This window comes from Micromonospora sp. LA-10 (genome assembly GCF_051853095.1).
GTDB lineage: Bacteria > Actinomycetota > Actinomycetes > Mycobacteriales > Micromonosporaceae > Micromonospora > Micromonospora echinospora_A.
This window is the reverse complement of sequence record NZ_CP195710.1, coordinates 5,064,089-5,289,813: the sequence shown is the minus strand read 5'-3', so window position 1 is coordinate 5,289,813 and position 225,725 is coordinate 5,064,089. Positions and strand designations below refer to the sequence as shown.

The 225,725-nt window shown below is 72.7% G+C and carries 210 protein-coding genes, 2 tRNA genes, 3 rRNA genes, 1 pseudogene and 2 riboswitches (2 of these 218 running past the window's edge); of the genes and pseudogenes, 85 read left to right on the top strand and 131 right to left on the bottom strand.

Going from position 1 to position 225,725, the window contains the following annotated elements; all coding sequences use genetic code 11:
- The 3 genes from ACSDG8_RS25000 to fabF form a co-directional block, all read left to right on the top strand.
- Positions 1-566: the 3' portion of a beta-ketoacyl-ACP synthase III gene (locus tag ACSDG8_RS25000; RefSeq protein WP_210893594.1), read on the top strand. It extends 379 nt beyond the left edge of the window; 566 of the gene's 945 nt are visible here — the last part of the coding sequence; its start codon lies off the left edge, out of view; the stop codon is at positions 564-566.
- Positions 567-649: 83 nt separating this feature from the next.
- Positions 650-889 carry an acyl carrier protein gene (locus ACSDG8_RS24995; RefSeq protein WP_007072348.1) on the top strand — a complete coding sequence of 80 codons (240 nt, stop codon included), beginning with the start codon at positions 650-652 and terminating at the stop codon, positions 887-889.
- Between the two features lie 2 nt (positions 890-891).
- Positions 892-2,118, top strand: coding sequence for a beta-ketoacyl-ACP synthase II (gene fabF / locus ACSDG8_RS24990; protein ID WP_210893591.1), 1,227 nt, complete (start codon positions 892-894; stop codon positions 2,116-2,118).
- 125 nt (positions 2,119-2,243) lie between these two features.
- On the opposite strand, the gene ACSDG8_RS24985 is transcribed toward fabF, so the two are convergent.
- From ACSDG8_RS24985 to ACSDG8_RS24975, 3 genes are read right to left on the bottom strand one after another with little or no spacing between them, the layout of a single operon-like run.
- On the bottom strand, positions 2,244-2,465 hold the full coding sequence (locus ACSDG8_RS24985) for a hypothetical protein (RefSeq protein WP_210893589.1): 222 nt from the start codon (positions 2,463-2,465) through the stop codon (positions 2,244-2,246).
- 54 nt (positions 2,466-2,519) lie between these two features.
- Positions 2,520-4,244, bottom strand: a complete 1,725-nt coding sequence (locus ACSDG8_RS24980; RefSeq protein WP_439427278.1) for a glycoside hydrolase family 3 protein — start codon at positions 4,242-4,244, stop codon at positions 2,520-2,522.
- A 33-nt stretch (positions 4,245-4,277) separates the two neighbouring features.
- Positions 4,278-4,769 (bottom strand): DUF3145 domain-containing protein, encoded by a 492-nt coding sequence (locus ACSDG8_RS24975; RefSeq protein WP_030503630.1) that lies wholly within the window; start codon positions 4,767-4,769, stop codon positions 4,278-4,280.
- A gap of 330 nt (positions 4,770-5,099) precedes the next feature.
- Between ACSDG8_RS24975 and ACSDG8_RS24970 the strand changes: the two genes are divergently transcribed.
- On the top strand, positions 5,100-5,429 hold the full coding sequence (locus ACSDG8_RS24970; RefSeq protein WP_026268296.1) for a hypothetical protein: 330 nt from the start codon (positions 5,100-5,102) through the stop codon (positions 5,427-5,429).
- A gap of 37 nt (positions 5,430-5,466) precedes the next feature.
- On the opposite strand, the gene ACSDG8_RS24965 is transcribed toward ACSDG8_RS24970, so the two are convergent.
- Positions 5,467-6,096, bottom strand: coding sequence for a carbonic anhydrase (locus ACSDG8_RS24965; RefSeq protein ID WP_210893585.1), 630 nt, complete (start codon positions 6,094-6,096; stop codon positions 5,467-5,469).
- Between the two features lie 149 nt (positions 6,097-6,245).
- Here ACSDG8_RS24965 and ACSDG8_RS24960 point away from each other — a divergent pair, with 149 nt between their 5' ends.
- The 4 genes from ACSDG8_RS24960 (at position 6,246) to ACSDG8_RS24945 (ending at position 11,761) form a co-directional block, all read left to right on the top strand.
- Positions 6,246-7,151, top strand: coding sequence for an alpha/beta fold hydrolase (locus ACSDG8_RS24960; RefSeq protein ID WP_210893944.1), 906 nt, complete (start codon positions 6,246-6,248; stop codon positions 7,149-7,151).
- A gap of 124 nt (positions 7,152-7,275) precedes the next feature.
- Complete coding sequence (locus ACSDG8_RS24955; protein WP_210893583.1) at positions 7,276-9,393, top strand: HelD family protein; 2,118 nt, start codon at positions 7,276-7,278, stop codon at positions 9,391-9,393.
- 94 nt (positions 9,394-9,487) lie between these two features.
- Positions 9,488-10,402 (top strand): cation diffusion facilitator family transporter, encoded by a 915-nt coding sequence (locus ACSDG8_RS24950; RefSeq protein ID WP_073831277.1) that lies wholly within the window; start codon positions 9,488-9,490, stop codon positions 10,400-10,402.
- 143 nt (positions 10,403-10,545) lie between these two features.
- A riboswitch (cyclic di-AMP (ydaO/yuaA leader) is annotated at positions 10,546-10,677 on the top strand.
- Between the two features lie 4 nt (positions 10,678-10,681).
- A complete protein-coding gene (locus ACSDG8_RS24945; RefSeq protein WP_210893574.1) occupies positions 10,682-11,761 on the top strand; it encodes a coiled-coil domain-containing protein in 1,080 nt (359 codons plus the stop codon).
- Here ACSDG8_RS24945 and ACSDG8_RS24940 read toward each other — a convergent pair.
- A complete protein-coding gene (locus ACSDG8_RS24940; protein ID WP_210893572.1) occupies positions 11,758-12,234 on the bottom strand; it encodes an SRPBCC family protein in 477 nt (158 codons plus the stop codon). The two genes, ACSDG8_RS24945 and ACSDG8_RS24940, sit on opposite strands and share 4 nt — an antisense overlap.
- A gap of 101 nt (positions 12,235-12,335) precedes the next feature.
- A complete protein-coding gene (locus tag ACSDG8_RS24935) occupies positions 12,336-12,695 on the bottom strand; it encodes an STAS domain-containing protein (protein ID WP_013287849.1) in 360 nt (119 codons plus the stop codon).
- A 433-nt stretch (positions 12,696-13,128) separates the two neighbouring features.
- On the opposite strand from ACSDG8_RS24935, the gene ACSDG8_RS24930 reads away from it, so the two are divergent.
- The 4 genes from ACSDG8_RS24930 (at position 13,129) to ACSDG8_RS24915 (ending at position 15,491) form a co-directional block, all read left to right on the top strand.
- Positions 13,129-13,533, top strand: a complete 405-nt coding sequence (locus ACSDG8_RS24930; RefSeq protein WP_210893570.1) for a hypothetical protein — start codon at positions 13,129-13,131, stop codon at positions 13,531-13,533.
- Positions 13,534-13,711: 178 nt separating this feature from the next.
- Positions 13,712-14,386 (top strand): BON domain-containing protein, encoded by a 675-nt coding sequence (locus ACSDG8_RS24925; RefSeq protein ID WP_210893568.1) that lies wholly within the window; start codon positions 13,712-13,714, stop codon positions 14,384-14,386.
- 59 nt (positions 14,387-14,445) lie between these two features.
- The gene (locus tag ACSDG8_RS24920; protein ID WP_210893566.1) at positions 14,446-14,940 is read left to right on the top strand and encodes a redoxin domain-containing protein; all 495 of its coding nucleotides are present in this window, start codon (positions 14,446-14,448) and stop codon (positions 14,938-14,940) included.
- Complete coding sequence (locus ACSDG8_RS24915; protein ID WP_210893564.1) at positions 14,940-15,491, top strand: DsbA family protein; 552 nt, start codon at positions 14,940-14,942, stop codon at positions 15,489-15,491. The genes ACSDG8_RS24920 and ACSDG8_RS24915 overlap by 1 nt, the downstream gene beginning before the upstream one ends.
- A gap of 1 nt (position 15,492) precedes the next feature.
- On the opposite strand, the gene ACSDG8_RS24910 is transcribed toward ACSDG8_RS24915, so the two are convergent.
- Positions 15,493-18,261: a LuxR C-terminal-related transcriptional regulator gene (locus tag ACSDG8_RS24910; RefSeq protein WP_439427277.1), complete on the bottom strand. Its 2,769-nt coding sequence runs from the start codon at positions 18,259-18,261 to the stop codon at positions 15,493-15,495.
- 158 nt (positions 18,262-18,419) lie between these two features.
- Between ACSDG8_RS24910 and ACSDG8_RS24905 the strand changes: the two genes are divergently transcribed.
- From ACSDG8_RS24905 to serS, 5 genes are all read left to right on the top strand, one after another.
- Positions 18,420-18,845 (top strand): hypothetical protein, encoded by a 426-nt coding sequence (locus tag ACSDG8_RS24905; RefSeq protein WP_210893560.1) that lies wholly within the window; start codon positions 18,420-18,422, stop codon positions 18,843-18,845.
- The gene (locus ACSDG8_RS24900) at positions 18,842-19,978 is read left to right on the top strand and encodes an alcohol dehydrogenase catalytic domain-containing protein (RefSeq protein ID WP_210942793.1); all 1,137 of its coding nucleotides are present in this window, start codon (positions 18,842-18,844) and stop codon (positions 19,976-19,978) included. Before ACSDG8_RS24905 ends, ACSDG8_RS24900 begins: the two co-directional genes overlap by 4 nt.
- Before the next feature lie 31 nt (positions 19,979-20,009).
- On the top strand, positions 20,010-21,185 hold the full coding sequence (locus ACSDG8_RS24895; protein WP_210942792.1) for a saccharopine dehydrogenase family protein: 1,176 nt from the start codon (positions 20,010-20,012) through the stop codon (positions 21,183-21,185).
- 31 nt (positions 21,186-21,216) lie between these two features.
- The gene (locus ACSDG8_RS24890) at positions 21,217-22,368 is read left to right on the top strand and encodes a MerR family transcriptional regulator (protein WP_210893554.1); all 1,152 of its coding nucleotides are present in this window, start codon (positions 21,217-21,219) and stop codon (positions 22,366-22,368) included.
- Between the two features lie 432 nt (positions 22,369-22,800).
- A complete protein-coding gene (gene serS, locus ACSDG8_RS24885; RefSeq protein WP_073831267.1) occupies positions 22,801-24,084 on the top strand; it encodes a serine--tRNA ligase in 1,284 nt (427 codons plus the stop codon).
- On the opposite strand, the gene ACSDG8_RS24880 is transcribed toward serS, so the two are convergent.
- The 4 genes from ACSDG8_RS24880 to ACSDG8_RS24865 are packed head-to-tail and all read right to left on the bottom strand — an operon-like array spanning position 24,071 to position 28,817.
- On the bottom strand, positions 24,071-25,054 hold the full coding sequence (locus ACSDG8_RS24880; RefSeq protein ID WP_210893553.1) for a cytochrome c biogenesis CcdA family protein: 984 nt from the start codon (positions 25,052-25,054) through the stop codon (positions 24,071-24,073). The two genes, serS and ACSDG8_RS24880, sit on opposite strands and share 14 nt — an antisense overlap.
- Positions 25,051-25,641: a TlpA family protein disulfide reductase gene (locus ACSDG8_RS24875; protein ID WP_210893551.1), complete on the bottom strand. Its 591-nt coding sequence runs from the start codon at positions 25,639-25,641 to the stop codon at positions 25,051-25,053. The genes ACSDG8_RS24880 and ACSDG8_RS24875 overlap by 4 nt, the downstream gene beginning before the upstream one ends.
- Positions 25,642-25,656: 15 nt before the next feature.
- Positions 25,657-27,120, bottom strand: coding sequence for an NADH-quinone oxidoreductase subunit NuoF family protein (locus tag ACSDG8_RS24870; RefSeq protein ID WP_210893549.1), 1,464 nt, complete (start codon positions 27,118-27,120; stop codon positions 25,657-25,659).
- A complete protein-coding gene (locus ACSDG8_RS24865; protein ID WP_210893547.1) occupies positions 27,117-28,817 on the bottom strand; it encodes a hypothetical protein in 1,701 nt (566 codons plus the stop codon). The genes ACSDG8_RS24870 and ACSDG8_RS24865 overlap by 4 nt, the downstream gene beginning before the upstream one ends.
- 290 nt (positions 28,818-29,107) lie before the next feature.
- On the opposite strand from ACSDG8_RS24865, the gene ACSDG8_RS24860 reads away from it, so the two are divergent.
- Together ACSDG8_RS24860 and ACSDG8_RS24855 are read left to right on the top strand one after the other, a co-directional pair.
- A complete protein-coding gene (locus tag ACSDG8_RS24860; RefSeq protein WP_210893545.1) occupies positions 29,108-30,553 on the top strand; it encodes an alpha-amylase in 1,446 nt (481 codons plus the stop codon).
- Positions 30,554-30,626: 73 nt separating this feature from the next.
- Positions 30,627-31,517, top strand: a complete 891-nt coding sequence (locus tag ACSDG8_RS24855) for a L,D-transpeptidase (RefSeq protein WP_210893543.1) — start codon at positions 30,627-30,629, stop codon at positions 31,515-31,517.
- Positions 31,518-31,523: 6 nt separating this feature from the next.
- Here the strand turns inward: ACSDG8_RS24855 and ACSDG8_RS24850 are convergent, their stop codons facing one another.
- The 4 genes from ACSDG8_RS24850 to ACSDG8_RS24835 are packed head-to-tail and all read right to left on the bottom strand — an operon-like array spanning position 31,524 to position 35,018.
- A complete protein-coding gene (locus ACSDG8_RS24850; protein ID WP_210893541.1) occupies positions 31,524-32,144 on the bottom strand; it encodes a response regulator transcription factor in 621 nt (206 codons plus the stop codon).
- Entirely contained in the window at positions 32,141-33,295 is a 1,155-nt protein-coding gene (locus ACSDG8_RS24845) for a histidine kinase (RefSeq protein ID WP_439427276.1), read from the bottom strand. Before ACSDG8_RS24845 ends, ACSDG8_RS24850 begins: the two co-directional genes overlap by 4 nt.
- A gap of 21 nt (positions 33,296-33,316) precedes the next feature.
- Positions 33,317-34,117: an ABC transporter permease gene (locus ACSDG8_RS24840; RefSeq protein WP_210893537.1), complete on the bottom strand. Its 801-nt coding sequence runs from the start codon at positions 34,115-34,117 to the stop codon at positions 33,317-33,319.
- Between the two features lie 16 nt (positions 34,118-34,133).
- A complete protein-coding gene (locus tag ACSDG8_RS24835) occupies positions 34,134-35,018 on the bottom strand; it encodes an ABC transporter ATP-binding protein (protein ID WP_210942790.1) in 885 nt (294 codons plus the stop codon).
- A 111-nt stretch (positions 35,019-35,129) separates the two neighbouring features.
- Between ACSDG8_RS24835 and ACSDG8_RS24830 the strand changes: the two genes are divergently transcribed.
- Positions 35,130-35,981, top strand: a complete 852-nt coding sequence (locus ACSDG8_RS24830) for an alpha/beta hydrolase (RefSeq protein WP_439427275.1) — start codon at positions 35,130-35,132, stop codon at positions 35,979-35,981.
- A gap of 13 nt (positions 35,982-35,994) precedes the next feature.
- On the opposite strand, the gene ACSDG8_RS24825 is transcribed toward ACSDG8_RS24830, so the two are convergent.
- Positions 35,995-36,249 (bottom strand): hypothetical protein, encoded by a 255-nt coding sequence (locus tag ACSDG8_RS24825; RefSeq protein WP_013287870.1) that lies wholly within the window; start codon positions 36,247-36,249, stop codon positions 35,995-35,997.
- A complete protein-coding gene (locus ACSDG8_RS24820; RefSeq protein WP_439427274.1) occupies positions 36,246-36,560 on the bottom strand; it encodes a DivIVA domain-containing protein in 315 nt (104 codons plus the stop codon). The genes ACSDG8_RS24825 and ACSDG8_RS24820 overlap by 4 nt, the downstream gene beginning before the upstream one ends.
- 366 nt (positions 36,561-36,926) lie before the next feature.
- On the opposite strand from ACSDG8_RS24820, the gene ACSDG8_RS24815 reads away from it, so the two are divergent.
- From ACSDG8_RS24815 to ACSDG8_RS24795, 5 genes are all read left to right on the top strand, one after another.
- Positions 36,927-37,805, top strand: a complete 879-nt coding sequence (locus tag ACSDG8_RS24815) for a helix-turn-helix domain-containing protein (RefSeq protein WP_439427273.1) — start codon at positions 36,927-36,929, stop codon at positions 37,803-37,805.
- On the top strand, positions 37,798-37,998 hold the full coding sequence (locus ACSDG8_RS24810) for a DUF397 domain-containing protein (RefSeq protein ID WP_439427272.1): 201 nt from the start codon (positions 37,798-37,800) through the stop codon (positions 37,996-37,998). Before ACSDG8_RS24815 ends, ACSDG8_RS24810 begins: the two co-directional genes overlap by 8 nt.
- A 93-nt stretch (positions 37,999-38,091) precedes the next feature.
- Positions 38,092-38,514: a hypothetical protein gene (locus ACSDG8_RS24805; protein WP_439427271.1), complete on the top strand. Its 423-nt coding sequence runs from the start codon at positions 38,092-38,094 to the stop codon at positions 38,512-38,514.
- A gap of 91 nt (positions 38,515-38,605) precedes the next feature.
- On the top strand, positions 38,606-39,547 hold the full coding sequence (locus ACSDG8_RS24800; RefSeq protein WP_439427270.1) for a phospholipase D family protein: 942 nt from the start codon (positions 38,606-38,608) through the stop codon (positions 39,545-39,547).
- Positions 39,548-39,577: 30 nt separating this feature from the next.
- Positions 39,578-39,994 carry a hypothetical protein gene (locus tag ACSDG8_RS24795; protein ID WP_439427269.1) on the top strand — a complete coding sequence of 139 codons (417 nt, stop codon included), beginning with the start codon at positions 39,578-39,580 and terminating at the stop codon, positions 39,992-39,994.
- A 139-nt stretch (positions 39,995-40,133) separates the two neighbouring features.
- On the opposite strand, the gene ACSDG8_RS24790 is transcribed toward ACSDG8_RS24795, so the two are convergent.
- Entirely contained in the window at positions 40,134-40,334 is a 201-nt protein-coding gene (locus tag ACSDG8_RS24790; RefSeq protein ID WP_439428073.1) for a type II toxin-antitoxin system RelE family toxin, read from the bottom strand.
- 77 nt (positions 40,335-40,411) lie between these two features.
- A complete protein-coding gene (locus ACSDG8_RS24785) occupies positions 40,412-40,681 on the bottom strand; it encodes a type II toxin-antitoxin system prevent-host-death family antitoxin (protein ID WP_439427268.1) in 270 nt (89 codons plus the stop codon).
- Positions 40,682-40,796: 115 nt separating this feature from the next.
- On the opposite strand from ACSDG8_RS24785, the gene ACSDG8_RS24780 reads away from it, so the two are divergent.
- Positions 40,797-41,936, top strand: a complete 1,140-nt coding sequence (locus ACSDG8_RS24780) for a site-2 protease family protein (protein ID WP_439427267.1) — start codon at positions 40,797-40,799, stop codon at positions 41,934-41,936.
- A gap of 2 nt (positions 41,937-41,938) precedes the next feature.
- Here ACSDG8_RS24780 and ACSDG8_RS24775 read toward each other — a convergent pair whose 3' ends face one another.
- A complete protein-coding gene (locus tag ACSDG8_RS24775) occupies positions 41,939-43,165 on the bottom strand; it encodes an FAD-binding protein (protein WP_282100737.1) in 1,227 nt (408 codons plus the stop codon).
- A gap of 67 nt (positions 43,166-43,232) precedes the next feature.
- Between ACSDG8_RS24775 and ACSDG8_RS24770 the strand changes: the two genes are divergently transcribed.
- The gene (locus tag ACSDG8_RS24770) at positions 43,233-43,604 is read left to right on the top strand and encodes a hypothetical protein (RefSeq protein ID WP_210942782.1); all 372 of its coding nucleotides are present in this window, start codon (positions 43,233-43,235) and stop codon (positions 43,602-43,604) included.
- 156 nt (positions 43,605-43,760) lie between these two features.
- Here the strand turns inward: ACSDG8_RS24770 and ACSDG8_RS24765 are convergent, their stop codons facing one another.
- Positions 43,761-44,690, bottom strand: coding sequence for an LLM class F420-dependent oxidoreductase (locus ACSDG8_RS24765; protein WP_210942781.1), 930 nt, complete (start codon positions 44,688-44,690; stop codon positions 43,761-43,763).
- Positions 44,691-44,777: 87 nt separating this feature from the next.
- On the opposite strand from ACSDG8_RS24765, the gene ACSDG8_RS24760 reads away from it, so the two are divergent.
- On the top strand, positions 44,778-45,086 hold the full coding sequence (locus ACSDG8_RS24760) for an ArsR/SmtB family transcription factor (protein WP_307856183.1): 309 nt from the start codon (positions 44,778-44,780) through the stop codon (positions 45,084-45,086).
- A 3-nt stretch (positions 45,087-45,089) separates the two neighbouring features.
- Complete coding sequence (locus tag ACSDG8_RS24755; protein ID WP_210942779.1) at positions 45,090-45,620, top strand: SRPBCC family protein; 531 nt, start codon at positions 45,090-45,092, stop codon at positions 45,618-45,620.
- Positions 45,621-45,629: 9 nt separating this feature from the next.
- Here ACSDG8_RS24755 and ACSDG8_RS24750 read toward each other — a convergent pair whose 3' ends face one another.
- On the bottom strand, positions 45,630-46,013 hold the full coding sequence (locus ACSDG8_RS24750) for a hypothetical protein (protein ID WP_043329122.1): 384 nt from the start codon (positions 46,011-46,013) through the stop codon (positions 45,630-45,632).
- 125 nt (positions 46,014-46,138) lie between these two features.
- On the opposite strand from ACSDG8_RS24750, the gene ACSDG8_RS24745 reads away from it, so the two are divergent.
- Together ACSDG8_RS24745 and ACSDG8_RS24740 are read left to right on the top strand one after the other, a co-directional pair.
- Positions 46,139-47,095 carry an ATP-binding cassette domain-containing protein gene (locus ACSDG8_RS24745; protein WP_210942778.1) on the top strand — a complete coding sequence of 319 codons (957 nt, stop codon included), beginning with the start codon at positions 46,139-46,141 and terminating at the stop codon, positions 47,093-47,095.
- The gene (locus ACSDG8_RS24740; protein ID WP_184687335.1) at positions 47,092-47,916 is read left to right on the top strand and encodes an ABC transporter permease; all 825 of its coding nucleotides are present in this window, start codon (positions 47,092-47,094) and stop codon (positions 47,914-47,916) included. The genes ACSDG8_RS24745 and ACSDG8_RS24740 overlap by 4 nt, the downstream gene beginning before the upstream one ends.
- A 16-nt stretch (positions 47,917-47,932) precedes the next feature.
- Here the strand turns inward: ACSDG8_RS24740 and ACSDG8_RS24735 are convergent, their stop codons facing one another.
- Positions 47,933-51,082: a BTAD domain-containing putative transcriptional regulator gene (locus tag ACSDG8_RS24735; protein ID WP_439427266.1), complete on the bottom strand. Its 3,150-nt coding sequence runs from the start codon at positions 51,080-51,082 to the stop codon at positions 47,933-47,935.
- A gap of 47 nt (positions 51,083-51,129) precedes the next feature.
- Here ACSDG8_RS24735 and ACSDG8_RS24730 point away from each other — a divergent pair, with 47 nt between their 5' ends.
- A complete protein-coding gene (locus ACSDG8_RS24730) occupies positions 51,130-51,822 on the top strand; it encodes a hypothetical protein (RefSeq protein ID WP_370013352.1) in 693 nt (230 codons plus the stop codon).
- A 23-nt stretch (positions 51,823-51,845) separates the two neighbouring features.
- Here ACSDG8_RS24730 and ACSDG8_RS24725 read toward each other — a convergent pair whose 3' ends face one another.
- The gene (locus ACSDG8_RS24725; RefSeq protein ID WP_184687341.1) at positions 51,846-52,616 is read right to left on the bottom strand and encodes a GNAT family N-acetyltransferase; all 771 of its coding nucleotides are present in this window, start codon (positions 52,614-52,616) and stop codon (positions 51,846-51,848) included.
- A gap of 157 nt (positions 52,617-52,773) precedes the next feature.
- Here ACSDG8_RS24725 and ACSDG8_RS24720 point away from each other — a divergent pair, with 157 nt between their 5' ends.
- A complete protein-coding gene (locus ACSDG8_RS24720) occupies positions 52,774-53,241 on the top strand; it encodes an SRPBCC family protein (RefSeq protein WP_116507828.1) in 468 nt (155 codons plus the stop codon).
- 124 nt (positions 53,242-53,365) lie between these two features.
- Here the strand turns inward: ACSDG8_RS24720 and ACSDG8_RS24715 are convergent, their stop codons facing one another.
- Entirely contained in the window at positions 53,366-53,950 is a 585-nt protein-coding gene (locus tag ACSDG8_RS24715; protein ID WP_116507830.1) for a GNAT family N-acetyltransferase, read from the bottom strand.
- Between the two features lie 108 nt (positions 53,951-54,058).
- Here ACSDG8_RS24715 and ACSDG8_RS24710 point away from each other — a divergent pair, with 108 nt between their 5' ends.
- Positions 54,059-54,493: a hypothetical protein gene (locus ACSDG8_RS24710; RefSeq protein ID WP_116507832.1), complete on the top strand. Its 435-nt coding sequence runs from the start codon at positions 54,059-54,061 to the stop codon at positions 54,491-54,493.
- Positions 54,494-54,636: 143 nt separating this feature from the next.
- Here ACSDG8_RS24710 and ACSDG8_RS24705 read toward each other — a convergent pair whose 3' ends face one another.
- Together ACSDG8_RS24705 and ACSDG8_RS24700 are read right to left on the bottom strand one after the other, a co-directional pair.
- Complete coding sequence (locus tag ACSDG8_RS24705; protein WP_116507834.1) at positions 54,637-55,131, bottom strand: hypothetical protein; 495 nt, start codon at positions 55,129-55,131, stop codon at positions 54,637-54,639.
- Positions 55,128-55,634, bottom strand: a complete 507-nt coding sequence (locus ACSDG8_RS24700) for a SigE family RNA polymerase sigma factor (RefSeq protein WP_116507836.1) — start codon at positions 55,632-55,634, stop codon at positions 55,128-55,130. Before ACSDG8_RS24700 ends, ACSDG8_RS24705 begins: the two co-directional genes overlap by 4 nt.
- Positions 55,635-55,742: 108 nt before the next feature.
- On the opposite strand from ACSDG8_RS24700, the gene ACSDG8_RS24695 reads away from it, so the two are divergent.
- Positions 55,743-56,534: an aminoglycoside N(3)-acetyltransferase gene (locus tag ACSDG8_RS24695; protein ID WP_116507838.1), complete on the top strand. Its 792-nt coding sequence runs from the start codon at positions 55,743-55,745 to the stop codon at positions 56,532-56,534.
- 51 nt (positions 56,535-56,585) lie between these two features.
- Here ACSDG8_RS24695 and ACSDG8_RS24690 read toward each other — a convergent pair whose 3' ends face one another.
- Genes ACSDG8_RS24690 through ACSDG8_RS24680 form a run of 3 tightly spaced genes read right to left on the bottom strand, consistent with a single transcriptional unit; the run spans position 56,586 to position 59,022 of the window.
- Entirely contained in the window at positions 56,586-57,653 is a 1,068-nt protein-coding gene (locus ACSDG8_RS24690; RefSeq protein ID WP_210893511.1) for a hypothetical protein, read from the bottom strand.
- Entirely contained in the window at positions 57,620-58,684 is a 1,065-nt protein-coding gene (locus tag ACSDG8_RS24685; protein ID WP_116507842.1) for a S1 family peptidase, read from the bottom strand. Before ACSDG8_RS24685 ends, ACSDG8_RS24690 begins: the two co-directional genes overlap by 34 nt.
- Positions 58,681-59,022 (bottom strand): CU044_2847 family protein, encoded by a 342-nt coding sequence (locus tag ACSDG8_RS24680; protein ID WP_152037854.1) that lies wholly within the window; start codon positions 59,020-59,022, stop codon positions 58,681-58,683. Before ACSDG8_RS24680 ends, ACSDG8_RS24685 begins: the two co-directional genes overlap by 4 nt.
- Before the next feature lie 1,369 nt (positions 59,023-60,391).
- Here ACSDG8_RS24680 and ACSDG8_RS24675 point away from each other — a divergent pair.
- The 3 genes from ACSDG8_RS24675 to ACSDG8_RS24665 all read left to right on the top strand — a co-directional run bounded on the left by ACSDG8_RS24675 (position 60,392) and on the right by ACSDG8_RS24665 (position 62,685).
- Positions 60,392-60,670, top strand: coding sequence for a hypothetical protein (locus tag ACSDG8_RS24675; protein WP_116507848.1), 279 nt, complete (start codon positions 60,392-60,394; stop codon positions 60,668-60,670).
- 288 nt (positions 60,671-60,958) lie between these two features.
- On the top strand, positions 60,959-61,852 hold the full coding sequence (locus tag ACSDG8_RS24670; RefSeq protein WP_116507850.1) for an NAD(P)H-binding protein: 894 nt from the start codon (positions 60,959-60,961) through the stop codon (positions 61,850-61,852).
- Positions 61,849-62,685 (top strand): NAD(P)H-binding protein, encoded by an 837-nt coding sequence (locus ACSDG8_RS24665; protein WP_116507852.1) that lies wholly within the window; start codon positions 61,849-61,851, stop codon positions 62,683-62,685. Before ACSDG8_RS24670 ends, ACSDG8_RS24665 begins: the two co-directional genes overlap by 4 nt.
- A 49-nt stretch (positions 62,686-62,734) precedes the next feature.
- Here ACSDG8_RS24665 and ACSDG8_RS24660 read toward each other — a convergent pair.
- From ACSDG8_RS24660 to ACSDG8_RS24645, 4 genes are all read right to left on the bottom strand, one after another.
- Positions 62,735-62,811: transfer RNA gene (locus ACSDG8_RS24660), tRNA-Ile, on the bottom strand.
- A 124-nt stretch (positions 62,812-62,935) separates the two neighbouring features.
- Positions 62,936-64,171, bottom strand: a complete 1,236-nt coding sequence (locus ACSDG8_RS24655) for an FAD-dependent oxidoreductase (RefSeq protein WP_116507854.1) — start codon at positions 64,169-64,171, stop codon at positions 62,936-62,938.
- Positions 64,164-66,299, bottom strand: coding sequence for an MMPL family transporter (locus ACSDG8_RS24650; RefSeq protein ID WP_439427265.1), 2,136 nt, complete (start codon positions 66,297-66,299; stop codon positions 64,164-64,166). The genes ACSDG8_RS24655 and ACSDG8_RS24650 overlap by 8 nt, the downstream gene beginning before the upstream one ends.
- A gap of 174 nt (positions 66,300-66,473) precedes the next feature.
- A tRNA-Asn gene (locus ACSDG8_RS24645) sits at positions 66,474-66,546 on the bottom strand.
- Between the two features lie 268 nt (positions 66,547-66,814).
- Here ACSDG8_RS24645 and ACSDG8_RS24640 point away from each other — a divergent pair.
- On the top strand, positions 66,815-67,210 hold the full coding sequence (locus ACSDG8_RS24640) for a hypothetical protein (RefSeq protein WP_210893504.1): 396 nt from the start codon (positions 66,815-66,817) through the stop codon (positions 67,208-67,210).
- Between the two features lie 96 nt (positions 67,211-67,306).
- On the top strand, positions 67,307-68,491 hold the full coding sequence (locus ACSDG8_RS24635) for an ROK family transcriptional regulator (RefSeq protein WP_210893502.1): 1,185 nt from the start codon (positions 67,307-67,309) through the stop codon (positions 68,489-68,491).
- A gap of 165 nt (positions 68,492-68,656) precedes the next feature.
- Here ACSDG8_RS24635 and ACSDG8_RS24630 read toward each other — a convergent pair whose 3' ends face one another.
- The 17 genes from ACSDG8_RS24630 to ACSDG8_RS24550 form a co-directional block, all read right to left on the bottom strand.
- Positions 68,657-69,664: a sugar phosphate isomerase/epimerase family protein gene (locus tag ACSDG8_RS24630; protein WP_210898200.1), complete on the bottom strand. Its 1,008-nt coding sequence runs from the start codon at positions 69,662-69,664 to the stop codon at positions 68,657-68,659.
- Positions 69,665-69,838: 174 nt separating this feature from the next.
- The gene (locus ACSDG8_RS24625) at positions 69,839-71,947 is read right to left on the bottom strand and encodes a ThuA domain-containing protein (protein WP_439427264.1); all 2,109 of its coding nucleotides are present in this window, start codon (positions 71,945-71,947) and stop codon (positions 69,839-69,841) included.
- A 17-nt stretch (positions 71,948-71,964) separates the two neighbouring features.
- Positions 71,965-74,799, bottom strand: a complete 2,835-nt coding sequence (locus ACSDG8_RS24620; RefSeq protein WP_439427263.1) for a PQQ-dependent sugar dehydrogenase — start codon at positions 74,797-74,799, stop codon at positions 71,965-71,967.
- Positions 74,800-75,019: 220 nt separating this feature from the next.
- Positions 75,020-76,087, bottom strand: a complete 1,068-nt coding sequence (locus ACSDG8_RS24615; RefSeq protein WP_210898195.1) for a polyprenyl synthetase family protein — start codon at positions 76,085-76,087, stop codon at positions 75,020-75,022.
- On the bottom strand, positions 76,084-77,478 hold the full coding sequence (locus tag ACSDG8_RS24610) for an alkaline phosphatase family protein (RefSeq protein WP_210898193.1): 1,395 nt from the start codon (positions 77,476-77,478) through the stop codon (positions 76,084-76,086). Before ACSDG8_RS24610 ends, ACSDG8_RS24615 begins: the two co-directional genes overlap by 4 nt.
- Positions 77,475-78,662 carry a metabolite traffic protein EboE gene (eboE, locus tag ACSDG8_RS24605; protein ID WP_210898192.1) on the bottom strand — a complete coding sequence of 396 codons (1,188 nt, stop codon included), beginning with the start codon at positions 78,660-78,662 and terminating at the stop codon, positions 77,475-77,477. Before eboE ends, ACSDG8_RS24610 begins: the two co-directional genes overlap by 4 nt.
- Positions 78,662-79,513: a TatD family hydrolase gene (locus ACSDG8_RS24600; protein WP_210898190.1), complete on the bottom strand. Its 852-nt coding sequence runs from the start codon at positions 79,511-79,513 to the stop codon at positions 78,662-78,664. Before ACSDG8_RS24600 ends, eboE begins: the two co-directional genes overlap by 1 nt.
- A 1-nt stretch (position 79,514) precedes the next feature.
- A complete protein-coding gene (locus tag ACSDG8_RS24595) occupies positions 79,515-80,120 on the bottom strand; it encodes an EboA domain-containing protein (protein WP_210898188.1) in 606 nt (201 codons plus the stop codon).
- Between the two features lie 34 nt (positions 80,121-80,154).
- Positions 80,155-81,027: a sugar phosphate isomerase/epimerase family protein gene (locus tag ACSDG8_RS24590; protein ID WP_439427262.1), complete on the bottom strand. Its 873-nt coding sequence runs from the start codon at positions 81,025-81,027 to the stop codon at positions 80,155-80,157.
- The gene (locus ACSDG8_RS24585; protein ID WP_439427261.1) at positions 81,024-81,932 is read right to left on the bottom strand and encodes an SCO3242 family prenyltransferase; all 909 of its coding nucleotides are present in this window, start codon (positions 81,930-81,932) and stop codon (positions 81,024-81,026) included. The genes ACSDG8_RS24590 and ACSDG8_RS24585 overlap by 4 nt, the downstream gene beginning before the upstream one ends.
- Complete coding sequence (locus ACSDG8_RS24580; protein ID WP_439427260.1) at positions 81,929-83,077, bottom strand: inositol-3-phosphate synthase; 1,149 nt, start codon at positions 83,075-83,077, stop codon at positions 81,929-81,931. The genes ACSDG8_RS24585 and ACSDG8_RS24580 overlap by 4 nt, the downstream gene beginning before the upstream one ends.
- Before the next feature lie 208 nt (positions 83,078-83,285).
- Positions 83,286-84,458 carry a Gfo/Idh/MocA family protein gene (locus tag ACSDG8_RS24575; RefSeq protein WP_439428072.1) on the bottom strand — a complete coding sequence of 391 codons (1,173 nt, stop codon included), beginning with the start codon at positions 84,456-84,458 and terminating at the stop codon, positions 83,286-83,288.
- A gap of 53 nt (positions 84,459-84,511) precedes the next feature.
- The gene (locus ACSDG8_RS24570) at positions 84,512-85,564 is read right to left on the bottom strand and encodes a substrate-binding domain-containing protein (RefSeq protein ID WP_043329088.1); all 1,053 of its coding nucleotides are present in this window, start codon (positions 85,562-85,564) and stop codon (positions 84,512-84,514) included.
- A 93-nt stretch (positions 85,565-85,657) separates the two neighbouring features.
- Positions 85,658-86,746: an ABC transporter permease gene (locus tag ACSDG8_RS24565; protein ID WP_210898182.1), complete on the bottom strand. Its 1,089-nt coding sequence runs from the start codon at positions 86,744-86,746 to the stop codon at positions 85,658-85,660.
- Positions 86,743-88,311: a sugar ABC transporter ATP-binding protein gene (locus ACSDG8_RS24560; protein ID WP_439427259.1), complete on the bottom strand. Its 1,569-nt coding sequence runs from the start codon at positions 88,309-88,311 to the stop codon at positions 86,743-86,745. The genes ACSDG8_RS24565 and ACSDG8_RS24560 overlap by 4 nt, the downstream gene beginning before the upstream one ends.
- Entirely contained in the window at positions 88,308-89,486 is a 1,179-nt protein-coding gene (locus ACSDG8_RS24555; RefSeq protein WP_073831216.1) for an ROK family protein, read from the bottom strand. The genes ACSDG8_RS24560 and ACSDG8_RS24555 overlap by 4 nt, the downstream gene beginning before the upstream one ends.
- Before the next feature lie 213 nt (positions 89,487-89,699).
- Positions 89,700-90,716, bottom strand: coding sequence for a YihY/virulence factor BrkB family protein (locus tag ACSDG8_RS24550; protein WP_210898177.1), 1,017 nt, complete (start codon positions 90,714-90,716; stop codon positions 89,700-89,702).
- 896 nt (positions 90,717-91,612) lie between these two features.
- On the opposite strand from ACSDG8_RS24550, the gene ACSDG8_RS24545 reads away from it, so the two are divergent.
- The 5 genes from ACSDG8_RS24545 (at position 91,613) to ACSDG8_RS24525 (ending at position 98,703) form a co-directional block, all read left to right on the top strand.
- Positions 91,613-93,922, top strand: a complete 2,310-nt coding sequence (locus ACSDG8_RS24545; RefSeq protein WP_439427258.1) for a TRAP transporter permease — start codon at positions 91,613-91,615, stop codon at positions 93,920-93,922.
- Positions 93,898-94,917: a TAXI family TRAP transporter solute-binding subunit gene (locus ACSDG8_RS24540; RefSeq protein ID WP_210898173.1), complete on the top strand. Its 1,020-nt coding sequence runs from the start codon at positions 93,898-93,900 to the stop codon at positions 94,915-94,917. Before ACSDG8_RS24545 ends, ACSDG8_RS24540 begins: the two co-directional genes overlap by 25 nt.
- Positions 94,918-94,982: 65 nt before the next feature.
- Positions 94,983-97,346: a sensor histidine kinase gene (locus ACSDG8_RS24535; protein WP_210898171.1), complete on the top strand. Its 2,364-nt coding sequence runs from the start codon at positions 94,983-94,985 to the stop codon at positions 97,344-97,346.
- Positions 97,343-97,735: a roadblock/LC7 domain-containing protein gene (locus ACSDG8_RS24530; protein WP_073831211.1), complete on the top strand. Its 393-nt coding sequence runs from the start codon at positions 97,343-97,345 to the stop codon at positions 97,733-97,735. The genes ACSDG8_RS24535 and ACSDG8_RS24530 overlap by 4 nt, the downstream gene beginning before the upstream one ends.
- Positions 97,732-98,703 (top strand): TAXI family TRAP transporter solute-binding subunit, encoded by a 972-nt coding sequence (locus ACSDG8_RS24525; protein WP_210898169.1) that lies wholly within the window; start codon positions 97,732-97,734, stop codon positions 98,701-98,703. The genes ACSDG8_RS24530 and ACSDG8_RS24525 overlap by 4 nt, the downstream gene beginning before the upstream one ends.
- A gap of 13 nt (positions 98,704-98,716) precedes the next feature.
- Here the strand turns inward: ACSDG8_RS24525 and ACSDG8_RS24520 are convergent, their stop codons facing one another.
- Positions 98,717-99,256 (bottom strand): GNAT family N-acetyltransferase, encoded by a 540-nt coding sequence (locus tag ACSDG8_RS24520; RefSeq protein WP_210898167.1) that lies wholly within the window; start codon positions 99,254-99,256, stop codon positions 98,717-98,719.
- Between the two features lie 78 nt (positions 99,257-99,334).
- Between ACSDG8_RS24520 and ACSDG8_RS24515 the strand changes: the two genes are divergently transcribed.
- From ACSDG8_RS24515 to ACSDG8_RS24505, 3 genes are read left to right on the top strand one after another with little or no spacing between them, the layout of a single operon-like run.
- On the top strand, positions 99,335-100,258 hold the full coding sequence (locus ACSDG8_RS24515) for an ABC transporter ATP-binding protein (RefSeq protein WP_210898165.1): 924 nt from the start codon (positions 99,335-99,337) through the stop codon (positions 100,256-100,258).
- Between the two features lie 35 nt (positions 100,259-100,293).
- Entirely contained in the window at positions 100,294-101,085 is a 792-nt protein-coding gene (locus ACSDG8_RS24510) for an ABC transporter permease (RefSeq protein ID WP_210898163.1), read from the top strand.
- The gene (locus ACSDG8_RS24505) at positions 101,082-101,645 is read left to right on the top strand and encodes a TetR/AcrR family transcriptional regulator (RefSeq protein WP_210898161.1); all 564 of its coding nucleotides are present in this window, start codon (positions 101,082-101,084) and stop codon (positions 101,643-101,645) included. The genes ACSDG8_RS24510 and ACSDG8_RS24505 overlap by 4 nt, the downstream gene beginning before the upstream one ends.
- A 19-nt stretch (positions 101,646-101,664) precedes the next feature.
- Here the strand turns inward: ACSDG8_RS24505 and ACSDG8_RS24500 are convergent, their stop codons facing one another.
- The 10 genes from ACSDG8_RS24500 to ppdK form a co-directional block, all read right to left on the bottom strand.
- Positions 101,665-102,207 (bottom strand): hypothetical protein, encoded by a 543-nt coding sequence (locus tag ACSDG8_RS24500; RefSeq protein ID WP_210898159.1) that lies wholly within the window; start codon positions 102,205-102,207, stop codon positions 101,665-101,667.
- Entirely contained in the window at positions 102,207-104,102 is a 1,896-nt protein-coding gene (gene dnaG, locus ACSDG8_RS24495) for a DNA primase (RefSeq protein ID WP_210898157.1), read from the bottom strand. The genes ACSDG8_RS24500 and dnaG overlap by 1 nt, the downstream gene beginning before the upstream one ends.
- 73 nt (positions 104,103-104,175) lie before the next feature.
- Positions 104,176-104,421, bottom strand: a complete 246-nt coding sequence (locus ACSDG8_RS24490) for a helix-turn-helix transcriptional regulator (RefSeq protein ID WP_013287928.1) — start codon at positions 104,419-104,421, stop codon at positions 104,176-104,178.
- Between the two features lie 10 nt (positions 104,422-104,431).
- On the bottom strand, positions 104,432-105,283 hold the full coding sequence (locus tag ACSDG8_RS24485) for an ABC transporter permease (RefSeq protein ID WP_073831205.1): 852 nt from the start codon (positions 105,281-105,283) through the stop codon (positions 104,432-104,434).
- Complete coding sequence (locus tag ACSDG8_RS24480) at positions 105,280-106,254, bottom strand: ABC transporter ATP-binding protein (protein WP_210898155.1); 975 nt, start codon at positions 106,252-106,254, stop codon at positions 105,280-105,282. Before ACSDG8_RS24480 ends, ACSDG8_RS24485 begins: the two co-directional genes overlap by 4 nt.
- Before the next feature lie 43 nt (positions 106,255-106,297).
- Positions 106,298-107,932: a BCCT family transporter gene (locus tag ACSDG8_RS24475; RefSeq protein ID WP_210898153.1), complete on the bottom strand. Its 1,635-nt coding sequence runs from the start codon at positions 107,930-107,932 to the stop codon at positions 106,298-106,300.
- A 117-nt stretch (positions 107,933-108,049) separates the two neighbouring features.
- Positions 108,050-108,886: a siderophore-interacting protein gene (locus ACSDG8_RS24470; RefSeq protein ID WP_210898151.1), complete on the bottom strand. Its 837-nt coding sequence runs from the start codon at positions 108,884-108,886 to the stop codon at positions 108,050-108,052.
- Positions 108,887-108,935: 49 nt separating this feature from the next.
- Entirely contained in the window at positions 108,936-110,168 is a 1,233-nt protein-coding gene (locus ACSDG8_RS24465; protein WP_210898149.1) for a deoxyguanosinetriphosphate triphosphohydrolase, read from the bottom strand.
- Complete coding sequence (locus ACSDG8_RS24460) at positions 110,155-110,520, bottom strand: VOC family protein (RefSeq protein ID WP_116507911.1); 366 nt, start codon at positions 110,518-110,520, stop codon at positions 110,155-110,157. Before ACSDG8_RS24460 ends, ACSDG8_RS24465 begins: the two co-directional genes overlap by 14 nt.
- 117 nt (positions 110,521-110,637) lie before the next feature.
- A complete protein-coding gene (ppdK, locus tag ACSDG8_RS24455) occupies positions 110,638-113,373 on the bottom strand; it encodes a pyruvate, phosphate dikinase (RefSeq protein WP_210898147.1) in 2,736 nt (911 codons plus the stop codon).
- Between the two features lie 456 nt (positions 113,374-113,829).
- Between ppdK and ACSDG8_RS24450 the strand changes: the two genes are divergently transcribed.
- Positions 113,830-115,581, top strand: a complete 1,752-nt coding sequence (locus ACSDG8_RS24450; protein WP_374225820.1) for a beta-N-acetylhexosaminidase — start codon at positions 113,830-113,832, stop codon at positions 115,579-115,581.
- 950 nt (positions 115,582-116,531) lie between these two features.
- Entirely contained in the window at positions 116,532-117,188 is a 657-nt protein-coding gene (locus ACSDG8_RS24445) for a C39 family peptidase (protein WP_439427257.1), read from the top strand.
- A 65-nt stretch (positions 117,189-117,253) separates the two neighbouring features.
- Here ACSDG8_RS24445 and dusB read toward each other — a convergent pair whose 3' ends face one another.
- Positions 117,254-118,417: a tRNA dihydrouridine synthase DusB gene (gene dusB, locus ACSDG8_RS24440; protein WP_210898143.1), complete on the bottom strand. Its 1,164-nt coding sequence runs from the start codon at positions 118,415-118,417 to the stop codon at positions 117,254-117,256.
- Between the two features lie 179 nt (positions 118,418-118,596).
- On the opposite strand from dusB, the gene ACSDG8_RS24435 reads away from it, so the two are divergent.
- Positions 118,597-118,962 carry a type IV toxin-antitoxin system AbiEi family antitoxin domain-containing protein gene (locus ACSDG8_RS24435; protein WP_247679341.1) on the top strand — a complete coding sequence of 122 codons (366 nt, stop codon included), beginning with the start codon at positions 118,597-118,599 and terminating at the stop codon, positions 118,960-118,962.
- Positions 118,937-119,560, top strand: a complete 624-nt coding sequence (locus ACSDG8_RS24430) for a hypothetical protein (protein WP_247679340.1) — start codon at positions 118,937-118,939, stop codon at positions 119,558-119,560. The genes ACSDG8_RS24435 and ACSDG8_RS24430 overlap by 26 nt, the downstream gene beginning before the upstream one ends.
- Positions 119,561-119,626: 66 nt before the next feature.
- Here ACSDG8_RS24430 and ACSDG8_RS24425 read toward each other — a convergent pair whose 3' ends face one another.
- The 3 genes from ACSDG8_RS24425 to ACSDG8_RS24415 form a co-directional block, all read right to left on the bottom strand.
- On the bottom strand, positions 119,627-121,006 hold the full coding sequence (locus ACSDG8_RS24425) for a glycine--tRNA ligase (RefSeq protein ID WP_013475540.1): 1,380 nt from the start codon (positions 121,004-121,006) through the stop codon (positions 119,627-119,629).
- A 113-nt stretch (positions 121,007-121,119) separates the two neighbouring features.
- Positions 121,120-121,662 (bottom strand): hypothetical protein, encoded by a 543-nt coding sequence (locus tag ACSDG8_RS24420; RefSeq protein ID WP_221453303.1) that lies wholly within the window; start codon positions 121,660-121,662, stop codon positions 121,120-121,122.
- Positions 121,663-121,687: 25 nt separating this feature from the next.
- Positions 121,688-122,029, bottom strand: a complete 342-nt coding sequence (locus ACSDG8_RS24415; RefSeq protein WP_030503150.1) for an antibiotic biosynthesis monooxygenase family protein — start codon at positions 122,027-122,029, stop codon at positions 121,688-121,690.
- 27 nt (positions 122,030-122,056) lie between these two features.
- Between ACSDG8_RS24415 and ACSDG8_RS24410 the strand changes: the two genes are divergently transcribed.
- The 6 genes from ACSDG8_RS24410 to ACSDG8_RS24385 all read left to right on the top strand — a co-directional run bounded on the left by ACSDG8_RS24410 (position 122,057) and on the right by ACSDG8_RS24385 (position 125,998).
- A complete protein-coding gene (locus ACSDG8_RS24410; RefSeq protein WP_210898141.1) occupies positions 122,057-122,320 on the top strand; it encodes a DUF6703 family protein in 264 nt (87 codons plus the stop codon).
- 88 nt (positions 122,321-122,408) lie between these two features.
- Positions 122,409-123,356: a metal ABC transporter substrate-binding protein gene (locus ACSDG8_RS24405; protein WP_210898139.1), complete on the top strand. Its 948-nt coding sequence runs from the start codon at positions 122,409-122,411 to the stop codon at positions 123,354-123,356.
- Entirely contained in the window at positions 123,353-124,117 is a 765-nt protein-coding gene (locus ACSDG8_RS24400) for a metal ABC transporter ATP-binding protein (RefSeq protein WP_210898137.1), read from the top strand. The genes ACSDG8_RS24405 and ACSDG8_RS24400 overlap by 4 nt, the downstream gene beginning before the upstream one ends.
- Before the next feature lies 1 nt (position 124,118).
- Positions 124,119-124,994 carry a metal ABC transporter permease gene (locus ACSDG8_RS24395; RefSeq protein ID WP_210898135.1) on the top strand — a complete coding sequence of 292 codons (876 nt, stop codon included), beginning with the start codon at positions 124,119-124,121 and terminating at the stop codon, positions 124,992-124,994.
- 43 nt (positions 124,995-125,037) lie between these two features.
- Positions 125,038-125,340 (top strand): ArsR/SmtB family transcription factor, encoded by a 303-nt coding sequence (locus ACSDG8_RS24390; protein ID WP_030503145.1) that lies wholly within the window; start codon positions 125,038-125,040, stop codon positions 125,338-125,340.
- Between the two features lie 52 nt (positions 125,341-125,392).
- The gene (locus ACSDG8_RS24385) at positions 125,393-125,998 is read left to right on the top strand and encodes a hypothetical protein (RefSeq protein ID WP_210898133.1); all 606 of its coding nucleotides are present in this window, start codon (positions 125,393-125,395) and stop codon (positions 125,996-125,998) included.
- A 500-nt stretch (positions 125,999-126,498) separates the two neighbouring features.
- On the opposite strand, the gene ACSDG8_RS24380 is transcribed toward ACSDG8_RS24385, so the two are convergent.
- The 4 genes from ACSDG8_RS24380 to ACSDG8_RS24365 all read right to left on the bottom strand — a co-directional run bounded on the left by ACSDG8_RS24380 (position 126,499) and on the right by ACSDG8_RS24365 (position 130,753).
- Positions 126,499-128,472 carry an acyl-CoA dehydrogenase family protein gene (locus tag ACSDG8_RS24380; protein ID WP_210898131.1) on the bottom strand — a complete coding sequence of 658 codons (1,974 nt, stop codon included), beginning with the start codon at positions 128,470-128,472 and terminating at the stop codon, positions 126,499-126,501.
- Positions 128,473-128,579: 107 nt separating this feature from the next.
- Positions 128,580-129,080 (bottom strand): DUF6328 family protein, encoded by a 501-nt coding sequence (locus tag ACSDG8_RS24375; RefSeq protein WP_210898129.1) that lies wholly within the window; start codon positions 129,078-129,080, stop codon positions 128,580-128,582.
- Positions 129,081-129,170: 90 nt separating this feature from the next.
- Complete coding sequence (locus ACSDG8_RS24370; protein WP_210898127.1) at positions 129,171-129,920, bottom strand: sugar isomerase domain-containing protein; 750 nt, start codon at positions 129,918-129,920, stop codon at positions 129,171-129,173.
- A complete protein-coding gene (locus ACSDG8_RS24365; RefSeq protein WP_210898125.1) occupies positions 129,917-130,753 on the bottom strand; it encodes an alpha/beta fold hydrolase in 837 nt (278 codons plus the stop codon). Before ACSDG8_RS24365 ends, ACSDG8_RS24370 begins: the two co-directional genes overlap by 4 nt.
- 76 nt (positions 130,754-130,829) lie before the next feature.
- Positions 130,830-130,936, top strand: a riboswitch (TPP riboswitch).
- Between the two features lie 75 nt (positions 130,937-131,011).
- Here ACSDG8_RS24365 and ACSDG8_RS24360 point away from each other — a divergent pair.
- From ACSDG8_RS24360 to gndA, 9 genes are all read left to right on the top strand, one after another.
- On the top strand, positions 131,012-131,602 hold the full coding sequence (locus tag ACSDG8_RS24360) for an ECF transporter S component (protein ID WP_439427256.1): 591 nt from the start codon (positions 131,012-131,014) through the stop codon (positions 131,600-131,602).
- A gap of 97 nt (positions 131,603-131,699) precedes the next feature.
- Complete coding sequence (locus ACSDG8_RS24355) at positions 131,700-133,133, top strand: ABC transporter ATP-binding protein (protein WP_210898121.1); 1,434 nt, start codon at positions 131,700-131,702, stop codon at positions 133,131-133,133.
- Positions 133,130-133,930: an energy-coupling factor transporter transmembrane component T family protein gene (locus ACSDG8_RS24350; protein ID WP_210898119.1), complete on the top strand. Its 801-nt coding sequence runs from the start codon at positions 133,130-133,132 to the stop codon at positions 133,928-133,930. The genes ACSDG8_RS24355 and ACSDG8_RS24350 overlap by 4 nt, the downstream gene beginning before the upstream one ends.
- Before the next feature lie 67 nt (positions 133,931-133,997).
- Entirely contained in the window at positions 133,998-134,588 is a 591-nt protein-coding gene (locus ACSDG8_RS24345) for a MauE/DoxX family redox-associated membrane protein (protein WP_210898117.1), read from the top strand.
- Between the two features lie 34 nt (positions 134,589-134,622).
- Complete coding sequence (locus ACSDG8_RS24340) at positions 134,623-135,171, top strand: TlpA disulfide reductase family protein (protein ID WP_210898115.1); 549 nt, start codon at positions 134,623-134,625, stop codon at positions 135,169-135,171.
- A complete protein-coding gene (locus ACSDG8_RS24335; RefSeq protein WP_210943235.1) occupies positions 135,168-137,033 on the top strand; it encodes an ABC transporter ATP-binding protein in 1,866 nt (621 codons plus the stop codon). The genes ACSDG8_RS24340 and ACSDG8_RS24335 overlap by 4 nt, the downstream gene beginning before the upstream one ends.
- The gene (locus tag ACSDG8_RS24330; RefSeq protein WP_210898111.1) at positions 137,030-137,527 is read left to right on the top strand and encodes a S26 family signal peptidase; all 498 of its coding nucleotides are present in this window, start codon (positions 137,030-137,032) and stop codon (positions 137,525-137,527) included. Before ACSDG8_RS24335 ends, ACSDG8_RS24330 begins: the two co-directional genes overlap by 4 nt.
- 59 nt (positions 137,528-137,586) lie before the next feature.
- A complete protein-coding gene (locus ACSDG8_RS24325; protein ID WP_120568514.1) occupies positions 137,587-137,796 on the top strand; it encodes a hypothetical protein in 210 nt (69 codons plus the stop codon).
- A 751-nt stretch (positions 137,797-138,547) separates the two neighbouring features.
- Entirely contained in the window at positions 138,548-139,990 is a 1,443-nt protein-coding gene (gene gndA / locus ACSDG8_RS24320) for an NADP-dependent phosphogluconate dehydrogenase (RefSeq protein ID WP_210898107.1), read from the top strand.
- A gap of 9 nt (positions 139,991-139,999) precedes the next feature.
- Here gndA and ACSDG8_RS24315 read toward each other — a convergent pair whose 3' ends face one another.
- The 4 genes from ACSDG8_RS24315 to recO form a co-directional block, all read right to left on the bottom strand.
- A complete protein-coding gene (locus ACSDG8_RS24315; protein WP_210898105.1) occupies positions 140,000-140,224 on the bottom strand; it encodes a thioredoxin reductase in 225 nt (74 codons plus the stop codon).
- A 122-nt stretch (positions 140,225-140,346) separates the two neighbouring features.
- Complete coding sequence (locus ACSDG8_RS24310) at positions 140,347-140,532, bottom strand: hypothetical protein (RefSeq protein WP_073831832.1); 186 nt, start codon at positions 140,530-140,532, stop codon at positions 140,347-140,349.
- Positions 140,533-140,600: 68 nt separating this feature from the next.
- Positions 140,601-141,377, bottom strand: a complete 777-nt coding sequence (locus ACSDG8_RS24305; protein WP_210898212.1) for an isoprenyl transferase — start codon at positions 141,375-141,377, stop codon at positions 140,601-140,603.
- A 32-nt stretch (positions 141,378-141,409) separates the two neighbouring features.
- Positions 141,410-142,282, bottom strand: coding sequence for a DNA repair protein RecO (gene recO / locus ACSDG8_RS24300; protein ID WP_210898103.1), 873 nt, complete (start codon positions 142,280-142,282; stop codon positions 141,410-141,412).
- Positions 142,283-142,384: 102 nt separating this feature from the next.
- Between recO and ACSDG8_RS24295 the strand changes: the two genes are divergently transcribed.
- Positions 142,385-143,164: a DUF4097 family beta strand repeat-containing protein gene (locus ACSDG8_RS24295; RefSeq protein WP_210898101.1), complete on the top strand. Its 780-nt coding sequence runs from the start codon at positions 142,385-142,387 to the stop codon at positions 143,162-143,164.
- Here ACSDG8_RS24295 and ACSDG8_RS24290 read toward each other — a convergent pair.
- From ACSDG8_RS24290 to ACSDG8_RS24255, 8 genes and pseudogenes are all read right to left on the bottom strand, one after another.
- A pseudogene (locus ACSDG8_RS24290) lies at positions 143,132-144,362 on the bottom strand (acyltransferase family protein); the annotation flags it as partial. The gene ACSDG8_RS24295 and the pseudogene ACSDG8_RS24290 sit on opposite strands and share 33 nt — an antisense overlap.
- A gap of 149 nt (positions 144,363-144,511) precedes the next feature.
- Positions 144,512-145,408, bottom strand: coding sequence for a GTPase Era (gene era / locus ACSDG8_RS24285; protein ID WP_043329016.1), 897 nt, complete (start codon positions 145,406-145,408; stop codon positions 144,512-144,514).
- On the bottom strand, positions 145,405-145,791 hold the full coding sequence (locus tag ACSDG8_RS24280) for a cytidine deaminase (RefSeq protein ID WP_210898097.1): 387 nt from the start codon (positions 145,789-145,791) through the stop codon (positions 145,405-145,407). The genes era and ACSDG8_RS24280 overlap by 4 nt, the downstream gene beginning before the upstream one ends.
- Complete coding sequence (locus ACSDG8_RS24275; protein WP_210898210.1) at positions 145,784-147,193, bottom strand: hemolysin family protein; 1,410 nt, start codon at positions 147,191-147,193, stop codon at positions 145,784-145,786. Before ACSDG8_RS24275 ends, ACSDG8_RS24280 begins: the two co-directional genes overlap by 8 nt.
- Positions 147,169-147,642, bottom strand: coding sequence for an rRNA maturation RNase YbeY (gene ybeY / locus ACSDG8_RS24270; protein ID WP_030503126.1), 474 nt, complete (start codon positions 147,640-147,642; stop codon positions 147,169-147,171). Before ybeY ends, ACSDG8_RS24275 begins: the two co-directional genes overlap by 25 nt.
- A gap of 38 nt (positions 147,643-147,680) precedes the next feature.
- Entirely contained in the window at positions 147,681-148,739 is a 1,059-nt protein-coding gene (locus ACSDG8_RS24265) for a PhoH family protein (protein WP_210898095.1), read from the bottom strand.
- A gap of 135 nt (positions 148,740-148,874) precedes the next feature.
- Positions 148,875-150,251, bottom strand: a complete 1,377-nt coding sequence (locus tag ACSDG8_RS24260; RefSeq protein WP_210898093.1) for a serine hydrolase domain-containing protein — start codon at positions 150,249-150,251, stop codon at positions 148,875-148,877.
- Positions 150,248-150,592: a histidine triad nucleotide-binding protein gene (locus ACSDG8_RS24255; RefSeq protein WP_073831842.1), complete on the bottom strand. Its 345-nt coding sequence runs from the start codon at positions 150,590-150,592 to the stop codon at positions 150,248-150,250. The genes ACSDG8_RS24260 and ACSDG8_RS24255 overlap by 4 nt, the downstream gene beginning before the upstream one ends.
- 93 nt (positions 150,593-150,685) lie before the next feature.
- Between ACSDG8_RS24255 and ACSDG8_RS24250 the strand changes: the two genes are divergently transcribed.
- Complete coding sequence (locus tag ACSDG8_RS24250) at positions 150,686-151,447, top strand: SDR family NAD(P)-dependent oxidoreductase (protein ID WP_210898091.1); 762 nt, start codon at positions 150,686-150,688, stop codon at positions 151,445-151,447.
- A gap of 120 nt (positions 151,448-151,567) precedes the next feature.
- On the opposite strand, the gene ACSDG8_RS24245 is transcribed toward ACSDG8_RS24250, so the two are convergent.
- From ACSDG8_RS24245 to hrcA, 3 genes are all read right to left on the bottom strand, one after another.
- Positions 151,568-152,302: a 16S rRNA (uracil(1498)-N(3))-methyltransferase gene (locus ACSDG8_RS24245; protein ID WP_210898089.1), complete on the bottom strand. Its 735-nt coding sequence runs from the start codon at positions 152,300-152,302 to the stop codon at positions 151,568-151,570.
- 1 nt (position 152,303) lies between these two features.
- Positions 152,304-153,449 (bottom strand): molecular chaperone DnaJ, encoded by a 1,146-nt coding sequence (dnaJ, locus tag ACSDG8_RS24240; RefSeq protein ID WP_192900100.1) that lies wholly within the window; start codon positions 153,447-153,449, stop codon positions 152,304-152,306.
- A 73-nt stretch (positions 153,450-153,522) separates the two neighbouring features.
- Entirely contained in the window at positions 153,523-154,545 is a 1,023-nt protein-coding gene (gene hrcA, locus ACSDG8_RS24235; protein WP_210898087.1) for a heat-inducible transcriptional repressor HrcA, read from the bottom strand.
- A 233-nt stretch (positions 154,546-154,778) separates the two neighbouring features.
- On the opposite strand from hrcA, the gene ACSDG8_RS24230 reads away from it, so the two are divergent.
- The gene (locus tag ACSDG8_RS24230; protein WP_210898085.1) at positions 154,779-155,435 is read left to right on the top strand and encodes a DUF4870 domain-containing protein; all 657 of its coding nucleotides are present in this window, start codon (positions 154,779-154,781) and stop codon (positions 155,433-155,435) included.
- Positions 155,436-155,474: 39 nt separating this feature from the next.
- Here the strand turns inward: ACSDG8_RS24230 and hemW are convergent, their stop codons facing one another.
- The gene (gene hemW / locus ACSDG8_RS24225) at positions 155,475-156,698 is read right to left on the bottom strand and encodes a radical SAM family heme chaperone HemW (RefSeq protein WP_210898083.1); all 1,224 of its coding nucleotides are present in this window, start codon (positions 156,696-156,698) and stop codon (positions 155,475-155,477) included.
- Positions 156,699-156,717: 19 nt separating this feature from the next.
- Between hemW and ACSDG8_RS24220 the strand changes: the two genes are divergently transcribed.
- On the top strand, positions 156,718-157,503 hold the full coding sequence (locus ACSDG8_RS24220) for an enoyl-CoA hydratase-related protein (protein WP_210898081.1): 786 nt from the start codon (positions 156,718-156,720) through the stop codon (positions 157,501-157,503).
- A gap of 151 nt (positions 157,504-157,654) precedes the next feature.
- Positions 157,655-158,515 carry a hypothetical protein gene (locus tag ACSDG8_RS24215; RefSeq protein ID WP_210898079.1) on the top strand — a complete coding sequence of 287 codons (861 nt, stop codon included), beginning with the start codon at positions 157,655-157,657 and terminating at the stop codon, positions 158,513-158,515.
- Positions 158,516-158,528: 13 nt separating this feature from the next.
- Here ACSDG8_RS24215 and ACSDG8_RS24210 read toward each other — a convergent pair whose 3' ends face one another.
- The 7 genes from ACSDG8_RS24210 to ACSDG8_RS24180 form a co-directional block, all read right to left on the bottom strand.
- Positions 158,529-159,362, bottom strand: a complete 834-nt coding sequence (locus ACSDG8_RS24210) for a carbohydrate ABC transporter permease (RefSeq protein WP_030503115.1) — start codon at positions 159,360-159,362, stop codon at positions 158,529-158,531.
- Positions 159,359-160,345 carry a carbohydrate ABC transporter permease gene (locus ACSDG8_RS24205; protein WP_210898077.1) on the bottom strand — a complete coding sequence of 329 codons (987 nt, stop codon included), beginning with the start codon at positions 160,343-160,345 and terminating at the stop codon, positions 159,359-159,361. The genes ACSDG8_RS24210 and ACSDG8_RS24205 overlap by 4 nt, the downstream gene beginning before the upstream one ends.
- Complete coding sequence (locus tag ACSDG8_RS24200) at positions 160,342-161,634, bottom strand: sugar ABC transporter substrate-binding protein (RefSeq protein ID WP_210898075.1); 1,293 nt, start codon at positions 161,632-161,634, stop codon at positions 160,342-160,344. The genes ACSDG8_RS24205 and ACSDG8_RS24200 overlap by 4 nt, the downstream gene beginning before the upstream one ends.
- A gap of 223 nt (positions 161,635-161,857) precedes the next feature.
- Positions 161,858-162,142: a GlsB/YeaQ/YmgE family stress response membrane protein gene (locus tag ACSDG8_RS24195; protein ID WP_210898073.1), complete on the bottom strand. Its 285-nt coding sequence runs from the start codon at positions 162,140-162,142 to the stop codon at positions 161,858-161,860.
- Between the two features lie 252 nt (positions 162,143-162,394).
- Positions 162,395-162,682, bottom strand: a complete 288-nt coding sequence (locus tag ACSDG8_RS24190) for a GlsB/YeaQ/YmgE family stress response membrane protein (protein ID WP_013287984.1) — start codon at positions 162,680-162,682, stop codon at positions 162,395-162,397.
- Positions 162,683-162,902: 220 nt separating this feature from the next.
- Positions 162,903-164,780, bottom strand: coding sequence for a translation elongation factor 4 (gene lepA, locus ACSDG8_RS24185; RefSeq protein ID WP_210898071.1), 1,878 nt, complete (start codon positions 164,778-164,780; stop codon positions 162,903-162,905).
- A gap of 106 nt (positions 164,781-164,886) precedes the next feature.
- Positions 164,887-165,423 (bottom strand): DUF4240 domain-containing protein, encoded by a 537-nt coding sequence (locus ACSDG8_RS24180; RefSeq protein WP_210898069.1) that lies wholly within the window; start codon positions 165,421-165,423, stop codon positions 164,887-164,889.
- A gap of 90 nt (positions 165,424-165,513) precedes the next feature.
- Between ACSDG8_RS24180 and ACSDG8_RS24175 the strand changes: the two genes are divergently transcribed.
- A complete protein-coding gene (locus ACSDG8_RS24175) occupies positions 165,514-166,518 on the top strand; it encodes a phosphotransferase family protein (RefSeq protein ID WP_210898067.1) in 1,005 nt (334 codons plus the stop codon).
- Between the two features lie 676 nt (positions 166,519-167,194).
- Positions 167,195-167,461 (top strand): 30S ribosomal protein S20, encoded by a 267-nt coding sequence (rpsT, locus tag ACSDG8_RS24170; RefSeq protein ID WP_030503107.1) that lies wholly within the window; start codon positions 167,195-167,197, stop codon positions 167,459-167,461.
- Between the two features lie 174 nt (positions 167,462-167,635).
- Here rpsT and ACSDG8_RS24165 read toward each other — a convergent pair whose 3' ends face one another.
- From ACSDG8_RS24165 to pepN, 10 genes are all read right to left on the bottom strand, one after another.
- Positions 167,636-168,067, bottom strand: a complete 432-nt coding sequence (locus tag ACSDG8_RS24165) for a hypothetical protein (RefSeq protein ID WP_210898065.1) — start codon at positions 168,065-168,067, stop codon at positions 167,636-167,638.
- Complete coding sequence (gene holA, locus ACSDG8_RS24160; protein ID WP_210898063.1) at positions 168,064-169,044, bottom strand: DNA polymerase III subunit delta; 981 nt, start codon at positions 169,042-169,044, stop codon at positions 168,064-168,066. Before holA ends, ACSDG8_RS24165 begins: the two co-directional genes overlap by 4 nt.
- Before the next feature lie 122 nt (positions 169,045-169,166).
- Entirely contained in the window at positions 169,167-171,581 is a 2,415-nt protein-coding gene (locus tag ACSDG8_RS24155; protein WP_374223576.1) for a ComEC/Rec2 family competence protein, read from the bottom strand.
- Positions 171,578-172,432 carry a ComEA family DNA-binding protein gene (locus tag ACSDG8_RS24150; protein WP_247679339.1) on the bottom strand — a complete coding sequence of 285 codons (855 nt, stop codon included), beginning with the start codon at positions 172,430-172,432 and terminating at the stop codon, positions 171,578-171,580. The genes ACSDG8_RS24155 and ACSDG8_RS24150 overlap by 4 nt, the downstream gene beginning before the upstream one ends.
- A 487-nt stretch (positions 172,433-172,919) precedes the next feature.
- Positions 172,920-173,696 carry an SDR family NAD(P)-dependent oxidoreductase gene (locus ACSDG8_RS24145; RefSeq protein WP_210898059.1) on the bottom strand — a complete coding sequence of 259 codons (777 nt, stop codon included), beginning with the start codon at positions 173,694-173,696 and terminating at the stop codon, positions 172,920-172,922.
- Positions 173,697-173,760: 64 nt separating this feature from the next.
- The gene (locus tag ACSDG8_RS24140) at positions 173,761-174,612 is read right to left on the bottom strand and encodes a DegV family protein (protein ID WP_210898057.1); all 852 of its coding nucleotides are present in this window, start codon (positions 174,610-174,612) and stop codon (positions 173,761-173,763) included.
- A 48-nt stretch (positions 174,613-174,660) separates the two neighbouring features.
- Positions 174,661-175,290, bottom strand: a complete 630-nt coding sequence (locus tag ACSDG8_RS24135; RefSeq protein ID WP_210898055.1) for a histidine phosphatase family protein — start codon at positions 175,288-175,290, stop codon at positions 174,661-174,663.
- Positions 175,287-175,691, bottom strand: coding sequence for a ribosome silencing factor (gene rsfS, locus ACSDG8_RS24130; RefSeq protein WP_210898053.1), 405 nt, complete (start codon positions 175,689-175,691; stop codon positions 175,287-175,289). The genes ACSDG8_RS24135 and rsfS overlap by 4 nt, the downstream gene beginning before the upstream one ends.
- 110 nt (positions 175,692-175,801) lie before the next feature.
- Positions 175,802-176,398: a nicotinate-nucleotide adenylyltransferase gene (gene nadD / locus ACSDG8_RS24125; RefSeq protein WP_030503098.1), complete on the bottom strand. Its 597-nt coding sequence runs from the start codon at positions 176,396-176,398 to the stop codon at positions 175,802-175,804.
- A gap of 89 nt (positions 176,399-176,487) precedes the next feature.
- Positions 176,488-179,004 (bottom strand): aminopeptidase N, encoded by a 2,517-nt coding sequence (pepN, locus tag ACSDG8_RS24120; protein ID WP_210898051.1) that lies wholly within the window; start codon positions 179,002-179,004, stop codon positions 176,488-176,490.
- 67 nt (positions 179,005-179,071) lie between these two features.
- Between pepN and ACSDG8_RS24115 the strand changes: the two genes are divergently transcribed.
- Positions 179,072-179,290: a DUF397 domain-containing protein gene (locus ACSDG8_RS24115; RefSeq protein ID WP_030503096.1), complete on the top strand. Its 219-nt coding sequence runs from the start codon at positions 179,072-179,074 to the stop codon at positions 179,288-179,290.
- Positions 179,291-179,297: 7 nt separating this feature from the next.
- On the opposite strand, the gene ACSDG8_RS24110 is transcribed toward ACSDG8_RS24115, so the two are convergent.
- Positions 179,298-179,684: a hypothetical protein gene (locus tag ACSDG8_RS24110; protein WP_210898049.1), complete on the bottom strand. Its 387-nt coding sequence runs from the start codon at positions 179,682-179,684 to the stop codon at positions 179,298-179,300.
- Between the two features lie 239 nt (positions 179,685-179,923).
- Here ACSDG8_RS24110 and ACSDG8_RS24105 point away from each other — a divergent pair, with 239 nt between their 5' ends.
- Entirely contained in the window at positions 179,924-181,207 is a 1,284-nt protein-coding gene (locus tag ACSDG8_RS24105) for a cytochrome P450 (RefSeq protein ID WP_210898047.1), read from the top strand.
- Positions 181,208-181,229: 22 nt separating this feature from the next.
- Here the strand turns inward: ACSDG8_RS24105 and ACSDG8_RS24100 are convergent, their stop codons facing one another.
- Positions 181,230-182,408, bottom strand: a complete 1,179-nt coding sequence (locus ACSDG8_RS24100) for a zinc-dependent alcohol dehydrogenase (RefSeq protein ID WP_210898045.1) — start codon at positions 182,406-182,408, stop codon at positions 181,230-181,232.
- Entirely contained in the window at positions 182,405-183,043 is a 639-nt protein-coding gene (locus ACSDG8_RS24095) for an SRPBCC family protein (protein ID WP_210898043.1), read from the bottom strand. The genes ACSDG8_RS24100 and ACSDG8_RS24095 overlap by 4 nt, the downstream gene beginning before the upstream one ends.
- Before the next feature lie 129 nt (positions 183,044-183,172).
- On the opposite strand from ACSDG8_RS24095, the gene ACSDG8_RS24090 reads away from it, so the two are divergent.
- A complete protein-coding gene (locus ACSDG8_RS24090) occupies positions 183,173-184,294 on the top strand; it encodes a glycosyltransferase (protein WP_247679337.1) in 1,122 nt (373 codons plus the stop codon).
- 16 nt (positions 184,295-184,310) lie between these two features.
- On the opposite strand, the gene ACSDG8_RS24085 is transcribed toward ACSDG8_RS24090, so the two are convergent.
- Genes ACSDG8_RS24085 through ACSDG8_RS24075 form a run of 3 tightly spaced genes read right to left on the bottom strand, consistent with a single transcriptional unit; the run spans position 184,311 to position 186,212 of the window.
- Positions 184,311-184,949, bottom strand: coding sequence for a DUF3618 domain-containing protein (locus ACSDG8_RS24085; protein ID WP_073831866.1), 639 nt, complete (start codon positions 184,947-184,949; stop codon positions 184,311-184,313).
- A complete protein-coding gene (locus ACSDG8_RS24080; protein ID WP_210898041.1) occupies positions 184,946-185,398 on the bottom strand; it encodes a phage holin family protein in 453 nt (150 codons plus the stop codon). The genes ACSDG8_RS24085 and ACSDG8_RS24080 overlap by 4 nt, the downstream gene beginning before the upstream one ends.
- A gap of 31 nt (positions 185,399-185,429) precedes the next feature.
- Positions 185,430-186,212, bottom strand: a complete 783-nt coding sequence (locus tag ACSDG8_RS24075) for a hypothetical protein (RefSeq protein ID WP_210898039.1) — start codon at positions 186,210-186,212, stop codon at positions 185,430-185,432.
- Positions 186,213-186,421: 209 nt separating this feature from the next.
- Here ACSDG8_RS24075 and ACSDG8_RS24070 point away from each other — a divergent pair, with 209 nt between their 5' ends.
- Together ACSDG8_RS24070 and ACSDG8_RS24065 are read left to right on the top strand one after the other, a co-directional pair.
- Positions 186,422-186,886, top strand: coding sequence for a DUF4383 domain-containing protein (locus tag ACSDG8_RS24070; RefSeq protein WP_210898206.1), 465 nt, complete (start codon positions 186,422-186,424; stop codon positions 186,884-186,886).
- Positions 186,887-186,971: 85 nt separating this feature from the next.
- On the top strand, positions 186,972-187,631 hold the full coding sequence (locus ACSDG8_RS24065; protein ID WP_210898037.1) for a DUF6766 family protein: 660 nt from the start codon (positions 186,972-186,974) through the stop codon (positions 187,629-187,631).
- A gap of 3 nt (positions 187,632-187,634) precedes the next feature.
- On the opposite strand, the gene ACSDG8_RS24060 is transcribed toward ACSDG8_RS24065, so the two are convergent.
- From ACSDG8_RS24060 to ACSDG8_RS24015, 10 genes are all read right to left on the bottom strand, one after another.
- On the bottom strand, positions 187,635-188,084 hold the full coding sequence (locus ACSDG8_RS24060; RefSeq protein ID WP_064448720.1) for a GNAT family N-acetyltransferase: 450 nt from the start codon (positions 188,082-188,084) through the stop codon (positions 187,635-187,637).
- 59 nt (positions 188,085-188,143) lie between these two features.
- Positions 188,144-189,595, bottom strand: coding sequence for a GTPase ObgE (gene obgE, locus ACSDG8_RS24055; RefSeq protein WP_210898035.1), 1,452 nt, complete (start codon positions 189,593-189,595; stop codon positions 188,144-188,146).
- An 89-nt stretch (positions 189,596-189,684) separates the two neighbouring features.
- Entirely contained in the window at positions 189,685-189,939 is a 255-nt protein-coding gene (rpmA, locus tag ACSDG8_RS24050; protein ID WP_013288010.1) for a 50S ribosomal protein L27, read from the bottom strand.
- An 11-nt stretch (positions 189,940-189,950) separates the two neighbouring features.
- Positions 189,951-190,265: a 50S ribosomal protein L21 gene (gene rplU, locus ACSDG8_RS24045; protein WP_018787289.1), complete on the bottom strand. Its 315-nt coding sequence runs from the start codon at positions 190,263-190,265 to the stop codon at positions 189,951-189,953.
- Positions 190,266-190,548: 283 nt separating this feature from the next.
- Positions 190,549-193,920 (bottom strand): Rne/Rng family ribonuclease, encoded by a 3,372-nt coding sequence (locus ACSDG8_RS24040; protein ID WP_210943230.1) that lies wholly within the window; start codon positions 193,918-193,920, stop codon positions 190,549-190,551.
- A 130-nt stretch (positions 193,921-194,050) separates the two neighbouring features.
- Positions 194,051-194,746 carry a TIGR03936 family radical SAM-associated protein gene (locus ACSDG8_RS24035; protein WP_247679346.1) on the bottom strand — a complete coding sequence of 232 codons (696 nt, stop codon included), beginning with the start codon at positions 194,744-194,746 and terminating at the stop codon, positions 194,051-194,053.
- A 316-nt stretch (positions 194,747-195,062) separates the two neighbouring features.
- Positions 195,063-196,496: a type VII secretion-associated serine protease mycosin gene (mycP, locus tag ACSDG8_RS24030; RefSeq protein ID WP_210898031.1), complete on the bottom strand. Its 1,434-nt coding sequence runs from the start codon at positions 196,494-196,496 to the stop codon at positions 195,063-195,065.
- A gap of 10 nt (positions 196,497-196,506) precedes the next feature.
- Positions 196,507-198,003 (bottom strand): hypothetical protein, encoded by a 1,497-nt coding sequence (locus tag ACSDG8_RS24025; protein ID WP_210898029.1) that lies wholly within the window; start codon positions 198,001-198,003, stop codon positions 196,507-196,509.
- A 13-nt stretch (positions 198,004-198,016) separates the two neighbouring features.
- Positions 198,017-198,454, bottom strand: a complete 438-nt coding sequence (locus tag ACSDG8_RS24020; RefSeq protein WP_030503083.1) for a hypothetical protein — start codon at positions 198,452-198,454, stop codon at positions 198,017-198,019.
- A 168-nt stretch (positions 198,455-198,622) separates the two neighbouring features.
- Positions 198,623-200,608: a TIGR03960 family B12-binding radical SAM protein gene (locus ACSDG8_RS24015; RefSeq protein ID WP_210898027.1), complete on the bottom strand. Its 1,986-nt coding sequence runs from the start codon at positions 200,606-200,608 to the stop codon at positions 198,623-198,625.
- 207 nt (positions 200,609-200,815) lie between these two features.
- On the opposite strand from ACSDG8_RS24015, the gene ACSDG8_RS24010 reads away from it, so the two are divergent.
- Entirely contained in the window at positions 200,816-202,897 is a 2,082-nt protein-coding gene (locus tag ACSDG8_RS24010; protein ID WP_247679374.1) for a hypothetical protein, read from the top strand.
- Between the two features lie 4 nt (positions 202,898-202,901).
- On the opposite strand, the gene ACSDG8_RS24005 is transcribed toward ACSDG8_RS24010, so the two are convergent.
- From ACSDG8_RS24005 to ACSDG8_RS23995, 3 genes are all read right to left on the bottom strand, one after another.
- Entirely contained in the window at positions 202,902-203,594 is a 693-nt protein-coding gene (locus ACSDG8_RS24005) for a lysophospholipid acyltransferase family protein (RefSeq protein WP_073831944.1), read from the bottom strand.
- A 158-nt stretch (positions 203,595-203,752) separates the two neighbouring features.
- Entirely contained in the window at positions 203,753-206,899 is a 3,147-nt protein-coding gene (gene ileS / locus ACSDG8_RS24000; RefSeq protein ID WP_210898025.1) for an isoleucine--tRNA ligase, read from the bottom strand.
- Between the two features lie 385 nt (positions 206,900-207,284).
- Positions 207,285-208,844 carry an alkaline phosphatase D family protein gene (locus ACSDG8_RS23995; protein WP_210898023.1) on the bottom strand — a complete coding sequence of 520 codons (1,560 nt, stop codon included), beginning with the start codon at positions 208,842-208,844 and terminating at the stop codon, positions 207,285-207,287.
- Positions 208,845-209,037: 193 nt separating this feature from the next.
- Between ACSDG8_RS23995 and ACSDG8_RS23990 the strand changes: the two genes are divergently transcribed.
- Together ACSDG8_RS23990 and ACSDG8_RS23985 are read left to right on the top strand one after the other, a co-directional pair.
- Entirely contained in the window at positions 209,038-209,475 is a 438-nt protein-coding gene (locus ACSDG8_RS23990; RefSeq protein ID WP_210898021.1) for a carboxymuconolactone decarboxylase family protein, read from the top strand.
- A 67-nt stretch (positions 209,476-209,542) separates the two neighbouring features.
- Entirely contained in the window at positions 209,543-210,340 is a 798-nt protein-coding gene (locus ACSDG8_RS23985) for a hypothetical protein (protein ID WP_210898019.1), read from the top strand.
- 38 nt (positions 210,341-210,378) lie between these two features.
- Here ACSDG8_RS23985 and ndk read toward each other — a convergent pair whose 3' ends face one another.
- Positions 210,379-210,804: a nucleoside-diphosphate kinase gene (gene ndk / locus ACSDG8_RS23980; protein WP_073831941.1), complete on the bottom strand. Its 426-nt coding sequence runs from the start codon at positions 210,802-210,804 to the stop codon at positions 210,379-210,381.
- A gap of 144 nt (positions 210,805-210,948) precedes the next feature.
- Here ndk and ACSDG8_RS23975 point away from each other — a divergent pair, with 144 nt between their 5' ends.
- Entirely contained in the window at positions 210,949-212,274 is a 1,326-nt protein-coding gene (locus tag ACSDG8_RS23975) for a VOC family protein (RefSeq protein ID WP_210898017.1), read from the top strand.
- An 89-nt stretch (positions 212,275-212,363) separates the two neighbouring features.
- Here the strand turns inward: ACSDG8_RS23975 and ACSDG8_RS23970 are convergent, their stop codons facing one another.
- The 3 genes from ACSDG8_RS23970 to ACSDG8_RS23960 form a co-directional block, all read right to left on the bottom strand.
- A complete protein-coding gene (locus ACSDG8_RS23970) occupies positions 212,364-212,849 on the bottom strand; it encodes a DUF4233 domain-containing protein (RefSeq protein ID WP_210898016.1) in 486 nt (161 codons plus the stop codon).
- Positions 212,846-214,117: a bifunctional folylpolyglutamate synthase/dihydrofolate synthase gene (locus ACSDG8_RS23965; protein ID WP_247679343.1), complete on the bottom strand. Its 1,272-nt coding sequence runs from the start codon at positions 214,115-214,117 to the stop codon at positions 212,846-212,848. The genes ACSDG8_RS23970 and ACSDG8_RS23965 overlap by 4 nt, the downstream gene beginning before the upstream one ends.
- Before the next feature lie 77 nt (positions 214,118-214,194).
- Complete coding sequence (locus ACSDG8_RS23960) at positions 214,195-216,813, bottom strand: valine--tRNA ligase (protein ID WP_210898013.1); 2,619 nt, start codon at positions 216,811-216,813, stop codon at positions 214,195-214,197.
- 69 nt (positions 216,814-216,882) lie between these two features.
- Between ACSDG8_RS23960 and ACSDG8_RS23955 the strand changes: the two genes are divergently transcribed.
- A complete protein-coding gene (locus tag ACSDG8_RS23955) occupies positions 216,883-217,560 on the top strand; it encodes a hypothetical protein (protein WP_210898012.1) in 678 nt (225 codons plus the stop codon).
- Positions 217,561-218,594: 1,034 nt separating this feature from the next.
- Here ACSDG8_RS23955 and rrf read toward each other — a convergent pair.
- From rrf to ACSDG8_RS23940, 3 genes are all read right to left on the bottom strand, one after another.
- Positions 218,595-218,711 (bottom strand): 5S ribosomal RNA (gene rrf, locus ACSDG8_RS23950).
- Positions 218,712-218,788: 77 nt separating this feature from the next.
- Positions 218,789-221,898, bottom strand: a 23S ribosomal RNA gene (locus tag ACSDG8_RS23945).
- A gap of 387 nt (positions 221,899-222,285) precedes the next feature.
- Positions 222,286-223,800 (bottom strand): 16S ribosomal RNA (locus tag ACSDG8_RS23940).
- The 16S, 23S and 5S rRNA genes sit together here, the layout of an rRNA operon.
- Before the next feature lie 656 nt (positions 223,801-224,456).
- Here ACSDG8_RS23940 and ACSDG8_RS23935 point away from each other — a divergent pair.
- Positions 224,457-224,678 carry a hypothetical protein gene (locus tag ACSDG8_RS23935; protein ID WP_174537309.1) on the top strand — a complete coding sequence of 74 codons (222 nt, stop codon included), beginning with the start codon at positions 224,457-224,459 and terminating at the stop codon, positions 224,676-224,678.
- Between the two features lie 6 nt (positions 224,679-224,684).
- Here ACSDG8_RS23935 and ACSDG8_RS23930 read toward each other — a convergent pair whose 3' ends face one another.
- Positions 224,685-225,482 carry a carbon-nitrogen hydrolase family protein gene (locus ACSDG8_RS23930; RefSeq protein ID WP_210900623.1) on the bottom strand — a complete coding sequence of 266 codons (798 nt, stop codon included), beginning with the start codon at positions 225,480-225,482 and terminating at the stop codon, positions 224,685-224,687.
- A gap of 40 nt (positions 225,483-225,522) precedes the next feature.
- A protein-coding gene (locus ACSDG8_RS23925; protein ID WP_210900620.1) for an EamA family transporter crosses the window boundary here: on the bottom strand, positions 225,523-225,725 show its 3' end. 631 nt of this gene lie beyond the right edge of the window; the window shows 203 of its 834 coding nt (coding positions 632-834); its start codon lies off the right edge, out of view; its stop codon occupies positions 225,523-225,525.

The window sequence follows — 225,725 nt, the reverse complement described above, 5'->3', positions numbered from 1 at the left end:
GGGCCGGCGCGTCACGCAACGCGATCGTGGTCGGCGCGGAGAAGCTCTCCGACTTCACCGACTGGACCGACCGCTCGACCTGCATCATCTTCGCCGACGGCGCGGGCGCCGCGGTGGTCACCGCGACCGCCGACGACGAGCCGGCCGGGATCGGGCCGGTGGTCTGGGGTTCCGCCCCGGAGAAGAGCGACGCGGTACGCATCGAGGGCTGGCAGCCGTACATCGCGCAGGAGGGGCAGTCGGTGTTCCGCTGGGCCACCACGGCGATCGCCCCGCTCGCGCTGCAGGCCTGCGAGCGGGCCGGGGTGGACCCGTCGGAGCTGGCCGCGTTCGTGCCGCACCAGGCCAACGTCCGGATCATCGACGGCATCGCCAAGCGGCTGAACATCCCGGACGCGATCATCGCCAAGGACATCGTCGAGTCCGGCAACACGTCGGCGGCGAGCATCCCGCTGGCCCTGTCGAAGCTGGTCGAGCGGCGCGAGGTGCCCTCGGGCGCCCCGGTGCTGCTGTTCGGCTTCGGCGGCGGCCTGACCTACGCCGGTCAGGTCGTGCGCTGCCCCTGAGACCCCCTCGGGCGCGAACGCGCCGAGGCGCGTGGCCGGCGACGCCGGTCACCGGTAACCCCCGATGAGAGGAACCAACCGCAATGACCCGTGACGAGATCACCGCCGGCCTCGCCGAGATCCTCGAAGAGGTTGCCGGGGTGAACCCGGACGACGTGGCCGAGGGGAAGTCCTTCACCGACGACCTCGACGTCGACTCGCTCTCCATGGTGGAGGTCGTGGTGGCGGCCGAGGAGAAGTTCGGCGTCAAGATCCCGGACAACGAGGTGCAGAACCTCAAGACGGTCGGTGACGCGGTCAGCTACATCGAGGCGCAGTCCTGATCATGAGTCGTCCCGACGTCGTCGTCACCGGGCTCGGCGCGACGACCCCGCTCGGCGGGGACGTCGCGTCGACCTGGGACGCCATGCTCGCCGGCCGCTCCGGGGTGAGTGCGCTCACCCAGGAGTGGGCGGCGGACCTGCCCGTCCGGATCGCCGCCCAGCTGGCGGTCGACCCGTCCGAGGTGCTGGACCGGGTGAAGCTGCGCCGGCTGGACCGCTCCGAGGCGATCGCCATCATCGCCGCCCGGCAGGCGTGGGCCGACGCCGGGCTGGCCGAGGCCGGGCCGGACCCGGAGCGCCTGGCGGTCAGCGTCGGCTCGGGCATCGGCGGCGCCACCACGCTTCTCGCCCAGGACGACATCCTGGAGAAGTCGGGACCGCGGCGGGTCTCCCCGCACACCATCCCGATGCTGATGCCGAACGGTCCGGCCGCCTGGGTCGGACTGGAGCTGGGCGCCAAGGCCGGCGTACACACTGTGGCCAGCGCCTGCGCGACCGGCGCGGAGGCGATCGCGCTGGGACTGGACATCATCCGCGCCGGCCGGGCCGACGTGGTGGTGGCCGGCGGCACCGAGGCGGTCATCCACCCGCTGCCGATCGCGGGCTTCAGCTCGATGCGGGCCATGTCGACCCGCAACGACGAGCCGGAGCGGGCCTCCCGGCCGTGGGACTCGGGCCGCGACGGCTTCGTGCTCGGTGAGGGCGCGGGCGTGGTGATCCTGGAACGGGCCGAGCACGCCGCCGCCCGGGGCGCCCGGGTGTACGCGCGCCTGGCCGGCGCGGGGATCACCTCGGACGCGTACGACATCGTGCAGCCGCACGCGGAGGGCGAGGGCGCGATCCGGGCCATCGCCCGGGCGGTCGCCGACGCGGACGTGGCCCGTACCGACATCGTGCACGTCAACGCGCACGCCACCTCGACCCCGGTCGGGGACATGCTGGAGATCGGCGCGCTGCGCAAGGCGGTCGGCGACCACCCGGTGCTCACCGCCACCAAGTCGATGACCGGGCACCTGCTCGGCGCGGCCGGGGCGCTGGAGTCGATCGCCACGATCCTGGCCATCCGGGACGGCGTGATCCCGCCGACGATCAACCTGGACGATCCGGACGAGGGCCTCACCCTGGACGTCGCCGCGCACAAGGCGCGGCACATGGAGATCCCGGCGGCGCTGAACAACGCGTTCGGCTTCGGCGGGCACAACGTGGCGCTGGTCTTCACCCGCCCCTGATGCATGTAAGGAAGGGCCCCTTCTTAACAGGCGACTTGTTAAGAAGGGGCCCTTCCTCTACCGCAGGCGTTAAGAAGGGGCCCTTCCTCTACCGCAGGCGTTAAGAAGGGGCCCTTCCTTACACCTCAGGCGCGGTTGCGGGGGTGCTGCCGCGCGGTGCGCTCGTTGCCGCGCCGGTAGTTGCCGGTCCACCGGGCCATGGTCAGCTGCGGATCGTCGTCGACCTCGGCCAGGAACTGCGCGGCCCGGCCGCCGCGTAGCGTGCTCGCGACCCGGCCGTGATGCGTGATGACCACTGTCCCGTCGGCGCGCTCGACGTAGCGGAATCCCTGTGCTGCCTCTCCCATGGGCGCCACCCTGCCAGCCGGCCGCCCCGGGCCGCACCCGAGTTACGCGGGCGGTCAGGTGCGGCAGGTGGTGGCGGGCAGGCCGGCGACCGGCACCGGGGAGCGGCCGCCCGGGCGGGCCTTGCCGGCGAGCACCGCTGCCAGGCCGTTCATCGAGGCCCGGGTGGACGAGTAGGTCGCCATCAGCGTCGGGGACTTCGCCCCGGACAGCACGTACGGCGTGTCCATCGCCACGGTCACGGCGGCGTCGGCGCGCAGGTCCTTCGCCCCGTCGCCGTACCCGACCAGGTGCACGACGGTGCCGCCGGAGGGCACCACCTTGACGCCGGCCTCGGTGAGCGCCTCGGTGAGCAGCTTGCGGGTGCGTTCCCGGCCGCCGGAGGAGGTCACGCTGACCGGTCCGCTCACCGCGCTGCCGCACTTGCCGCGCAGCACCGTCACCGCGGCGGTGGCGAGGTCGTCGGCGGCCTTGCGGTGCGCGGCGCCGTCGAGCGTGGACAGCGCGGGCGCGTCCCGCCCGGCCAGCCGGAACTTCATGGTGAGCACCCGGGTGACCGCCTCGACCAGGCGGGCGCGGGGCAGCGAGCCGTCCTTGAGCGCGGCGCTCAGCCCGTCGTACGCCTGGCTGACGTTCGGCGTCATCAGGATGAGGTCGTTGCCGGCGTTGAGCGCGCGCACCGCGGCCTCGCCCGGCGACCACTTCTTCGCCGGGGCCATGTTCATCCCGTCGGTGATCACCACGCCCTGGAAGCCGAGCTGGCCGCGGAGCACGTCGGTGAGCAGCTTGCGGGAGAACGTCGCCGGGGTGCCCGGGTCGACCGCCTTGACGTCCAGGTGGGCCGACATCACCGCCATGGCTCCGGCACCGATCCCGGCCCGGAACGGCGGGAACGCGAGGCGGTCCAGGTCGGCGCGGGACTGCTTGATCACGGGCAGCTCGGTGTGCGAGTCCTCGGCGCTCAGGCCGTGGCCGGGGAAATGCTTGACCGCCGCGCCGACGCCTTCGGCCTGCAGTCCGCGTACCGCGCCGGCCACCTGCGGGGACGCGGTCGCCGGGTCGGCGCCGAAGGACCGGGAGCCGATCACCGTGCTGCGGGTGACGAGCACGTCGGCGACCGGGGCGAAGTCGAGGTTGATGCCCATGGCGGCCAGTTCGGCCCCGGCGGCCCGCCAGGCGGCCTCGGTCAGCGCCGGGTTCCCGGCGGCGCCGGCCGCGAGCGGGCTCGGCAGCAGGGTCACCCCGTCGGTGATGCGGGTGACCACGCCGTACTCCTGGTCGGTGCCGATCAGGAACGGCGCGGCGCCGGCGGGCAGCTTGCCGGCGGCGGCGCGCAGCCCGTCGGTCAGCGCCCGGACCTGCTTGGGGTTGTCGACGTTAGTGGTGGCCTGGTTGCCGGAGGTCGGGTCGTCGGCGCTGAAGCCGACCAGGATCACGCCGCCGAGCCGGTACTTGGCCACCATCTCGGCGGGGGTGTCGACGCCGGCGAGCGACCGGTTGCCGGCCGCCGAGCCGGCCGAGACCTTGGTGGCCGAGCTGCCGTACGCGTACGGCATCAGCACCTGCCCGACCAGGTCCTCGTCGGAGAGCGTGCCGACCAGCGCGGCGGCGCGGGCGGCCGGGTCAGCGGCCGGGGGGTCGCTCGGCGCCGGCGCGGCCGACGACGGCGCCGGACTCGACGGGGTGGGACGGGGCCGGTCCGGCCCGTCGGAGCACCCGGAGACGAGCAGCGCGGTCAGTGCGGCGAGCGCGACGGCGGAGCGCCGCGGGGAAATCGACACGCGGCCCACCGTATCGGGGCAACTCGGCCGCCGTCACCCGACCCGGGTGAGCAGCGTCACCGGGGCGCCGTCGCCGGCGTACCGGTAGGGCTCCAGCTCGGCGTCCCAGGCGGTGCCCAGCGCCTTGTCCAGCGCGTGGGCGAGCGCCTCCGGGCCGCGCGCGGCGGCCATCAGGCTGCGCAGCCGGTCCTCGCCGAGCTGGATGTCACCGGCCGCGCCGACGGCGGCCCGGAACAGGCCGCGGCCCGGTACGTACATGAAGCGCTCGCCGTCGACGCCGGGACTGGGTTCCTCGGTGACCTCGAAACGGATCATGGGCCACTGCCGGAGGGCAGCGGCCAGCTCCGCGCCGGTCCCCGGGCTGCCGGTCCAGCCGCACTCGGCGCGACGAGCGCCCGGATCGGCGGGCTGCGCCGTCCAGTGCAGGTTGACCGGCGCGGCGAGGACGCGCGCGATCGCCCACTCGACGTGCGAGCACACGGCGAGCGGGGTCGAGTGGACGTATACGACGCCACGCGTTGGCACGGTGACCTCCCGGTGAGCCGAGGTGCGTCTTCCCCTACGACCTCGTCCTACCGAGTGGTACCTGAACACACATGATTACCTGTGTGACTGGTGGTGCGCCAGCGAATCGGAAAATTCGCCGGTCCCAGCCGGCGGGAAATACCCGGGAGGTGGAGCCGGTTGTGCACTCTGACGCCGCGACGACCAGCCAGGTGTCGCGGTCGTGTACAGTTCTCTGGGCGGTTCTGTGTGCCGCCGTACATCTTCGCGGGCAGGCGCTCAACCGGGCGTCGCCCGCACAGCCCCCGGACGGCCTTCCGTCCCCACCGTACGTCTGCAAGGAGTACCTCCGTGGCGAGCAACACCTCTAAGACCGCGCGCGCGTCAGTCCGGGCCGGCCAGGCTGGCCAGGGTGGCGCCCTCAGCGTGCTGGGCGAGTTCAAGTACCTGATCCCGCTCAACGGCGGCAAGCACGCCTACGTGCGCAACCTGACCAACGGCAAGACCGCGCACCTGCGCACCGACTCCGAGGCCTTCGTCGAGGAGATCCGCGTGCTGGCCGCCGCCGGCCACGCCGCCAAGATCCGCGCCGAGATCAACGGCCTGGCCGCGTCCTACCCGGACCACGGCTGGGACGCCACCGAGAAGCGCCTCGTCGAGGCCGGCGTCTTCGAGGGCTGAGCGCCCTCACCCGCACCACCGAAACCGCCCGCCGGGATCATCCCGGCGGGCGGTTTCGCGTCTGCTCCTGCGGCAGCAGCGTCACCTCGCCGGTGGCCAGGTCGTAGAGCGCGCCCTCCACTGCCAGCTCACCGGCGTCCACCGGCCCGGCCAGCCGGTCGTCGCACCGCAGCGCGGCGACGGTGCGCCGGACGTGGCGGCGGATCGCCAGCGGATGCGCGTCCGGGTCGTCCACGCCGACGTCGGTGACCGCCGGGGCGATCCGGTCCACCACGTACGCGAGGTCCCCGCCGGGGCACCGCCCGGTGCGCAGCGCGTCCACCGTCGAGCCGACCGCGCCGCAGCGCTCGTGGCCCAGCACCATCACCAGGCGTACGCCGAGCTGCTCCACCACGTACTCGATCGAGCCGCGGACGGCCCGGTCCAGCACGTGCCCGCCGGTACGGATCACGCAGATCGAACCGAACGTCTGGTCGAAGATCGCCTCCAACGGCACCCGGGAGTCGATACAGCCCAGCACCACCGCGTACGGCTGCTGGTCGCCGGAGGCCACGGCGGCGGCAGCGGTGACGTCGTGCCCGTGCACCGGCTGCCCGCTGACGAAGCGGCGGTTGCCGGCGAGCAGCTCGGCCAGCGCGGCGCGTGGACTGCGGGCGGCGGACGGCATGCCCCCAGCCTGGTCATCGATCCGGTCCTCGTGGGGCGGGACGCGAATCTTCTCCCCGCCCCGGTTGCCGTGGTGTCATGACGGGTAACGCCGGTGTCACCGCCGGGACACCCGGTGGACGCAAACCGGACGGCTCGGGGGTGGACGACATGGAACTGCGGCTTCCGGACGGCGTAAGGCTGCACGTGACGGTCACCGGGCCGGTCGACGCCGAGGTCACCGTGGTGATGCTGCACGGCTGGACGCTCGACGGGCGCAGCTGGCACCGCCAGGTCGCCGACATGCGGGAGCGGTTCGGCGACCGGGTCCGCCTGGTCACCTACGACGCGCGCGGCCACGGCCGGTCGAGCTGCCTGGCGCTGCGCGACGCCACGCTGGCCCAGCTCGGCGACGACCTCGCCACGGTGATCGACGAGATCGTCCCGTCCGGGCCGGTCGTGCTGGTCGGGCACTCGATGGGCGGTATGACGGTGATGGAGTACGCCCACCGCCACCCCGACCGGTTCGCCGCGCGTACCGCCGGGCTGGTCTTCGTCTCGACCACCGCCGAGGGTCACACGCACACCGTCTACGGCCTCTCCCCCCGCATCACCCGGCTGATCCGGCTCGCCGAGACCACCGGCGCCGGGGTGCTGGCCCGGTGCGGCGGCTGGCGGCCACCGCACGCGCTGCTGCGCGCGCTGCGCCCCAGCATCCGCTGGATGCTGTTCGGCGACCGCTGCGACCCGGCGGACATCCGCCTGGTCACCTCGGCGGTGGCCCGCGCCACGCTGCGCTCGATCGGCGGGTTCCGCGCCTCGATCGGGGCGCAGCACCGGCTGGAGACGCTCGCCGCGCTCGGCGGGCTGCCGGCCGCCGCGCTGGTCGGCGACCGGGACCGGCTCACCCCGCCGCCGTGCGCCGAGTCGATCGCGGCGACGCTGCCCACCACGGAGCTGACCGTGTGCCCGGGCGCCGGCCACATGCTGATGATGGAGCGCCCGGACCAGGTGAACTCCGCCGTGGCCGGGGTGGTGGACCGGGTGCTGGCCGGCCGCCCGGCGACCCGCCTCTGAGCGTCCCCCGCTCCCGGACGGCACTGACGTACGCCACGCGGACGGCATGCCCCGGCGCCGCGGTTGCCGAGGGCCCGTACCCTCATTCAGCCCGTCGTGTCGTCCGACCACAGGAGCATCCGCGTTGACCGACCAGACCACGCTGGACCGGGAGATCGCCGCCGAGCAGCGCCACCTCGACCGGGTGTACGCCCGGCTGGCCGAACTGCGCCGGTCGGCGGCCGACGCCGAGCGGGAGGGCTATCAGCTGGCCCGGGTCGGCAACTTCGGCGCGCTGGTCGAGCGGGACGCGATGGTCTTCCACGCCGCCCAGCGCCGGCACGTGCTCGACGCCGAGCACGAGGGGCTGGTGTTCGGGCGGCTGGATCTGCGTACCGGGCAGGTGCTGCACGTCGGCCGCCTGGGTGTGCGGGGCGTGGACGCGGAGACGCTGGTGGTGGACTGGCGGGCCCCGGCTGCCGCCGCGTTCTACCAGGCCACGCCCGCCGAGCCTCGGGGCGTGGTGCGCCGGCGCACGATCCAGTCGGCCTCGGAGAAGGTCACCCGGATCGAGGACGACCTGCTGGACCCGGAGGCCGCGCCGCCGGACATGGCGGTGGTCGGCGACGGGGCGCTGCTGGCCACGCTGTCCCGGGCCACCGGCCGGGGCATGCGGGACATCATCGCCACCATCCAGCGCGAGCAGGACGAGGCGATCCGCTCCCCCGGCAACGGCGTCACGATCGTCTCCGGCGGTCCGGGGACCGGCAAGACTGCTGTGGCGTTGCACCGGGCCGCGTACCTGCTCTACTCCGACCGGGCCCGGTACGCCGGCGGCGGCATCCTGGTGGTCGGCCCGTCCGGCGTGTTCGTCGAGTACATCGCCTCGGTGCTGCCGTCGCTGGGCGAGGAGACCGCCACGCTGCACTCGCTCGGCTCGCTGTTCCCGGGCCTGTCGGCGTCCCGGACCGACCCGCCGGACGTGGCGGCGGTGAAGGGCTCGCTGCGGATGCGCCGGGTGCTGGAGCGCGCGGTACGCGACGCGGTGCCGGACTCCCCCGCCGAGCTGCGCCTGCTGTACCGGGGTGAGCTGCTGCGCCTTGAGCGTCCCGCGCTGGACGCGATCCGGGACCGGACGCTGGCCCGGGGCGCGCGCCGCAACGAGGTGCGCCGGTCGGCGTTCGACGCGGTGCTCGCCGCGCTCTACGCGCAGGCCCGCACGCTGCGGGTGGGCCGGCTGCCGGAGCAGCCCGCGTTCGAGGACGAGATCATCGAGCGGCCGGAGTTCCGCGAGTTCCTCAAGGCGTGGTGGCCCCGGCTGCACCCGCGGCACGTGCTGGACTGGCTGGCCCGCCCGGACCGGCTGCGCCGCTACGCCGGGGGGATCCTCTCCTCGGCCGAGATCCGGCTGCTCGGGCAGGCGTACCGCACGCTCGCCACCGACGGGCTGACGGTGGCGGACATCGCGTTGCTGGACGAGCTGGACGCGCTGCTGGGCAAGCCGGTGCAGCGGGCCCGACCCAAGCGCGACCCGTACCAGCTCGCCGGTGGTGTGCGCGAGCTGAGCACGTACGCCGATCGGCAGCGCGCCGCCCGGGCGGCGGCCCGGGAGCGTCCGGCCGACTACCGCGACTACGCGCACGTGGTGGTGGACGAGTCGCAGGACGTGTCGCCGATGCAGTGGCGGATGGTGGGCCGGCGCGGGCGGCTGGCGTCCTGGACGGTGGTCGGCGACCCGGCGCAGACGGCCTGGACCGGCGACCCGCAGGAGCTGGACCGGGCCCGGGACCAGGCGCTGGGCCGGCGCAAGCGGCACCGCTACGAGCTGACCACCAACTACCGCAACTCGGCGGAGATCTTCGCGGTGGCGGCGGCGGAGATCCGCCGGCTGTACCCGGATCTGCCGCTGCCCGACGCGGTCCGGTCCACCGGCGTGCCGCCGGTGGAGCGCACGGTGCCCGCCGCCGAGCTGCCGGCGGCCACCGTCGAGGCGGTCGAGGCGCTGCTCAGGCAGGTGGAGGGCACTGTCGGCGTGATCACGCCGGTGCCGCGCCGGGACGAGGTGGCCGGCTGGCTGGGCACGCGCGGCGCGGGCCGGCTGCAGGTGGTGACCAGCCTGCAGGCCAAGGGCATGGAGTACGACGGCGTGGTGCTGGTGGCGCCGAGCGAGATCCGGGCCGATCCCGGGTCGGGCGTGCGCACGCTCTACGTGGCGCTGTCCCGGGCGACGCAGCGTCTCACCACGCTCGACCCGGTGGGGTGAGTGGTCGCGTCGGCGCCGCCCACAGTTCACTTGCATACATAGCGATGTGAGCATACATTGGGCCCGGCCGGTACGCGGCAGGGAGGGTGTTGGCGTGGGCGCAGGTCATGACCACAGCGGCGCGGTGGCCAACGCGGCACACCGCCACCGGGGCCGCCTCTGGGCCGCGTTCGCGCTGCTCGCCGTCCTCATGGTGGTCGAGGCGGTGGCCGCCTTCACCACCGGCTCGCTCGCCCTGCTCTCCGACGCCGGGCACATGTTCACCGACGTGCTCGGCATCGGCATGGCCCTCGCGGCGATCACCGCCACTCGCCGCGCCGGCACCGACCCGCAGCGCACGTTCGGGCTCTACCGGCTGGAGGTGCTCGCCGCCCTCGCCAACGCAGTGCTGCTCGGCGCCGTCGCGGTCTACGTCCTGGTCGAGGCGGTACGCCGCTTCGGCGAGCCGCCGGAGGTGCTCGCCGGCCCGATGCTCGTGGTGGCGGTGCTCGGCCTGCTCGCCAACATCGTCGCCTTCGCGCTGCTGCGGGCCGGATCGAAGGAGAGCATCAACCTGCGCGGGGCGTACCTGGAGGTGCTCGGCGACCTGCTCGGCTCGCTCGGCGTGATCGCCGCGGCGCTGGTCATCGCGGTCACCGACTGGTGGTGGGCGGACCCCCTGGTCGCCGTCGGGATCGGCCTGTTCATCCTGCCGCGCACCTGGCGGCTCGGCCGGGCCGCGGTGCGCATCCTGGTGCAGGCGGCGCCGGAGCACCTGCAGGTGACCGCCGTGCACGACCGGCTGGCCGCGGTCCCCGGCGTGGCCGAGGTGCACGACCTGCACGTCTGGACGCTCACCTCCGGGATGGAGGTGGCCTCGGCGCACCTGACCACCGATCCGGGCGTCGACCCCGGCGGGGTGCTGGCCGCCGCCCGGGCCGCGCTGCACGAGGACTTCTCCATCGATCACGCCACGTTGCAGGTCGAACCCGGAGCGTCCGCGGGCGTGTGCGGCAAGACCGAGTGGTGATTAGGACAGACTTAAATCACTGTGGCTGTTGTACAGTAATGTCGGTTTTGCCCCACCATGCGGCACCACGCATCGGAGCCGCGTCCGGGCAGCGCCGGTAGGCTCGGTCGCGGCCGCAGCCACCGGCGTCACCGGCGCAGGTGGGGTGGCCGTCGCCTAATCGCCCGAAGGGGCGAGCCGGGGAACCACGCACGTGGGGTGCATCCGCGTCAGCGGTAGGGATCTTCCGTCCCGAACCCGTCAGCTAACCCGGTCGGCGGTTGACGGAAGGACATGTGAATGCCCCCAGTGGCACCTGCACGACGGACGGCCGCCCGGTTGGCGGCCCTGCTCGTCGCGACCCTGACTCTCGGCGTCGCGACCGTTCCGGCCTCCCCCGCCTCGGCGGCGCCCCGGACCGCCCTGCTCGCCGCCGCACCCGGCGACGACGAGGGCGGCACGCCGGAGCTGCGCGCCCAACTCGACGCGGCCAGCAAGGGCTGGCTGGAGGCGAAGGCCGCGCTGAACCAGTCGGTGAACCGCCAGAAGCAGCTGAACGACCAGCTCAAGACGGTCGGCGCCGAACTCGCCGCACGCGACGCCAAGGTCGGCGAGATCGCCGGAGTGGCGTACCGTGCCGGCCGCCTCGGCACCGCAGCGGCGCTGCTCGACAGCAGCAGCCCGGCGGGCTTCATGGATCGGGCCGCCACCCTGGGACAGGTCGCCGCGCACGAGGACCGCACGGTGCGCGAACTGATCGCCACCCGCGACGAGGCCACCCGCACCCGGGCCGCGCTCGACACCGAGATCCGCGAGCAACGCAAGCAGGTCACGGTGATGGGCAAGCGCAAGGAGCAGGCCGAGCGCGCGCTCGAAGTGGCGAACCAGCGCTCCGCACGCAGCAACAGCAGCAGCGGAGGCGGCAGCGTCCAGGGCACCTCCAACAAGAACGCGAAGCCGGCGCCGCGCAACTCGGACGGCTCGTGGCCGTCGGAGTCGTGCAGCGTCAACGACCCGACCCCGGCCAACGGCTGCATCACCCCGCGGACGCTGCACGCGCTGCAGCAGGCCAAGGCGGCCGGCTTCACCCGGTACGTCTCGTGCCACCGGCCCAGCGGCTCGGGCGAGCACCCGAAGGGGCGGGCCTGCGACTTCGCCGCCCAGAAGAACGGCTTCGGCGGCGTGGCCACCGGCGGCGACCGGACGTACGGCAACAACCTGGCCGCCTACTTCGTGCGCAACGCCGACCCGCTCGCCGTGCTCTACGTGATCTGGTTCAAGCAGATCTGGCTGCCCAGCAGCGGGTGGAAGTCGTACAGCGGCGGCAACGGCGACCCGTCCAGCGACCACACCAACCACGTGCACCTGTCGGTGTACTAGCGCGCACCAGGGGGGCCGGCCGGATCGGGCCGGCCCTCCAGCGTCGCGCCGAGACGCGCCGCCAGGCTCAGGTGAGCCGCCCGGGCCTGACGGAACGCGTACCCGAACAGCGGCGCCGGCGCGGTCAGCGTGATCTCCACGTCGATGCGTACGGTGCCGTCCGGCTCGTCGCGCAGCCGGGTGTGGTTGCGCACCGTGGTCGCCGGCTGCTGCCGGGCCACCGTGACCACCTCGTCCTCGTTCGCGACCAGCACGTCCGCCTGGTACGTGACCGGAAAGTGCAGCGGGCCCAGTTGCAGCCGGTCGGTGATCGCGTAGCTGGCCAGCGCGCCCGGCCGGGCCGGCAGTTGCCGGACCCGGACGATCAGCGGATGCAGCTCACCCTGGCGACTCAGGTCACCCAGCAGGGCCACCGCGTCGGCCCGGCTGCACCGGGTCTGCACGGTGTAGCTGAAGCTGTCGCTGCTCTGCAAGCGGGCCCCCTCGCCGTCGTGCGTCGCGACGATCGTCCCGTACGGACGCCGGACTGGCAACGGGTAGAAGGTCCCCTGGCCGGAGGGGGTGTGAGCGGCGCTCAGGCGCCGGGCAGCACCTCGGGGGTGTCGTCGGCGAACCACGGCTCGGGAGCGCCGAAGAGGCCGAGCAGGCCGGTCACCCAGAGCTGCCGGTGCACGAACCGGCTCGGCTCGGTGACCACCAGCTTGACGCCGCTGACCTCGCAGGTCTGGAAGCCGGCGACCATGGCGCTGATGCCGACCGAGTCGATGAACGTGACGAGCCGCATGTTCAGCTCGATGCGCGAGGGACGGCCCTTCGCGAGCACCTCGGCGATCGCTTCCCGCACCTCGTACGCGGTGTCGACGTCGATCTCCCCACGGGGCGCGATCTGGACGACACCACCCGGCCGCACCGACTTCACGATCGACAGGCTCACGCGAGCACCTCCACTCGCCCTTGACGGGCGCCTCATCAGTACGCGGGCCGCGACCGAGAGTATTCCTCCAACGCCTCGGTCGCCACCCCCCGGGATGAGCAATTCGCGAACTGGGCACACCTGGGCGTACCCAATCCGGACCTCCGGGTTCCAGTTTCCCCTTCGCCGCGGGCCACGGCCAGCCTTACGGCCGGTCGGACCCGTCGATCCGCCGACCAGGGTAGCGGGCGCGCGCACTTAGCGCCGACACCCCACTCTCGGCGCGTTCGGGTGGTTCGTCCCGTTTCCGGAGACGGGTGGGCGACCGCGACCCACTGTGGGTTTGCCGCCGCCGCGCGCGGGGCACTGCCCGGGGGAGTCAACCCGTGACGCGCCGGATGGACACCGGAGTCCGAAGTGGCCGCCGGCCTTCGGCACCCGAGGAGGTAGAACTATGTTCGGATCCAACCTGCTGGACCGCCGGGGCAAGGCCGAGCGGGTCGCCGACCAGGCGTGGTCGCACCTGCTCTCCGCGGCCGGCTCCGCCGGTGACAGCGTGCGCGACGCCACCCGCACCGCCCGCCGCAACTCCTCCGGCCTCGCCGACGACGCCACCGACCTGGTCGGCTCCGCCGCCGAGGAGGCGCGCCGGCGTGCCACGCTCGCCTTCGACGCGCTGGCCGGGCGCCGGCCCGCCCTGCCCTGGACGCTGCTGATCGCGGCGGCGCTCGCGGGCGCGGCGATCGGCTGGGCCGCCGGCACCGCCGCCCGCGCCGCGGGCAGCCGCGACCGCGCCGCGGACGAGATCGAGTTCGTGGACGTGGACCGCCCGAACTCCCCGGCCGGCCTGGACGGCTGACCCGCACGCACCGCACGGTGGCCGCCCCGGGACTCCCGGGGCGGCCACCGTCGTGTGATGCCGCCGAATGTCGCCGTCGCCTCACCCGGACCGGGTGAGGGCCGGTCACCCGGGACACGCGCAGGATCGCGGGTGCGGGACCGCGTGCCCGCGCCGCCATCGACGGAGGGAGAGCCGGATGGCCACCGACACGATCACGCGCACCGACCGGGACATCCAGTCCGCGGTGCTCGACGAACTGACCTGGGAACCCCGGGTCGGCCCGGAAGAGATCGGGGTGACTGTCACCGAGGGCGTGGTGACGCTGACCGGCCGGGTGGACAGCTACGCCAAGAAGTGGGCCGCCGAACGCGCCGCGCACCGGGCCGCCCGGGTCCGCGCGGTCGCCAACGACCTTTTCGTCCAGATCGCCACCGCGGCCGGGCGGAAGGACCCGGAGATCGCCGTCGCGGCCGTACGGGCGCTGGAATGGGACGCCTTCGTGCCGGTCGAGGCGCTGCAGGTGACCGTCTCCGACGGCTGGGTCACGCTGCACGGCGACGTCGAGTGGGAGTACCAGCGGCGGGCCGCCGAACGGTCGGTCGCCCGGCTCACCGGCGTACGCGGGGTGAGCAACGGAATCGCCGTGCGCCCGGCGGTACGCGCCGACGGGCACGACCTGGCCGAGCGGATCGTGGACGCGCTCGCGCGCAACGCCGCCACCGAGGCCGAGAGCGTCGACGTCCGGGTGCACGGCGACACCGTGCTGCTGGGCGGGCAGGTCCACTCCGCCGGCGAACGCGCGGAGATCGAGCGGGTGGTGTGGAACGCCCCCGGCATCCGGGAGGTGCACAACCACCTCGTCGTGCGCTGAGCCGAACCACCCCGCCCGGGTGAGCCCGCCTCACCCGGGCGCCGGCCATGGTGGGAGGCATGAGTGATCCGAACGGGCTGATCACACCCGGGCGGGCCGTCCCCGGGTTCACGCTGCCGGCGGCGCCGGACGGGCGACAGGTGGGTCCCGGCCAGTTCCGGGGCCGTCCGGTGGTGCTGGCCTTCTATCCCGCCGACTGGTCACCGGTCTGCGGCGAGCAGATGGCCCTCTACCAGGCGGCCCTGCCCGAGCTGGAGCGGCACGACGCGGTGCTGCTGGGCATCTCGGTGGACAGCGTCGACTCGCACCGGGCGTTCGCCGAGAGCCAGGGCATCCAGTTCCCGCTGCTCGCCGACTTCGAGCCCAAGGGCGAGGTGTCGCGCCGCTACGGCGCGTACGCGCCGCGCGGGCAGTCCGACCGGGCGCTCGTAGTAGTCGACCCGGACGGCCGGGTCGCCTGGAGCCACCTGTCGCCGCCCGAGGTGAACCCGGGCGTGGACGGCATCCTCGACGCACTGGTTCGGCTCGATTCGGATCGGCGGGTGAACGCCTGATGACCACGCCACTTCAGGTCACCACCGCACGGCTGCGGACCCCGGTGACCGACCGCGACCACGTACGCGGGCCGGTGGACGCGCCGGTCACGATCGTCGAGTACGGCGACTTCCAGTGCCGGTTCTGCGGCGCCGCGTACCCGAACCTCACCGAGGTGCTGCGCCAGCGCGCCGACGTGGTGCGCCTGGCGTACCGGCACTTCCCGATCGCCAACATCCACCCGTACGCGGAGAGCGCGGCGGAGACCGCCGAGGCGGCCGCCGCCCGGGGCCGGTTCTGGGAGATGTACGACTGGCTCTTCCAGCACCAGGACCAGCTCGACCCGGTGCACCTGTCGCTCGGCGTCGAGCAGATCGGCCTGTCGCCGGACGAGATCGCCGCGGAGGTCGGCCGGCAGGAGTACGCCGACCGGGTCCGGCAGGACTTCGTCGGCGGCATCCGCAGCGGCGTCAACGGCACGCCGACGCTGTTCGTCAACGACGTCCGCCACGACGGCGGCTACGACGTCGCCGAACTGCTCACAGTGGTGGACGCCGCCGCCGACGCCTGAGTCAGATCAACCGCAGGTCGCGCGCCCGCCGGACGGCGTCCCGCCGGCGGGTCGCGTCGAGCTTGCGGTAGATGTTGCGCACGTGCGTCTTGACGGTGTTCACCGACAGCGACAGCTCGGCGGCGATCTCCACGTTGGACAGGATGCTCTGCAGGTACCGCAGGATGGTCAGCTCCCGCTCGGTGAGCGGCTCGTCCAGCCCGCGCGCCGGACCGTCCGCCGTCCCGGTGACCGGCTGCGCTTCAGCGCCCCGGACCAGCTCGCTCACCGTCGCCCAGTACGCGGTGCCCGAGTCCAGGTGCGCGGCCAGCAGGTCCCGTACCCCCGGGTCGGCCCGGGTGAAGACGCGCCGCAAGCCGTCCGGCTCGGCGAGCGCCAGCACCTCCTCCAGCACCCGCCCGGCCCGCCGGGCGTCCCCGGCCCCGCCGGCCAGCGCCGCGTCGAGCAGCCCCGCGCCGAGCCGCACCGGTAGCGGCCAGTCCGCCGCGCCGGGCCCGGCCCAGTCGGGCAGCGCCCGCTCCGCGGCGCGGGCGTCACCGGCGCGCAGCAGCAACCGGGCGGCCGCCAGCTCCGGCGCCGGCCCGTCGCCCGTGGCGTCGAGCAGCGCCCGGGCGCCGTCGGCGTCACCGGCGGCCGCGCGTACCTGGGCCTCCTCCGCGGCCAGCCACCCGCCCAGCTCCGGGCCGGGCGCGACCGCCCGCGCCCCGGCGAGCGTGCGCAGCGCGCCGCCCGGGTCGTCGCCGTCGGCCAGCAGCCCGGCCCGGCAGAGCGCCGCCAGCGCCGCGCCGCCCGGCTCCGCGGTGGCCGGACCGGCCAGCGCCAGGTGGGCCACGGCCTCCGCCGGCCGGTCCCGGTGCCAGGCCACGAGCGCCAGCGCCAGGTACGCGTAGCCGCAGTCCGACCGGGCCGACCAGCCCTGACAGGCCGGCATCGCCAGCGCCTCCCCGGCGAGTTCCTCGGCCGCCCGCAACGCGCCCCGGGCCGCCTCCAGCGCCGCCGAGCGGCTGACGCAGAGCAGCTCGGTCCGCGGCCGACCGGCCCGGCGCGCCGCCTCCCGCGCCTCGGCGAACCGGGTACGCGCCACCGGCAGCTCCCCCTCGGCCAGCGCGACCAGCCCGTGCGCGGCGCCCGCCACCGCGCGTACGTCGTCGCGCTCGGCCGACCCGGCACGCGGATCGGCGGCGGCGTCGGCGGCCGGGCCGCAAGCGGTGGCGAGCAGGCGGCCGGCTGCTTCGCGTACCCCCTCGTGGTTCCCGCCGAGCCGCGCCAGGCTCAGCTCCACGGCGGCGGCCAGCCGGCGGAACCGGTCGCGGCGCGGCGCGGGCAGGTCGTCGGCCTGGGCCAGCGCCCGCCGCAGCTGCCCGTCGGCTGCGGCCGGATCACCGGCGTACGCCCGCTCGGCGGCGGCGGCCAGCGCCAGCTCGGGGTCGCGGCGGACCGCGTCCGCCGGCGGCTCGGGCGGCGCCGCCGTAGCCCTCGGCTCGTCCGGCGCCAGCTCCGGCCAGCGGCTGATCAGCAGCTCGGTCGCGGCGGTCCACTCGCCGGCGGTCAGCGCGTGCCGCACCGCCTCGGCCGGCCGGTCGTGGGCGGCGTACCAGTCCGCCGCCCGCCGGTGCAGCTCGCGCACCTCGTCGGCGGGCAGCCGGCCCAGTTCGTCCCGGAGCACGTCGGCCAGGAGCGGATGCGGACGGTACCAGGGCGGGTTGCCGCCGTCCTGATGGAGGAAGCCGCCGTCCCGGGCCGCCTCGGCGAGCACCTGCCCGGCGTCGGCCCGCCCGGTCAGCACGGCGGCGAGGTCGGCGCGGACCGCGACGGCCACCGCCACGCGGCGCAGGACGTCGCGGGTCGCCGGGCCCAGCGGCGCGAGCACCTCGTCCCGCAGGTACGCGGCGACGTCCGGCTGGTCACCGGCGAACCGGTCCACCGCGCGGGCCGGGTCGGTCCCGGCGGCCAGCGCGAGCGCGGCGAAGCGCAGCCCGGCGGGCCAGCCTGCGGTGCGTTCGGCCAGCCGGGGCACCGCCGGGGCGGGTACCGGCACGCCGTTCGCGACCAGCAGGTCGGCGACCTCGTCGGTGGTGAACGCCAGCTCGTCCGCGCCGATCAGCGTCAGCTCGCCGGCCAGCCGCCAGCGGTGCAGCGCCAGCGGCGGCTCGCGCCGCGCGCCGGCCACCAGCCGCAGCCGCCCGTCGGCGTGCTGGAGCAGGAACTCCAGCCCGGACAGGGCCGCCGGGTCGGTGACCCGGTGCAGGTCGTCGAGGACCAGCAGCACCGGCCGTTCCCGCGCGGCCAGCGCGGCGGCGAGCGACTCCAGCTGTTCCGGTCGTGGCGGGCCGTCCGGCAGGGGCGGAGGCGCGTCGTCCGGGTCCTCGGCCGCGGCCGTACGCAGGGCCGCCGCCAGATAGCCCCAGAGCCGCCGCGTGGTGTCGCCCTCACCCACCGTCACCCATGCCGGCGCCGGACCGTCCCGCTCCGCCCGCGCCCAGGTGGACAACACTGTCGTCTTGCCCCAGCCGGCGGGCGCGAGCACGAGCGTCACCGGCCCGCTCGCGCCCTGTTCCACCCGCTCCACCAGCCGGGGCCGCAGCAGACCCGGCTCGGGTGATGCCGGTGGCGTCAACCGGGACGCCAGCAGCGGCGGGCCGCCCGGCAGCGCACCACCGGCCAGGTCGGGTGAATCGATGCCGGCGGTACGCAGATCGGACGTACCGGTGATCTCCCTGGTGTCGTGCGGCGCGGCCACGAATCGGACCTGGTCGGCCTCTTCCGGCATGCATCCCTCCCCCGTCGGTGCGGGCAGCGGTTACCCGGACCGCGCCGGTTCACCCCTTCCGGGCGAACCCGGCTCACCCGCCCCTGGCCCACCCTGGAGCACACGGGCGGCCGGCCGGGCAGCGCCGGCCGCCCGAGGCCGGGACCTCGGGAGGTCAGGTGGCGCGGATCAGACGGCTGACGGCCGGCGCGCTGGCGCTGGCGGCCGGCGGGGCGCGGAGGCTGGCCGACCGCCTGCCGCAGCGGGTCGCAACCGATCCACGGCCGGGACGGTGGCAGGTGGTGACAGTGGCCACCGCGCCCGAGCGGGTGCTGCCGGCCGGACGGTGGCCCGAGCCGCTGCGTCGTCTCGACGGGGCGGTGGAGGTGTGGGCCCGCCCGGCGCCCGGCGGTCGCGGCACCGAACTGGCGATCCGTCCGCTGGGCGGGGAGTGCACGCTGCCGGGGTTCGCCGCGCACCTGGTCGGCGACGACCCGGGCCGCTACCTGCGCCACGTGCTGCGGCAGACCAAGCAGCTTCTGGAGACCGGCGAGGTGCTGCGCGCGGACCGCTCGCCGCTGGACCGGCCGGGGCCGGCGCGATGAGGGCGCTGTGCTGGGCCGGGGCCGACGCGGTGGAGGTGCGCCGCGTCCCGGACCCGGAGCTGCGCAACGCCCAGGACATGATCGTGCGGGTGCGGCGGAGCACGACCTGCGGCGCGGACCTGCCGCTCCTGGGCGGCCGGGTGCCCGAGGCGTCCGCCGGGGAGGTGCTCGGACGCGAGTTCCTCGGCGAGGTGGTCGAGGTCGGCCCGGAGGTACGCCGGCACCGGATCGCCGACCGGGTGGTGGTGGGCGCCGCGGTGGCCTGCGGGGAGTGCTGGTTCTGTCGGCAAGGGCTGCTCGCCTGCTGCGACAACGGCACGAGCGGCGTGACCGCCGAGCCGGAGTGGGGCCAGCCGTCCGCCGGCGGCTTCGGCCGGCCGGCCCGGCTGGGCGGGTTCGCCGGTGGCCACGCCGAGTTCGTCCGGGTGCCGTACGCGGACGTGGGCGCGTTCGCCGTACCGGAGTCGGTGAGCGACGACCGGGCGGTGTTCGCCGCCGACGCCGCGCCGGCCGGCTGGTACGGCGCCGAGCTGGGCGAGGTCGCCCCGGGCGACGTGGTGGCGGTGTGGGGCGCGGGCGCGGTCGGCCAGCTCACCGCCGGGGCGGCGGTGGCCCGGGGCGCGGATCGGGTGATCGTGGTCGACGACCGGGACGACCGGCTGCGCATGGTCGCCCGGCACGCCGGGGTGGAGGCGCTCAACCACAGGTACGTGGACGTGCTCGCCGAGCTGCGGGAACGTAGCGGCGGCCGGGGCCCGGACGTGTGCGTGGACGCCTCCGGGATGCCGGCCGAGCCGAGCCGGTGGCCGCTGACCGAGGCGGACGGCGGTGCGGCGCTGCGCGAGGCGGTGCACGCCTGCCGCAAGGGCGGCGTCGTGGTGGTGCTCGACGCCCGGCCCGGTGTGGTGGACCGGTTCCCGCTCGGCGCGCTCGCGGACAAGGGCCTCGCCGTCCGTGCCGCCCGGCGGCGGAGCGCGACAGCCATCCCGGAGCTGCTGGCGCGGATGGCCCGCGACGAGCTGGTCACCGAGCATCTGGCCACGCACCGGATGCCGCTGGAGCGCGGCGCCGACGGGTACGCGTTGTTCCGCGACCGGGCCGACGGCTGCGTGCGGGTGGTCTTCACGCCGTGAAGCTCAGCGCCGTGGATGGCACACTCGGCGGATGCGCGCAGACCGTCAGTACGACCTCGTCCTGTTCGGCGCCACCGGCTTCACCGGCGGGCTGACCGCCGAGTACCTGGCCCGGCACGCGCCGGAGCGGCTGCGCTGGGCGCTGGCCGGGCGTAACCCGGACAAGCTGGCCGCCGTCCGGGACCGGCTGGCCGCGATCGACCCGGCCCTGGCCGAGCTGCCCCTGCTCACCGCCGACGTGACCGACCCGGCGTCGCTGCGGGCGGTGGCCGAGTCCGCCCGGGTCGTGGCCACCACCGTCGGCCCGTACGTGCACCACGGCGAGCCGCTGGTGGCCGCCTGCGCCGCGGCCGGCACCGACTACCTCGACATCACCGGCGAGCCGGAGTTCGTCGACCGGATGTACGTGCGGCACCACGCCGAGGCGGTCCGCACCGGGGCCCGCCTGGTGCACGCCTGCGGCTTCGACTCGATCCCGCACGACCTGGGCGTCTGGTACACGGTCAAGCAACTGCCGGCCGACGGGCCGATCGCCGTGGACGGCTACGTGCGCGCCGGTGGCCGGTTCTCCGCCGGGACGTACCACTCGGCGCTCACCGCGTTCTCCCGTACCGGTGAGATGAGCCGCGCGGCCCGGGCCCGCCGGGCCATGGAGCCGCAGCCGGACGGACGCCGGGTCCGCGCGGTGCCGGGCAAGGTCGGCCGGGTACGCGAGTTCGGCCAGTGGGCGGTGCCGCTGCCCACCATCGACCCGCAGGTGGTCCGCCGGTCCGCGGCGGCCCGCCCGGAGTACGGCCCCGACTTCCGCTACCGGCACTTCGCGGCCATGAAGCGGCTGCCCACGGTCCTTGTCGCCGGGGCCGGGCTGGCCGGGGTGGTGGGGCTGGTGAAGGTGGCGCCGACGCGGCGCTGGCTGCTCGGGCGGCTCGCCTCCGGGCAGGGGCCGACCGCCGAGCAGCGGGCCAAGTCGTGGTTCCGGGTGCGGTTCGTGGGCTCCGGCGGCGGCCGTCGGGTGGTGACCGAGGTGGCCGGCGGCGACCCGGGCTACGACGAGACAGCCAAGATGCTCGCCGAGTCGGCGCTCTGCCTGGCCTTCGACGATCTGCCGGAGACCGCCGGGCAGGTCACACCGGTCGCGGCGATGGGTGACGCGCTGCTGGACCGGCTGGTACGCGCCGGCATCACGTTCCGCACGCTGCCCACGTGAGGTTGACCCTCGACCCGGTCGAGGTCACAGGATGACGGCCGTGGAGAGCGAGCTTCGCAGCATCGGCGAACTGGCCCGGGCCAGCGGCCTGACGGTCAGCGCCCTGCGGTTCTACGACCGTTCCGGCGTGCTGCCCCCGGCCCGGGTGGATCCGGTGACCGGCTACCGCTGGTACACCGAGGAGCAGGTGGCCCCGGCCCGGCTGGTGGCCGGGCTGCGCCGGGTGGGGATGCCGCTGACCGGCATCGCCGAGGCGCTGCGGCACCAGCACCGGCCGGCCGAGGTGCACCGACTGCTGGACGCGCATCAGCGCCGCCTGGAGGACGGCCTGGCTGACGCGCGTCGTGAGCTCTCCCGCATCCGCAGCCTGATCGACCCGGAGGAGACCACAGTGACCACCCGCCTCGCGCTGTCCCGCACCGACCTGGCCGCCGCCGTGGACGCCGTACGCTTCGCCGTCGGCGCCGACCCCGAGCTGCCGGTCCTGTCCGGCGTGCTGCTGGAGGTCGCCCCCGACGGGGTGCACCTGTTCGCCACCGACCGGTTCCGGCTGGCCGTGGCCCGGGTCGGCGCCACCGTCGACGGCCCGCCGGTGAGCGTGCTGCTGCCGGTGGCCGCCGTCGACGAGCTGCGGGCGCTGCTGGACGCTGCCGGCTCGCTCTCGGGGCGCGACGGCTCCCTGCCGGGCGACGGCTCGCTGCCGGGCGGCGACGGCTCGGACGTCGCCGAGGTCGTCGTCGCTTCCGACCGGGTGACTGTCACGGTGGCGGGCCGGGCGCTGACCGCCGTACCGCTGCCGTACGACTTCCCCGACTACCGGCGGCTGCTGCGGGCGCAGCTCGGCGACGCGCCCGCGTACCGGATCCCGTTCGACGGCGCGGCGCTGCGCACGGCGCTCACCGCCGACGGCGTCCCCGTCTGCCGCCGGGCGCACGAGGGCGTCGAGCACGAGGTGGTGGCGCTCGGCCTGGGCGGCCGCGGCGAGCTGCGCCTGGTCGACCCGAACGGCGCGGCCGACGCGGATGCGCTTCGGGTGGCGGTCAACCGGGAGTACCTGCTGGACGCGCTGGGGTCTCGCGACGGCCAGCTCGTGCTGGAACTCGACGGCCCGATCACGCCGCTGGCCGTGCGGCGGGCCGACGACGCCGACGCCTTCTCGGTGCTGATGCCGGTACGCCTCTGACGCTCAGCGCTCCCCGGCCTCCCTCCCCCACCCTCCAGCGGCAGTCATTCGTGACAGTGCGTGACATCACCGCTGTCCCCGATGCTTCACCCCGTGCGGACTTTGCTCTGCAGCCATCGGCGCGACGCTGACGCTCCGTCGAACGCCGCGTCGGTGGCTGCAGAGCAAAGTCGCCCGAGGGGCAATCCGGCCCGGGAGCGGATCCGTGAAATTGACCAGTTCAGCGCACCTACGAGCGGACGCGGTGCAACGGGCGCGCCAAAGCGCCATTACGCACTGTGAGCACCCCGGACCGCCAGCATCACCACCACGCACCGTCACCGGAACGGGCCTCGCGGCGGCGGGCTGCGCGGGCCGGGCCGGGGCGGCGAGGGCGCGACGGTAGCATCTGGAGGTCCCACCTGACTGCCTGGACGGAGGCGTACGAGCAGCATGCTCGACATGGAGTTGATCCGGAAGGATCGCGAGGCGGTGGCGACCGCGCTGGCGAAGCGTCTGGATCCCGCCGAGGTCACCCGGGCGCTGGACGACATCCAGCGGCTCGACCAGGAACGACGCGCCCTGATCACGGAGATCGACGCCGAGCGGCAGCGCCGCAAGGCCGAGGCGCGTGCGTACGCGGAGGCGAAACGGTCCGGCGGCACGCCGCAGCCGGTCGCCCCGGAGGCCGAGCGCAAGCAGCTCGCGGAGCTGGAGTCCCAGCTCGACGAGGTGCAGTCCCGGCTCCGCTCGGCGATGAGCGAGCTGCCGAACCTGCCCGCCGACGACGTGGTCGCCGGGGGCAAGGAGGCCAACCGGGTGGTGCGGACGTTCGGTGAGGCGCCGGCCATCGAGAAGGTACGCGACCACGTGGAGCTGAGCCGCGCGCTCGGCCTGGTCGACCACGAGCGGGGCGTGAAACTCGGCGGCTCGGGCTTCTGGATGTACACCGGTATGGGCGCCCGGCTGGAGTGGGCGCTGGTGAACTGGCTGATCGAGCAGAACATCCAGGCCGGCTACGAGTTCCTGCTCCCGCCGCACCTGCTGCTGGAGAGCGCCGGTTTCGCGGCCGGGCAGTTCCCGAAGTTCCACGACGACGTCTACCACATCGACAAGCAGTCGTCCTCGCGTGGCCAGTTCCTGCTGCCCACGGCGGAGACGGCGATCCTCGGCGCGTACCAGGACGAAATTCTGGAGACGCCGAAGCTGCCGTTGAAGGCGTTCGCGTACACGCCGTGCTACCGGCGTGAGGCGGCCGGTTCGCACTCCGACGAGCGCGGCACCGTGCGCGGCCACCAGTTCAACAAGGTGGAGATCTTCCAGTTCACGCTGCCGGAGCAGGCGGGCGAGGCGCTGGAGGCGATGGTCGGGCACGTCGAGGGCCTGGTCGGCAAGCTCGGTCTGCACTTCCAGACCAGCCTGCTCGCCGCCAGCGACGCCAGCGCCTCGATGAAGAAGACGCTCGACGTCGAGGTCTGGATGCCGAGCACCGGCAAGTACAAGGAGGTGTCGTCGGTCTCCTGGGCCGGTGACTACCAGGCCCGCCGGGCGGCGATCCGCTACCGCGAGCCGGGCGCGAAGCAGACCCGTTTCGTGCACACGCTCAACGGCTCGGCGCTCGCCACCAGCCGCCTGTTCCCGGCCATCCTGGAGCAGCACCAGCAGCCCGACGGCTCGGTGGTGGTCCCGGAGGTCCTGCGCGACAAGCTCGGCACCGACCGCCTCACCCCGCGCTGACCCGCTCCCCCGCCGCCGTCCCCGCCCCGCCCGCCGCGCCCGCCTCTCCCCCGCGATCTTGCACTTGCGGCCCGCGAGAAGTCCGCTTCACCCCTTCCGCCCGGGCACCAAGCGCAAGATCGCGGGAGCGAGGGTGCGGGCGGGCGGGGCGGGGGCGGCGGCGGGTGAGGGGTAGGGCGGCTAGGAGCAGGGCCGCCAGGACCGCGGCGAGCACGGTGGGGCCTGCGGTGTCGAGGGTCCGTACCAGGGTCTGCTGGAGCTGGGCGGCGGCGCGGATCACCGGGTCGGTGAAGGCGTCGTACCGGCCCTCGGCGAGGCGCACCTCGTACCAGCCGTACCAGGCGACGTAGCCGCCCGCGACCACGAGCACCAGGCCGCTCAGGCGCGGCGCCCACGCGCCGGCGCCGCGCAGTCGCGCCACGACCCGGCCGCGCAGCAGCGCCACGGCGAGCGCGGCCACGCCGACCACGAGCGCCATGCCCAGCGCGTACGCCCCGAACAGCGCCAGCCCGCGCAGCGGCGACCCGGCCCGCAGGCTGGTCACCACGATCGCCAGGAACGGCGCGATCGCGCAGCTCAGCGACGTGAGCGCGTACGCCGCGCCGAACAGCACCATGGACGGCCAGGTGCGGGTGAGCCGGGGCGCGGCGCGCAGCGGGCGCGGCGCGGGCAGTCGCCGCCCGGCGAGCAGCCAGCACCCGGCGAGCGTCAGCAGCACGCCGAGCGTGACGGTCAGCCACGGCAGCCGAGGGCGCAGCCAGTCCGCGGCCGGCGCCACGGCCAGCCCGAACGCGCCGAACACCAGCACGTACCCGAGGGTGAGCGCGGCTGTCGCGGTGAGCGCGCGGCCGACGGCGCCGCGCCCGTCGGCCACCAGCAAGGACAGGTACGCGGGCAGCATCGCGAAGCCGCACGGGTTGACCGCGCCGAGCATGCCCGCGGTCAGGGCGAGCAGCAGCGCGCCGGTCATCCCCGGGCCAGCGTCTCGACCTGCCGGGTGAGCGCCTCACCGTCCAGGAACCCCTGGTGGACGACCCGGCCGGTCCGGTCCAGGACGACGAACGTGCTCTGCTCGGTCACCTTGAACCGGCGCCACAGCGCACCCTTCCGGTCGTCGATCTGGATCGTGCCGTCCAGGTCGAACTCGGTGACGAAGTCCTTCATCGCCTTCTGCTCGCCGAGCCCGGCGACGCCGACGATCGGGACCGTGTCCCGGTAGGCGGGGGCGATCTCGGCCACTGTCCACGCCTGGCTGGCGCAGGTGGCGCACCAGGGCGCCCAGAACCAGAGCAGCACCGGCCGCCCGGCCAGGTCGGCGGCGGAGAACGCCGTACCGTCGAGGGTTTTGCCGGTGAACGACAGCGTGGCCGGCACCGGACCCGGTGGCGCGGACGTCGGCCCGCCCGGCGTCGCGGCCGGGGACGCGACGTCCGAGGGCACTGCGGCCGGGGCCGCGGGTGGCACCGCGCCGGCCTCGGGTCCGGCCGCGCAGCCAGTGGCGGCGGCGAGCGTGGCGGCCAGTACGACGGCGGCGGTCACACGAGCGGCGGTACGCATCGGCGGCTCCTGGTTCTATTCGGCCCGGACCAGGCGAAGCGCGAGTTCGGGACAGACCTTTACCGCCTTGAGCGCGCCCTCGCGCAGCCACGTCGGCACCGGGGTGGGCGGGAACGCCGGGTATCCGTTGCCGTCGAGCCGGATGAAGTCCGGCACCACGTGCGCGCAGAGCCCGTGCCCGTCGCAGCGGGACCAGTCGAGCGTGAGCTTCTGCGGGTTGCCGTCGGGCGCTCCGGGCAGGCCCATCATGCCCTTGACCCGCTTGCCGCAGCCCTCGCCGGTGGCGTGCAGCCGCAGGTCGTCGGCGAACACCTCCATGGCGGACAGTGCGAACCGGGCGGTGCCGTCCGGGTGGCTGCACGCGCCGCGTCCCTTGACGTCGCCAGCTGCGGCCCGGACCAGTTCGACCGGCGCGCTGCCGGAGACCGCGAGGTCGACCGAGCGGGCCAGGTCGGGCAGGCCCATCTTGCACGGGCCGCACTGCCCGGCGGACTCGCCGGCCAGGTAGCGCACGACCTGGGCGGCCTCGCCGAGCGGGCAGGTGTCGGCGCCGAGCGGCACGATGATGCCGGCGCCGAGCGTGCCGCCGACGGCGGTGAGCCCCTTGCGGGACACCTCGGCCCGCTCCGCCGCCGCCGCGGTGATCCACTTTCCGTGGTAGCCGCCCATCAGGATGCCGGGGCCGGGCGGCACCTCGCAGAGTTCGAGGATCTCGCGCAGCGGGGTGCCGGCGGCGCACTCCACCACGGCGGGCCGCTTGGCCGATCCGGTGACGGTGAGCAGCACGGTGCCGGGCTCGTCGTCGGTGCCGAGCGCGGCGTACTCGTACGGGCCGATGCGGGCGGCGACGGCGAGCTGGGAGTACGTCTCGGCGTTCGACAGCAGGGTGGGCAGCCCGCCGACGCCGGAGTCGCTGGAGCGCTTCTTGGTGCCGGGCGGGATGTGCGGCAGGCCGTTGATGCCGTTGACGAGCGCGCCGCCCTCGCCGGAGATGAACCGGTGCGGCACCGTGACGATGGTGGTCGGCACCGGCATCCGCCGTTCCTGCAACGCCTCGGCCAGTGAGGGCCGGCCCACGTCGTCGTCGGCGACGCCGATGACGATCTCCTCCGCGTCCAGCGCGAACGCGGCCAGCGCGGCGCCGTCCAGGATGAGGTGCGGGGCGCGGGTGAGCAGCACCTTGTCCTTCCAGCTGGCCGGTTCCCCCTCGGTGGCGTTGACGACCACCACGGCGGAGAGGTCCTGCCGTTCGCAGGACTCCAGCACCGCGCGCAGCTTGCGGGCGAACGGGAAGCCCGCGCCGCCCTTGCCCTTGAGGTCGATCGCCTCGGCGAGCCGCAGCAGCGCCGCCGGTTCCATCGGGCCGATCGGGCCGTGCACCTCTTCGTGGGCGAGCAGGTCGAGCCGGCCGAACTCGGCGAAGCCGGCGGTCAGGCGGGGCTCGCCGACGCAGGCGACCGGCGGGACGGTCCGCGTCACCGGGCCTCACCCCGCAGCCCGGCCCAGTACGCCCCGTCGACCGCGTCCGCGTCGGCCCGCTTGCGACGGGACCGGCTGTCCTTGCCGGCCCGCATGGCGCGGCGGGAGGCGAGGTCGACGAGCGTCGGGGTGTCGTCCACGAACGCCTCGTCGGCGTCGTAGCGGGCCGGCGGGCGCCAGTAGTCCGGCTCCTCCGGCACGTCCTCCTCGTCCCGGTAGCGCCGGCCGGACCCGCTGAGCGGCTCCGCCGACATCGGGCTGACGGAGATCGGCCCGGCCGAGATCGGCTCACCGGAGACCGGGCGGGTCTCCCAGCGGCGCGGGCTGTCCCACGGCTCCTCCGGCTCGTTGCCGGGTCGCGGCGGCGCGGAGTAGCGGGCCACCTCGGCCGGGGTGGCGTACCGGCTGCTGTCCGGCGGGGCGGAGTGGCGGCCCCCGGTGTCCGGGGGCGCGGAGTGGCGGCCCCCGCTCTCCGGCGGCGCCGAGTACTGGGCGGCGAGTTCCTCGTCGGCCCGGGATCGGCGAGCGACCCGTTCCTCGTCCCGCCGGGACCGGCGGCGCACCCGCTCCTCGTCGGTCCGGGACCGGCGGCCCGCCGGCTCCTCGTCGGAGCGGCGACGACGGCGGGACCGTTCGGCGTCGGACCGGCGTGCCGGCACCAGTTCCTCGTCGCGGTCGAGGAGGACCGGCTCGCGCTCCTCCTCGCGTACCCGGACGGCGACCCGCTCCTCGTCGCGGCGGCGGGCGGCGGCCGCGCGGACCGGTTCGCGCAGCGACCCGGGTTCCGGCACCACGGGTACGGCGAACCGCTCGGGGTCGCGGCGCCGGGCGGTGCCGGCCGGCGCGGTCCAGGTGGCGGTCGCCTCGGCCCAGCGGCCCTTGCCGGCGCCGCTGTCCTCCTTGGCGGTGGCCTTCTTGCGGGTGATCGCGGCGAACACGCCGGTCCGCTCCTCGCCCTTGCCGGCCATGGCCTTGTTGAGCGCGGCGGCCTGGTGCTGTTCCCGGCTGCGCTTGCCCAGGTGGACGGAGAGCCGCACCATCAGCGCCAGCACCACTGCCAGTATGCAGGCGAGGTAGCTGAGCAGCACCCAGGTCGCCGCGGGCCGGCCGGCGTTGAGGCCGTGCACCAGCGCGAACGGCCAGGACACGTACGCCATCGAGTGCAGCGCCCGCCAGAACCACTTGGGACCGACTCCGGCGAACCGGACCCGGACGATTCCGGTCCAGAGCACGCCCACCATCAGCAGCGCGGCGACGGTGCCCAGTCCGACGTAGAGGCCGGTGCCGCCGATGAACGGCACCACCGCGTCGGTGGGTCCGGCCCGGCCGATCGCCACCTTGGTGATGACGTGGAAGACCAGTCCGGCGACACCGAGCACGCCGGTGGCGCGGTGCGCCGACTGGAGCAGCACGCGGTGCCGGATGAGCAGCACGAGGCGGTCGGTGGCCAGCAGGCCCAGCATCACTGTGATGCTGAGCGCGACCAGGGCGACCACCCCGGCGAAGAACTCGGTGAAGAAGAATCCGTACGAGTACATGAGCCCGCCGGCGCCGGCCAGCTCCACTCCGGCCCACGCGAGGCCGAGGGCGGAAGCGGTCAGCGCCGCGATCGCGGACTTCGACATGGTCCGGGCACCACGGCTGCTGGTGGTGGTCCGGACGGTCGTCGTCTTCTCGTTCTGCTGTGCCCGGGCCATCTGCTCCTCGATCGTCTCACGGCGGCGCCCCCACCGACCGACCCTGCTCCCACCTCAGGTACGGAGGGAGCGCGCGCACGGATCACGTCCGGTGGCGAATTTCTCGGCCGGTTTTTCGAACCGTCCGCACCGGACGCGCGTGTCGCGCGTGACGCAACGACGGATGCCCATACGTTGACAGACTTTGCAACAAGCTCGTAACCTTGCCGCAAAATTTCAGTCTGGTTGCAAGACGCCAGCACTGATACAGGCTCCACTCCCCCGCATCCCCGCACCCCGCAGGAGTCCTGATGCATCGACGCCGATGCCGCGCCGCCGCGCTCGCCCTGGGTCTGGCCGCCAGCCTGCTGGTCCCCGTCGCCGCCGCGGCACCCCCGGCCGCCGCCGCCACCCCGGGCGCCAAGAAGGTCATCGTCCAGCTCTTCGAGTGGAACTGGGCCTCGGTGGCCGCCGAGTGCACCAGCACGCTGGGCCCGAAGGGCTACGGCTACGTGCAGGTGTCACCACCGCAGGAGCACGTCAACAGCAGCCAGTGGTGGGTGTCCTACCAGCCGGTCAGCTACCGGATCGAGTCCCGCAAGGGCACCCGCGCGCAGTTCCAGTCCATGGTGAACACGTGCCACGCGGCGGGCGTGAAGGTGATCGTCGACGCCGTGGTCAACCACATGTCCGGCCAGGAGAACGGCGGCACCGGCTGGGCCGGCTCGTCGTACGGCCACTACAACTACCCGGGCGTCTACTCGGCGCAGGACTTCCACTACTGCGGGCGCAACGGCAACAACGACATCGCCAACTACAACGACCGGTACGAGGTGCAGAACTGCGAGCTGGTCAACCTGGCCGACCTCAAGACCGAGTCGGAGTACGTGCGCGGCCGGCTCGCCGCGTACCTCAACGACCTGCTCTCCCTCGGCGTCGACGGCTTCCGCCTCGACGGCAGCAAGCACATGCCGGCCGCCGACATCGCCGCGATCAAGGCCAAGCTGAACCGCAGCGCGTACCTGGTGCAGGAGGTCATCTACGGCGCGGGCGAGCCGATCCAGCCGACCGAGTACACCGGCAACGGTGACGTGCACGAGTTCCGGTACGGCAAGGACCTGGCCCGGATGTTCAACAACGAGCGGCTCGCGTACCTGAAGAACTTCGGCGAGTCCTGGGGCTACCTGTCGAGCGCGAAGGCGGTGGTCTTCACCGACAACCACGACACCCAGCGCGAGGGTGGCGTGCTCACCTACCGCGACCGCGGCGCGTACGCCCTCGCCAACGCGTTCATGCTGGCCTGGCCGTACGGCACGCCGGCGGTGATGTCGAGCTTCACCTACAGCGGCCGGGACCAGGGCCCGCCCGCCGACGGCAGCAACCGGATCACCAACGTCACCTGCTACTCGGGCTGGGAGTGCGAGCACCGCTGGCCGGTCATCGCCAACATGGTCGGCTTCCGCAACGCCACCGAGGGCGCCGGGGTCTCCAACTGGTACGACAACGGCTACCAGCACATCGCGTTCAGCCGTACCGGCAAGGGCTACCTGACGATCAACGACGAGGGCGCAGCCGTGAACGGGCGCTCGTACTACACCGGCCTGCCGGCCGGCCGCTACTGCGACGTCGTCCACGGCACGTTCAGCAACGGCTCGTGCAGCGGGCCGGTGATCACGGTGGACTCGTCCGGCTGGTTCGCCGCGAACATCGCCGCGCACGACGCGATCGCCATCCACATCGGCGCGAAGCTCAGCTGAGCCACCCGGGCCGCGAAGCCCTCGTACCCGTAGTACCGGGTACGAGGGCTTCCGGTCAGTTACAGTCAGTTTCGTGCTGTTCGACCGGTTTGCCACACGCCGGCCTCCCGGCTGGCTGATCGCCGCGCTCGCCGTACCGCTGCTGCTCGTCACCGCGCTGCTGGTCGGCCGCGCGCTCACCGCCACGCCCGCGCGCCCGTCCGCGCCGGCCGCCGCCGCGCCCTCGGCCACGACTGCCGCGCCGAGCCCGTCGCCGTATGAGTCGGTGCCGCCCGCCGCGCCCCCGCCGGACGACCTGCCGGTGGTCACCTACGACCCGGCGCCGCGCGGCTTCCCGCCCGACCCGGACCCGGCCGACACTCGCCCGCTCAGCGAAGGGCTGCGCCCGAACCGGAACGTGGCCGCGTACGACGCGCCCGGCGGCCGTCCGCTGGCCTTCCTCGCGCCGACCATCAGCGGCGTACGGCTCACCGTGCCGATCGTCGAACGCCGCTCCGGCTGGACCGCGGTGCTGCTCCCGTCGGCCAACCGCACCATCGCCTGGCTGCCGTCGGGCGGCTGGACCACAGTGGCGCTGCGCGACCAGATCGTGGTGGAACGGCGCACCCACCGGCTCACCTGGCAGCGCGACGGGCGCGCGATGCGCACCTGGCCGGTCAGTCTCGGCATGTCCGGCCAGCTCACGCCGCTGGGCCGCACGTTCGTGCTGGGCCGCACCCCGCCTCCGGAGGCCGTCTACGGCGGCGTCGACATCTTCGCGCTCGGCGCGATCCCCGACGACCCGGACGCGGTGCCGACCGGCCTGCGCGGCGCCCACATCGGACTGCACAGCTGGTACAACGACGACACGCTCGGCAAGAACGTCACGAACGGCTGCATCCGGCTGACCCGCAGCGCTCAGCGTCTGCTGCTGACCGAGGTCGAGCCGGGCACCGCCTTCGTGGTGGTCGACCGCCTGCCCTGAGCCGGCTCAGCCCAGCAGCCAGCCGTTCGCCTCGGCCACCCGCACCGCGTCGGCCCGGTTGCGGGCGCCGGTCTTGCCGATCGCGGCGGAGAGATGATTGCGAACAGTCCCCTCGGACAGGTGCAACGTCGCCGCCAGCTCGGCAACCGTGCCGCCGCCGCGCGCCGTACGCAGCACCTCGGTCTCCCGCTCGGTGAGCGGGCTCGGCCCGGTGGCCAGCGTCTCGGCGGCGAGCGCCGGGTCGACCACCCGCAGCCCGGCGTGTACCCGGCGGACCGCGTCGGCGAGCTGCCGGGCCGGGGTGTCCTTGACGACGAACCCGTTCGCGCCCGCCTCCATTGCCCGGCGCAGGTAGCCGGGACGCCCGAACGTGGTCACCACGAGCACCCGGCAGGACGGCAGGGCGGCCCGCAGCGCGGCGGTGGCGGCCACCCCGTCCAGGCCCGGCATCTCCACGTCGAGCAGCGCCACGTCCGGGCCGGAGCGCAGCGCCTCGGGCACCACCTCGTCGCCGCGGCTCACCTCGGCCACCACCGTCAGGTCCGGCTCCAGCGACAGCAGCGCCGCCAGCGCGCCACGCACCAGCGCCTGGTCGTCGGCGAGCAGCAGCCTGATCGGCTCGGTCACCGGTGGGTCCCTCCGTCCGGATCCGCCGCGGGCACCGTCACCCGCAGCAGGAGGCCACGCCCGTCGTCCGGCCGCGCCACGGTCACAGTGGCGTCCAGCCGCCGGGCGCGTTCGCGCAGCCCGGCCAGGCCGTGCCCGGCCGTCGTGCCCCGCTGGTCCGCCGGGCCCCGGCCGTCGTCGCGTACCTCCACCGCCGACGGCTCCACCCGGATGACGCAGCGCCGGGCGCCGCTGTGCCGCACCACGTTCGTCACCCCCTCGCGGACCGCCCAGCCGAACAGCTCGTCGCGGTCCGCCGGCAGCGACGGCACCGACTCCGGCAGCTCCGCGACGACGCCCGCGGCGGCGAGCGCCGACCGCGCGCCGGCCAGTTCGGAGGCCAGATCCACCCCGCGGTACGCCCCGACGGTGCCCCGCACGTCGGCCAGCGCCTCCCGGGCCAGCCGCTCCACGTCGGCGATCTCGGCGGCGGCGCGGGCCGGGTCCAGCTCCATCAGCCGGCCGGCCAGTTCCGCCTTGACCGCCACCACTGTGAGCGAGTGCCCGAGGATGTCGTGCAGGTCCCGGGCGGCGCGGGCGCGTTCCTCGGCCACCGCCAGCCGGCGGATCTCCTGCTGCGCGGCGCGGAGTTCGCCGTTGCGCTGGGCCAGCCGGCTCACCCCGAACATCGCGAACGAGGCGAGCAGCACCGCGAACACGACTGTGCTCTCCGACTCCCAGCCGGGCACCAGACGGGCGGTGACCGGCCCGGCCGCCGCGGCCAGCAGCACCACGACCAGCGCCTCCACCGAGGGCAGCAGGAACACCGCCGCGGCGCCCACGAACACGAGCGTGGTCAGCCAGTCGCCGCCGGTGCCGGGGATGCTCGCCAGCCCGATCGCGAGCAGCACGGCGACGAGCAGCCGGGCCCGGGCGGGCGGGACCGACAGGTTGCGCTGCCTGCGGGCCCGGGCCCACTCGAAGATCAGCACGTACGCCACGCCGAACGCGACGAGCGCGCCGATCCCGACCAGCCGCCGCCACGGTTGCGGCTGCTGCAGTGCGGTGCGGAGCGGAATGTTGAGGAAGAACAGCCAGACCGCCGCCAGCAGCCAGCCGGTGAACCGCCAGTGGCGGCTCACCGGCCGGGCCGGACCGGGCTGCGGCGTCACGCCGACCACGCTAGACCCCGCTCAGACCCGGGTGGTGTCCCGGCGGAACAGCCGGGCCGCGCCGAGGCCGAAGAACGCGGTCCAGGCGGTCACGTTGGCGACCGCCGCCCAGTCCACCCCGGTGCCGGTCAGCGGCGCGCGGGCGAGCTGACCGACCCCGTACACCGGGGTGAACTTGGCGATCTGCTGCATGACGTCGGGCAGCAGATCCAGCGGGACGAACAGGCCACCGAGCATGGCCAGGATGGCCAGCGCCGGGCCCATGAACTGCATGACGTTCTCGGCCGGGGCGAGGTAGCCGACGAACAGCCCGAACGCGGCGAAGACCAGCGAGCCGATCCAGGCGGTCAGGCCGGACTCCACCCAGACGTGGGCCGGAAGCCGGACCCCGGAGGCGGCGCCGACGGCGAACTCCACGAGTACGCCGAGCAGGCCGAGCACCATCGCGGTGGCCACCTTCGTCGCCACGTACGCGGCGGGCCGCAGCGGGGTCAGCCGCAGTTGCCGGCTCCAGCCCAGCGCGCGTTCGGTGGCGACAGCCGCCCCGGCGCTCGTGGTGGCCACCATGGCCGCGTACACGGCCAGACTGATCATGATCCAGCCGGTGACCGGCAGCCCATTGTCGAGCTTCTCGCCGCGCGTGGGCAGCCCGAACAGCAGGAAGAACACGGCCGGCATGACCAGGATGAACAGCAGCGTGCGCCGGTTGCGCAGCACCCGGCGGATCTCGATGGCGAGCACCGGCGCGCAGAAGCCGCCGAGCGCCGGTGGCCGGCGGTCGGCCCGGCGGGTGTCGGTGGTGGACGAGGTCGTGGCGGTCATGGCAAGGCTCCCCGGTTCAGGCGGTCAGGGTGAGGAACGCGTCCTCGAGGTTGCGTGAAGTGATCTCCAGGTCCCGGGCGCCGGTGCGGGTCAGCAGGTGCCGGGCCACCACGTCGGAGTCCTCGCTGTGCACGAGGACCACGTCACCGCGTACCTCGACCGAGCGCACGCCCGGCAGCGCGGCGAGCGCGGCCTGGTCGGCGCCCGGCAGCGTGGCCCGCACGACCCGGCCGGCGGCCAGGTTCTTGATCTCGGCGGTGGTGCCGTCGGCGACCACACGGCCCTGGCGGATCAGCACGATCCGGTCCGCGTACGCGTCGGCCTCGTCGAGGTAGTGGGTGGCGAACAGGACGGTCCGGCCGGAGCGGGCATCGGCCCGGATCGCCTGCCAGAAGTCGCGGCGGCCCTCGACGTCCATGCCGGTGGTCGGCTCGTCCAGCACCATCAGGTCCGGGTCGGGCAGCAACGCGAGCGCGAACCGCAGACGCTGCTGCTGCCCGCCCGAGCACTTGCCCACCGCCCGGCCGCCGATCCCGGCGATGCCGGCGCGCTCCAGCACCTCCGCCACCGGCCGGGTGTGGCCGTAGAAGTGCGCGGTCATGCGTACCGTCTCGGCGACGGTGAGGTCCTTGAGCAGGCCGCCGGTCTGCATCACCGCGGCGACCCGGCCGAGCCGGACGGCGTCGGCCGGGTCGCCGCCGAAGAGGCGGACGGTGCCGGCGTCCGGGCGGGCCAGGCCGAGCAGCATGTCGACTGTGGTGGTCTTGCCGGCGCCGTTGGGGCCGAGGAACGCCACCACCTCACCGGGGGCGATCCGCAGGTCGAGCCCGTCGACGGCAGTCACCGGGCCGAAGGTCTTGGTGAGTCCGGCCAGGTCCACGGCCGGTGCGGGTTCGGTCATGTCCCGATGCTCCGGCGTGCGGTGTCCGGTTCCCCGGAGCGCCAGTCACCTTCCGGCCGTGACATTTGTCAGGGCGGAGTGAGGACCGCGCCGGGCGGGGTATGCCGCGGCATGAGCGCACCGACGGGACGGGTCGACACGATCGTGCTCATCCACGGCCTCTGGATGACCTCGCGGAGCTGGGAGCACTGGGCGCAGCGGTACGCCGAGCGCGGCTTCCAGGTGCTCACGCCCGCCTGGCCCGGCATGGACCGCGAGGTGGAGGAGCTGCGGGCCGACCCGGCGCCGATCGCCGCGCAGCGGATCGCCGACATCGCCGAGCACTACGCGGCGATCGTCCGGGACCTGCCGCGCCCGCCGATCATCATGGGCCACTCGTTCGGCGGCCTGATCGCCCAGTTGCTGGCGGACCGGCACCTCGGCGCCGCGGTGGTCGCCGTGCACCCCGCGCCGGTACGGGGCGTGCTCAAGCTGCCGCCCAGCACGCTGCGATCCGGGTACTCCATCCTGCACAACCCGGCGAACCGGCACCGCGCCGTGCCGTTCACGCCGGAGGACTTCCGGTACGCCTTCGGCAACACCATCAGCCAGGAGCAGTCCGACGCAGCCTGGGAGCGGTACGCCGTACCGGGCGCCGGCCACGTGCTGTTCGAGGCGGCGTTCGCCAACCTGGACCCGAAGTCGGCCACCGAGATCGACAAGAAGCGCAGCGACCGCGCCCCGCTGCTGATCACCGCGGGCGGTGAGGACCACGTGGTGCCGGCGACCCTGGCCAGCTCGATCGCCAACCTCTACCGGAGTTCGACGGCGCTCACCGGCTACCGGGAGTTCCCCGGCCGGTCGCACTTCGTCGGCGGCGAGCCGGGCTGGGAGGAAGAGGCGGACTACGCGCTGGAGTGGGCGGTCGAGGCGGCGAACGAGTTCTCCCCGACAGTGGTCGCCGAGGCCCCTCGACGCCGCTGACCCCGGCGGGTGCTCATCGCGGCCGGAACCGCCGGGAGCACTCACCGTCGTGTCCGGGCCGAAGCAGGCACCGCTGCCCCCCGGGCAGCAACCGGTCGCAGAACACCCAGTGGCGCACGTTCTGGTCGTCCTCCGCCGAGACAGTGGTGCCGCCGGGCTCGGTCTGTGGCAGGACGTGCGTCCAGTGCGCCACCACCCGGGCCAGCCGCTGAGCGGAGAGCAGGTCGTTGACCACGACCGGCAGGTGGATCACCCAGCGCTCGGTCACCTGTCGCACCCCCGCTCGTTGCGTGCCCGGGCCTGCTCCGACTGCCAGCGGCGCAGCGCGTTCTTGACCCGGTCCGTCTCGCGGCGGCTCTGCGCCAGCGCGTCGTAGACGGCGGCCAGGTCACCGGCGACGCGGTCGAGGAACTCCCGCACCTCCTGCGGGTCGAGCCCGCGCCGGCCCAGCGGGGTCGTCCGGAAGCTCCGCTCACGCACCTGCCACGGGCGCAGGGGCTGGTAGGCGGACGAGCGGTAGCAGGTCGATCCGAGGACCGTCCGCCGGCGACCTCGGACCCGCCGCAGGAAGACACGCATGACAAGACCTGCCTCTCACCGTCGAGATCGAACCGTGGAAGAGGTGGGCCCACCGACCCGCCCCGCACCGGCGGACCCACCCCGGCACCTGCCACCGCAGCTTCGACCAGCAGTACGTCAGCAGGGCACACATGGCCACTGAGCAGCGAGAACTCCACAGTGGCTGCAGGGGAAGTGAAGCACTGGACTTCCGTAATTGCAACATCGCAATAGCGCTGTCTAGATAGCAATCTAGCCAAAGAGAAGTACTCCCTGTGACATGTCTATTGATTGTGAGACACTACGGCGCTTCAATTGGACGTCCGCTTGTTGAGGAACAACCACAGTCGGAGGCAGCGCGTGTCACAAGGAGTCACCGGCTCGACGATGTTGCGACGGCAGATCGGCCGTAAGTTCGAGTCACTGCGCAAAGCCGCAGGACTGACGATGGAGCAGGCTGCGGAACGCCTGGACCGAGCACGGGCGACGTTGCATCGGATCGAGAACGGCGCCGAGCACGTCCGCTTCCGACAGGCAGACGTACAACAGATGCTCGACCTCTACGGCGCGTCCGCCGACGACCGCGAGCTACTGCTCGCCCTGACGGCAGCCACCAGAGAGAACAAGAACTGGTGGCACGACTATGTCGGCTCGGGCCTACCGCGTTGGTTCCAGCTCTACATCGGACTCGAAGCTGCCGCATCCACCATCCGGCAATACGAGGCCGAACTGGTTCCCGGCCTGCTCCAAACGCGCGCCTACGCCGAGGAGGTCTTCCGAACACCTGGCGGTTCGATCGATGCCAAGGACAGCGGCGAGCGGCAGCGGGCGGTCCAACTGCGCGTCGAGCGGCAGGCACTCCTCACCCGATTCTCCGCGCCGCAACTCAGCGTGATAATCAACGAGGCCGTCTTGCGCCGGCCCGTCGGCAGCGCCAGGATCATGGCCGAACAACTCCACCAGATCCTGAAGGCCGCAGAGCTACCCAACGTGACCATCCGGGTGCTGGAATTTTCTGCCGGGCTGCATGCCGGGGCCATGGCGGGAGCGTTCTCGATCTTGGGCTTCCCCAAGGACAGCAACGGCAGGGAGGTGGAACCACCGGTGGCCTACCTGGAGGCAGCGACCGGAGCGATCTACCTCGACAAGCCGCACGAGACGTCCGCCTACGACACCATCTGGGCCGACATGGCGAGCCGCGCCCTCACTGAGTCCCGAACGAAGACCCTGATCGAACAAGTCGCAGAGGAGTACTCCCGTGCCTGACCTGACCGGTGCCGTCTGGCGCAAGTCAAGCCGCAGCAACAACGGCGGCAACTGCGTCGAGGTCGCCGACAACCTGAGTGGCGTGGTCGGGCTTCGCGACAGCAAGGACCCCACCGGCCGGGCCCTCGCTTTCCCGCCGAGCAGTTGGGCCGCCTTCATCCGAGCCGTCAAGAGCGAGACCCTGAGCCGCTGAAGGGTCGCCACTCCGGCATTGGAGTGGCGGTGTCGGCGTACTGACAGTGTGCTGCGCGGCTTCCGGTGAACAACCCCAGCTACCGTGCCTTCCATGAGCCCCTCCCACGAATTCAGCGTCGATGACGTCGACGCGGCGATCGACTTCGTGATCAGGAACGGCGCGGAGGATCGCGGGCAGACCGTCTCGTATTCTCGGGTGTTCGATGCGGCAGGGCTGCCCGCGCCTCAATACCTCCACATGGACGGCGACCCTCAGCGGGTCACCGAGTTCATGGAGGCGTTTCACAACCGCTGCAAGGAACGGCAGCTCCCTCCGCTGGATGCGCTCGTCGTGCACGTCGCCGCCCGCCGAGCGGGATTCCCGGGAGCGGGCTACTTCCGGATCAACGGCCTGGCCGACCCGCTCGCGGAGCGCGCCAAGCTGGAGGCCGTGACGGCGAGCGTCCGGTTCTGGGAGGAGCAGCGGGAGACCTGCAAGGGATGGGGGGTCAAGAGCCGACGCGGTCATCTGTGATGCCGTGCAGGTGGTTCCGGCACTCGGGCGACGACCGTCGCTGCCCGCCACGGCATCGACCACAATGGTCGGTAGGTGCAACGATGCGACAATGATTCGGCTGATCGCGGACGATACCTGGGACGGCCTCGACAGCTACCTGCGTCAGGCCACCCGGAAACGGGCCGCCATCGCCTACATCGGGTCGGCCGCCGCTGAACTGCTCAAGCTCGTCCATGGTGATCTGATCATCGTTAACGGGTCCGACGCGGCGCTCCGCGGCGGTCTCGTCCATCCGACCGTTATCGACGCCTGGCTCGCCGCAGGTGTCGAGGTGCGCTCGCTCTGTGATCTACACGCCAAGGTGATGCTTCTGGAGGGCAGGCGAACCCGGGCGGTGGTCGGCTCGGCCAACGCCTCGGCCAACTCCCGGGATCAGCTACGGGAGGCCGCAGTCGTCACCGACGACAGCGGGATGTGCGCCCAGGTAGCCGATCAGTTGGATGTGTGGCAGGCCGAAAGCGACGAGATCGACGCGAATTGGCTTGTGCACGCAAGGACTGTCTACCGTCCGCCGGCTGTCGCTCCGCGGCCCCGCACCCACCGTCGACTGCCCCGCCTCTGGGTGGGCATGGCGGTCAACGAAACGACTGCGCTCCCAGGTAAAGCGGCGGTGGTTGCGGAGAGGCTGGAACAGCGACACGGACGTGGGACTGTCTTCCCTTGGTGCATGTACCGGGGCGATGAGCTGACCGTTCGCCAGGGAGACGACGTCATCATTGTCGACGTCGGTGCCGTCGAGCAGAAGCCCCGCCGCAACTCACGGACCTGGCCACCGGCCAGGGTGGCGCGAGTCGTGACCGAACCTCGACGCCGCCCGGTAGCCCTTCTGGTCTGGTCGCAGAGCGAGCCCGAGTCACGAACCTTCACGGAGGTGGAGAAGGCGGTCCAGGCAGCCGGCGGCAGGATCGATTGGGACAAGCCGTTCCAAGCCCATTCCCCCGCGGCGAAGGCCCTCCGCAAACTCTGGCCGGTCTCAGACGAGCGGCCGTAGCCCCAAGGACAAGGCTTCAGGGAGGATCCGGTGCCCACCCACCAGCAAACCCACCAAGCGGGTCGTCATCTTGCCGTCGGTCACGCCCTTCTGCGCGGCTATCGAGCGGAACTCGTCGGCGCGCAGACATTCATCAATGTCAACGGTCGCCGCGCCGCAGTGATGGTGGCGGGCAAGGGCGCCTGGATGATCGCGGACATCGGCAAGTTCACCAGCAGCACCATCGGAACGTACGTGCTGGTGGACGTCTCCAGGATTCATCCTCGATTCTTCGTCGCGCCCGGCGACGACCTCCGACGTGATGTGCGACTACGACACCAGCAGTTCATGGACCGGGTAGGCGTCAGGCCGCGCAACAGCGAGAGCCAGCACACCAAGATCGAGCCGCAGGACGTCGCCCGATGGGAGGACGACTGGGCGGCCTTCGAGCGTGCAGACGGCACGTAGACCCTGGATCCGACAAGCCTTGTATCGGCCCCACTAGGTCTCTGATCGACCGCTGGACCCGACAGGGCTCCACACGATCCTGCGCTGGCCCAACTACCTGCACGCCCTCCTCATCAGCCCTCGAATCCCCGCCGGGAGATTAGAGCGTGTCGTAGACATCGCCGCGGTGGCCGAGGTGGACCACGAGGACAATCAGTTCACGATCGCGGACGGTATAGATGATGCGGTAGTCGCCGACCCTGATGCGCAGTAGACCGGGATGTCCAGCGAGCGCCTTGACCCCGGCCGGACGGGGCTCGGTGGCCAGCGAGGCGAGGGCGGCGACAAGGCGGGCCTGCACGGGTCGATCGAGCTTGCGCAGCAATTTGGCAGCGACTCGATCGATCTGGACGGCGAAGACCGGTTCCAGTTGCGGGGTCACAGGCCGAGTTCGTCGCGCAGGTCGGCCAGCGGGACGGGGGTGTCGCCGGCTTCGATGCGGGCCAGGGCATCGCGGGCCGCCGAGACGTCCACGGCGTCCTCGCCTCGCTCGATCGCTTCGGCAAGCTCGGCCGGGACGATGGCCGCCAGGCGCTGCCCCCGGCGGGTCACGTAGGTGATCCGCCCGGCGTAGTGGGCACGCGATACGACATCCGCGAGGCTGTCTCGGGCATCGGAAATCGGGAGCTCGGCGGCGGGTTCACTCATACCCCGATCGTACAACTCGTACGACTCGTACGACTCGTACAAGTGCAGCAGTGATGTCAACTGCCCGCCCTTCCGGCCCTGGTGTGCGGGTGGGTGCGCCGGGTATGACGGAAACATGAGGGCGAGTTTCCGTCTGGGTCGGATCGCTGGCGTACCGGTCGGCGTCAACTGGAGTGTCCTGGTCATCTTCGTGCTGATCGCGTGGGCGCTGTCGGCGAGCCTGTTCCCCGCCTCGTACCCCGGTCACTCCCCCGTCGCCTACTTCGCGGCCGGCCTGGCCGCCGCCGTGGTCTTCTTCGTTGGCCTGCTCGCCCACGAGGTGGCGCACGCGGTGGTCGCCAAGCGCAACGGCATCGAGGTCGAGGGCATCACGCTTTGGCTGTTCGGCGGCGTCGCCGAGCTGAAGGGCGAGGCGAAGGACCCGGGCGCAGAGCTGCGGATCGCCGGGGTCGGGCCGCTGGTCAGCCTGCTCCTCGGCGTGTTCTTCGCGGCGATCGCGGTGGCCGTCGCCGCGGCGGGCGGGCACGGGCTGCTGCTCGGCGCGCTGGCCTGGCTGGCGGGCATCAACGTGCTGCTGGCGATCTTCAACGTGCTGCCCGCCGCCCCGCTGGACGGCGGGCGGCTGCTGCGCGCGGCGGTCTGGAAGTTCACCGGCGACCGGACCAAGGCGTCGGTGGTGGCGGCCCGCGCGGGCTGGGTGCTCGGCGTGGTGCTGATCGGGCTGGGGCTGTGGCGGTTCTTCACCGGCGCCGGGTTCGGCGGGCTCTGGCTGGCGCTGATCGGCTGGTTCCTGCTAGGCGCCGCCGGCCAGGAGGAACGCGCGGCCCGGATGGGCGACGCGCTGCGCGGCATCCGGGTGGGCGACGTGATGACGCCGCAGCCGCAGACCGCGTCCGGCGACCTCACGGTGGCCGACTTCGTCGACCACTACCTTTTCGCGTACCGGCACTCGGCGCTGCCGCTCACCGTCGACGGCAGGCCGGTCGGTCTGGTCACGCTCGCCCGGGTACGCGGCATCGCGGCGGACCGCCGCGCCTCGACCACGCTGGCCGAGGTGTCCTGCCGGGCCGACGAGCTGGTGCTCGCCCGCCCGGAAGAACAGCTCACCGACCTGCTGCCCCGGCTCAACGAGTGCACCGACGGCCGGGCGCTCGTGGTGATCGACGACCAGTTGGTCGGCATCGTCTCGCCCAGCGACATCAGCCGGGCGGTCCAGCGCGGCAGCCTGCGCCAGCAGGCGCCCGCCGGACGCTGAGCTCAGTCCCGGGGGAAGTAGCGGTCCATCTCGGCGGTGCGGAACTTCCCCTTCGGGTCGAACTCGCGCAGCAGCGCGGCGAAGTCCTCATGCCGGGGGTACGCGGCGGCCGGATCGCGCTCGAACAGCTTGCCCCAGTGCGGGCGCGGCGCGAACGGGGCGAGCCGCTCCTCCACCTCGGCCAGCACCGGCGCGACAGCCACCGGGTCACCGATCCAGGTGAAGTGCAGCGCCAGCGAGTCGCGCCGGAAGTTCGGGCTCAGCCACAGCTCGTCGGCGGCGATCGTCCGCAGCTCGCAGATCTGGAGCACGGCGGCGATCCGGTCGGCGACCGGGTCGAGCGCGGCGAGCGCCGCCGTCGCGTCGCTGCGCGCCACGTGCCACTCGGACTGCAACTCGTCGCCGCTGCTGGGCGTGAAGCCGAGCCGGAAGTGCGGCAGCCGCTCGTGCCACGGCCCCGGCTCGCCGAGCTGCGCCGTGCAGTGCTCCGGTGACATGCCGGGCACCGGGTGCCGGGGCGAGTCGGCGGCCACCGTGTCCAGCCAGTCGGCGGGCGGCGAGGCCTGGTCGGCGTACTGCTTCACCCACACCTGGTCGAAGCGCTCCGAACGCCACGAGGTGAAGACGCTGACGCTGTACGCGGCGTCCAGCGCCTCGTCCAGCGCCGCGCGGGGCAGGCCGAGGCGGACGTGCTGGCGCACCGCGTACGTGGGCACCACGTCGAGCGTGAGCCGGGTGACCACGCCCAGCGCGCCCAGGTTGACCACCAGCCCGGCGAAGCGCGGATCGGTCCGGTCGACGGTGATCAGATCGCCGTCGGCGGTGACGATTTCCAGCGCGGCGACGGCGGCGGCGAGGTTGCGGTTCCGCGCGCCGGAGCCATGGGTGGCGGTGGCGACCGAGCCGGCCACCGAGATGTGCGGCAGCGACGCGAGGTTCGCCAGCGCGTACCCCTGAGCCTGAAGCGCGGTGGCGAGGTCGCCGTAGCGGACGCCGGCCCCGACGGTGACGGTGCTGCGGTCCGGGTCGAGCGCGACGGCGGGCGGCAGGCCGTCCAGCGCGATCTGGGTGCCGGTGGTGTCGCCGAGCCGGTTGAACGAGTGGCCGGTCCCGACGGCCCGGACCAGGTCGGCGTCCGCGACCAGCCGGCGCAGCTCGTCGGTCGAGGTCGGCCGCGATCGGGTACGCGCCGACCAGCTGACGTTTCCGGCCCAGTTGGTGTCCGTCATGCGCTGCATCATCCGCCATCATGCGCCGGCAGGGTTGCCCCGGCCACTCGGCGGGAATCCTGGCGGGATGAGCAGCTACCGCGACCCGAGCCTCCGCGGCGACGTGTACCCGTCGGAGGAGGAGATCGACCCGACCGGCGTGGACCCCGACCTCACCGGCGCGGGGCCTTCCGCGACCGCGCCGGTTCCGGGGCCCACGCCGGAGCCCGAGCCCGCCCCGGTGCCCCACCCGGGGCCACCGCCGCGCCAGGCGTCGGGCCGGTCGATCGTGACCCGGCACCTGGACGGCTCCGTCGAGGTGGTGACGGACCTGGACGGCGACGGCGTGGCCGACGTGGTGCAGATCGACCTGGACGGCGACGGCGTACCGGACGTGACGTACCTGGACAGCGACCGCGACGGCCGCCTCGACACGGTCCGCCGCGCCACAGCAGGCTGACACCCGCCGCCACCCCGCCCCGCCGCGCCCCCGCCACGCCCCAGCTCGCCGATCTTGGAGTTGTGGCGCCCCGGATTGTTGCCTTATGCGGGTTTTGTCAGGGACCACAACTCCAAGATCGGCGGGGCCTCGCGAGCGGGGCGAGGGCAGCGCGGGTCAGAGCTGGGGCATCACCTCGGCGGCTACCAGCTCCAGGTGGTCCAGGTCGGCCAGGTCGAGCACCTGGAGGTAGATCCGGGAGCTGCCGGTCTCGGCGTACCTGCCGATCGTCTCGACCACCTCGGCGGGCGTGCCGGCGGCGCCGTTCGCGCGCAGCTCGTCCGGGTCGCGGCCGATCGCCTCGGCGCGGCGCTTCACCTCGGCCTCGTTGCGACCGCAGCAGAGCACGAGCGCGTTGGACCAGGCCATCGTGGACGGGTCGCGGTCGATCTCGGCGCAGGCGTCGCGTACCCGCTGGAACTGCGTGACGGTGTCCTCGACCGAGGCGAACGGCAGGTTGAACTCGTCGGCGTACCGGGCGGCCAGGCGGGGCGTGCGCTTCGGTCCCATGCCGCCGAGCAGGATCGGCGGTCGGGGGCGCTGCACCGGCTTGGGCAGCGCGGGCGAGTCACTGACCGGGTAGTACGTGCCGGGGAAGTCGAACGTGGAGCCCGCCGGGGTGGACCAGAGCCCGGTGATGACAGCGAGCTGCTCCTCCAGTCGGTCGAACCGCTCCCCCAGCGGCGGGAACGGGATGCCGTACGCGGTGTGCTCCTCGGCGTACCAGCCGGTGCCGATGCCCAGCTCGATCCGGCCGCCGCTCATCTGGTCGACCTGCGCCACGGTGATCGCCAGCGGGCCGGGCAGCCGGAACGTGGCGGCGGTCATCAGCGTGCCGAGCCGGATGCGGGTGGTGTCGCGGGCCAGACCGGCGAGCGTGGTCCACGCGTCGGTCGGGCCGGGGTCACCGCTCACCGAACCCATCTTCAGGTAGTGGTCGGAGCGGAAGAACGCGGCGAAGCCGGTCTCCTCCGCGCGGCGGGCCACCGCGAGAAGCTGGTCGTATGTGGCGCCCTGCTGGGGCTCGGTGAAGATCCGCAGTTCCATGCCCCGAGCATATGGAGCCGGCCGGGCCCCGGCAGCGCGACCTGCCATTCCTTGCCAGGCATATAACTGATGAGGCATATTGGCTGGGTGACAGTCGACGCCTTCGCCGTGCTGGCCGAGCCCTCCCGGCGCCGCATCCTGGATCGGCTGCGCCGGTCGGAGAGCAGCGTCGGCGAGCTGGTCGACGCGCTGGGCATGAGCCAGCCGGCCGTCTCCAAGCACCTGCGCGTGCTCCGTGACGCCGGCCTGGTCACCTGCCGTACCGCCGCGCAGCGGCGGATCTACCGCGTCGACCCGGCGCCGCTGCGAGCGGTGGACGACTGGCTCGGGCCGTACCGGTCGATGTGGACCGCGCACCTCGACGCCCTGGAACGCCATCTCGACAGTCAGGAGTGACAGATGGACCGCGACACGTTCCGTCCCGGCCCGCTCGCCCGAGTGGAGCTGGAACCCGCGAACGACAGGTGGGATCTGGTCTTCGTCCGCGACCTGCGGCACCCGCCGGAGAAGGTGTGGGCCGCGCTCACCGACCCGGATCAGCTCGCCGAGTGGGCGCCGTTCCTGGCCGACCGCGACCTGAGCCGCCCCGGTGACGCCGTGCTCAGCACCGTCGACGGCGAGCAGGCCCACCCGGCGCCGGCCCGGGTGCTGCGCGCCGACCGGCCACGCCTGCTGGAGTACACCTGGGGCGACGACCTGCTCCGCTGGGAGCTGACGGCTACCGGCGACGGCACCACGCTCACGCTGCGACACCGGGTCGGCGGTCCCGACCTCGCCGCGATGACTGCTGCCGGCTGGCACCTCTGCCTCGACGTCGCCGCCCGTCTGCTCGACGGCGACCCGGTCGGCCCGATCCGGGGCGCGGAGGCGAAGGACTTCGGCTGGGCGGAGCTGCGCGACGCGTACGCCGAACGCCTGAACCGCGACTGACGACGGCCGTCACCCGGTGCGGCGGCGCAGCCACCCGGCGGCGCCGCCGACCAGCGTCGTCCCGATGGTCGTGCCGATGGCCACCAGCGCCGCCCCGACCGCCCACAGGCCGGTGTCGTCGGTCGAGGCGGCGTGCACCGCCCACGGGACCGTGAACGCCACCGTCATCACTGTCGCCACCAGCCAGATGTTCAGCCACCAGCCGGCGACGGCGGCCAGCGCGCCCAGGGTCAGCACCGCGGCGGCGACCTGCCAGACCGCGTACGGCCCGCTCATGTCGCCGGTCTGCGGGTCCACGGTCCAGCCGGACTCCCAGCTCAGCCAGGCTACCCACGCGCCGGCCGTGGCCAGCGCCAGGAACAGACCGCCGAGCAGCGTACGTCTCGTTGTCACGCCTTCGATCCTGCCCGGCCGGCGGGGCGGGCGAATGAGCACGCGTACTCGATTTCCGCCTGCGCACACGACGGTGTGCGCGGCGTGTGCGCCCGGTGCCAGCGGCCCCGGCCATCGTCGGCGTCATGAGTTACGCATTCGAGGCAGAGGGCCTGGTCAAGCGGTTCGGTACGACGACCGCGCTGGCCGGGATCGACCTCGCCGCACGCCGGGGGACCGTGCTGGGGGTGCTGGGGCCCAACGGCGCCGGCAAGACCACAGCGGTGCGGATCCTCGCCACACTGTTGCGCCCGGACGAGGGGCGCGCCACTGTCGGCGGCCACGACGTGGTCACCGACGCCGCCCGGGTACGGCGGCTGATCGGGCTGACCGGCCAGTACGCCTCGGTCGACGAGGACCTGACCGGCACCCAGAACCTGGTGCTGATCGGCCGGCTGCTCGACCTGAGCCGCAACGAGGCCCGGGCGCGGGCGGCGGAGCTGCTCGCCTGGTTCGGCCTGACCGACGCGGCCGGACGCCCGGCCAAGACGTACTCCGGTGGCATGCGCCGCCGCCTGGACCTGGCCGCGAGCCTGGTCGGCCGACCGGAGGTGATCTACCTGGACGAGCCGACGACCGGGCTGGACCCGGCCAAGCGGGAGGAGATGTGGGGCGTGGTCCGCTCGCTCGTCGACGACGGGTCGACGGTGCTGCTGACCACGCAGTACCTGGACGAGGCGGACGCGCTCGCCGACGAGATCTCGGTGATCGACCACGGGCGGGTGATCGCGCACGGTACGCCGGGCGAGCTGAAGCGGATCGCCGGCAGTCAGACGATCGTGGTCCGGCCGACCGATCCGGGCCGGATCGGCGCGGTCGCCGAGATCCTGCGCGCCGCCACCGGGACCGATCCCGAGCTGCCCCGGCCGGGCGTGCTCACCGTGCCGGTGGACGACGACGCCACCTTCACCGGCGTGGTCCGCCGGCTCGATGACGCCGGCATCGGGGTGGTCGAACTGGCGCTGCGGCTGCCCAGCCTCGACGAGGTGTTCTTCACGTTGACCGGCCACGGCGCCGAGGAGCCCACGGAGGTGGCGGCATGACCACGACGACCCGTACGGCGGCGACGCCGTCCCGGACCGGCGCCACCCACACCGCGGCCCGTCCGTTCGGGCTGGTCCGGCACAGTCTCGCGCTGGCCGGCCGCAGCCTGGTCAAGACGATCAGGACGCCGGAGCAACTGCTCGACGTCACGCTCCAGCCGATCGTCTTCGTGCTGATCTTCGTCTACCTGCTCGGCGGCGCGGTCGCCGGCTCGCAGCACGAGTACCTGCAGTTCCTGCTGCCCGCGATCATGGTGCAGACCGTGCTGTTCGCGTCCATCGCGACAGGCGTCAGCCTCAACACCGACGTGGAGAAGGGCGTCTTCGACAGGTTCCGCAGCCTGCCCATCGCCCGGTCCGCGCCGCTCGTCGGCTCGGTGGTCGGCGACCTGGTCCGGTTCGTGGTCTCCATCGTGGTGCTGCTGGGGTTCGGGTACGCGCTCGGCTTCCGGATCGGCACCGATCCGCTGTCCGCGCTCGCCGCCTGCCTGCTCACCATCGCGTTCGCGTTCGCGGTCAGCTGGATCGGTGTGCTGCTCGGGGTGCTGATGCGCAGCCCGGGCGCGGTGCAGGGCACGGCGTTCCTGCTGCTGTTCCCGCTGACCTTCGGCACCAACATGATGGTGCCGACGGACACGCTGCCCGGCTGGTTGCAGTGGTGGGTCGGGGTCAACCCGGTGGCCGACGTGATGGAGGCGGCGCGGGGTCTGATGATCGGTGGCCCGGTGGCCGGGCCGGTGACCCGGTCGTTGCTCTGGACCGTGGCGATCATCGCGGTGTTCGCGCCGCTCGCCGTCCGCGCCTACCGCCGCCGCGCCTGACCGGACCGCACGACGATCACCGAGCCGGGTCGCCGCCCACGAACGCGAGGGCGTCGGCCCGGCTGCGGCCGTGACCCCGGGCGTACGCGGCGGCGTATCCGTCCTCGCCCAGCTCGGCGCGCAGCCGCTCGGCGAGCCGCTGCGCGTCGGGGTTGGAGCGGTCCGGCCGCCCGCGCAGCGAGTCGGAGACGCCGAGCAGTTCGGCCGCCCGCTCGTACCGGCCCTCCGCCTCCGCCAGCGCCACCCGGCCAACCGTGATGATCGCGACCACCGGCATGTCCCGGGCGGCGAGGCTGCGGGTGGTCGCCTCGTCGAGGCAGCGGCGCGCTCCCGGCAGGTCACCGCGGGCAAGCGCCAGATGGCCCGTCTCGGCCAGCAGCAGGGCGCGGAACTGCGGGGCGACAAGCGGCGTCTCGGCCTGGCGGCGCATCGCCTCGGCGAGGCACTCCTGCGCCTCGTCCAGCGAGCCCTCGGAGCGGGCGATGCTGCCGAGCATCATCAGCCCGAACGCGCCGTCCCGGCCGTCCCGGTCGGTCACGAACCGGCGCAGCTCGGCCTTGGCGCCGGCCACGTCGCCGGAGCGGGCGCGGATGGCGGCGAGCCAGATCAGCTGGAAGCCCGGCTCCGAGGCCGGGTTGAGTTCCCGGGCCAGCCGCACCGACTCCTCCAGCGCCGCGGTCGCCGCGTCGAAGTCGCCGCGTTTGGTGAGCGCGTCCGCGTACTCGCTGAGCACGTGCGACAGGCTCATCCGCTCGCCGACCGCGCGCAGCTCCGCGGCGGCGACGGTCAGGTCACGCAGCATGCCCTCGGCGTCGCCGTCGTTCTCCTTGAACTTGCCGCGCATCCCCAGCAACGTGCCGTCGGTCCACGGGTCGGGGTGCCCGCGCGCCCGGTCGATCGCCGCGATCCCGGCCGCCGTGTCGTCGCCGAAGATCGACAGCATCGGTGCGAGCAGCCCCACGATCGGATGTTTGGTCCCCTCCGCCGCCCGCAGGGTCGTGGTCAGCTCGGCGATCTGCTCCGGCGTCGGCCCCTGCTCGCCGCGTGCCAGCTCCGCGCCGATGCGGATGGCGAGCACCACCGCCCGCTCCTCCGCCGGCGCCGGGCCGGGCAGCGCCAGCGCGCGGGCCAGCACGTCACCGCCGATGCCGCCGTCGTCGCCCCAGATCACCAGCGGCAACGCCAGCCCCGCGCCGATCCGCAGCGCGGTGTCGGCGTCACCGGCGTCGCAGGCGTAGTGCAGCGCGCCGACGACGTTCTCCCGTTCCGCCTCCAGCAGCCGCAGCCACGGCAGCTGACCGGCGGTGCGCAGGTGCGGCTCCGCGGTCCGGACCAGCTCCCGGAAGTACGCGGCGTGCGCGGCGCGCGCCCCGGCCGTCGCCCCGGCGGCGGCGAGCCGTTCCAGCCCGTACTCCCGGATGGTCTCCAGCATCCGGAACCGCCCGTCGCCGACGACCTGGAGCAGCGACTTGTCCACGAGCGCGTCGAGCAGCGCGGCGGCGGCCGGGCCGGCGACGCCGGCGGCCGAGTCGGCGGTGACCGACGCCGGGAAGACCGCGAGCCGTTCGGCGAGCCGCCGCTCGTCGTCGGTGAGCAGCCCCCAGCTCCAGTCCACCACCGCCCGCAGCGTGCGGTGCCGGGGCAGCGCGGTGCGGCTGCCGCCGGTCAGCAGCCGGAACCGGTCGTCCAGGCCGGCCGCGACCTGCTGCGGCGACAGCGTGCGCAGCCGCGCCGCGGCGAGTTCGATGGCCAGCGGCAGGCCGTCGAGCCGCCGGCAGATCTCCACCACGGCCGCCACGTTGTCGCCGGTCACCGCGAACCCGGCCCGCACTGCTGCGGCCCGGTCGCGCAGCAACTGCACCGACGGGTACGCGAGCGCGTCGTCCGGCGTGGCGTCCGCCGGTGGCAGCCGCAACGGCGGTACGGGGTCCAGCGCCTCACCGACGATGCCGAGCGGCTCCCGGGAGGTGGCCAGCACGCGCAGTCCCGGGCAGCGGCCGAGCAGTTCCTCGGCGAGCCGGGCGGCGGCCTCGACGACGTGTTCGCAGTTGTCCAGCACGATCAGCGTCTCGTCGGCGGCGATCGTCTCCACCAGGCGGCCGAGCGTGTCGCGGGCCGGCTGGCGTACCGGTTCCAGCGTCCGGTCCCGGCGGCCGGGCGTGTCGAGCACGGCCCGGGGCACGTCCGCCGGGTCGGTGATCGGCGCCAGCTCGACCAGCCACGCCCCGCCGGGCACGCCGTCGGCGAGCCGGCCCGCCGCCACGCTCGCCAGCCGCGTCTTGCCTGCCCCGCCCGGCCCGAGCAGGGTGACCAGCCGGTTGCCGGCGAGCAGCCCGGTGAGCCGGCGCAGGTCCTCGTCACGCCCGACGAACGTGGTGAGCGCGGCCCGCAGGTTGCCCCGCCGCGCCGCAGCCGTCGGCTGCTGCGGCGGGGCCGCCTCGCCGCGCAGCAGTTCCAGATGCGCGGCCCGCAACTGCGGCGACGGGTCGACGCCCAGCTCGTCGGCGAGCCGCTGCCGGATCCGCTCGTACGCCGCCAGCGCCTCGGCGGGCCGCCCGACGGCGGCGAGCGTGCGCAGGTGCAACTCGGCCAGCCGTTCCCGCAGCGGATGCGCGGCGGTCAGCTCCTCCAGCTCGGCGATGATCAGCTCCGGTCGCCCGGTGCGCAGCTCCGCATCGATCCGGTCCTCCTGCGCGGTGAGCCGCAGCTCCGCCAGCCGCGCCACCGCTGCCGCCGCGTACGGCGCGTCGGTGACCTCGGTCAGCGCCGGCCCGCGCCACAGCGCGAGCGCGTCGCGCAACGTCGTCCGCGCCGTCGCCGCGTCGCCGTCGCGCAGCGCCGTCCGCCCCTGCCGGGTCAGCCGCTCGAACCGCCCGGCGTCCACGTCGTCCGGGTCGAGGTCGAGCCGGTAACCGGCCGGGCTGCTGCGTACGCCGAGGCCGGGCACCGCCCGCCGCAGCCGCGACACGAGCGTCTGCACCGCGTTCGCGGTGTCGGTCGGTGGCTCGTCGCCCCAGAGCGCCTCGGCCAGCGCGGGCACGCTCACCGGCCGGCCCGGATCCAGGGCGAGGCGGATCAGCAGCGCCCGCAGCCGCGCCCCGGCGACGTCGACCGGCCGATCGCCGTCGCGGACCTCAAGCGGCCCGAGGATCCCCACCCGCACCATGCCACTCTCTCATCCGCCGTCGAACCGATGGTGGCAAGATCGCGGGCGTGACGAGTGTGTCCCGCCCGCTGCCGCGGCTCGTGCCGGCCGAGGCGTTCGCGGACGTCCCCGCCGACCGGCTCTTGGCGGTGCTGGAGGCGGTCACGATGGTCCTCACGCTCCCCCACCGGGCCGCCGAGCGGGTGGACGCGCTGGTGGTGGCCACCGGCCAGGGCGAGGACTGGCGTCTCACCGACGCGATCCGCGCCTGGGAGACCGGCCCGGCGCTGCGGCACCTGCTGGTGGCGAACACCGACTCGGCCGAGCGGACCTACCGCCCGCTCACACTGGACCGGCTGCGCGGGCTCGGCCTGCGCCGGGTCGACGGGGTCGTGCTCCAGGCCGAGCCGGTCACCGGCACCGGCCGGCAGGCCACCTGGGTCGTGGAGCAGGTGCGGGCGCTGGGCATCGGCAGCGTCGCGCTCGTCGTCTCGCCGTACCACCTGGTCCGGGTCTATCTCACAGTGCTGCGGGCCTGCGACGACGCCGGCCTGCGGATCCCGATGGTTCCGCTGCCCGTGGCCGTCGCACCGGACGCCCCGGTGCCGGAGACCGGCGCGGCCGGGTACGACCTGGTGGCCGGCGAGGTCAGCCGGCTGCTCCGCTATCCCGGCCAGGGGTGGATCGCCACCCCGGAACGGCTACGCGACTACCTGCGCTGGCTCTGGTCCGAGCACCACCCTCTGCTCACCGGCGCCTGAACGTTTACCGCCCGGTCGGCGGGCTACGCGTCGGGGATCCGGACCGTGAGCACCCGGGTGAGAGTGCGGAAGCCGGCCGCGTCGTACATGCGGCGGGCCGGGTTGCCGTCGACCACCGACAGGCCGACGGACGGCAGTCCCGCCTCCCGCGCGCCACGCAACGCGTGGACGAGCAGCGCCCGGCCGAACCCGCGGCGCTGCGCGCGGGGCGCGACGCCGAGGTTGAGGATCCAGACGCAGTCGTCGTCGGTCCACGGCACCGGTCCGGCACACAGCACGTGCCCGGCGCTGCGGCCGTCCGGGTCGATCAGCCGGGCCGAGGCGGGCACCAGTGGCGGCACCGGCTCACCGGTGTCGAACATCGCCCGCACCTGTTCGGTGTCGCTGGGCTGCCAGCGGCCGTCCGGGTGGTCCGGGCCGTACGCCGCGTCCAGCCCTGTGGCGAGGTCGTCGTCCCAGCCGGGGGCGCCGAGCGACCAGCCGTCCGGCAGCGCCACCGGCTCGGGCACGTCGGTCAGGTCGTGCCGCATGTCAGTGGCGGCCCGGCTCAGCTCCAGCCCGTCGGCCACCAGCGCCGCCGCCAGCGCCTCGTCCGGCGTCTCCAGCCGATGCCCGGCGAGGTCATGCCGTACCTGCGCGACGAGCCGGGTGAGCGGCGCCTTGGGCAGCGGCCGGACGTCGGCCGCGACCCGCGTGCCGTCGTCATCCCGAAGCCGCATCCGGGCCAGCGGCGCGTCGTCGGCACCGAACAGCAGCGAGTCGTCAGGGGCGTCGGGGTGCGGTCGTACCGGCATTCGCGGCAGCGTACCGGGCGCACCCCGGTCCCGCTCCCCGTCGACCTTGGAGTTGTGGCGCCTGAATCGCCCTACTCGGCGACATTCGTCAACCACCACAACTCCAAGATCGACGAGTGCGCCCGCGAGCGGGTGGGCGCGGGCCTAGGGTTGGGGGGTGAGCAGGATCGATCGGGGCAGCAGGACGATCGCCGCCACTCCGGCAGCGGTGTACGGCGCGCTCGTCGACCGGGCCGCCCTGGAGGCGTGGCTGCCGCCGGACGGGATGCGCGGGCGGATCGAGCGGTGGGATCCCCGGCCCGGTGGCGGGTTCCGGATGGTGCTCACCTACCTCGACCCGGCGGGCAGCCCGGGCAAGACGTCGGACGCCACCGACGTGGTGGACGTCGGGTTCGCCGAACTCGTACCGGCGCGCCGGGTGACGCAGACGGCGGTGTTCCAGGCCGACGACCCGGCGTACGCGGGCACCATGACCATGACCTGGCACCTCGCGGCGGCCGGCGACGGCACCGAGGTGACAGTCACCGCCACCGGCGTACCGCCGGGCATCGACCAGACGGCACACGAGGAGGGCATCGCGTCCTCGCTGGCGCACCTGGCCGCGTACCTCGAACCGGGCGGCTGACCTCGGCGGACGCCGGGGTTGGCGGCGGTTTTTGCGGGCAGCCGCCGGCGGTGACCGGGCAGCGGGAGGGGCGCGACGGTGCTGCTCGGCGCGCTCTCCTCGTCCCGGCACACGCTGGGGGCCGTCAGGCGTCCCCGCGGACGCGGGCGTGCAGGTGCATGTCGTGCCGCCCGTCGTCGTGCACCGCCGCGCTGCGCTTCGTGCCCTCCAGCCGGAACCCGGCCTTGACCGCCACCCGGCACGACGCGACGTTGCCGGTCGAGTGGTCCAGCCAGAGCCGGTGCAGCCGGCCGTCGCCGAGCGCCCACGCGCTCACCGCCCGCAACGCGCCGGAGGCCACGCCCGCGCCACGGGCGGCCGGAACCACCCAGTACGCGCACCCGGCCTCGCCGTCGTCGAGGTTGAAGCCGCCCAGCACCATGCGGCCCACCACCGCGCCGTCGCGCGTCACCGCCCAGCTCGCGCCCGTCTCCTCCTGCCAGGAACGACGGAGGTGGGCGAACCACTGGAGGACCTGCTCCGGCGACGCGGGCCGGCGGGTGTGCCAGCGGCGGATCTCCGGATCCTGGTACGCGGCCAGGACGGCGGGCGCGTCCCCGTCCGCCCAGGGGCGCAGGACCAGGCCGCCCTCGGCGGGCAACGTCGGCTGCGGGCCGGTGGTGAGCGTGCCGGCGGGAACGGCGGGCGGTGTGGACACCGGAAAGCGCATGCCCGACTCTCCCCCTCGGACCACCCCGCGTGTCAATCCGGTTCAGATCGTCAGCAACCCTCCGTTGCGGGTGTCGCGAGGGGCCAGCCGCCCGGCTAGGGTGCGCCGGTGGCAGTGACGGCAGCGGGCGCCTTCCGGCGTACGCCAGGGGAACGGGCCGACCAGCGACTCGCCTGGAATCGCGCGGACCAGCCGTTCTTCGCAGCCGGGGCCTGCCACATCCTGGCCTGGGTGTGCCGGGACACCTATCCGGACCGGCCGATCGGCCTCGCGGGGTTGCGGTTCGCGGGCGAGCGCCAGGTCTTCCACGTGTACGCGACCTGGGCGGACTGGGCGTTCGACCACGCCGGGTGGAACCCGGAGGCGGACCTGCTCGCCGCCAACCGGGAGTTCGAGCGGCGCCCACTGGACCGGATCGCGATCGCAGGCGACCTCGCCACGTTCTGCCGGGCCCAGCATCACCGCACGCCGCACCAGTACTTCGGTGACCCACTCGCCCGCGCCCGCGACTATGTCAACCGGCATCCCCCGCCGTGGGCGTGACATCGTCCGGGATCCGGTCGGCCCCGGGCCGGCGCGGCACCGCATACCGGATGTGGGCCCGCTGCCGGGGCGGGCGCGGACGGGCTGGACCCGCCGTCGTCGGGGCGGGCCCAGCCTCGCGCCGGTCCGGAGGGGCGCGTCGATCAGCGCCGCTTCGGGCTCGGTGACAGGACGCCGGCGTCGTCGGGCCGTACGCCCGGATTGCTCGGGTCCTGCGGACCGATCGGGACCGGCGACGACGCGGCCGGCGGAGCCGGAAGCGCGCTGTCCGGCCTGGTCGGGTTTTCAGGGCCGACCGGGACCGGCGACGGCGCGGCCGGATTGCTCGGGTCCTCCGGGCCGACCGGGACCGGCGACGGCACGCCCGGCGGCGGATCGACGGGCTCGCTCCGGCCCGGCTGCGGGACGCTCGATCCCGGCTGCGGTGAGATCACGGCGTCGTCGCTCCGGCCGGCGTATGCGAACGGCGCGCTGATCACGAGCACCGCGAGGACGCCCGCCGCGCCTGCCGCCACCGTGTTGCGTCGACGGCTACGCGCGCGTCGTTCCGCCCTGGTCAATGAGTCCCGCACAGTCGGTGCCTCCTCGGCGATGTCGGTGAGGGTGGAGCGGAGCAGACCTTCGAACGGATCACTCATCGCTGCATCTCCAGAAGCTCGCTGTCCGGCAGGATCTGACGCAGTCGGGTGACCGCGCGGTGGGTCCGGCTGCGCACCGTCCCGACCGAGCAGCCCAGCAGTTCGGCGACCTGGGCCTCCGGCAGATCCTCGTAGTAGCGCAGGACCACGACGGTGCGCTGCGCCGGTGGCAGTTGCCACAGCGCCGCCCGCAGCGCCAGCCGGAGGTCCGTACCTCCGGCGGGGTCGGCCACCACCGGCTCGTGCCTGCCGACCGGCGACTCCCGGCGGCGGCGCAACCGTCGCCACCAGCTCACCTGCTCCCGGTACATGACGGCGCGGAGGTAGCCCTCCGGGTCGGCGTGCCGGATGGTCCGCCACTTCGGAATGATCTTCGACAGCGCCGACTGGAACAGGTCCTCGGCACTGCTGCGGTCACCGGTGAGCAGGTAGGCGACCCGTATCAGCGCCGGCGCCCGGCTCGCCACGAATTCGGCCAGCACCGCCCGCTCGTCCTCTTCCACCGCACCACCCTCTTCTCCTCTTTCACCAGTGACAGACGCGCGGGGAAGCCGCCGCTATCCCGAAATCGGCGAGCATGCTGCTCAAGGGTTCCGCCTACACTGCGCCGCGTGGACCAGGCCGCACCGCACACAGTCACCTCGATCGCGTACGACCTGCGCGCGCTCGGCGTCACCTCCGGTGACGTCCTGCTGCTGCACTCGTCGTACCGAAGCCTTGGCTTCGTCGCCGGGGGCACCCACGCGGTGGTGCTGGCGCTGCTGGAGGCGCTCGGTCCGGAGGGCACCCTCGTCGTCCCGACGCAAACGCGCGAGAACACGGATCCGGCCGGGTGGCGGCATCCGCCCGTACCGGAGGCGTGGTGGCCCGTCATCCGCGAGCAGACGCCCGGCTTCGACCCGGCGCGCACGCCGAGCCGGTGGATGGGCGCCGTCGCCGAGACGGTACGCACCTGGCCGGGCGCCCGCCGCAGCGATCATCCGCAGGTGTCCTTCGCCGCGCTCGGCGCGCACGCCGCCGACGTCGTGGACGGACACCGCCTCGACGACGCGCTGGGCGAGCACTCACCGCTGGGCGCGGTCTACCGGCTCGACGGCAAGGTGCTGCTGCTCGGCTGCGAACACAGCTCCAACACCTCGCTGCACCTGGCGGAATGGCGGCAGGCGTCGCCGCCGCGGGCGGTGACGGGCTCGGCGGTACGGCTGCCGGACGGGACGAGCCGGTGGACCGCGTGGACCGATGTCGTCACCGACGAGGACGACTTCGACCGGCTGGGCGCCGACTTCGAGGCCACCGGCGGTGCGGCGGTCGGCCGCATCGGAAGCGCGACCGCCCGCCTGATGTCCCAACGCGCGCTGGTCGATTTCGCGACCGCCTGGATGGCCGCGAACCGCACGGGCTGACCGCCGGCTCCGTCCGCCGCCCGGCATCACACGACGGACGGAGCGCTCGACTCACGAGTGGCGTTGTTCGTTCTCCTCCCCCGGGGGACGCTGCCGGATCGGCTCGGTCGTGTGACCTTCGGACGGCGGTGGCATCAGGAGAGCGGTCGGGTCCGCACCCGACGGGACAGCGGGTCCGCTCAACGCCGCGTTCCCGTCGGGATAGGCGGCGCCGCTGTGCTCTCGCAAGTGCTCGCGAAGCTGGGAGATCATGGCGTCCACCGACGACGGCTCGGTCACACCCTGGATGACCATCGCCTCGTTGGGCGCGATCCCCAGCCAGAGGTCGACAGCCAGCCGGCCGGAGACGAGCAGTTTGATGATCTGGCGCTGTGTGTAGTGCCCGAACTGTGCACCCATGTTCGGCCCGTTGCCGATGGCTCCTGTGAAGACCCCACCGCTGTTGCCGTCGGAGCCGGGTTTCCACTGCTCGTTGAACACGCTCACCCGGTCCGCGGACGTCTCCATCCCGTCCACGTTGCCGAGCGCGTACTCCTTCGTGGAGTCGCGGATCGTGGCCCCGGTGGCGATGTCGAGCACGCACTCGTACACCGGCAGGCGCCAGTTCGACATGTAGACGATCATGATTTTGTACGCGGAGTAGCGGAGTTTGCCGTCCCGCCCCCTGTTCCAGTGGAACGGAAGAACCGAGAACAGCTCGGGAATTCCGTAGAAGACGAGATAGGGCCGCCTGCCCTGAGCAAGCTCAGTGGGGTGGATGTTCAGCCGCCGGTAGCCCATCTGCGCGATAGCTTCCTCGGCCCCGTACAGCCAGGCGTCCATCTCCTGATCGGTCGCCCGGGGATAGGCGCGCCTGCGCGCCTCCGCGTAGTTCAGGAGCCCGACGAGCCCCAGGACGACGAGCACGGCGCCGCCGACCCCGCAGAGGAACCCCAGGCAGATCGCCGCGTCACCGACGGCGAACATCACCAGGGCCATCAGCAGGAGTCCGCCACCGAATGCCAGCTTGACGTACTGGGCTACCGGTGTGGACGGCTCGGGCGCGAAGTACTTGCCGGCTCGCTCTGCGCGTTGTTCAGGATGCATCAGATTCCCTGGTTTCGGCTGAGCCCCTGCCACGTCGGGCACTCGACAGCAGGAACGTGGTTGATGATTTCGCGGGCGCGATCACTGCCGACGCCCCACAGCGCCGCCTGGAGGTCGCGAAGCCTGAAGCGGTCGGTCGGAATGCCACGGATTTCGTAGTAGTCTTCGATGATCAGCGCCCAGAGGGCTCGCAAATGGTTGCTCGTGTCGCCGGGCTCGATCTGAATGCCGATCTGCAGCAGATTCTCCATCGCCCGGATCACCTCGTACCGGTATCCGCCGGGGCGCCGGCCGCCGAGAGCGGCAAGCACCCGGTAGTAGTAGACATCGACCTCGCGTGGATACATGTTCACGAGGGTGTTGAAGCGCTCCAGGGCACGTGCGTACGCCCCGTTGTTGAGAGCAGCGATCGCCTCGACGAATTCCGGGTCGACGCGGATCTGCTCCGGGAGCAGATCCGCCAACGGCGGCCAGGCCTCGGCCAGCGTGGCAAGCGGGATGATCCACGAGATCCGCAGCCTCTTGTCCATGTCGGCGGTCGAAATCATGCCGACGACGCGGCCGGACGTGACGTCGACAATGGGGCCGCCGCTGTATCCGCGCTGGATCTGGCCGTCGAATCCGGGCAGACCGTTCACCTGAATGAGCTTCCCGGTCTCATCAGACCCGATCACCTGGACCCGGGTCCGCTGACCGCGGTCGTCCGCCGACGAATACTGTTCCGGAAAGCCGAGCGCGTCGAGCGGCGTCTCCGGCCGCGGCGGCTCACTGGGCCCGAGCGGCGCCGCGGGCCAGCTCTCCGGAACGTCGACGACTGCCACGTCGGTCCCGTCGTACCGGCCCGGGCTCCAGCCCGGAACCGCGTAGCGCGCGGAACAGACCTGGCCCGAGCCCCAACCCCCCGGCGCCTCCGCCCAACACCGGACTCGACCCTCGACCACGTGAGCGCATGTGAGGGCCACGCCCGGCGCCACGACGAATGCGGTTCCCAGCACCTCCGACGGAGCACCACCATTCGTCGTGGCCCGGATCCGCAGCCGCCAGGGTTCAGAGAAGGTGATCATTTCGGGGCGGAGTCTTCCCGTCGCCAGACCAGTTCGACACCGAAGTTTCCTTCGTACGCGGTCTTCGCGATGACGGCGTTCATCTCAGCCGTCATCTTCACGGCAAAGGTGAGCTTGACCTCGCTCGGCCCCAGGTCCTCGCGAAACACACGCATGGCCTCCATGGCCGCCGAGCGGACGCTCCGAAGTGACTCGTCGAAGGATCTCGGCTCGGTGCGGGCACTGCGGCCCACCGGCCCGATGCCGGCGTTTTCGCCATGGATCTCCAGCTCCTGGCCCTCGACCTCAACGAGAACCGGATCCGCTCCATGCACCGCAAATTGCCTGGTAACTGGCACAGCACTCCTTCAGCTGGAAGGAAAAGAGGGCATCGCGACAATGCAGACGACGCGCCAATGCGTCGGGGATCGACCGGCAGCACACCCGCAACTTGCGAGGATCTTTCAACCGGCTTGGAAATGATCCTGGCGTTCGTGCGCTGATGCCAGGATCAGACATTCGGCCGGTTCGATTGTCAGCAACACGACTACTGGTCTCTACTTAGGACTTCGGGTTGAGGATCGGATATGCACCGGCACAGGACTGGTGACCGGATGGGCGATCCGGACGCCTATTCATCCACCTTTTCCCGACGAGAGGGCACCGATCGGCTGACACCGGCTGAGCGGCGCTGATCCACCCGCGGCCGAGGGGCTCAGGGGATCACGTTCGGCGGCATCGAAGGCACCCCGCCTTCGGGTACGGTGACGCTTCACGAGTCGCGCCCTTACCGTCGAAAGCCTCGCCGTTCAGGAGGTGACGCGCGTGCGTAGGACCAGCCGCATGTTGTGCTGGCCGCTCAGCGTCTGCCTGATGGCGGCGCCGGCAGCCTGTACGTCCTCAAGCGGTTCCAGCCAGGATGAGGCCAGACCAGCCGCACCAACTGCGTCTCTGGGCACTGACCCCAGTGCGTCCCCGTCGACTGACGTGAGCGCCGGACAGGAGTCGTGCACTGTATCCATCGATGCGATCAAGGAGCCGCCGGCGGGTTATCGGCTCGTGGGAGAGGACGTTGCAGTACCTGCACGGCCGGTGCTTCAAGCAGAGGAATCGGGGGAACCGGACCCGGCAGCCCGGCTGTTCGCCAAGTGGGGGCTGGTCGTACGCGGCGGCGCAGTGGTTGATCTTCGGGTGGCAGCCGGCTGGGAGGACAAGGCGCGTCTCGGATGGGGCTCGTCAGTGGTGCCAGCCGTGAGCGCCCATGTGCGTGCCTGCGCACCTGTCGATGACCGACCTGAGTGGCTGGCCTTCGTCGGCGGCACGTGGGTTGCGCGACCAACCTGCCTACCGCTCACCATTCAGTCGCGGGGGCAGACGGCACAAGTACGGCTGGGTATCGGTGTCCCTTGCGACGGAACCGACCCGCCGAGTTCCTGGTAAGGCTCGCCAGGAACCTCCGCCGTGAGGCGGATTCTCGACAAGGCCGAGGAAACGACTGGTGGGGCGGGCGAGAGCTAGAACCCGCGAACGACCCGGTCGGGTGCGGTTCTAGCAGCGAAGCGCGCCTCGTCTCCCTCGATGACCAGAATGAACCACGGCACCTCGCGCCCGTCCCATGCCGCACCACCGACCAGCCCGTCCGCAACCTCAAAGCCAGCCGGCCCCGCAAGGTGGACCACGGCATGAGGCGGTCAACGCAGAAGACGACCCCCGTGAGAGCCTGTCGCGATGTCGCGTGCCCGCCTGGCGCTGACCGCCGGGGTTCTCCTGCTCATCGCCTCGTGCCTGCTGCCGTGCCTGCCGTTCCTGGATCTGTCCGGGATCTCGATGCCCTACCAGGACCCCACCCCCGAGATGCTGGAGAAGCAAGCCGCCGACATCACCGCAGCCGAACACAGACTCGCCGTCCACACAGCCATCGCCGGTGCACTCGCCGTAATCGGCCTGGCAGCCTTCATCTACGCCTGGAAGCACAGACGGACCCGCAAGGCCGACCACGGAATCTGACCAAACGTCAAGCATGTGCTGGGACGGATTCGTCAAGCATGTGGTGGGACTAGACAGACGCGGTCGAGCCTGTGTCCTCCGCCGGGTTTCGCGGAGCACACCGCGTGGGGCTCGCACCTCCGGAACATCGGCGCGACCGGACTGCGGCAGCCCGGGCTTCGTACACATGTACGATGTGCGGCTTTCGGAATTTCGACCTAGCCTGCGTGGTGACCGCCGCCGCGCCATTGGCCGTGGAATCGCGGCGGCGGTCTATTGCCCCACTCCAGGTATTCGAGAAGGAGCAACGTGACAATCCTAGTAACCGGAGCGACCGGCAACGTGGGTCGCCAGGTGGTGGCCGGGCTCGTCCGGGCCGGACGAACGGTGCGGGCGATGACCCGCCAGCCGCAAACGCACCGGCTGCCGGACAGGGCTGAGGTGGTCCAGGGAGACTTCGAACGTCCCGGGACCTGGCGAGCGGTGCTGGACGGAGTGCAGTCGGTATACCTGTTCCCGTTCGCGTACGCCGCGACCGACCATGGGTTCGTTGATGAGGCGTTGAAGGCCGGCGTCACCCGGTTCGTCGTGCACTCCGCGGCGGCGGCCGGGTTCACACCCGGAACCGGTGGCGACGGCGCGCTCGGGCGGCACCTGACCGATGAGCGGGTGGCGCACCGCGGGCTGGAAGTGCTGGTGGAGGCCTCGGGTGCCGAGTGGACCCATGTGCGGCCGGGGTTGTTGGCCGCCAATGCGCTGCGGTGGGCCGACCGGATCCGAACCGAGCGGGTGGTGCGGGAACCGTACGCGTCGGCCGGCTATCCGGTGGTCCATGAGGCCGACGTGGCCGACGTGGCGGTCGCGGCGTTGCTGACCGACGACCATGTCGGTGCCGCGTACACCGTCACCGGCCCGGTGAAGGTCTCGCAGGCGGAGCAGGTCACCGCGATCGGTGCCGCCATCGGCGTGCAGGTGCGGTTCGAGGAGCTCGATCCGGCCGAGGCGCGCACGCAGTGGCTGCGCGACGGCTTCGATGAGGAGACCGCCGACTGGATGATCGCGCTGCTCGCCGACGCGGTTGACGGAACAGGTGCGTTGCCGCCGACGGACACCTATCTGCGGGTGACGGGGCGGCCACCGCGCACGTTCGCCCAGTGGGCCAACGATCACGCCACCGACTTCCGGCCCGAGGCGACGCGATGACGATTCTGGTCACGGGTGCCACCGGCATGGTGGGCCGACACGTCGTCGCCGAACTGGTGAAGACCGGGCATCGGGTCCGCGCACTCACGCGGACGCCGTCGGCGGCGAGCCTTCCGGACGGGGTAGAGGTCGTCGGCGGCGACCTGACGGATCCGCCGTCGCTGGAGCCGTCGCTGAACGGCGTCGAGAAAATGTATCTGTTCCCTGTCGGACGGACAGCGCGTGAGTTAGTTACCGTCGCGAAGCGGGCCGGCGTGCGGCGCATCGTCGTGCTGTCCGGGGCGCTGGCCGACACCGACGACAGCGAGGACGGATACCTGGCGGTCGAACGTGCCGTCGAGGACTCTGGTCTGGAGTGGACGCACGTCCGGCCCGGGGAGTTTGCCGCGAACTGGCTGGACTGGGCCCCGTCCATCAAGGAAGGTCGGGTGGTTCGCCGCCCGTACGGGGCTGCGGTCACCCAACCCACCCACGAGGCGGACGTCGCCGCGGTCGCCGCGACAGTTCTCATCGAGGACGGGCACGCCGGCCGGACCTACACCCTCGCCGGCCCCGAGGCGCTCACCACCGTGGCGCAGGTGCACGCGATCGGCACGGCGATCGGTGCCACGGTGCGGTTCGAGGAGCTCGATCCGGCCGCGGCCCGGGCCGAGTGGATCGGCAACGGCTATCCAGAGAAGTTTGTCGACTGGATCTTCACCATGTGGGCGGAGTCCGCGCGTGACCCTGCCCCGACGAACCAGGAGTGGGCAGGCATCGTCCCGCGCCTGACCGGCCGACCCGCACGGACATTCGCGCAATGGGCCACCGACCACGCGGCCGAATTCCTTTAACCGCGGTTCGCCTGGGTCGCCAGCAGCATGGCTGAGCTGGGAAAACGGCTGGTGGGGCGGGCGGGGTTCGAACCCGCGACCGAGGGATTATGAGTCCCCTGCTCTAACCGGCTGAGCTACCGCCCCGTCACCGCGCCGGATCGTAACCCGCCGATCGTTTCGCGGACCACCACCTGCCGGGCGGAAAGACTACCGCGACAGCACGATGGGCTACGCGAGGATAACAACGCGCAACCCACCGGCCAACGGCTCACGCGCGCCGGAGATCGGCGAGGACGGCGCCGGCTGTACGCCAGCCGCTGGCGAGCGCGCCCTGGATGGACGGGCTGTCCCGGTGGTCCCCGGCCACGTACAGGCCGTCGCCCAGCGCGACCGGCTTGCGCAGGCGGCCCTGCGGCGGCGGGGCGGCGGGCAGCGCGTCCGGCACGGTGACGGTGGTGAGGTGGGTCCAGTCGGCGGTGGAGCGGCCGTAGAGGCGGTCCAGCTCGCGGCGGATCACCGGTTCGGGCGGGGTCTGCGGGCCGACCACCGAGGTGGCGACCAGGTGCTGGCCGTCGGGGGCGTACGTGGGTGCGGCCCGGCTCACCACCACCGTGTTGGCGATCGTTGCCCGCCGGTCGCCGTCGAGCAGCAGGATCGGCTCGTCCAGTGGCGCCGTGCCGGTGCGGTGGTAGTAGGTGGTGTAGGCGTGCATGCGTACCCGTGGCAGCCCGGGCAGCAGCGTGGCCGCCGCCGGTGGGTCGGCCGCGACCACGACGGCGCGGCAGGTGATCTCGCCGGACGGGGTGCGGACGCGGCCGGGCGCGACCTCGGTGACCGGGGTGTTCAGGTCGATCAGCTCGGCGGGCAGCGGCGCGGCGAGCGCCCGGGGCAGCGCCGCCATGCCGTCCGCGGGCAGGCCGATCCGGCCCCGGGCGAAGGAGCGCATGATGACCGCGAGGACGTGGCTGGAGGTGGCCAGCTCGCGGTCGAGCAGCACGCCGGACAGGAACGGCCGGAGGAGTTCCTCGATGATCGCGTCGGAGAGCCCGGCGCGGCGCAGCGCCTTCTCGGCTGTGGTCTCGGGTGTGTGGAGCAGCCGCCCGACCGGCAGCGTCGCGTAGCCGGCCGCGAGCGCGCCGAAGCGCAGCCGGTCGGTCAGTGATCCGATGCCGGCGGTGAGCGTGGCGGGCGCGCCGGCGGGTTCGCGCAGCGGGTTGACGAGTCGTTCCAGCCGGTCGCCGCGGCGCACCAGCACGCCGGGCGTGAACCAGCCCATCCCGAGAGCGCCGACGTCGACCAGGCCGGCGAGCCGCGGGTACGCGGTGTTCAGCACCTGGAAGCCGCGGTCCAGCAGGAACCCGTCGACCCGGTCGGTGGCGACCCGCCCGCCGAGCCGGTCGGCGGCCTCCAGCAGCCGCCACGGCACGCCGGCCCGGTGCAGCCGCCGCGCGGCGGCGAGCCCGGCCAGGCCGCCGCCGACGATCACGACGTCCGTGTCAGGCACGGTCCACCCCCGCGCCGGCCCGGTCGCCCTCGCGGTGCGACCGCGACAACCGGCCCGGCCACCAGACCTTCGGGCCGATGTCGTACGCGAGCGCGGGCACCAGCAGCGAGCGGACCACTATGGTGTCGAGCAGGACGCCGACGGCGACGGCCACGCCCAGCTCGACGAGCACCACGAGCGGCAGCACGGCGAGCGCGGAGAACGTGGCGGCGAGCACGATGCCGGCGGAGGTGATCACGCCGCCGGTGACGGCCAGGCCGACGAGCACACCGGCGCGGGTGCCGCGGCGTACCGACTCCTCCCGGACCCGGCTCATCAGGAAGATGTTGTAGTCGATGCCGAGCGCCACCAGGAAGACGAACGCGAACAGCGGGAACGACTGGTCGACGCCGGGGAAGTCGAACACGTACCGGAACAGCAGCGCGCACAGGCCGAGCGTGGCCAGGAACGACAGCACCACTGTGGCGATCAGCAGCACCGGGGCGACCAGGGCGCGCAGCAGCACGGCCAGGATGATCGCGATGACCAGCAGCACCACCGGGATGATCACGTTGCGGTCGCGGACCGAGGCGTCGGCGGTGTCCACGTTGATCGCGGTGAAGCCGCCGACCACGGCGTCCGCGCCGGGCACCCGGTGCACCGCCTCGCGCAGGTCGCGGATGGCCTGTTCGGCGCCGTTGCTGTCCGGCGCGTCGGCGAGCGTGACGTTGAGCTGCACCCGCCCGTCGACCACCTTCGGCGGAGCGGCCGGGTCGGGCGGCGCGTTCTCGCCGCGCTGGCCGAGCGGCGCGACCGCGGCCACCCCGGGGACGCCCTGCGCCACCTGGGCGACCTGCCGCGCGGTGCCCTGGCTGGTGAAGATGGTGGCGGGGCTGCCGGTGCCGGCCGGAAAGTGCCTGTCGATGACCTCCTGCCCGGCCACCGAGTCGGTGCGCTGGGTGAACAGCTGGGACTGGCCGAGCGTGGTGGCGCCGAGCTGGGTCACCCCGATCGCGAGCACGGCAAGCGCGACAGCGGTGACGATCCAGACGGTACGCGAGCGGCGCGCCACGAAGCCGGCGATCCGCGCCCAGATGCCGTGCTCGGCGCGCGGGTCGGCCTCGTCGTGCCGGGGCCGCCGGGGCCAGAACGCCCACCTGCCGCCGAGGACCAGCAGCGCGGGCAGGAACGTGAGCATCACCAGCAGCGTGGCGGCGATGCCGACGGCGCTCACCGGGCCGAGCGCCCGGTTGGAGTTGAGGCTGGACAGCAGCAGGCAGAGCAGGCTGACGATGACTGTGGCGCCGGAGGCGACGATGGCCGGCGCGGCGCCCTTCCAGGCGGTCCTCATCGCGTCCCAGGGCCGCTCGTGCCGGTGCAGCTCCTCCCGGTAGCGGGCGATGAGCAGCAGCGCGTAGTCGGTGCCGGCGCCGAACACGAGCACTGTGAGGATGCCCTGCGCCTGCCCGTTGAGCTTGACGATGTCGTGGTCGGCGAGCAGGTAGACGAAGACGGCCGCCAGCGAGTACGACATCCCGGCGGCCAGCAGCGGGAAGATCCACAGCACCGGGCTGCGGTAGACGACGAGGAGGATGACCAGGACCACGGTGAGGGTGACGAGCAGCAGCGGCCCGTCGATCGCGCCGAACACCTCGATCAGGTCGCCGAGCAGCCCGGCCGGTCCGGCCACGTCGACGGTGAGCCCGTCGCGGTCCGGGCCGGCGATGTCGCGCAGGCGTTCCACCACCGCGCGGATCTGTTCGCCTTCGCCGCTGTCGATCGGGACGATCACCTGGGCGGCCTGCCGGTCCTGGCTGACGATCGGTGGCGGCAGCGGGCCGACCACGCCGGGCACGTCGGCGAAGCGGGCGGCGTCGGCCTGGATCCGTTGCTGGTCGGCCGGGGTGAGGCCGCCGGCGCGTTCGTAGACCACGAGCGCCGGCGTGGTCTCCCGGTCGACGAATCCGGCGGCCAGGTCCTGGGCGCGGGTGGCCTCGGCGTCGGCCGGCAGGAAGGAGGCGTTGTCGTTTGTGGAGACCTCGCCGAGCTTGCCCGAGTACGGCCCGGCGACGCCGCCGATGATCAGCCAGCCGAGCACCACCGCCACGGCGACGAGCGTCGCGGTCGCGCGGCTGCGTCCTGCGGCCATCTCCACCGTCCTCGAATCGACGCATCAATCGACGCAGCGGGAGTCTAAGTCGACGCCGACCATCCTGCCGGGCGAAGCATGCCTCGCGGGCGGAAACCGGGCAGCCGGGACACGTGAAGGGGCGGAACGGCGAACGCCCGCCGGCGGGGCCGACGGGCGTGACGAGGAACGAAGCTCCCCCGATTGGACTCGAACCAATAACCTGCCGGTTAACAGCCGGCTGCTCTGCCAATTGAGCTACAGGGGACCGTGCACCGCTCGGACCGGATCTTTCCGCTCCGTGCGACGGGGACAAGAGTACAGGACATCCGGGGGTGGTGCGCCAGGGGGTTACCGGACGGGACCGGACCGGCGGACGCGCCAGAATTACGGACAAATCGTCATCTCGGCACAGGGAGGCATGAGCGGAGAGCAGGATGGGTAGTTAGCCGTCGACAGAGAACGCAGGCGCGAGATGGTCGTTCCGCCGAGCCGGCGGAAATCGGCAAAGAGCGTCAGGTACGGAAGGAGCCGCCATGCGCGGAAAGATCATGTTTCTTGGCGGGCTGGCTGCGGGATTCGTCCTGGGCGCCCGTGCCGGCCGGGAGAAGTACGAAGAGCTGGTGGTCCGTGGGCGCAAGGTCCTCGACCACCCGACCGTCCAGGAGGCGGCCGGGGTCGCGCAGGCCCAGGCGACCCGGCTCTACTCCGAGAGCAAGGACAAGCTGGGGCAGACCAAGCTGGGTGAGAAGCTCGCCACCGGCAACGGCGGCAAGCCGGGCATGACCGAGGCCGACAAGCCGTTCGCGGGCACGCCGGCAGCCGTCGGCAGCCGTAGCGCCAACGGCACGGGCTCGACCAGCTCGACCAGTGCGTCCGGCTCGAGCACGACCGGCACGAGCACCAAGCCGTCCACCGGCAACACGCTCTGACGCAAGCGGACAGCGGGCCGGTCACCTTCGGGTGACCGGCCCGCTCCCGTGTGCGCGGGCACCGATGTGGCACATTCTCGGTGGGGAGGTGACCACATGCCGATGGTCGGACCGGAGACGGCGGATCAGGCGCGGCTGCTGCGCCTGCTGCGCGACGACGGCCCACGATCCCGGGTCGAGCTGACCGACCTCCTCGGCCTGCCCCGGGCCCGGTTCGCCGCCGAGGTGGACCGGTTGACCGCGCAGGGCCTGGTGGAGAGCGCCGGCCCGGCCGCCTCGCGGGGCGGGCGACGGTCGTCGCTGCTGCGCATCGGCGCGCAGGTCCGGTTCGGCGCGGTACTCGTCGGCGGCGGCACGCTGCGGGTCGCGCTCACCGACGGCGAGCTGAACCCGCTGGCCCGGCACGACGAGCCGGTGGACGTCCGGCTCGGCCCGGACGTGGTGGTCGCCCGCATGGTCGAGTTGCTCAGCAAGCTGCGGGCCGAGGCGGGGCTGACGTCGCTGACCGGCGTCGGTGTCGCGCTGCCCGCGCCGGTCGAGGTCCGCGACGGCACGCCCGTGTCCCCGCCGGCCCTGCCCGGCTGGCACCGCTTCCCGGTACGCGACACGCTCGCCGCCGAACTGGGCTGCCCGGTGCAGGTCGACAACGACGCCAACGCGATGGCCCTCGGCGAACGACATGCCGGCACCGGCCGCCCGTTCGACGACTTCCTCGCCGTCAAGCTGGGCGACGCGGTCGGCTGCGGGCTGGTGCTCGCCGGTTCGCTCTACCGGGGCGCGGCCAGTGGGGCCGGCGACATCGGCCACTTCCAGCTCAGCGAGGACGGGCCGCTCTGCGGCTGCGGCCACAACGGGTGCGTCGAGGCGTACTGCGGGGATGCCGCGCTGGTGCGGGAGGCGGTGACGGCCGCGCGGGCCGGGCGCTCGACGGTGCTCGCGGACCGGCTGGCCGAGGCCGGGACGCTGTCGGCGGCCGACGTGGCGGGGGCGGCCACCGAGGGCGACCCGGCGGCGCAGACCATCGTCCGCGACGCCGCCCGCCGCCTCGGGCAGGTGCTGGTCGGCCTGGTCAGCTTCGTCAACCCGGCCATCGTCATCATCGGGGGCGCGCCGGCCGGGATCGGGCCGGTCCTGCTCGCTGAGATCCGGGGCGTGGTCTACCGGCGCTCCACGCCGCTGGCCACCGGCAGCCTGCCGATCGTCCTGTCCGACCTCGGCGACACCGCCGGCCTGGTCGGGGCGGCGCACCTGGTCAGCGACCAGGCCTACGCCGCCCGCTGACCCCCACCGCGCCCGCCCCACCCCGCCCCCGCCCCACCCCGTCGATCTTGCACTTGCGGCCCGCGTGATGCCGCTTATTCCCGTTTTGACGGGGCCGCAACTGCAAGATCGCGGGCGCGGAGGGCGGGGCGGGCGCGGAGGGCGGGGGCGGGGGCGGGGGGAGGGTCAGTCGCGGCTGCTGAAGGCGGCGTCGAAGGCTGCCGACGGGGCGTCGAACGCCAGGCGGCGGACGAACTGGAGCGCCTCCGGCGCGCCGACCAGGCGGTCCATGCCGGCGTCCTCCCACTCGATCGAGATCGGGCCGTCGTAGCCGATCGCGTTCAGCGCCCGGAAGCAGTCCTCCCACGGCACGTCGCCGTGCCCGGTGGAGACGAAGTCCCAGCCGCGTCGCAGGTCGGCCCAGGGCAGGTGGGAGGAGAGCCGACCACGGCGGCCGTCCCCGGTACGGACCTTCGCGTCCTTGCAGTCGACGTGGTAGATCCGGTCGGCGAAGTCGAAGATGAAGTTCACCGGGTCCAGCTCCTGCCAGACGAAGTGCGACGGGTCCCAGTTGAGCCCGAACGCGGGCCGGTGCCCGATCGCCTCCAGCGTGCGCTTTGTGGTCCAGTAGTCGTACGCGATCTCGCTGGGGTGCACCTCGTGCGCGAACCGCACGCCCACCTCGTCGAAGACGTCCAGGATCGGGTTCCACCGGTCGGCGAAGTCCTGGTATCCGCGCTCGATCATGGCCGGCGGCACCGGCGGGAACATGGCGAGGGTGTGCCAGATGGACGAGCCGGTGAAGCCGACGACAGTGCGTACGCCGAGCTTCGCCGCCGCCCGGGCGGTGTCCTTGATCTCCTCGGCGGCCCGCTGCCGCACGCCCTCCGGTTCGCCGTCGCCCCAGATCCGGGCCGGGAGGATGTCCTGGTGCCGCTCGTCGATCGGGTGGTCGCAGACGGCCTGCCCGACCAGGTGGTTGGAGATGGCGAACACCTGGAGGTTGTGCTTGGCCAGGGTGGCCCGCTTGCGCTCGACGTACGAGTCGTCGGCGAGCGCCTTGTCCACCTCGAAGTGGTCGCCCCAGCAGGCGATCTCCAGTCCGTCGTAGCCCCACTCGGCGGCGAGCCGGCAGACCTCGTCGAACGGAAGGTCGGCCCACTGGCCGGTGAAGAGCGTGATGGGTCGCGCCATTGTCCTTCTCCCCTGTGGTGATGGGGGATTCCGTCGCGGACCGGGGCGAGGACGACCGGAGGCGGCGGCCTGATGGCACCGGTGGACGCCGGAGCGTCTGTCTCCCGGGCGGGTTGCGCCTCCCGCCGGGTCACCGGCCACCTCGCGGTCGCCGCCTCCACTCTATGGCCTACCTCAGGGCAGGGTCCAGCGCTGGTTCGCCGCACCCGTGCACGTCCACAGGTGCACCGCCGTGCCGTCGGCCGAGTTGTTGCCGGACACGTCCAGGCACTTGCCCGACGACGGGTTGCGCAGCGTTCCGTCCGCCTGCGCCGACCAGTTCTGCGCGCCCGTTCCGTTGCACGACCACAACTGGATCTTCGTGCCGTTCGCGTTGGCGCCGCCGGAGACGTCCAGGCACTTGCCGAGCGCCTTGACCGGCCCGTTCGGCGTCACCGTCCACGTCTGCACCGTCGAGCCGTTGCAGGTGTAGAGCTGGATCTGGGTGCCGTCCGCCGACGAGGCGTTGCGCACGTCCAGGCACTTGCCGGCCAGCCCCTTGATCGGGCCGGTGCCGCCGCTTGCGGTGCCGCGGACCAGCGTGAAGTCGTCCACGTCGAACAGCCCGGTGCCGCTGCCGCTGAACGTCAGGTGCACTGTCTGCGTACCGGACGGCACGCCGGTCAGCGCTGTGGACACGTCGGCGAACGTGGTCCAGCTGCCGGTGTTCGGCACCGCCACCTGGCCGAGCACCGGCCCGGTCGGCGAGCCGGTCCGCACCTGGAGCGTGCCGCCGGGGCCGCCGGAGACCACCCGGGCACGCAGCGACGTCACACCGGTCAGGTCGAGCCCCGGGTACGCGGCCCAGTCGCCCGGGTCCACGTACCCCAGGGTCTGGCCGCCGTTGGCGCCCGCCTTGGGGTACGCGCTGACGCCGCTGGCCGAACCGAACGCCTCGGCCTGGGCGGTGGTGTTGCCGGTCGGCGGCGGCGTCCCGCCCAGTTCCTTGATGCGGATGTTGCGGAAGGACACGTCGTCGCCGGTGCCGTGGTTCTGGATGCCGACGTGCCCGGCGAGCGACCGCACGGGGTCGGTGTTCGTGAAGTCGTTGACGCGTACGCCGTTGAGGAACACCTGGAGCCGTTCCCCTTCGACCAGGATCTCGTAGGTGTTCCACTCTCCCGCCGGGTTGAGCGCCGCGTCCCGGGCGGCCAGGTCGGCGGACTTGAAGCCGTAGATCGCGCCGGTGGTCCGGTCGGCCGCGTCGGTAGGGTCGATCTGGATCTCGTAGCCGTTGTCCACAGCCGAGTTCGGGTCGCTCGACGGCGGGAAGCCGACGAACACGCCCGAGTTGTCGTCCCCGGCCAGCCGCCAGTCCAGCTTCAGCGAGTAGTTGGTGAACTGCTTCGCGCTGTACCAGTACAGGCCCATGCCGCCGACCGAGGTGAGCGTTGCGTCGGCGTTGGTGAAGCTGCCCGGCCCGGCCTGCGACCAGCCGGTGGTGCCGCCGTTGTAGAGCGCGGTGTAGCCGGTCTCCGGCCGGCAGTCGGCCTTCGTGCGCCCGGCCGCGTAGCGGATGCCGCCGAGCAGGTGGTTGCGGAACGCCGTGTCGGCGTAGGACGTCTGGGTGTGGCCGCCGCCGGTGTAGAAGGACCGGCCACCGCTGTACGTCTTGCACCAGGCGTGCGGGTGGTCGCCGCCCATCGAACCCCCGGAGTACGAGGACTCGTCGAGGCTGGCCAGCACGTGCGCGGTGGAGCGCGCGTTGGAGCGGTAGTCGTACCACTCGTCGGTGCGGTTCCACTGCTGCGGCAGGTGCGCGGTGGCCGCGTGCGCCCGGTCCTCCACCTTGACGGTGGCCGGCTGGATCGCCGGGTGGGAGGCGAACCAGGCGCCGACCAGGTTGCCGTAGAACGGCCAGTCGTACTCGGTGTCGGCGGCGGAGTGCACGCCGACGTACCCGCCGCCGGCGCCGATGTACGCCTCGAACGCCGACTGCTGGGTGGCGTTGAGGACGTCCCCGGTGGTGTTGAGGAAGATCACCGCCTCGAAGCGGGCCAGGTTGGCGGTGGTGAACTGGGCGGCGTCCTCGGTCGCGGTGACCGTGAAGTTGTTCGCCGTGCCCAGCTCGCGTACGGCCTGCACGCCCGTGGCGATGGAGTCGTGGCGGAAGCCGGCGGTCTTGGAGAAGACCAGCACGTCGTAGGGGGCGTCGGCGGCGGTGGCCGGGCCCGCGGGGACGGTGCAGGCGATGGCGGTGAGGACGGCGGTCACCGCCCCCAGTGCGGTACGCAGGAGTTTCATCTGGTTCTCCTTCATCCTCAGGGTAGGGTCCAGCGCTGGTTCGCCGCACCGGTGCACGTCCACAGGTGCACCGCCGTGCCGTCGGCCGAGTTGTTGCCGGACACGTCCAGGCACTTGGCCGACGACGGGTTGCGCAGCGTTCCGTCCGCCTGCGCCGACCAGTTCTGGGCGCCGGTGCCGTTGCACGTGTACAGCTGGATCTTGGTGCCGTCCGCGCTGGCGCCACCGGAGACGTCGAGGCACTTGCCGAGCGCCTTCACCGTGGCGTTCGGCGTCACGGTCCACGACTGCGCCGTCGTGCCGTTGCAGGTGTAGAGCTGGATCTGCGTGCCGTCGGCGGTGGCGGCGTTGCGCACGTCCAGGCACTTGCCGGCCAGGCCCTTCACCGGGCCGGTGCGCACGGCCGACGTGGTGAGCGTGAACGCGTCCAGGTCGTAGAGCGCCCCGCTGCCCCCGGCGAACGTGAGGTAGAGCGTGGTGGTGCCGGCCGGCGGATTGGCGATCGTGCCGGTCACAGTGGTGAACGTGTCCCAGGCGCCGGTGACCGGGACGGTGGCCGAGCCGAGCACGGTGCCGGTGGCCGAGCCGGCCCGCACCTGGAGCGTGCCGCCGGCTCCGGCGGACGACACCCGGGCGGTGAACCCGGTGGCGTCGGCGAGCAGGTACGGCCGGAACGCGATCCAGTCCCCGTTCTGGATGTCGCCGACGGTCTTGCCGCCCTCGGCGGTCGCCTTGTCGAACGTGTTGATCCCGGCGGAGGTGGCGAAGTGCTCGGCCTGCCGGTGCCGGGGCTGGAGCGTGTGCTGGGTGTGCGTGGTGAGGCCGCCGGAGTCGGTGTACTCGGCGTCGAAGACCGCGAAGATGTTCGCCGCGTCGTCGTGCTCACCGTCGACGGGCACGGCGATCGAGCCGGTGCAGCCGGTCGCCGAGGTGATCTGGTGGCCGTGCTGGTCGTGGCCGAGCACGTAGGTCATCTTGACCTTCGTGCAGTCGATGGTGGCGTCCTCCGGGTCGGTGACGGTGATCCGGAACGGCACCGTGTCGCCGAAGGAGAACAGCTTGCCGTTGCCGGGCGTCTCGATGACCACTGTCGGGGCGGTGTTGCCGACGGTGACCGTCACGCTCGCGGTGCCGGTGGCGCCCTGCGGGTCGCGCACGGTGAGCGTGGCGGTGTACCTGCCGTTCGCGGTGTAGGTGTGCGAGGGGTTCGCCGCGGTGGAGGTGCCGCCGTCGCCGAACGTCCAGGCGTACGTGAGCGCGCCGCCCTCCGGGTCGGACGAGCCGGCCGAGGAGAACGCGACGGCGAGCGGCGCGGCGCCGGAGGTCCGGTCGGCGGCGGCGCGGGCCACCGGGGCGCGGTTGGCTCCGCCCAGGTAGTCGAAGCGGTACAGCGCCGAGTTGGCGTCGCCGTTGAAGTAGCCGGTGCCGTAGTCGAGCACGTAGTACGCGCCGTCCGGGCCGAACGCGGAGTCCATCACCTGTTTGCCGGCCCACGGGAACGTGTCGATGGTGCCGGGTGAGCCGTCGGCGTTGACGTGGATCGGCTTGATCCAGCCCCGGCCGAACTCGGTGGCGAAGAACTGCCCGTCGAAGGACTGCGGGAACTTCGTGGTGGACGGGTTCGCCGCGTCGTACCGGTAGACCGGGCCGCCCATCGGCGACTCGGAGCCGCCGCCGAACTCGGGCGGGCTGCCCGCGTCACCGGCGTAGCGGATCCAGGACGGCTTCGCCGCGGGCAGCGTGGTCAGGCCGGTGTTGCGGAACGAGTTGTTCGTCGGGCCGCCGGTGCAGTTGTACTTCGGTCCGGCGGTGCCGGAGGCGAAGTCCCACTCGGCGTACGTCTCGGCGGCGGTGTTGGTGCCGGTGCAGTACGGCCAGCCGTAGTTGCCGGGCCCGGTGACGCGGTTGAACTCGACCTGCCCGGACGGGCCGCGGGCCGTGGTGGTGCCGGCGTCGGGCCCGTAGTCGCCCACGTAGACGACGCCGGTGGCCTTGTCGACGCTGATCCGGAACGGGTTGCGGAAGCCCATCGCGTAGATCTCCGGGCGGGTCCGCGCGGTGCCGGGCGCGAAGAGGTTCCCGGCCGGGATCGAGTACGTGCCGTTGGCGTTCACCTTGATCCGCAGGATCTTGCCGCGCAGGTCGTTGGTGTTGCCGGCGCTGCGCTGCGCGTCGTACCCGGGGTTGCGGTTGGTGCGCTCGTCGATCGGGGCGTAGCCGGCGGAGTCGAACGGGTTGGTGTCGTCGCCGGTGGACAGGTAGAGGTTGCCGGCGGCGTCGAAGTCGATGTCGCCGCCGACGTGGCAGCACAGCCCCCGGTCGGCCGGTACGTCGAGCACGTCGACCTTGCTGGCCTGGTTCAGCGTGAAGTCGGCGTTGAGCGTGAACCGGGAGAGCCGGTTGACGCCCTGCCAGGCGGAGAAGTCGGTGCCGGTGGCGGGCGCGTCCCCGGCCGGGGTGGACAGCGGCGGCGCGTAGTAGAGGTAGATGTGCCGGTTGGAGGCGAAGCCGGGGTCGACGCCGACGCCCTGGAGCCCTTCCTCGTCGTGGGTGTAGACCGGCAGCGTGCCGATGACTGTGGTGGCGCCGGCCGCGTCGGTGCGGCGCAGCGTGCCGTTGCGGGCGGTGTGCAGGACCGACCGGTCGGGCAGCACCGCCAGGGACATCGGTTCGCCGGTCTCGGCGACGCCGCGGGCGAGTTCGACCTGCTGGAAGTCGCTCACCGTGATCGGGTGGGCGGACGCCGGGACGGGCGCCGTGGCCACTGTGACGGTGCCGGCGGTGGCCGCGAGCAGCAGCGCTGCGGCAGCGGCGAATGGTCGTCGGGCACGGGGGTGGTGATGGCTGGACATGCTGTGCTGTCCTTCCTGACGCGCGCAGCCAGGACCGGGCGCGCGTCGCGCCGGATGCCGAGCGGGGGATGCTGCGCCTCGACGAGGCGGGCGGTGCGGGGCGGGTCGCCTCGTCGAGACAGCTAGGTACTGTGCACGACATTAAAACCTTTCGATCAGTCTGTCCATAGCTTCTGATCGATCGGCTAACACTTTCGGCGCTACGCGACAAAAGTAGGTGTCATTCGCGGCGGTCGACCGCCCGTTCCACGAGCGCGGCGAGCACCCGCCGGGCCGGCTCCGCGAGCCCCGCCGCGTCCAGCGCGACCACTGCCGCCTCGGCCCGGGTACGGATCATCCGCTCCACCGCCTCCCGCGCGCCGGACTCCTCGACGATGCCCCGCACCTCGGCGGCGCCCGCCTGATCCAGTCCCGGATCGCCGACCAGCTCCCGCAGCCGGGCCACGCCGGCCGCCGAGGCGGACGCCCGGGCCAGCGCCAGCAGCACCGTCGGCTTGCCCTCGCGCAGGTCGTCCAGATTGGACTTGCCGGTCACCGCCGGATCGCCGAAGACGCCGAGCACGTCGTCGCGGAGCTGGAACGCGTCCCCGAGCGGGTCGCCGAACCCGGCGAGCGCCGCCACCTCCCGCGGCGTCGCGCCGGCCAGCGCGGCGCCGATCTGCACCGGACGGGTCACCGTGTACCGGGCCGTCTTCAGCCGCACCACGGCGAGCGCGCTCGCCACCGAGCCGTCACCGGCCGCCGCGACCACGTCCAGGTACTCCCCCGCGATCACTTCGGAACGCATCCGGGCCAGCAGGACCTGCCCGCCGCGCAGCCGCTCGGGCGGCAACCCGCAGCCGTGGAACATCTGCGCCGACCAGGTCGCGCAGAGGTCACCGCAGAGCACCGCCGCCTGCCGGCCGTACGCCGCCGGGTCGCCGCGCCAGCCGGACCGCTCGTGCAGGTCGGCGAAGAAGCGGTGCATCGTCGGCGCGCCACGGCGGCGGTCACTGCGGTCCACGATGTCGTCGTGGATCAGCGCGAACGCGTGGAACAGCTCCAGCGACGCCGCGGCCACCAGAATCGGCCGCTCGTCCGGGCCGCCGAAACCCCGCCAGCCCCAGTAGCAGAACAGCGGTCGCAGCCGCTTCCCGCCGGCCAGCACGAACCGGCGCAGAGCAGCGTGGACGGCCCCCGTACCGTCGTCCGGCCGACCCGGCCCTCTCGCGTCCAGGAACGCGGCGAGCTCGGCGTCGAAGCGGCCCCGAAGCAGGGCCGGGTCGGTCGGTGCGACGGTTACGGTCATGGTGCCTCCCAGGCCAATCCGGCGAGTTCGAGCAACAACGCCTTCACATCGGTCGCCTCCACCCGGGGCCGGATCGCGGCCCGGTCGGAGCAGAGCAGCACCGGGCCGTCCGCCGGATCGGCCGGCAGGCGCCCGTGCGAACCACGCACCGCCCGCGCCCCGGCGTCCAGCCCGACCACGTTCATCAGATAGCGCAGGCCGAGCTTCTTGCGGGCCAGCGCGACGGCCGCGCGACGTTTCACCGCGCCCGGAGCGGCCGGGTCGAAGAACAGCTCGGCCGGGTCGTAACCCGGCTTGCGGTGGATCTCCACCAGCCGGGCGAAGTCGGGCGCCCGCGCGTCGTCGAGCCAGTAGTAGTAGGTGAACCAGGCGTCCGGCTCGGCCACCAGCACCAGCTCACCCGAGCGGGGATGGTCGAGGCCGTACCCAGCCTGCCCGGCGGCGTCGAGCACCTCGGCAACCCCGGGCAGCGCCGCGCAGAGCTTCGCCACCGCCGGCACGTCCGCCGGATCGCGGACGTAGACGTGCGCCACCTGGTGGTCGGCCACCGCGAACGCCCGTGACGTCCACGGGTCGAGGTACTCCATCCCGGCCTGGGTGTAGACCCGCAGGAACCCTTCGGCGCGCAGCAACCGGTTGACGTCCACCGGGCGGGACACGTCGGTGATGCCGTACTCGGACAACGCCACAACAGTAGCGTCCCGATCACGGGCGGCATCCAGCAGCGGGCCGAGCACGGTGTCCAGCTCGGCCGCCGCGGCGGCTGCCTCCGGCCCGGACGGGCCGAAGCGTTGCAGGTCGTAGTCCAGATGCGGCAGGTACACCAGGGTCAGATCGGGGGCGTGGTCGGCGAGGATGCGCTGCGCCGCCCGGCTGATCCACGCCGAGGACGGCAGCCCGGCGCCCGGCCCCCAGTAGTTGAACAGCGGGAACGTGCCGAGCGCCTCGGTCAGCGTGTCCCGCAGCTGCGGCGGATCGGTCCAGCAGTCCGGCTCCTTGCGCCCGTCGGCGTGGTAGACCGGGCGCGGCGTGACGGTCCAGTCCACGTCCGCGCCCATCGCGTACCACCAGCAGACGTTCGCCACCCGGTAGCCCGGCTCGACGCGGCGGGCCGCCTGCCACACCTTCTCGCCGCCGACGAGCGCGTTGTGCTGCCGCCAGAGCAGCACCTCGCCCAGGTCGCGGAAGTACCAGCCGTTGCCCACGATCCCGTGCCCGGCGGGCAGCTCGCCGGTGAGGAACGTGGACTGCGCCGAGCAGGTCACCGCCGGCAGCACCGTGCCCAGCTCGGCGGCGAACCCGGCCTCGGCCACCGCGCGCAGCCGGGGCATGTGCGCCAGCAGCCGCGGGGTCAGCCCCACCACGTCGAGCACCACCAGCCGCCGGCTCATGAGCGCGCCCCCGCCATCGGCGCCAGGCCCAGCGCGGTCAGCTCGTCGCGGGCGAAGGCCAGCTCGGCGGCGATGCCGGCGGCCAGCTCCGCGTCGCCGCGCGGCTGCCGCGCCTCCGGCAGCACCCCCCAGGTGTACGTCTCGACGTCGAGGTGGTCGCAGCCCGCTGCCGGACCGGCGAACAACGCGGCCAGCGCCTCGCGCAGCACCGGCACCGTGGAGCGCAGCGGCGGCTCGGGCGGGGCGTGCAACGGCACGTGGTAGTGCACCCGCCACGCCCCGGGCAGCCGCGCGTCGAGCGCGGCGTCGAGGTCGTCGGCCGCGTACGCCGGATCGGCCGGGTCGGCGGCGCCCGCGCAACCGGCCGCACGGGTCTGGTGCAGGAACCTCGGCTCGACGAAGCGGCGCAACGCCGCGCCCGCCCGCACCGGATCGGGCGCCTCGACGGCGGCGGACACCTGGACCTTCACCACCGGCAGCCCGGCGGCACGCAACCCGGCCAGGGCTTCCGCCGGCTGCTCCCAGGCGCACGCCAGATGCGCCAGATCCAGGCAGATCCCGAGCCGGTCGGTATCCATGGCTGAGAATACCTCGCGCGCTTGTCCCGTCGATTCCACCAGGCAGCCGGGTTCCGGCTCGAAGCCGACCCGGATCACCCGGCCGGTCTCCCGCTGCACCGCGGCCAGCCCGTCGGCCAGCGCGTCGAGCCGCCGCCGGGCGGTCGCGGTACGCGCGGCGTCCCACGGCGTACGCCAGGCCAGCGGCAGCGTCGAGACCGACCCGTGGACGGCGTCGTCGGGCAGCAGGTCGGCCAGCACCCGCGCCAGGTCGAGCGTGTACGCCGAACGCTGCGGCGTGGTCCAGTCCGGGTGGTACACCGCGCCCTTGACCACCGGGGCCTGGAACGCGGCGTACGGGAAGCCGTTGAGCGTGACCACCTCCAGCCCGCGTACGGTCAGCTCGTGGCGCAGCCGGCGGCGGGCCGCCGGGTCGGCGGCGAGCGCGGCGGCCACCGGCGCGGCCAGCCAGAGCCCGAGCCCGAGCAGGTCGGCGCCGAGCGTCCGGCGCACCGCGACCGCGTACGTGTCGAGTTGGGCGACGATGCCGGGCAGGTCCTCGGCCGGGTGGACGTTCGTGCAGTAGCCGAGATGGACAGTGGTGCCGTCGGCGTGGCGCAGCCGCATCATTCGCCTCCGCGCAGGATGGAGTTGCCGGCGAAGGTGGGCGCGGCGGCCTCCAGGGCGGTCAGGTCGAGGCGGCCGGACTGGCCGTAGAACTCGACCGGGTTGCGCCACAGCACCCGGTCCACGTCGTCGGCGCTGAACCCGGCCAGTTGCATCGCCTCCCCGGTGGCCCGGGTCAGCAGCGGGTCCGACCGCCCCCAGTCGGCTGCCGAGTTGACCAGCATCCGCTCGGTCCCGTACCGCTTCAGCAGCTCGACCATGCGCGGCGGCGACATCTTCGTCTCCGGGTAGATGGAGAAGCCCAGCCAGCAGCCGGTGTCCCGGACCAGCTCCACCGTCACCTCGTTGAGGTGGTCGACGAGCACCCGTTCCGGCGCGATGTCCGACTCGGCGACCACGTCGAGCGTGCGCCGTACGCCGCGCGCCTTGTCCCGGTGCGGCGTGTGCACCAGCGCGGGCAGGTCGTGCGCGACGGCCAGCGCGAGCTGTCCGGCCAGCGCGGCGTCCTCGGCCGGCGTCATCGCGTCGTAGCCGATCTCGCCGACCGCCACCACGCCGTCCTTGTCCAGGTAGCGGGGCAGCAGGTCGAGCACCGGGCGGCAGCGCGGGTCGTTCGCCTCCTTCGGGTTCAGCGCCACAGTGGCGTGGTGCCGGACGCCGAACTGCCCGGCCCGGAACGGCTCCCAGCCGATCAGCGAGTCGAAGTAGTCCACGAAGCTGTCCACGCTGGTACGCGGCTGGCCCAGCCAGAACGCCGGCTCGACCACCGCGCGGACCCCGGCGGCGGCCATCCGCTCGTAGTCGTCGGTCGTGCGGGACGTCATGTGGATGTGCGGGTCGAAGATGCGCATGTCACGCCTCCGGGGTGGGGATGGTCAGCCGGCGCAGCAGGTCGGCCGCGTCGTCGGGCATGGTCCGGCCGGCGGCGTGCCGCTCGGCGGCGTACGCGGCGAGCATCCGGGCCAGCTCGCCGTCGGCGCGCTCGGCCAGGCCGTCGACCACCGCCAGCGGCACGCCGGTGAACACGCACTTGAGCACCGCCTGCCGCCAGGCCGGCTGCTCCAGGTGCCGGGCGTACGGGCCGAGCGCGGCGGCGACCAGCCGGGTGTCGTTGGTGCGGATCGCGTCGTGCAGCAGCGGCACGCACTCCGCCCCGATGGGCAGCAGCGGCAGCGCGCGCAGCACGGCGCGTTTCTCGGCGGCGTCGCCCTGCCGGTAGAGCGTCTCGGCCGCGGCGGCGTGACCGCCCGGCAGCGTGGTCAGCAGCAGCGCGCGGGCCGCCTCGTCGGCCGTCCAGCCGGGCGGGTCGGGCAGCGGCCCGCGTCCGCACCGCCGGGCGGCGGTGGCGAAGAACCGTTCGATCGCCGCGGGTTCGGTCGCGACGCGGCGCAACGCCGCGTCCAGCCACTGCGGATCGGGTACGCCCCGAAGCGCGGCGCGCAGTCGGTCGGGTGTCATGCCGTCTCCCCTCTGCCGGGTGGAAGGTGGTGGGTCACCGCCCCTCGCCGCGCGAGGCGGCGGCGCGCAGGAAGTCCAGTGAGCGGGCGGCGACGGCCGGGGCCGCGTGCGAGTGCCGGGGCAGCTCCACCGCCACCAGCCCGCGGTAGCCGGCGTCGGCCAGGGCACGCAGCACCGGCGGGAAGTCGATCTCACCGGCGCCGAACTCGAGGTGCTCGTGCACGCCCCGGCGCATGTCGTCGATCTGCACGTTGACCAGGTGCGCGGCGACCTCGGCCACGCACTGCGGCACCGGCAGCGGCTCCAGGCAGCGGCAGTGTCCGATGTCGAGCGTGATGCCGAAGCCGGGTGGCGCGCCGAGCGCCTCGCGCAGCCGCCACCACCCGGCGATGTCCTCGACGAACATGCCCGGCTCCGGCTCGAAGCCCAGCGTCACGCCCTCGTCGGCGGCCTCGGCGCAGACGGCCGCGCAGCCGGCCACCAGGCGGTCGCCGGCGACGTCAGGTGGTACGCCGGGCGGGCGTACGCCGGCCCAGAAGGAGACCGCCTCCGCGCCCAGCTCGGCGCCGATCCGCACGGCCCGGCGCAGGAACTCCACCCGCCGGGCCGGGTCGTCGTGCAGCAGCGTCGGCGCGTGCTTGTGCCACGGGTCGAGCAGGTAGCGGGCGCCGGTCTCGACCACCACCGACAGCCCGAGCGCGTCCAGCCGGCGGCGCACGGCGGCCACCCGGCGGATCAGCCCGGGGGCGAACGGGTCCAGGTGGTCGTGGTCCAGGGTGAGCGCGACGCCGTGGTAGCCGAGGTCGGCGAGGACCGTCAGCGCGTCGCCGAGGCGGTGGTTGGCGAAGCCGTTGGTGCCGTACCCGAAACGCAGCGCGCCCGGGCCCGGCAGCGGTACGGCGGTCATGTCGGGGAGATCAGTCGGGCCAGGCGGCGGCCGAGCGGGGCGGCGGCGGCCACGGCGAGGCCGAGCACCTGGGCCCCGGCGCGGGCGGTGAGCGCGCCCTGCAGGGCGGGCAGCCCGGTGATCCCGGCCCCGACGGCGGCGCGCACCCGGGCCGGTGACGGGTCGGCGAGCACCCGGGCCTGCGCCCGGCCGTACCGGGCGGCGTACCCGGCCGCGAGCACCCCCGGCACGAGCCCCCCGAGCCGAAGGAAGGGCCCCCTCTTAACGCATCCGGTAGAGGAGGGGGCCCCGCTTAACACGGTGGGCCGGGCCGGGGTGGTGAACGCGATCAGCGCGGTGCCGGCCAGCGTGAGACCCGGTAGCCGCCGGTCCGCGCCGGTCACCTCGCGCCGGGACAGCGCGGTCACGGTCCATGTGTGCGCGGCGACTGTGAGCGCTGCGGGCAGCGCCCGGACCACCCGGCCGCCGGACGCGCCGAGCAGCACGTCCAGCCCTCGGCACGCGGCCATCACCGCCGGGCCGGCGGCGGTGTTCTTGGCGCGCAGGTCGTACCCCCAGATCGTGGCCGCGAGCGGGAGCGCGACGGCTGCCGCCCGGCCGCCCCCGGCGGCGGTGGCGACCGCGAGCCCGGCGGCGGTCAGGCCGGACGCGACCCCGAGCGCCACCGACGGGCGTACCCGGCCGGACGGGATCGGCCGCTCCGGCCGTTCGACGGCGTCCAGCCGGCGGTCCGCCCAGTCGTTGGCGGCCATCCCGGCCCAGTAGAGCAGCACCGACGCGCCGGCCAGGGCCGGTGTCCGGCGGTCGAGCGCACCGGCCGCCGCCGCACCGGACAGCACGTCCCCGGGTACGGAGAGCGCGGCGGGCGCCCGGACCAGCTCGGCCAGGTCGGCCAGGCGGGTCACGGCGTCACCCGGGCGTGCAGGCCGGCGGTGAAGTCGCGAAGCGCCGTCCACTGCTCGCCGAGCGCGTGGCCGGTCGCGCCGAGCGGGTCCTTGAAGAAGAACGCCAGCTCGGTCAGCGGGCCGTGGCGGCCGGCGGTGTGCGCGGCGGCGGTGAGCCGGGCCAGGTCCAGCACGAGCGGCGCGGCGAGCGCCGAGTCGCAGCCGTGCCAGGTGAACTCCATCCGCATGCCGGTGCCCAGGAAACCGGCGAACGTGATCAGGTCCCAGGCGGTTTTGAAGTCGCCCAGCTCCTCGACGTACTCGATGCGGGTGCCACCCTGCGGCAGGTAGCCGAGCGTCTCGGCGAGCACCCGCTGCTTGCTGCCCACCTTCGCGGCGTTGGCGGCCGGGTCGGCGAGAGTGGCGCCGTCGCCGCCGCCGAGCAGGTTCGTGCCGGACCAGGAGCGCACGGCCAGGTGCCGCATCGCGAACATCGGCGCGAGCACCGACTTGAGCAGCGTCTCGCCGGTCTTGCCGTCGTGCCCGGCGTACGGCAGTCCGCGTTCGGCGGCCAGCGCGGCCAGGGCCGGCAGCCGGGCGCCGGTGGACGGGGTGAAGTCCACGTACGGGCAGCCGGCGGTGAACGCCGCGTACGCGTACGCGGAGCTGGGCGGCAGCACGTCGGCCGGCCCGGTCAGCGCCTCGCGCAGCGTGGCCAGGTCGCTGTGGGCCGGGTGCGGGGCGGGTGCCGGCTCGGTGGCGGCGACGTTGACCACCACCACCCGGTCCAGCCCGTGCCGGGCCCGGAACTCGGTCAGGTCGCGGACCACAGTGGCGATCCGCTCCCCCTGGTCGCCCTCGGTCGGCGCGGGCCGTAGCGCCGCCTCGACGGCGGCCAGGTCCGGCGCGACGGCGTCGGCCAGCCGGGCGGGCAGCACCCCGGCGGCGGCGAGCGCCTCGGCGCGTTTGGTGAGCGGGGTGGCGACCACGTCGTGGCCGCCGAAGACGAGATCGGTGAAGCCCGGCAGGGCGGGCCCGCGCAGGTCGGGCAGCTCGGTCACGCATCCGGTCGGCGCGGTGAGCCCGGCCCGCAGGGCCAGCCCGCCGACCACGCTGGTGGTGGCGACCGAGCCGCGCGCACCCACCAGCCACACACCCGTACGCATCGCGCTACCTCCCCAGGTAAGGCCGGTCCGCCGGTGCGGCCGGGGAATCCCGGTCCGGCCGCACCGGAGGGCCGTGCTGGTCGTGCCGGCGGACAGCGGCGGCACGCTCCCCGGAGCCGGCCTCGTCCCCGCCGCGGGGCGCAACCGCGGCGGGCCCTCGCCGGCCGGCGCCGGAGAGTGTCGGCGGACCCCGTAGGGCCGCCTCGGGTCAGGCGGAAGCTTCGGCCAGGGCGGGCTCCACCTCCGTCCAGGCGGCCCGCTCGGCCGAGCGGGTCACCGCGTCGAGCACGAGCTGGACCTGAAGCGCGTCGGCGAACGACGGGGCCGGGTCGGCGCCGGTGGCGACCGCCTCGACGAAGTCGCGCGCCTGGTGGGTGAAGGAGTGCTCGTAGCCGATGATGTGGCCGGGCGGCCACCACGCGCCCAGGTACGGGTGCTCCGGCTCGGTCACCAGGATCCGGCTGAAGCCCTGCTCGGCGGCGGGCCGGGTGGCGTCCAGGAACTCCAGTTCGTTGAGGCGTTCCAGGTCGAACACGACGCTGCCGCGCGAACCGTTGATCTCGACCCGCAGCGCGTTCTTGCGGCCGGTGGCGAACCGGGTCGCCTCGTACGTGGCCAGCGCTCCCCCGTCGAGCCGGGCCACGAACACGGCCGCGTCGTCCACTGTCACCTGACCCATGGCGCTGCCGTTGCCGTCGGCCTGCGCGGCCAGGCCGCTCGACCCGGCGACGAGTGGCCGCTGGCGGACGAACGTCTCGGTCAGCGCGCTCACACCGGTGACGAGCTGCCCGGTGACGTACTGGGTCAGGTCGATGATGTGCGCGCCGATGTCGCCGAGCGCGCCGGAGCCCGCCCTGTCCTTCTGCAACCGCCACACCAGCGGGAACTGCGGGTCGACGATCCAGTCCTGGAGGTAGACCGCCCGGACGTGCCGGATCTCGCCGATCCGCCCCTCGGCCACCAGCTGCCGCATCAGGGCGACCGCCGGCACCCGCCGGTAGTTGAAGCCGCACATCGCGCGTACCCCGGACTCGCGTGCCCGGGCCGCGGCCTGGGTCATCTCCCGGGCCTCGGCGACGCTGTTCGCCAGCGGCTTCTCGCACAGCACGTGCTTGCCCGCTGCGAGCGCGGCGAGCGCTATCTCGCGGTGGCTGTCCCCCGGCGTGCAGATGTCGACCACGTCGATCTCGTCGGACTCGACGAGCCGCCGCCAGTCGGTGGTGTAGCCGTCCCAGCCGAGCCGGTCGGCGGCGTCGGCCACCTTCGGTTCGTCCCGGCCGCAGACGAGCGCCATCCGCACCCGGGCCGGCAGGTCGAACACCCGGTTCACGGTGCGCCACGCCTGGGAGTGCGCGGCGCCCATGAACGCGTAGCCGACCATGCCGACCCGCAGGATGCTGTCGTGACTGGACAAGGTGGGTCTCCCCCCGTGTGTCAGAACCCGAGCTTCAGGTAGTCGCTCGCGTTCTCCTTGGTGATCGTCTCGGAGGCGAGGACGATCTCCTTCGGTACCTGGAGTTCGACCAGGTCGGACATGCCCTTGCCCTGGCCGATCAGGCGGGCCAGGGAGATGGCCGAGGAGGCCATCGACGGGCTGTAGGTGACTGTGGCCTTGAGGACCGTGTTGTCGGCGGCGATGTCCTCCATGGCCTTCTTGGAGCCGGCACCGCCGACCATGATGAATTCCTTGCGGTTGGCCTGGTTGACGGCCGCGAGCACGCCGATGCCCTGGTCGTCGTCGTGGTTCCAGACCGCGTCGATCTTCGGCAGCGCCTGGAACAGGCCGGTGGCGGCCTGCTGGCCGGAGTCGACAGTGAACTCTGCCGGACGCCGGTTGGCGACCTTGAAGCCGTACGAGGCGAGCGTGTCCGCGAACCCCTTCGACCGTTCCTGGGTCAGCTCCAGCGACTCGATGCCGGGGATCTCGCCGATCACCGGGTTGCTCACGCCCTTGGTCTTGAGCTGCTCGGCGATGTACGTGGCGGCGGCCACCCCCATGCCGTAGTTGTCGCCCTTGATCTGGCACCGGTAGGCGCGCGCGTCCGGGAAGGCCCGGTCCAGGTTCACCACCGGGATGCCGGCCTTCATCGCCTCCAGGCCGAACGCGTTCAGTTCCTTGCCGTCGTGCGGCAGCAGCACGATCACGTCGGGCTTCTGCGAGATCAGGGTGGACAGCGCCGCCCGCTGGGCCGCCGCGTCCGCGCCGGCCTCGACCGACTTCAGCTCCACGTCCTGGTACGCCCCGGCCTGCGCCTTGGCGTTGTTGGTGATGGCGGCGATCCAGCCGTGGTCGGCGGCCGGGGCGGAGAAGCCGATGGTCACCTTCTTGCCCGGCTCGGTGTTGGCGCCGGAACCGGCCGCCTTGGTCTGTGCCTCGGTCGGGCTCTGCTCGTTGCTTGTGCAGCCGGCGAGCAGCACCCCGGCGGAGACCGCGGCCCCGCCGAAGAGCAGCCGGCGGCGGGACAGGTCATGGCGCGGTGTTCTCATGACGCCTCCTGGGATGAGGTGGTGGGGTGGTTTCGGGTGTGGCGGGCCGGACCACCGTCGGTACGACGGCAGCCGGGATGTGCGCGGGTGGGGTCAGGTGGTGGTGGCCCGGTTGCGGGCGAGGAACTGGGTGAGACTGCCGAACTGCACCTGCTGGACCAGGACGGCGGCGACGATGATGCCGCCCTTGACCATGTTCTGGGCCTCGGCGGAGAGGTTGTTGATCGCGAACAGGTTGGTGATCGTGGAGAAGATGATCACCCCGAGCAGGGAGCCGATGATCGTGCCCCGCCCGCCGCTGAGCAGCGTGCCGCCGATGATCGCGGCGGCGATCGCGTCCAGCTCGTAGAGGTTGGCCATCGCCGCCTGCGCGGAGGTGGCCTGCGCGGTCAGCATGACCGCGGCGATGCCGCAGCACAGGCCGGAGAGCGCGTAGAGGAGCACGGTGTGCCGGCGGACGTTGATGCCGGCGAGCCGGGCCGCCTCCGGGTTGCCGCCGACCGCCACCGTACGGCGGCCGAACGTGGTCCGGTTCAGCAGCACCCAGCCGGCCGCCACCACCGCCACCAGGATGTAGACGAGCAGCGGGATGCCGAGCACGTTCGTGCTGGCGATGCCGTTGATGAACGTGTTGCCCGACACCTGGGTCTGCTTGTCGGAGATCTCCGCCGCCAGCCCTCGGGCGGCGACGAGCATGGCCAGCGTGGCGATGAACGGCACCAGCCGCCCGTACGAGACGAGCAGCCCGTTTACCACACCGACGGCGAGCCCGACGGTCAGCGCGGTGAAGATCATGCCGCCCGCGCCGTAGCTCTGCGTGGCCACAGTGGTGCACCAGACCCCGGCCAGCGCGACGATCGCGCCCACCGACAGGTCGATGCCCCCGCCGATGATCACGAAGGTCATGCCGACGGTGACCACGCCGACCACCGAGGCGAGCTTGAGGATGGTGAGCGTGTTGCCCCACACCCAGTTCGGGTCGCCGTAGAGGTCGGGGCGGGTCAGGATGCCGATGACCACCAGCACGACGAGGACGGCGAGCAGGCCCAGATTGCGCTTGGCGCCCTCCCCGCCGTCGCCGCGCCACCAGGAGAGCTTCGCCGGCGCGTCGACCTTGGCGGTCTCCGCCCGCTCCACCGGCGGCGACTGCGCGGGCAGGGCGGATTCGGTTACTTCGCTCATGCCGGTGCGCCTTCCATGAGGGACCCCGCCATGACGAGGTCGAGCACGGTGTTCTCGTCCAGTTCGCCGGCCGGCGCCTCGCGGACCACCCGGCCCTCCCGCATCACCAGCACCCGGTCGGCCAGACCCAGCACCTCGGGCACCTCGCTGGAGACCAGCAGCACCCCGACGCCACGGGCGGCCAGATCGCGGATCACCTGGTACAGCTCGGCGCGGGCGCCCACGTCCACGCCCCGGGTCGGCTCGTCGAGCAGCAGCAGCCGGGTGTCCCCGAGCAGCCACCGCCCCACCACCACCTTCTGCTGGTTGCCGCCGGACAGGGTGCGCACCGGCCGCCGTACGTCCCGGGGCCGCAGCTCCAGCGACGCGGCGATCCGGTCGGCCTCGGCGCGTTCCCGCCCGGCGTCGGTGAACCCGAGGCGGGCGTACCTGCTGAACGTGGCGAGCGTGACGTTGCGGTAGATCGGTTCGCCGAGCAGCAGCGCCTGACTCTTGCGCTCCTCCGGCGCCATGCCCATCCCGGCCCGTACCGCCGCGCCCACGCTGCCGGGACGCAGCGCGCGGCCGTCCACCCGGACCGTCCCGGCGTGCGCCCGGCGCGCGCCGAAGATGGTCTCCAGCAGCTCCGAGCGGCCCGAGCCGACCAGCCCGGCGATGCCGACGATTTCTCCCGCCCGGACCCTGAGCGAGACGTCGGCGAACTCGCCGGGCCGGGTCAGCCCGTCCACCCGCAACAGCTCCGCGCCGCCCCCGTCGCCGGCCGGGCGCTGCGGGAAGACGTACTCGATGGTCCGCCCGGTCATCCGGGCCACCAGGTCGCGGGTCGGCGTCTCGCGGGCCGGAAGGCTCGCCGCCGTGGTCCGGCCGTCCTTGAGTACGGTGACCCGGTCGCCGATCTCGCGGATCTCCTCCAGCCGGTGCGAGATGTAGATGACCGCGATGCCCTGCGCGGTGAGTTCCCGGATGATCCGGAACAGGTTCGCCACCTCGTCGTGGGCCAGCACCGCACTCGGCTCGTCCATGATGATCAGCCGGGCCTCGTGGGACAGCGCCCGCGCCATGCTGACGATCTGCTTGCCGGCGGCGGGCAGGTGCCGCACCAGCCGTCCCGGCGGGATCTCCGGGTGGCCGAGCCGGGCCAGGATCTGCCGGGTACGCCGGGCCATGTGCCCCCGACGGACGAAGCCGAACCGGCGCGGCTCGTGGCCGAGGAACGCGTTCTCCGCCACCGACAGGTCGTCGACCAGGTCGAGTTCCTGGTAGATGGTCGCGATGCCGGCGCGCATGGCGGCCTGCGGGTTGGCGAACGCCGCCGGCTCGCCCCGCCACACGACCTCGCCGGAGTCCGGCCGGTGCACCCCGGCCAGCACCTTGATCAGGGTGGACTTGCCGGCGCCGTTCTGCCCGAGCAGGCAGTGCACCTCGCCGGCCCGCACCTCCAGTTGCACGCCGTCGAGCGCGCGTACCCCCGGGAACGTCTTGACGACATCGGCGAGGCGCAGCACCACCTCGCCCGCGACGGCGTCGGCGGGCGCCTCGACGAGCGGCTTTCCGGTGTCGCTCATGCTGCCTCCCCGAACGCGAGGTCACTTGCCAGCACCGCCGCGCCGGCGACGCCGGCGCGCGGGCCCAGCTCGGACAGGACGACCGGCAGGTTGCCGGTGGCCAGCGGCAGCGAGCGGCGGTAGACCACGCTGCGGATCTCGGCGAGCAGGATGTGGCCGAGCTGGGCCAGTCCGCCGCCGATCACGATCATCGACGGATTGGTGAAGCTGACCAGCCCGGCCAGTACGCTGCCGACCCGCCGCCCGCCGTCCCGGATGAGCTGGATGCAGGAGACGTCCCCCTCGATCGCCCCCTGTGCCACGTCGAGCGCGGTGACCACGCCCCGGGCGGCGAACCGCTCGGCCAGCGCCGGGGAGACCTCGGTGCGGGCCGCGACCGTCGCTTCCCGGGCCAGCGCGGCGCCGCTGAACACCGCCTCCAGGCAGCCGACGTTGCCGCAGGAACACATCGGACCGTTCGGGTCGACCTGGATGTGGCCGATGTCCCCGGCGCAGCCGTCGGTGCCCCGGTAGACCTCGCCGTGCAGGTAGATGCCGCAGCCGATACCGGTGCCGATCTTGATGAACAGGAAGTCGTCGACCGAGTGGGCCACGCCGCCGTGCCGCTCCCCGATCGCCATGATGTTGACGTCGTTGTCCACCACCGCCGGGCAGCCGTGCTCCCGGGTCAGCAGCTCGCGGACCGGGAACCGGTCCCACCCCGGCATGATCGGCGGGGAGACCGGCACGCCGTCGCGGAAGCTCACCGGCCCCGGCACGCCGATGCCGACCGCGTCGAGACGCTCGTACGCGCCGTCCACCTTGGCCTTGTGCAGCAGCTCGTTGACGCGCTGGAGCGTCACCTTGGGGCCGGAACGGATGTCGGCGGACTCGGTGTAGGCGGCCACCGGCTCCAGCCGGCCGTTGACCACCTCCACGTCGATCGAGCTGGCGCCCAGGTCGACAGCGGCGAACCGCAGGTGCGGGCTCAGCTCGACCAGGGTGGAGCGCCGCCCGCCCCGGGAGGCGGCCAGCCCGGCCTCGGCCACGTACCCGAGGGAGACGAGCCGTTCCAGCTCGGCGAGCAGGCGCGGGCGGGGCATCTGGAGGCGGTCGCCGAGTTCGGCGCGGGACACCGCGCCCTCGTCCCGGAGCAGCCGCAGGAGCCGTACGTGCAGGGGGTCGACCGTCCGCACCGGCAGTCACCTCCGCATCGGAAGTCCGTCACATCGACGCAGCGATGTGTGTTGTGTCCGACACAGTAGGAGCCTTCCGGGCCGCATGTCCATAGCTTCGGCACGCCTGATGCAAACTTTTGTCCATACGAACAAAAGAAGCTCCGGATCAGGAAAACGCGCCGCCCCGCCCGGGTACGTCCGGGCGGGGCGGCGCGATGGCGAGGGCAGCGGTCAGTGGTGGGAGGACGCATTGCCCTTCTTGCGCAGCTTGCGGTCGTCGCGCAGCTCGACGTAGGGCTCCTCGTCGGCCGGGTGCCCGGCCGCGATGGCGCGACTGCGCTCCAACTCGGCGTCGAACTCCGCGCCGAGCAGGATGGCCACGTTGCTCAGCCAGAGCCAGACCAGGAAGATGATCACGCCGGCGACAGCGCCGTACGTCTTGTTGTACGAGCCGAAGTTGCTGACGTAGAGCGCGAAGAGGCCGGACACCACGAGCCAGAGCACCACCGCGAGCACGCCGCCGGGGCTGACCCAGCGGAAGCCGCCGTGCCGGGCGTTCGGCGAGGCCCAGTAGAGGATCGCGAACATCAGGCTCACCAGCACCAGCAGCACGGGCCACTTCGCGATGTTCCACACGGTGACGGCGGTCGAGCCGAGCCCGATCGCGTTTCCGGCCTGCTCCGCCAGGCCGCCGGTGAACACCACGATCACGGCGCTGATCAGCAGCATCACGCCGATCACCGCGGTCACGCCGAGGCGTACCGGCAGCGTCTTCCAGATCGGCCGCCCCTCCGGCACGTCGTAGATGCTGTTCGAGGCGCGCATGAACGCGGCGATGTAGCCGGAGGCGGACCAGAAGGCCGCGATCAGACCGATGACAGCCGCGATGCTGGCCAGCCCGCCGGACTGGCCGGCCTGGTCGATCGCGCTCTCGATGATCTTGCGGATGTTCTCCTCCGGCACCGCCTGCCCGACGGTGTCCCGGACCCCCTCCGTGGCCCGGTCACCGAGCAGGCCGAGCAGCGAGATCAGCACCAGGACGCCCGGGAAGATGGAGAGCACGCCGTAGTAGGTGAGCGCGGCGGCCCAGTCGGTCAGGCTGTCGTCCTGGAACTCCCGGACGGTCCGCTTGAGCGTCGCCATCCAGCCCGTCGCCGTCAGATCGGTCGGGCTGTCCGGACCCTCGTCCGGGCCCACCGGCTCCGTGTGGTCGCGCCCGTCACGGGCGGGAGCCTCGTCGGCGGCCATGGCACCTCCTCGTCGCTGGTCGTCAGGCACGACATGCCCTGACCGGGGCGGCGATAACCCCCGTCGGCAAAACCGGCCCGTCCGCCGCCGCCCCTCTCCCGCGCCCCCGTTCTCCCGGCTCTGCATCCATCGGCGCACATGGTCACGCAGCGTGTCCGTTGCTCGGGTGGTTGCAGAGCAAGACCGCCAGGCGCCCCACCCCGTCCCGCCCCGACGGGGTGGGGCACCGAAGATCGCGGTGCGCCATCCTTCCCCCTGGACCCCCACTCGCCGCGCTCTCCACGACGGTCACGAGGAGTGGAACGGCATGGGTGTCAAAAGGCGGCGGAGGCACCCATGGTGTTCCACTCCGCCGTGCCCGCCGGCCACCCGGCGCGCGGTGGGCGCGGCTCTCGGGCGGCGCCTGCGCCATTTCGCCGAGGCGGCGGTGTCGGCGCACGACCGATGCCGCCACCTCGGCGAAGTGGCGGCGGTCACGTGCTTCCGGCCCACGAACCGCGCCCTCGGAGCGCTCCGGCGGCGGGAGGCGGCATCCGGAACCCGCCCGGCCCGGGGAGCAGCCGGCGGGGCGCGGCAGCGGTGGGAGGCAATACACCCTGAGTGACGACGGCCGATCCCGAAGGGCAGCTTTCATCGTTGGAAAATCACCTGGAAGTTCGCTGGGAAGAGATTGCGGAAGCGCGCTTCGCCCGTCGGCGAAGCGGTCGCGAAACAGATTCAGAAATCTGTTTGACGAGTGAAGCACTCCCATTCCGTCACTCATTGCAATCACGTTAAGCAATGTTCCCAACGCGCGCGCAATTCGCGTATCGTGCCCCCTCGTGCCGCCCGTTCGCCCCTCCGACGCGACTCCCCCGAAACCCCGGCCGCCGTCCGGCGGGCGACCGGGGTCCGACGTGGACGCCGAGGTGGTGTCGCTCCCGCCGGACGAGGGCAGCGTCGCCGGTCCGGAGTGGTCAGACGACGGGCCGGGCGAGACGCACCACCACAGCCGGGCCGTACCGCACCACAGCCGGGCCGTACCGCACCACACCGAGGCCGAGACGCACGACCACACGCCGGCCGAGACGCCGGGCGCCCCGGACGAAACGCGCGACGCCCCGGATCAGGCCCAGCAGGACGCTCGCGAACTGGCCGCCCGGTTCGAGGAGGAGAAACCGGGACGGGTGCTCGCCGGAGGAGTCGGTTTCCTGTTCACCGGCGTCACCGTCGCGGTCGGGCTGCTGACGCTCTGGCAGGTGTTCTTCCCGCTGGCCCAGGGCAGCAAGTACTACCTCATCTTCTTCCTCGCCGGCGTCCTGCCGATGGTGTTCCTCGCGTACCCCTCGGGAGTGCGGCTGCGCCGCACCAAAGCCGACACGGCCGACGCTGACACGGACGGCGTGCACGACCGGCGCGGGCCGACGCCCGTCGACTGGCTTCTGGCCCTCGCGGCGCTCCTGGTCTGCCTCTACCCGGTGCTGCCGGTCGCCATCGGCGCGGGCGGCGGCGGGTACGACGCCTTCCTGGACCGGCAGGGCCTGCTGGATCCGCTGGACGTGGCGTTCGGCACCGGCCTGCTGCTCCTGCTGCTGGAGGCGTGCCGGCGCACCACCGGGTGGATCCTGCCGGCGGTCTGCGTGCTGTTCCTCGGGTACGGCTACTACGGCGGGCTGCTGCCGCAGGCCTGGCCGGTGGCGCACGCGGGGCTCGACTTCGGGCAGCTGGTCGACGCGTTCTACAACTCCGACAGCGGCTTCTACGGCACCCCGCTGGACGTGGCCGCCTCGTACATCGTGCTGTTCACCATCTACGGCGCGGTGCTCGACCTGTCCGGCGCGGGCCGGTTCTTCGTGGAGCTGTCCGCCGCCGCGTTCCGCCGCTCCCGTACCGCCGCCGGGCGCACCGCCGTCGCGTCGGGTTTCCTGCTCGGCACGGTCTCCGGCTCCGGCGCCGCCACCACCGTCAGCATCGGCGCGGTGACCTGGCCCATCCTGCGTCGCGCCGGCTATCCGGCCGAGCGCGCGGGCGGCATGCTCGCCGCCGCCGGTGTCGGTGCGATCCTGTCTCCGCCCACGCTCGGCGCCGCCGCGTTCATCATCGCCGAGTACCTGGGCGTGTCCTACCTCCAGGTGCTCGGCTGGGCCACGGTGCCGACGATCCTCTACTACCTGGGCATCCTGCTCTCCGTCGAGATCGACGCCCGGCGCTCCGGGGTCCGCCCGGTGGTCATCGACACCGGTTCGGCGTGGCGGCTGCTGGCCCGCTTCGGCTACCACTTCCTCTCGCTCCTCGTGATCATCGTGGTGCTGGCGCTCGGCGCGTCGGCGATGCGCGCGGTGGTCATCGCCACCGCGATCGCGGCCCTGCTGTCCTTCCTGGACCGGCGGCACCGCCTCACGCCGGCCCGGCTGGTGGCGGCGCTGCGCGACGGCGTACGCGGGGTGCTCGCGGTGAGCGCTGTCTGCGCCGCGGCCGGCATCATCACCGCCACCACCACGAAGACCGGGCTCGGGCCGCAGGCCGCCGCGCTGCTGATCGACGGCGCGCAGGCGGTCAGCTCGGAGCCGGCGGTGGTGCTGGCGCTGACCGCCGTGCTCGCCGCTGTCGCGCTCAGCCTGCTGGGGCTCGCGGTGCCGGTCACCGCGTCGTTCGTCATCGGCTGGGTGATCATCGGCCCGGCGCTGCTGAACCTGGGCGTCGCCGCGCCCGCCGCGGCCATGTTCGTCTTCTACTTCGCGGTGCTGTCCGAGGTCTCGCCGCCGACCGCGCTCGCAGCGGTCGCCGCCGCCGCCGTCACCGGCGGCCGCCTGGTGCCGACCATGTGGCAGACCCTGCGGTACGCGCTGCCGGCGTACCTGATCCCGCTGGCCTTCGTCATCACGCCGACCGGCCTCGGGCTGCTCGGCATCGGCGGGGTCGGCCGGATCGCGACCGCCGGTCTGGTCTCCGCGCTCGGCGTGGCGGTGCTGGCGGTCGCGGCCGGCGGCTGGCTGCCCGGCGTGGGCCCGGCCGGCGTGCCGGAGCGGATCCTCGGCGCGGTCGCCGGGCTGGTGCTGCTCTGGCTGGAACCACTGCCCATGGCGATCGGCGCGGCGCTCGCCGCGCTCGCGGTCGCGGGCGTGTACGTCCGACGTGGCGCCGCCGGGCACGCCGGCCGCCCGGCGGTCGAAAAATCCGTGGACCTTGGGGAGGAGAAAGAGTGGGACGGATCGACGCGAGGATAGTGGCGGGCGTCGGGGCACTTGTCCTGGTCGCCGCCGGTGCCGCCGGCTGCGGGGGCCGTCAGGACGGCGCGACGAAGGACGACGCCGCCCGTGAGGTCAGCTGCAAGGTCACCAAGGACACCCGGGTCGGCATCGCCACCGGCAACGCCACCGGCGTCTACTACGTGGTCGGCAACGCGCTCGCCGGTGAGCTGAGCAAGACCACCGACGGCAAGCTCACCGGGACGGCCGCGGAGACCGGCGCCTCGGTGCAGAACGTCGAACAGCTCGTCGCCGGCCAGTACGACGTGGCGTTCTCGCTGTTCGACACCGCTGTCAACGCGGTGCAGGGCAAGGGGAGCTTCACCGCGCCGCAGCCGGTCAAGGCGCTGGCCCGGATCTACGACAACTACACCCAGGTGGTCGTACGGGCCGACGCGGGCATCACGTCGGTGGCCGACATGAAGGGCAAGAAGATCTCCACGGGCTCGCCGAAGTCCGGCACCGAGGTCATCGCCAACCGGCTGCTCACCGCCGCCGGGCTGGACCCGGCGAAGGACATCCAGGCGCAGCGGCTGGACCTCACCAAGACGGTCGACGGCATGAAGGACGGCAGCATCGACGGCTTCTTCTGGTCCGGCGGCGTGCCGACCGGCGGGGTCACCGACCTGTTCACCACGTCCGGCGACAAGGTGAAGTTCGTCGACATCAGCCCGCTGCTGCCGAAGATGGCCGAGCTGAACCCGGCGTACCAGGCGGGCACCATCGGCAAGGACATCTACCGGACCCCGGCCGACGTGCCCACCATCGTGGTGCCGAACGTGCTGCTGGTGCGGGACAACCTCGACGCCGACGTGGCCTGCGCGATCACCCGGACGGTCTTCGACTCCAAGGACGCCCTGGCCCAGGCGAACCCGGCGGCGAAGGGCATCGAGCTGGGCAACGCCCGCAAGACCGACCCGGTGCCGCTGCACCGCGGCGCGGAGCGGGCACTGAGCGACCTCGGCGCGAGCTGACCTGAACGGGCCGGGTCCGGACGCGCGTCCGGGCCCGGCCCGCCCGACCCGACCCGGAGACCCCCGTGCCGCTGCCCCATCCGGCTCGCGTACGCCGGCACCACCGCTCCGCGGACCGCACCGGACGCCTGCGCTCGGTCCGCGTCCAACTGCTGGCCCCGATCCTGGTCGCCACGGCCGGCCTGGTCGTGCTCGGCGCGGCGCAGACCGACGCCGCGCTGGACGCGTCCGCCGACGCCGACCGGGCCCGTGTGCTCGCCGGCACCGCCACCGCGACCGTACGTCTGGTGCACGAGCTGGAACGCGAGCTCGGCGAGACGGCCGCGCTGCGCCAGCGTGGCGGCACCTCCGGACGCCCGCTCGTGGACGCGCAGCGGCGCCGGGTGGACACCGCTGTCGAGCGCTACCGCGCGGCGCAGGGTGACGCCCGCCGGGCCGCCCCCGACCTGACACCCGTGCTGAACGACGCCAGTCGGCGCCTGGACAAGCTCGCGCCCACCCGGGAGCAGGCGGTGACCGGCGCGGACGCCGACCCGGCATACGTGTCGCTCGTGGAGTCCCTGCTCGCGGTCGCGGACGCGCTGCCGAGCCAGCTGCGCGACGCCGACCTGGCCAACCAGGCCCGCGAGGTGGCCTCGGTGGCCGCCCAGGAACACCTGTCCGCGCTGGAGCGCGACCTGCTGCGGGCGGTGTTCGTCCGGGGCGGGCTGGAACGCGGAGAGCTGGCCCGGCTGGGCCGGCTGCGCGGCGCCCGCGAGCAGCGGCAGGCCGAGTTCCTGCGGATCGCCGCCGGCCCGGCGAGGACCGCCTGGTACCGCGTGGTCGACGGCGCGGACGTGACAGCGGCCCGGCGGATGCGCGACACGGTACTCGACACCGACGGCGCGCCGGAGGCGCTGAAGACCGACGGTGACGCCTGGTACGTGGCGCAGAGCGGCGCGATCCGCCGGTACAACCTGCTCGGCCGGGACCTGTCCGACGGGCTGGACCGGGACGCGGCCGACCTGGCCGCCGCGGCCCAGCTGCGCGCGGTGCTGACCGCCGGGGCGACGAGCACCGTCGCGCTCGGCTCGCTCGTCACCGCCGTGCTGCTGGCGGTACGCACCAGCCGCCGGTTGCGCCGGCTGCGGGTGGCCGCGCTGACCATGGCGAACCGGGAGCTGCCGGAGCGGATCACCGCGATCGCCGCGGGCGAGCGGGCGCCGGCCGATGGTCCGGCGACCCGGATGACCGACGGGATCCGGCGAGGTCAGGACGAGGTGGCGCAGGTCGCCGAGGCGTTCGACACGGTGAACCGGGCCGCGCTGCGGCTGGCCGGGCAGCAGGCCGAGTTGCGGCTGGACGTGACCCGGATGGCGGAGGCGCTGGCCCGGCGCATCCGTACGCTGATCACCCGGCAGTTGCGGCTGCTCGACGACTTCGAACGCGAGGAGACCGACCCGGACGCGCTGGCCCGGCTCTTCGCGCTGGACCACCTGGCCGCACGGCTGCGGCGTAACGGGGAGAACCTGCTGGTCCTCGCCGGTGGCGAGCCGGGCCGGGGGCACGAGGGCGCGTTGCTGCTGGACGACGTGGCGCGGGCGGCGGCCTCCGAGATCGAGGACTATCCGCGGGTGGAGATCGACGTGCCGACCGCGGCGGTGCACGGCGCGGCGGCCGGCAACCTGGTGCACCTGCTGGCCGAGTTGCTGGAGAACGCCACCGTCTACTCGCCGCCGGAGGCACGGGTGCTGGTGGACGGCCGGCGCACCGTCGACGGGCTGGTGCTGCGCGTGCACGATCAGGGCATCGGCATCAGCGAGAGCCGGCTGGCCGAGATCAACGAACGGCTCGCCGCGCCGGCGACGCTGTCCAGCGCCGCCGCCGGCAGCATGGGCCTGCACGTGGTGGCGCACCTGGCGGCCCGGCACGGGATCCGGGTGCAGCTGCACAACCCCGGCGCAGGCACGGTGGCGCAGGTGGACGTACCGGAGTCGGTGCTGACCCGGGTCGAGGCGGTGGCGTCCCGGCCGCCGGCGGAGCGGCGCCCGCACGGGCGCGGCGCGCCGTGGTTCAAGAACGCGCCTGTCCTGCGGCCGCAGGCCGGTTCCCGCGACCTGGTCACCAGCGCCCCGGCGGCCGGGGGGCCGGTGCGCGGCGTCGCCACGGTACGGCCGCCGGGTGGCGCGCTGCTGGCGCCGAGCACGGCGCGGATCCGGCCGGTGAGCGTGCCCCCGGCGCCGGTGTCGACCACCGCCGCCGGGCTGCCCCGGCGACCGCTGGGCGGGCATCTGCCGGGGGCGATGCCGTCCGCCGCCGCGCCGCCGCCCGCGACCGACCTGCTCGACCCCGAAGTGGTACGCGCCCGGCTGTCCGCCCTCGCCGAGGGGGTGGCCAGCGCGACGCGCCGTGCCCCGAACACCACACCACCCAACGGGAGAAGACCATGAACCCACCCGCTTCCACCGGGCTCGACTGGCTGCTGGCGAACTTCGCCGAGCAGGTGCCGGACGTCTCGCACGCGCTCGCGGTCTCCGAGGACGGGCTGCGGTTGGCGTCGTCGCCGGATCTCTCCACGGACCAGGTCGACCAGCTCTCGGCGGTGATCAGCGGCCTGGCGAGCCTGACGGTGGGCGCGGCCCGGCTGATGTCCGCCGGCCGCGTGCGCCAGCAGATCGTCGACATGGACGGCGGTGTGATGCTGGTGATGGCGGTCGGCGAACGGGCGCTGCTCGGCGTGCTGGCCGCGCCCGGCTGCGACCTGGGCCAGATCGGTTACGAGACGGCGACGCTGGTGCAGCGGGTGGCGGAGGCGCTGGAACCGGCGGTCCGCCGGTGAGCCGCCGCCCGGTGCGGCTGGTGGCGGCGCTGCTGGCGACGGTGCTGGTGGCCGGCTGCGGCGCCGAGGACACCACTCCGCAGGCGTGGCACGGGGGGCGGATCTTCCTGGCCACCGGCAACACCACAGGGGTCTACTACCAGCTCGGCGGCGGGTACGCCGACCTGATCACCCGGCACGTGCCCGGGTACGAGGCGCGCGCGGAGCCGACCGGCGCGTCGGTGGAGAACATCACCCGGGTGGCCAGCGGCGACATGGAGATCGCGTTCAGCCTGGCCGACACGGCGGCGGACGCGGTCGACGGTCGCGGCGCGTTCGACAAGCAGCCGCAGCCGGTGCGTGCGCTGGCCCGCGTCTACAGCAACTACACGCACGTGATCGTCCGTACCGACGGCAAGATCGAGAGCTTCGCCGACCTGCGCGGCAAGCGCGTCTCGACCGGTTCGCCGAAGTCCGGGACCGACATCATCGCCGGGCGTCTGCTCACCGCCGGCGGCATCGACCCGAACACCGGCATCCAGCGGCTCACCCTGTCGTTGCCGGAGACGGTCAAGCGGATGCGGGCTAACACCCTGGACGCCATGTTCTTCTCCGGCGGCCTGCCCACGCCCGGCGTGAAGGACCTGCTCTCCTCGGCGCCGGGGAAGTTCCGGCTGCTGCCGCTGAACGAGCTGATCGAGCCGTTGAGCGCCCGGTTCGGCGGCGTCTACACCACCGCCACGCTGCCGAAGGAGGTCTACAACACCCCGGCGCCGACGCCCACCATCACGGTGGCGAACGTGATCCTGGTGGCGGCGGACATGCCGGAGCAGCTCGCGTACGACCTGACCCGGGTGCTCTTCACCTGGCAGGGCGATCTGATCCAGGTGCACCCGGAGGCAGCGAACTTCAACCGGGCGAGCGCGGCCGCGACCGGCCCGATCCCGTTGCACCCGGGCGCGGCCCGGTTCTACCGCGACGGCGGCTGAGCGTGGCGGTCCCCTACCGGGTCCAGTCGCGCCGCAGCAGGCCGTAGATCGCCATGTCGGCGAAGCCGTCGCCGTCGTACCCGCGTTCCCGCTGGGTGCCCTCGTGGACGAAGCCGCACCGCTCGGCGGTACGCCGCATCGCCGTGTTGCCGGCGAGCGTCTCGATCTCCAGGCGGCGCAGGTTGCGGTTGCGGAAGCCGTACCGGCAGAGCAGCTGGATCACCTCGGTGCCGTAACCCTGGCCGCGCGCCTCGGGCACCAGCGTGATGCCGAGGTGGGCGAGCCCGTTGAACGCGTTGATCCCCCACAGCGTGCCGACGCCGAGGAACGTGCCGTCGGCGACGGTCTCGGCCAGCAGCGACACCGAGGACCGGACGTCCGGCTGCTCGCCGGCGCGCTTCTCCAGCCGGGCCCGGACCTGGCCCACGTGCTGCGGCAGGAACGGCTCGTCGTCGGTGACCAGGTGCAGTTCCGGATCGCTGTCCAGGCGGAACATGGCCGGCGCGTCGTCGGGGGTGGGCGGGCGCAGCCGTACGCGCTCGGTGGCGAACATTCCGCGACGCTAACCGCGTACGGGTGGGTGGACAACCGGATTTGGCCACCCTACCGACCGGTCGGTAGGGTGGGTGGCATGACCCCGCTCGTGCTCGCCTCCGCTCTGACCAGGACCTACGGGACGCGTGACGCCCTGCGCGCGCTCGACCTCGCCGTCGCGCCGGGCAGCCGGTTCGTCGTGCTCGGCCACAACGGCGCCGGCAAGTCGACGCTGCTGGAGATCATCGCCACCCTGCGCACGCCGACGTCAGGCTCGGTCAGCGTCGGCGGCTTCGACACCGTGACGCAGGCGCGGGACGCGCGGCGCCTGATCGGCCTGGCACCGCAGTCGAACGCGCTGGACCCCCTCGCCAGCCCGGCAGAGGTGCTCGACTTCCACGGCGTGGCGCTCGGGCTCGGACGCCGGCAGCGAGCACACCGGGCCCGGGAACTCGTCGACCTGTTCGAGCTGGGCGAGCACCGGTCCTCCCGGGTGGCCAAGCTCTCCGGCGGCACCCGCCGCAAGCTGGACCTGGCAGTGGCGCTCGTCGCCGAGCCGGCGGTGGTGATCCTGGACGAGCCGACCACCGCCCTGGACCCGCTCGCGCGCATCGACTTCTGGACCGAGCTGACCCGCCTCAACCAGGCCGGCACCTCCCTGCTCATCTCGACCCAGGACCTGCACGAGGCGGACGTGCTGGCCACCGAGATCGCGGTGCTCCGGGAGGGCCGGGTGGTCGCCCAGGGCTCACCGGCGTCGCTCAAGGGGCGCGTGGGCGTCCGCACGCTGACGCTCGACCTGTCCGACGCCGCCGCCGCGACCGCTCTCGCCGCCGCGTCCGAGGCCGGCTTCCGCGCCGACCCCGACCGTCCGGGCCGGGTACGCCTCAGCGTCCCGGACGACCCGCGCGCGCTGACCGCCGCCCTGCACGAAGCCGGGGCGATCGCCGCCGACATCACCCGGCTCCACCTTGCCGAGCCCTCCCTCGACGACGTCTTCGTCGCCCTCGCCGCCCGCTGAGGCGTGACCCACCGCACCCCGAAAGGCCCGACACCGTGCTCCCGCTCGCGCTCACCCCGCCCCGCCGATCCCCGGCCCCGGTCGTCCTCGCGGCGATCAGACGCTCGACCTGGGCCGTGCTCCGTACCCCGGCGCTGCTCGTGGCCCCGGTCGCCCAGTCCCTGTTCTTCCTGCTCGTCTACGCCGGCCAGCTCGACGCCGTGGGCAGCACCTACCTCGGCGGGACGAGCTTCATCGCGTTCCTGCTGCCGCTGATCCTGCTCACCGGCGTCGCCACCGGCGCGGGCGCGGCCGGCACGCTCGTGCTGGGCGACATCACCAGCGGATACCTGGACCGCCTCCGGCTCGCGCACGGGACCACGACGCCGTTCCTCGTCGGCCCGGTCGTCGCCGCGCTGATCGCGGTCGTGCTCCAGATGGCTGTGACAGTGGCCGGGGCCACCGCGATCGGCTACCGGCCGGCGAGCTGGTCCGGCGTCGCCGGGATGCTGCTGCTGATGCTCGCGCTGGGACTCGGTGTGGCGCTGCTGAGCACGGCGCTCGCCATCCGGTCCGGCTCGGCGTCCACCACCAACCTGGTCACGCTCGTCGTGTTCGGCCTGTCGTTCTTCACCGGCGTGTTCGCGCCGGTCGACGAACTCGCCGGGTGGATGCGGGTGATCGCCACTGTCAACCCGCTCACCTATATCGTCGACACGGCCCGGCAGCTCGGCGGCGGCACGCCGCTCACCGCGGCCCCGATCGGCGTCGCGGCCCTCGCCGCCCTCGCCGTCGCCGGAACCGCCGCCTGCGCCCTCGCCCTCCACCACGCCAGGAAGAACCGATGAGCGACACCCGCACCCAGATCATGGACGCCTTCGCCGATCAGCTCGCCGCGACCGGCTACCAGGGCATCTCCCTGGTAGCCGTGGGCCGCAGCGTCGGCATCCAGAAGCCGTCCATCTACCACCACTTCCCGGGCGGCAAGGAGGATCTCTACATCGCGGTGGCGGAGCGGTACATCCGCGACGTCGGCGCCCGGATCTCCGCGGCGCTGGCCGGCCCCGGCGACGTGACGCACCGGCTGCACGCGCTCGCCACCGTCGCCGCCGGGCAGCACGGCGACGCGGTCACCTTCGAGCAGCGCATCTACGACACGCTGCCGCTCGTCTCCGCCGAGACCAGCGAGCACGTCTCGGGTCTCTACGTCGCCCTGATGCTGGCGCCGGTGACGCGGTTCTTCGCCGACGCCCGCGCCGAAGGCGCCGTCACCGGCGAACCGGAGTTCCTGATGAACGCGTTCCTGCACCTGGCCCGCGCGGCCGACCTCACCGACGAGACCGGACCCGCCCGGGTTGTCGCGCTCTTCCTCGACGGCGCCCGCCCACGTGGCTCCGGCCCCGCCTGACCCGGCGTGGCCCGCGATCTCAGACGTCGGCGGGGGTGGTGGCGGCCCGCGCCGCCGCGACCAGCCGGGCGGTCTCGGCGACCACGTCCTCGTCGTCGGTGGGCGTCCCCGGGTCGTAGCGGACCGTCCAGGTCAGGCCGTCGACCCCGGACACCCGCCGGGCCGCGATCCGGCCGGAGCCGCCGGGCATCTCGTGGTGCGAGGTGTACGCCACCGAGCCGGTGACCCGATCCCGGACCTGGTGCGGCAGGTCACCCGGGTCGACGAGCAGGTACGTCTCGGGGTGGCTGTCCGCCACCACCAGGTATCCGTCGCGCTCGGCGACCGACTCGGCCGGGGTGACTGTGAGCTCCCGGCCGGACCAGACCGCCTTGAGGATGTCGTGCCAGCCGAGGCGGTCGACCCGGCCGGGCAGCCAGAGCCCGCGGTTGCTGGCGACCAGCACGCCGTCGTTGCCGCCCTCGCCGGTGCCGGCGGCGGCCCAGGCGAGCACCCGCTCGTCGGCGGCCAGCGGCGGCCGGTCTGCCGACGGGAGTTTCGGCCGGCGGTTGAACAGTCCCATCACAATCCTCCGGCGGCCTGCTCGCGCAGTGCCCGTGCGTGCTGTTCCAGCGAGAGCAGTTCCCCGAACAGGGCGAAGTACTCGTCCTTGTTGCTCACCGGGTTGATCCGCTGGATCTTCGACTTGAGGTCACGGATGCGGCCGGTGACCGAACTCCACTGGAGCCGCGCCATGGTGATCGAGACGTACCTCGGGTCCGGCTCGCCGTCGATGCGCAGCGGCTCCACCGCCAGCTCACCGATGAGCGCCTGCCCGGCCAGGTCGTCGCAGGCGTCGCGGACCCGCTCGATCCAGACCGCGCCGCCGGTGGCGGCGGACGCGCCGCCAGCCGCGGCGACGGCCGCGCGTACCGAGACGTGCACCGGGTGCTGGTAGTCGGTCGCCTCGACCGCGTCGAACATCGGACCGGCCAGCACCGGCTCCTGCAACGCGAGCTTCAGCGCCTCCCGCTCCACCATGGACCGAGGGCTGTCCACAGCGGGCGCGGCCCGGCCGGGGCGCGCCGACGCGGCGGGCGTCCCGGGCGCCGGTTGCCCGTTCGCCGCGCCGAGCACCGCGCGCTGCACCGGCTCGATCTCCATGCCGAGGTCACCGGCGAGCTTGCGGACGTACTCCGGGCGCTTCTCCCGGTCCTTGATCTTCGCCACCAGAGGCGCGGCGCGGCGCATGGCCTCGACCCGGCCGTCGACGGTGTCCAGGTCGAACCGGCTGATCACGTGCCGGAGGGCGAAGTCCACGAGCGGTTCGCGGCGGGCCACCAGGTCGCGTACGGCCAGGTCGCCCTTTGCGAGGCGCAGCTCGCACGGGTCCATGTTGTCGGGGCTGACCGCGATGAAGGTACGCCCGACGAAGCGCTGGTCGTCCTCGAAGGCACGCAGCGCGGCCTTCTGCCCGGCGGCGTCACCGTCGAAGGTGAAGATGATCTCGCCGGCCCGCTCGTCGCTGTCGAACAGCACCCGGCGCAGCACCGAGATGTGGTCGCCGCCGAACGCGGTGCCGCACGTCGCCACCGCTGTCGGCACGTCGGCGAGGTGACAGGCCATCACGTCGGTGTAGCCCTCGACCACCACCACCTTGCCCTGCTTGGCGATCTCCCGCTTGGCCTGGTCGATGCCGTAGAGCACGTGCGACTTCTTGTAGATCGGCGTCTCGGGGGTGTTCAGGTATTTCGGGCCGTCGTCGTCGTCGAAGAGCTTGCGGGCGCCGAAGCCGATCACGTCACCGGTGATGTCCCGGATCGGCCACATCAGGCGGCGGCGGAACCGGTCGATCAGCGAACCGGAGCGGGCCGGCCGGGACAGACCGGCAGTCACCAGCTCGTCGTGGGTGAAGCCCTGCTGACGCAGGTGCTTGGTGAGCAGGTCCCAGCCGTCGGGGGCGAAGCCGCAGCCGTACCGCTCGGCGGCGGCCCGGTCGAAGCCGCGCCCGGCGAGGAACTCGCGGGCCGGACGCGCGCCGGCGGTGGTGAGCTGGGCCCGGTAGAAGTCGACGGCGGCGGCGTGCGCCGCGATCAGGCGCTGCCGCTGCCCCTGCTGCGGGCGGTTACGCGGCGCGGACCGGTCGTCCTCGACGTAACGCAACTGGATGCCGGCGCGGGCGGCCAGCCGCTCGACGGACTCGACGAAGCTGAGGTGCTCGGCGTCCATCAGGAACTTGATGGCGTCACCGCCGACCCCGCAGCCGAAGCAGTAGAAGACGTTGCGGGCGGGCGAGACGTTGAACGACGGGCTCTTCTCGTCGTGGAACGGGCAGAGCCCCTTGAGGTTGCCGCCGCCGGCCGACTTGAGCGTCACCACCTCGGAGATGACGTCCGCGATGGAGGTGCGCTCGCGGACCAGCGCGATGTCCTCGTCCCGGATCCGCCCCGCCATGACCGCCACCCCCTCGGCGTACATCCTGCCCTGCCGGACCGACGTTCCGGCGGCCGGGGGGACGGGCGTGTGGCCGGCCTCGCCCGCCCCCGCCGGCTCAGGCCGAGCGGGCCGCGGCGGGGTCGCCGATGCGCGGGAACGGCTCGATGGAGAAGACCACCTCGACCGGCACCTCGAAGTACGCGGCGATGCGCAGCGCCAGGTGCAGGCTGGGCCGGAACTCGCCGCGCTCCAGGTAACCGACGGTCTGGTAGTGCACACCGAGCGCGTCGGCGAGCTGCCGCCGGGAGATGCCCCGTTCGGCGCGCAGCACCGCGATCCGGTTGTGCACGGTCTCGCTCATCGACGCCCTCTCATCCGACCCGCTGCATGGCCCGCTCCCGCCGGGCCGCGACCCGCGAGCCGGACTCCCGGCGGGCCATCCGGCGCAGCACCACCGGGGCCAGCACGAGCCCGAGCACCGCCCAGGCGCCGAGCACGCCGACCGTCTCCAGGTGGCGCCAGGAGCCGCCGAGTTCGACGGCCGCCAGGTCGCCCGGGAGCAGCGCCGAGCGCATGCCCAAGCCTAGCCAGTAGAGCGGGAACACCTGGGCGACGCCCTGGAGCCAGCCGGGCAGGCCGTTGATCGGATAGAAGATGCCGGACAGCGCGATCAGACCGAAGATCGGCATCACCACCAGGCCCATGTTGCGCGGGTTCTCGATCAGCGAGCCGATCACCGCGCCCAGCGGCAGCGTCGCCACCAGCCCGAGCGGCACCACCCAGGCCAGCGTGAGCCAGGCGCCGGGGTCGCCGAGCCGCAGCCCGTCGAGGAAGAACAGCCCGGGGGTGAGCTGGATGACCACGCCGATCAGCGCGACCGCCGAGACCAGCACGATCTTGCCGACCAGGTAGCCGAGCATGCCGTCCGGGATGGCCTTGGCGCGCAGCAGCGTGCCGTCCTCCCGGTCGATGACGAGCTGGTTGGCCAGCCCGAGCAGGCCGCCGAAGAGCAGGCCCATGCCGAGCGCGCTGGGCAGCGTACGGGCGCCGAGCGAGAAGTCGGTGCCGGGGACCGTCGAGCCGCGCATCCAGAACACGGCGACCAGCAGCACCACAGTGGGGAAGAAGTAGGTCCAGAGATCCTGGCCGTTGGTGAACGTCGCGCGCAGCTCGATCACGCCGCGCCGCAGCCCGGCCCGCAGCGCGTTGGTGGTGGGGTTCATCGGTTCGCCTCCTGCTGCCACACCCGCTCGGCCCGGCCGGTACGGATGCCGGTCTCCTCCTCGTGCACCAGCGTCAGGTACGCGTCCTCCAGGCTGGCCCGGCGCACCTCCAGCTCGCGTATCCGGTCGCCGTGCTCCCGGAACAGGTCGCGCAGGAACGCGGTGGCGTCGGCGGTCGCGTGCACGTACCGCTCGCCGTCGCGGGTCCAGCGCACCTCGGCGTCGCCCGCGACGCGCCGGGCGAGCTGGTCGGGTGAGCCCTCGGCGATGATCCGGCCGCCGGCCAGGATGAGGATGCGGTCGGCCAGCTTCTCCGCCTCGGCCAGGTCGTGCGTGGTCAGCATGATCGTGGTCTCGTCCAGGTCGGCCAGGCGGTGCACCAGCTCGTGGAACTCGCGCCGCGCGGCCGGGTCGAAGCCGACAGTCGGCTCGTCCAGGAAGAGCAGTTCCGGGCGGCCGACGATGCCGACCGCGACGTCGAGGCGGCGGCGCTGGCCACCGGAGAGCCGGGCGACCCGGCTGCCGGCGTGCGCGCTCAGCCCGACGGTGTCCAGCAGGTCGTCCACCGGCCACGGGCGCGGGAACCGGTCGGTGGCGTACGGCGCGTAGAAGTCGCCGAGGTGGGCGAGCAGGTCCCGCACCCGCCACTTGCCGTGGTCACGCCAGGACTGGAGCACCACGCCCAGCCGGGCGCGCCACCGCTCGTCGGCGCGGGCGGGGTCGGCGCCGAGCACGCGCACCGTGCCGGCCGAGGGCAGCCGGAAGCCTTCGAGGATCTCGATGGTGGTGGTCTTGCCCGCGCCGTTGGGCCCGAGCAGCGCCAGCACCTCGCCCCGCCGGGCGGTGAGGTCGACGCCGTGCAGCACGTCGACGGCGCCGTAGCGCATGCGCAGATCCCGCACGTCGAGGACGAGATCCTCGTCGGGAGGTCGGGGGGACGCGACGGCCCCGGGAAGTTCGACCGCAGTCATGCCTCGGAATGTAGCACCTCTACTACATTCCGAGGTACCCCGCTCAACGGCGACGACTGTGGAACCAGCGCGTGACGGGGGCCGGCTCCTCCTCCTCGTACGACCGGGCCGCGTTCACCGCGGCGGCCAGGCCGGAACGGCGGGGCCGGGGCCCGGCGCGCAGCATCGGATCGGCTGCCATTTCCCGGAGCACCGCGACGGCCAGGCCCAGCATCACCACGACGAACGGCAACGCGACCAGGATGGTCGCCTGTTGCAGCGCGGCCAGGCCGCCGGCCAGCAGCAACGCCGCCGCGACCGCGCCGATCAGCACGCCCCACAGCACCACCACCCCGCGGTGCGGCCGCAGCGCGCCGCGCGAGCTGAGCGAGCCGAGCACCAGCGACGCCGAGTCCGCGCTGGTGACGAAGTAGAGACCGATCAGCACCATGGCGAGCACGCTCGTCAGCGTGGCCAGCGGCAGCGCGTCGAGCAGCCCGAACAGCGCCTGCTCGGACCCGGCTTCGACGTCGGCCACCAGGTCCCGGGTGCCGGTGGTCTGCGTACGCAGGGCGGTCCCGCCCATCACCGCGAACCAGACGGTGCTCGCGCCGCTGGGTATCAGCAGCACCCCGATCAGGAACTGGCGGACCGTTCGGCCGCGCGAGATACGGGCGATGAACGTGCCCACGAACGGCGCCCAGGAGATCCACCACGCCCAGTAGAAGATGGTCCACGAGCCCAGCCAGGCCGGGTCGGAGAACGCCCCGGTACGCGTCGACATGCGCACCAGGCCGCTCAGGTAGTCACCGACCGAGGCCGGCAGCACCTCCAGCGTGTAGACGGTCGGACCGACCACGAACACGAACAGCATCAGCACGACCGCGATCAGCACGTTCGTGGTGGACAGCCACTTGACGCCCCGGTGCAGGCCGGAGAAGGCGGACACGACGAACGCGAGCGTGAGCGCGCCGATGATCGTCAACTCGACGACCCGGCTGTCCGGCACGCCGGCCACCAGGTCGAGGCCGGCCGCCACCTGGAGCGCGCCCAGCCCGAGACTGGTCGCGGACCCGAACACGGTAGCGAAGACGGCGAGCAGGTCGATCGCGCGGCCGAGCGGACCGTCGGTCCGGTCGCCGAGCAGCGGTGCGAACGCGGACGAGATGCGGTTGCCCCGCCCCTTGCGGAACGCCGAGTACGCCAAAGCCAGCGCCGCGATCGCGTAGATGCCCCACGGGTGCAGCGTCCAGTGGAAGAGCGTGTACTGCATGGCGGTCGCGGCGGCGGCCCCGGTCTGCGGCGCGACCCCGGAGGCCGGCGGCGGCGTGGCGTAGTGCTGGATCGGTTCGGCGACGGCGAAGAACACCAGGCCGATGCCCATGCCGGCGCTGAACATCATGGCGACCCAGGCCAGCGTGTCGAACTCCGGCTCGTCGTCGTCGGCGCCCAGCCGGATCCGGCCGAACCGGGAGGCGGCCACGACGACCGCGAGCACCAGGAAGGCGTCCGCCGCGACCACGAAGAACCAGCCGAACGTGCTCACGGTCCAGGCCAGGCCGGACTCGCCGAACCGGGCCAGTGAGCCTCGGGCGAACACGCCCCAGGCCACCACGGCCAGCACGCCGGCCACACCGAGCCCGAGCACCACCCGGTCGACCGGCTGCGCCCCGGCCCGCTCCCCCGCCTCTTCCCCCATGTCCCCATCCTGGGCAGAGCGGGTGCCGGGGTGGGACGAAACGCCCCACCCCGTACCGTCGATCATGGAGGTCCACGTCGGGAGCGGGACGGGGGAGGGAGCGGGGGCGAGGGCCGGTCAGGCCGGGACGGCGGAGGCCTCCTCGGCCTCGACGGCGGCGTTCCACGCCGGCTTGGTGGCGCGCCAGCCCTCGTCGTCCAGGCCCTGCCGCCAGTAGCCGGAGATGGACAGATCGCCCCGGGGCACGCCCCGCTCGACCCGCAGCAGCCGCCGCAGCTCCTTGACCGCGCCGGCCTCGCCGTGCACGAACGCGTGCACCCGGCCGGGCGGGAACTCCAGCGCCCGGACCGCCTCGACCAGCGGCTCGCCGTAGCGGCGCCCGCCCCGGTGCAGCCAGCGCAGGTCGACGGTGGCGGCGCTGGTCAGCGGCAGCTCGTCGGCCGGGCCGCCCACCTCGACGTACACAGTCGCGCGCGCCCCGGCGGGCAACCGCTCCAGTGCGGCGGCGATGGCCGGCAGCGCGCTCTCGTCGCCGGCCAGCAGGTGCCAGTCGGCCGCCGGGTCCGGCGCGTACGCGCCGCCCGGCCCGGTGAACAGCACGCGGTCGCCGGGACGCAGCGCGGCCGCCCACGGCCCGGCCAGCCCTTCGTCGCCGTGGTGCACCACGTCCACGGTCATCTCACCGGCCGCGGCGTCCCAGGCCCGCACCGTGTACGCGCGCAGCCGCGGCCACTGGTGCGCCGGGAACTCCCGCTTGATGGTGGCCAGGTCGACCGGGTGCGGGTAGGTGACGCCGTCCGGCGGGAAGACGAACTTCAGGTAGTGGTCGGTGTACGCGCCGACCGGCAGCCCGGCCAGCTCCGGACCGCCCAGCACGAGCCGGATCAGGTGCGGGGTGGGCCGCGTGGTCCGGACGACGGTGGCGGCGGTGAGGTTCTTCGGGCGGTCCGTCATACTGCTTAGGCTAACCTAAGTTCGCGCGTGCGCCCCCGGGGCGGTGCGGTCAGCCCGCCGACACCAGGCGGGCGTGCCAGGCCAGCGCGGCCGGATCGGTGAGCGAGGCGACCTGGTCGATCACCACCCGCAGCCGCTCGGCGTCGTCCGCCGCGTCCCGCCACAGCGGCGCGAACACCGGGTCGAGCACGTCCGGCGCCCGGTCCAGCAGCGCCGTCACCAGCCCGGCGAGGACGTCGCGCTGCCGCGCGTACCGGCCCTCCGCCCCGGGGCGGCGCATCACGTACCGCAGGGCGATGCCCTTGAGCAGCGCGCACTGCGCCCGGGTACGGCGCGGCACCACCAGGTCGGCGGCGTAACGGCGGTGCGGGCCGGGACCGTGGCGCTGCTGCGTGGCGGCCACCACGCGGGAGACGAACCGGCCGGTGAGCACGCTCGTGGTGGCCTTCAGCGCGGCCAGGGCCTGGTGGCTGCCGTCGTACGCGGCCAGCGGGGCGAGCACCGGATCGGCGAGCAGGTCGGCCAGCACCTCGCCCAGATCCTCCGGCGCCTCACCCGAGTAGGTGGCGGCCACGTCGGCGCAGAGCGCCCGCCGCTCGTCCGCGTCGGCCAGCAGCGGGCGCAGGTCCACGTACCCGCCGTGGATGCCGTCCTCGACGTCGTGCACCGAGTACGCCACGTCGTCGGCCCAGTCCATCACCTGGGCCTCCAGGCAGCGCCGGGCACCGGGCGGGGCGCCCTCGCGCAGCCAGTCGAAGACCGGGCGGTCGTCGGCGTACACGCCGAACTTGCGCTCGCCGGGGCGGCGCGGCCACGGGTACTTGCTCACCGCGTCCAGCGCGGCCCGGGTCAGGTTCAGCCCGACCGAACGCCCGTCCGGGGTGAGCACCTTGGCCTCCAGCCGGGTGAGCACCCGCAGCGTCTGCGCGTTGCCCTCGAACCCGCCGCAGGCGGCGGCCAGCTCGTCCAGCGCGTACTCGCCGTTGTGCCCGAACGGCGGGTGACCCAGATCGTGGGCCAGTCCGGCGGTGTCCACCACGTCGGGGTCGCAGCCGAGCCGGGCGCCCATCTCGCGGGCGATCTGCGCGACCTCCAGCGAGTGGGTCAGCCGGGTACGCAGGAAGTCGTTCGTGCCGGCGGTGTGCACCTGCGTCTTCGCGGCGAGCCGCCGGAACGCCGCCGAGTGCAGCACCCGGGCGCGGTCCCGCTCGAACGGCGACCGGCCGTACCCGGTGTCCTTCGGCGCCTCGTCGACCAGCCGCGCCGCGTCAGCCCCGGTCACCGTTGCCGCGTTGGCGCAAAACGCAGAACTCGTTGCCCTCCGGGTCGGCGAGCACCGTCCACTCCACGTCTCCCTGGCCGATGTCGACGTGCCGCGCGCCCATGTCGACGAGGCGCTCGACCTCGGCCTCCATGTCGGCCGGGCGCAGGTCGATGTGCAGCCGGTTCTTCCCCTCCTTCGCCCCGGCGACCGGGACGAAGACGAGACCGGGCAGCGTGTCGGGGGTGCGGCGGATCTCCACCTCGTCCGGCTTGTCGGTGATCACCTGATAACCGAGCGCCTCCGCCCACCAACTGGCGAGCCGGGACGGGTCCCGGGCGTCGACTACCAGGTTCTCCCAGACGGCGGTCATGTGGACACCCCTCCTGATCGACACGCGGCGGAAGCTCAGGTTACGCCGAGGTGGCCGGAAAGGCGCGCCGGGCGGTACGCGGGGCCGTCGATGGACACCGGCGGCCCCGCGCCGGCGTCAGCGGGAGTCGGAGCCGGCGGTGGTGATCGCGGCCCGTCCGGCCTCCAGGCGCGCCACCGGCACCCGGAACGGCGAGCAGGAGACGTAGTCCAGCCCGACGGAGTGGAAGAAGTGCACCGAGTCCGGGTCGCCGCCGTGCTCGCCGCAGACGCCGAGCTTCAGGCCGGGGCGGGCCGCCCGGCCCTCCTCGGCGGCGATGCGGATCAGCCGGCCGACGCCGTCGGTGTCGATCGACTCGAACGGCGAGATGCCGAAGATGCCCAGCTCCAGGTAGCGCCAGAAGAACGCGCCCTCCACGTCGTCGCGGGAGAAGCCCCAGCCCATCTGGGTCAGGTCGTTGGTGCCGAAGGAGAAGAACTCGGCCGCCTCGGCGATCTGCCCGGCGGTCAGCGCCGCCCGGGGCACCTCGATCATCGTGCCGATCAGCACCTCGACGCCGCTGTCCCCGACCACCTCGGCGATGATCCGCTCGGCCTCGGCGCGTACCGTCTCCAGCTCCTGCACGGCCCCGACCAGCGGCACCATGATCTCCGGGCAGGCCTTGCCGCCGTCACGGACGACCGCCACGGCGGCCTCGGTGATCGCGCGGACCTGCATGGCGAACAGGCCCGGGATGACCAGGCCGAGCCGGACGCCGCGCAGGCCCAGCATCGGGTTCTCCTCGTGCATCCGCCGCACGGCGGCGAGCAGCGCCTCCTCCTTCGCGACGTCCTCGCCGCGCTCCTGGGCCACCGCGACGTTCACCGCGAGCTGCTCCAGCGGGGGCAGGAACTCGTGCAGCGGCGGGTCGATCAGCCGCACGGTGACCGGCAGGCCGTCCATCTCCCGGAAGATCTCGATGAAGTCGGCCCGCTGCAGCGGCAGCAGCGCCGCGAGCGCGTCCTCCCGCTCCCGCTCGCCGGAGGCCAGGATGAGCCGCTCGACCAGCTCGCGCCGGTCGCCGAGGAACATGTGCTCGGTGCGGCACAGGCCGATGCCCTCGGCGCCGAAGCGCCGGGCCCGGGCCGCGTCCGCGCCGGTGTCGGCGTTCGTGCGCACCCGCAGCCGCCGCGCCGCGTCGGCGTGCGTCATGATCCGGTGTACGGCGCGGACCAGCGCGTCGTCGATGGTCTCCGGGTCGAGTTCGCCCTCGAAGTACTGCACCACCTCCGACGGCATGACCGGCACCTCACCGAGGTACACCTTGCCGGTGGTGCCGTCGATCGAGACGACGTCGCCCTCGTTCACCACGTGCCCGCCCACTGTGAACTTCTTCGCCGGCACGTTGACCTCCAGCTCGTCCGCGCCGGAGACACAGGTCTTGCCCATGCCGCGGGCCACCACCGCGGCGTGGCTGGTCTTGCCGCCCCGGGAGGTGAGGATGCCCTTGGCGGCGATCATGCCGTTGAGGTCGTCCGGGTTGGTCTCCCGGCGGACCAGGATCACCGCCTCGCCCTCGGCGGCCAGCTCGACCGCGCGGGCCGAGGTGAAGACGACCTTGCCGGACGCGGCGCCCGGAGAGGCGCCGATGCCCTTGGCCACCGGCTCGAACTCGTGGTCGAGCTGGAAGCGCGGGAACATCAGCTGCACGAGCTGCGCGCCGTTGACCCGGTGCAGCGCCTCGTCCAGGTCGATCAGGCCCTCGTCGACGAGCTGCCCGGCGATGACGAACGCGGCGGCGGCGGTGCGCTTGCCCACCCGGGTCTGGAGCATCCAGAGCTTGCCGCGCTCGATGGTGAACTCGATGTCGCAGAGGTCCTTGTAGTGCTCCTCCAGCCGGGCCATGATGCCGAGCAGCTGGTCGTAGGAGGTCTTGTCGAGCTGCTCCAGCTCCTGCAACGGCACGGTGTTGCGGATGCCGGCGACCACGTCCTCGCCCTGGGCGTTGGCGAGGTAGTCGCCGTAGATGCCCTGCGCGCCGCTGCCCGGGTCGCGGGTGAACGCGACACCGGTACCGGAGTCCGGACCGAGGTTGCCGAAGACCATCGCCACCACGTTGACGGCGGTGCCCAGGTCGGCCGGGATGCGCTCCTGGCGGCGGTAGAGGATCGCCCGCTCCGCGTTCCACGAGTCGAAGACCGCGCGGATGGCGAGGTCGAGCTGCTCGCGCGGCTCCTGCGGGAACTCGCGGCCGGTGTGCTTGGCGAAGATCTTCTTGTACGCGTCGACCAGACCGCGCAGGTCGTCGGCGTCCAGGTCGAGGTCGTTGTGCGTACCCTTGGCGCTCTTGATCTCGTCGAGCGCGTGCTCGAACTCCTCGCCCGGCACCTCGCAGACGGTCTTGCCGAACATCTGGATCAGCCGGCGGTAGGAGTCCCAGGCGAACCGGTCTGCGCCGCCGGAGGCGGCCCGGTCAGCACTGCCGCCGGCCTGACGTGCGAGTCCTTCGACGCTGCGGTCGTTGAGGCCCACGTTGAGGACGGTCTCCATCATGCCGGGCATGGAGAACTTGGCGCCGGAGCGTACCGAGACCAGCAGCGGGTCGTCCGGGTCGCCGAGGCGGCGGCCCATCTCGCGCTCCAGGGACTCCAGGTGCGCCTCGATCTGCGCGGCCAGGCCGTCGGGCTCACGCCCGGTCGTCAGGTACGCCTTGCACGCCTCGGTGGTGATCGTGAAGCCGGGCGGAACCGGCAGGCCGAGGTTGGTCATCTCGGCCAGGTTGGCCCCCTTGCCGCCGAGCAGATCCTTCAGATCCCTGTTGCCCTCGGCGAAGTCGTACACGTACTTGTGCTCGCCCGATTCCTGCGCTTCCACCAGAGCCTCCAACGCGCGCCATTGACACTTAACGAAGGTTTAGTTCGGACATACCCCGGGAGTGACCACCGGTAATCCGGCTCGTCAGCGTCGGTGGGCCGAAGGCTAGGCCAGTTTCACGAAACCTGGGAGCGTTCGGTGACTTTCGGCACAACGGTCGCCACTATGCGCGTTCGTACGGGTTGTTGGGAACGCTTCCATGAGCACGATCACGCAATTCCGGTTCCTCTCGTACTCTTGACTCACTGCGTCTCGCGGATCCTCACCTTTGCCATATCCCGCGCGAATACACCCCTCGGAGCCGCCGCCGTGCCGACCACACCCGCCGCCCCGGAGACCGGGCCGGAGCCGTCCCGCACCCGTCCCACCAGCACGCCCGCCCCCGACCAGGCCCCGCCGTCCGGCGCGGTGCCGTCGCCTGGCGCGGTGCCGTCGCCTGGTACGGCGGCGGCCGACGTGGTGGCGTCCGGCGGTGCGGTGCGGCCCGCCGCCGTGGCTGCGGGTGAAGGGTTGTCCGGTGCCGCAGCCGCGGGCGCGGTGCTGCCCGGTGTGCCGACGCCTGCCGCCGAGCTGGCGCGTGTCGCCGCGGGCCGGGCCGCCGAGGCGCTCGCCGGGCCGGCGCCGGTCCGGCTCGACGACGTGGTCCCGGCGCCCGAGCAGGTGCGCCCCGACCCGACGGGTGACTTCACGCTGAACGCGGACGCGGTGCTGCGGGTCAGTCCCGCCGGCCTGGACGTGGCCGAACAGCTCGCCGGCTGGCTGCGCCCGGCCACCGGCTTCCCGCTGCCGGTCGCCGACGCCCCCGCCGCCGAGGACGGCCCGCTGACGCTCACGCTGTCGCCGTCCGCTCCGGGCGCTGCCGCTGCTCCCGCGACCCGGGCGACCGACGACGGCTCCGCCGGGTCCGTCGGCGACGGGCTCGGGGACGAGGGCTACCGGCTCGACGTGACCACCGACGGCGTGCGGATCAACGCCGCCACCCCGGCCGGACTGTTCCACGGCGCGCAGACGCTGCGGCAACTGCTACCCGCGCCGATCGAGAGCCCGACCGCTGTCGCCGCGCGCTGGGCCGTGCCCGGCGGGACGATCGTCGACCGTCCGCGCTTCCCCTACCGGGGCGCCATGCTCGACGTCGCCCGCCACTTCTTCGCCGTCGAGGACGTGCTGCGGGTGGTCGACCACCTGGCCCGCTACAAGCTCAACCACCTGCACCTGCACCTCACCGACGACCAGGGCTGGCGCATCGCCGTCGACTCCTGGCCCCGGCTCACCGAGGTCGGCGGCGCGACCGAGGTCGGGGGCGGCCCGGGCGGCTGGTACTCCCGGGACGACTACCGGCGCATCGTCGCGTACGCCGCCCGCCGCCACGTGACAGTGGTGCCCGAGATCGACCTGCCCGGCCACACCAACGCGGCGCTCGTCGCGTACCCCGAGCTGGCCCCCGGCAAGATCGCGCCGCCGCCGTACACCGGCACCGAGGTGGGGTTCAGCTACGTCGACCCCGATGACGAGCGCACGTACGACTTCGTCGCGGACGTGGTCGGCGAGGTGGCCGCGCTGACGCCCGGACCGTGGCTGCACCTCGGCGGCGACGAGGCGTTCAAGGTGCCGGCCGACAGCTACCGCACCTTCGTGAACCGGGCGCAGCGGCTGGTCGCCGCCACCGGCAAGACAGTCGTCGGCTGGCACCAGCTCGCCCCGGCCGAGCACGTCGACGGGCGCGTCCTGCAGTGGTGGGGCACGAACGGCGACGACCCGGAGACCGCCGACGCGGTACGCCGGGGCGCCCGCGTCATCCTCTCCCCCGCCAACCATGCGTACCTGGACATGAAGTACGCCCCGGACACCCCGATCGGGCACGACTGGGCCGGTCTGATCGACGTACGCCGGGCGTACGAGTGGGATCCGGGCACCCACGTGCGGGGCGTACCGGCCGAGGCCGTGCTGGGCGTGGAGGCGCCGCTCTGGACCGAGTCGGTGAGTACGCGGGCCGAGGTCGAGTTCATGCTCTTCCCCCGCCTGCCCGCCGTCGCGGAACTGGCCTGGTCACCGCGCGCCACGCACGACTGGTCCGGGTTCCGGGAGCGGCTCGCCGGCCACGGCCCGCGCTGGAGCACCGCCGGAATCACTTTCCACTCCTCCCCCGAGATCCCCTGGCCTCCCTCCATCCCCACCCCTCGCCCTCACCGGGAGAACAGCCCGCGTTGATCATGAAGTTGACGGCGACAATCCGGACACGAAGCGCCGCCAACCTCATGATCACCCCGTCGGCGGCACAGGGTCTTGGCACGAACCCGCCCCCGAGGGCCCCGAACCTTCCAAGATCCTCAACAGCACCCAGCCCTGAGGCGGACAACTCGGACAACAGGGCGCTCACCGTGGCTTGATCGACTCCACTTCCCCGAAGTGGCGGCATCATCGTCCATGATCAACTCAACCTCGCCGAGGTGGTGTCATCAGAGGCCCCGCGACACCACCACTTCGGCGAGCTGGAGTTGATCATGCCGAGCGGGGGGCAGTGCGCCGGGGAAACGATGAGGCCACGCCTACCAGGGCCGTGAACGCCACTCACCAAGCACGCGTTGACCAAGGAGTTTGTGGCCGTTCGGGGCGTTCCGACGGCCACCAACTCCTTGATCACCGCGGCGTGCGGTTACCCGACGCCACACAAGCACCCCACCCGGGTCGGTGATCAAGGGGTTTGTGTCCGTTCTGGGCGCTCCGGCTGACACAAACTCCTTGATCAACGCTGGCCAGGCCAGCGTTGGGCGGATTGTCCGGTTGGCGCGTGGTGGGCGCCACGCCTGGGCTGGAATCGGGGCGGGGTGCGGGGCGTTGTACATGGCAGACCGCGCCGCCCCCCGCCGACCACCTCGCCCCGCCCCCGGCGGGCAGGGAATCAGGTCGGAACGCCGGTCGTTACATCCCCGGGCCGCCGAGCAGGCCGACAGCGCCTGTCGAGCAGGCCGCCAGACCGGGCGACGCCCGCCGGGAATGACCCCGGCCCGCAAGTCGTTACATCCCCCGAGCCGCGCAGGAGCAGGCCCCCACGGGCCGCCCGCGTGTCAGCCCTCTTACCGACGGGCACCCCCCAAGACTTTCCCCCCTTTCGCGGCATCCCCCATCGCCGCGTACCCCCGACAGAGAGGCAACTGATCATGGCTACCACTCTGCTGCGCAAGACCGTTCTGACCGCTGCCGGCATCGCCGCCACCGCCGGTGGCATCGCCGGCCCCGCCATCGCCGCCCAGGCCACCCCGGCCGAGCGCGCCGCCGCCCAGGTCACCACCGACCGTAAGGGCCACGGTGAGCGGGAGCTGGACGTGCGCTACGAAGCCCAGCCCAACTTCTACTTCTGCGGCCCCGCCGCCGCCCGTAACGCCCTGAGCGTGCAGGGCAAGAACATCGACGTGCACGCCATGGCCCAGGAGATGGGCACCACCGAGGCCGGCACCAACTCCATCAACGACATCACCCCGGTGCTGAACAAGGAGACCGGTAAGGACGTCTACAAGTCCACCGAGATCCCCGTGGACAAGGCCCGCGACCGCGACAAGGTCGACAAGCTGCGCGCCGACGTGGTCACCACCGTCGACGACGGCCGCGCCGTGGTGGCCAACATCGCCGGCACCGCGACCGACACCGACGGCAACGCCCACTCCTTCGAGGGCGGCCACTACATCAGCGTGGTCGGCTACCGCGACGACGGCAAGATCGTCACGATCGCCGACTCGGCCAACCCGAACCAGGCCTCCTACCGCATGGACGTCGACGAGCTCGCCCGCTGGATCGCCAGCCGCGGCTACAGCTCCTGACCCAACCACCATGACGAAGGGCCCGACCCCACCACAGGGGTCGGGCCCTTTCGCGTACCCGGGTCTCAGCCGCCGGAGTCGTCCAGCTCGGCGCCGTCCGGCGGGGTGTCGTCGTCGCGGCTGGCCAGCCACCCGTCGGGCAGGAACACCTTGCCCGGGGAGTTGGTGCGGCCGCGCGGCTGGCCGAGGTTCTCCACCGGGAACGGTACGGCCGGATCGAGCTTGCCGAGCAGGTCGTCGAGCTGCGCCAGGCTCTCGATCATGGCGAGCGAGCGGCGCAGCTCGCTGCCGATCGGGAAGCCCTTGAGGTACCAGGCGACGTGCTTGCGGAAGTCGGTGCAGCCGTCCCGCTCGCCCCGGGCCGGGTTGCGGGCGCCGGCCACGAACTGCTCCACCAGCAGCTCGGCGTGCCGGCGCATGGTCACCGCCACCTCGCCGAGGCTTGGTAGCCGCCGTTCGGGGCTGCCGTTGAACGCGGCCTCCAGGTCGGCGAAGAGCCACGGCCGGCCCAGGCAGCCGCGCCCGATCACCACGCCGTCGACGCCGGTGTGCGCGACCATCCGCAGCGCGTCGTCGGCCTCCCAGATGTCACCGTTGCCGAGCACCGGCACGTCGAGGGCCGCCTTGAGCGTGGCGATCGCGTCCCAGTCAGCGGTGCCGGAGTAGCGCTGCGCGGCCGTACGCCCGTGCAGGGCGACCGCCGCGACGCCCGCGTCCTGCGCGGCCAGCCCCGCCTCGACGTACGTCAGGTGGTCGTCGTCGATGCCCTTGCGCATCTTGACGGTGACCGGCACCCCGGCGGGCGACGCGGCGCCCACCGCGGCCTTGACCAGCCGGGCGAACAGCCGGCGGCGCCACGGCAGGGCCGAGCCGCCGCCCTTGCGGGTCACCTTGGGCACCGGGCAGCCGAAGTTCAGGTCGATGTGGTCGGCGAGGTCGCGCTCGACCACGATCCGCACGGCGGCCGCGGTGATCTCCGGGTCGGTGCCGTAGAGCTGGAGGCTGCGGGGCTGCTCCTCGGCGCCGAAGGCGATCATGCGGAGCGTCTTCGGGTTCCGCTCGACGAGCGCCCGGGTGGTGATCATCTCGCAGACGTAGATGCCGCCGCCCTGCTCGCGGCAGAGCCGGCGGAAGCCGACGTTGGTGATCCCGGCCATCGGCGCGAGCACCACCGGCGGCCACACCTGGTGCGGGCCGATGGTCAGCGCGGGCAGCGTCGGGGCAGTCACCGCCCAAGTGTAAGGAAGGGCCCCTTCTTAACGTCTCCGGTAGAGCAGGGGCCCCTTGTTAACAGGGGCACATATCACAGCCGGCCCGCCGCGCGGACGTTCTCCACACCAGGGCCCGGTGTCCACAGGCCGCGCGGACGGGCCGGAAGAGCAGCGGTCGAGCCCGCACGCTGCCGGGCATGCCTGAACAGCCACCCGAACTCAGCGACCTGGCGGAACGCCAGCAGCAAATCGTCACGCGGACGCAGCTTCTCGGCGTCGGATACGACGACATGTACCTGTACCGGCAGACCCGGCGCGGCCTGTGGCAGCGGGTCTTGCCGGCGACGTACGCGCTCGTCAGCGGCACCCTCACCGACGAGCAACGACGCATCTCCGCGGCGCTCTACGCGGGCGCCGACGCGCAGCTCACCGGCCTGGCCGCCCTCATCTGGTACGGCTTCCGGCACAGCCCGCGCACCGCTGACGTACACCTGATCCTGCCGCACCACGTGCGGCAGCCGCTCGGCCGGTCACGCGGTGATCGCGCGGGCCCTGGAGCTTGATCCGCGGGCCCGGCGGACCGCGCTGTACCCGGTGTGCTCGCCCGCGCGGGCGGTGGTGGACGCGGCCCGCGACCTGCGCCACCTGCGGCCGGTACGGGCGACGGTGGCCGAGGCGGTGCAGCGCGGTTTCACGGACCTGGCCAGCCTGGACGCGGAGATCCGGCGGGCCCGGCGCAGCCGCACCGCCCTGATCCGGAAGGCGTTCGCGGAGATCACCGACGGGGTCCGCTCGGCGCCGGAGACGGAGCTGCGGGAGTGCCTGGGCGGCAGCCGCGTGCTCACCGGGATCCTGTGGAATCCGCGGCTGTCGGCGGCCGACGGCGCCCGGCTGCCGACGCCGGACGGCTACCTCGCCGAATGCGCGGTGGCGCTGGAGGTCGACTCGCGGGAGTACCACCTAAGCCCGGCCGACTGGGCGCGGACGCTGGACCGGCACAACGAGCTGAGCCGGCACGGGGTGCTCGTCCTGCACTTCACGCCGGCGCAGATCCGCCGGGAGCCGGGCCGTGTGCGGCGCACGGTGGAGGACGCGTACGCGGCCCGGCGGGGCGTGGGCGCCGGGACCGGTGTACGGGCGGAGCCGATCACCCCCGGGTGACGGGTGTTAAGAAGGGGCCCCTTCTCTACGCGAGGCGTTAAGAAGGGGCCCTTCCTTACACAACAATCAGCAGCCGGGGAGACGCTCGATCAGGTAGCGCTCGACCTGGTCCAGCGAGACGCGCTCCTGGGCCATCGTGTCCCGGTTCCGGACCGTGACCGCGTTGTCGTCGAGCGTGTCGAAGTCGACAGTCACGCAGAACGGCGTGCCGATCTCGTCCTGCCGGCGGTAGCGGCGGCCGATCGCCTGCGAGTCGTCGAACTCGACCACCCAGCGCTTACGCAGATCGGTGGCGAGCTGCTTGGCCTTCGGCGACAGCGCCTCGTTGCGCGACAGCGGCAGCACGGCGACCTTGACCGGGGCGAGCCGCGGGTCGAAGCGCATGACGGTGCGCTTGTCCACGCCGCCCTTGGTGTTCGGCGCCTCGTCCTCGTCGTACGCCTCCAGCAGGAACGCCAGCACCGCGCGGGTGAGACCGGCGGCCGGCTCGATCACGTACGGCATCCAGCGCTCGCCCTTGCCCTGGTCGAAGTACGACAGGTCGACGCCGGAGTGCTTGCTGTGCGTGGACAGGTCGAAGTCGGTGCGGTTGGCGATGCCCTCCAGCTCGGCGAACTCGCTGCCGCCGAACCGGAACCGGTACTCGATGTCGACGGTGCGCTTCGAGTAGTGGGAGAGCTTCTCCTTGGGGTGCTCGTAGAAGCGCAGGTTCTCCTCGGACAGGCCGAGGTCGAGGTACCAGTTCCAGCGCTCGGAGAGCCAGTACTCGTGCCACTGCTCGTCGGTGCCGGGCTCGACGAAGAACTCCATCTCCATCTGCTCGAACTCACGCGTCCGGAAGATGAAGTTGCCGGGGGTGATCTCGTTGCGGAACGACTTGCCGGTCTGCGCGATGCCGAACGGCGGCTTCTTGCGGGCGACCGTCTCGACGTTCTTGTAGTTGACGAAGATGCCCTGGGCGGTCTCCGGGCGCAGGTAGTGCATGCCCTCGTCGCTCTCCACCGGGCCCAGGTAGGTCTTCATCAGGCCGTTGAACATCTTCGGCTCGGTGAAGGTGCCCTTGTTGCCGCAGTTGGGGCAGTTCAGCTCAGTCAGCGAGGTCAGCGGCTTGCCGTGCTTGGCCTCGTACGCCTCTTCCAGGTGGTCGGCCCGGAACCGCTTGTGGCAGGACTGGCACTCGGTGAGCGGGTCGACGAACTCGGCGATGTGGCCGCTGGCCTCCCACACCTTGCGGGCCAGGATGACCGCCGAGTCGAGGCCGACGACGTCGTCGCGCTGCTGCACCATGGTCCGCCACCACTGCCGGCGGACGTTCTCCTTCAGTTCGACGCCGAGCGGACCGTAGTCCCAGGCCGACCGGGTGCCCCCGTAGATCTCGCTGGAGGGAAAGACGAAGCCCCGGCGCTTGGCGAGGCTGGTGACGGCGTCGATACGGTCGGCTGGCATGTTTCCTCCTACGCCGGCTGGCGGTCGGCGCGGTTGAGATGGATAAAACCGGGCTGTTCGGGACAACGGTACGACCGCGTTCGTCCCGAGCCCAGCAGAATACCGGGGGCCGGTCAGCTCACCCCGCAGACCTCCACGCCGCCCGTCTGCTGGTCCGGGGCCAGCGTCACGGTCTGCGCCTCCCGCCGGCCGCCGGCCAGCGTGACGTCCACCGGCACGGTGAGCGTGGTGATGTCGACCTCGCCGACCCGGTAGCCGGAGATCTGCGGCTCGGTGGCCACCCGCCGCTCGAACTCCCGCCGGGGCTCGCGTCGGCGGAGGTCGTCGCAGAGCGTGTCGTACGCCTTGGACCACTCGCGGGCCACGAGCGCCTGGTAGTAGTCGCTGGTGACGGCCCGGCCCTGCTCGCCGATCGCCTGGGCGTTGCTCACGGCCAGGCCGACCACCGCCGCGCCGCCTCCGCCGCAGCAGATCAGGACGGCCAGCGCGCCGGCGCCGAGGCCGAGCCAGAGTCGGGTCCGCCCGCCCTCGGTGGGCGGGGCGGCGAACGGCGGCGCGGCGCCGGGACCGGGCGGCGGCGCGGGTGTCCCCGGGTCCGCCGGCGGCGCGGGCGGCACAGACGACGGGGGTGGTGCGGCCGGTCCGGGAGCGGTCATACGCGCCAGGGTAGTGCCCCGGCACTCACCGGTAAGGACCTGCGGCCCGATCGCTGGCGACGACGACGATCTCCCCCTCGGGGGCGGCGCTGGCGAGCGTCTCGTACGCCGACGGCTCGTCCACCGATCGGGCGAGCAGCGGCACGGCGGTGACCTTGACGTCGAAGCCGCCGAGCGCCCGCCGGTAGGCGCCGACCGACTCCCACTCGGTGAGCAGGCACCAGTGGTCCGGGTCGTCGAGCGCCCGCAGCAGCTCACCGCGCAGGTAGCCGGGGCGGGCGGCGAGCGCGGCGAGCGCGGCGTGCGCCTCCCGGGTGAACTCGTCCACCGTTTCGGCTTCCACCACGAACCGGTTGGTGACCAGCACGGCGTTCCTCCTCGTAGAGTTTGTGGCATGCAGCGTACGCAGAGTCCCGTGCTGTCCCGGATGGCACGGCTCAACCCGACGGCGGTGTTCCTCGCCGTACTGGCCCTGATGCTGGTCGGCCTCTTCGCGCCCGGCCCGGCGGGCGGCGTCCTGCTGCTGGCGCTGGCCGGCGGCCTGGTCTGGCTGATGTCGGTCACCTGGCCGGTGCAGGCCCCGGCGACCCGGATGATCCGGCTGGTGATGCTCACCGTGTTGATCGCGGTGGCGCTGGCGAAGCTCATGGTCGGCTGACGCTGGGCAGCAGAGCCGAGCTGACCTGCGCTGACATGCAATCATGCGTTTTTGACAATAGTTTTCGTTGTCGCGGACAGTTGAGCCCATGACCGTTCGTGCACCTCGCCGTATCCTGACCGCCGCAGCCACCGCCCTGCTCGCCGCCGCCGGCCTGACCGCCTGCGCGGACGGCACGGGCGCCGCGAGCGAACCGGGCAAGGTCGGCGTGGTGGCCGCGTTCTACCCGCTGCAGTTCCTGTCCGAGCGCATCGGCGGCGACACGGTCACGGTCAGCAACCTGACCAAGCCCGGCGCGGAGCCGCACGACCTGGAACTCAACCCCCGGCAGGTCGGCCAGGTGGTCGACGCCGACGTGGTCGTCTATCTCAGCGGCTTCCAGCCGGCGGTGGACGAGGCGGTGGAGCAGAACGGCGGCGACCGCGCGTTCGACGTGGCGGGCGTCACGCCGCTGCGGGACGCCGCCGCCGGTGGCCACGACCACGACCACGAGGGCGAGGCCGGGCACTCCGACGAGGGCGGCGGCAAGGACCCGCACGTCTGGCTCGACCCGACGCGGCTGGCCACCATCGGCGACAAGCTCGCCGAGCGCCTCGGCAAGGCCGACCCGGACCACGCCGCCGACTACACCGCCCGCGCCGGCGCGCTGCGCGCCGAGCTGACGAAGCTGGACACCGAGTTCACCGACGGGCTGCGCACCTGCGCGCGCCGGGAGATCGTGACCAGCCACGCCGCGTTCGGCTACCTCACCGAGCGCTACCAGCTGGAGCAGATCGGCATCAGCGGGCTCACCCCGGAGTCCGAGCCGTCCCCGCAGCGCCTCGCCGAGGTCGCCGAGGAGGCCCGCGAGCACCAGGCCGGCACGATCTTCTTCGAGACGCTGGTCAGCCCGAAGGTTGCCGAGACGATCGCGCGCGAGGTGGGCGCGAAGACGGCGGTGCTGGACCCGCTGGAGGGCCCGCCCACCGACGGCGACTACCTCTCCGCGATGCGCGCCAACCTGCAGACCCTGCGAACCGCCCTGGACTGTTCATGACCTCACCCGTGATCGAGATCGCGCACGCCACAGTCGGCTACGACGGCCGCCCGGTGCTGCGTGACGTCTCGCTGACAGTGACCGCCGGCGAGGTGGTCGCCGTGCTCGGCGCCAACGGCTCCGGCAAGTCGACGCTCGTGCGCGCCGCGCTCGGCCTGGTGCCGGTCGGCGCCGGGTCGGTCGCTCTGTTCGGCACGCCGCTGCGCCGCTTCCGGCAGTGGCACCGCATCGGGTACGTGCCGCAGCGGCTCGGCGCGGGCAGCGGAGTACCAGCCACCGTGCGCGAGGTGGTGGCGTCCGGGCGACTGGCCCGCCGCGGCGTGCTGCGGCCCGCCGGACGGGCGGACCGGGAGGCGGTGGCGGCGGCGCTGGACGCGGTCGGGCTCGCCGACCGGGCCGGTGACCCGGTGTCCACGCTCTCCGGCGGCCAGCAGCAGCGCACCCTGATCGCCCGCGCGCTCGCCGGCGGGCCGGAGCTGCTGGTGCTCGACGAGCCGACCGCCGGGGTGGACGCGGCCAGCCAGGAGGCGTTCGCCGGGGCGCTGCGCGCGTTCCGCGACGGCGGCGGCACGGTGCTGCTCGTCGCGCACGAGCTGGGCCCGCTGCGCCCGCTGATCAGCCGGGCCGTGGTGGTGCACCAGGGCGGCATCGCCCACGACGGCGCCGTGCCGGAACCGGCCGGCCACCACGCCGACCCCGACCACGAGCACGTGCACCCGCACTGCGACGAGGAGCCCGCCCGGCTCTGGACAGGCATCTGAGATGGACCTCTTCCAGTACGACTTCATGCTCCGCGCGCTGGTCGGCGCGCTGATCATCGGGTTGGCCGCGCCCGCGCTCGGCATCTACCTGGTGCAGCGGCGGCTGGCGTTGATCGGCGACGGGATCGGGCACGTGGCGCTCACCGGTGTCGGCGCGGGCCTGCTGCTCAACCGCTCCCCCGTGCTGGTGGCGGTGATCGCCGCGACGCTCGGCGCGATCGTCATCGAGCTGGTCCGGGCGTACGGGCGCACCTCCGGCGACCTGGCGCTGGCGCTGCTGTTCTACGGCGGCATCGCCGGTGGCGTGGTGCTGGTCGGGCTCTCCGACGCCAGCAGCGGGGCGCTCAACGCGTACCTGTTCGGGTCGCTGACCACCACCTCGCAGGGCGACCTGGTCACCATCGGGGTGCTCGGCGCGGTGCTGCTGGTGACCATGCTGGTGCTGCGCCCGGCGCTGTTCGCGGTCTGCCACGACGAGGAGTACGCGCGCGTCTCCGGCCTGCCGGTACGCGCACTGAACCTGATCATCGCGGTCGGCACCGCGATCACGGTGACCATCGCCATGCGGGCGGTCGGGGTGCTGCTGATCAGCGCGCTGATGGTGGTGCCGGTGGCCACCGCGCAGCAGGTGACCCGGGGCTTCCGGTCCACCATGACCGCGGCCATGGCGCTCGGGCTGTTCGCCGCCGGCGCCGGGGTCTGGGTGGCGGCCACCGCGGACACCGCGCCCGGCGCGTCGGTGGTGCTGGTGGCGATCGGCTCGTTCCTGCTGGTCGCGCTCGCCGCGGGCGGTGTGCGGGCGTTGCGGCGCCGGGCCGGGAACGACCGGGCCGTGCCACCGGCCGAGCCCGCCGAGCACGAGGTGCTGCTCGGATGAGGCCCTACCGGCTGACGCAGCTGGGATTGGTTACCGTTACAGGGTGACCGGCACGAACGGGTACGACGCCTTCGAGGGTGCGGGTGACCTGCTGCGCGCGCTCTCGGCCCCGATCCGGCTCGCGATCGTGAGCGAACTGGCCGAGGGCGAGCGCTGCGTGCACGAACTGGTCGAGAAGCTCGGCGCGCCGCAGCCGCTGGTCTCCCAGCATCTGCGCGTGCTGCGCGGCGCCGGGGTGGTACGCGGGTCGCGGCGCGGCCGGGAGATCGCGTACGCCCTGGTGGACGACCACGTCGCGCACATCGTGGCGGACGCGGTCAGCCACGCCGGTGAAGGGCCGTCCTGAGGCGCGAATCCGTCTCGTGCCGGGGCGGCCGAGCCGTGGCAGGCTGTCCGGCGTGAAGATTTACGCCGACCGTTTTCCCACCGCCGTCCGCCAGTTCCTCACCGACCTGCTCGTGGTCGCCTGGGTGTACGCGGCGATCCGCTTCGCGATGTGGCTGCACGACGTGGTCGAGAAGCTCGCCGTACCCGGGCAGAAGCTGGAGGGGGCCGGCGGTGGACTCGCCGACAACCTGGCCGACGCCGGCGGCAAGGTCGGCCGGGTGCCGATCGTCGGCGACGAGCTGACCGCGCCGTTCACCCGGGCCGCCGACGCCGCCCGCGCGGTCGCCGAGGCCGGCCGCGACCAGCAGGAGCTGGTCGGGCAGCTGGCGCTCGGGCTGACCATCGCGGTGCTGGTGTTCCCGCTCGGCCTGGTGCTGTTCGGCTGGCTGCCGCTGCGGGTGCGCTGGATGCGCCGGGCCGGCGCGGCGAAGGCCCTGGCCGGCGTGCCGGCCGGCCGGGACCTGCTGGCGCTGCGCGCGCTGGCCGGTCAGCCGCTGTCGAAGCTGAACCGGATCGCGCCGGACGTCGCCGAGGCGTGGCGGCGCGGCGACGACGCGACAGTCGACGCGCTCGCCGCGCTGGAGCTGCGCGGGCTGGGGCTGCGCGGCGGCCGCTGACGGACCGGCTCCGGGCTCCGGGCTCCGGGCTCCGGGCTCCGGGCTCCGGGCTCCGGGCTCCGGGCTCCGGGCTCCGGGCTCCGGGCTCCGGGCTCCGGGCTCCGGGCTCCGGGCTCCGGGCTCCGGAAGAAGATGATGCACTTCTCGGCGTTATGACTCTCAGTCATAACTATGACTGAGAGTCATAACGCCGAGAACAGAGTCCTTCCTCTGGCGCCACGTGACACTGCGTAACGGGTCGCTGGGCCGCCTGAGGACCGCCGGTCCGACGGCACGCCGCAGGTCCGGCACCATGGCCACGGGCCCGGGCCACGCCGCGACACCAGCCCGCTCCCCCGGTTCGGGAACGAGACCGGTGGGGCGCGGCCGAAATTCCTGCGCCGCCGGGCAGTCGCCGGACTCCGCGTGGACCGACGGACGACGCCGTCCGCAGGCACAGCACGCCGGAACCCGGCACCGCACCGGCGGACGACGACCGCCGGTGCGGGCGTAGCGGTTGGTCAGCCGGCCGGCGGGATGCGGCGTCGGACGTCCTCGGCGGTGGACGCTCCGGGTTCCCAGCGCGCCACCCAGGGCAGGTCGGCGGGCGGCGTGAGGACGCCGTCCTCCACCGAGGCGTACCGGCCGGCGACGATCCGCTTGGCGGCCGCCACGTCGACCGAATCGGTGTTCGACCACAGGCCGGTGAACAGCTCGTCGACGCGCAGCCGGGCCTGGCGGCAGAACAGGTCGGCCAGTTCGACGTTCTCCGGGTGCGCGTCCCGCTCGGCGTGGGCCCGGACGCAGACCGCGCTCATCGCGAACAGCTCCGCGCCGATGTCCACCACCCGGCCGAGGAACGCCTGCTTGCGCTCCATCTTCCCCTGCCACCGCGACATGGCGTAGAACGTCGACCGGGCCAGCTTGCGGGAGGTCCGCTCGACGTGGCGCAGGTGCCCGGCCAGCGGCCCGAACTCCTGGTACGCCCCGGGCGCCTGCCCCTTGCCGACGGCGAGCGTGGGCAGCCACTTCGCGTAGAAGGCGCCGGCCCGCGCGCCCGCCTTGGCCTTGCGGCCCAGCCCGGCGTCGGGGTCGATGATGTCGCCCGCGACGGACAGGTGCGCGTCGACCGCCTCCCGGGCGATCAGCAGGTGCATGATCTCGGTGGAGCCCTCGAAGATCCGGTTGATCCGCAGGTCGCGCAGCAGTTGCTCGACGGCGGCGGGCCGTTCGCCCCGGGCGGCGAGCGAGTCGGCCGTCTCGTACCCGCGGCCACCGCGGATCTGGATCAGCTCGTCGGCGATCCGCCAGGCCATCTCGCTGGCGTAGAGCTTGACCAGCGCCGCCTCGATCCGGATGTCGTTGCGGTCGTCGTCGGCAAGCATGCAGGACAGGTCGAGCATGGACTCCATGCCGTACGTGGTGGCGGCGATGAAGGACAGCTTCTTCGCCACCGCCTCGTGCTCGGCCACCGGTCGGCCCCACTGGACCCGGTCCGCCGCCCAGTCCCGGGCCACGTTCAGCGCCCACTTCCCGGCGCCGACGCACATCGCCGGCAGCGAGAGCCGGCCGGTGTTCAACGTGGTCAGCGCGATCTTCAGGCCCTTGCCCTCGCCGCCGATCACGTTCTCCTTCGGCACGAAGACGTCGTGGAAGCGGGTGAGGCTGTTCTCCAGGCCGCGCAGCCCGACGAAGGAGTTGCGCCGCTCGACGGTGATGCCGTCGCTGTCGCCCTCCACCACGAACGCGGTGATGCCGCCGCGCCGCCCGTCGCCGGCCGGCACCCGGGCCATCACCACGAGCAGGGTGGCGAGCGTGCCGTTCGTGGCCCACAGCTTCACCCCGTTGAGCCGGTAGCCGGTGCCGTCGGCGGTGGGCTCGGCGGTGGTGGCGAGCCGGGCCGGGTCGGAGCCGACGTCCGGCTCGGTGAGCAGGAACGCGGAGACCTCACCGGCGGCGAGCCGGGGCAGGAAGCGTTCCTTCTGCTCGGGCGTGCCGAACATCTTCAGCGGCTGCGGCACGCCGATCGACTGGTGCGCGGAGAGCAGCGCGCTCACGGCCGGGTTCACCGAGCCGACCAGCATCAGCGCGCGGCAGTAGTGCAGGTTGCTCAGCCCGAGCCCGCCGTACTTCCGGTCGATCTTCATGCCGAACACGCCGAGCCCGGCCAGGCCGTGGAACACCTCGTCGGGGATGCGCGCGTCCCGCTCGATCGCCTCGCCGTCCACCTCGGACCCCAGGTATGCGCGCAGCGCGCCGAGGAACTCGTCGGCGCGGGCCACCTCGCCCGGGTCGGGCCGGGGCCACGGGTCGATCAGGTCGAGGCGGAAACGGCCGAGGAACAACTCCTTGCCGAAGCTGGGCCGGTCCCAGGCCGACTCGCGGGCCGCCTCGGCGACCTGGCGGGCCTCCTTCTCGGTGACCTGGCCCGCCTCCGTGGGCAGCGGCCCCGCGCCGTCGGGGGACTCGGGCCGGCTGTTCTGTGTCGTGGTCACGGCTGCCTCCTCGTCGGTCCGGCTGCGTCGACGCGCTCGACGAAAACGACGCTACCCCCGGGTGTTACCCAGGGGTAGCGCCGTGTGCACGTCCGATTGGCGGACGGTCAGTCGGTGAGCGACTGCGGGGCGTCGTCCTCGTCGTCGATGTCGTCCTCACCCCAGTTGCGCCGGCTGAACGGCAGGATCGCCCAGAAGATCAGGAACCAGAGGCCGGTGAGCGCGCTGAGCAGGAACGCGATCGGCCGATCCAGTACGAAGTCGGTGACCAGCAGGACCGAGCTGACCATCGCGATCAGCATGAAGAACAGGCCGCCGGTGGCCATCCGGTGGGCGAAGCGGACCAGTTCCGGCTTGCGTCCCTGGCGGAACAGCGCCCGGTGGAACGCCACCGGAGAAATGATCATCGCGGCGGACGCGGCGGCGGTCAGCAGCGCCAGAATGTAGATGTCACGCTGGAACTCGGTGGTCCGGTCGAACCCGGCGCTGAACGGCAGCGTCAGCAGGAAGGCGAACAGGATCTGCACGCCGGTCTGCGCGACCCGCAGCTCCTGCAACAGATCGGCGAAGTTGCGCTGCCAGCGCTGCTTCTCGGATTCCTTCGACACTCGCGGACCTCCCCGGGAGACGGCACGGCCGGCGGGAAAACGCCCACCGGCGCACCGCCTGTGCCCGGTTCGGGCGATCGCGAAACCGGCTCAGGAGCCGCGGCGGATACGCCCCGCGTATCGTGCCTCCAGCTCGGCGTTGTGCTCGTCGCCGCCGGTGATGTTCGCGGACAGGTAGACCGGCGGACGCTCCCCCGCCGCGACCAGCCGGGCCACCACCTCGGCGACGATCTGCTGGGCCAGCAGCGCCGCGGTGATCGACGAGACCGCCCCCACCGCGCCGCCGCCCGGCAGCGGCAGCGTCGCGTCGCCGTACGGCGCGCCGTTGTCCAGCACCACGTCCGCGAAGTCGGCGAGCTTGCGGCCGGACGGGTGCCGCGACGTCATCCGCGCCGAGTGCTGCGCCGAGGTGATCGCCACCAGCCCGTGCCCGCGTTCCTTCACGATGGACGCGAACTCGACCATCGCGCCGTTCACGCCCGAGTTCGAGGCCAGCACGAACACGTCCTGCGGGCGGATCGGCGCCAGCTCGTAGAGGCGGTGCGCCACCTCCGGGTCGCGTTCCAGCTTCGGGCCGAGCACGCCGGCCGGGTCGCCGCCGACCAGCACCAGGTCACGCAGCGCGATCCGGTTGGTGGGCACCAGGCCGCCGGCCCGCCCGGCGATCTCCATGGCCAGCGCCTCGGAGTGCCCGGTGCCGAACGCGTGCACCACAGCGTCGGCGCGCAGCGCCGCCGCGATCAGGTCGGCCGCGTCGGCCACGTTGCGCCGCTGCTCGGCGGCCACCCGGCCGATCGTCTCCGTCACCACCGCCAGGTACGCCTCGGCGCTCACCGTCATGCCTCCTCCGTTCCTGCGCACCGGGCGAGGATCGCCTCGGCCAGCGGGCCCGGCGCCTCGTCCGGGATCCAGTGGCTGATGCCAGGCAGCGTCACGAACCGGTATTCGCCGGTGACGTGCGCGGCGCACGCCTGCGCGGCGGTCCGGCCGATCGCCACGTCCTTGTCGCTCCACACGAACGTGGTCGGCACCCCGACCGGGGCGACAGCCTTCATGTCCGCGCCGGTCATCGCGCGGTACCAGTTCAGCGCCGCCGTCAACGCGCCCGGCTCGCGCATCGGCTCGGCGTACCGGGCCATCGTGCCGGCGTCGCCCACACCGCTGAGCATCCGGCGCAACGCGGCGGCGTTCAGCGCCAGCAGCACCCGCTCCGCCGTACCGGGCTTGCGGAACAACGTGATGTAGGCGGACTTGATCTTCTGCCGCGGGTCGGTGGCGAGCGCGTGCCCCATCGCGGCCGGGTGCGGCACCGACACCGCGGTCAGCGTCAGTACCCGCTCCGGATGCGCCGCCGCCAGGCCCCAGGCCACGATCGCGCCCCAGTCGTGGCCGACCAGGTGCGCGCGGGTCACCCCGAGCGCGTCCAGCACGCCGGCCGCGTCGGCCACCAGCTCCGGAATCCGGTACGCCCCGACGTCCGCCGGCCGCGCGCCGGGCGAGTAGCCGCGCTGGTCGAGCGCGTACGTGCGCAGCCCGGCAGCGTGCAGCGCGGGCGTGACCGCGTCCCACTCGCCGGAGTGCTGCGGGAAGCCGTGCAGCAGCAGGACCGGGTCACCGCCCTCGGGGCCGCCGGCGCGTACCTCGAACGTCAGTCCCCGCGCATCCACCAGCATGATCGCCACCATACCGACACTCGCCCTGCTGGGCCGGGGCCCGTGGTCGGTGCTAGCGTCTGCGACGAGACAACTTCACATCCGACAGGGGAGCGCACAGCGCTGAGAGTGCGGGCCGGTGCCCGCAGACCCTCGAACCTGATCTGGGTAATGCCAGCGCAGGGAGTTCGGTCGACCTCCAGCCGCGTCGACGTCCGGTGACCACCGGGCGCGGCGTGCGTCTTCTCCTGGTTCACCTCGACGAACTGGGAGCCAACCGTGAACCACACCGACAGCAACCGCTGGCGTACCGTCGACATCGTCGTCGCCTCGATCATCGCCGTCACCTTCGGCGTCGTGTTCTGGGCCTGGGGCCTGCTCTGGAGCGCCACCGACGCGGCGTTCGCGTTCTTCCCACCGGCGCAGGCCGTGCTCTACGGCGTGTGGCTGATCCCGGCGGTGCTCGCCGGCCTGATCATCCGCAAGCCGGGCGCCGCGCTGTACTGCGAGACGGTGGCCGCGATCATCTCCGCCCTGCTGGGCAGCCAGTGGGCGGGCATCGTGATCCTCCAGGGCCTGATGCAGGGCATCGGCGCCGAGCTGGCGTTCGCGGCGTTCCGGTACCGCTCGTTCAAGCTGCCGGTGGCGGTGCTGGCCGGCGCGATGACGGGCCTCGGCGCGGCGATCTTCGACTTCGTCTACTGGAACGAGGCGTACGACTTCGCCTCCTACCGCCTCCCGTACGCGCTGATCACGATCGTCAGCGCCACGATCGTCGCCGGTCTGGGCGCGCACGTCCTCACCCGCGCGCTGGCGAACACCGGCGTGCTGGACCGCTTCCCCGCCGGCCGCGACCGAGCCCTGGTCTGACGCCCTCCATCGTGTTGATCATGAAGTTGGCGGCCGTTTCGGCACCCGTCATCGCCGTCAACCTCATGATCGACGGAGGAGAGGGGGTGGGTGGGCGGTGAGCGGGGTGGTGCTGCGGGGGTTCGGGTGGCGGCACGGGGGACGGAAACGCTGGGCTCTGCGCGGGGTGGATCTGCGCGTGGAGAGCGGCGAGCGGGTGCTGCTGCTCGGACCCTCCGGGGCCGGTAAGAGCACGCTGCTGGCGGCGCTGGCCGGGCTGCTGCCGGAGGACTCCGGCGAGCAGGAGGGCACCGTCGAGATCGACGGGCTAAACCCGCGCAAGGCCCGCGAGCGCGTCGGCATCCTGTTCCAGGACCCGCAGACCCAGCTCGTCATGGCCCGCTCCGGCGACGACGTCGCGTTCGGGCTGGAGAACCGGGGCGTGCCGGCCGACGAGATCTGGCCCCGCGTCGACGAGGCGCTGCACCGGGTCGGCTTCCCGTACCTCCGGGACCGCCCGACCGCCGCGCTCAGCGGCGGTGAGCAGCAACGGCTGGCGCTGGCCGGCACGATCGCGCTGCGCCCCGGGCTGCTGCTGCTCGACGAGCCCACCGCCAACCTCGACCCGGCCGGCGCCGCGCTGATCCGCCGGTCCGTCGCGAACGCGCTCGACCCGGACACCACGATGATCCTGGTCGAGCACCGGGTCACCGAGGCGCTGCCGCTGGTCGACCGCGTGGTGGTGCTGGAACCCGGCGGCGGGGTGCGCGCCGACGGGCCGCCCGATGCGGTCTTCGCCGCGCACGGCGACGCGCTGGCCGCCGCCGGGGTCTGGGTACCCGGCCACGTCGCGCCACCCCGGCACGCCACCACGGCGCCCGGCGACGTGCTGCTCACCGCGCAGCGGCTCGGCCTGCCACCCCGGCTGGCCTCCACCGACCTCCGGGTACGCGCCGGCGAGGCGCTCGCCGTCCTCGGCCCCAACGGGGCCGGCAAGTCCACGCTGGCGCTGCTCCTGGGCGGCCTGCTGCCACCCGCGACGGGGACCGTCACCGCGTCGGCGGAGCTGGCGGGGCGGGACGCGCGCACTCCCCCGCACCGCTGGCGGGCGCCCGCGCTGGTGCGCCGGATCGGTTCGGTGTTCCAGGACCCGGAGCACCAGTTCGTCACCGCCACGGTCCGCGACGAGCTGGCACTCGGCCCGCGCCGCACCGGTCAGCCCGAGGCAGCGGTGACCGCCACCGTGGACGCGTTGCTGGAACGGCTGCGGCTGGACCGGCTGGCCGGCGCCAACCCGTACACCCTCTCCGGCGGCGAGGCGCGGCGGCTGAGCGTGGCGACGGCGCTGGCCACCGCGCCCCGCCTGCTGATCTGCGACGAGCCCACGTTCGGCCAGGACCGGCGCACCTGGCTGGAGCTGGTCGACCTGCTGGCCGAGCTGCGCGACGCGGGGCACGGCGTGGTCACGGTGACCCACGACGAGGACTTCGTCGCCGCGCTGGCCGACCGGACGTTCGTCCTGGACCGCTCCCCCGCCGGGGCGTCCTCGTGATCAACGTCGAACCGGTCGCCGCGCCCGGCGCCCCGCTGGCCCGGCGCAACCCGGTGGCGAAGCTGGCCGCCGCGATGGTCTTCACGCTGATCCTGGTGGCGACGCTCGATCCGGTGGCCCCGGCTGTCGCCATCGCCGTCGAGCTGGCGGTGCTGCCGCTGTTCGGCGTCCGCTACCGGGTGCTGGCCCGCCGGGCCTGGCCGCTGCTCGCCGGTGCCGTCGGCATCCTCGTCACGCTGGTGCTCTTCGCCGCCGACCGCTCCGGCCCGGTGCTGCTCCAGGCCGGCCCGGTGCTGGTCACCGAAGGTGTGCTGGTCATGGCGCTGGGTCTGGTGCTCCGGATGCTGGCGGTGGCGCTGCCCGGCGTCGTCGTGTTCGCCACCACCGACCCGACCGACCTGGCCGACGCGCTGATCCAGAACGCGAAGGCGCCCGCCCGGTTCGCCATCGGGGCGCTGGCCGCGTTCCGGATGGTGCCGCTGCTGGAGCAGGAGTGGCGGATGATCAGCATGGCCCGGCGGGCCCGCGGCGTGGACGCCGGCCGCAACCCGGTGGCCAAGCTGCGGCTGTTCGGGTCCACCGCGTTCACGCTGCTGGTGGGCGCGATCCGGCGGGGTACCCGGCTCGCGGTGGCGATGGACGCCCGGGGCTTCGACGCGGGTACTCCGCGCTCGGTCGCCCGCCGTCAGCGCTTCGTCCTCGCCGACACGCTGTTGATCATCGGGGCGGCGCTGATCGCCGGCGCGGCACTGACGCTCAGCGTGCTGCTCGGCACGTTCCGCCCGCTGATCGGCTGACCCCCCGCCGATCAGGAGATCGACGATCTCCTTTCGTGATCGTGGTCAATATTGTTAGCCTGGCCCGGTGCTTGATCACCTGGACATCGCGCTGCGTTGCCTGATCGGCGTGGTCTTCCTGGCCGCGACGTTCGGCAAGGTCCGCAGCCGCGCGTCCTGGCGCGAGTTCGTCGCCTCGCTCGCCGCCATGCGGGTGGTGCCGACGCGGCTCGTCCCCGCCGTCGCCGGTCTGGTCGGCCTGGCCGAAGCCGCCGTCCCGGTCCTGCTGCTGGTGCCGCCGACCCGTCGGCTCGGCCACGTGCTCGCGGCCCTGCTCCTGGTCGCCTTCAGCATCGGGATCGCCGTCACGCTGGGCCGCCGGCAACGGGTTGCGTGCCGCTGCTTCGGCGCTACGGGCGCACCGCTCGGCCGGCGACACCTGCTCCGCAACGGCCTGCTGATCACCGCCGCGCTGCTGGGAGTGGCAGCCGCCGGCCCCACCGGCGAAGTGCCCCCGGCGGGCGTCGCCGTGGCCGCGGTGGCCGGCGCGGTGGGCGGGCTGCTCTTCGTGTGGTTCGACGACATCACCGACCTCTTCGTCGGCCAGCCTGCCGGGCCCGGCACCGGACGCCGTGGCGTGCCCGACAGAGGCGCCGGTGGACCAGTGACCCCGAGGTAGTCGAGCACTCCGACAAGCACGAAGGAGCAACCCCATGGCGTATCTCGCCGCTGCCGTCATCGTCGTCGGCATCATCGGCCTGCTGAACCTGATCCTCGCCGTCGGAGTGATCAGGCGGCTCCGCGAGCACACCGTACGGCTCACCGCTCTCGAGGCCGGGCACGGGCACAGCGACCAGATCATGCTCGGGGCCGGGAGCACCGTCGCGCCATTCCAGGCGGTCACCGAGGACGGCGTGACAGTCACCCGGGACGGGCTGACCGGGCGCACCCTCGTCGGGTTCTTCTCCCCGGACTGCACCCCCTGCCGGGAGCGCATGCCGCAGTTCATCCGGTACGCGGCCGAGCACCCCGGCGGCCGGGACCACGTCGTCGGGATCGTGGCGAGCGGCCGGGACGCCGCCGACGAGTACGTCGCCGCGCTGACCCCGGTGGCCCGGGTCGTCGTCGAATCCGACGGAGGGCCACTCTGCACCGCCTTCGGGGTGCAGGGCTTCCCGGCGATCGGCCTGATCGACGAATCCGGCGTCGTCGTCGCCAGCGGCTCCCTGATCGAAGACCTCTCGGCCCCCGTGGCCGGATGACCCCACCGGGCAGTGCGCCTGAGGCGGCCGATCGGCGGCGGTGGCCGCTGCTGGCCGCAGCCGTCATGGGCGCCCGCCTGGTCCGGCGCGGGGCGCTCCTGGCCACCACCGCCTACGGCCTTGTCACGTTGGCGAGCGGGGTACTGCCGATCGTCACCGCCTGGCTGCTCAAGGTCGTCCTGGACGCGGTCGGCAGCGGGGCGGCCTGGGGCACCGTGCTCGGCGCCGGGGCCGGGCTGGCCGTCGCCGGGCTCGGCACCGCCCTGCTGCCGCAGCTCGGCGCGTATCTGACCGGCGAGATCGGACGGAACGTCGCCCTCGTCGCCGACGACGAGCTCTACCGTTCGGTGGGACGCCAGGTCGGGTTGGCGCGGCTGGAGGACCCGGTCTTCCTGGACCGGCTACGGTTGGCCCAGGACGCCGCGGCCATGCCGGTCCAACTGGTGGAGGCGGCCTTCGGCCTGGTGCGCGGGGTGCTGCTGGTCGGCGGCTTCGTCGGATCGCTCGCCCTGCTCAGTCCGGCCCTCACCGGGCTGGTCCTGCTGGCCGCCGTACCCGTGTTCCTGGCCGAGCTGGCCCTCGCCCGGCGGCGGGCGCGCGTGCAGTGGCAGGTCGGCCCGTGGGAACGCACCGAGATCGTCTACCGGGGCCTGCTCCAGGACGTGCAGGCGGCGAAGGAGATCCGGCTGTTCGGCCTGGAGGACTTCCTGCGCGGGCGGATGTTGCGGGAGCGACGCCGGGCCAACCAGGCACTGCGCCGGGTCGATCGGCGGGAGCTGCTCATCCAGGGCGGGCTGGGGGTGCTCGCGGCGGTGGTCGGCGGGGCCGGGCTGCTCTGGGCGGTACGGGCGGCGTACGCGGGCGAGCTGACCGTCGGCGACGTCTCGATCGTGATCGCCGCGCTCGCGGGCGTGCAGACCGGGCTCAACGCGCTGGTGCGTGCCGTCGCCAGTGGACACGAGCAACTGCTGCTCTTCGACCACTTCGCGGTGATCGCCACCGGTCCGGTGGATCTTCCGCTCGCCGTCGATCCGGCGCCGGTGCGGCCACTGCGCCGGGGCATCGAGCTGCGCGACGTCTGGTTCCGCTACAGCGACGAGCTGCCCTGGGTGCTGCGCGGCGTCGACCTGTTCCTGCCGGCGGGTCAGGCGGTGGGACTGGTCGGGCTCAACGGCGCGGGCAAGAGCACGATCGTCAAGCTGCTCTGCCGCTTCTACGACCCGAGCCGGGGGGCGATCCTCTGGGACGGCGTCGACCTGCGCGACCTCGACGTGGCGCAGCTCCGCCGCCGGATCGGCGCGGTCTTCCAGGACTACATGGCCTACGACCTGAGCGCGGCGGAGAACATCGGGGTCGGCAACCTCCCGGTGTCCGACGAGCGGGACCGGCTGGTCCGGGCGGCCCGCAAGGCCGGGGTGCATCCGGTGGTCGAGGCGCTGCCGTACGGCTACGACACCCTGCTCACCCGGATCTTCTTCGGCGAGTCGGACCAGGGTGACCTGCAGACCGGGGTGCGCCTCTCCGGCGGGCAGTGGCAGCGGATCGCGCTGGCCCGCGCCTACCTGCGGGAGGAACACGACCTGATGATCCTCGACGAGCCCAGCTCAGGCCTCGACCCGGACGCCGAGTACGAGGTGCACACCGCGCTGCGTGCCCACCGGTCCGGCCGTACCAGTGTCCTCGTCTCGCACCGGCTCGGCTCGATCCGCGACGCCGACCGGATCGTGGTGCTCGCCGACGGGCGGGTGGCCGAGCAGGGGACGCACACCGAGCTGCTGGCGGCCGGCGGCGCGTACGCCGAGCTGTTCCGTCGTCAGGCCGACGGCTACCAGCTCGATCCGGTACCGGAGGAGGCACGGTGACCCGGCCGATCGCGGTGGTCGCCGCGCTCGTCGCAGCCGTGGCGGCGCCGGTCGCGGTGGTGTGGTGGCTGCGTGAGCGGTACGTGCTGGTCACCGTCCACGGTGAGAGCATGCTCCCGACGTACCGCCCCGGGGATCGGGTGCTGGTGCGGCGGGTGCCGCCCTCGGCTCTGCGTACCGGCCAGGTCGTGGTCGCCGGATGGCCGGGTGAGCGGCAGGCGCCCCCTCGGCGGTCCCGCAGGGGCCGGCCGGTGGTGGACGAGGGTTGGCTGATCAAGCGGATCGCGGCCCTGCCGGGCGATCCGGCGCCACCGGACCTGCCCGGCGCGGTCGAGGACGGCCCGCCGGCGACCGTGCCGCCGGGACTGCTGGTGCTGATCGGCGACAACCGGGCGGCAAGTCACGATTCGCGGCAGCTTGGCTACTTCGCTCACTCGGATGTGCTCGGCGTGGTGAAACGCGAGGTCGCTTCAGCGGGTCATCGAGCGTCATAAACATGTATGATCATCGAAGTCCTGCCTACCGGCGGGAAACATCGATAAGGAGGAGCCCGATGATCCGACTGATCGAATCACTGGGCGACCGGGTGCTCAGCCTGGTCGTCCCGAAGACCACGGCTGCCGCTGCGGCGACAGCCTGCACGCCGGGCTGGGGTGCCTACTGCGACTGCCGGTCCGGGAAGCCCTACTACCTGTACTGCCGCTGCGTGAACGGCATCCGGCGCTGCGACTGCACCGCCCGGAACGGGATCGGCACCTGCTGATCCTGCCTCACCCCGTGAGCCCGCCCTGCCGGTGACGGCAGGGCGGGCTCACTCCTTCCCGAACGGTCGCGGGAACGCCTCTGCCGGTCAGCTCCGGCGGAACGCGTAGAACCGGGTCTGGCCGGCACGCTGGCTACGTCCACCGAGCCGCGCCTGACGCCCTGCCGGTGGGCCCGACCGGGGCGGCGTCGCGGATGCGCCGGGCAGAACCGGCGTCTCCGGGAGCGACACCGGCCCCGCGGCCTCGGCGGACGCCCCGGAGGCGACGGCGGGCGCCACCGGCTCCGTGGGGAGCACCACCGCGGGCGGCCTCACCGCGAGCGCGTCGAGGTTCGGCGGGATCCCCTGTGGCGAGGACTGCTTGCGGGACTTCTTCGGATTGCGCTTCGCGGGCATTCGCGGGCCTCCTGTCGTGCGGGCGCGCCGACCGGGACGCGCCGAGCGAGGGCTCCGGTGCGTTCCGATCACGACAGACACCGCGGCCGACGGCGGCGGGAAAGGGATGCGGACGCCCGGAGCAGGACGGGTCCACGGCACTGGCGGCGGTGGACCGGGCTCGGAGGTGGGGCGTCAGATACGCATGCGGCAACGCTATCCCGCAACCGGCACGCCCCGCACCCGAATTACGCGAGAACATCCCGTGGGACGTACGGCCACCCACCGGTCACACCCTGTGGACACGGTGGCCCACTTTCCCGACGACCGCGATACGGTCGCAGCACGGCAGTACGGACGAGAGGTGGCGGTACGCATGGCAGAGCAGGCGACGGCGCAGATCGGGGTCACCGGTCTGGCGGTGATGGGCCGCAACCTGGCCCGGAACCTGGCCCGCAACGGCTTCGCCGTGGCGGTGCACAACCGATCGCCGGAACGTACCCGCAGCCTGGTCGCCGAACACGGCGACGAGGGCACGTTCGTGCCGTCGGAGTCGCTCGCGGACTTCGTCGGCTCGCTGGAGCGGCCCCGCGCGGTGATCGTGATGGTGAAGGCCGGCGCGCCCACCGACGCGGTCATCGACGAGCTGGTCCCGCTGCTGGAGGAGGGCGACATCGTCGTCGACTGCGGCAACGCGCACTTCGCCGACACCCGCCGCCGCGAGGAGGCGCTGCGCGAGCACGGGCTGCACTTCGTCGGCACCGGCGTGTCCGGCGGCGAGGAGGGCGCGCTGCTCGGCCCGAGCATCATGCCGGGCGGCTCGGCCGAGTCGTACCGCAAGCTGGGGCCGATCTTCTCCAAGATCTCCGCGCACGTGGACGGCGAGCCCTGCTGCCGGCACGTCGGGCCGGACGGCGCGGGCCACTTCGTGAAGATGGTGCACAACGGCATCGAGTACGCCGACATGCAGCTCATCGCCGAGGCGTACGACCTGTTGCGGGCCGGGCTGTCGGCGAGCCCGGCGGAGATCGCGGAGATCTTCCGGGAGTGGAACGGCGGCGAGCTGGGGTCGTTCCTCATCGAGATCACCGCCGACGTGCTCGGCCACACCGACGCGGCCACCGGCCAGGCGTTCGTGGACGTGGTGCTCGACCAGGCCGAGCAGAAGGGCACCGGCCGCTGGACCGTGCAGAGCGCGCTCGACCTGGGCATCCCGATCACCGGCATCGCCGAGGCCACGTTCGCCCGGTCGCTGTCCGGCCACGCCGACCAGCGTGAGGCCGCCCGCCGGGTGTTCGCCGACGCGGGCGACAAGTGGCAGGTGGAGGACCGGGACGCGTTCGTCGAGGACGTGCGCCGCGCGCTGCTGGCCAGCAAGATCGTCGCGTACGCGCAGGGGTTCGACCACATCCGCGCCGGCAGCCGGGAGTACGACTGGAACATCGACCTGGGCGGCACGGCCACCATCTGGCGGGGCGGCTGCATCATCCGGGCCGGTTTCCTGGACCGGATCCGGGAGGCGTACGACGCCGAGCCGGACCTGGCGACGCTGCTCGTCGCGCCGTGGTTCGCCGAGCGGGTCAGCGCCGGCGTACCGGCCTGGCGACGGGTGGTGGCCGACGCGGCCCGGGCGGGCGTGCCGGCACCGGCCTTCGGGTCGTCGCTGGCCTACTTCGACGCGCTGCGGGCACAGCGGCTGCCGGCCGCGCTGATCCAGGGCCTGCGGGACAACTTCGGCGCGCACACCTATCACCGGGTGGACCGGGACGGCTCGTTCCACACGCTCTGGGCGGGCGACCGCTCCGAAGTGGAGGCATAAACGCCGCGCTCACCAGGCCCGCTGGGCGTGCGGGTCGGGGGCCCAGCCGGCCGCCGGCTCGCCCGCCGCCAGTTCGCCGATCTCGCCGGAACGGACCGCCGGGGTGTGCCCCAGCTCGGCGCACCACCGCTGCGCCACCTCGGCGCACAACCCGGCGACCGCGTCCCGGCGGTCCGGTTCCACCAGGTCGGCGGCGGCCAGGGCAGCAGTCATCTCGTACCGGAGCTCGCGCATCCTCCACCCCCGTGGCGGGCGCACACCCGGCGGCACGCCCTGCGCCGATCGTAGAGCGGAACGCCCCGCGCCCGGCCGGAAAGCCGGATGCGGGGCGTACCGATGGGGCCGGACGTCGCCGGTCAGAAGAACCGGCGGCGCTTGGCCTTCTGCGGCCGGACCAGGTCGGCGCCCTTGGTCAGCAGACGGCTCACCCCGGACGGGCCGCGACGGGCCTCCAGGGTGTGGCTGAGCCGGCGCGCGCCGGCCGCCGCCAGCGGCACGGCGACCGCCATGACCGCCCACTGCGCGATCCGCTTCTGAATCATGTGGTTCACCTCCGCGTTTGTCGTCTACCGGTATCCGTACCCAGCGCGGCGCGTCGGTAAGCCTGACCTCAGGCCCCCGGGGCCACCGGGTTGGGCAGGGCCCCGCCGAAGCGGCGGTCGCGCTGGGCGTACAGCTCGCAGGCGTACCAGAGGTGGCGGCGGTCGAAGTCGGGCCAGAGCGTGTCCAGGTAGACCAGCTCGGCGTACGCGGTCTGCCAGAGCAGGAAGTTGGAGATGCGCTGCTCGCCGGAGGGGCGCAGGAACATGTCGACCTCGGGCACCTCGGGGTGGTAGAGGTACCGCGCCACGGTCTTCTCGTTCACCTTGGCCGGGTCGAGCTTGCCGGCGGCGACGTCGCGGGCGATCCCGGCGGCGGCGTCGGCGATCTCCGCCTGGCCGCCGTAGTTGACGCAGAACTGCAGCGTCAGCGTCGAGTTGCCGCGCGACATCTCCTCGGCGGTCTGCAGCTCGGAGATGACGCTCTTCCACAGCCGGCCCGCGCGGCCCGACCAGACCACCCGGACGCCCAGGTCGACGAGCTGGTCGCGGCGGCGGCGGATGACGTCGCGGTTGAAGCCCATCAGAAAGCGGACCTCGTCCGGCGAACGCCGCCAGTTCTCGGTGGAGAACGCGTACGCCGACAGGTAGGGAATCCCCATCTCGATGGCGCCCTCGACGGTGTCGAAGAGGCTGTGCTCGCCCTGCTCGTGCCCCTTGGTGCGGGGCAGGCCGCGTTCCTTGGCCCAGCGGCCGTTGCCGTCCATCACGATGGCGACGTGCCGGGGCACCGCGGCGGGCGGCAGCGCCGGCGGACGGGCGCCGGAGGGGTGCGGGGTCGGCGGCACCGGCTCGCGGCGGGTCGCCCTCGTCGATCGGATCACTCGGTCATCTCCCTGTTCACACCGGCGACGGGCCCGGCGCCGGAGCGCGGCGGGACCACATCCGGCCCCGCGCCGCCGGGCGACGGGACCGCGCCGGACGCCGGGGCGCCCCGGTCGACCAGCGGCAGCGAGCGTAGCGCGCGTTCCAGATGCCACTGGAGGTGCGCCGCGACCAGCCCGCTGCACTCGCGGCGTACACCGGTCTCGGCGGCGTCGGCGTACCCCCAGTCGCCGGAGGTCAGCGCGGACATCAGCTCCAGCGTGGCGGGCGCGGGGTGGGCGGCGCCGGGGGGCCGGCAGTCCGGGCAGACCGCGCCGCCGGCCGGTACGGAGAACGCGCGGTGCCGGCCCGGCTCGCCGCAGACCGCGCAGGCGGCGAGCGCCGGCGCCCAGCCGGCGAACGCCATGCCCCGCAGCAGGTACGCGTCGAGCACCAGCGTGGTGGCGTGTTCGCCGCGGGCCAGCGACTTCATCGCGCCGAGGGTGAGCTGGAACAGCCGCAGCGACGGCTCGCGCTCGACCGGGGTGAGCCGCTCGGCGGTCTCGGCGATCGCGCTGGCCGCCGTGTAGCGCGGGTAGTCGCCGAGGAACCGTTTGCCGTACAGCTCGATCGCCTCGACCTGGCTGACGGTGTGCAGCGAGCTGCCCTGGTTGCCCTTGGGGTCACCGGCGAGCTGGAGGTCGACGTGCCCGAACGGCTCCAGCCGGGCGCCGAACCGGCTCATGGTGCGCCGCACGCCCCGGGCCACCGCGCGCAACCGGCCGTGCCGGCGGGTGAACAGCGTGATGATCCGGTCGGACTCGCCCAGCTTCTGCACACGCAGCACCACCGCGTCGTCGCGGTAGAGCTGTCGGCGGTACCCGGCCATCAGGCCATTCTCCCTCCGGGGGCGATCTCAGGGTCGGCTCGGGGTGGACCGTCGGGCGATCCCCGATGTGCCGGCGGCCCGGCCGGCCCTACTGTGCTGGCCATGGCTTCGCTCCGTACCGCGGTGGCCGCGACCGCTGCCGCCACGCTCATCGTTCTCTCCGGGTGTGACACCCTCTCGTTCCGCCGGCTCGACTACGACCACACCGAGCAGGCGAAGATCACCCGGATCAGCGTGACGGAAGACGGCGCCGGGGACGTCGTGGTCCGGGCCAACGGCCCGGCCGACCAGGTACGGATCAAGCGCGTCGTCCGCTACCAGGGCGACGAGCCGACCAGCCGGTACGAGATCAAGGGCGACGAACTCGTCCTGCCCACCGACTGCGGCCACCGGTGCAGCATCTCCTGGGAGGTGACCGCGCCGCCCGGCGTGGCGGTGAAGGGCGGGACCGCCTCGGGCAACGTCGACCTCACCGACGTCGGGGCGGTGGAGTTCACGCTCAGCTCCGGCGACCTGACCATCCGGGGCGTCACCGGCGAGGTCCGCGCGTCCACCACGTCGGGCAACATCCGGGTGGTCGAGGCGGCCGGCCCGGTGCGGCTGCGGGCCCGCTCGGGCGACATCGAGGCCCGCCGGCTCGCCTCCGCCGTCGACGCGGAGACCACCTCCGGCAGCATCGTCGTCGAGCTGGACCAGCCGGCTCCGGCCCGGGTGCACGCCACGAGCGGAGACGTCGACCTGGCCGTACCGGCCGGGCGTTACCGGGTGCGCGCCACCGCCACGTCCGGCGACAAGGACGTCCGCGTCACCGACGACCCGACCGCGTCGGTGCAGCTCGAAGCGTCCACCACGAGCGGCAACGTCACGGTCAGCACCCGCTGAGCGGGCCGCGCCCGGTGGTCGCTCAGCCGGCGCCGGGCGCGTCCCGCCGGTTCGCCGGTGCGCCGTCGTCCCCGCCGAGGTCCTCGGCCGCGCGGCGCGGTGCAGGCACCCGCGCTCCGATGCTCACCAGCGCATCCTCCGCCCCGGCGGGAGCCGGACTGGCCGGGGCGGCCGCCGCCCGCTCGGCCACGGTCCGCCGTGGCCTGCCGGGGAGCAGTTCCGGGGTACGCCGGGCGGCCACGTCCTCGACCCAGCCGACCATCAGCGTCACCACGCCGACCAGCGCGAAGACCAGCCCCACCCGCAGCCACAGGCCGACCGGGTCGCGCGGCGACCAGCCGACCAGGCCGACGAGCGGGGTGAGCGCCACCACGAACGGCATGTGCCAGAGGTAGATGGTCAGCGCGCGCCGGTTCACCACTGTCACCGCGCGGCCGAGCGCCGGCACGCGGTCGACCCAGGTCACCCCCACCGGGGCCCGGCCGATCGCCACCAGGATGAACGCGGCCGACCAGAGCGCGTTTCCCAGCGGGATGTCGTTGATGTCGTACCCCCGGGGGCCGGGATGCGTGACGATCCAGGCCAGGCCGGCGGCGCCGACGACGGCGGCCACCGGCAGCAGCACCCGGTTGCGCATCCGGCGCAGCAGCCCGTCGTGGTGGGCGAAGCCGAGCAGCCAGGCGCCGAAGTAGAGGCCGAACTCGCGCAGCACCGTCGGCGGGTTCGCCAGGATGCCGGCCTCGATGGCGACCAGGAGCACGTACGGGGCGGCGAGCGTGGGCAGCGGCGCCCGGCGGAACAGCCACAGCACGAACGGCGAGGCGAGCACGAACCACAGGTAGTCCCGCAGATACCAGATCGGGCTGAGCGCCAGGCCGCCCCAGTAGTTGGCCGGCGGGTCACTGATCGGGAAGAGCCAGAGCAGCACCTTCGGGCTGAACGGCAGCCCGGTGAGCAGCATGGCCGGCACGAAGACGGCGGCGACCACCCACAGCGACGGCAGCAGCCGGCGCAGCCGCCGCCCGACCGAGCGCACCCCGGTGCGGTCCAGCGACGCGGCCATCAACGACCCGGCCAGGGCGAACATCACCGACATCGCCGGGAACACCAGCGTGAGCGTGGCGTAACCGGTGACGTGGTACGTGACGACGCGGAGGATGGCCAGGAAGCGCAGCAGGTCGAGATAGCGGTTTCGCATCAGCTCGCGGCGGGGTCCGGGGGCAGAGACAATGGTCCCTACCCTGCTCCTGGACGACGCCAAACAACCACAGACGCCTATGGAAAGTGAGATGTCCCATAGGCCTGACTGATCCTGATCACCCGTCGCCGGAGGGCCCCGGCCGCGGCTCAGAAACCGAGCTTGCGCAGCTGCTTCGGGTCGCGCTGCCAGTCCTTCGCCACGCGCACGTGCAGGTCGAGATAGACCCGGGTGCCGAGCAGCTCCTCGATCTGCCGGCGGGCGGTCGTGCCGACGTGCTTGAGGCGGCTGCCCCGGTGGCCGATGACGATGGCCTTCTGGCTCGACCGCTCGACGTACACGTCGGCGTAGATCTTGGTGAGGTTGCCCTCCGGGATCATCTCCTCGACCACCACCGCGATGGAGTGCGGCAGCTCGTCGCGTACGCCCTCCAGCGCCGCCTCGCGGACCAGCTCCGCCACGAGCACCTGCTCCGGGTCGTCGGTGAGCATGTCGTCCGGGTAGAGCTGCGGCGATTCCGGCAGATAACCGGTCATCACGTCGACGAGCGTGTCGACCTGGTGCCCGGAGACGGCGCTGACCGGCACCACCGCGGCGAACTCGCCCAGCTCGCTCACCGCGAGCAACTGCTCGGCCAGCCGCTTCTTGTCGACCAGGTCGGTCTTGGTGACCACCGCCAGCACTGTGGCCTTCAGGCTGGCCAGCTCGCCGGTGATGAAACGGTCGCCCCGGCCGACCGGCTCGTTCGCCGGCACACACAGGCCGATCACGTCGACCTCGCTCCAGGTCTCCCGGACCAGGTCGTTGAGGCGTTCGCCGAGCAGCGTGCGGGGGCGGTGCAGGCCCGGGGTGTCCACGAGCACGAGCTGCGAGTCCGGCCGGTGCAGCACCGCCCGGATGATGTGCCGGGTGGTCTGCGGCTTGTTCGAGGTGATCGCGATCTTGGTGCCGACGATCGCGTTCGTCAGCGTCGACTTGCCGGCGTTCGGCCGCCCCACGAAACAGGCGAAGCCGGCCCGGTAGGGACGCGCCTCGGGCGTGGTCACTCGACCACCGTGCCGAGGACGGCGCCGTCCGGCGCGGCCACGTGGATCGGCGCGTCGGCGGACAGGTCGCGTACCGCCGCGTGCCCCGCCCCGTCCAGCGTCGACGCCTCGGTCACCACCACAGCGGCCTCCAGCCGGTTCGCGCCGGCCGCCACCGCGGAGGCGACCGCCAGCTGGAGCGCGGTGAGCGTCAACGACGGCAGCGCCACGCTCGCCGCCGCGTACGTCCGGCCGTCCTGGTCGCGAACCGCGGCGCCCTCCACTGCGGCCACCCGGCCCCGCGCGCCCCGGGCCAGCACGACGAGCTTGGCGTCCTCGGCGCTCAGCTCGGCCGGATCGGCGGGGGTGGGCAGGGCGGCGGGCACTGCGGGTGACTCAGGCATCGGCGGATTGCCTCTCCTCGGAACGGTTGTTGTCGCCACGGGAATCGGGCGGGTCGTGTCGGTTCGTGCCCTCCGGCGCGTCGCCCCGGTCGACCCGGCTCACCAGAACCGTGTCGATCCGGTTGCGCCGGCCGGTGGTGCCCTCGGCCATCAGCCGCAGGCCGGCCACCTCGGCCTCGGCGCCCGGGATGGGCACCCGGCCGAGCGCCTGGGCCAGCAGGCCACCGACCGTCTCCACCTCGTCGGTGGGCAGCTCGGTGTCGAACAGCTCGCCCAGATTCTCCACCGGCAGCCGCGCGGTCACCCGCACGGCCCCGTCCGCCAGGTGCTCGACCGGCGGGCGCTCGACATCGTACTCGTCGGTGATCTCCCCGACGATCTCCTCCAGGATGTCCTCGATGGTGACCAGCCCGCCGGTGCCGCCGTACTCGTCGACGACGATGACCAGGTGGTTGCGGGCCGCCTGCATCTCCGAGAGCAGATCGTCCACCGGCTTGGACTCCGGCACGAACGTGGCCGGGCGCATCAGCTCGGCCACCGGCATCTGCCGGGCCGCCTGGTCGCCCTGGACCCGCCGGATCAGATCCTTGAGATAGAGCACACCGAGCACGTCGTCGACGTTCTCGCCGATCACCGGGATGCGGCTGAACCCGGAGCGCAGGAACAGCGCCAGCGCCTGCGCGAGCGTCTTGCGCTCCTCGATCCACACCATCTCGGTACGCGGCACCATCACCTCCCGGGCGATGGTGTCGCCGAGCGCGAAGACCGAGTGGATCATCTGGCGTTCGCCGTGCTCCACGACACCGCGCTGCTCGGCCAGGTCGACCAGTTCACGCAGCTCCACCTGGGTCGCGAACGGGCCCTCCCGGAAGCCCTTGCCCGGAGTGACCGCGTTGCCGATCAGGATCAGCAGCGACGCCAGCGGGTTGAGCGCGCGGCCCAGCCAGCGCACCAGCGGCGCGACCGCACGGCCGACCGCGTACGCGTGCTGGCGGCCGATCGTGCGCGGCCCGACCCCGACCACCACGAAGCTCACCACTGTCATCGCGCCGGCGGTCACCAGCGCCGCCCGCCAGCCCGCGCCGAACGTGTCAACAGCCACCAGCGCGACGAGCGTGGTGGCGGTCAGCTCGGCCAGCAGGCGCAGCAGGAGCAGCAGGTTCAGGTGGCGAACCACGTCACCGGCGACCACCTGCAGGGCCCGCCCGCCGCGCGCCCCGTCCCGGGTCAGCTCCGCGGCGCGGGCCGGGGAGACAGCCGCGAGCGCCGCCTCGGTCATCGCGATCAGGCCGGCGAGCACCACCAGCCCGGCGGCGAAGACCAGGAGTTGAAGATCGGGCAGGCCGGCGGGCGCGCGGACCACCGCCAAGGCGTCCATCACCGCGACCGGGTCGACCGCCAGCTGGCCAGCAGCCGGGCCTGGAGACCGAACATCTCCCGCTCCTCCTCGGGCTCGGCGTGGTCGTAGCCGAGCAGGTGCAGCACGCCGTGCACGGTGAGCAGGTGCAGCTCGTCGGCCGCCGAGTGGCCGGCCACGGCGGCCTGCTTGGCCGCCACCTCCGGGCAGAGCACGATGTCGCCGAGCAGGGCCGGCTCACCACCGGCCGGGGCGCTCTCGCCCGGCCCGTGGTCGACGCTGCCCTCGTCCATGGGGAAGGCGAGCACGTCGGTCGGGCCGTCGCCGCCCATCCAGCGGTGGTTCAGCTCCGACATGTACTCGATGTCGACGAGCAGCACGGACAGCTCGGCGAGGGGGTTGACCCCCATCTCGTCGAGGGCGTGCCGCGCGACGGCGAGCACGGCGTCGGTGTCGACCTCGACACCCGACTCGTTGGCGATCTCGATGGACAACTGTCTTCCTCTGGTGGTGTGACGGCTTGCGCCGGTGGTCAGCGGCGCCGGCCGGCCCGGCCGCCCTGGGCGGTCCGCCCGGGTACGGCATGCACGCTCTGGGCCTGCTGGGTCTCCCGCTCGGCGTCCCAGCGGGCGTACGCGTCGACGATCTCACCCACCAGCGTGTGGCGGACCACGTCGGAGCTGGAGAGCTGGGCGAAGTGCACGTCCTCGACGTTGTTCAGGATCTCCCGGACCACCCGCAGGCCGCTCGTCGTCCCGCCGGGAAGGTCCACCTGGGTGACGTCACCGGTGACGACGATCTTGGAGCCGAAGCCGAGCCGGGTGAGGAACATCTTCATCTGCTCGGGCGTGGTGTTCTGCGCCTCGTCCAGGATGATGAACGCGTCGTTGAGCGTGCGCCCCCTCATGTATGCCAGCGGCGCCACCTCGATCGTGCCGGCGGCCATCAGTTTCGGGATGGTCTCCGGGTCGAGCATGTCGTGCAGCGCGTCGTACAGCGGGCGCAGGTACGGGTCGATCTTCTCGTTGAGGGTGCCGGGCAGGAAGCCCAGCCGCTCCCCCGCCTCGACCGCCGGACGGGTCAGGATGATCCGGTTGACCTGCTTGGCCTGGAGCGCCTGGACGGCCTTCGCCATGGCCAGGTAGGTCTTACCGGTACCGGCCGGGCCGATGCCGAAGACGATGGTGTGCGCGTCGATCGCGTCGACGTACTTCTTCTGCCCGAGCGTCTTGGGACGGATGGTGCGGCCGCGCCGGGAGAGGATGTTGAGCGTCAGGACCTCGGCGGGCCGCTCGGCGCCGCCCTGCTCGAGCATGCCGACGGTACGCCGTACGGCGTCTGTGGTCAGGGTCTCGCCTTTCTCGATCAGTTCGAGCAGCTCACTGAAGAGACGCTCGGCGAGGGCGTTGTCGGCGGGCGCGCCGGTGATGGTGATCTCGTTGCCGCGCACGTGGACGTCGCTGTTGACCGAGCGCTCGACGAGTCGCAGGATCTCGTCGCCCGCGCCGAGCAGGTTCACCATGATCTTCGGGTCTCCGACCGTGATCCTGGTCTGCACGCGCGGCGTGCCGGGAGGTGGGGTGCCGGTCATAGGTCGGGCCGTCAGGCCCTGCGCCACCTGCTCTCCGCTTCTCGGGCGCCGGGCCCTGCTGGCGCGGCGTGCGTCTGCCTCCCATCGTATCGGGTCGGCCCCGCGCACACCGCGCCCATTTCCGGCGCTCGGCGATCAGTCACCGGCGCGGAAGTCGTACCCGTCGAAGGTCTCCTGGCGGCGGGTGAAGCGGTAGGTCGCCCAGTGCATCCGGACCACCACGCCGTGCTCGTCGCGCGTCAGCCGCAGCAGCTCCCCCACCTCGCGGCCGGAGACCGTACGGAACACGTCCGGCCGGTCCGGCAGCGGCGCGAACACCGCGGGCGGCTTCCCGGCCGGGTCGTCCGCGCCACGGGCCCGCAGGGTCCCGTCGTGCCAGGAGAAGACGTACTCGAAACCCTCGCCCCACCAGCGGCCCAGCATGCCGCGCAGGTGCGCCGGCGCGGGCGGGCCGGGACGCCACGGCTCGATCTCCGCCGGGTCGTGCTCGGCGGAAGCGGCGAGCAGCCGGTGCGCCAGGTCGAACACGTCCACGCCGGTGCCGGACGAGCCGAGCACCGCGGCGCCCATCGCCCCGGCGGTGCCCTGCCCGCCGCGCCGCCCGTAGACGGCGGCCAGGAATCCGGGCATCGCGCCGTCGTGCCCGACGTGGGTCACCCGCTCCGGCTGCGGCACCAGGATCAGCCCGAGGCCGAAACCGGCGGCCCAGAGCGACTCGTCGGTGGTGGTCAGCGGCCAGCGCATCTCCTCGACGGTGGCCGCGGCGAGCACCGCGCCGTCCGGGTCGAGCGCCGCCGGGTCGGCCAGGAACGCGGCCCAGCGGGCCATGTCCGGCGCCGTGCTCCACAGCTGCGCCGCCGGCGCCACCGCGCCGAAGTCGGCGGGTGGCTCCGGGCGGGCCTCGTCGGAGTACGCGTCGACCAGGAACCCGGTCGCGGCACGCTCGGTCGGGGCCGGGCCGGTGGCGGTCAGCCCGAGCGGGGCGAGCACCCGGTCGGCCAGCACCTCGGCCCAGGTGCCGCCCCGGAGCCGGGCGACCGTCTCGCCCAGGAGCGCCATGCCGAGGTTGGAGTAGTGGAAGCGCCGCCCGGTGGGCAGCACCCGCTCGACCCGGGCCAGGTCGGCCAGCAGCTCCTCGACGGCCGGGGCGCGCAGGCTGTCCCACACGTCGCCGTGGGGCTCGCGTTGCAGACCGGCGGTGTGCGACAGCAGCCGGCGTACGGTCAGCTCGCCGTGCGCCGGCAGGTCGAGGTGCCGCCCGACCGGGTCGTCCAGGTCGAGCAGGCCGTCGTCGCGGCACTGCATGACCAGCGCCGCCGTGAACGTCTTGGTGACCGAGCCGATCCGGAACACCGTGTCCGGCCCGAGCGCGGTGTCGTTGCCGGTGTCGCCCACGGCGCAGGTCCAGAGCGGCCGGTCGGCGCGGTGCAGGGCGGCCGACACCGCCGGGATGCGCCCGGTGGCCTGCGCCTGGCGCACCATCCGGCCGAGCCGGTCCGGGACGTCGGTCATCGGCAGAGCATCGGGCCGAGCGGCGCGCCGCCGAGCAGGTGGGCGTGCACGTGGAAGACCTCCTGCCCGCCGTACGGGCCGGTGTTGAACATCAGCCGGAACCCGTCGACGGTCAGGCCCTCCTCCTCGGCCACCACGGCGGCGGTCTGGAGCACCTCACCGGCCAGTTCGGGCGCGCCCTGGGCCAGCGTGGCCACGTCCACGTAGTGCTCCTTCGGGATCACCAGCACGTGGGTGGGCGCCTTCGGGTCGATGTCCCGGAAGGCGAGGGTGGTGGCGGTCTCGCGGACGATGGTGGCCGGGATCTCCCCGGCGACGATCCGGCAGAACAGGCAGTCCATCGCAGCAGTGTAAGGAGGGGCCCCCGCTTAACGCCTCCGGTAGGGGAAGGGGCCCTTCTTAACACCCCGGGCCGGTGCGGCAGAATGGCCGCCATGTCGGGACGGGCAGTGCTGGTGACGGGGGCCTCGCGGGGCATCGGGCGGGCGGTGGCGCGGGCGTTCGCCGCAGGTGGAGACCGGGTGGCGATCCACCACCGGGACTCGGCCGGGCTGGCCGAACAGCTCCGCGCCGAGCTGCCCGGCGACGGGCACGTCGTGGTCCGCGCCGACCTGGCCGACCCCGACGCGGTACGCGCCATGGTGGACGAGGCGGCCCAGCGGCTCGGCGGTCTCGACGTGCTGGTCAACAACGCCGGCGTGTTCGGGCCGGCCGATCCCCCGCACCCGGTCTTCGAGAGCAGCTACGAGCAGTGGCGGGCGCAGTGGCGGGAGGTGCTCGACACCAACCTGGTCGGCGCGGCGAACGCCGCCTGGTGCGCCGCGCAGCACATGCGGGAACGCGGGGGCCGGATCGTCAACGTCTCGTCCCGGGGCGCATTCCGGGGCGAGCCGGGAAACCCGGCGTACGGGGCCAGCAAGGCCGGGATGAACGCGATGGCGCAGTCGCTCGCGGTGGCCCTGGCCCCGTACGGCATCGCCGTGGCGTGCGTGGCGCCCGGGTTCGTCGAGACCGACATGACAAACGAGCACCTGAAGAGCGAGCGGGGCGAGGCGGTACGCGCACAGTCCCCGTTCCACCGGGTGGCGCGGCCGGAGGAGATCGCGGCGGCGGTGCACTGGCTGGCCAGTCCCGAGGCCGAGTGGGCGTCAGGCACCATCATCGACCTGAACGGCGCCTCCTACCTCCGCTCCTGACCCCCCTCCCTCCCGTCCCCCGCGATCTTGCACTTTCGGCCCCGGCAGAGCACCGCAAAAGGGGCGCGATACGGGCCGAAACTGCAAGATCGACGCGCCGGGAAAAAGGAGGAGCGCGGGTTACCAGTGGGTCAGGCGGGTTGCCAGGACTGTCAGGGCTGCCACGCCTGCTGTGGACGTGCGCAGCACCGACGGGCCCAGGCGGACCGTGCGCGCTCCCGCCTCGGCGAACGTGGCCAGCTCGTGGTCGGCGATGCCGCCCTCCGGGCCCACCACCAGGACGATCTCCCCGGCCGTCGGCAGGTCGACTGCGGTCAGGCGGTCCTGCGCGCCCTCGTGCAGCACGAACGCGGCTGCCGCGCCCGCGATCCGGCGGGCCACCGTCGCGGTGGACTCGTCGGGGGCGCCGGCCACCACCGGCAGCCACGGGCGGCGGGCCTGCTTGGCGGCCTCCCGGGCGGTGGCCACCCACTTCTGCCGGGCCCGTACGCCCCGGTCGCCGCGCCACTGCGCCACCGAGCGGGACGCCGCCCAGGGCACGATCTCGTCCACCCCGACCTCGGTCATCGCCTGCACGGCCAGTTCACCCCGGTCGCCCTTGGCGATGCCCTGCACCACGACGAGCCGGGGCACGGGCGCGTCCGCGTACCCCCGGCTGGTGACGCGCAGGTCGAGCGTGCCCCGGCCGACGGCGGTGACCACCGCGGCGGCGGTGCCGCCCCGGCCGTCGGCGAGCAGCAGTTCCTCGCCGGCGCGCAGCCGCTGCACGGTCGCCGCGTGATGGCCCTCCGGGCCGTCCAGCGTCAGCGTGTCACCGGTGGGCAGCGCCTCGACCAGGAACAGCGGGGCGGACACCTCAGGCGTGCCCGTTGAACGCGTCGCGCATCCGGGAGAAGAAGCCGCCCTGCTTGCTCAGCTCGGCGACCTCCTCGCCGCGGGTCTTGGCGAAGTCGCGCAGCATCCGCTCCTGGTCGGCGTCGAGCTTGGTCGGGGTACGCACGTCCAGGTGCACGTAGAGGTCGCCCCGGCCGGTGCCGCGCAGGTGCGGTACGCCCCGGGCGCGCAGCCGCAGCGTGCTGCCGGGCTGGGTGCCGGGCTTGACGTCGACGGCTTCCTCGCTGTCGAGCGTCTTGATGGTCAGCCGGGTGCCGAGCGCGGCGGCGGTCATCGGGACCGTCACCCGGCAGTGCAGGTCGTCGCCCTTGCGGGAGTAGACGTCGTGCGGCCGCTCGTGGATCTCCACGTAGAGGTCGCCGGCGGTGCCGCCGCCCGGGCCGACCTCGCCCTGCTGGGCGAGGCGGATCCGCATGCCGTCCTCGACGCCGGCCGGGATCTTGACGGTCAGCGAGCGGCGGGTACGCACCCGGCCCTCACCGGCGCAGGTCGGGCAGGGGTGCGGGATGGTGGTGCCGTAGCCCTGGCAGACGGTGCACGGTCGGGCGGAGACCACCTGGCCGAGGAAGGTGCGCTGCACCGACTGCACCTCGCCCCGGCCGCCGCACGCCTCGCAGGTGGCCAGGTGGGTGCCGGCGGCGGTGCCGGCGCCGGAGCAGGTGGTGCAGAGCACCGCGGTGTCGACGGTGATCGGCGCCTCGACGCCGAACGCGGTCTCGTTGAGGTCCAGTTCCAGGCGCAGGATCGCGTCCGCGCCGGGGCGGGTGCGCGGCCGGGGACCCCGGCTGCCGCCCGCCGCGCCGCCGAAGAACGCGTCCATGATGTCCTGGAAGCCGACGAACGGACCGGCGCCGCCGGGCCCGCCCGGGCCGCCCATGCCACCGCCGCCGGGGGCGAGCGGGTCGCCGCCGAGGTCGACGATCTGCCGTTTCCGGTCGTCCGAGAGGACCTCGTACGCGGCGTTGATGTCCTTGAACTTCTCCTGGGCCTCCGGGTCCGGATTGACGTCCGGGTGGTACTGCCGCGCCAGCTTGCGGTAGGCACGCTTGATCTCGTCGTCGGAGGCGTCCCGGCTCACGCCGAGAATGCCGTAGTAGTCCCTGGCCACTGCGTTAGGTGTCCTCATGTTCGTCTCGCGTCGCTCCGGTCGTCGGCCGCAACCGGCCGTCGGCCCTGACTGGTCAGTTCTGGGCCAGAAGTTCGCCCACGTAGCGTGCCACGGCTCTCACCATGGCGATATTGCCGGGGTAGTCCATCCGGGTCGGGCCGAGCACGCCGAGCCCACCGACGATGGTGCTGCCCGGTCCGTAGCCGGTGCTGACCACCGAGGCGGCCCGCAGGTTGTCGAACTCGTTCTCGTCGCCGATCAGCACGCGGGTGGTGCTCGGCTCCGTCTCGCCGATCAGTTTGAGCAGCACGACCTCTTCTTCGAGCGCCTCCAGGATCGGCCGCAGCGAGCCCTGGAAGTCGAGCAGGCCGCCCCGGGTGAGGTTGGCCTGCCCGGCCAGCGCGAGGCGCTCCTCGTGGCGTTCCACGAGCGTCTCCAGCAGCACGGTGGAGAGCGTGGTCATGGCCGGGCGCAGATGCGGCGCGGACTCGTCCACCAGGGCCTCCACCAGCGGCGGCGTCTCGGAGAGCTGACTGCCGACCAGCTTCTCGTTCACCAGCCGGCGCAGGTCGGTCACGTCGTCGGCGGGCACCGGGGCGGGCAGCTCGACGAGCCGCTGCTCGACCCGGCCGGTGTCGGCGATCATGACGACCATCAGCCGGGTGGTGGAGATCGGCACCAACTCCAGGTGACGCACCTTGGACCGGGCGAGGCTCGGGTACTGCACCACGGCGACCTGCCGGGTGAGCTGGGCGAGCAGCCGGACCGTACGGTGCACCACGTCGTCGAGGTCGACCGCGCCGACCAGGAAGCGCTCGATGGCGCGGCGCTCGGCCGGGCTGAGCGGCTTGACCCGGGAGAGACGGTCCACGAAGAGGCGGTAGCCGCGGTCGGTGGGCACCCGGCCGGCACTGGTGTGCGGCTGCCGGATGTAGCCCTCCTCCTCCAGCACCGCCATGTCGTTGCGCACCGTCGCCGGGGAGACGCCGAGCTGGTGCCGCTCGACCAGGGCCTTGCTGCCCACCGGCTCCTGCGTGGCGACGTAGTCCTCGACGATCGCGCGCAGCACGGCGAGTTTGCGGTCGTCGAGACCCATGTCCCCACCTCCTGACACACCTCGGCCGGGCCGGCACGCGGCATCCGCCGGGCGGCTGGCACTCGACTGTAGCGAGTGCCAGTCTACGTCGGCACCCCCGCCGACGCGATGATCGCCTGACGGACCTGCGGTGCGGCCCGCCACACCGCCCGGCACACCAGGGCCGAACAGCCGGTCACGCTGGGTCTGTGTCGCTCTGGTGCCACTTGCCCGGTGGCCCTACCGTGACGTGCATGACTGAACCTCCTCGCCCTCCCGGAGCAGGGGACTCCGGCCCCCAGCCCGACCCGTCGGCGCCCTACGGCTCCGGCGAGCCGCCCACCGCTCCACTGTCCGGCGCGCCGGGCGCGGGCGGGTATCCCCCGCCCGGTGACTATCCGCCCCCGGGCGGCTACCCGCCTCCGGGCGGGCAACCTCCGCCGGGCGACTACCCGCCCCCGGGCGGTTACCCCCCGCCGGGCGGCACGCCGGGCTACGGCGCCGGCTACCCCGCCGGTGGCGGCTTTCCCGGTGGTGGCGGCTACGGCCCGGCCGGGTACGCCAACAACGACGAGAAGACCTGGGCCCTGGTGGCGCACTTCGGTGGCGCCGCGGGCGTCATCGTCGGTGGCGGTCTGCTCGGCTGGGTCGCCCCGCTGATCGCGATGATGACCCGCGGTCAGCAGTCGCCGACCGTGCGCGCCCACGCGGTCGCGGCGCTGAACTTCCAGATCACCTGGACCATCGCCAGCGTGCTCGCCTGGGTGATCACGGTCGTCACCTGCGGGATCCTGTTCTTCATCCCGATGCTGGTCTGGCTGGTGCCGCTGATCTTCGGGATCATCGGCGGGGTCAAGGCCAACGAGGGTGTGCTCTACCGCTACCCGATGACCTACAACTTCATCAAGTGACACCGCCGGCCGGCCGCGGGGGCGGCCGGCCGGTGCCGGTCACGGCAGCAGGTCACGGACCACCGCGTCGGCCAGCAGCCGTCCGCGCAGCGTCAGCACCACGAGCCCGCGCGCGTACGCCCCGGCGTCGAGCAGCCCGGCGTCCCGGGCCCGCTCGGCGCCCGCCCGGCCGGGCTCGTCCAGCACGTCCAGCGGCAGCCCGGAGGCGAGCCGCACCCGCAGCATCACGTCCTCCATGTGCTGCTCGTCCGGGCTGAGCACTTCCCGGGCCAGCGCCGGCGAGGCGCCCTCGGCCAGCCGCGCCGCGTACGCGCTCGGGTGCTTGACGTTCCACCAGCGCACGCCGCCGACGTGGCTGTGCGCCCCCGGGCCCAGGCCCCACCAGTCGGCGCCGGTCCAGTAGAGCAGGTTGTGCCGGCACCGGGCCGCCGCCGAGCGGGCCCAGTTCGACACCTCGTACCAGGAGAAGCCGGCCGCGCCGAGCGCCGCCTCCGCGGCCAGGTAGCGGTCCGCCGCCACGTCGTCGGAGGGGTACGGCAGCTCGCCCCGGCGCATCCGCGCGGCCAGCCGGGTGCCGTCCTCCACGATCAGGGCGTACGCGCTGACGTGGTCCACGCCCGCCTCGACCACCTGGGCCAGCGAGGCGGCGAAGTCGTCGGCCGTCTCGCCCGGCGTGCCGTAGATCAGGTCCAGGTTCACGTGGTCGAACCCGGCGTCGCGCGCCTCCAGCGCGGCGGCGGTGGCCCGGCCCGCGCTGTGCCGACGGTCGAGCACCGCGAGCACCCCTGGCGCGGCCGACTGCATGCCCAGCGAGATCCGGGTGTACCCGGCGGCCCGCAGCGTCTTGAGCGACTCCGGGGTCACCGACTCGGGGTTGGCCTCGGTGGTCACCTCGGCGTCGGCGGCCAGCCCCCAGACGCGGTCGATGCCGTCGAGGATCCGGGCCAGGTCGTCGGCGGGCAGCAGGGTCGGCGTGCCGCCGCCGACGAACACGGTGTCGACCCGGGGCGGCGGCGAGTCGCCCAGCACCCGGGCGGCGAGCGCCAGCTCGGCCAGCACGGAGTCGGCGTACGTCTCCCGGCTCGCCCCGCCGCCCAGCTCGGCGGCGGTGTACGTGTTGAAGTCGCAGTAACCGCACCGGGAGGCACAGAACGGGACGTGCACGTACACGCCGAAGCCGCGCGCGCCGACGGTGCGACGGGCGGTGGCTGGGAGCGATCCGTCGCGCGGGACGGGTTCGCCTTCTGGAAGGACGCCGGGCATGGCCACTAGTGTGCCCGGCATGACCTCTCCGGACGCTCTCGTGCGAGTCGCCACGGCCCGTGGGGTGACCACCCTCACCCTGGACAGCCCGCACAACCGCAACGCGCTCTCCACGCCCCTGATGACCCAGCTGCTGGCCGGGCTGGCCGACGCGGTCGCCGACGACGCGGTACGCGCGATCGTGCTCGACCACACCGGCCCGGTCTTCTGCTCCGGCGCCGACCTGAAGGAGACCGCCGCCGCGTACGCCAGCGGGACGGTGCCCGCCGGGATGCTCGGCGACGTGCTGGTCGCGGTGCGGGAGTGCCCGAAGCCGGTGCTGGCCAAGGTGGCCGGGCCGGCCCGGGCCGGTGGGCTGGGCCTGATCGCCGCCGCCGACCTGGCGGTCTGCGCGCAGGAGGCGACGTTCGCGTTCACCGAGGTGCGGATCGGGGTGATCCCGGCGGTGATCTCGGCGACCGTGCTGCCCCGGCTGGGCCAGCGGGCCGCCGCCGAGCTGTACCTGACCGGCGACACCTTCGACGGCCGTCGCGCCGCCGAGGTCGGCCTGGTCACCGCCGCGGTGCCGGCCGACGAGCTGGACGCCGCCGTCGAGCGCTACTGCGGCTCGCTGGTCAAGGGCGCGCCGGGGGCGCTGGCCGGGGCGAAGGAGTTGCTGCGCCGCCCCGCCGCCACGGACCTGCGGGCCGAGATCGCGGAGTTGGCGGCGCTGTCCACCGGGTACTTCCTCTCCGACGAGGGGCGTGAGGGCGTCATGGCGTTCCGGGAGAAGCGGCCCGCCGCCTGGGTGCCCGCCGGGGACTGAGGCGCGCGGCGGGCCCGGCTCGACGCCTTCGGTGGCGGCGGGCCCCGCCCGGCGGCGCGGCGTGGCCGGTCACGCGGTGACGGGACGGCCACTCGGACGAGAGGCGCGGGCGCGGGGCCGACGTACGCTTGGCGGACTGTCGGGACAGGGGGTGCGGGTGCGGACGCGAGCGGCGATCGTGGCAACTGGTGTTGCGGTGTGCGTACTGGCCCTGCTCGCGGTCTACGTCGTGACCAAGCAGTTCGGCGAGCACCTGCGGCTTCCCCTGGCCAGCCGGACCTGCACGGTGCAGGCCGACGGCGAGGTGGTGCTCGGCGCCGACCAGATGGCCAACGCGGCGACGATCGCGGCCATCGGGATGCAGCGCCGGATGCCCGAGCGGGCGGTGGTGGTGGCGCTGGCCACCGCGTACCAGGAGTCGCACCTGCGCAACATCGCGCACGGCGACCGTGACTCGCTCGGCCTGTTCCAGCAGCGCCCGAGCCAGGGCTGGGGCACCCCGGAACAGGTCCAGGACCCGCGGTACGCGGCGAACAAGTTCTACGCCGCGCTGAAGAAGGTCAAGGGCTGGGAGCGGATGCGGGTCACCGACGCCGCCCAGCGGGTGCAGCGGTCGGCGTTCCCCGAGGCGTACGAGAAGTGGGCCGACGAGTCGGAGGTCCTGACCCGCGCGTTGCTCGGCCACGCGACCGGCGCGGTGGCCTGCACGGTGAGTTCGCCGCCGACGATGCGCGGGCCGGCCGCCGCCAGCGCCGTGCTGGAGAGCCTGTCGCTGGACTGGGGGCTGCCCCGGCTGGCCACGGCGACGGACCTGACCGCGCTCACCGTGCCGGCTGGCGACGACCGTAACGGCTGGCGGTACGCGCACTGGCTGGTGTCGCACGCCGACGACCACGGCGTGAAGAAGGTCCGCTTCGGCAACCTGGAGTGGACGGCCGAGCAGGGCTCCTGGGCCCGGGTGAAGGGCGATCCGGCCACCGAGGTACGCGCCGAGGTGTTCGCGGCGGCCTGACCGGCCCGCCTCCTCAGCCCTTCACGGCTCCGGCGACCAGGCCGGAGACCATCCGGCGCTGCACCAGCAGGAAGAAGATGATCACCGGCAGGGTGAACAGCGTGGACGCGGCCATGACCGAGCCCCACGCGGTGTCGTCGCGGCCGAAGAAGAACGTCATCGCCACCGGCAGCGTGTACTTCTGCTGGTCGTTGATGAACGTCAGCGCGAAGATCAGCTCGTTCCAGGCGGTGATGAACGAGAAGATGCTGGTGGCGACCAGCCCGGGCGCGACAAGCGGGAACAGCACCTTGCGGAACGTCTGGGCCCGGCTGGCCCCGTCGATGGCGGCGGCCTCCTCCAGCTCCTTCGGCACCGCGGCGACGAAGCCCCGCAGCATCCAGACCGCGAACGGCAGCGAGAAGCCGAGGTACGTGAGGATCAGGCTGGGCAGCGTGTTGTAGAGGCCGAGCCGCTGGATCATCAGGAACAGCGGGATGACCAGCGCCTCCAGCGGGATCATCTGCACCACCAGCAGCATGATCAGGAACGTGGTGCGCAGCTTGAACCGGAACCGGGCCACCGCTGTCGCGGCCAGCAGCGCGACCAGCCCGCTCAGCAGCACCGTCGCCAGCGCGACCAGCGCGCTGTTGAGGAAGAAGTCGGTGAACGTCACGCCCGGGATCAGGTTGCCGGTGAGGATCTCCCGGTAGTGCTCCAGCGTCGGCTCCGCCGGCACCGGCCGGGGCGTGGACGAGAAGATTTCCCGGTTGGGCTTCAGCGACGTCGCCACCATCCAGTAGACCGGGAACGCGGCGAAGAGCGCGACCAGCAGGCCCGCGCCGTTGAGGGCGATCTTCTTCATCATTCGTCCTCCTGCCGCAGCACCATGCGGACGTACAGGGCGGTCACCGCGAGCAGGATCACGGTGAGGATCACCGCGATGGCGGAGCCGAGGCCGTACTTGGGCGGTGGCGAGAACGCCTCCGCGTACGAGTAGATCGACAGCATGAACGTCGACCGGTCCTGGGTGCCGCCGGCCAGCACGAACTGCTGGGTGAAGACCTTGAAGTCCCAGATCGTGGAGAGCACCACGAGGATGCCGAAGACCGGCCGCAGGATCGGGAAGGTCACCGACCAGAAGACCTTCCACGGACCGGCGCCGTCGACCCGGGCCGCTTCCTGCAACTCCGTCGGCACGCTCTTGAGCCCGGCCAGCACGCTCACCGCGATGAACGGGAAAGAGTGCCAGACCACCACGAGCGTCAGGATCGCGAAGAACATCAGCGGGTCGTTGAACCAGCCGTACCCGGTCCAGTCGCTGCGCCCGAACAGGGCCGTGGAGAGCCCGTCGGGGAGCTTGTTGAACAACCACGTGACCAGGCCGCTCGTGTCGTCGAAGATCCATTTCCAGACGATGGTGCCGGTCAGCGCCGGGGTGGCCCAGGCGAGCATCACGCAGCTCGCCACGAACGTGGCCATCTTCCTGCCCAGGCGGTTGAGCAGCAGCCCGACCAGGGTGCCGAGGATCATCGTGAGCGCCACGTTGGCGACCGCGAACAGCACGGTGTTGCGCAGCACCGTACGGAAGAACGGGTCGCCGAGGATCTGCGCGTAGTTGGCCAGGCCGACCCAGGGCCACTCGCGGTCGCCGCGCAGCTGCCGGACGCTGTCCAGCTTGTGGAAGGACATCCACACGACCTGGCCGAGCGGCCAGAGCAGCAGCACGGCGATGATCGCCAGGCAGGGCAGGAGCAGCAGGTACGGAAGGTGGTCCACCCGGCGACGGCGCCGCCGCGCGGGGGTCTCCCGCGCGGCGGCCTCGCCGGTGGCCTCGGTCAGCGTGGTCACTTGGCGTTGAGAATGCTTTCCATCTCGGTGGCCGCGTCGGCGGTGGCCTTCTCGACCGTCTTCTGGCCCTTGATGACCGAGCTGTTCATCGCCTGGGTCACCGTCTTGGTCCGGCTGACCTCGACCCACTTCGGGGTGAGCGGGGTCAGCTTGGTGTTCTGGATGGCGGTGGCGAACGCGGCCATCACCTTGTCGTTGGCGTAGTCGCCGCTGCTGACCAGGTCCTTGTAGACCGGGAAGAAGCCGAGGCTGCTCGCGAACTCCTTGTCCTTCTGCTTGCTCAGCAGCACAGTCATGTAGTCCCAGGCCAGCGACTGCCGCTCGCTGTCCTTCCAGATGGCGATGTCGGAGCCACCGGCGAACGCCGGGGCGGCCTTGCCGTCCGGGCCGGGAATCGGGAACGTGCCCCAGACCTTCTCGATGTCCGGGTTGTCCTTCTTCATCGCGCCGCCCTGCCAGCTGCCGGCGAACGCCATCGCGGCCTTGCCCGTGGCGAACTGGGTACGGGCGTCGACCTCGTTCCACGCGGCGGCGGCCGGCGGGGCGACCTTGTGCACGGTCACCAGGTCGGTCCAGAACTTGACCGCCTTCTGCGCCTCGGGGGTGTTGTAGCCGGACTTCCAGGCGTCGCCCTCCTTGGTGGCGATCTCCGCGCCGGCACCCCAGAGGAAGGAGTAGAACGGCAGCTCGGAGTTGCCGGGCAGGGCGATGCCGTAGGTGCCGGGCTTCTTGGCCTGCACGGCCTTCGCGGCGGCGACCATCTCGTCCCAGGTCGTCGGCGGCTTCACGCCGGCCTCGGCGAACCAGTCGGTCCGGTAGTAGACGGCCCGCACGCCGGCGTACCACGGCACGCCGTACTGCTTGCCGTCGAGCTGGGCGTTCTTGACCAGGTCGGGCAGGATGTCCTTGCCCTCGGACCAGCCGTTGAACTTGTCCGTGACGTCGGCGAGGGCCTCCTGCGCGGCCCAGCCCTGAGTCTCGGTGTTGCCGAGCTCGGTGACGTCCGGGCCCTCCCCACCGGCGAGCGCGGCCTGGAACTTCTTCGGCGCCTCGAGCCAGGGGATGTACTGCACCACGACGTCGGTCTCGGGGTGCTTCTTCTTGAATTCCGCCTCGACGCCGTCGAGGAACGCGGTCTGGGCGTCGCCGCCCTCACCCATCATCCACACAGTGAGCTTGCTGTTGTCGGCGGCCTTGTCGTCGTCGCCGGAGCCACCGCACGCGGTCAGCACCAACGCGGCCGACGCCACGATGGCGGTGACCGGAGCCAGCCGCTTCCACCTGTTCACGCCATATCTCCCTCAGGGCCGTTTGGCACTAACCTTCTCCGCCGCACCTTAGTAGGAAAATTTCCTTTACAACAGGGGGTGTTCGCGACGGAGGGCAGAGGCGACCGTATCGCAGCCGAGGGCCCGGCCGACATCGATGCCGTCCGGGCAGTTCGGAGCCCACGAACGCCGACGGGCGCCCGGCCGATGAGGCCGGGCGCCCGTCGAGGCGCGTGGTGCGGGGTCAGTAGCGCGAGACGCCGCGGCGACGGCCGACGCCGGCCACCAGGGCCACGGCGATCGCAGCGAAGAGCACCTGCAGCATCAGCTCGCGCCAGTCGATACCGGCGGTCTCGGCGAAGCCGGAGGCCCGGGCCACGATCGTGCCCAGAAGCGCGGCGCCGACGCCGATCAGCATGTGCAGCCAAATCGGCATGTTCTGCCGGCCCGGCACGACCAGCCGGCCCAGCGCGCCGACGATCAGACCAACGACCAGCGCCGTGATGATGCCCCAAACGGTGAGCTCCATGGTCGCCCTCCTCCTTAAGATCGGGTCACACATTTCGTGTGGTTACTGTCGTGATCGCTAAGTTCCCGACCGCCTCGAAATCCAAACCGACTCCGATGACGAATTGTTCAGACGTACCCTGACCTGCTGCTTCTCCCCGAAACCCGGCGCGGCGGGCGGAGCCTGCGCACCGACGGGGTTCAATGCGCCGAATACGCCGACGGGCGCCCGGCCTCATCGGCCGGGCGCCCGTCGAGGCGCGTGGTGCGTCGATCAGTAACGCGAGACGCTGCGGCGGCGGCCGACGCCGGCCACCAGGGCCACGGCGATGGCGGCGAGCACGACCTGCACGGCCAGCTCGGCCCAGTCGATGCCGGCGGTCTGCGTCGCGATGCCGAGCGCGCGGGCCAGGACGGTACCCAGCAGGGCGGCGCCGACACCGATCACCATGTGCAGCCACATCGGCATGTTCTGGCGGCCCGGCACGACCAGCCGACCCAGCGCGCCGACGATCAGACCCACGACCAGCGCGGTGATGATGCCCCAGACGGTGAACTCCACGGTCGGTCCTCCTAAAGCGATTTCGCACGTTCTGTGCGGTTGCTGTCGTGCCCGCTAAGTGCCCGACGCATCGAAAACCGAAACCGGCCGCATCGACCGCCACTCCCCCGGCCAGGGCGAACCCGCAGGTGGGAGCGCTGCCACCGCCTGAAAATTCCTGGGTACGCGAACCGGCCGGCGCCCTGAAGAGGACGCCGGCCGGTTCGTGGAGCCTGACTGGTTACTTCTTGCCGGCGGGCTTGCCGTCGCCGGAGTCGGACGAGAGCGCGGCGATGAACGCCTCCTGGGGGACCTCCACCCGGCCCACCATCTTCATCCGCTTCTTGCCCTCCTTCTGCTTCTCCAGCAGCTTGCGCTTACGGCTGATGTCACCGCCGTAGCACTTGGCGAGCACGTCCTTGCGGATCGCGCGGATCGTCTCCCGGGCGATCACCCGGCTGCCGATCGCCGCCTGGATCGGCACCTCGAACTGCTGGCGCGGGATCAGCGAGCGCAGCTTCGCCGCGATCGTCGTGCCGTACGTGTACGCCTTGTCCTTGTGCACGATCGCGCTGAACGCGTCGACCGGCTCGCCGTGCAGCAGGATGTCGACCTTCACCAGGTCGGACGCCTGCTCGCCGGAGGGCTCGTAGTCGAGCGAGGCGTAACCCTTGGTGCGGCTCTTGAGCTGGTCGAAGAAGTCGAAGATGATCTCGGCCAGCGGCAGCGTGTAGCGCAGCTCCACCCGGTCGGCGGAGAGGTAGTCCATGCCGAGCAGGCTGCCCCGGCGACCCTGGCACAGCTCCATCACCGCGCCGACGTAGTCGTTCGGGGTCAGCACCGTCGCCCGCACCGTCGGCTCGTACACCTCGGCGATCTTGCCGGTCGGGTACTCGCTCGGATTGGTCACCACGATCTCCTCGCCGTCCTCCTGGATGGCGCGGTACACCACGTTCGGCGCGGTGGAGATCAGGTCGAGGTTGAACTCCCGCTCCAGCCGCTCCCGGATGATCTCCAGGTGCAGCAGGCCGAGGAAGCCGCAGCGGAAGCCGAAGCCCAGCGCGCCGGAGGTCTCCGGCTCGTAGACCAGCGCGGCGTCGTTGAGCTTGAGCTTGTCCAGCGCCTCGCGCAGGTTCGGGTAGTCCGAGCCGTCGATCGGATAGAGACCCGAGTAGACCATCGGCTTCGGGTCCTTGTAGCCGCCGAGCGCCTCCTTGGCCGGATTGCCGTTGATGGTGACCGTGTCACCGACCCGGGACTGGCGCACGTCCTTCACGCCGGTGATCAGGTAACCCACCTCGCCGACGCCGAGCGCGTCGGCCTTGACCATCTCCGGCGAGATGACGCCGATCTCCAGCAGCTCGTGCACGGCGCCGGTGGACATCATCTTGATCCGGTCCCGGGCCGAGATCCGGCCGTCGATCACCCGGACGTACGTGACCACGCCCCGGTAGACGTCGTACACCGAGTCGAAGATCATCGCGCGGGCCGGCGACTGGGCCTCACCCACCGGCGGCACGAACTGCCGGACGATCTCGTCCAGCAGGTAGGGCACGCCCTCACCGGTCTTGCCGGAGACCCTGATGCAGTCCGCCGGGTCGCCGCCGATCAGGTGCGCCAGCTCCTCGGCGTACTTCTCCGGCTGGGCAGCCGGCAGGTCGATCTTGTTGAGCACCGGGATGATGTGCAGGTCGTTCTCGAGCGCCAGGTAGAGGTTGGCGAGCGTCTGCGCCTCGATGCCCTGCGCCGCGTCGACGAGCAGGATCGCGCCCTCACAGGCGGCCAGCGAACGGGACACCTCGTAGGTGAAGTCCACGTGGCCCGGAGTGTCGATCATGTTGAGCACGGCGGTCTCACCAGCCCGGTCGCCCTCGCGGATCGTCCACGGCATCCGCACGGCCTGGCTCTTGATGGTGATGCCGCGCTCGCGCTCGATGTCCATTCGGTCCAGATACTGCGCGCGCATCTGCCGTGGGTCGACCACACCGGTGAGCTGCAACATCCGGTCGGCCAGGGTCGACTTCCCGTGGTCGATGTGGGCGATGATGCAGAAGTTCCGGATGCGCGCCGGGTCGGTGGCACCAGGAGCGTTCGCGCCGGGATCGAGCGTCGGTGGCACAGCGGTCCGTTCTGGTCGGCTGACGTGAGCGGGCCGGCGCGCCGCCGGCCCCCTCCATGGTCCCACGTCGTCCGGGGCGCGCCCGGACTCCCCCTTTACTCCAGGGCTATTCGACGGGTGGCTCGACGAAGAGGGTGGCCAGCCTCGGCAGCCGGCGACGGGCCTCGTCCTCGTCGTCGAAGTCCCAGAAGTCGTTCAGGTCGGGCACCGGCACCGGGTCACGCTCGGCCGGCAGATCGGTCGCGGTGGCCTTCCGGTACGCGTCCCACGGCACCGCCAGCATCTGCTCGCACTCGAACTCCTCGCCGCTGAGCGCCGCCGACCGAACCTGCGGCAGCTCGGCGAGCGAGTCCGGGTCGCCGACCGCCTTGGCGAACACCGCCCGGCCCTGGGTCATCAGCCAGCCCCGGAAATACTCGAAGCCGTCGTCGGACGCGCCCCCGTTGATCAGGTACGCCGCGCCCCAGAGGTCGACCCGGTAGGAGGCGGCGAGCACCCGCCGCTGGTGGTGGGCGTACCCGACGATCTCCTCCGGGTCGCGCGCGGCCAGCAGCGCGACCGCCCGGGCGGCGACGGCGTCGGGCTCTCCCCCGGCCCCGGCGCGGGCCTCGTCGATCAGCTGCCAGAACTCGTCGGTCCTCATGGTGGGCAGTCTGGCAGAGCCCTCCGACGAGTGGTCCGCGGTGCGCGTTCGGTGCGCCGGGCACGGCCCCGCGTGCGGCAGCATGGTGCGGTGCGCGCGATCTCACTCCCGCCGGTTCCGTACGGGTCGACGGCCGTGCGGCCAGGCTGGGCCGACCTGCCGGCCGGGCTGCGGGACGCGCTGGCCGCCCGGCTCGGCGGCCCGCCGGCTGCGGTCCGGTTGGCAGCCGGCGGGTTCACCAGCGGCTTCGCCGCCGTACTGACCGGTCCCGCCGGTGAGCGCGTGTTCGTCAAGGCGGCGGCGCTGGACGGGCAGCGGCACCTGGTCGACTGGTACGCCCACGAGGCGGCGATCCTGGCCCGTCTCCCGGCCGGCCTGGCGGTGCCCCGGCCGCGCTGGGCGCTCACCGAGTCCGGCTGGTACGCGCTCGCGCTCGACGCGATCGACGGACACACCCCCCGGCTGCCCTGGGCGCCGGCCGAGCTGGACGCCGCCCTGGCCACGTACGCCGAGGTGGCCGCCGCCCTCGCCGAACCGCCCGCGGAGCTGGCCGCGCTCCCGCTGCCCCGCCTCGCGGACCTGGCCCGCGACGACATCCTCTGGTGGGGCGAGGTGGCCGCCGGGCGTGAGCCGCTGCCCGAGCCGGCGGCCGGCGCCCCGCTGGCCGAGCTGGTGGCGCTGGAGTCGCGCCTGCCCGGGTACGCCGACGCGGCCCCCGGGCTCGCCCACGGCGACCTGCGGGTGGACAACCTCCTGATCGACGCGGACGGGCGCGCCTGGCTCTGCGACTGGCCGTGGCTCTGCCACGGGCCGGGCTGGTTCGACCTGGCCGGGCTGCTGCTCACCGCGTATGCCAGCGGCCTGGACGCGGACGCCGCGTTCGCCGGGCACCCGGCCGCGGCGGGCGCACCCAGGGACGCGCTGGACGTGACGCTGGCCGCGCTGGCCGGCTACTACCTGACCGGAGCCGCTGCCGGACCGTCGACGGCGTCCCCGCACCTGCGCGCCCACCAGCGCTGGAGCGGCGAGCAGGCACTCGGCTGGCTGGCCGAGCGGCGAGGCTGGTCCTGGACGCGCCCCGCCCCTTCCCCTTGATCGACACCAGTACGGGGAGGTGGTGGCATCACACCGGCCCTGACCACACCACCTCCCCGAAGTGGTGGCCCACCCGACCCGGTCAAGCCGCCTCCACCCCGCGAACCGGCCCCTCAACCCTTGATCCACACCAGTTCGGGGAGGTGGCCAGATCACACAGCCGTTTGACCCCCACCTCCCCGAACTGGCGAAGCACTCCACCTGACCGCTCGCCCTTGATCCACACCAGTACGGGGAAGTGGCGGCATCACACGGGCCCTGACCCCACCACCTCCCCGAAGTGGTGCTCCGCTCGGACCACCCACACCCCCAAACCGGACCCCTCACCCCTTGATCCACACCAGCACGGGGAAGTGGTGGCATCACCCCGGCCCCGACCCCACCCCACCGACCCTCTCGCCTCGATCCACACCAGTACGGGGAAGTGGCGGTATCGCACGGGCGCTGACCACGCCACCTCCCCGAGGTGGCGCCGCTCGACCAGCCTTGGAAGGCCGGTCGGCCTGGCGTTTGCCCCGGTTGCCACGGCATGTTGAGGGCGGGATCGGTGGGCCCGGCCGGAGGCGTTTTGGCTCGTCCGGGACCGACCTGGTAGCCTGGCTTTTCGCGCGGCGATGACGCATGCTCGTCGTGCGCGAATGCAGACCAACCCGAGCTATCAAGACGAGGCTGTCGCGTGGCGAACATCAAGTCCCAGATCAAGCGCAACCGGCAGAACGAGAAGCGCCGGCTGCGTAACAAGTCGGTCAAGTCGTCGCTGAAGACCGCCATCCGGAAGTTCCACGAGGCTGCCGAGGCGGGCGACGCCGAGAAGGCCACCGTACTGATGCGTGAGGCCACCCGGAAGCTGGACAAGGCGGCCAGCAAGGGTGTCATCCACGCCAACCAGGCGGCAAACCGGAAGTCGGCGATCGCCAAGCGCGTCGCCTCGTTCTCTGCCTGACCGGCACCGCAGATACGACCGGAAGCCCCGGGGCCATCGAGCTCCGGGGCTTCCGCCTGTCCACACTCCGATGACGTCGCCGATCTTGGTATGAAATGGCCCTCGGAGGGGCGGTTCCGCACCAAGATCTCCGCACGACGCGGCGCAGGGCCCCGTGGGCAGCGGGAGGCGCTGCTAGCGCTCGCCTGGGCGGTCGAACGTCGCGCGTTGCGGATGGTGGTAGCGGACGCCCCGCGAGTCGGTGGTCATGCCGCCCGGCAACGCGCGAGCGCTCGCGGGCACCCGGGCCCGGCCGACAACCGGCTCCATCTGCCTGCGGAAGCGGTCCCGCTCCTGCTCCGGCACCAGCGCCGCAGTGCGGACGACCATCTCGGCGACCACGTCGTTGAGCTTGACCATCGCGGCCACCGCGATCGGCAGCACCAGCACCGCCCACCAGCTCACCAGTTCGGCGAGCGCGAGCAGCACGGCGAGCGCCATGGCGCCCTCGAAGAACAGGAAGCAGAGCACCCCGCCCGGGTTGACGAAGCGCAGGCCCAGCACCCGGGCGTAGAGCGGGCGGTACCGCTCCTCGTCCGTGGCCACCGTCGACCACGATCGGGTCACCGGGCGCCGCCCTGCCGGGCCGCGGCGACCGAGAACACGGCTCGCTCCAGCGCGTACGCCCGGTCGTCGGCGCCGCCCTTGACCGCCGCGTTGCACTCGGCTGCGACCCGCATCGCCTCGACCAGGCCCTCCGGCGTCCAGCCCCGGGCACGCACCTGCGCCTTCTCGATCTTCCAGGTCGGCATGCCCAGCGTCTTGGCCAGCTGGAACGCGCTTCCCCGCCCGGCGGCGGCGACGCGGGCGACGGTCCGTACGCCGTCGGCCAGCGCGTCGGCGATCGGCACCGGATCGACGCCGACGTGCAACGCCCACCGCAGCGCCTCCAGCGCGCCGGGCACGTCGCCGATCATCGTCGCGTCGGCCACCGTGAAGCCGGTCACCTCGGCCCGTCCCCGGTAGTAGCGGGCCACCGTGTCCGCGCCGATCCGCCCGTCCGTGTCGGCGAGCAGCTGCGAGCAGGCGGCGGCCAGCTCACGCATGTCGTTGCCGACCGCCGCGACCAGGGCGTCGGCCGCGTCCGGCGTGCACTTGCCACCGTTGCGGCGGATCTCGTCCCGCACGAAGGCGGCCCGTTCCCGGTCGCCCTTGAGCTTCATCGCCGGCACCACTGTGGCGCCGGCCGCCCGCAGCCCGTCGGCGAACGCCTTGCCCTTGGCCCCGCCCAGGTGCAGCACCACGAGCTGCACGTCCGGGTCGGGATTCTTCGCGTACGCCAGCAGCGCGGCGGACAGGTCCTTGCGGGCGTCCTGGCCGGAGCGGAGCACCAGCACCCGGCGGCCGCCGAACAGCGACGGGCTGAGCATCTCGGCGATCTCGCCGACGGTCAGCGTGCCGGCCTGGTATTCCCGCACGTCCACGTCGGGGTCCACCTCGCGGGCCCGGGCGACGGCTTCGGTGACCGCTCGCGTGGCGAGCAGCTCCTCGTCGCCGAGGACGAGCACAATAGGGGGCAGGTCGGCGGGGGTCACGTCGCCCATACTCGCACGCCCTCCGACCCGATCGGGCCTGCTCATCGGGGACCGTGACGGCGCAGCCCGCACTCAGCGCAAATCCAGACATTTGCCTTGATCCCTCATTTACCCCAACAAGATTCGCCGGCTCATCGCTGTCGTACCGGATCGGGGCCGCGCGTCACCACGGCGAGGCCGGCGCCGACGCGAACAGCGGCCAGGTCACCGCCGGTGTCGGTACGCAGCACCCGCGCGCCGCCCCGGGCCAACCGGTCCAGCAGCCCCGCGTTCGGATGCCCGTAGTCGTTGTCGGCGCCCACGCACACGAGCGCCACCGCCGGCCGCACCGCGGCGAGGAACTCCGGATCCTGGTACGCCGAGCCGTGGTGGGCCACCTTCAGCACGTCGGCCCTGATCGCGGCGGCCGGCATCGTCTCCAGCATCGCCCGCTGCTCCTCCGTCTCGGCGTCACCGGCGAGCAGGATCCGTACCCCGGCCACGGTGGCGGTCACGACCAGCGAGTTGTTGTTCGGATCCGACCGGCTGCCCCGCAGCGGGTACGGCGGCCCGGTCGCGACCAGGTCCACCGCTCCCGCCCGCCATCGCCAGCCCGCCTGCGCGGCAGCGAGCGGCGCACCGGCGCGGCGGGCCGCCTCGCGGACCTGGGCGACCCCGTAGGGCGGCTCGGACCAGGACGGACCCACCACCGCGCCCACCCGCCGTCCCCGGAACACCCCGGCCACGCCACCGATGTGGTCGACGTGGAAGTGACTGACCACCAGCAGCGACACCTCACGTACGCGAAGGCGGCGCAGGCAGGCGTCCACGCCGGACGGGTCCGGTCCGGCGTCCACCACCACGGCCCGGCCGGCCGCGACCGGCAGCACCACCGCGTCCCCCTGCCCCACCGCGCACGCCACCACCACCCAGCCGCGCGGCGGCCAGCCGGAGGCCAGCAACCGGATCGGCGCCGCGCCGAGCACCACCGCCACCGTGACGACCACGATCAGCCGCCGGGCCCTACGTCGGCGAAAGGCGAGCAGCAGCGCCACGCTCACCGCCGCCAGCAGCAGAGCGCCGGCCACCCCGCCCGCCCAGGGCAGGTTCCCGGCCGGCAGGTCCGCCCCGTACCCGGCGACCGCCACCAGCCAGCGCGCCGGCCAACTCGCCAGCCAGGCCAGGAACTCCGCACCGCCCGGCCACACCGGCGACAGCACCGCCGCCAGCACGCCGAGCACAGTGGCCGGCGCGACGGCCGGCACCGCCAGCAGGTTCGCCGGCACCGCCACCAGACTCACCGTCGCGGACAGTCCGGCGATCACCGGGCCGCAGGCGAGCTGCGCGGCGGCCGGCACCGCGAGCGCCTCGGCCAGCCCGGGCGGTACGCCCCGGCGGCGCAGCGCGTCCCGCCATCCCGGCGCGAGCAGCAGCAGTCCCCCGGTGGCACAGACCGACAACGCGAACCCCGGGTCGCCCGCGAGGTCCGGGTCGTTCAGGATCAGCCCGGTGACCGCCGCGGCGAGCGCGGGCAGCGCCGACCGGGACCGCCCGGCCGCCAGCGCGGCGAGCCCGATCGCACCCATCGCGGCGGCGCGCACCACGCTCGGCGAGGGCCGTACCAGGATGACGAACCCGACCAGGGCGAGCACACACAGCGTGGCGGCGGTACGCGGACCGGCGCGCGCCCAGCGGGCCAGCAGCAGCACCGCACCGACGACAATCGCCACGTTGGAGCCGGACACCGCGTTGAGGTGCGTCATCCCGGTGGCCCGGAAGTCCTCCTCCACCTCGGGCAGCAGCCGGCTGGTGTCCCCCACCACGAGTCCGGGCAGCAGCCCGCCCGGCGCGTCCGGCAGCGGCTCACAGGCGCGTTGGAGGCCCGACCGCAGCACACCGGCCGCCCGCTGCGGCCAGGACGCGCTGCCCCGCAGCGTGGGCGGGTCGGCGGCGGAGAGCACGGCGGCTGTCAGGTCACCGCCGCGTGGGGCGGAAAGCCGCCCCTGGGTGGTGACCCGCTGACCCGGCAGCAGTGGCCGCCAGGCCGGGTCGGTGGCCAGCACCAGCGCGCGTACCGGGCCGGTGACCCGCGCGCCGTCGCCTCCGGTGGCGCGGACCAGGTCGACTCGGATCAGCAGCATCGGTGGCCGGCCGGGTGCGCCGCGTATCGGACGCGGATCGTCCCGCAGCACCAGATCGGCGGTGACCACTGCGCCTTCGGTGACCAGCGCGCGTACCGCTGTGGCGTCGCGGATCGCGAGCCGGGCGCCGGTGGCGGCCGCCCCACAGACCACCCCCAGCAGCACGGCGACCACGATCCAGCCGTAACGGCGGGCCGGTTCCCCCGGCCGACCAAGCACGCCGTACAGGCGCAGGCCCGCCAGAAGCGCGAGCGCGGCGGCGACGGCGGCCACCCACACGGTCGCCCGGACGGTGAGGTGCAGTCCGGCCAGCGCGGCGAGCCATGTGGCCACCGCCAATCCGGCCAGCCGCAGGTCGGGCACGTCGTGGACTGGCGCAGGGCCACTGTCGGGGACGGGCGAGGCAGCGGCACGCCGGGCGTTCACACCGTCACCAGTTCCTTGAGCTGCTCGTACCTGGCGTCGCCGATGCCGTCGACCTGGCGCAGGTCGGACACGGACCGGAAGCCGCCGTGCTGGTCCCGGTGGTCGAGGATCCGCTGGGCGAGCACTGGACCCACGCCCGGCAGCGCGTCGAGCTGGGCGAGCGTCGCGGTGTTCAGGTTGACCGGCCCGGCCGGCGCCGCCGGACCATCCGGCGCGCCGCCGGCACCCGCCGCGGCGGGCCCGGCCGGTCCCGGTGGGGCGGTCACGCCGACCAGGATCAGCTCGCCGTCGGTGACCTTGCGGGCGGGGTTGAGCAGCGCCACGTCGACGCCGGGCAGAGCGCCGCCTGCCGCCTCGACGGCGTCGGCCAGCCGGGCCCCGGCCGGCAGCCGGACCAGGCCGGGGCGGCGGACCTTGCCGGCCACCGCGACGACCACCTGACCGGGTGAGCCGCCTGACGCGGGCACTCCGGTGACCTCGTCGGTCACGGCACCCACCGGCGCCTCGGAGGACGCCGCCGCCGGCGGGACGGGTTCGGTGCTCGGACGCGAGCGCCAGGCCCAGACGGCGGCCACCACGACCACCACTGCCGCCACCGCCGCGAGCGCACGGACACCCCGACGGCCCGGGTCGAACGCACCGGGTCCGGGCAGCCGGGACGCCAGGCCGCGCGCGACCGCCGGGGCATCGTTGGGCGGGCCGTCGTCGGCGTCCGGCTCGGCGGACCACGGGTTCGCCCGGAGCGGGTGCTCCCGCCCGCCGTCGCGCTCCGGGGAACCGGGACGCAGCCCGAGACCCGGCTCGGCCTCACGGGGCCCAGCCCCGAAAGCCGTACCCAGCCGATCCGGCAAGCCCAGCCCAGGCCCGAAAGCCGAACCGAGCCGGCCCGACGATCCGAGCCCAGGCCCGAAAGCCGAACCGAGCCGGCCCGGCAAACCCGGCCCAGCTTCACGAGCGGCATGCTCTGGACCCGCCGGCTCAGCCGGCCGCGCTGCGGGCGACGCGGCCTCCCCCGCGCCGGACCCGCCGCTGAAGACTGGCCCGTGCTCGTGGTCCGGCCCGGGCAGGGAGCGCCGCGAGGATCCCGCCGCCCGGCCGGGCTCGCCCACGCGGTCGGCGGGGATCGGCGGGACGGCAGCGGCTTGCGCGGACCCGAACAGCCGGGCGAGCCGCCGCCGTACCGTCGTCTCCTCGTCGTCTGGCACGGCTCGGGACGCTACGGCGGCAACTCGCCCCGCGTCGGCCGGTGACCGTTCACCTGTGGACAACCGGATGACTGTGGACAGACACCCGATCAAGCAGTGGCTGTGCTAGGCGGCCGAGAACGAGCAGGCGGGGTCAGCGCGCCTCCGGGTCCAGGCCGAGCGCGGCCCGTCCCCCGTCCACCGGCACGACCGCGCCGTTGACGAACGACGCGCGGTCGGAGAGCAGGAACGCGACCACCTCGGCCACCTCGTCGGTGCGCCCGATCCGGCCGAGCGGGTGCAGCCGGGCCATCTCCGCGTCGACGTGCGCCACCTCGGCCGGTTCGAGTCCGGCCAGGTAGGCGGCGTGCCGTTCGGTGTGGACGGAGCCGAGCGCCACCGCGTTGGCGCGGATCCCGTGGGGGCCGTAGTCGACGGCGAGCGCCCGGGTCAGCCCCTCCACAGCGGCCTTGGCGGTGGCGTACGGCAGCGCGCCCCGCACCGCCCGGCGGGCCTGGTGGGAGGAGACGTTGACGATCGCGCCGCCGGTCCGGGCGGCCAGGAACCGGCGTACGGCGGTGCCGGACCCGGCCACGGCGGGCCGCAGGTTGAGCGCGATCAGGTCGACCACCTCGCTCGCGGGTGCGCGGTGCAGGTCGGCGTCGCGGAAGACGGCGGCGTTGTTGACCCAGCCGGCCAGCGGCGCGTACGCCTCGGCGCGGTCGGCGGCCCGGCCGGTGACCGTCTCGTCGCCGGCGTCCCCGGTCACGGCGTGCAGCCGGTCGGCGAGCGGATGCCCGGCCAGCCAGTCCAGCGCGCTGGTGTCCCGCTCGACCACCACCACTGTGCCGCCGTCGGCGGCCAAACGTTCGACGATGGCCCGTCCGACGCCGCGCCCGCCGCCGGTGACGACGTACGACAGTGGGCTCATCAGACCACCCTACAAAGATCCACGCCGATGCGGGGAGGTGGCGGCATCAGCAGAAGCAGCGCGGTCAGGGCCGGCGGTGGACCACCACACACGCGAGCCCGGGCCCGGCGTGCGCCGCGACCACCGCTCCGGCCTCGGTGACGTACGTGTCGTGCAGCCGGTCGCCCAGCCGCTCGGTCAGCGCCGTCAGCAACTGCTCGGCCCGCTGCGGCGCGGCGAGGTGGTGCACCGCGACGTCCACCTGGGCGTCGCCGGCTGCCTCGACGGCGAGGTCGACCAGACGCGCGACTCCCCGGCTGGCGGTACGGACCTTGTCCTTCACCACGATCGCGCCGTCCGGCATGTGCATGATGGGCTTCACCGACAGGGCGGTGCCGAGCAGCGCCTCGGCCGCGTTGATCCGGCCGCCCCGGCGCAGGAACTCCAGCGTGTCGACGTAGAAGTAGATGGTGGTCCGGGCGACCGCGTCCAGCGCCGCGTCGCGTACCCCGGTCAGGTCGGCGCCCGCCGCGGCGGCCGCGGCGGCGGCGAGCGCCGGGAAGCCGAGGCCCATGCCGGTGGATCGGCTGTCCACGACGGTGACGCGGTCGTCGCCGACCTCGGCGGCGGCCAGCCGGGCGGCCTCGACGGTGCCGGACAGTTCGGCGGACAGGTGCACCGACACCACGCCGTCGGCGCCCTCGGCGAGCAGCGTGCGGTAGACCTGCGCGAACTGTTCCGGCGCGGGCCGGGACGTGCTCACCGAGACCCGCCGGCCGCTCAGCGCGCGGGTGGCGTCGGCGGGTGAGGTCTCGACGCCCTCCAGCCCTTCGGCGCCGTTGAGGACGACGGTCAGCGGGACGACTGTGAGCCCGCGTGCGCGGGCCAGGTCGGAGGGCAGATAGGCGGTGGAGTCGGTGACGACCGCGACGGGCATGACCGGCACGCTAGCCGATGGCGCTGTGACGCGCCGGGGCCGGAGGTGTCAGACCGCGTCGGTGAGCGCCGCCTGGGTCACCAGACCGACGTTGTGCGCCCGCAGGTGCCAGCCCCGGACGTCGTTGTGGCGCAGTTCGGTCCAGTGGCAGTTCGCCAGCGAGCCGAGGCTGCGCAGCACCGTGTGGTCCCAGCCGAGCAGGTGCCCGACGCCCTGCCGGGCGCCGCCGCCGTGCGTGGTCACCACGACCGTGCCGCCGGTGGCCAGGCCGGCGGCGTCCCGGAACGCGGCGCCGAGCCGTTCGCCCAGGTCGTGCAGGCTCTCGATGCCGGCGCCGGGGTCGGGGTCGCCGGCCCGCCAGCGGGCGTACTCGTCGGGGAACCGCTCGGCGGCCTCGGTCAGGGTGAGGCCCTGCCACTGGCCGAAGTGCCGTTCCCGCAGCCGGGCGTCAGTGCGGACCGGCAGCCCGGTCAGCGCCGCGAGCGCGGCGGCGGTGTCGGCGGCCCGGCGCAGGTCGCTGGCGACGATCGCGTCGGGGCGCAGCGCGGCGAGCACCGGGGCGGCCGCGTGGGCCTGCTCGCGACCGAGGTCGTTGAGGGGCACGTCGGTCTGGCCCTGGACGCGGCTCGCGGCGTTCCAGTCGGTGTTGCCGTGCCGCCAGATGATCAGACGGGTCATTCGGCGGTGGCGGTGCCGGCGGCCGAGTCGGCCAGGTCGCGATCGGTGAACGGGATCTGCGGGCAGTCCTTCCAGAGCCGGTCGAGCGCGTAGAACTCGCGCTCCTCGGTGTGCTGGACGTGGACCACGATGTCGACGTAGTCGAGCAGCACCCAGCGGCCGCCCCGCTCGCCTTCGCGGCGTACCGGCTTGGCCTTCTCCGGCAGCTCCAGCAGGCGCTCCTCGATGGCGTCGACGATGGCGAGCACCTGACGCTCGTTCGGAGCGGCGGCCAGCAGGAACGCGTCGGTGATCGCGAGCTGGTCGCCCACGTCGATGATGACGATGTCCTGTGCCTTCTTGTCGGCCGCGGCCTGGGCGGCGGCAATCGCCAGCTCGTGCGCGCGCTCGGAAACTGTCACCGTTCTCCTTCGATCAACCGTGCGACTCTCCAAGCCTCTCACACCCGGCGGTGCGGCGACTTGTCAGTTCTGGTCGATTTCAGGCATGAACGGGAACATAAAGGGCGGAATCACCGCTGATAGAGCCGCCGTTTCGCGATGTACTGCACCACACCGTCGGGCACCAGGTACCACACCGGTTCGCCCCGGGCGACGCGCGCGCGGCAGTCGGTCGAGGAGATCGCCATCGCGGGCACCTGCACCAGGCTTACCGAGTCGGCCGGCAGGTGCTTGTCCGTGAGTTCGAAGCCGGGCCGGGTCACGCCGATGAAGTGGGCCAGTTCGAGCGCCTCGTCCAGGTCCTTCCAGGAGAGGATGCGCTCCAACGCGTCCGCGCCGGTGATGAAGAACAGCTGCGCCTTCGCGCCGTACTCGGCGTGCAGGTCGCGCAGCGTGTCGACGGTGTAGGTGGGGCCACCGCGGTCGATGTCGACCCGGCTCACCTGGAAACGCGGGTTGGAGGCGGTGGCGATCACCGTCATCAGATAACGGTCCTCGGCCGGGGTGACCGCTTCCTCCGCCTTCTGCCACGGCTGTCCGGTCGGCACGAAGACCACCTCGTCCAGACCGAACCGGTCGGCCACCTCGCTCGCCGCCACCAGGTGCCCGTGGTGGATCGGGTCGAACGTGCCGCCCATGATGCCGACCCGCCGGATGTCTTCCTCCACCCAGCGATCGTAGGCCGCCCGCCCGACAGCCCTGGGCGGGGTCCGCGGTCGAGCGCGCCGGGCGGTCCCCCACCCGGCGCGCTCCCTGCTCAGGCCGACGCGGCGGCCACCGCCGTCCGCGCCACGAGCGCCCGGCGCATGTCGTCGTCCAGGTCGGTCACCCACCGCCGCAGGCCGGGCGTCAGGTCGTCGCGGGCCAGCAGCGCCACGGCCAGCTCCCGGGTGGTCTGTGCCACGGCGTAGCGGGGATAGGCGGCCACCGTGACCGCGTCGGCCACCCACGGGGTACGCAGGCGCGCCGCCGCCGGCATGTCGGTGAAGTAGCGCTGCACGTACCCGGCGGTCAGCTCGGCCTGCTCGGGCTGCCAGAAGCCCTCGGCGGCCGCCTCGACCAGGCGGTTGGACGGTTCGGTGCTGCGGGTGACGATCTCCCAGGCGGCCCGCTTCGCGTCGGCGTCGGGCAGCGCCGCCCGGCACGCGGCGGCCTGCTCGGCGCCGGTGGCGCTGCGGTCGGCGTCGGCCTCGGCGTCGATCTGCGGCGTACCGGCCGCGCCGAGCACCACCAGCCGGCGCAGCACCGCCCAGCGCAGGTCGGTGTCCACGGCCAGCCCCGGCGGCACCTCCTTGCCGGCCAGCCAGCCGGTGAGCAACGCGGTGTCGGTGGTGGCGGCGATCAGGCCCCGCGCCGCGGCGAGCTGCAACGAGCCGCCCGTGGAAGCCGAGTCGAGCAGCGCCGCGCAGGCGGTCGCCACCCGCAACAGCGCCGCGTCCCGGGCGAGCGGGTCCAGGTAGCGGTCGATCAGCCGGCGACTGAGCAGCAGCACGTCCTCGACGATCGTCACCTCGGTCTCGGCGGGCAGCGCCGCGCCGATCAGCGCGGCCAGCGCGCCCGCCGGACGCTCCCCGTCGGTGACCGCGTCCAGCGCCTCGCCCCAGAGCAGCGCCCGGGCCAGCGGGTCGGCGAGCCCGGGCAGCAGCGTCGGCACCGCGTCCGCCGAGGCCGGATCGAGCCGGATCTTGGCGAACGTCAGGTCACCGGCGTTCGGCAGCAGCAGCCCGGTGGCGGGCTGCCCGACCAGCTCGGGCAGCGGCGTACGGCCGCCGTCGGCGTCCGGGTCGAGGTCGACGTCGTACCGGCGGGCCGGGCCGTCGGCGGTGTGGTGGGCCACGCCGATGCGGTGCGGCCGCAGGACCGGATGGCTCGCCGGGGCGGTCTGCACGATCGCCACGTCGGTCCACCGCCCGTCGGTGTCCACAGCGGTGTCGATCCGCAGCGTGTTCACCTGCGCGCGGCGCAGCCAGCGCTCGGCCCAGCCGTCCAGGTCGCGGCCGCTCGCGGCGCCCAGGCTGGACAGCAGGTCGGCGAGCGTGGCGTTGCCGAACCGGTGCGCGGCGAAGTGCGCGTTCAGCCCGGCCAGGAACGCGTCGTCGCCGAGCCAGGCGACGAGCTGGCGCAGCACGCTGGCGCCCTTGGCGTACGAGATGCCGTCGAAGTTGAGCAGCGCCTGGGCGGCGTCGGCGACCTCCTCCGGCGCGACCGGGTGGGTGGAGGGGCGCTGGTCGGCGGTGTAGCCCCAGGCCTTGCGGCGGCTGGCGAACGTGGTCCACGCCCGGTCGAAGCGGGTCGCCTCGGCGGTGACCCGGGTGCCGAGGTAGTCGGCGAACGACTCGTTGAGCCAGAGGTCGTCCCACCAGCTCATGGTGACCAGGTCGCCGAACCACATGTGCGCCATCTCGTGGGCGATGGTGGTGGCGCGCAGCTCCCGTTGGGTGTCGGTGACCGCCGAGCGGAAGACGTAGTCGTCGCGGATCGTGACCAGGCCCGGGTTCTCCATCGCGCCGGCGTTGAACTCGGGCACGAACGCCTGGTCGTACTTGCCGAACGGGTAACGCTCGGCGAACAGCTCGTGGAAGCGGTCGAGGCACTGGCGGGTGACGGTGAAGATCTCGTCGGCGTCGGCGTCCAGGTGGGCGGCGAGCGAGCGCCGGCAGTAGAGGCCGAGCGGGATGCCGTCGTGCTCGGCGCGCAGCACGTGCCACGGCCCGGCGATCAGCGTGACGAAGTAGGTGGCGAGCGGCTCGGTGGCGGCGAACTCCCAGCGCCCCGGCTCGGGCCGGTCGGCGAGCGGCCCGTTGGCGGCCACCGTCCACTCCGGCGGGGCGGTGACGGTCAGCGTCACCGGCGCCTTCAGGTCGGGCTGGTCGAACGCGGCGAAGATGCGCGGACCGTCGTCCAGGAAGGACATCGCGTAGAGGTAGGTCTCGCCGTCGGCCGGGTCGACGAAGCGGTGCAGCCCTTCGCCGGTGTTGGAGTAGGCCATCTCGGCCTCGACGGTGAGCGTGTTCGTGGCGGCCAGGCCGGTCAGCGGCAGCCGATCGCCGGCGAGCAGGGCCGGGTCGAGGTCGCTGCCGTTGAGGCGGGCGGTGAGGAGTCGGCGGGGCTTGACGTCGACGAAGGTCTCGGCGCCGGGGGTGGCCCGGAACCGGATGGTGACGGCGGAGCGGAACCGCTCGGCGTCGCCGGTCAGGTCGAGGTCCACGTGATAGGACTCGACATCGATCGACGCGCGGCGCGCGGTCGCCTCTGCACGGGTGAGGCTCGGCATCCGCTTATCCTGCCCGATGAGGTCCGCTCGGGACCCTCTCGTTACGCAAGGCGATGAAGGAGCAGCGATGGGTCAGCACCCCAAGGGCGATTTCGACAGTTCCCGGGCGGTCTGGCAACGGGCGGAGGGGGACACCTCCGAGGGCGCGGTCGAGGTGGCCTTCGTGGACGACCTGATCGGCATGCGCAACTCCGCCGAGCCGGACGGCCCGGTGCTGGTCTTCACCCAGGCCGAGTGGGACGCCTTCGTGGCGGGCGCCCAGGACGGCGAGTTCGACCTGGACTGAGCGCGGCTCAGTCACCGTCGCCCCAGCCGAGCCCGCCCGGACCGGGCGCGTGGTGGAAGCCCGGATGGCCGGCCACGTCCGCGCAGCGCTCGCCGTCGGGCCCGACGGCGTCGCAAAACAACCGCTCGGCCCGGTGCCAGGCGTCCGCCGGGGACAGGGCCGCCGCGCCGAGCGCCAGCTCCGGGCGGAGCAGGCCGAGCGCTTCCGCGTACGCCACCGCCTGCTCGCGCGCGACGGCGGGATCGGTGGCGGTGAAGCCCAGGTGCACGGTGAAGTACCGCGGTGGGCGGGCCCCGGCGCGCCGGGGACCGCCGATCAGCGTGCCGTCGCGGCCGTCGCCGCGTAGCCCGGCCAACGCCTCGCGGTGCCGCCGCACCGCCCTGTCGTCACGCATCCGTGCCCTCCCCCGTCGCCGGTGACCACCGCCGGACACCACGCCGGCGGGTGCCGGACCGGTCGCCGCCGGTCCGCGTACACCGAGGGAACCAGCTTTTCCGGCCCCGGGGAGGGGCCAGCGTCCGCCCGCCCGCCTGGCCCCTCCCCCATACGGCCTGAGCTGCTGAGATAGAGGGTTCGGCAGCGCTGCCCGGGGTAGGTAGGCAGCGCCGCCGAACCGCGTCAGGAGCAGTCGACATGAGCACCACGCCGAGCGACCGGAGCCCGGACAGCACACTCGCCTTCATCCGGGAGGGATACCGCTTCATCGGTTCCCGCTGCGACCGCCTCGGTACCGACATCTTCCAGACCCGGCTGCTGCTGAGACCGACGATCTGCCTGCGCGGCCGGGACGCCGCCGAGCTGTTCTACGACGAGGAACGGTTCGTACGGCACGGCGCCATGCCGATGCGCGGACAGCGCACGCTCACCGGTGTGGGCGGCGTGCAGGGCCTCGACGGCCAGGCGCACCGGGTCCGCAAGGCGATGTTCATGTCGATCATGACGCAGGCCGCGATCCGCCGCCTCGGGGAGATCTTCGACGAGCAGTGGCGGGCCCGAATCCCGGCGTGGTCCCGCACCGGACCGGTGGTGCTCTACGACGAGGTGGGCGAGATCCTTACCCGTACCGTCTGGGCCTGGGCCGGGGTGCCGCTGGCCGAGGCCGACGTGCCGCGCCGCACCGCCGAGATGCACGCGATGATCGAGGCCCCGGCCGCGCTGGGCCCCCGGCACTGGCGCGGACGGCTCGCCCGCCGCCGCGCGCAACGCTGGGCCGGTGACCTGATCGAAGGGGTACGCGCGGGCACGGTGCCCGCCCCGGAGGGCAGCGCGCTGGCGGTCGTCGCCGGGCACCGGGACGAGCGGGGACGGCCGCTGCCCCGCCGGATCGCCGCTGTGGAGCTGCTCAACGTGCTGCGCCCCACCGTCGCGGTGGACCGGTACGTGGTCTTCGCCGCGCTGGCACTGCACGACCACCCGCACTGGCGGGACCGGCTGCCCGGCGACGACGCCGCGACCGAGCGGTTCGTGCAGGAGGTACGCCGCTACTACCCGTTCTTCCCGGTCACCGCGGCCCGGGTACGCCGCTCGTTCCAGTGGCGGGGACACACGTTCCCGCAGGGCCGGCGGGTGCTGCTCGACCTGTACGGCACCAACCACCACCCCGACCTGTGGCCGGAGCCGGAGCGGTTCCGTCCGGAGCGCTTCACCGGGTGGCGCGACGACCCGTTCGGCCTGATCCCGCAGGGCGGCGGCGACCACTTCACCGGCCACCGCTGCGCCGGTGAGTGGATCACCATCGAGCTGATGAAACGGGCCGTGACGAACCTGACCGGCGCGATGGACTACCGCGTACCGCCGCAGGACCTGGCGCTCGACCTGGGCGCCATGCCGGCGCTGCCGCCCAGCGGACTGGTGCTCGACGGCGTACGCCCGGTCGACGGGGCACATCGGGCCGACGGGGTGCGCCCGCTGCGCTGAACGGGCGCACACCCTTCGTCGGTCAGGCGGCCTGCGGGTGCAGCACGGTACGCAGGCAGCCGTCCTCCTTCTTCTCGAAGATCTCGTAACCCCGGGCGCCCTGCTCCAGCGACATCGGGTGGGTGGCCAGGTAGCCGGGGTCGATCTCACCGGCCGCGACCCGGTCCAGCAGCATCGGGATGTAGCGCTGGGCGTGCATCTGCCCCATCCGCAGCACCAGGGCCTTGTTCATGGCCGCGCCGAGCGGGAACTTGTCCACCAGTCCGCCGTACACGCCGACGATGCTCACCGTGCCGCCCTTACGAGCCGCCATGATGGCCTGCCGGACCGAGGTGGGCCGGTCGGTCTGCGCGCGTACCGTCTGCTTGGCCTTGTCGTACGCGTACGCCGGGCCGACGTCGTGCGACTCCATGCCGACGGCCTCGATGCAGGCGTCCGGGCCGCGCCCGGCGGTCATCTCCCGCAGCGCCTCCAGCACGTCGGTCTCGGCGTAGTTGATGGTCTCCACGCCGAGGCGCTGCGCCGCGGTGTCGAGCCGTTCCGGCAGCCGGTCGATGACCACGACCCGCTCGGCGCCGAGGATCTGCGCGGACCGGGCCGCCATCTGCCCGACCCCACCGGCGCCCCAGACCGCCACCACCTCGCCGCCCTTGAGGCTGCAGAAGTCGGCCGCCATCCAGCCCGTCGGCATCGCGTCGGAGGCGAACACCACCGAGTCGTCCGGGACCCCGTCCGGCACGGTGAACGCGCCGACGTCGCCGAACGGCACCCGGATGTACTCGGCGTGGCTGCCCGAGTAGCCGCCGGCCGCGTGCGAGTAGCCGAGGATGCCCGCCGGCGAGTGGCCCCACAGCTTCTCGGTGAAGACCGGCTGCGGGTTGGAGTTGTCGCAGAGCGAGAACTGCTCGGTGCGGCAGTACCAGCACGAGCCGCAGGCCACCACGGACCCGACCACGACCCGGTCGCCGACGGAGATGCGCCGCACGTCCGGGCCGGTCTCGACCACCTCGCCCATGAACTCGTGGCCGAGGACGTCCCCCTCACGCATCGCCGGCAGGTAGCCGTTGATCAGGTGCAGGTCGGAGCCGCACACGCTGCTCGCGCGCACCTTGACGATGATGTCGCCGGCCGACCTGATGGTCGGCTCCGGCACGTCCCGCACGGCCAGCTTCCCGACACCCTCCCAGCACAGCGCCCTCACGGTCGTCCTCCCACCATCAGCTTCTCGCGTACCTTGTCCGTCGCCCGCTCCTGGCGCGGGCTGCGCCCGGACGGGTCGTGCCGGGTGTCCAGCACCTGCCCCGTCTCGATCAGCGACTTGATCCGGCGCAGCGTGGTGCGCAGCCCCAGGTCCGGGTCGGTTCCACCGGCCAGCCCGACCGCGCGCCGGATCGGTCCGGAACGCCAGCGCAGCTCGGCCCGGATCTCGGTGCCCCGGTCCTGCGGCGCGGTCACCAGCTCGACCCGGCCGCGCTGGGCCACCGGCCCGTCGGTGACCCGCCAGCTCAACCGGCCCGGGCCGTCGACGGTGATCTCGGCCCGCCACTCGGCGCCGCCGCCGGCCGGGTCGGCCGCCACGCAGCGCCACCGGTTCGCGTCGAGCTGCTCCAGCGTCGCCCACTCGGCCAGGCCGCGGTCGAGCCGTTCCCGGTCGGTCCAGAACCCGATCACCGCGTCGACCGGCCGGTCCACGGTGATGCCGCGGCGCACCACGTACCAGCCGTCCTCGCGGTCGGGTTGGTGCCGGTGCCGCCGCCGGGCCACCGTCCGGGTGATCCCGAGCGCGGTCACCGTGGCGGCGCCGGCCAGCGCCCACCTGGTCGCGTTCCTGCTCATCACGTCTCCTCCGCCTCGAACGACTCGGACCGTCCGTATCCGGCTGCGCTACCCGACGCGGGACGTCCGAAACGGTTTCAGCAGCCGCATTCCGGGCAAGTCGCGTGATCCGACACGAGGGGAGGCGACGTGACCAGACCGACCGCCGCGCACGTGTGTGACGAGACCGCCGCGTCCGCGCCGGTCCGGCTCCCGATGGCGTACGTGCTGCCGCTGCGCGCCCACGACGACGATGGCCTGGACGAGCTGACCGGGTACCTGCGCGAGCTGAACCGCTGGGTCGACGTGGTCGTGGTCGACGCGTCGCCGCCGGAACTGTTCGCCCGGCACGCCGACGCCTGGCGCGGGCTGGCCCGGCACGTGCCGCCGGACCCGGCGCTGCGCGGACGCAACGGCAAGGTGCTCGGGGTGCTCACCGGCGTCGCGCTGGCCCGCCACGAGCACGTGGTGATCGCCGACGACGACGTCCGGTACGACCTGCCGGCCCTGTGCGCGGTGCACCAGATGCTGGACGGGGTGGACCTGGTCCGGCCGCAGAACCACTTCGAGCCGCTGCCCTGGCACGCCTGGTGGGACACCGGCCGGACGTTGCTCGCCCGCGCGCTCGGCGGGGACTGGCCGGGCACCCTCGCGGTGCGGCGGGGCACGTTCCTGGCGATGGGCGGCTACGACCCGGACGTGCTCTTCGAGAACCTGGAGCTGGTCCGGACCGTGCGCGCGTACGGCGGCAGCACGGCCACCCCGGCGTGGCTGTACGTGCGGCGGATCCCGCCCACCGCAGCGCACTTCCTCGGGCAGCGCGTTCGCCAGGCGTACGACGAGACGGCCCGGCCGGCGTGGCTGCTGGCCGCGCTGGCGGTGCTGCCGGCGACGGCTGTCGCGCTCGCCACCCGCCGGCCCGGACTGCTGCTGCGCGCCGGACTGGCGACAGTTGCGGTTGCGGAGCTGGGCCGGCGACGGGCCGGCGGCGCGAAGGTGTTCCCGGCGCACACCAGCCTGGCCGCGCCCGTCTGGGCGCTGGAGCGCGGGCTGTGCGCGTGGCTGGCGCTGGGCCGGCGGCTGCGCGGCGGGGTGCCCTACGCGGGCGCCCGGCTGCGGGTGGCGGCCAACTCCACAGGTGCGCTGCGCCGGCGGATGAGCCGTCGCCGCCCCGACGAGCTGGTGCTCTGGGTGGAGACCGGCGCGGCGCCCGCCGAGGTGAAAGGAGGGGCCCCTTCTTATCGCCTGGCGATAAGAAGGGGCCCTTCCTAACCGAGGGCGCGGACGTTCAGGACCGCACCTGCTCGGCGCTGTGCCGCACGTCCTGCGCGGCGGCGCGGCCGTCGTCCTTGACCGCGTGCGCGGCGTCCTGCGCGGTCGCCTTCACCGACTCGGCGGCGTGCTGCGCGGGCTCGCGCAGCTCCTCCTTCAGCTCACCGGCGACCTCGCCGAGCTTCTCCTTGACCACGCCACCGTGCTCGGCCGCCTTCTCCTTGACCTGCGCGGCGACCTGCTGCTCGCGGCGGGTGGCCGGAATCAGCGAGGAGACCAGCATGCCGACGCCGAAGGCGATCACGCCGGCGGCGATCGGGTTGCCCTCGGACTTGCGCCGCAGCACCTGCGGAGCGCGCTGGGCGGCGTCACCGACGGTCGAGGCGGCCGAGTGCGCCTTGTCGCCCACAGTCGAGGCCATCGAGGAGGCGTGGTCGCCCACCGAGTGGGCGGCGTGGCCGGTGCTGTGGCCGAGGTCCGATGCGGTTCCCATCACCTTGTCCTTCACGTTGGTCAGCGCACTGCGTACGCGCTGCTTGCGGTCGTCGACGATGCGGCTCGGGCTGACCTTGTACGCCAGGGCGTCCACGTCCGAGCTGAGGTTGTTACGGGTGGCTTCGATCTCGCGGCGGATCTGCTCGGGGTCGGTGCTCATCGGGTGACTCCCTCCGGGTGCGGCTTGAGCGCGTCGGGGATGCGCTGCACGCTGTCGTTCGTCTGCTTCAGGCCGCGGATCCGCTCAGCGTTCTTCTTGCCCATCGAGTACAGGACCGCGGCGACCGCGGCCCAGACCACTGCCACGATCAGCGCGGCCAGCCCGGAGTCCATGACGTTGTCGAGGAACTGCCAGATCGCGATGGAGACGAAGAGCGCCACCATGTAGCCGCCGAAGCCGGCGCCGCCGAACAGGCCGGCGGCCTTGCCCGCCTTCTTGCCCTCCTGGCGGATCTCGGCCTTGGCCAGCTCCACCTCCTGCCGCATCAGCGTGGACAGGTCGGTGGTGACCTGACGCATCAGGTCACCGAGCGAGCTGCCGCGCACCTCGTCGGCGTGGTGCGGCGCGCCGGCCGCCTGATAGCCGGGGTCCTGCGTGGGTACGGTCATGCCGTCGCCTCCCTTCTGCCAGTGCGGCGGGTCACGGGCGGGGAGCGCCGGTGGACGGGACGCCCGGCAGAGGGTCGGTGCGCTCCGGCGGCGGCAGCGGCTGACCGGTGCCACCAGCCGGGTCGGCCCAGGTGTTCGGGGCGCCGCCACCCGGGTAGGTCGCGCCCGGCGCGGAGTAGCCCGGGTCCGGCTCGGCGTAGCTGCCCGGCGTCGGGTCGAGGTAGCCGCCCGGCGGCACCTGGTCCGGCACCTCGCGCGCGGTCGGGATCACGGCGGTGCGGTCCGGGTCGTACGCCGGCCGCGCCCCGCTGTCGTCGCCGATGGCGGCGATGTTGCGGGTGAGCCGTCCGGCGACCACGCCGAGCAGCGCGGCGCCGACGAGGAACGTGCCGGGGTTGCGGCGGGCGTAGCTCTTCACCTCGTTGAGCAGGTCGCCCGGCTCACGCTGCTCCAGCCAGCCGGCCACGCCGTGCACCCGCTCGGCCGCCTGGTGGGCCAGCTCGGTGACCGGCCCGGAGCCGCCACCCTGCTGCGCCATGGTGCGCATCTCGTCGGCCAGCGACCGCAGGCCACTGGCGGCGCGCTGCTGCTGCTGACCGGCCTGCGCGGTGACCTGGGTGCGGGTCTCGCTGTAGAGGTCGCGGGCCTGTCGCTTGGCCTCGCCCACCACCTCCTGGCCCTGCTCCTTGGCGGTCTGGGCGACCGCGCCACCGGCGCTCGCGGCGTCGGAGCCGACCTGGCGGGCCTGGTCACGCACGCCGCCGCCGTTCGTCGACTGGTACGTGGCCGAAGTCGGGGAAAGATCCTGAGTCATGATGTCCCTTCCGCTCGTGTGTTTCCAGCGGGTGTTCTCGGGGGGTCACGCGGATTTGTTTCCGCTTGACAATCGCCCTACCCCAGGCCGACCGGTCCATGCCTCATTCGTGATTTCTCTGCGGGAGCGACCCGCTCCGGTCAGAGAATGGAATGCCTGCCCGCTCGGGCGGCGGCGAGTCCACGGGGGTGACAGGGATGGCACGTGACGTGCGCGAACACGCGCCCGCGCGGCCTGCGGTGCAGAAGGTCGCCCTCGCGGCGGCAGCCGTCTTCGCGCTGATCGGCGTGCTCGGCTTCGTGCCCGGCATCACCACGCACTACGGCGAGATGACGTTCGCCGGGCACCACTCCGAGGCGAAGCTGCTCGGGGTGTTCCAGATCTCGGTGCTGCACAACCTGGTGCACCTGCTGTTCGGCCTGGTCGGTCTGGTGATGGCCCGGCGGCTGGCCGGGGCGCGGTTGTTCCTGGCCGGCGGCGGCGCGCTCTACCTGGTGCTGTGGCTGTACGGCTTCGCCATCGACCGGGACACCGCTGTCAACTTCGTGCCGGTGAACGACGCCGACAACTGGCTGCATCTGTTCCTCGGTTTCGGCATGCTCGCCGCCGGCCTGCTGCTCAACAACAACCTGGGCACCGGCACCCCGGTGAAGGCCCCGTTCGACCGGCCCTGACCAGGCGCGACACGCCGGGCAGGCGTTTGTCCGGGCCCTACGCCGGGCAGGAGGGCAACCGCGAACGCGGCGAGGAGGTCCGACGATGCCACGGTGGTTGCGCGACAACATGCTCTCGGTGGCGATGCTCGGCGCGTTCCTGGTCTTCCTGCTGCTGCAGAGCTTCTTCGGCTGGCAGGTGCACAACGAGGAGTTGACCCGGTACGGCGTCGAGCCGCTGAGCTGGTGGGCCTACCTGGGCACCGGGCACTTCGCCGAGGCGGTGTTCGAGAACTGGGAGTCGGAGTTCCTCCAGATGGGCGGCTACGTGCTGCTCACCGCGTACCTGGTGCAGAAGGGCTCGGCCGAGTCGAAGCCGCAGGGCCAGACGGACCGCCCGGAGGACAACCGGGACCACGCCCGCCCCGACTCGCCCTGGCCGGTACGCGTCGGCGGGCTGCCGCTGGTCATCTACCGCAACAGCCTCGCCGTCGCGCTTCTGATGATCTTCGGTGGCTCGTTCCTGGGGCACCTGTTCGGCGGCGTGGCCGCCTACAACCAGGAGCAGGCACTGGAGAGCGGCGCGGCCCCGATCAGCGCCTGGCAGTTCCTCGGCGCCAGCGACTTCTGGTTCCAGTCCATGCAGAACTGGCAGAGCGAGTTCCTCGCCGTCGGCGTGCTGATCCTGCTCAGCATCGTGCTGCGCCAGCACGCCAGCCCCGAGTCCAAGCCGGTCACCGCGCCGCACGCGCAGACCAGCGCCTGAGCGTCAGGCCGCGACCGGCAGCCGCTTGGCGAAACAGACGCTGTACGGGTTGTCCACGTACTCGCCGTAGACCGGGATCGGCTCGTAGCCGCTGGACCGGTAGAGCGAGATCGCGGCCGGCAGGTACGTGCCCGTCTCCAGGCACACCGTCCGGTGGCCCGCCCGGAACGCCAGTTCCTCCAGCGCGACGAGCAACTGCCGGGCGATGCCCCGTCCCCGGAACGCCGGTCGCACGTACATCCGCTTCAGCTCACCGGTGTCGGCGTCGAGCGCCTGGAGCCCACCGCAGCCGACCGCCCGGCCACCGACCACAGCGGCCAGGTAGTGGATGTCGGTGTGCACGACTGTCACCTGGCCGTCCAGCCCGCCGTCCGCGTCGCGCAGCTCCCGCTGCTGGGCGACGACGAGCGCGGCGATCTCCGGGTCGGTGGCGGGACGGGACTCGATCAACATGCCCGTACGCTAGATCCGCCGGATTTCGCGCAGGTTTCCCGCCACCGTCCCGCAAACGGCTACTCGGCGTCCGCCTCCGCCGCCGGCGCGGCCTCGATCTCGTCCTCCGGCCGGACCCGGCGGGCCTTGCGGGCCGCCAGCCGGTCGGACGCCGACGGGCGGTTCGACTTCTCCTCCAGCCGTACGTCGGTGCCCCGGTTACCGGGCACGAAGTCGGCACCGGCGTAGAGCGTCGGCTGCCAGTCGAACTCCCGGTCGCCGATGCGTACCAGGTCGCCGGCCTGCGCGCCGGCCTTCGCGAGCTTCTCCTCGACGCCGAGGCGGGCCAGCCGGTCGGCCAGGTAACCCACTGCCTCGTCGTTGTCGAAGTTGGTCTGCTTCACCCAGCGCTCCGGCCGGCTGCCGCGCACCGTGTACGAGCCGTCGTCCTCGGCCTCGATGGTGAAGCCGGCGTCGTCGACCGCCTTCGGGCGGATCACGATCCGGGTCGGCTCGGCCGGCGGCGCGGCGCGGCGACCCTCGTCGACCAGTTCCGCCATCGCGTACGTCAGCTCGCGCAGGCCCTCACGGGTGGCGGTGGAGACGTCGAACACCCGCAGGCCGCGCGCCTCCAGGTCGGGGCGGACGATGTCGGCGAGGTCCTTGCCGTCGGGCACGTCGACCTTGTTGAGCGCGACCAGCCGGGGCCGGTCGGCGAGACCGCCGTACTGGGACAGCTCCGACTCGATGGCGTCGATGTCGGCGAGCGGGTCGCGGCCGGGCTCCAGCGTCGCGGTGTCGATCACGTGCACCAGCACGGCGCAGCGCTCGACGTGGCGGAGGAACTCCAGGCCCAGGCCCTTGCCGCTGGCCGCGCCGGGGATCAGGCCCGGCACGTCGGCGACGGTGAAGGTGTGGTTGTCCACGCGGACCACGCCCAGGTTCGGCACCAGCGTGGTGAACGGGTAGTCGGCGATCTTCGGCTTGGCCGCGGAGATCACCGAGATCAGCGACGACTTGCCGGCCGACGGGAAGCCGACCAGGCCCACGTCGGCGACGCTCTTGAGCTCCAGCACCACGTCCAGCCGGTCGCCGGGCTCACCCAGCTCGGCGAAGCCGGGCGCCTTGCGGCGGGCGTTCGCCAGCGAGGCGTTGCCGCGCCCGCCCCGGCCGCCCCGGGCCGCCTCGAACGTGGTGCCCACGCCGACCAGGTCGGCCAGGACCTCGCCGTCGAGGCTCTGCACGACGGTGCCGTTCGGCACCTTGATGACCAGGTCGCGGCCGTTGGCGCCGTCCCGGTTCGAGCCGGCCCCGCCCTTGCCGTTCTCGGCCTTCAGGTGGGGCCGGAAGTGGAAGTCGAGCAGCGTGGTGACCTGCGCGTCGACCACCAGGGACACGCTGCCGCCGTGCCCGCCGTTGCCGCCGTCCGGCCCGCCGAACGGCTTGAACTTCTCCCGGTGGATCGAGACACAGCCGTGCCCGCCGTCGCCGGCCTGCATGTGCAGGACGACCCGGTCAACGAACGTCGTCACGACGCCAATCCTTCCAGCGGGGTCCGCCCCGCACGTGGAAAAGCGAAGCGGGCCGGGACTCGAGGTCCGCGGCCCGCTTCGCTTGAGAACTACTGCTGAGGCACGATGCTGACGGTCTTGCGACCGCGCTTGGTGCCGAACTGCACCGAGCCGGCGGCCAGCGCGAACAGCGTGTCGTCGCCGCCACGGCCGACCAGGTCACCGGGGTGGAACTTGGTGCCACGCTGACGGATGAGGATCTCACCCGCGCTGACGACCTGACCACCGAAGCGCTTCACGCCGAGTCGCTGGGCCGCGGAGTCACGGCCGTTACGCGAGCTGGACGCACCCTTTTTGTGAGCCATTGGAGGACGACCTACTTCCCGCTGGAGATGCCGGTCACCTTGACCTGGGTCAGCGGCTGGCGGTGACCCTGGCGCTTGTGGTAGCCGGTCTTGTTCTTGAACTTGTGGATCCGGATCTTCGGGCCCTTGGTGTGCGCGGCGATCTCGCCGGACACCGCGACCTTGGCGAGCTTCGCCGCGTCGGTCACCAGGTCGTCACCGTCGACGAGGAGCACCGCGGTGAGCTTCACCGCGTCGCCGGGGGCACCGGCGAGCTTCTCGACCTCGATCACGTCGCCCTCGGCGACCTTGTACTGCTTGCCGCCGGTCTTGACGATCGCGTACATCGGAGGCGGACTCCCTGTCGTTGAGGCTGCTGGCGTCTATTCCACCGCTGCCGGTTGTCACACCGGCGGCGGTCGTTCCCACGGCGTCTCGCCGGGAGCCGTGACACCGGCGGAGCGGGCACGCGGGAACTCAGCACACCAAAGTGCGCCGCAGGCAAGCGTACGCCATACCCGGCCCGCCCCCCAAACCGGGCTGCCGGTAGGCGCCCCGGCCGGCACGACAGAGCCCCCGGATCCACACGCCAGGCGTGGAACGGGGGCCCTGTTCGCGCAGTTCAGCGCCTCACGGCCGGGTACGCCGCCGGGCGCCGCCACGGCGCGCCCGCCGGCGCGGGGAACCGCCGTCGTCGTCGCTGTCGCCGTCACCGATCGCGTCCGGGTCGTCGGCGGCGGCCAGCCGGGCCGAGTCGCCCTCCTGGCTGTCCGCGACCGCCGGGGCGGCCGGGGTGTCCGACTCGAACCGGGACAGGTCGTAGCCCTGGGTGTCGTAGTAGTCGTCGTCGGTCTCGACCACCTCGGCGACGGTCCGCTCCGGGGGCGCGACGGCCGCGGGCGGCTCGGTCGCGGCAGGCGCCTGCGCGGCCTGCTGCTCCGGCGCGGACTCCACGGCCGGCTTCTCCGCCGCGGCCTTACGGCCCCGGCGACGGCCCTTCTCCTCGGCCGGCGCGGCGACCGCCGAGGCGACCGCCTTGACCTTCTCCGCCGCGCCGCCGCTGCGCGGCTTCTCCGGCACCGGCTCGGTGTGAATGATCACGCCCCGGCCCTTGCAGCACTCGCAGGTCTCGCTGAACGCCTCCAGCAGGCCCGCGCCGATGCGCTTACGGGTCATCTGCACCAGGCCGAGCGAGGTGATCTCGGTGACCTGGTGCTTGGTGCGGTCCCGGCCGAGGCACTCGGTGAGCCGGCGCAGCACCAGCTCCCGGTTCGACTCCAGCACCATGTCGATGAAGTCGATCACCACGATGCCGCCGATGTCGCGCAGCCGCAGCTGGCGCACGATCTCCTCGGCCGCCTCAAGGTTGTTGCGGGTGACCGTCTCCTCCAGGTTGCCCCCGGAGCCGGTGTACTTGCCGGTGTTGACGTCGACGACAGTCATCGCCTCGGTGCGGTCGATCACCAGCGAGCCGCCGGAGGGGAGGAAGACCTTCCGGTCCAGCCCCTTGAGGATCTGCTCGTCGATCCGGTACTCGGCGAACACGTCCACCACCCCGGCGTGCCGGCGCAGCCGCTCCACCAGGTCCGGGGAGACGTGCGACAGGTACGACTCGACCATGCCGTACGCGGACTCGCCCTCGATGACCAGCTCGCGGAAGTCCTCGTTGAAGAGGTCCCGGACCACGCGGATCACCAGGTCCGGCTCCTCGTAGAGCAGCACGGGGGCGCCGCCCTCGGTGGCCTTGGCCTGGATGTCCTCCCACTGCGCCTGCAGCCGCTTGACGTCGCGCGCCAGTTCGTCCTCGCTGGCGCCCTCGGCCGCGGTCCGGACGATCACCCCGGCGCCGTCCGGCACCAGCTTCTTCAGCGCGTCCCGCAGACGCTTGCGCTCGGTGTCCGGCAGCTTGCGGCTGATCCCGGAGGCGTTGCCGTTGGGCACGTAGACCAGGTGCCGGCCGGAGAGCGCGATGTGACTGGTCAGCCGCGCGCCCTTGTGCCCGATCGGGTCCTTGGTCACCTGCACCAGCACCGAGTCGCCGGAGCGCAGCGCCTGCTCGATCGAGCGCGCCCGGCCCTCCAGGCCGGTGGCGTCCCAGTTGACCTCGCCGGCGTACAGCACCGCGTTGCGCCCGCGCCCGATGTCGACGAAGGCGGCCTCCATGCTCGGCAGCACGTTCTGGACCTTGCCCAGGTAGACGTTGCCGGCCATGGTGGCGGACGAGTTGCGGGTCACGTAGTGCTCGACCAGCACGCCGTCCTCGAGCACCGCGATCTGGGTGCGGTCGCCGCGCTGGCGGACCACCATCACCCGGTCGACAGCCTCCCGGCGGGCCAGGAACTCCGACTCGCTCAGGATCGGCGGGCGGGTGCGCCGCTGCTCGCGGCCGTCCCGGCGGCGCTGCCGCTTGGCCTCCAGCCGGGTCGAGCCGGAGACACCCTGCACCTCGTCGACCGGCTTGCGCGGCTCACGGATCTTGACGACGGTGGGCACGCCGTCCTCGGCGGCGGTGTCCGCCTCCCCGGCGCCCCGGCGGCGACGACGGCGACGGCGGCGGGTCATCCCCTCGCCGTCGGGCTCCTCGTCCTCGGCGGGCTCCTCGGCATCCTCCTCGGCGGCCTCGGCCGTGCCGGACTCCTCGGCTTCTTCGTCGTCGGCCTCGTCGGCGCCACCCCGGCCCCGGCCCCGGCCCCGGCGACCCCGGCGGCGGCGACGCCGGGCGGCGGCCGTCTCGTCGTCCTCGTCGATCTCGGCGGACTCCTCGGCCTCGGCGGCCGGCTCCTCCTCAACGACCTCCGGCTCGACCTCGGCCTCGACCGGCTCGACCTCCCGGCGACCGCGACGGCGGCGCCGGACGGTCTCGACCGCTTCCTCGATCGGTTCCTCCGCGGCCGGGTACGTGACCTGGACGGCGGGGGCCTCGTCGGGCTGCGGGGCCATGAACAGGACGGTCGGCGCGGAGAGCGCGGCACGACGCCGTCGGGTGGTGGTGGGCGGCGTCTCGGCCGGCTCCTCGGCGGCGCGCGGCACGGCAGCGCCCGTCGACACGACGCCCGTCGTGTCCGCCGGGCCGCCGCTGCGGGCCAGGTCGACCTCGCGGGTACGCGTACCCGCGGCGCTCGCGTCCTCGACGGTGCCGCCCTCGACGTCCTCGTCCTCGACGTCCTCGACGTCCTCGACGACCGTCTCACCGACGCCGGTCGCGTCGCCGGTGCTCGTCTTGTCACCGGTGGTGGCCCTGCTCCCGCCGGTGGCGGCACTGTCCCCGGTGGCGGCCCTGTCGGCGGTGGCGGCGCTGTCGCCGGTGGCGGTGGTCCCGGCCCCGGTGGCGGCCCGGTCGCCGCCGGCGGCGCGCCGACGGGTGCGGGACCGCCCTGCGGTACCCGTGGTCTCCGCGGTGCCGGCCCCGCCCGGCGCGGTGGCCTCGCCGCCGTCGATGTCTGCGCGCCCCTCGGCGATCAGGTCGCCCCCGGGCGCGGAGACCGGCCCGTCGATAACGCCGTCCTCGGACTCCTGCACCGCGGCGGCGGTCTCGTCCGGCGCCACGGTCTCGGCGGCGGGCGGGGTGGCCTTGCGGCGACGGGTCCGGGTCACCTTCACCGGCGGCACGACCTCGTCCGAGGCGGCCTCCACTTCGGCCGCGGCCACCGGCTCCTCGGCCGCCTTCGCCGGAGTCGCCTTACGGCGGCGCCGGATGGTCTTGGGCGCGGTGTCCAACTCGCCCGCGATCGGGGCGAGCACCTCGGCCTGCGGCGACTCGCCGCTGCCGGTCACGGTCGTGGACGCCTCCACCGGCGCGTCGGTCTGCTCCGGCTGGTTCAGCGGCGCGGCCTTGCGGCGGCTGGCCCGCTTACGGGCCGGCGGCTTGGTCTCGGCGACGCCCTCCGCGCTGCCGGAGGTGGCGACGTCGGCGCTGCCGGAGGCGATGGCGGCACTGTCGGCGGTCGTCCCGGCCGGCTCTGCGCCGGTCCGTTCGCCGCCCTCGGGCTCGTTCTCGAGCATGGACGTTCTCCAGTTCTGGCTGCCCCGGGCGCGGGTGAGCGCTGCCACGCAGGGTTGCCGCAAAGGTGTTTCCGCCGGGCGCGCAAACGCGCGACCGCCGAAGTCTGCCTGCCAGAACGCTGACCGACGGTCAGCGCTCTCCGATGGTTGCCCCGTCGCGATCCGCGTCCAACGGATCGACGATCTCGCCCTGCGCGGTCAACGTGCCCTGCGCCAGCCGAATCACCTTCGGGGTGACCGGCGGCTCCAGAGCGGCCACCGCGCGGAGGCCGGACAGGACGTCATCGGGCCGAACGGACGGGGTGACCTGCCGCACGACCAGTTCGAGTATCGCACACGGTACGGCCGCCGCCTCGGAAGGCGTCTCAGACGGAGACATCACATCGATGGACGCCACTGCCGCGCGAGCGTCGAACGTCCGCCGCCCCTGCTTGGTCATCCGCTCGACCAGGATCTCGTCGGCGGCGGTGAAGGCCGCCACGGCCTCCGCCAGCACCTTCGGGTCAACCTCGGGCAGCTCGATCCGCCAGTACGACGCCTCGATCCGGTCGGCGAGGCTGCCGCCGGTCGCCTCCACCGCGTCGAGCACGTCGAGCCCGGGCGAGAGCGCGGCGTCGAGAGCCTCGCGCAGTCGCGCCGGGTCGACCGGCTCACGCAGCCCGATCTCCAGGTACTCCGCCTCGCTTGCTACACCCGTGGGCGCCGCCGAGGCGTACGAGATCTTGGGGTGTGGGGTGAAGCCCTGGGAGAACGCGATCGGCACGCCGGCCCGGCGCAACGCGCGCTCGAAGGCCCGGGCGAAGTCGCGGTGCGAGGTGAAGCGCAGCGGTCCCCGCTTGGCGTACCGGATGCGGACCCGCTGGACGACGGGCGCCTGGCCGCCCTCGGGTTGAGGCTTTCTGGCGATCGTGAGCTCCTCGGCTGTGCCTGCGTATCCGCCCCATCCTGGCGCAGTGCTCGCCGCGCCCCACACCCGGGGCTACCCCACCCACCCCAAACCCACCCAAACCCCCGCCCGCTCCCCCACCCCGGCCGGGCCGGACCCGGTGATCATGAGGTTGGCGGCCGGATTGGAGATCGACATCGCCGTCAACTTCATGATCGACAGGGTTGGCCGAAGGGCCGGGAGAGGTGGGGTGGGGTCAGGTGCGGTTGTCGTGGGGTGGGGTGGGCTGAGCGGGGGGTGGGTAGGCGCCCGCGCCGGGCTGGGGGTAACCGCCCTGCGTCGGGTGGCCGCCCGGATGGGAGGGGGCGCCGGGGTGCGGTGACGCGCTCGGTCGGGCGTAGGCGCCGGGTGGCGGAGGGCCGCCGGGCGGGCCGTAGCCGGGAGGCGGGCCGGCGTGATGGCCGGCCGGGACCGGCGGGCCCTGGCCGTTCATCCGGTCCAGCGCCTCGTCCGGGATGTCGGCGGCCCGGGCCAGCTCGCGCCGGTGCCGGCGGCGGTTCCAGATCAGGAACACCACGAGCGCCAGCAGCACCACCAGCGCCACGGCGATGCCGATGCCGATCACCATGACCTGCTGGTCGGTGGGGCCGCCCCGGTCGCCGTAGTCGGTCACGTCGAAGTCTTCGTCCTCGGCGGCGGCCGGCGGCGCGGACGCGCTGGCCGGAGCGGCGCCGAGCAGCGGGTTCGCCGACACCGACGGCACGTCGGCGGTGAGCGCCGCCACCGGGTCGATCCGGCCGAAGCCGAACTGCGGGTCGCGGCCGGGCGGACCGGCGTCCCGGGCGGTACGGATGATCCGGTTGATCACGTCGGGCGCGGCGAGCCGGGGAAACTTCGACCGGATCAGCGCCGCCACACCGGCCACGATGGCTGTGGAGTCGGACGTGCCGTCGCCCCAGCCGTACCCCCGGTCGGGTCCGATGTTGTAGACCTCGTCCCCCGGCGCGGCGACCACCGCCTCCGGGCCCTGGGCCGAGCCGGGCCAGAAGCCGCCGCCGCGGGTCGTGCCGGTCACCGCGATCACGCCGGGAATCTTCGCGGGTGAGGCGATGTCCGGGCCGAGCTTACGGACGTTGCCGGCGGCGGCCACCACGACCACGTCGCGGTCCAGCGCGTACCGGATCGCCGCCTCTTCGCCCTCGTCGACGGCGCCGGCGTGCCCGTAGGACAGGTTGAGCACCTTCGCGCCGCCGTCCACCGCCATCCGGATGCCCGTCGCGGAGTTGCCCGCGTCGGCGCCCTTGTCGCCCGACGGCGTGCGGATCGGCAGGATCCGGGCGTCCGGCGCGACGCCGACCACGCCGGTCCCGTTCGCCGCGATGATCCCGGCCATGTGGGTGCCATGGCCGTCCGGGTCGCGCCGGCCGTCGCCGGAGTCGAACGTGCTGCGCCCCGCCAGGAGCCGGCCGCGCAGGTCCGGGTGGTTGGCGTCGGCGCCGCTGTCGACCACTCCGACCACGACGCCCCGCCCGGTGGAGATCTGGTGCGCCCGGTCGATCCGCAGCTCATCGAGGTACCACTGCTCGGCCCGGCGGGGAGCGCCGACCGCCGGCTGTGCGGCCCCCAGCACCATCAGCCCGGCCAGCAGCGCGGCCGCCACCGGCCGGAGCGCGCCGACGTGCACCCTCATCCGTCCGTCCTCATCGCAGGATGCCCGGGGACGCACCGTCACCGGTGCCCCACGGATCGTCGTCCTCAGTCAACCACGACGAATGGTCGCCAGCGCCGCCGCCATGCCCGGCGCCGCCGTGGCCGCCCATCATCCCGCCACCCATCATTCCGCCGCCCGCCATGCCCGCGCCGGCCAGGCCGCCACGCGCGCCGGCGCCGCCCGGCCCCGCGCCCGCCGCCGCACGGAGCGCGCCGGCCGCGCTGGTCAGCGGGGGCACCTTGCCGTTGCCGCCGCCGACCATGCCGGGCAGCGCGCCCATGCCCATGCCACCGGCCGCGCCGAGGCCACCGCCGCCGATGCCGCTCGCCGACCCCAGCCCGGCGCCACCGCCACCGCCGCCGAAGCCGGCGCTGCTGGTGCTCAACCCGGCGCCACTGCCGAAGGTGCTGCCCGGGCCGCCCGCGTTGATCGTGCCCGGCCCGCCCGCGCCGGCCAGGCCGGTGCCGTACTCAGGACTGCCGGAACCCGGGGCGCCGGCGCCGGGCACGCCCGTACCGGGCACGCCGGTGCCGGGCGGGGTGTACGAGCCGCCGGGAACGCCGCCCGTCCCGGGCACGCCGGTGGTCGGCGGGGGCGTGAACGAGCTGCCGCCCGGTACGCCGGCACCGCCGCCGCCGATGCCGGTGCTACCGAGCGAGGGCATCCCGCCACCACCGCCGGCACCGCCACCACCGCCGCCGGGCAGCCCGCCACCGGGCACTCCGGACGGGGGTACGCGGGGATCCGCGCGGTAGCCGTCGTCGAGCCGGCCGTCGGGCTGGGGTACGACCAGCTTGGGGCGCTCGGCCTCGACCGCGGCGGGCAGCGGCGACATCGCCCTGTTGGCCGCCTGCTGGTTGTCGCGGTACCAGTTGTCCAGGTGGGACTTGGTGTCCCACCAGCCGCCGCGCTTCTGGTCGTTGGCGTTGCCGTCGATCTTCATGGTGGCTTCGAGGTCGTCGGCCTTGTCGCGGAACGCGCCGTCGGCGTAGAGCGCCTGGTTGGACTGGTAGTCGCCGCGCAGCGCGGCGAGGAAGCCGGACTGGCTCTCGCCGTCGCGGGCGTCGTCCAGTTCGGTGCCGCCGGGCAGGCTCCACTCGTTCCAGCCGAAGTTGTCCATCAGCGGGATCGGGATGCTCGCCACCGCCGTACGGATGTCGCCCTCGATCCGCGACAGCGCGCCACTGACGTTGCTGGCGTGCGTGATGAGATCCTCGATCTCCTTGCCGATCTCGCCCAGGTGCTCGCGGTACGCGTCGCCGCCGCTGCCCTGCCAGCCGGCGAGCAGCCCGGGCAGACCGCCGGTGTGCGGGCGCTCCTGGCCGGCCGCGATCGGGCCGACGAACGAGCGGCCGACCAGCGAGTCACGCAGATGACCGAGCGCGGTGGACAGGTTGCGCCAGCCCGCGCCGACCGACCCCACGGTCTCCGGATCCGCCGAGAGCGTCACCTCACGGACGCACCGCTCCCAGGTTCCTCCTGCCATGACCGTCTCCCCCTCAGGCCGTGTACGGGTAGGTGGGCTGCTGCCCGGCGTCCGGCGGCGGGGCCGCGGTCTCCAGCAGCCGCTCGATGTCCTTGCCGTTCGCGGCGTTACGGGCCTCGGCGTCGCGGAACGCCTTGGCGATGTCCTGCGTGCCCTGCTTCAGGCCGGCCAGCTTCATGGAGATGGCCTTCAGGTGGGCCTCCATGCTGGCCGTGGACCTGGTCAGCGCCGCCCACTGCATCCGGGCGTCCTCGTACGCGCCGAACGGGGTGCCGTTGGGCACCGTCTGCGCGTTGCCGCTGTCGCCCTTCATCCGCTCCTTGATGCGTTCCATCTCGTAGCCGATGGTGTCGTCGACGTACTGCTTGAGGCGCTCGACGTACTCCGCCGCGGCGTCCAGGTCCTCGACGCTGACGTGCAGATCGCCGGTGTCCGGCGGATTGATGCCCATGTCTGCTGTCCTCCCCGCTACCGGCCCCGGCCGGTCCATTACGGACGCAGCGTATCGAGGATGCACCAGTCGGGGCACCCCCACCCCGCGTACGGGCGCGGTCGCCTCGGAAAGACGACGGAGCGCGGGAACCCGGTCGGGTTCCCGCGCTCCGGTACGGTCCGGGTCTCAGCCCTGGGCGGCGGCGGGCAGCTTCAGGCCATTGACCGGGGTGAGCGGCAGCAGCTTGCGGCCGGTCGGGCCGATCTGGATCTCGGTGTCCATGGACGGGCACACGCCGCAGTCGAAGCACGGCGTCCAGCGGCAGTCGTCCTGCTCGTACTCCGACAGCGAGTCCTGCCAGTCCTGCCAGAGCCAGTCCTTGTCCAGGCCGGAGTCGAGGTGGTCCCAGGGCAGGACCTCCAGCTCCTCGCGCTCACGGGTGGTGTACCAGTCGAGGTCCACCCCGTACGCCGGCAGCACCTCGGCGGCGGCGTCCACCCAGCGCTGGTACGAGAAGTGCTCGCTCCAGCCGTCGAACCGGCCGCCGTTCTCCCAGACCTTGCGGATCACCGCGCCGACGCGGCGGTCACCGCGGGACAGCAGGCCCTCGATCAGCGACGGCTCGCCGTCGTGGTAGCGGAAGCCGATCGCCCGGCCGAGCGACCGGTCGCTGTTGATGGCCTGCTTGAGCAGCTTGAGCCGGCTGTCGATGACCTCCGGGGTGGCCATCGAGGCCCACTGGAACGGGGTGTGCGGCTTGGGCACGAAACCGCCGATGGAGACGGTGCAGCGGATGTCCTTGGACCCGGTGGCCGCGCGGCCGGCCCGGATCACCTCGTGCGCCATGTCGGCGATCTCCAGGACGTCCTCGTCGGTCTCGGTGGGCAGGCCGCACATGAAGTAGAGCTTCACCTGCCGCCAGCCGCTGGAGTACGCGGTGACCACCGTACGGATGAGGTCTTCCTTCGACACCATCTTGTTGATCACCTTGCGGATCCGCTCCGACCCGCCCTCCGGGGCGAACGTCAGACCGGTGCGCCGCCCGTTGCGGGACAGCTCCTGCGCCAGGTCGATGTTGAACGCGTCCACCCGGGTCGACGGCAGCGACAGCGAGACGTTCGTGCCCGCGTACTGCTCGGCCAGGCCGGAGCACATGTCGCCGATCTCCGAGTGGTCGGCCGACGACAGCGACAGCAGGCCAACCTCGTGGAAGCCGGAGAACTCCAGCCCTTCCTTGACCATCTGGCCGACCGTGGTGATCGAACGCTCCCGCACCGGGCGGGTGATCATGCCGGCCTGGCAGAAGCGGCAGCCCCGGGTGCAGCCCCGGAAGATCTCCACTGCGTACCGCTCGTGGACCGTCTCGGCGAGCGGAACCAGGGGCTTCTTCGGGTACGGCCAGGCGTCCAGGTCCATGGTCGTGCGCTTGTGCACGCGGAACGGCACGTCCGGGCGGTTCGGCACGACTCGCTGGATCCGGCCGTCGGGCAGGTAGTCGACGTCGTAGAAGCGCGGCACGTAGACGCTCTCCGTACGGGCCAGCCGCAGCAGCAGCTCGTCCCGGCCGCCCGGGGAGCCCTCGGCCTTCCACTCCCGCACGATGGCGGTGATCTCCAGCACCGCCTCCTCGCCGTCGCCGAGCACCGCGGCGTCGACGAAGTCGGCGATCGGCTCCGGGTTGAACGCGGCGTGCCCGCCGGCCACGATCACCGGGTCGGCGTCGGTGCGGTCGGCGGCGAGCAGCGGGATGCCGGCCAGGTCGATCGCGGTGAGCAGGTTGGTGTAGCCCAGCTCGGTGGAGAACGAGACGCCGAACACGTCGAAGTCACGCACCGGACGGTGGGCGTCGACGGTGAACTGCGGCACGCCGTGGGCGCGCATCAACTTCTCCAGGTCCGGCCAGACCGCGTACGTCCGCTCGGCCAGCACGTCGGGCAGCTCGTTGAGCACTTCGTACAGGATCTGCACGCCCTGGTTGGGCAGGCCCACCTCGTACGCGTCCGGGTACATCAGCGCCCACCGGACGGTGGCGGCGTCCCAGTCCTTGACCACCGCGCCCAGCTCTCCACCCACGTACTGGATGGGTTTGGTCACCTGCGGCAGCAACGGCTCCAGCCGGGGCCAGACCGAGTTGGCGGCGGCGGGGCGCGGAGTAGTGGACGGGGCACTCATGATGCCCAAGCGTACGCGGTGCCCCCGCCCTCCCCCGCGCCCGCGCCCGTGTCCACCGCGTTGATCAAGGAGTTTGCGGACTGTCGGGCGCTCCCACCGGACACGAACTCCTTGATCACCGGAGTGGGGGCCGGCGAGCGGGCGGGATTAGTCCCGGGTGGCGGGGCGGTACTAACCTCGCAACGGGCGCGAGAGGAGATTGCCGCGATGCCGCAGCCGCAGCCGGGGGCGGGCCGGCCGGCCGACGGGGCCGAGGAGCCGACCGTCACCGAGCCGGCCACCGCCGTCGACACCGAGGACGCCACCGGCGCCTCCGCTCCGGCGTCGCCGTCCGCCGCGCCGGGGGCCGCCGCCGAAGCCGGGGACCAGCCGACCGGCGCGTCCGCCGACGCGCAGGCGACCGCCGAGCCCGCCGCCGCGCCTCTGGACGACGCGGCCCCCCAGCCGGGGACCACCGCGACCGAGACGCCCACGGCCAGGGTCGAAGCCACCGAGGCCGGGACACCCCCCACGGAGAAGGTGGAGCCCGCCGCGACCGAGACGCCCACCGACACGGTCGAGCCCACCGGGGCCGAGACCCCCACGGCCAAGGCCGAAGCCACCGAGGCCGAGGCACCTACCGACAAGGTCGAAGCCACCGAGACCGAGTCGCCCACGGACAGGGCTGAGACGCCCGCCACCGGGACTGCGCCGCCCGCCGACAGCGCTGACGCCCCAGCCACAGTTGTCGGCACACCCCCGGCCGAGACCGCCGAAACGCCGGCCGAGACCGCTGGAACGCCGACCGAAACCGCCGGAGCGCCAGCCGGAACGCCGGTTGAGACCCCAGGCGCGCCGGCCGAGACCGCCGCGACAGCCGGTGGGACCGACACCGTCCCGCAAGTGCCGGTCCCGCGGGCCCGGGGTTCGGCCCCGGTGCCGGGCCGGACCACACCCGTCCCCACCCCCCGGACCGCCAGCAAGCCGGACCCGACCCGGATCGACGCGGCCCCGCAGCCAGCTGCGGCCACCACCACGCCGGACCCCACCCGGATCGACGCGGCCCCGCAGCCACCTCCGGCCACCACCACGCCAGACCCGACGCGGATCGACGCCGCCCCGCAGCCACCCGCGGCCACCACGCCGGACCCGACCCGGGTGGAGAACGCCCCGAACGCCACCCGGGTCGAGGCGCCGCGCTGGAGCGGCTCCGCCGCCGTCCCGCCACCGCTGCCGAGCCGGCCCCGCTGGGGCGCGTCCGCCGAGCCCACGCCGGTGCCGCCGCTGAACTCGCCCGAGCACGCCACACCGGTCGACCCGTGGGAGGGGGTGGACACCACCGGCTGGGAGCTGCACGCGCCGGAGCTGCCGCCCCTGACGCCGACGATGCCGTACACCGCGCCCTGGTCGACGCCGAACCCCCACCCGGCGCACCCGGCGCCGCCCCACCCACAGCAGCCTCACCCCGCGCCGCCCGCCGCCCGGCCGGTCTCCACGCCGCCGCACCACCCGGCGCATCCCGCCGCTCCGGCCGCGCGGCCGGTCTCGCCGCCGCCGTACCACCCGGCCGGCCCGGCCCGGCCGGTGTCGCCGCCGCCGCACGCCCCGTCGTACCCCGCCGCGCCGGCAGCTCGTCCCCTGCCTCCGGCGCCGCCTCCCGCCCCGCCCCGGCCGGTGAAGCCGCCGAAGCAGCGCCGGGGCAAGGCCGGGCCGCCGGTCGCACCGCCACCGGGCTGGCAGCAGCCGCCCAAGCGGACCCGCCGCCGGCGCCGCTGGCCCTGGGTGCTGCTGCTCAGCATCGCGTGCTGCTGCGGCCTGCCGCTCTGGTGGTTCCAGCCGATCTCCAGCCAGTACCCGGCCCGCGCCAGCCTCCCGGACCAGATCGACTCGATGCGGCTGCGCCAGGACGCGCGCAGCCAGGCCACCGCCGAGGATCTGAAGAACCAGGTACGCGAGTCGAACCTGCTCGCCGAGGACACGTTCGCCGGCATCTACACGACGAACGACGGCAAGCGGGTGACGTTGTTCGGCAGCACTGGCCTGCGGTTCAGCCCGGAGTCGGATGCCAAGGCGGAGATCGACCGCCTCGCCGGGGAGTACGCCCTGAAGGAGTCGGTGAGCGTGGAGACCGGCGTCCGGGGCCGGTACGCGCGCTGCGCGGTCGGCCGGGCGGACGGTGACTCGGTGGTGGTCTGCACCTCGGCCGATCACGGCAGTCTGACCACGGGGGTGTTCACCCGGCTGTCCGTGGACGACAGCGGGCGGCTACTGAACGATCTGCGTCAGCGCGTGGTGATGCCGAAGTCCTGACCGCTCAGGCGGTCTGCTCACCGGCGGCCTGGTCGGCGCGCTTCGGCGCGTAACGCGGGACGTACTCCTGGCCGCTGAGCTTCTGGATCTCGGCCATCATCTCGTCGGTCATCGCGCGCAGCGACGTGCGGTCGTCGGGACGGCCGGTGAAGTCCAGCGGCTTGCCGAACTTCATCGTGATCTTGGCGCGTCCGGGTCGCGGCACCCGCGTCCCGATCGGCTGGGCCTTGTCGGTGCCGGTCACGCCGACCGGGATGACCGGCACGCCGGCGGCGATCGCCAGCCGGACCGTGCCGGTACGCCCACGGTAGAGCCGCCCGTCCGGCGAGCGCGTGCCCTCCGGGTAGACGGCGACGAGGTCACCGGCCTTGAGCACCGGGATCGCCGCGTCGAACGCGGTGAGCGCGGCCCGCCCGCCGGCCCGCTCGACCGGGATCGCGCCCAGCCCGGTGAGCACGAACTTGGAGAAGCCGCCCTTGAGCCCGGTGCCGTTGAAGTACTCCGACTTGGCCCAGAACGCCAGGTGGCGGGGCACCACGGTGCCGAGCAGCAGCTCGTCGGCGACGGAGAGGTGGTTGCTGGCGAAGATCGCGCCGCCGGTCGCCGGGATGTGCTCCAACCCCTCCACGTGCGGACGGAAGGCCAACCGGAGCGCGGGCGCCACGGTGAGCTTGCCGATGGTGTAGAGCAGGGGCACGGGTCCTCCGGCGGTCGTACGTGAAACAGGCGCTGTCACGGTAGCCGACGCGGCCGTCCGCCACCGAGCGGGTGGCCCGCAGTCCACTCGCTGGGTGCGGGTGTCAAGCAGGGGCCCTTCCTCTACCTGAGGCGTTAAGAAGGGCCCCCGCCTTACATTCACACCTTGCGGACGGTCACCGTCACGCGCTCGCCGTCGCCGGCCTCGCCGGCGAAGCCGTCGAGACCCTGGGCGAAGTCGATGCTGTCGGCCAGCACCTCCCGGGCCACGAAATCGGTGTACGCGGCGACCGCCGCGCGTACCTCCTCGGAGGCGGAGACGGCCACCGTGATCCGGTCCGAGACGTCCAGGTCGGCGTCGCGGCGGGCCTGCTGCACCACCCGGACCACGTCCCGGGCCAGCCCTTCGGCGGCCAGCTCCGGCGTGACCTCGGTGTCCAGCACGACCACGCCCTCACCGCCGGGCAGCGGCGCGGAGTGCTCCGCGTCGGCGGCGACCAGGCGCAGCTCGTACTCGCCCTCGGCGAGCGTGACCCCGGCGGCGACCGGGGCGCCGTCGCGCAGCTCCCACTCCCCCGCCTTGACCGCCTTGATCACCTGCTGGACGGCCTTGCCGACGCGCGGGCCGAGCGCCCGCGGCACCACCGTGAGGACCTGCTGGCAGTACGCGGACACCTCGTCGCTGAGCACGACCTCCTTCACGTTGACCTCGTCGGCGACCAGGTCGGCGAAGGGCCGCAGCTGGGCCGCGACGGGCGAGGCCACGGTGAGCTTCGCCAGCGGCAGCCGTACCCGCAGGCCCTTGGCCTTGCGCAGGGACAGCGCCGCCGAGGCGACCGCCCGGACGTTGTCCATCGCGGAGACCAGCTCGTGGTCGGCCGGGAACTCCGCCGCGTCCGGCCAGTCGGTCAGGTGCACCGACCGCTCACCGGTCAGCCCGCGCCAGATCTCCTCGGCGGTCAGCGGCACCAGCGGCGCCACCACCCGGCACAGCGTCTCCAGCACCGTCGAGAGCGTGTCGAACGCGTCCGCGTCGCCGGCCCAGAACCGGTCCCGGGACCGGCGCACGTACCAGTTGGTCAGCGCGTCCAGGTAGGACCGCACGGTGGCGCACGCGCCGGAGATGTCGTACGCGTCCATCTGCGCGCCGACGGTCGCCACCAGCTCGTTCGTCTTCGCCAGCACGTACCGGTCGAGCACGTGCGTGGAGTCGGTACGGCGACGCGCGGTGTAGCCGTCGGCGTTGGCGTAGAGCGAGAAGAAGTACCAGACGTTCCACAACGGCAGCAGCACCTGGCGTACCGCGTCCCGGATCAGCGTCTCGGTGACCGCCATGTCGCCGCCGCGCAGCACCGGCGAGGACATCAGCATCCACCGCATCGCGTCCGACCCGTAGGAGTCGAACACGTGGTAGACGTCCGGGTAGTTGCGCAGGCTCTTGGACATCTTGCGTCCGTCCGAGCCGAGCAGGATGCCGTGGCTGAGGCAGTTGCGGAACGCCGGCCTGTCGAACAGCGCGGTGGCCAGCACGTGCATGGTGTAGAACCAGCCGCGGGTCTGCCCGATGTACTCGACGATGAAGTCACCCGGGTAGTGGTGCTCGAACCACTCGCGGTTCTCGAACGGGTAGTGCACCTGGGCGAACGGCATCGAGCCGGACTCGAACCAGCAGTCCAGCACCTCCGGCACCCGGCGCATCATCGACCTGCCCGTCGGGTCGTCCGGGTTGGGGCGGACCAGGTCGTCCACCGCCGGCCGGTGCAGGTCGGTCAGGCGTACGCCGAAGTCACGCTCGATGTCGGCGAGCGACCCGTACACGTCCACCCGCGGGTAGTTCGGGTCGTCGGAGCGCCACACCGGGATCGGCGAGCCCCAGAACCGGTTCCGGCTGATCGACCAGTCGCGGGCGTTCGCCAGCCACTTGCCGAACGAGCCGTCCTTGATGTGCCCGGGCGTCCAGTTGATCTGCTGGTTCAGCTCGACCATCCGGTCCTTGAACTTCGTCACCGCGACGAACCACGACGACACCGCCTTGTAGACCAGCGGGGTGTCGCAGCGCCAGCAGTGCGGGTACGAGTGGGTGTACGTGTCCTGCCGCAGCACCACCCCCCGCTCCTTCAGTTCCCGGATCACCGGCTTGTTCACGTCGAAGACCTGCTCGCCCTGGTACGGCGGCACCAGCGCGGTGAACCGGGTGTGGTCGTCCACGGTCACGATGGTGGGGATGCCGGCGGCGTTGCAGACGTTCTGGTCGTCCTCACCGAACGCCGGGGCGAGGTGGACGATCCCGGTGCCGTCCTCGGTGGTGACGAAGTCCGCGGCGAGCACCTGGTAGGCGTTCTCCCCGGCCGGCTCGACCAGGAAGTCGAACAGTGGCGTGTAGCGGCGTCCGGCCAGGTCGCGACCGCACACGGTGCCGACCTGCTCGTACCCCTCCAGCTCCTTGGCGTACGCGCCGAGGCGCGCCGCGCCGACGACGTAGCGCTCGCCGTCGCGTTCCAGCACGGCGTACTCGATGTCGGGGCCGACGGCGAGCGCCAGGTTCGACGGCAGCGTCCACGGCGTGGTGGTCCAGACGCCCAGCTTGACCGGCCCGCGCAGCAGCTCCGGCGCGTTCTCGTCGGCGGTCAGCCCGAACCAGACGGTGAGCGTCGGGTCGTGCCGGTCCCGGTAGACGTCGTCCATCCGGGTCTCGGTGTTCGACAGCGGGGTCTCGCACCGCCAGCAGTACGCCAGCACCCGGAAGCCCTCGTAGACCAGGCCCTTGTCGTGCAGGGTCTTGAAGGCCCACATGACGCTTTCCATGTAGTCCAGGTCGAGCGTCTTGTAGTCGTTGGCGAAGTCGACCCAGCGGGCCTGCCGGGTGACGTACCGCTCCCAGTCGTGGGTGAACTCCAGCACGGAGGCGCGGCAGGCGTCGTTGAACCGGGCCACGCCGAGGTCGAGGATCTCCGCCTTGCTGGTGATGCCGAGCTGCTTCTCGGCCACCACCTCGGCCGGCAGGCCGTGGCAGTCCCAGCCGAACCGGCGCTCGACGCGCCGCCCGCGCATGGTCTGGTAGCGCGGCACCACGTCCTTGACGTAGCCGGTGAACAGGTGGCCGTAGTGCGGCAGGCCGTTGGCGAACGGCGGGCCGTCGTAGAAGACGTACTCGTTCTCGCCGTCGCGGCCGGCGTCGCGGGCCTCGACTGACGCCTCGAAGGTCTTGTCGGCCGTCCAGTGCTCCAGCACCCGGCGCTCGACCGCGGGCAGGTCCGGGCTCGCCGGGACACCGGCGCCGGTCGGGTCGTGCAACGGATAGGCCATCGCCTGTCGCTCTCCCTCAGCAGCTCACTCGTCTGTGGTCTGCGAGGACGAGCCGAAGCCGGTACGCCGTGACCGGCGCCCGGGCGTGGCCCGCGGTACCACCCCGCTTGGCGGTCGAGGTGCGACCGCCCGCTCGTTGGCCGGCTGTGACGGGCCGTCCCGTCCGGTTCTACTGGGCCGGTCACCCGGCTGTTCTTCCGGAGGCTCACCGGTGATGGCCGGGTCGTCGCCTGTGCGTTCAAGCGTACTCGACCCCCCGCCCGCCGCGCCGCCGAGTATCTCCCGCCCCGCCTCTCCCCCGGCGATCATGAAGTTGACGGCGAAATCGGAGATCCACATCGCCGCCAACTTCATGATCAACGCAAGCAGACGGTCGGGCCGGGGGTCAGCGGTGGGACGGGGCCGGGAGGGTGGTGGTCCAGAGGGAGGCGCCGGAGCGGTCACGCAGGTGGACCGTCAGGGCCGCCGACGGGCCGTCGATGGTCACCTCGCCGAAGTGCTGGAAACCCTCGGCCGGTGAGGTGTTGGCGCGCGGCGGGGCGTGCACGAAGACCGCCTCCGGGCCGAACGTGCCGTCCAGCGCGTTCGGACCGAACGCGCCGGCGTGCGCCGGGCCGGAGACGAACTCCCAGAACGGGCTGAAGTCCCGCACCGCCGCGCGCGCCGGGTCGTAGTGGTGGGCGGCGGTGTAGTGCACGTCGGCGGTGAGGAACACCAGCCCGGTCACCCCGGCCCGGTGCGAGGCGCGCAGCACCTCGGCGAACTCCAGCTCCCGGCCGGCCGGCGCGCCGTGGTCGCCCTGCGCGACGCCCTCCTGCGCGGCGGACCCGTCCGGCACCACCACACCGATCGGCAGGTCGTTGGCGATCACCTTCCAGGTGGCGCGGGACGAGCGCAGCTCCCGGATCAGCCACTCCCGCTGCGCCCTGCCGAGCAGCCCGCGGTTGCGGTCGGCGTACGTGTTGCCGTCGTTCGGGTCCTTGTAGGTGCGCATGTCCAGCACGAACACGTCCAGCAGCGGCCCGTACGACAGCTTGCGGTACATCGGCCCGCCCGACGGCACCGGCAGCCACTCGTGGAACGCCTGCCGGGCCCGGGCGGCGAGCACGTCCACGCGCTTCTCGCCGTACCGGTCGTCGGTCAGGATCTCCCCCGGGTACCAGTTGTTCACCACCTCGTGGTCGTCCCACTGGTTGATCTGCGGCACCTGGGCGGCGAACGCCCGCAGGTGCTCGTCGAGCAGGTTGTACGCGAACTGCCCCCGGTACTCGGCCAGCGTCTCGGCCACCTTGCTCTTCTCCGGCGTCACCAGGTTGCGCCAGATCCGGCCGTCCGGCAGGACGACGCTCTCGGTCAGCGGGCCGTCGGCGTACACGGTGTCGCCGCTGCACAGGAAGAAGTCCGGGCGGCGCTCCCGCATGGCCCGGAAGATCGCCAGGCCGTCGAAGTCCGGGCTGATCCCCCAGCCCTGCCCGACGATGTCGCCGGTCCACACGAACCGCACGTCACGCCGCTGCTGCCGCCCGGGGGCGGTGGCGAACGAACCGGTCAGCGGCTCGCTGCACAGGCCGTGCCGGTCCAGGCTCTCCACCCGTACCCGGTAGTGCAGCCGCTCCCCCGCGGGCAGGCCGCGCAGGCGGACCTTGCCGGTGAAGTCGCCGGTGGGGTCGACCACCGGTCCGCGCACCAGGCGGGCGCCGCGCAGGTCCGGCCGCCGGCTCACCTCGACCAGCATCCGGCCGGGCCGGTCCGCGCGGGTCCAGACCAGCGCCGAGTCGGCGGTCACGTCGCCGCTCTGCACGCCGTGGGTGAGCAGCGGCCGGCCGTTCGGCCGCAGGCCGGGCGCGGCGGGCGCGCCGGGCGCGCCGAGCAGCGCGCCGCCGGCGACTCCGGCGCCGGCGACCAGGCCGGCGCGGAGCAGGGTACGTCGATCGATGTGCGTCATGGGTTCTCCCGGTGTCGGCAATGTCGCCAGCCCGGTCTACCGGCCGCAGGTGGCCGGGAACTCCGGTCGAGATGACCGGAACGTCAACGACTGTTGTCGGCCCGGCCATGACCACCGTCACACCGCCCGCGCGTCACGCCGCGCCCGCCCTGCCCCGTCCTGTGCGCGTACCCGAACCAACGAGGAGGCGGCGATGAGCCGGATGGACATGGCGGCGGTGGCCCCGGAGGCGTACCAGGCCGTGCTGGGCCTGGAGAAGTACGTCCGGGCGAACGTGGACCACACCGTGCTGGAGCTGGTGAAGCTACGGGCGTCGATGCTCAACGGCTGCGCGTTCTGCGTGGACATGCACAGCCGGGAGGCGCTGGGGGCCGGGGAGGACAGCCGCCGGCTGTTCGCGGTCGCGGCGTGGCGCGAGGCGCCGTTCTTCGACGAGCGGGAGCGGGCCGCGCTGGCCCTCACCGACGCGGTGACCCGCCTCGGCGAGCACGGCGTGCCGGACGACGTGTGGGACGCCGCGGCGAAGGTGTGGTCGGAGAAGGAGCTGGCCGACCTGGTGGTGGCGATCGCCACCATCAACGTGTGGAACCGGGTCGCGGTGACCTGCCGGACGCAGCCGCCGACCCGGTAACGCGCGCCCCCCGGGCACGGGCCGGTTCCTCTACAGTCGCCGGTGACACGCCGACGGGGGAGGAAACGTGCGTGCCCGACTGATGCCTGCTGCCCTGGTGGCGGCGGCCCTGCTCGCCGGTTGCGGCGCCGAGGCGCCGGTCACGCCCGCGACGGGGTCGCCGTCACCGTCGCCCAGCGCGACACCCGGACCGGAACACGAGGGTCCGGCGGTCCTGGCCTCGGTACGCCGCGCCGTCGGGCGTCTCGGCCCGGTCAAACGCGCCGAGTCGACGGAGAACGCGAGCGTGCTGCTCGGCCTGTGCGACAAGCCGATACCGATGGTCGGCGGCTACGGAAACCCGGTGACCGTCGGCTCCTTCTTCACCGTCCGCGCCGAGACCAGGCCCGTCGCCTACCGGGCCGGCGGGCAGCGCGGGGAGGCGATCGCCAAGGTCCGGGTGGTCGCGGCCCGGGAGCCCGACGCGACGCCGCCGCTGGTCGAGCAGGCATTCGAGACCGTACGCGGGACGAAGTGCACCGGCGGCGCCACGCACCTGCTCGGCGAACCGCACCTCGTGGTGGTCGGCTACCAGGGCGCCAGCGCCCCGGTGCGGGTGGCCGGCACGACAGGTGTCCTCGCCACGCTGACCGCCGAGAGCGACCGCCTGCAGTCCGGCGGCTGGTACCCGTTGATGGGCCACGCCCGGGTGATCGTCCGGCACCGGGGCTACCTGGTCGAGGCGAGTGTGCTGTGCGCCCGCCCGGCCCGCCCCGATGACCGGAAGGCGGTCGCCGCGGAGGCGCGTACCCGGGCGGTGGCCCTGGCGGAGCGGATCGTGCGGGAGCTCGGCGCGCTGCCGGCCGCGCCGACGCCCGGGGTGTGACGAGCCGGCGGCGGCCCGCCGGCCGCCGCCGGAACCGCTCAGGCCAGCTCGGGGAACCAGAGCGCGATCTCGCGCTTGGCGCTGTCCGCCGAGTCGGAGGCGTGCACCAGGTTCTCCCGGTTCGACAGCGACAGGTCGCCCCGGATCGTGCCGGCGGCGGCCTTGCGACCGTCGGTGCTGCCGATCATCGCGCGCACCACCTCGATCACCTGGTCGCCGGAGAGCACCAGCGCCACCAGCGGGCCGCTGGTCATGAACGTCTTCAGCGGCGGGTAGAACGGCTTGTCGACGTGCTCGGCGTAGTGCTGGTCGGCGAAGTCGCCGTCCATGCTCCGGCTCACCATCGCGTCGATCCGCAGGCCCTTGCGCTCGAAACGGGACAGGATCTCGCCCACCAGACCGCGGCGCACCGCGTCGGGCTTGATCAGTACGAGCGTCCGCTCGTCCGGGCTGCTGCTGGACACGCTGGTTTCCTCCTGCGCACTCAAACGGGGTCAGCTGGGTACGGTCAGCGTAGCGACCCGGTCCCGGCGCCGGTGCGGCGGCTGCGTCTTCCCTGGCCCGCCGTGGCGGCCTAGCCTGGCCCTGGAACCCCTGGGAGGTCCACTGTGGCGAATGGCGGGAACCGCACGATCGCGCCGGTACGCAAACTGATCGGCGTGGTGCTGGGCACCGTCGCCACCTTCGTGACGGTGTTCGGGCTGGGCATGACCAGCTGGGCCATCGTGGCGCTCGGCGTCGCGCTGCTGGTGCTGGCGATCGCGCTGGCCACGGTACGCGGCGGCGGCCGTACCTGGGTGATCGGGCTGGGCCACGTGCACAGCGCCTCCGAACCACCCACCCAGTACGCGTTCGGCCGCTGCGAGCTGCAGCTGGTGATCGACGCTCCCGGCCTGCCGCCCCGCTCCAAGAAGATCATCGAGCCTCGGGTGCCGGTCGCGAAGTGGCCCTCGCTGGGTCAGGCGCTGCCGGTCCGGGTGGCGCTTGACGACCAGCGGCACGTACGCGTCCTCTGGGACGAGGTGCCCACCCACGCCGAGACCGCCGCCGCGGTGGCCGACCTGCCGCCCGAGTACGACACCCCGGACCCGCTGGACGAGCCGCTGATCGCGCAGGAGGCGCCGCCGTGGGCCGGGCGCGCGCCCGAGGACGACTTCCGCGACGACTACCCGCCCGCGCCGGAGGAGTACCTGGACGACGTCCCGCCCCGGGCCGAGGAGCGCGAGCCGGTGGTGCTCCACCAGAGCCCCAGTGGCCGGATGGTGCTGGAAGGGCAACTTGTCGAACCGGCCACCGCCGGCCCGCTCCCCCGCCGCGCCCCGGCACCCCGCGCCCCGGCCGAGGAGCCGATCGGCGCCCCGGAACCCGACAGCACGCGCGCCGCCGACACCGTGCCCGTGGAGACCGTGTCCGACCCGATCGACGTGCCGCTGGACGACCCCTCCGACGCGCCCCGGCGCTCCGACACTCCGCCCACCGCCGAGGAACTGGACGAGGCCATCTTCGGCCCGGCCGGCTCGTCCGGGACGCCAGACGCGGCCGAGCCGGACGAGCTGGGCAGCCCGATCAGCGGCGTCGGCATCACCCTGCTCGTCACCGACCTGGACCGGTCCCTCGGCTTCTACCGCGAACTCGGCTTCGACGAGCTGGACCGGGGCGAGGGCAACGCGGTGCTCTCCTCCGGGCCGACCCGGCTGGTGCTGCGCCGGGTCACCGGCGCCGCCCCGATCAGCCGCCGCCTGGTGCACGTCAACCTGGAGGTGGACGACATCCAGGGCGCGTACGAGCGGCTGCGCGAATCCGGCGTCCGGTTCACGTACGCGCCGCGCGTGGTCAACCGGGGCACCAAGCTGGAGGTGTGGGCGGCGGCCTTCCGCGACCCCGACGGCCACGGCGTAGCCCTGACCCAGTGGCGCTCCCTCGCCGACGCCTGAGGTGTAAGGAAGGGCCCCCTATTAACGCCTCAGGTAGAGGAAGGGGCCCTTCTTAACACGCGGAACCGCGCCGCGCCGAGGCGCAGCGCTCAGCCGAGGATGACCCGCCGCACGTGCAGCGCGTACGCCCACACCAGCGCGAACATCACCCCGAGCGCGAACAACGACCAGTGCAGCAGCCCGGAGAGCAGCAGCAGACCCTGGAGCACGGTGCCGGCGTGCCACGCCCACGGGCGGCGCATCATTCCGGCCAGCACCACGCAGGCGACCGCCAGCGCCACGATCGCGCCGATCGCCGCGCCGCTCAGGTCACCGCCGACGACCCGGATCGGCTGGATGGCCAGCAGCAGCACCAGCGCCTCCAGCGCCATAGTGCCGGCGCCCAGCCCGCGTACCGCCTTGTCCGGATTCCGCAGGCCGGACCGGCGCACGCCGGTCGGTGCCTGGCCCTCCGACGCGTCGCCGGCCGCCGGTTCAGCGCCCGCGGCGTGCTCAGCGCCGGCGGACCGCTCAGCGCCGGCTGCCTGCTGCGGGCCGGCCGACTGGGCGTCCGGACCCTGCTGCGGGCCGGTCATCGCTTGAGCAGCCGGCGGGCGTCGGCCACTGTCACCACCGATCCGGTGATCAGTACGCCCACCCCGGCCAGCTCGCCCGGCACGTCGGACTCGGCCTCCGCCACCGCCGCCTCGATGGCGTCGGGCATCTCCCGGGTCGCCTGCACCCGTTCCGGCCCGAAGATCTCCCGCGCCAGCGCGGCCAGCTCGTCCACCGGCATCGCCCGGGCCGAGCTGTTCTCCGCCACCACGATCGAGTCGAGGACCGGTTCGAGCAGTTCGAGCAGGCTCGCCGCGTCCTTGTCGCCGAGCACCGCCAGCACACCGACGAGCTTGCTGAACGCGAACTCCTCCTGCACCGCGGCCACTGTCGCGGCCATGCCGTGCGGGTTGTGCGCGCCGTCGAGCAGCACCGTCGGGGCGCTACGCACCCGCTCCAGCCGACCCGGGGAGCTGGTCGCGGCGAAGCCCTCGCGGACCGCCTCGATGTCGAGCTGCCGCCGGGCCCCGGCGCCGAGGAACGCCTCCACGGCGGCCAGCGCCACCGCGGCGTTCTGCGCCTGGTGCGCGCCGTGCAGCGGGACGAAGATCTCCTCGTACACTCCGCCCAGGCCCTGGATGGTCAGCATCTGGCCGCCGACGGCGACCGCCCGGCGGAGTACGCCGAACTCGGCGCCCTCGCGTGCGACCGTGGCGTTGACCTCGGCGCAGCGCTCCAGGATCGGGCGGGCCGCCTCTTCCTCCTGCGCCGCGGCGATCACCGTGGCGCCGGGGTGGATGATGCCCGCTTTGTGCAGCGCGATGTCCTCGATGGTGTCGCCGAGCCACTCGGTGTGGTCCAGCCCGATCGGGGTGATCACGGCGACGCCGGCCTGGAGCACGTTCGTCGCGTCCTCCGCGCCGCCGAGACCGACCTCCACCACGGCCACGTCGACAGGGGCGTCGGCGAACGTGGCGAACGCCAGCGCCGTGGTCATGTCGAAGTACGTCAGCGGCTCGGCGAACCGCTGGTCGACCAGCTCGGCCAGCGGCGCGATCTCGCGGTACGTGGCCACGAACCGTTCCTCGCCCACCGCCTCGCCGTCCAGGCTGATCCGCTCCCGCACGGTGTCCAGGTGCGGGCTGGTGTAGCGGCCGGTGTGCAGCCCGAACGCCCGCAGCAGCGAGTCGATCATCCGGGCCGTCGAGGTCTTGCCGTTGGTGCCGGTCAGGTGGATCGACGGGTACGCCCGCTGCGGGCTGCCGAGCAGGTCGAGCAGGGTCTCGATCTTCTCCAGCTCGAAGTGCATCCGGGTGAAGCCGCGCGCGTTGAGCGCGGCCTCCACCTCGGCGAACGCGGTGCGGTCGGTGCGGTCGGTGCGGTCACTCACGAGGGAAGCGCCTCCAGGGCGGCGTCGATGCGGACCAGGTCCGCCTCGGCCACCGCCAGCCGTTCGCGGATCTTCGCCACCACCGGCTCGGGCGCCTTGCCGACGAACGCCGGATTGTCCAGCTTCGCCCGCGCCTGGGTGGCCTCCTTCTCGGCCGCCGCCCGGTCCTTGGTGAGCCGGGCGCGCTCGGCGGCCACGTCGATCGAGCCACGGGTGTCCAGCGCGACGCTCACCGCGCCGGGCATGGCCAGCGTGGCGCTGGCCTGGAAGTCGTCGCCGGGCGCGTCGAGCCGGGCCAGCGAGCGGACCAGCGGCTCGTGCGCCGCGATGCCCGCGCCGGCCAGCCCGTCGAGCCGGGCGGCGACCCGCTGGGTCGGCCGCAGCCCCTGGTCCGAGCGGAACCGCCGGACCTCGGTCACCACGCGCTGAAGCGTGGCGACCTCGCCCTCCGCGGCGTCGTCGATCAGGGTACGGTCGGCGACCGGCCAGGACGCCGTCAGCACGGTCTCGCCGCCGCTGAGCGCGGACCACAGCTCGTCGGTGACGAACGGGATGACCGGGTGCAGCAGCCGCAGGAGCTGGTCCAGCACGTGTCCGAGCACCCGACGGGTGGCGTCGGCAGCCGGCCCGCCCTCGGCGAGCACCGACTTGCTCAGCTCCACGTACCAGTCGCAGACGTCGTCCCAGGCGAAGTGGTAGAGCAGGTCACAGACCTTGGCGAACTCGTACGCCTCGAACTGCTCGTCCACCTCGGCGGTGACGTGCGCCAGCCGGGACAGGATCCACCTGTCGACAGTGGAGAGGTCGGCGGCGTCCGGCAGCGGGCCGCCGGTGTGCGCGCCGTTGAGCAGCGCGAACCGGGTGGCGTTCCAGAGCTTGTTGCAGAAGTTGCGGGAGCCCTGACACCACTCCTCGCTGACCGGCACGTCCTGACCGGGGTTCGCGCCCCGGGCCAGCGTGAACCGGGTCGCGTCGGCGCCGAAGCGGTCGATCCAGTCCAGCGGGTCCACCACGTTGCCGAACGACTTCGACATCTTCTTGCCGTGCTCGTCGCGGACCATGCCGTGCAGCGCCACCACGTCGAACGGCTGCACGCCGTCCATCGCGTACAGGCCGAACATCATCATCCGGGCGACCCAGAAGAACAGGATGTCGTAGCCGGTGACCAGCACGCTGGTCGGGTAGAACTTCGCCAGGTCCGGGGTGCGCTCCGGCCAGCCGAGCGTGGAGAACGGCCACAGGCCGCTGGAGAACCAGGTGTCCAGCACGTCCTCGTCCTGCCGCCAGCCCTCGCCGGACGGCGGCTCCTCGTCCGGGCCGACGCAGACGATCTCGCCGTCCGGGCCGTACCAGACGGGGATGCGGTGGCCCCACCACAGCTGGCGGGAGATGCACCAGTCGTGCATGTTGTCGACCCAGGCGAAGTAGCGCTTGGCCAGCTCGGCCGGCTCGATCGCCACCCGGCCGTCGCGCACCGCGTCGCCGGCGGCCTTCGCGAGCGGCCCGGTGTTCACGAACCACTGCAGCGACAGCCGCGGCTCGACAGTCGTCTTGCAGCGCGAGCAGTGCCCCACCGCATGCAGGTACGGCCGCTTCTCGGCCACGATCCGGCCCTGCTCGCGCAGCGCCGCGACGATCGCCGGGCGGGCCTCGTACCGGTCCAGGCCCTCGAACGGGCCGGGCGCCGTGATGATTCCGCGCTCGTCCATGATCGTCAGCGACGGCAGGTCGTGCCGCTGGCCGATCTCGAAGTCGTTCGGGTCGTGCGCCGGGGTCACCTTGACCATGCCGGTGCCGAAGCTCGGGTCCACGTGCTCGTCGGCGACGATCGGGATCCGCCGGTCGGTCAGCGGCAGCTCCACCTCGGTGCCGATGAGGTGCCGGTACCGCTCGTCGTCCGGGTGCACGGCCACCGCGGTATCACCGAGCATCGTCTCGGCGCGCGTGGTGGCCACCACCACCTCGTCGCCGTAGCGGATCGAGACCAGCTCACCCTCGTCGTCGGTGTGCTCCACCTCGATGTCGGACAGCGCGGTGAGGCAGCGCGGGCACCAGTTGATGATCCGGTTGGCCCGGTAGATGAGCCCGTCGTCGAAGAGCTTCTTGAACATGGTCTGCACGGCCCGGGACAGGCCCTCGTCCATGGTGAAACGCTCGCGGTCCCAGTCGACCGCGTCGCCCAGCCGGCGCATCTGGCCCAGGATCGCGCCGCCGGACTCGGCCTTCCACTGCCAGACCCGCTCGACGAACTTCTCCCGGCCGAGGTCGTGGCGGGACAACCCTTCACCGGCGAGCTGCCGCTCGACCAGGTTCTGGGTGGCGATGCCGGCGTGGTCCATGCCCGGCAGCCACAGCGCCTCGTACCCCTGCATCTTCTTGCGCCGGGTGAGCGCGTCCATGAGCGTGTGCTCGAACGCGTGCCCCATGTGCAGCGAGCCGGTGACGTTGGGCGGCGGGATGACGATGGTGAACGGCGGCTTGTCGCTGTCCGCCGACGCCCGGAAGTGGCCGCCGGCTACCCACTGCTCGTACCGTCGCTGCTCTACCTCGCCGGGCTGGTACTGGCCGGCGAGGGTCGGGGCGTCGGGGCGTCGGGCATCCAGTCTCTCGGTCACCCTGAAAGTCTACGGAGCGCTTTCGAGGACCTGACGTGCGCCACCGGTGATTCGCGTACGGTGGCGGTCATGTCCGACGCGCATCTCACCGAGCGCCCGGTCGACGGGGGTTCCGATCCGGTCGAGCTGACCGAAGAGCCGATCGAGCTGAGCCGCCGCGACCCCGCGCAGGAGCCCGAACGCCGCCCTGTCTCGCGGCGCCGGAAGATCATCCTGGCCGCGCTGCTCGTGGCCGGCCTGGCCGGCGCCGGCATGCTCGGGCTGGGCGGGTGGCGCGTGCTCCAGCAGAAGGACACCACTCTCGGCCAGCCGGCCGAGGTGGCCGGGCTGGTACGGGACGACAGCGATCGGGCCCGCAGCACCGCCGACTACCTGCGCGACGGGCTCGCAGCCGACATCGAGCTGGACCGCGGCTACGGCGCCGTCTACTCCGACCGCGCGGACGCCAAGCGCTCGGTGCTGCTGTTCGGCGGCACGACGCTGCTCTGGCAGCCCGAACGCGACCTGGACACCCTGTTCGGCCTGATGGCCGACGAGACCGGCCGGGTGGCGGGCCTGCGCGAGGTGGACGCCGGCCGCCTGGGTGGCGTGATGAAGTGCGGTACGACAAGCGGCGACGGCGGTGACTTCGCGGTGTGCGGGTGGGCCGACCACGGCAGCGTGGTGATGGGCATGTTCCCCGGCCGGACGGTCGACGCCGCCGCGGCCCTGTTCCGCGAGATCCGAGAGTCCGTCCAGACCCGCTGAGCCGCAACCTTGCCGGCTGCCCGTCCGCGCCGGTACGGCAAGGTGGATCGCGTCCGCCTTGCCCCCGTCCCCGCCACATCGCCGTAGTGGCGTCACCTGTCCCCCTCCCTCGAGACCGCTGGCGGCCAATGGCGGGCAATGGCGGGCAATGGCGGCCCGGCCCGCCAGTTCGGGGAGGTGGCTACATTCCGGGCACTCCGTTGCCGCCACTTCGCCGTGGTGGTGGCCCGGTTCGCCAGTTCGGCGAAGTGGCGGGTCCAGGCACTCCGCTGCCACCGCTCCGGCGTAGTGGCGACCGGCCCACCATCTCGGGGAAGTGGCGAGGACCGGGGCACTCCGTTGCCGCCACGTCGGGGAACTGGTGACTGATTCGCCAGTTCGGGGAGGTGGCTGGATCCGAGGCACTCCGATGCCGCCACTTCGGGCAACTGGTGACCGGTTCGCCAGCTCGGGGAGGTGGCTGGATCCGAGGCACTCCGATGCCGCCACTTCGGGCAACTGGTGACGGGTTCGCCAGCTCGGCGAAGTGGCAGTGGACCGGTGCACGCCGTTGCCACCACTTCGGCGAACTGGCCACTGGCTCGCCAACTCGGCGAAGTGGCTAGGACCGGGGCACTCCGATGCCACCACTTCGGGGAACTGGTGACCAGCTCGCCAGCTCGGGGAGGTGGCTAGGACCGGGCCACTCTGTTGCCGCTACTCCAGGGGGTGGCGGCCCGGTCCGGCAGTTCGGCGAAGTGGCGGTGGACCGGTGCACTCCGTTGCCACCATTTCGGGGAACTGGTGGCCGGTCCGTCAGTTCGGGGAAGTGGCTGGGTTGGCAGCACGTCGTTGCAACCACTTCGGCGTAGTAGCGATCGACCCGCCAGTTCGGGGAGGTGGTTGCATCCGGGGCACTCTGATGCCGAACTCTGAATGCCGCCACGTCAGAGAACTGGTGGGGCCGGCGTCCAGGAAGGGTTGGGTGGCCGGTCTTTTGGGGGGAATGCGTTTCAGGGCCACCCCGGTGTGGGGTGGCCCTGAAACGAATGATTGTCCGGCGGTGTCCTACTCTCCCACACCCTCCCGAGTGCAGTACCATCGGCGCTGGAGGGCTTAGCTTCCGGGTTCGGAATGTTACCGGGCGTTTCCCCTCCGCCATGACCGCCGTAACTCTATGAACATGTCAACCAACCCGCAACATGGGTGGTGTTTGTTCAGAGTTGCACAGTGGACGCGTAGCAGCTTAGTAGTCAAGTCCTCGGCCTATTAGTACCGGTCAACTGAACCCGTTACCGGGCTTACATTTCCGGCCTATCAACCCAGTCGTCTAGCTGGGGGCCTTACCCCACAAATGTGGGTGGGATACCTCATCTTGAAGCGAGCTTCCCGCTTAGATGCTTTCAGCGGTTATCCCTTCCGAACGTAGCTAACCAGCCGTGCCCCTGGCGGGACAACTGGCACACCAGAGGTTCGTCCGTCCCGGTCCTCTCGTACTAGGGACAGCCCTTCTCAAGTATCCTACGCGCACGGCGGATAGGGACCGAACTGTCTCACGACGTTCTAAACCCAGCTCGCGTACCGCTTTAATGGGCGAACAGCCCAACCCTTGGGACCTGCTACAGCCCCAGGATGCGACGAGCCGACATCGAGGTGCCAAACCATCCCGTCGATATGGACTCTTGGGGAAGATCAGCCTGTTATCCCCGGGGTACCTTTTATCCGTTGAGCGACACCGCTTCCACATGCCAGTGCCGGATCACTAGTCCCGACTTTCGTCCCTGCTCGACCTGTCAGTCTCACAGTCAAGCTCCCTTGTGCACTTGCACTCAACACCTGATTGCCAACCAGGCTGAGGGAACCTTTGGGCGCCTCCGTTACCCTTTAGGAGGCAACCGCCCCAGTTAAACTACCCACCAGACACTGTCCCTGAACCGGATAACGGTCCGAAGTTAGATACCCAAATCAACCAGAGTGGTATTTCAAGATTGCCTCCACCCATACTGGCGTATGGACTTCACCGGCTCCCACCTATCCTACACAAGCTAATTCAGATACCAATGTCAAGCTATAGTAAAGGTCCCGGGGTCTTTCCGTCCTGCCGCGCGTAACGAGCATCTTTACTCGTAATGCAATTTCGCCGGGCCTGTGGTTGAGACAGTGGGGAAGTCGTTACGCCATTCGTGCAGGTCGGAACTTACCCGACAAGGAATTTCGCTACCTTAGGATGGTTATAGTTACCACCGCCGTTTACTGGCGCTTAAGTTCTCCGCTTCGCCCCGAAGAGCTAACAGGTCCCCTTAACGTTCCAGCACCGGGCAGGCGTCAGTCCATATACATCGAATTACTTCTTCGCATGGACCTGTGTTTTTAGTAAACAGTCGCTTCCCCCTGCTCTCTGCGGCCATACAACGCTCCACCCGCGTGGGGCTTCACGTCTCCGGCCCCCCTTCTCCCTAAGTTACGGGGGCAATTTGCCGAGTTCCTTAACCACAGTTCGCCCGATCGCCTCGGTATTCTCTACCTGACCACCTGTGTCGGTTTGGGGTACGGGCCGCTAAGAACTCGCTAGAGGCTTTTCTCGGCAGCATAGGATCACTGACTTCACCTGAATCGGCTCGGCATCACGTCTCAGCCTCCATGTGTCGCGGATTTGCCTACGACACGGCCTACACGCTTACCCCGGCACAACCACCGGCCGGGCTCAGCTACCTTCCTGCGTCACCCCATCGCTTGACTACTACCCGCCAGGTTCCCACGCTCCCCACCATTGGTCCGAAGACCGCCGGCAGTTCGGGTGGTTAGCACAACGAGGTTCGTCAGGGTCGCTCTTTCGCGGGTACGGGAATATCAACCCGTTGTCCATCGACTACGCCTCTCGGCCTCGCCTTAGGTCCCGACTCACCCAGGGCGGATTAGCCTGGCCCTGGAACCCTTGGTCATCCGGCGGAAGGGTTTCTCACCCTTCTTTCGCTACTCATGCCTGCATTCTCACTCGTGCCGCGTCCACAACTGGGTCACCCCGCTGCTTCACCCCCGGCACGACGCTCCCCTACCCATCCACACACCTGCATACCCCATCAAGGAGGCACGAAGTTAAAATGTGAATGCCACAGCTTCGGCGGTGTGCTTGAGCCCCGCTACATTGTCGGCGCGGAACCACTTGACCAGTGAGCTATTACGCACTCTTTAAAGGGTGGCTGCTTCTAAGCCAACCTCCTGGTTGTCTATGCGACCCCACATCCTTTTCCACTTAGCACACGCTTAGGGGCCTTAGCTGGTGATCTGGGCTGTTTCCCTCTCGACTACGAAGCTTATCCCCCGCAGTCTCACTGCCGCGCTCTCACTTACCGGCATTCGGAGTTTGGCTGATTTCGGTAAGCTTGTGGGCCCCCTAGACCATCCAGTGCTCTACCTCCGGCAAGAAACACGCGACGCTGCACCTAAATGCATTTCGGGGAGAACCAGCTATCACGGAGTTTGATTGGCCTTTCACCCCTAACCACAGGTCATCCCCCAACTTTTCAACGTTGGTGGGTTCGGCCCTCCACGCGGTCTTACCCGCGCTTCAGCCTGCCCATGGCTAGATCACTCCGCTTCGGGTCTAGAGCATGCGACTAAAAACGCCCTATTCAGACTCGCTTTCGCTACGGCTCCCCCACACGGGTTAACCTCGCCACATGCCACTAACTCGCAGGCTCATTCTTCAAAAGGCACGCCGTCACCCCGCAAGGCTCCGACGGATTGTAGGCGAACGGTTTCAGGTACTATTTCACTCCCCTCCCGGGGTACTTTTCACCATTCCCTCACGGTACTTGTCCGCTATCGGTCACCAGGAAGTATTTAGGCTTACCAGGTGGTCCTGGCAGATTCACGGCAGATTTCAGGAGTCCGCCGCTACTCGGGAACACCCACAGAAGACCAGCAGCTTTCACCTACCGGACTATCACCGTCTACGGTCAGCCATTCCAGACTGTTCGACTAGCCACTAGCTTTGTAACTCCTCGAATGCGTGTCAGCACACTCAGCAGGGTCCCACAACCCCGACCACGCAACCCCTGACAGGTATCACACGCAGCCGGTTTAGCCTCAATCCGCTTTCGCTCGCCACTACTCACGGAATCACTATTTGTTTTCTCTTCCTACGGGTACTGAGATGTTTCACTTCCCCGCGTTCCCCCCACACACCCTATGTGTTCAGGTGCGGGTGACATCACATGACTGATGCCGGGTTTCCCCATTCGGACACCCTGGGATCACAGCTTGGTTGACAGCTCCCCCAGGCCTATCGCGGCCTCCCACGTCCTTCATCGGCTCCTGGTGCCAAGGCATCCACCGTTCGCCCTTGACAACTTGACCACAAAGATGCTCGCGTCCACTGTGCAATTCTCAACAAACAACCAACCCACAACCCACAGCCCCACACCTACAACCACCACGTGGTCACGGTTTGCGAGACCAGGCCATGCCTGGCGCCTCCGCCCCCGGGACCATCGTCCACCAGGGGCATCTCAAGGCTCTGAAACAACAACCACTCGGGTTGTTCCTTCAGGACCCAACAGGGTGCTTACATCCTTCACCAGCCGCACCAGGTTCTCGTTCCCACCACCCCGAAGAGCAGCTGTACTAGAGGAACCAGGCCGTTGCCGGCGCCGAACTTGCCAGTGTCTCCGCCATTGAGCACCCCACCACCACATTCGGGCGGTGCGGGCTCCATACCACCTTTCGGTGGATGGTGCTCCTTAGAAAGGAGGTGATCCAGCCGCACCTTCCGGTACGGCTACCTTGTTACGACTTCGTCCCAATCGCCAGCCCCACCTTCGACGGCTCCCTCCACAAGGGTTGGGCCACCGGCTTCGGGTGTTGCCGACTTTCGTGACGTGACGGGCGGTGTGTACAAGGCCCGGGAACGTATTCACCGCAGCGTTGCTGATCTGCGATTACTAGCGACTCCGACTTCACGGGGTCGAGTTGCAGACCCCGATCCGAACTGAGACCGGCTTTTTGGGATTCGCTCCACCTCACGGTATCGCAGCCCATTGTACCGGCCATTGTAGCATGCGTGAAGCCCTGGACATAAGGGGCATGATGACTTGACGTCATCCCCACCTTCCTCCGAGTTGACCCCGGCAGTCTTCGATGAGTCCCCGCCATAACGCGCTGGCAACATCGAACGAGGGTTGCGCTCGTTGCGGGACTTAACCCAACATCTCACGACACGAGCTGACGACAGCCATGCACCACCTGTGACCGCCCCCGAAGGACCTGCCATCTCTGACAGTTTTGCGGCCATGTCAAACCCAGGTAAGGTTCTTCGCGTTGCATCGAATTAATCCGCATGCTCCGCCGCTTGTGCGGGCCCCCGTCAATTCCTTTGAGTTTTAGCCTTGCGGCCGTACTCCCCAGGCGGGGCGCTTAATGCGTTAGCTGCGGCACAGGGAACCGGAGAGGCCCCCCACACCTAGCGCCCAACGTTTACAGCGTGGACTACCAGGGTATCTAATCCTGTTCGCTCCCCACGCTTTCGCTCCTCAGCGTCAGTATCGGCCCAGAGACCCGCCTTCGCCACCGGTGTTCCTCCTGATATCTGCGCATTTCACCGCTACACCAGGAATTCCAGTCTCCCCTACCGAACTCTAGCCTGCCCGTATCGACCGCAGGCTTGGGGTTGAGCCCCAAGTTTTCACGGTCGACGCGACAAGCCGCCTACGAGCTCTTTACGCCCAATAAATCCGGACAACGCTCGCGCCCTACGTCTTACCGCGGCTGCTGGCACGTAGTTGGCCGGCGCTTCTTCTGCAGGTACCGTCACTTACGCTTCGTCCCTGCTGAAAGAGGTTTACAACCCGAAGGCCGTCATCCCTCACGCGGCGTCGCTGCATCAGGCTTCCGCCCATTGTGCAATATTCCCCACTGCTGCCTCCCGTAGGAGTCTGGGCCGTGTCTCAGTCCCAGTGTGGCCGGTCGCCCTCTCAGGCCGGCTACCCGTCGTCGCCTTGGTAGGCCATCACCCCACCAACAAGCTGATAGGCCGCGAGCCCATCCCAAGCCGAAAAACTTTCCACCAAACACCATGCGGTGCAAGGTCATATTCGGTATTAGCCCCGGTTTCCCGGGGTTATCCCAAAGCCTGGGGCAGGTTGCTCACGTGTTACTCACCCGTTCGCCGCTCGAGTACCCCGAAGGGCCTTTCCGCTCGACTTGCATGTGTTAAGCACGCCGCCAGCGTTCGTCCTGAGCCAGGATCAAACTCTCCAACAAAAACTTGTCGAACAGCAATCAACCTGGCAACAAAAAGTGTTGCCAAAGGAATCCCAACCAGCAACCATCCTCAAAAAGAACAGCCACCAGTCCGGGGTATAAACAATTTGGCACTGGCTTTACAAGCACCCTGTTGAGTTCTCAAAGAACAACCACACACCAACCAGAAACCCCGCACCGCGGAGCCCCCGTTTGGGGCAACCTCTCCAACCTACTCGGTCTCACGTTCGTCGTCAACCTCGTGTTTGAGGTGATCAACTTGGTTCGACCAGACCCACGCTGACGCTCGCCGTTTCCGGCGTTCGTGGCTCTCGTGGGTTTCGGCGGACCGGCCGGCGTCGCTCTCGCGACCACCCGCCCGGCTCCCTGCCGGCTTTCGAACTCTACCCGGTCGGCTTCGCCTTCGCAACTCCGTGCCCGGAGTGTCGAGCACCGCCCGAATCTCAGTCTGGCTCGGCGTTGCCGCCACCAGCCTGGCGCCCGTTCTCGGCCGGTTTGCCCGGCCTCCCGCGTGCAGAGAGAAAGTTACGCGGACCGGCCCTGGAAGGCAAATCAATGATCGTCATTGGCCGAGCGGAGCGAGCAGAGCCGAAGCCGGCCGGAAAGCACCCGGGGAAGGGATCCCCCGGCGGTGGTCCCGTGTCAGAGTGGTCCGCATGGATGATCCGTCCCGGTTCCCGGCACTCGCCGAGGAGGCTGTGCTCGGCCTCCTGCTGCCGTTCTGGCAGCTGGTGATCGGGGCCTGCGTGCTCGCCGTCCTACTGCTATCGGTCAAGCGCCTGGCCCGGCGCGGCCCCTCCCGGATGACCACCGCCCTGCTGGTCACGGCGGCGGCGATCGCCGGAATCGCGGCCCTGGGCCTGCTCTTCGGGGGCTGACCGCGGTCAGAGCCGGCGGTTGGCCAGGCTGGGCAGCTCGGCGCGGATGGTCCGCAGCCGCTCCAGGTCGATGTCGGTGACCGTCAGTCCCGGGCCGTCGGCGACCTGGCTCAGCACCGTCCCCCACGGATCCACCACCATGCTCCGGCCGAAGCACGTCCGGCCCGGGTCGTGGTCGCCGGTCTGACCCGCCGCCGCCACGAAGCACTGGTTCTCGATCGCCCGCGCCCGCAGCAGCACCTCCCAGTGGTCCCGCCCGGTGTGCATCATGAACGCCGCCGGCACGACGAGCAGTTCGGCGCCGCCGTCGGTCGCGAGCTGCCGGTACAACTCGGGGAATCGCAGGTCGTAACAGATGGACAGGCCCACCCGGAGTCCCTCGACGTCGACAACCACAGGCTTCTCGCCGGGCGCGACGGTTGCCGACTCCCGGTAGGAGACGCGGCCGGGGATCTCCACGTCGTACAGATGGATCTTGCGGTAGGTGGCGGCGAGCGCGCCCTCGCGGTCGAAGACCAGCGAGGTGTTCCAGGTGTGCGCCGCGTCCGGCCCGGCCTCGTGGAACGAGCCGGCGATCACCCACATGCCGAGCCGCCGGGCGACCTCGGCGAAGAACCGCCCCACCTCGCCGTCGACCGGCTCCGCCGGGGGCATCCGGTCGTCGGGACCGAGGTAGTCGACGTACTCCGGGAGGAGGGCGAGATCGGCGCCGGCCGCCGCGGCCCTGACCAGCAGGGCCTCGGCGGCGGCGAGGTTCGCCGCCCGGTTGTCGCGGGCGTTGAGCTGGCAGACGGCGACGCGCATGACCCGAGGGTACGGGGCGGAAGCGGGCGGACGACAGGGCTCAGACGCTGGACAGCACGAGCGCTGCGGCGGCGAAGCCGAGCCCGGCCAGTTGCACCGGCCGGAGCCGTTCCCGGTCGACGGCGAGCGCGAGCAGGACGGTGCTCGCCGGGTAGAGCGAGGCGATGGCGGCGACCACGCTCAGGTGACCGCGCCCGGCGGCGGCGAGGAAGAGCGCGTTCGCTGCCGAGTCGAGCAGGCCGG

Excerpts from the sequence above, each read along its gene's own strand:
- ACSDG8_RS24505 (WP_210898161.1), top strand. The coding sequence starts at position 101,082 with ATGAGCGACACCCGCACCCAGATCATGGACGCCTTCGCCGATCAGCTC.
- ACSDG8_RS24765 (WP_210942781.1), bottom strand. The coding sequence starts at position 44,690 with ATGGAACTGCGGATCTTCACCGAGCCCCAGCAGGGCGCCACATACGAC.
- ACSDG8_RS24890 (WP_210893554.1), top strand. The coding sequence starts at position 21,217 with ATGACGGCCGTGGAGAGCGAGCTTCGCAGCATCGGCGAACTGGCCCGG.
- ACSDG8_RS24260 (WP_210898093.1), bottom strand. The coding sequence starts at position 150,251 with ATGACCGACGTCCCGGACCGGCTCGGCCGGATGGTGCGCCAGGCGCAG.
- hrcA (WP_210898087.1), bottom strand. The coding sequence starts at position 154,545 with ATGGGTCTCGACGACCGCAAACTCGCCGTGCTGCGCGCGATCGTCGAG.
- ACSDG8_RS24520 (WP_210898167.1), bottom strand. The coding sequence starts at position 99,256 with ATGTTCGCCACCGAGCGCGTACGGCTGCGCCCGCCCACCCCCGACGAC.
- ACSDG8_RS24010 (WP_247679374.1), top strand. The coding sequence starts at position 200,816 with ATGCCGCAGCCGCAGCCGGGGGCGGGCCGGCCGGCCGACGGGGCCGAG.
- ACSDG8_RS24145 (WP_210898059.1), bottom strand. The coding sequence starts at position 173,696 with ATGAGCCCACTGTCGTACGTCGTCACCGGCGGCGGGCGCGGCGTCGGA.
- ACSDG8_RS24060 (WP_064448720.1), bottom strand. The coding sequence starts at position 188,084 with ATGTTGATCGAGTCCCGTCCCGCCACCGACCCGGAGATCGCCGCGCTC.
- ACSDG8_RS24095 (WP_210898043.1), bottom strand. The coding sequence starts at position 183,043 with ATGAGCAGGAACGCGACCAGGTGGGCGCTGGCCGGCGCCGCCACGGTG.
- ACSDG8_RS24570 (WP_043329088.1), bottom strand. The coding sequence starts at position 85,564 with ATGAGAACACCGCGCCATGACCTGTCCCGCCGCCGGCTGCTCTTCGGC.
- ACSDG8_RS24180 (WP_210898069.1), bottom strand. The coding sequence starts at position 165,423 with ATGAGGACCGACGAGTTCTGGCAGCTGATCGACGAGGCCCGCGCCGGG.
- ACSDG8_RS24490 (WP_013287928.1), bottom strand. The coding sequence starts at position 104,421 with ATGAGCGAGACCGTGCACAACCGGATCGCGGTGCTGCGCGCCGAACGG.
- ACSDG8_RS24610 (WP_210898193.1), bottom strand. The coding sequence starts at position 77,478 with ATGAGCCGGCGGCTGGTGGTGCTCGACGTGGTGGGGCTGACCCCGCGG.
- ACSDG8_RS24020 (WP_030503083.1), bottom strand. The coding sequence starts at position 198,454 with ATGGGCATCAATCCGCCGGACACCGGCGATCTGCACGTCAGCGTCGAG.
- ACSDG8_RS24895 (WP_210942792.1), top strand. The coding sequence starts at position 20,010 with ATGCGCGCAGACCGTCAGTACGACCTCGTCCTGTTCGGCGCCACCGGC.
- holA (WP_210898063.1), bottom strand. The coding sequence starts at position 169,044 with ATGGGCGACGTGACCCCCGCCGACCTGCCCCCTATTGTGCTCGTCCTC.
- mycP (WP_210898031.1), bottom strand. The coding sequence starts at position 196,496 with ATGAGGGTGCACGTCGGCGCGCTCCGGCCGGTGGCGGCCGCGCTGCTG.
- ACSDG8_RS24770 (WP_210942782.1), top strand. The coding sequence starts at position 43,233 with ATGAGCAGCTACCGCGACCCGAGCCTCCGCGGCGACGTGTACCCGTCG.
- ACSDG8_RS24675 (WP_116507848.1), top strand. The coding sequence starts at position 60,392 with ATGTCGCGTGCCCGCCTGGCGCTGACCGCCGGGGTTCTCCTGCTCATC.
- ACSDG8_RS24600 (WP_210898190.1), bottom strand. The coding sequence starts at position 79,513 with ATGCGCATCTTCGACCCGCACATCCACATGACGTCCCGCACGACCGAC.
- ACSDG8_RS24280 (WP_210898097.1), bottom strand. The coding sequence starts at position 145,791 with ATGCCTGAGTCACCCGCAGTGCCCGCCGCCCTGCCCACCCCCGCCGAT.
- ACSDG8_RS24500 (WP_210898159.1), bottom strand. The coding sequence starts at position 102,207 with ATGGGACTGTTCAACCGCCGGCCGAAACTCCCGTCGGCAGACCGGCCG.
- ACSDG8_RS24860 (WP_210893545.1), top strand. The coding sequence starts at position 29,108 with ATGCATCGACGCCGATGCCGCGCCGCCGCGCTCGCCCTGGGTCTGGCC.
- ACSDG8_RS24985 (WP_210893589.1), bottom strand. The coding sequence starts at position 2,465 with ATGGGAGAGGCAGCACAGGGATTCCGCTACGTCGAGCGCGCCGACGGG.
- ACSDG8_RS24805 (WP_439427271.1), top strand. The coding sequence starts at position 38,092 with ATGAGCCCCTCCCACGAATTCAGCGTCGATGACGTCGACGCGGCGATC.
- ACSDG8_RS24470 (WP_210898151.1), bottom strand. The coding sequence starts at position 108,886 with ATGACGGACCGCCCGAAGAACCTCACCGCCGCCACCGTCGTCCGGACC.
- ACSDG8_RS24575 (WP_439428072.1), bottom strand. The coding sequence starts at position 84,458 with ATGGTCGGCTACGCGTTCATGGGCGCCGCGCACTCCCAGGCGTGGCGC.
- ACSDG8_RS24665 (WP_116507852.1), top strand. The coding sequence starts at position 61,849 with ATGACGATTCTGGTCACGGGTGCCACCGGCATGGTGGGCCGACACGTC.
- ACSDG8_RS24900 (WP_210942793.1), top strand. The coding sequence starts at position 18,842 with ATGAGGGCGCTGTGCTGGGCCGGGGCCGACGCGGTGGAGGTGCGCCGC.
- ACSDG8_RS24530 (WP_073831211.1), top strand. The coding sequence starts at position 97,343 with ATGAACCCACCCGCTTCCACCGGGCTCGACTGGCTGCTGGCGAACTTC.
- ACSDG8_RS24485 (WP_073831205.1), bottom strand. The coding sequence starts at position 105,283 with ATGAACCCCACCACCAACGCGCTGCGGGCCGGGCTGCGGCGCGGCGTG.
- ACSDG8_RS24310 (WP_073831832.1), bottom strand. The coding sequence starts at position 140,532 with ATGATTCAGAAGCGGATCGCGCAGTGGGCGGTCATGGCGGTCGCCGTG.
- ACSDG8_RS24195 (WP_210898073.1), bottom strand. The coding sequence starts at position 162,142 with ATGGAGCTCACCGTTTGGGGCATCATCACGGCGCTGGTCGTTGGTCTG.
- ACSDG8_RS24745 (WP_210942778.1), top strand. The coding sequence starts at position 46,139 with ATGAGTTACGCATTCGAGGCAGAGGGCCTGGTCAAGCGGTTCGGTACG.
- ACSDG8_RS24015 (WP_210898027.1), bottom strand. The coding sequence starts at position 200,608 with ATGAGTGCCCCGTCCACTACTCCGCGCCCCGCCGCCGCCAACTCGGTC.
- serS (WP_073831267.1), top strand. The coding sequence starts at position 22,801 with ATGCTCGACATGGAGTTGATCCGGAAGGATCGCGAGGCGGTGGCGACC.
- ACSDG8_RS24340 (WP_210898115.1), top strand. The coding sequence starts at position 134,623 with ATGGCGTATCTCGCCGCTGCCGTCATCGTCGTCGGCATCATCGGCCTG.
- pepN (WP_210898051.1), bottom strand. The coding sequence starts at position 179,004 with ATGCCGAGCCTCACCCGTGCAGAGGCGACCGCGCGCCGCGCGTCGATC.
- rpmA (WP_013288010.1), bottom strand. The coding sequence starts at position 189,939 with ATGGCTCACAAAAAGGGTGCGTCCAGCTCGCGTAACGGCCGTGACTCC.
- ACSDG8_RS24620 (WP_439427263.1), bottom strand. The coding sequence starts at position 74,799 with ATGTCCAGCCATCACCACCCCCGTGCCCGACGACCATTCGCCGCTGCC.
- ACSDG8_RS24420 (WP_221453303.1), bottom strand. The coding sequence starts at position 121,662 with ATGACCGCTCCCGGACCGGCCGCACCACCCCCGTCGTCTGTGCCGCCC.
- ACSDG8_RS23955 (WP_210898012.1), top strand. The coding sequence starts at position 216,883 with ATGTCCGACGCGCATCTCACCGAGCGCCCGGTCGACGGGGGTTCCGAT.
- ACSDG8_RS24475 (WP_210898153.1), bottom strand. The coding sequence starts at position 107,932 with ATGGGGGAAGAGGCGGGGGAGCGGGCCGGGGCGCAGCCGGTCGACCGG.
- ACSDG8_RS24110 (WP_210898049.1), bottom strand. The coding sequence starts at position 179,684 with ATGCGTGACGACAGGGCGGTGCGGCGGCACCGCGAGGCGTTGGCCGGG.
- ACSDG8_RS24640 (WP_210893504.1), top strand. The coding sequence starts at position 66,815 with ATGCGCGGAAAGATCATGTTTCTTGGCGGGCTGGCTGCGGGATTCGTC.
- ACSDG8_RS24840 (WP_210893537.1), bottom strand. The coding sequence starts at position 34,117 with ATGACCGCCACGACCTCGTCCACCACCGACACCCGCCGGGCCGACCGC.
- ACSDG8_RS24835 (WP_210942790.1), bottom strand. The coding sequence starts at position 35,018 with ATGACCGAACCCGCACCGGCCGTGGACCTGGCCGGACTCACCAAGACC.
- ACSDG8_RS24735 (WP_439427266.1), bottom strand. The coding sequence starts at position 51,082 with ATGGTGCGGGTGGGGATCCTCGGGCCGCTTGAGGTCCGCGACGGCGAT.
- ACSDG8_RS24315 (WP_210898105.1), bottom strand. The coding sequence starts at position 140,224 with ATGCGCGAGCTCCGGTACGAGATGACTGCTGCCCTGGCCGCCGCCGAC.
- ACSDG8_RS24705 (WP_116507834.1), bottom strand. The coding sequence starts at position 55,131 with ATGAGTGATCCGTTCGAAGGTCTGCTCCGCTCCACCCTCACCGACATC.
- ACSDG8_RS24965 (WP_210893585.1), bottom strand. The coding sequence starts at position 6,096 with ATGCCGTCCGCCGCCCGCAGTCCACGCGCCGCGCTGGCCGAGCTGCTC.
- ACSDG8_RS24595 (WP_210898188.1), bottom strand. The coding sequence starts at position 80,120 with ATGACACCCGACCGACTGCGCGCCGCGCTTCGGGGCGTACCCGATCCG.
- ACSDG8_RS24405 (WP_210898139.1), top strand. The coding sequence starts at position 122,409 with ATGACCGTTCGTGCACCTCGCCGTATCCTGACCGCCGCAGCCACCGCC.
- ACSDG8_RS24250 (WP_210898091.1), top strand. The coding sequence starts at position 150,686 with ATGTCGGGACGGGCAGTGCTGGTGACGGGGGCCTCGCGGGGCATCGGG.
- ACSDG8_RS24820 (WP_439427274.1), bottom strand. The coding sequence starts at position 36,560 with ATGCGTGTCTTCCTGCGGCGGGTCCGAGGTCGCCGGCGGACGGTCCTC.
- ACSDG8_RS24635 (WP_210893502.1), top strand. The coding sequence starts at position 67,307 with ATGCCGATGGTCGGACCGGAGACGGCGGATCAGGCGCGGCTGCTGCGC.
- ACSDG8_RS24930 (WP_210893570.1), top strand. The coding sequence starts at position 13,129 with ATGTTCGGATCCAACCTGCTGGACCGCCGGGGCAAGGCCGAGCGGGTC.
- ACSDG8_RS24105 (WP_210898047.1), top strand. The coding sequence starts at position 179,924 with ATGAGCACCACGCCGAGCGACCGGAGCCCGGACAGCACACTCGCCTTC.
- dnaG (WP_210898157.1), bottom strand. The coding sequence starts at position 104,102 with ATGTACGCCGAGGGGGTGGCGGTCATGGCGGGGCGGATCCGGGACGAG.
- ACSDG8_RS24220 (WP_210898081.1), top strand. The coding sequence starts at position 156,718 with ATGACCTCTCCGGACGCTCTCGTGCGAGTCGCCACGGCCCGTGGGGTG.
- ACSDG8_RS24135 (WP_210898055.1), bottom strand. The coding sequence starts at position 175,290 with ATGACCCGTCTGATCATCTGGCGGCACGGCAACACCGACTGGAACGCC.
- ACSDG8_RS24515 (WP_210898165.1), top strand. The coding sequence starts at position 99,335 with ATGACCCCGCTCGTGCTCGCCTCCGCTCTGACCAGGACCTACGGGACG.
- ACSDG8_RS23995 (WP_210898023.1), bottom strand. The coding sequence starts at position 208,844 with ATGACGCACATCGATCGACGTACCCTGCTCCGCGCCGGCCTGGTCGCC.
- ACSDG8_RS24740 (WP_184687335.1), top strand. The coding sequence starts at position 47,092 with ATGACCACGACGACCCGTACGGCGGCGACGCCGTCCCGGACCGGCGCC.
- ACSDG8_RS24625 (WP_439427264.1), bottom strand. The coding sequence starts at position 71,947 with ATGAAACTCCTGCGTACCGCACTGGGGGCGGTGACCGCCGTCCTCACC.
- ACSDG8_RS24560 (WP_439427259.1), bottom strand. The coding sequence starts at position 88,311 with ATGAGCGACACCGGAAAGCCGCTCGTCGAGGCGCCCGCCGACGCCGTC.
- ACSDG8_RS24140 (WP_210898057.1), bottom strand. The coding sequence starts at position 174,612 with ATGCCCGTCGCGGTCGTCACCGACTCCACCGCCTATCTGCCCTCCGAC.
- ACSDG8_RS23990 (WP_210898021.1), top strand. The coding sequence starts at position 209,038 with ATGAGCCGGATGGACATGGCGGCGGTGGCCCCGGAGGCGTACCAGGCC.
- ACSDG8_RS24080 (WP_210898041.1), bottom strand. The coding sequence starts at position 185,398 with ATGACCGTACCCACGCAGGACCCCGGCTATCAGGCGGCCGGCGCGCCG.
- ACSDG8_RS24725 (WP_184687341.1), bottom strand. The coding sequence starts at position 52,616 with ATGCCGGTACGACCGCACCCCGACGCCCCTGACGACTCGCTGCTGTTC.
- fabF (WP_210893591.1), top strand. The coding sequence starts at position 892 with ATGAGTCGTCCCGACGTCGTCGTCACCGGGCTCGGCGCGACGACCCCG.
- ACSDG8_RS24370 (WP_210898127.1), bottom strand. The coding sequence starts at position 129,920 with ATGACGGTGAGCGCCGAGGCGTACCTGGCGGTGGTGACGGAGACGATC.
- ACSDG8_RS24460 (WP_116507911.1), bottom strand. The coding sequence starts at position 110,520 with ATGACCGCCGTCTGGGAGAACCTGGTAGTCGACGCCCGGGACCCGTCC.
- ACSDG8_RS24960 (WP_210893944.1), top strand. The coding sequence starts at position 6,246 with ATGGAACTGCGGCTTCCGGACGGCGTAAGGCTGCACGTGACGGTCACC.
- ACSDG8_RS24565 (WP_210898182.1), bottom strand. The coding sequence starts at position 86,746 with ATGAGCGAAGTAACCGAATCCGCCCTGCCCGCGCAGTCGCCGCCGGTG.
- ACSDG8_RS24115 (WP_030503096.1), top strand. The coding sequence starts at position 179,072 with ATGGGTCAGCACCCCAAGGGCGATTTCGACAGTTCCCGGGCGGTCTGG.
- ACSDG8_RS24880 (WP_210893553.1), bottom strand. The coding sequence starts at position 25,054 with ATGACCGGCGCGCTGCTGCTCGCCCTGACCGCGGGCATGCTCGGCGCG.
- ACSDG8_RS24875 (WP_210893551.1), bottom strand. The coding sequence starts at position 25,641 with ATGCGTACCGCCGCTCGTGTGACCGCCGCCGTCGTACTGGCCGCCACG.
- ACSDG8_RS24025 (WP_210898029.1), bottom strand. The coding sequence starts at position 198,003 with ATGGCAGGAGGAACCTGGGAGCGGTGCGTCCGTGAGGTGACGCTCTCG.
- ACSDG8_RS24255 (WP_073831842.1), bottom strand. The coding sequence starts at position 150,592 with ATGGACTGCCTGTTCTGCCGGATCGTCGCCGGGGAGATCCCGGCCACC.
- ACSDG8_RS24630 (WP_210898200.1), bottom strand. The coding sequence starts at position 69,664 with ATGGCGCGACCCATCACGCTCTTCACCGGCCAGTGGGCCGACCTTCCG.
- ACSDG8_RS24085 (WP_073831866.1), bottom strand. The coding sequence starts at position 184,949 with ATGAGCACCGACCCCGAGCAGATCCGCCGCGAGATCGAAGCCACCCGT.
- ACSDG8_RS23930 (WP_210900623.1), bottom strand. The coding sequence starts at position 225,482 with ATGCGCGTCGCCGTCTGCCAGCTCAACGCCCGCGACAACCGGGCGGCG.
- ACSDG8_RS24040 (WP_210943230.1), bottom strand. The coding sequence starts at position 193,920 with ATGCTCGAGAACGAGCCCGAGGGCGGCGAACGGACCGGCGCAGAGCCG.
- ACSDG8_RS24445 (WP_439427257.1), top strand. The coding sequence starts at position 116,532 with ATGGCTACCACTCTGCTGCGCAAGACCGTTCTGACCGCTGCCGGCATC.
- ACSDG8_RS24910 (WP_439427277.1), bottom strand. The coding sequence starts at position 18,261 with ATGCCGGAAGAGGCCGACCAGGTCCGATTCGTGGCCGCGCCGCACGAC.
- ACSDG8_RS24715 (WP_116507830.1), bottom strand. The coding sequence starts at position 53,950 with ATGCGCTTTCCGGTGTCCACACCGCCCGCCGTTCCCGCCGGCACGCTC.
- ACSDG8_RS24865 (WP_210893547.1), bottom strand. The coding sequence starts at position 28,817 with ATGGCCCGGGCACAGCAGAACGAGAAGACGACGACCGTCCGGACCACC.
- ACSDG8_RS24400 (WP_210898137.1), top strand. The coding sequence starts at position 123,353 with ATGACCTCACCCGTGATCGAGATCGCGCACGCCACAGTCGGCTACGAC.
- ACSDG8_RS24915 (WP_210893564.1), top strand. The coding sequence starts at position 14,940 with ATGACCACGCCACTTCAGGTCACCACCGCACGGCTGCGGACCCCGGTG.
- ACSDG8_RS24075 (WP_210898039.1), bottom strand. The coding sequence starts at position 186,212 with ATGACTCAGGATCTTTCCCCGACTTCGGCCACGTACCAGTCGACGAAC.
- ACSDG8_RS24925 (WP_210893568.1), top strand. The coding sequence starts at position 13,712 with ATGGCCACCGACACGATCACGCGCACCGACCGGGACATCCAGTCCGCG.
- ACSDG8_RS24755 (WP_210942779.1), top strand. The coding sequence starts at position 45,090 with ATGGACCGCGACACGTTCCGTCCCGGCCCGCTCGCCCGAGTGGAGCTG.
- ACSDG8_RS24685 (WP_116507842.1), bottom strand. The coding sequence starts at position 58,684 with ATGATCACCTTCTCTGAACCCTGGCGGCTGCGGATCCGGGCCACGACG.
- ACSDG8_RS24395 (WP_210898135.1), top strand. The coding sequence starts at position 124,119 with ATGGACCTCTTCCAGTACGACTTCATGCTCCGCGCGCTGGTCGGCGCG.
- gndA (WP_210898107.1), top strand. The coding sequence starts at position 138,548 with ATGGCAGAGCAGGCGACGGCGCAGATCGGGGTCACCGGTCTGGCGGTG.
- ACSDG8_RS24265 (WP_210898095.1), bottom strand. The coding sequence starts at position 148,739 with ATGACCGGCACCCCACCTCCCGGCACGCCGCGCGTGCAGACCAGGATC.
- ileS (WP_210898025.1), bottom strand. The coding sequence starts at position 206,899 with ATGGCCTATCCGTTGCACGACCCGACCGGCGCCGGTGTCCCGGCGAGC.
- ACSDG8_RS24780 (WP_439427267.1), top strand. The coding sequence starts at position 40,797 with ATGAGGGCGAGTTTCCGTCTGGGTCGGATCGCTGGCGTACCGGTCGGC.
- ACSDG8_RS24580 (WP_439427260.1), bottom strand. The coding sequence starts at position 83,077 with ATGCGTACGGGTGTGTGGCTGGTGGGTGCGCGCGGCTCGGTCGCCACC.
- ACSDG8_RS24230 (WP_210898085.1), top strand. The coding sequence starts at position 154,779 with ATGACTGAACCTCCTCGCCCTCCCGGAGCAGGGGACTCCGGCCCCCAG.
- hemW (WP_210898083.1), bottom strand. The coding sequence starts at position 156,698 with ATGCCCGGCGTCCTTCCAGAAGGCGAACCCGTCCCGCGCGACGGATCG.
- rplU (WP_018787289.1), bottom strand. The coding sequence starts at position 190,265 with ATGTACGCGATCGTCAAGACCGGCGGCAAGCAGTACAAGGTCGCCGAG.
- ACSDG8_RS24325 (WP_120568514.1), top strand. The coding sequence starts at position 137,587 with ATGATCCGACTGATCGAATCACTGGGCGACCGGGTGCTCAGCCTGGTC.
- ACSDG8_RS24480 (WP_210898155.1), bottom strand. The coding sequence starts at position 106,254 with ATGACTGCGGTCGAACTTCCCGGGGCCGTCGCGTCCCCCCGACCTCCC.
- recO (WP_210898103.1), bottom strand. The coding sequence starts at position 142,282 with ATGGCCGGGTACCGCCGACAGCTCTACCGCGACGACGCGGTGGTGCTG.
- ACSDG8_RS24830 (WP_439427275.1), top strand. The coding sequence starts at position 35,130 with ATGAGCGCACCGACGGGACGGGTCGACACGATCGTGCTCATCCACGGC.
- ACSDG8_RS24295 (WP_210898101.1), top strand. The coding sequence starts at position 142,385 with ATGGCTTCGCTCCGTACCGCGGTGGCCGCGACCGCTGCCGCCACGCTC.
- ACSDG8_RS24210 (WP_030503115.1), bottom strand. The coding sequence starts at position 159,362 with ATGATGAAGAAGATCGCCCTCAACGGCGCGGGCCTGCTGGTCGCGCTC.
- ACSDG8_RS24365 (WP_210898125.1), bottom strand. The coding sequence starts at position 130,753 with ATGCTGGTGGATGCGCGGGGACTGACGTTCGAGGTACGCGCCGGCGGC.
- ACSDG8_RS24590 (WP_439427262.1), bottom strand. The coding sequence starts at position 81,027 with ATGACCGCCGTACCGCTGCCGGGCCCGGGCGCGCTGCGTTTCGGGTAC.
- ACSDG8_RS24995 (WP_007072348.1), top strand. The coding sequence starts at position 650 with ATGACCCGTGACGAGATCACCGCCGGCCTCGCCGAGATCCTCGAAGAG.
- ACSDG8_RS24335 (WP_210943235.1), top strand. The coding sequence starts at position 135,168 with ATGACCCCACCGGGCAGTGCGCCTGAGGCGGCCGATCGGCGGCGGTGG.
- eboE (WP_210898192.1), bottom strand. The coding sequence starts at position 78,662 with ATGCGGCTGCGCCACGCCGACGGCACCACTGTCCATCTCGGCTACTGC.
- ACSDG8_RS24410 (WP_210898141.1), top strand. The coding sequence starts at position 122,057 with ATGCAGCGTACGCAGAGTCCCGTGCTGTCCCGGATGGCACGGCTCAAC.
- ACSDG8_RS24650 (WP_439427265.1), bottom strand. The coding sequence starts at position 66,299 with ATGGCCGCAGGACGCAGCCGCGCGACCGCGACGCTCGTCGCCGTGGCG.
- ACSDG8_RS24550 (WP_210898177.1), bottom strand. The coding sequence starts at position 90,716 with ATGGCCGCCGACGAGGCTCCCGCCCGTGACGGGCGCGACCACACGGAG.
- ACSDG8_RS24615 (WP_210898195.1), bottom strand. The coding sequence starts at position 76,087 with ATGACCGTAACCGTCGCACCGACCGACCCGGCCCTGCTTCGGGGCCGC.
- ACSDG8_RS23935 (WP_174537309.1), top strand. The coding sequence starts at position 224,457 with ATGGATGATCCGTCCCGGTTCCCGGCACTCGCCGAGGAGGCTGTGCTC.
- ACSDG8_RS23965 (WP_247679343.1), bottom strand. The coding sequence starts at position 214,117 with ATGCACTTCGAGCTGGAGAAGATCGAGACCCTGCTCGACCTGCTCGGC.
- ACSDG8_RS23970 (WP_210898016.1), bottom strand. The coding sequence starts at position 212,849 with ATGACCGGCCCGCAGCAGGGTCCGGACGCCCAGTCGGCCGGCCCGCAG.
- ACSDG8_RS24920 (WP_210893566.1), top strand. The coding sequence starts at position 14,446 with ATGAGTGATCCGAACGGGCTGATCACACCCGGGCGGGCCGTCCCCGGG.
- ACSDG8_RS24435 (WP_247679341.1), top strand. The coding sequence starts at position 118,597 with ATGCCTGAACAGCCACCCGAACTCAGCGACCTGGCGGAACGCCAGCAG.
- ACSDG8_RS24800 (WP_439427270.1), top strand. The coding sequence starts at position 38,606 with ATGATTCGGCTGATCGCGGACGATACCTGGGACGGCCTCGACAGCTAC.
- ACSDG8_RS24425 (WP_013475540.1), bottom strand. The coding sequence starts at position 121,006 with ATGCCAGCCGACCGTATCGACGCCGTCACCAGCCTCGCCAAGCGCCGG.
- ACSDG8_RS24945 (WP_210893574.1), top strand. The coding sequence starts at position 10,682 with ATGCCCCCAGTGGCACCTGCACGACGGACGGCCGCCCGGTTGGCGGCC.
- ACSDG8_RS24775 (WP_282100737.1), bottom strand. The coding sequence starts at position 43,165 with ATGACGGACACCAACTGGGCCGGAAACGTCAGCTGGTCGGCGCGTACC.
- ACSDG8_RS24785 (WP_439427268.1), bottom strand. The coding sequence starts at position 40,681 with ATGAGTGAACCCGCCGCCGAGCTCCCGATTTCCGATGCCCGAGACAGC.
- ACSDG8_RS24065 (WP_210898037.1), top strand. The coding sequence starts at position 186,972 with ATGCCACGGTGGTTGCGCGACAACATGCTCTCGGTGGCGATGCTCGGC.
- ACSDG8_RS24815 (WP_439427273.1), top strand. The coding sequence starts at position 36,927 with ATGTTGCGACGGCAGATCGGCCGTAAGTTCGAGTCACTGCGCAAAGCC.